219 protein-coding genes, 2 tRNA genes, 1 other RNA gene and 12 pseudogenes (2 of these 234 cut by a window edge) are annotated in these 230,686 nt (G+C 49.0%); 117 read left to right on the top strand and 117 right to left on the bottom strand.

Annotation, left to right across the window (positions count from 1 at the left end):
* Nucleotides 1–101: the 5' portion of a hypothetical protein gene (locus METLU_RS0116985; RefSeq protein WP_231383633.1), read on the bottom strand. 334 nt of this gene lie to the left of the window's left edge; only the first 101 of its 435 coding nucleotides appear in the window; the start codon lies at nucleotides 99–101; the stop codon falls past the left edge of the window.
* A gap of 193 nt (nucleotides 102–294) precedes the next feature.
* Between METLU_RS0116985 and METLU_RS0116980 the strand changes: the two genes are divergently transcribed.
* Both METLU_RS0116980 and METLU_RS0116975 read left to right on the top strand, forming a co-directional pair.
* Nucleotides 295–1,692: a P-loop NTPase family protein gene (locus METLU_RS0116980; protein ID WP_027159260.1), complete on the top strand. Its 1,398-nt coding sequence runs from the start codon at nucleotides 295–297 to the stop codon at nucleotides 1,690–1,692.
* A 41-nt stretch (nucleotides 1,693–1,733) separates the two neighbouring features.
* The gene (locus METLU_RS0116975; protein WP_027159259.1) at nucleotides 1,734–2,231 is read left to right on the top strand and encodes a hypothetical protein; all 498 of its coding nucleotides are present in this window, start codon (nucleotides 1,734–1,736) and stop codon (nucleotides 2,229–2,231) included.
* Nucleotides 2,232–2,249: 18 nt separating this feature from the next.
* Here the strand turns inward: METLU_RS0116975 and METLU_RS0116970 are convergent, their stop codons facing one another.
* Nucleotides 2,250–3,749 (bottom strand): FAD-linked oxidase C-terminal domain-containing protein, encoded by a 1,500-nt coding sequence (locus METLU_RS0116970; protein WP_036243221.1) that lies wholly within the window; start codon nucleotides 3,747–3,749, stop codon nucleotides 2,250–2,252.
* A 29-nt stretch (nucleotides 3,750–3,778) separates the two neighbouring features.
* Between METLU_RS0116970 and METLU_RS0116965 the strand changes: the two genes are divergently transcribed.
* Nucleotides 3,779–4,348: an IMPACT family protein gene (locus tag METLU_RS0116965; protein WP_027159257.1), complete on the top strand. Its 570-nt coding sequence runs from the start codon at nucleotides 3,779–3,781 to the stop codon at nucleotides 4,346–4,348.
* A gap of 5 nt (nucleotides 4,349–4,353) precedes the next feature.
* On the opposite strand, the gene METLU_RS0116960 is transcribed toward METLU_RS0116965, so the two are convergent.
* The gene (locus METLU_RS0116960) at nucleotides 4,354–5,064 is read right to left on the bottom strand and encodes a hypothetical protein (RefSeq protein WP_027159256.1); all 711 of its coding nucleotides are present in this window, start codon (nucleotides 5,062–5,064) and stop codon (nucleotides 4,354–4,356) included.
* Complete coding sequence (locus tag METLU_RS0116955; RefSeq protein WP_027159255.1) at nucleotides 5,061–6,074, bottom strand: tryptophan--tRNA ligase; 1,014 nt, start codon at nucleotides 6,072–6,074, stop codon at nucleotides 5,061–5,063. The genes METLU_RS0116960 and METLU_RS0116955 overlap by 4 nt, the downstream gene beginning before the upstream one ends.
* Nucleotides 6,075–6,269: 195 nt before the next feature.
* On the opposite strand from METLU_RS0116955, the gene METLU_RS0116950 reads away from it, so the two are divergent.
* From METLU_RS0116950 to METLU_RS0116935, 4 genes are read left to right on the top strand one after another with little or no spacing between them, the layout of a single operon-like run.
* Entirely contained in the window at nucleotides 6,270–6,569 is a 300-nt protein-coding gene (locus METLU_RS0116950; RefSeq protein WP_027159254.1) for a pilus assembly protein PilZ, read from the top strand.
* Between the two features lie 47 nt (nucleotides 6,570–6,616).
* Nucleotides 6,617–7,021 carry a 6-carboxytetrahydropterin synthase QueD gene (gene queD / locus METLU_RS0116945; protein ID WP_027159253.1) on the top strand — a complete coding sequence of 135 codons (405 nt, stop codon included), beginning with the start codon at nucleotides 6,617–6,619 and terminating at the stop codon, nucleotides 7,019–7,021.
* Between the two features lie 8 nt (nucleotides 7,022–7,029).
* Nucleotides 7,030–7,482 (top strand): DUF1249 domain-containing protein, encoded by a 453-nt coding sequence (locus tag METLU_RS0116940; RefSeq protein ID WP_027159252.1) that lies wholly within the window; start codon nucleotides 7,030–7,032, stop codon nucleotides 7,480–7,482.
* A gap of 44 nt (nucleotides 7,483–7,526) precedes the next feature.
* Entirely contained in the window at nucleotides 7,527–8,423 is an 897-nt protein-coding gene (locus METLU_RS0116935; RefSeq protein WP_027159251.1) for a DNA/RNA non-specific endonuclease, read from the top strand.
* A gap of 255 nt (nucleotides 8,424–8,678) precedes the next feature.
* On the opposite strand, the gene METLU_RS0116930 is transcribed toward METLU_RS0116935, so the two are convergent.
* Together METLU_RS0116930 and recQ are read right to left on the bottom strand one after the other, a co-directional pair.
* Nucleotides 8,679–9,407 (bottom strand): helix-turn-helix domain-containing protein, encoded by a 729-nt coding sequence (locus tag METLU_RS0116930; RefSeq protein WP_027159250.1) that lies wholly within the window; start codon nucleotides 9,405–9,407, stop codon nucleotides 8,679–8,681.
* Nucleotides 9,408–9,500: 93 nt separating this feature from the next.
* Entirely contained in the window at nucleotides 9,501–11,654 is a 2,154-nt protein-coding gene (recQ, locus tag METLU_RS0116925; protein ID WP_081679129.1) for a DNA helicase RecQ, read from the bottom strand.
* 82 nt (nucleotides 11,655–11,736) lie between these two features.
* Here recQ and gshA point away from each other — a divergent pair, with 82 nt between their 5' ends.
* The 5 genes from gshA (at nucleotide 11,737) to METLU_RS0116895 (ending at nucleotide 19,872) form a co-directional block, all read left to right on the top strand.
* Nucleotides 11,737–13,323, top strand: coding sequence for a glutamate--cysteine ligase (gene gshA / locus METLU_RS0116920; RefSeq protein ID WP_027159248.1), 1,587 nt, complete (start codon nucleotides 11,737–11,739; stop codon nucleotides 13,321–13,323).
* A gap of 19 nt (nucleotides 13,324–13,342) precedes the next feature.
* Nucleotides 13,343–14,074: a phosphoadenylyl-sulfate reductase gene (locus tag METLU_RS0116915; RefSeq protein WP_027159247.1), complete on the top strand. Its 732-nt coding sequence runs from the start codon at nucleotides 13,343–13,345 to the stop codon at nucleotides 14,072–14,074.
* Nucleotides 14,075–14,473: 399 nt separating this feature from the next.
* Nucleotides 14,474–16,543, top strand: a complete 2,070-nt coding sequence (locus tag METLU_RS0116905; protein ID WP_027159246.1) for a TonB-dependent receptor plug domain-containing protein — start codon at nucleotides 14,474–14,476, stop codon at nucleotides 16,541–16,543.
* A 57-nt stretch (nucleotides 16,544–16,600) separates the two neighbouring features.
* Complete coding sequence (locus tag METLU_RS0116900) at nucleotides 16,601–17,131, top strand: YfiR family protein (protein ID WP_231383632.1); 531 nt, start codon at nucleotides 16,601–16,603, stop codon at nucleotides 17,129–17,131.
* Entirely contained in the window at nucleotides 17,128–19,872 is a 2,745-nt protein-coding gene (locus tag METLU_RS0116895; protein WP_027159244.1) for a response regulator, read from the top strand. The genes METLU_RS0116900 and METLU_RS0116895 overlap by 4 nt, the downstream gene beginning before the upstream one ends.
* Nucleotides 19,873–20,066: 194 nt before the next feature.
* On the opposite strand, the gene metE is transcribed toward METLU_RS0116895, so the two are convergent.
* Nucleotides 20,067–22,352: a 5-methyltetrahydropteroyltriglutamate--homocysteine S-methyltransferase gene (metE, locus tag METLU_RS0116885; RefSeq protein ID WP_027159243.1), complete on the bottom strand. Its 2,286-nt coding sequence runs from the start codon at nucleotides 22,350–22,352 to the stop codon at nucleotides 20,067–20,069.
* A 103-nt stretch (nucleotides 22,353–22,455) separates the two neighbouring features.
* Between metE and METLU_RS0116880 the strand changes: the two genes are divergently transcribed.
* Together METLU_RS0116880 and METLU_RS0116875 are read left to right on the top strand one after the other, a co-directional pair.
* On the top strand, nucleotides 22,456–23,364 hold the full coding sequence (locus tag METLU_RS0116880) for a LysR family transcriptional regulator (RefSeq protein ID WP_027159242.1): 909 nt from the start codon (nucleotides 22,456–22,458) through the stop codon (nucleotides 23,362–23,364).
* A 245-nt stretch (nucleotides 23,365–23,609) separates the two neighbouring features.
* A complete protein-coding gene (locus METLU_RS0116875; RefSeq protein ID WP_027159241.1) occupies nucleotides 23,610–24,005 on the top strand; it encodes a hypothetical protein in 396 nt (131 codons plus the stop codon).
* 83 nt (nucleotides 24,006–24,088) lie between these two features.
* Here the strand turns inward: METLU_RS0116875 and METLU_RS28045 are convergent, their stop codons facing one another.
* Entirely contained in the window at nucleotides 24,089–24,262 is a 174-nt protein-coding gene (locus METLU_RS28045; protein ID WP_155920613.1) for a hypothetical protein, read from the bottom strand.
* 83 nt (nucleotides 24,263–24,345) lie between these two features.
* Between METLU_RS28045 and METLU_RS0116870 the strand changes: the two genes are divergently transcribed.
* Complete coding sequence (locus METLU_RS0116870) at nucleotides 24,346–24,927, top strand: LOG family protein (protein WP_027159240.1); 582 nt, start codon at nucleotides 24,346–24,348, stop codon at nucleotides 24,925–24,927.
* A 100-nt stretch (nucleotides 24,928–25,027) separates the two neighbouring features.
* Nucleotides 25,028–25,432, top strand: coding sequence for a GFA family protein (locus tag METLU_RS0116865; RefSeq protein ID WP_027159239.1), 405 nt, complete (start codon nucleotides 25,028–25,030; stop codon nucleotides 25,430–25,432).
* Between the two features lie 266 nt (nucleotides 25,433–25,698).
* On the opposite strand, the gene METLU_RS0116860 is transcribed toward METLU_RS0116865, so the two are convergent.
* A complete protein-coding gene (locus METLU_RS0116860) occupies nucleotides 25,699–26,331 on the bottom strand; it encodes a hypothetical protein (RefSeq protein ID WP_027159238.1) in 633 nt (210 codons plus the stop codon).
* A 632-nt stretch (nucleotides 26,332–26,963) separates the two neighbouring features.
* Between METLU_RS0116860 and METLU_RS0116855 the strand changes: the two genes are divergently transcribed.
* Nucleotides 26,964–27,740 carry an ATP-binding protein gene (locus METLU_RS0116855; protein ID WP_027159237.1) on the top strand — a complete coding sequence of 259 codons (777 nt, stop codon included), beginning with the start codon at nucleotides 26,964–26,966 and terminating at the stop codon, nucleotides 27,738–27,740.
* Between the two features lie 53 nt (nucleotides 27,741–27,793).
* Here METLU_RS0116855 and METLU_RS0116850 read toward each other — a convergent pair whose 3' ends face one another.
* The 3 genes from METLU_RS0116850 to METLU_RS0116840 all read right to left on the bottom strand — a co-directional run bounded on the left by METLU_RS0116850 (nucleotide 27,794) and on the right by METLU_RS0116840 (nucleotide 30,257).
* On the bottom strand, nucleotides 27,794–28,219 hold the full coding sequence (locus tag METLU_RS0116850; RefSeq protein WP_027160331.1) for a DUF2383 domain-containing protein: 426 nt from the start codon (nucleotides 28,217–28,219) through the stop codon (nucleotides 27,794–27,796).
* Entirely contained in the window at nucleotides 28,206–29,120 is a 915-nt protein-coding gene (locus METLU_RS0116845) for a lipid kinase (protein WP_027159236.1), read from the bottom strand. The genes METLU_RS0116850 and METLU_RS0116845 overlap by 14 nt, the downstream gene beginning before the upstream one ends.
* Before the next feature lie 663 nt (nucleotides 29,121–29,783).
* Entirely contained in the window at nucleotides 29,784–30,257 is a 474-nt protein-coding gene (locus tag METLU_RS0116840) for a PepSY-like domain-containing protein (protein ID WP_027159235.1), read from the bottom strand.
* A gap of 538 nt (nucleotides 30,258–30,795) precedes the next feature.
* Between METLU_RS0116840 and METLU_RS28445 the strand changes: the two genes are divergently transcribed.
* A complete protein-coding gene (locus tag METLU_RS28445) occupies nucleotides 30,796–30,972 on the top strand; it encodes a hypothetical protein (RefSeq protein ID WP_196806556.1) in 177 nt (58 codons plus the stop codon).
* Nucleotides 30,973–31,004: 32 nt separating this feature from the next.
* Here METLU_RS28445 and METLU_RS29210 read toward each other — a convergent pair whose 3' ends face one another.
* The 4 genes from METLU_RS29210 to METLU_RS0116820 form a co-directional block, all read right to left on the bottom strand.
* Complete coding sequence (locus METLU_RS29210; protein ID WP_407939116.1) at nucleotides 31,005–31,112, bottom strand: energy transducer TonB; 108 nt, start codon at nucleotides 31,110–31,112, stop codon at nucleotides 31,005–31,007.
* Nucleotides 31,113–31,195: 83 nt separating this feature from the next.
* Nucleotides 31,196–31,270 carry a hypothetical protein gene (locus tag METLU_RS28440; protein ID WP_081679242.1) on the bottom strand — a complete coding sequence of 25 codons (75 nt, stop codon included), beginning with the start codon at nucleotides 31,268–31,270 and terminating at the stop codon, nucleotides 31,196–31,198.
* A 172-nt stretch (nucleotides 31,271–31,442) separates the two neighbouring features.
* Nucleotides 31,443–32,087, bottom strand: a complete 645-nt coding sequence (locus tag METLU_RS0116825; protein ID WP_027159233.1) for a response regulator — start codon at nucleotides 32,085–32,087, stop codon at nucleotides 31,443–31,445.
* On the bottom strand, nucleotides 32,084–33,409 hold the full coding sequence (locus METLU_RS0116820) for a histidine kinase (protein WP_027159232.1): 1,326 nt from the start codon (nucleotides 33,407–33,409) through the stop codon (nucleotides 32,084–32,086). The genes METLU_RS0116825 and METLU_RS0116820 overlap by 4 nt, the downstream gene beginning before the upstream one ends.
* A 134-nt stretch (nucleotides 33,410–33,543) precedes the next feature.
* Between METLU_RS0116820 and METLU_RS0116815 the strand changes: the two genes are divergently transcribed.
* A complete protein-coding gene (locus tag METLU_RS0116815) occupies nucleotides 33,544–34,500 on the top strand; it encodes a PQQ-dependent catabolism-associated beta-propeller protein (RefSeq protein WP_027159231.1) in 957 nt (318 codons plus the stop codon).
* A 327-nt stretch (nucleotides 34,501–34,827) separates the two neighbouring features.
* Here the strand turns inward: METLU_RS0116815 and METLU_RS0116810 are convergent, their stop codons facing one another.
* The 3 genes from METLU_RS0116810 to METLU_RS0116800 form a co-directional block, all read right to left on the bottom strand.
* Nucleotides 34,828–38,280 carry an AAA family ATPase gene (locus METLU_RS0116810; RefSeq protein WP_027159230.1) on the bottom strand — a complete coding sequence of 1,151 codons (3,453 nt, stop codon included), beginning with the start codon at nucleotides 38,278–38,280 and terminating at the stop codon, nucleotides 34,828–34,830.
* Nucleotides 38,281–38,425: 145 nt separating this feature from the next.
* Nucleotides 38,426–39,508, bottom strand: a complete 1,083-nt coding sequence (locus METLU_RS0116805; protein WP_027159229.1) for a GGDEF domain-containing protein — start codon at nucleotides 39,506–39,508, stop codon at nucleotides 38,426–38,428.
* Nucleotides 39,509–39,632: 124 nt separating this feature from the next.
* Complete coding sequence (locus METLU_RS0116800; protein ID WP_027159228.1) at nucleotides 39,633–40,154, bottom strand: hypothetical protein; 522 nt, start codon at nucleotides 40,152–40,154, stop codon at nucleotides 39,633–39,635.
* 319 nt (nucleotides 40,155–40,473) lie between these two features.
* Here METLU_RS0116800 and METLU_RS25710 point away from each other — a divergent pair, with 319 nt between their 5' ends.
* Both METLU_RS25710 and lplT read left to right on the top strand, forming a co-directional pair.
* Nucleotides 40,474–42,645, top strand: a complete 2,172-nt coding sequence (locus METLU_RS25710; RefSeq protein ID WP_051299960.1) for an AMP-binding protein — start codon at nucleotides 40,474–40,476, stop codon at nucleotides 42,643–42,645.
* Nucleotides 42,642–43,814 (top strand): lysophospholipid transporter LplT, encoded by a 1,173-nt coding sequence (gene lplT, locus METLU_RS0116790; RefSeq protein WP_027159227.1) that lies wholly within the window; start codon nucleotides 42,642–42,644, stop codon nucleotides 43,812–43,814. Before METLU_RS25710 ends, lplT begins: the two co-directional genes overlap by 4 nt.
* A 34-nt stretch (nucleotides 43,815–43,848) precedes the next feature.
* Here lplT and METLU_RS0116785 read toward each other — a convergent pair whose 3' ends face one another.
* The 3 genes from METLU_RS0116785 to METLU_RS0116775 all read right to left on the bottom strand — a co-directional run bounded on the left by METLU_RS0116785 (nucleotide 43,849) and on the right by METLU_RS0116775 (nucleotide 46,218).
* Nucleotides 43,849–44,493, bottom strand: a complete 645-nt coding sequence (locus tag METLU_RS0116785; RefSeq protein WP_196806555.1) for an IS630 family transposase — start codon at nucleotides 44,491–44,493, stop codon at nucleotides 43,849–43,851.
* Complete coding sequence (locus METLU_RS0116780; protein ID WP_027156756.1) at nucleotides 44,432–44,797, bottom strand: helix-turn-helix domain-containing protein; 366 nt, start codon at nucleotides 44,795–44,797, stop codon at nucleotides 44,432–44,434. The genes METLU_RS0116785 and METLU_RS0116780 overlap by 62 nt, the downstream gene beginning before the upstream one ends.
* A gap of 80 nt (nucleotides 44,798–44,877) precedes the next feature.
* Nucleotides 44,878–46,218, bottom strand: a complete 1,341-nt coding sequence (locus tag METLU_RS0116775) for an MFS transporter (RefSeq protein WP_027159225.1) — start codon at nucleotides 46,216–46,218, stop codon at nucleotides 44,878–44,880.
* Between the two features lie 358 nt (nucleotides 46,219–46,576).
* Between METLU_RS0116775 and METLU_RS0116770 the strand changes: the two genes are divergently transcribed.
* Nucleotides 46,577–47,272, top strand: coding sequence for a hypothetical protein (locus METLU_RS0116770; protein ID WP_027159224.1), 696 nt, complete (start codon nucleotides 46,577–46,579; stop codon nucleotides 47,270–47,272).
* Between the two features lie 133 nt (nucleotides 47,273–47,405).
* Here the strand turns inward: METLU_RS0116770 and METLU_RS0116765 are convergent, their stop codons facing one another.
* Nucleotides 47,406–48,008, bottom strand: a complete 603-nt coding sequence (locus METLU_RS0116765; RefSeq protein ID WP_027159223.1) for a TetR/AcrR family transcriptional regulator — start codon at nucleotides 48,006–48,008, stop codon at nucleotides 47,406–47,408.
* Nucleotides 48,009–48,027: 19 nt separating this feature from the next.
* Nucleotides 48,028–48,963, bottom strand: a complete 936-nt coding sequence (locus METLU_RS0116760) for a LysR family transcriptional regulator (protein WP_027159222.1) — start codon at nucleotides 48,961–48,963, stop codon at nucleotides 48,028–48,030.
* A gap of 178 nt (nucleotides 48,964–49,141) precedes the next feature.
* On the opposite strand from METLU_RS0116760, the gene METLU_RS0116755 reads away from it, so the two are divergent.
* From METLU_RS0116755 to METLU_RS0116745, 3 genes are all read left to right on the top strand, one after another.
* Complete coding sequence (locus METLU_RS0116755; protein ID WP_027159221.1) at nucleotides 49,142–49,723, top strand: beta-class carbonic anhydrase; 582 nt, start codon at nucleotides 49,142–49,144, stop codon at nucleotides 49,721–49,723.
* 78 nt (nucleotides 49,724–49,801) lie between these two features.
* A complete protein-coding gene (locus METLU_RS0116750; RefSeq protein ID WP_081679127.1) occupies nucleotides 49,802–50,329 on the top strand; it encodes an NUDIX hydrolase in 528 nt (175 codons plus the stop codon).
* Nucleotides 50,330–50,334: 5 nt separating this feature from the next.
* A complete protein-coding gene (locus METLU_RS0116745) occupies nucleotides 50,335–51,099 on the top strand; it encodes a Nif3-like dinuclear metal center hexameric protein (RefSeq protein WP_027159219.1) in 765 nt (254 codons plus the stop codon).
* 59 nt (nucleotides 51,100–51,158) lie between these two features.
* Here the strand turns inward: METLU_RS0116745 and METLU_RS0116740 are convergent.
* Nucleotides 51,159–51,235: transfer RNA gene (locus METLU_RS0116740), tRNA-Asp, on the bottom strand.
* A 54-nt stretch (nucleotides 51,236–51,289) separates the two neighbouring features.
* Here METLU_RS0116740 and METLU_RS0116735 point away from each other — a divergent pair.
* From METLU_RS0116735 to METLU_RS25705, 3 genes are all read left to right on the top strand, one after another.
* Nucleotides 51,290–51,967, top strand: coding sequence for an alpha/beta hydrolase family protein (locus METLU_RS0116735; RefSeq protein ID WP_036243214.1), 678 nt, complete (start codon nucleotides 51,290–51,292; stop codon nucleotides 51,965–51,967).
* A gap of 176 nt (nucleotides 51,968–52,143) precedes the next feature.
* Nucleotides 52,144–52,575, top strand: a complete 432-nt coding sequence (locus METLU_RS0116730) for a YeeE/YedE family protein (RefSeq protein ID WP_027159217.1) — start codon at nucleotides 52,144–52,146, stop codon at nucleotides 52,573–52,575.
* Entirely contained in the window at nucleotides 52,572–52,988 is a 417-nt protein-coding gene (locus tag METLU_RS25705; RefSeq protein ID WP_036243211.1) for a DUF6691 family protein, read from the top strand. Before METLU_RS0116730 ends, METLU_RS25705 begins: the two co-directional genes overlap by 4 nt.
* Before the next feature lie 420 nt (nucleotides 52,989–53,408).
* On the opposite strand, the gene rimO is transcribed toward METLU_RS25705, so the two are convergent.
* The 3 genes from rimO to METLU_RS0116710 form a co-directional block, all read right to left on the bottom strand.
* Complete coding sequence (gene rimO, locus METLU_RS0116720; protein ID WP_027159216.1) at nucleotides 53,409–54,719, bottom strand: 30S ribosomal protein S12 methylthiotransferase RimO; 1,311 nt, start codon at nucleotides 54,717–54,719, stop codon at nucleotides 53,409–53,411.
* Nucleotides 54,720–54,748: 29 nt separating this feature from the next.
* Nucleotides 54,749–55,723 (bottom strand): tRNA 5-methoxyuridine(34)/uridine 5-oxyacetic acid(34) synthase CmoB, encoded by a 975-nt coding sequence (cmoB, locus tag METLU_RS0116715; protein ID WP_027159215.1) that lies wholly within the window; start codon nucleotides 55,721–55,723, stop codon nucleotides 54,749–54,751.
* A 148-nt stretch (nucleotides 55,724–55,871) separates the two neighbouring features.
* On the bottom strand, nucleotides 55,872–56,519 hold the full coding sequence (locus METLU_RS0116710; protein ID WP_027159214.1) for an MlaC/ttg2D family ABC transporter substrate-binding protein: 648 nt from the start codon (nucleotides 56,517–56,519) through the stop codon (nucleotides 55,872–55,874).
* A gap of 161 nt (nucleotides 56,520–56,680) precedes the next feature.
* On the opposite strand from METLU_RS0116710, the gene hemB reads away from it, so the two are divergent.
* From hemB to aroE, 3 genes are all read left to right on the top strand, one after another.
* Nucleotides 56,681–57,694 carry a porphobilinogen synthase gene (hemB, locus tag METLU_RS0116705; RefSeq protein WP_027159213.1) on the top strand — a complete coding sequence of 338 codons (1,014 nt, stop codon included), beginning with the start codon at nucleotides 56,681–56,683 and terminating at the stop codon, nucleotides 57,692–57,694.
* Nucleotides 57,695–57,765: 71 nt separating this feature from the next.
* Entirely contained in the window at nucleotides 57,766–58,296 is a 531-nt protein-coding gene (locus tag METLU_RS0116700) for a hypothetical protein (protein ID WP_027159212.1), read from the top strand.
* Nucleotides 58,296–59,129 (top strand): shikimate dehydrogenase, encoded by an 834-nt coding sequence (gene aroE / locus METLU_RS0116695; RefSeq protein WP_027159211.1) that lies wholly within the window; start codon nucleotides 58,296–58,298, stop codon nucleotides 59,127–59,129. The genes METLU_RS0116700 and aroE overlap by 1 nt, the downstream gene beginning before the upstream one ends.
* Nucleotides 59,130–59,298: 169 nt before the next feature.
* On the opposite strand, the gene METLU_RS0116690 is transcribed toward aroE, so the two are convergent.
* Nucleotides 59,299–59,826: a gamma carbonic anhydrase family protein gene (locus tag METLU_RS0116690; protein WP_027159210.1), complete on the bottom strand. Its 528-nt coding sequence runs from the start codon at nucleotides 59,824–59,826 to the stop codon at nucleotides 59,299–59,301.
* 188 nt (nucleotides 59,827–60,014) lie between these two features.
* Between METLU_RS0116690 and METLU_RS0116680 the strand changes: the two genes are divergently transcribed.
* Both METLU_RS0116680 and METLU_RS28035 read left to right on the top strand, forming a co-directional pair.
* Complete coding sequence (locus METLU_RS0116680) at nucleotides 60,015–60,674, top strand: TFIIB-type zinc ribbon-containing protein (RefSeq protein ID WP_027159209.1); 660 nt, start codon at nucleotides 60,015–60,017, stop codon at nucleotides 60,672–60,674.
* A gap of 114 nt (nucleotides 60,675–60,788) precedes the next feature.
* Nucleotides 60,789–61,055: a hypothetical protein gene (locus tag METLU_RS28035; protein WP_155920609.1), complete on the top strand. Its 267-nt coding sequence runs from the start codon at nucleotides 60,789–60,791 to the stop codon at nucleotides 61,053–61,055.
* 172 nt (nucleotides 61,056–61,227) lie between these two features.
* On the opposite strand, the gene METLU_RS0116675 is transcribed toward METLU_RS28035, so the two are convergent.
* The 3 genes from METLU_RS0116675 to lptF all read right to left on the bottom strand — a co-directional run bounded on the left by METLU_RS0116675 (nucleotide 61,228) and on the right by lptF (nucleotide 65,231).
* The gene (locus tag METLU_RS0116675; RefSeq protein ID WP_155920607.1) at nucleotides 61,228–62,667 is read right to left on the bottom strand and encodes a hypothetical protein; all 1,440 of its coding nucleotides are present in this window, start codon (nucleotides 62,665–62,667) and stop codon (nucleotides 61,228–61,230) included.
* Between the two features lie 423 nt (nucleotides 62,668–63,090).
* Nucleotides 63,091–64,158: an LPS export ABC transporter permease LptG gene (gene lptG, locus METLU_RS0116670; RefSeq protein ID WP_027159207.1), complete on the bottom strand. Its 1,068-nt coding sequence runs from the start codon at nucleotides 64,156–64,158 to the stop codon at nucleotides 63,091–63,093.
* Nucleotides 64,155–65,231, bottom strand: a complete 1,077-nt coding sequence (gene lptF / locus METLU_RS0116665) for an LPS export ABC transporter permease LptF (RefSeq protein ID WP_036243884.1) — start codon at nucleotides 65,229–65,231, stop codon at nucleotides 64,155–64,157. The genes lptG and lptF overlap by 4 nt, the downstream gene beginning before the upstream one ends.
* A gap of 191 nt (nucleotides 65,232–65,422) precedes the next feature.
* On the opposite strand from lptF, the gene METLU_RS0116660 reads away from it, so the two are divergent.
* The 9 genes from METLU_RS0116660 to yacG all read left to right on the top strand — a co-directional run bounded on the left by METLU_RS0116660 (nucleotide 65,423) and on the right by yacG (nucleotide 75,894).
* Nucleotides 65,423–66,913 (top strand): leucyl aminopeptidase, encoded by a 1,491-nt coding sequence (locus METLU_RS0116660; protein ID WP_027159205.1) that lies wholly within the window; start codon nucleotides 65,423–65,425, stop codon nucleotides 66,911–66,913.
* 6 nt (nucleotides 66,914–66,919) lie between these two features.
* The gene (locus METLU_RS0116655) at nucleotides 66,920–67,366 is read left to right on the top strand and encodes a DNA polymerase III subunit chi (protein WP_027159204.1); all 447 of its coding nucleotides are present in this window, start codon (nucleotides 66,920–66,922) and stop codon (nucleotides 67,364–67,366) included.
* Nucleotides 67,367–67,451: 85 nt separating this feature from the next.
* Complete coding sequence (locus tag METLU_RS0116650) at nucleotides 67,452–70,259, top strand: valine--tRNA ligase (protein WP_027159203.1); 2,808 nt, start codon at nucleotides 67,452–67,454, stop codon at nucleotides 70,257–70,259.
* 126 nt (nucleotides 70,260–70,385) lie between these two features.
* Nucleotides 70,386–72,101, top strand: coding sequence for a type IV-A pilus assembly ATPase PilB (gene pilB / locus METLU_RS0116645; protein ID WP_027159202.1), 1,716 nt, complete (start codon nucleotides 70,386–70,388; stop codon nucleotides 72,099–72,101).
* 2 nt (nucleotides 72,102–72,103) lie between these two features.
* The gene (locus tag METLU_RS0116640) at nucleotides 72,104–73,324 is read left to right on the top strand and encodes a type II secretion system F family protein (RefSeq protein ID WP_027159201.1); all 1,221 of its coding nucleotides are present in this window, start codon (nucleotides 72,104–72,106) and stop codon (nucleotides 73,322–73,324) included.
* Nucleotides 73,325–73,433: 109 nt separating this feature from the next.
* Nucleotides 73,434–74,309 (top strand): prepilin peptidase, encoded by an 876-nt coding sequence (locus METLU_RS0116635; protein WP_027159200.1) that lies wholly within the window; start codon nucleotides 73,434–73,436, stop codon nucleotides 74,307–74,309.
* A 4-nt stretch (nucleotides 74,310–74,313) separates the two neighbouring features.
* A complete protein-coding gene (gene coaE, locus METLU_RS0116630) occupies nucleotides 74,314–74,910 on the top strand; it encodes a dephospho-CoA kinase (protein ID WP_027159199.1) in 597 nt (198 codons plus the stop codon).
* A 13-nt stretch (nucleotides 74,911–74,923) separates the two neighbouring features.
* Nucleotides 74,924–75,694 carry a cell division protein ZapD gene (gene zapD / locus METLU_RS0116625; protein WP_027159198.1) on the top strand — a complete coding sequence of 257 codons (771 nt, stop codon included), beginning with the start codon at nucleotides 74,924–74,926 and terminating at the stop codon, nucleotides 75,692–75,694.
* Nucleotides 75,694–75,894, top strand: coding sequence for a DNA gyrase inhibitor YacG (gene yacG, locus METLU_RS0116620; protein WP_027159197.1), 201 nt, complete (start codon nucleotides 75,694–75,696; stop codon nucleotides 75,892–75,894). Before zapD ends, yacG begins: the two co-directional genes overlap by 1 nt.
* A gap of 1 nt (nucleotide 75,895) precedes the next feature.
* On the opposite strand, the gene METLU_RS0116615 is transcribed toward yacG, so the two are convergent.
* From METLU_RS0116615 to METLU_RS0116595, 5 genes are read right to left on the bottom strand one after another with little or no spacing between them, the layout of a single operon-like run.
* Complete coding sequence (locus METLU_RS0116615) at nucleotides 75,896–76,825, bottom strand: Nudix family hydrolase (protein ID WP_027159196.1); 930 nt, start codon at nucleotides 76,823–76,825, stop codon at nucleotides 75,896–75,898.
* Between the two features lie 18 nt (nucleotides 76,826–76,843).
* Nucleotides 76,844–78,064, bottom strand: a complete 1,221-nt coding sequence (gene argJ / locus METLU_RS0116610) for a bifunctional glutamate N-acetyltransferase/amino-acid acetyltransferase ArgJ (RefSeq protein WP_027159195.1) — start codon at nucleotides 78,062–78,064, stop codon at nucleotides 76,844–76,846.
* Nucleotides 78,065–78,076: 12 nt separating this feature from the next.
* Nucleotides 78,077–79,222, bottom strand: coding sequence for a cation diffusion facilitator family transporter (locus METLU_RS0116605; RefSeq protein WP_027159194.1), 1,146 nt, complete (start codon nucleotides 79,220–79,222; stop codon nucleotides 78,077–78,079).
* Nucleotides 79,222–79,449 (bottom strand): sulfurtransferase TusA family protein, encoded by a 228-nt coding sequence (locus METLU_RS0116600; RefSeq protein WP_027159193.1) that lies wholly within the window; start codon nucleotides 79,447–79,449, stop codon nucleotides 79,222–79,224. Before METLU_RS0116600 ends, METLU_RS0116605 begins: the two co-directional genes overlap by 1 nt.
* Entirely contained in the window at nucleotides 79,446–80,492 is a 1,047-nt protein-coding gene (locus tag METLU_RS0116595; RefSeq protein ID WP_027159192.1) for a tRNA (5-methylaminomethyl-2-thiouridylate)-methyltransferase, read from the bottom strand. Before METLU_RS0116595 ends, METLU_RS0116600 begins: the two co-directional genes overlap by 4 nt.
* 122 nt (nucleotides 80,493–80,614) lie before the next feature.
* Here METLU_RS0116595 and METLU_RS0116590 point away from each other — a divergent pair, with 122 nt between their 5' ends.
* The 6 genes from METLU_RS0116590 to METLU_RS25700 all read left to right on the top strand — a co-directional run bounded on the left by METLU_RS0116590 (nucleotide 80,615) and on the right by METLU_RS25700 (nucleotide 86,785).
* Nucleotides 80,615–81,787 carry a PilT/PilU family type 4a pilus ATPase gene (locus tag METLU_RS0116590; RefSeq protein WP_027159191.1) on the top strand — a complete coding sequence of 391 codons (1,173 nt, stop codon included), beginning with the start codon at nucleotides 80,615–80,617 and terminating at the stop codon, nucleotides 81,785–81,787.
* Between the two features lie 130 nt (nucleotides 81,788–81,917).
* Nucleotides 81,918–82,835 (top strand): glycine--tRNA ligase subunit alpha, encoded by a 918-nt coding sequence (gene glyQ / locus METLU_RS0116585; RefSeq protein ID WP_027159190.1) that lies wholly within the window; start codon nucleotides 81,918–81,920, stop codon nucleotides 82,833–82,835.
* Nucleotides 82,835–84,904, top strand: a complete 2,070-nt coding sequence (gene glyS, locus METLU_RS0116580) for a glycine--tRNA ligase subunit beta (protein WP_027159189.1) — start codon at nucleotides 82,835–82,837, stop codon at nucleotides 84,902–84,904. Before glyQ ends, glyS begins: the two co-directional genes overlap by 1 nt.
* A 9-nt stretch (nucleotides 84,905–84,913) precedes the next feature.
* Entirely contained in the window at nucleotides 84,914–85,453 is a 540-nt protein-coding gene (gene gmhB, locus METLU_RS0116575) for a D-glycero-beta-D-manno-heptose 1,7-bisphosphate 7-phosphatase (RefSeq protein WP_027159188.1), read from the top strand.
* Nucleotides 85,419–86,171, top strand: a complete 753-nt coding sequence (locus METLU_RS0116570; RefSeq protein ID WP_027159187.1) for a lysophospholipid acyltransferase family protein — start codon at nucleotides 85,419–85,421, stop codon at nucleotides 86,169–86,171. The genes gmhB and METLU_RS0116570 overlap by 35 nt, the downstream gene beginning before the upstream one ends.
* A gap of 110 nt (nucleotides 86,172–86,281) precedes the next feature.
* Nucleotides 86,282–86,785, top strand: coding sequence for a hypothetical protein (locus tag METLU_RS25700; protein WP_081679125.1), 504 nt, complete (start codon nucleotides 86,282–86,284; stop codon nucleotides 86,783–86,785).
* 317 nt (nucleotides 86,786–87,102) lie between these two features.
* Here METLU_RS25700 and METLU_RS0116555 read toward each other — a convergent pair whose 3' ends face one another.
* Genes METLU_RS0116555 through metH form a run of 4 tightly spaced genes read right to left on the bottom strand, consistent with a single transcriptional unit; the run spans nucleotide 87,103 to nucleotide 92,935 of the window.
* Nucleotides 87,103–88,488 (bottom strand): class II fumarate hydratase, encoded by a 1,386-nt coding sequence (locus tag METLU_RS0116555; protein WP_027159186.1) that lies wholly within the window; start codon nucleotides 88,486–88,488, stop codon nucleotides 87,103–87,105.
* Nucleotides 88,481–88,738, bottom strand: a complete 258-nt coding sequence (locus tag METLU_RS0116550) for a glutaredoxin family protein (protein ID WP_027159185.1) — start codon at nucleotides 88,736–88,738, stop codon at nucleotides 88,481–88,483. The genes METLU_RS0116555 and METLU_RS0116550 overlap by 8 nt, the downstream gene beginning before the upstream one ends.
* Entirely contained in the window at nucleotides 88,738–89,244 is a 507-nt protein-coding gene (locus METLU_RS0116545; RefSeq protein WP_036243207.1) for a TIGR00645 family protein, read from the bottom strand. The genes METLU_RS0116550 and METLU_RS0116545 overlap by 1 nt, the downstream gene beginning before the upstream one ends.
* Nucleotides 89,245–89,263: 19 nt before the next feature.
* On the bottom strand, nucleotides 89,264–92,935 hold the full coding sequence (gene metH / locus METLU_RS0116540; RefSeq protein ID WP_027159183.1) for a methionine synthase: 3,672 nt from the start codon (nucleotides 92,933–92,935) through the stop codon (nucleotides 89,264–89,266).
* Nucleotides 92,936–93,056: 121 nt separating this feature from the next.
* Here metH and METLU_RS0116535 point away from each other — a divergent pair, with 121 nt between their 5' ends.
* On the top strand, nucleotides 93,057–93,248 hold the full coding sequence (locus METLU_RS0116535; protein WP_027159182.1) for a DUF2970 domain-containing protein: 192 nt from the start codon (nucleotides 93,057–93,059) through the stop codon (nucleotides 93,246–93,248).
* 316 nt (nucleotides 93,249–93,564) lie between these two features.
* Here the strand turns inward: METLU_RS0116535 and METLU_RS0116530 are convergent, their stop codons facing one another.
* Nucleotides 93,565–93,993 carry a hypothetical protein gene (locus tag METLU_RS0116530; RefSeq protein WP_027159181.1) on the bottom strand — a complete coding sequence of 143 codons (429 nt, stop codon included), beginning with the start codon at nucleotides 93,991–93,993 and terminating at the stop codon, nucleotides 93,565–93,567.
* Nucleotides 93,994–94,015: 22 nt separating this feature from the next.
* Nucleotides 94,016–94,402, bottom strand: a complete 387-nt coding sequence (locus tag METLU_RS0116525; protein ID WP_027159180.1) for a hypothetical protein — start codon at nucleotides 94,400–94,402, stop codon at nucleotides 94,016–94,018.
* 222 nt (nucleotides 94,403–94,624) lie between these two features.
* Between METLU_RS0116525 and METLU_RS29005 the strand changes: the two genes are divergently transcribed.
* The 3 genes and pseudogenes from METLU_RS29005 to tnpA (METLU_RS25695) all read left to right on the top strand — a co-directional run bounded on the left by METLU_RS29005 (nucleotide 94,625) and on the right by tnpA (METLU_RS25695) (nucleotide 97,786).
* A complete protein-coding gene (locus tag METLU_RS29005) occupies nucleotides 94,625–94,756 on the top strand; it encodes a hypothetical protein (protein ID WP_255528651.1) in 132 nt (43 codons plus the stop codon).
* Between the two features lie 144 nt (nucleotides 94,757–94,900).
* Nucleotides 94,901–96,805: a DCC1-like thiol-disulfide oxidoreductase family protein gene (locus tag METLU_RS0116515; protein WP_027159179.1), complete on the top strand. Its 1,905-nt coding sequence runs from the start codon at nucleotides 94,901–94,903 to the stop codon at nucleotides 96,803–96,805.
* A 551-nt stretch (nucleotides 96,806–97,356) separates the two neighbouring features.
* Nucleotides 97,357–97,786, top strand: a pseudogene (gene tnpA, locus METLU_RS25695) (IS200/IS605 family transposase).
* A 73-nt stretch (nucleotides 97,787–97,859) separates the two neighbouring features.
* Here tnpA (METLU_RS25695) and METLU_RS0116505 read toward each other — a convergent pair.
* Nucleotides 97,860–99,334 (bottom strand): IS3 family transposase gene (locus METLU_RS0116505; RefSeq protein WP_231383631.1). Its coding sequence is split into 2 segments (ribosomal slippage): nucleotides 97,860–98,950 and nucleotides 98,950–99,334, totalling 1,476 coding nucleotides; the frame shifts between segments, so codons are not numbered across the junction.
* Between the two features lie 91 nt (nucleotides 99,335–99,425).
* Between METLU_RS0116505 and METLU_RS25690 the strand changes: the two are divergent.
* The 3 genes and pseudogenes from METLU_RS25690 to METLU_RS28030 all read left to right on the top strand — a co-directional run bounded on the left by METLU_RS25690 (nucleotide 99,426) and on the right by METLU_RS28030 (nucleotide 103,144).
* Nucleotides 99,426–100,673 (top strand): annotated as a pseudogene (locus tag METLU_RS25690) (IS256 family transposase).
* A 417-nt stretch (nucleotides 100,674–101,090) separates the two neighbouring features.
* On the top strand, nucleotides 101,091–102,518 hold the full coding sequence (gene ltrA / locus METLU_RS0116490; protein WP_331271276.1) for a group II intron reverse transcriptase/maturase: 1,428 nt from the start codon (nucleotides 101,091–101,093) through the stop codon (nucleotides 102,516–102,518).
* Between the two features lie 323 nt (nucleotides 102,519–102,841).
* On the top strand, nucleotides 102,842–103,144 hold the full coding sequence (locus tag METLU_RS28030) for a hypothetical protein (protein ID WP_155920604.1): 303 nt from the start codon (nucleotides 102,842–102,844) through the stop codon (nucleotides 103,142–103,144).
* Nucleotides 103,145–103,146: 2 nt separating this feature from the next.
* Here METLU_RS28030 and tnpC read toward each other — a convergent pair whose 3' ends face one another.
* The 3 genes from tnpC to tnpA (METLU_RS0116470) all read right to left on the bottom strand — a co-directional run bounded on the left by tnpC (nucleotide 103,147) and on the right by tnpA (METLU_RS0116470) (nucleotide 105,312).
* Entirely contained in the window at nucleotides 103,147–104,718 is a 1,572-nt protein-coding gene (tnpC, locus tag METLU_RS0116480; RefSeq protein ID WP_407939094.1) for an IS66 family transposase, read from the bottom strand.
* A gap of 64 nt (nucleotides 104,719–104,782) precedes the next feature.
* Nucleotides 104,783–105,031 (bottom strand): IS66 family insertion sequence element accessory protein TnpB, encoded by a 249-nt coding sequence (gene tnpB / locus METLU_RS25685; protein WP_231383630.1) that lies wholly within the window; start codon nucleotides 105,029–105,031, stop codon nucleotides 104,783–104,785.
* Nucleotides 105,019–105,312, bottom strand: a complete 294-nt coding sequence (tnpA, locus tag METLU_RS0116470; protein WP_027159174.1) for an IS66 family insertion sequence element accessory protein TnpA — start codon at nucleotides 105,310–105,312, stop codon at nucleotides 105,019–105,021. The genes tnpB and tnpA (METLU_RS0116470) overlap by 13 nt, the downstream gene beginning before the upstream one ends.
* Nucleotides 105,313–105,349: 37 nt before the next feature.
* Here tnpA (METLU_RS0116470) and METLU_RS0116465 point away from each other — a divergent pair, with 37 nt between their 5' ends.
* Entirely contained in the window at nucleotides 105,350–105,670 is a 321-nt protein-coding gene (locus METLU_RS0116465; protein WP_196806554.1) for a transposase, read from the top strand.
* Nucleotides 105,671–105,710: 40 nt separating this feature from the next.
* Here the strand turns inward: METLU_RS0116465 and METLU_RS27455 are convergent.
* From METLU_RS27455 to amoC, 4 genes and pseudogenes are all read right to left on the bottom strand, one after another.
* Nucleotides 105,711–106,512, bottom strand: a pseudogene (locus METLU_RS27455) (IS5 family transposase).
* A gap of 324 nt (nucleotides 106,513–106,836) precedes the next feature.
* On the bottom strand, nucleotides 106,837–108,081 hold the full coding sequence (gene amoB / locus METLU_RS0116450; protein WP_027159171.1) for a bacterial ammonia monooxygenase, subunit AmoB: 1,245 nt from the start codon (nucleotides 108,079–108,081) through the stop codon (nucleotides 106,837–106,839).
* 108 nt (nucleotides 108,082–108,189) lie between these two features.
* A complete protein-coding gene (gene amoA / locus METLU_RS0116445; protein WP_027159170.1) occupies nucleotides 108,190–108,933 on the bottom strand; it encodes a bacterial ammonia monooxygenase, subunit AmoA in 744 nt (247 codons plus the stop codon).
* Between the two features lie 117 nt (nucleotides 108,934–109,050).
* Nucleotides 109,051–109,803, bottom strand: a complete 753-nt coding sequence (amoC, locus tag METLU_RS0116440) for a bacterial ammonia monooxygenase, subunit AmoC (protein ID WP_027159169.1) — start codon at nucleotides 109,801–109,803, stop codon at nucleotides 109,051–109,053.
* 291 nt (nucleotides 109,804–110,094) lie between these two features.
* Between amoC and METLU_RS0116435 the strand changes: the two genes are divergently transcribed.
* From METLU_RS0116435 to METLU_RS0116415, 4 genes and pseudogenes are all read left to right on the top strand, one after another.
* Nucleotides 110,095–110,556, top strand: coding sequence for a hypothetical protein (locus tag METLU_RS0116435; RefSeq protein WP_051299958.1), 462 nt, complete (start codon nucleotides 110,095–110,097; stop codon nucleotides 110,554–110,556).
* An 85-nt stretch (nucleotides 110,557–110,641) separates the two neighbouring features.
* A pseudogene (locus tag METLU_RS27450) lies at nucleotides 110,642–111,776 on the top strand (IS3 family transposase); the annotation flags it as partial.
* 502 nt (nucleotides 111,777–112,278) lie between these two features.
* A complete protein-coding gene (locus METLU_RS0116420; RefSeq protein ID WP_155920602.1) occupies nucleotides 112,279–113,247 on the top strand; it encodes a HEAT repeat domain-containing protein in 969 nt (322 codons plus the stop codon).
* Nucleotides 113,248–113,420: 173 nt separating this feature from the next.
* Nucleotides 113,421–114,083 (top strand): hypothetical protein, encoded by a 663-nt coding sequence (locus METLU_RS0116415; RefSeq protein ID WP_027159166.1) that lies wholly within the window; start codon nucleotides 113,421–113,423, stop codon nucleotides 114,081–114,083.
* A 111-nt stretch (nucleotides 114,084–114,194) separates the two neighbouring features.
* On the opposite strand, the pseudogene METLU_RS28740 reads toward METLU_RS0116415, so the two are convergent.
* Together METLU_RS28740 and METLU_RS29320 are read right to left on the bottom strand one after the other, a co-directional pair.
* A pseudogene (locus tag METLU_RS28740) lies at nucleotides 114,195–114,323 on the bottom strand (IS5-like element ISSoc13 family transposase); the annotation flags it as partial.
* A 6-nt stretch (nucleotides 114,324–114,329) separates the two neighbouring features.
* Nucleotides 114,330–114,938, bottom strand: a pseudogene (locus METLU_RS29320) (transposase); the annotation flags it as partial.
* 106 nt (nucleotides 114,939–115,044) lie between these two features.
* On the opposite strand from METLU_RS29320, the gene METLU_RS0116405 reads away from it, so the two are divergent.
* Nucleotides 115,045–115,929: an IS982 family transposase gene (locus tag METLU_RS0116405; RefSeq protein WP_027156585.1), complete on the top strand. Its 885-nt coding sequence runs from the start codon at nucleotides 115,045–115,047 to the stop codon at nucleotides 115,927–115,929.
* A gap of 176 nt (nucleotides 115,930–116,105) precedes the next feature.
* On the opposite strand, the gene ltrA (METLU_RS0116400) is transcribed toward METLU_RS0116405, so the two are convergent.
* The 3 genes and pseudogenes from ltrA (METLU_RS0116400) to METLU_RS28025 form a co-directional block, all read right to left on the bottom strand.
* Nucleotides 116,106–117,380 (bottom strand): group II intron reverse transcriptase/maturase, encoded by a 1,275-nt coding sequence (ltrA, locus tag METLU_RS0116400; RefSeq protein ID WP_269209359.1) that lies wholly within the window; start codon nucleotides 117,378–117,380, stop codon nucleotides 116,106–116,108.
* Between the two features lie 570 nt (nucleotides 117,381–117,950).
* Nucleotides 117,951–119,200 (bottom strand): annotated as a pseudogene (locus METLU_RS25655) (IS256 family transposase).
* A 96-nt stretch (nucleotides 119,201–119,296) separates the two neighbouring features.
* Nucleotides 119,297–119,479: pseudogene (locus METLU_RS28025) on the bottom strand (IS701 family transposase); the annotation flags it as partial.
* Between the two features lie 474 nt (nucleotides 119,480–119,953).
* Between METLU_RS28025 and METLU_RS0116385 the strand changes: the two are divergent.
* The 8 genes from METLU_RS0116385 to METLU_RS25645 all read left to right on the top strand — a co-directional run bounded on the left by METLU_RS0116385 (nucleotide 119,954) and on the right by METLU_RS25645 (nucleotide 127,469).
* Nucleotides 119,954–121,102 (top strand): acyltransferase family protein, encoded by a 1,149-nt coding sequence (locus tag METLU_RS0116385; protein ID WP_027159163.1) that lies wholly within the window; start codon nucleotides 119,954–119,956, stop codon nucleotides 121,100–121,102.
* 367 nt (nucleotides 121,103–121,469) lie between these two features.
* Nucleotides 121,470–122,669: a tyrosine-type recombinase/integrase gene (locus tag METLU_RS0116380; RefSeq protein WP_027159162.1), complete on the top strand. Its 1,200-nt coding sequence runs from the start codon at nucleotides 121,470–121,472 to the stop codon at nucleotides 122,667–122,669.
* A 4-nt stretch (nucleotides 122,670–122,673) separates the two neighbouring features.
* Entirely contained in the window at nucleotides 122,674–123,408 is a 735-nt protein-coding gene (locus METLU_RS0116375; protein ID WP_027159161.1) for a hypothetical protein, read from the top strand.
* A 71-nt stretch (nucleotides 123,409–123,479) separates the two neighbouring features.
* Nucleotides 123,480–123,701, top strand: a complete 222-nt coding sequence (locus tag METLU_RS0116370; protein ID WP_027159160.1) for a helix-turn-helix transcriptional regulator — start codon at nucleotides 123,480–123,482, stop codon at nucleotides 123,699–123,701.
* Nucleotides 123,702–123,831: 130 nt separating this feature from the next.
* Entirely contained in the window at nucleotides 123,832–124,494 is a 663-nt protein-coding gene (locus METLU_RS0116365; protein ID WP_027159159.1) for a hypothetical protein, read from the top strand.
* Between the two features lie 11 nt (nucleotides 124,495–124,505).
* Nucleotides 124,506–125,279: a DUF3102 domain-containing protein gene (locus METLU_RS0116360; RefSeq protein ID WP_027159158.1), complete on the top strand. Its 774-nt coding sequence runs from the start codon at nucleotides 124,506–124,508 to the stop codon at nucleotides 125,277–125,279.
* The gene (locus METLU_RS25650; protein WP_081679123.1) at nucleotides 125,272–126,768 is read left to right on the top strand and encodes a DEAD/DEAH box helicase; all 1,497 of its coding nucleotides are present in this window, start codon (nucleotides 125,272–125,274) and stop codon (nucleotides 126,766–126,768) included. The genes METLU_RS0116360 and METLU_RS25650 overlap by 8 nt, the downstream gene beginning before the upstream one ends.
* Nucleotides 126,765–127,469, top strand: coding sequence for a primase-helicase zinc-binding domain-containing protein (locus tag METLU_RS25645; RefSeq protein ID WP_051299949.1), 705 nt, complete (start codon nucleotides 126,765–126,767; stop codon nucleotides 127,467–127,469). The genes METLU_RS25650 and METLU_RS25645 overlap by 4 nt, the downstream gene beginning before the upstream one ends.
* 72 nt (nucleotides 127,470–127,541) lie before the next feature.
* On the opposite strand, the gene METLU_RS0116345 is transcribed toward METLU_RS25645, so the two are convergent.
* Nucleotides 127,542–128,894, bottom strand: a complete 1,353-nt coding sequence (locus METLU_RS0116345; protein WP_027158166.1) for an IS1182 family transposase — start codon at nucleotides 128,892–128,894, stop codon at nucleotides 127,542–127,544.
* Nucleotides 128,895–128,983: 89 nt separating this feature from the next.
* On the opposite strand from METLU_RS0116345, the gene METLU_RS25640 reads away from it, so the two are divergent.
* From METLU_RS25640 to METLU_RS26855, 8 genes are all read left to right on the top strand, one after another.
* Nucleotides 128,984–129,289 (top strand): toprim domain-containing protein, encoded by a 306-nt coding sequence (locus tag METLU_RS25640; RefSeq protein WP_269209357.1) that lies wholly within the window; start codon nucleotides 128,984–128,986, stop codon nucleotides 129,287–129,289.
* 77 nt (nucleotides 129,290–129,366) lie between these two features.
* The gene (locus METLU_RS0116335; RefSeq protein ID WP_027159156.1) at nucleotides 129,367–129,918 is read left to right on the top strand and encodes a hypothetical protein; all 552 of its coding nucleotides are present in this window, start codon (nucleotides 129,367–129,369) and stop codon (nucleotides 129,916–129,918) included.
* Between the two features lie 15 nt (nucleotides 129,919–129,933).
* Nucleotides 129,934–130,491 carry a helix-turn-helix domain-containing protein gene (locus tag METLU_RS0116330; protein ID WP_027159155.1) on the top strand — a complete coding sequence of 186 codons (558 nt, stop codon included), beginning with the start codon at nucleotides 129,934–129,936 and terminating at the stop codon, nucleotides 130,489–130,491.
* On the top strand, nucleotides 130,482–131,213 hold the full coding sequence (locus METLU_RS0116325; RefSeq protein ID WP_155920598.1) for a helix-turn-helix domain-containing protein: 732 nt from the start codon (nucleotides 130,482–130,484) through the stop codon (nucleotides 131,211–131,213). Before METLU_RS0116330 ends, METLU_RS0116325 begins: the two co-directional genes overlap by 10 nt.
* Nucleotides 131,214–131,253: 40 nt before the next feature.
* Nucleotides 131,254–131,577: a hypothetical protein gene (locus METLU_RS0116320; protein ID WP_027159153.1), complete on the top strand. Its 324-nt coding sequence runs from the start codon at nucleotides 131,254–131,256 to the stop codon at nucleotides 131,575–131,577.
* A 30-nt stretch (nucleotides 131,578–131,607) separates the two neighbouring features.
* A complete protein-coding gene (locus tag METLU_RS0116315) occupies nucleotides 131,608–131,805 on the top strand; it encodes a hypothetical protein (RefSeq protein WP_027159152.1) in 198 nt (65 codons plus the stop codon).
* Between the two features lie 114 nt (nucleotides 131,806–131,919).
* On the top strand, nucleotides 131,920–132,108 hold the full coding sequence (locus tag METLU_RS0116310) for a hypothetical protein (protein ID WP_027159151.1): 189 nt from the start codon (nucleotides 131,920–131,922) through the stop codon (nucleotides 132,106–132,108).
* Nucleotides 132,105–134,312 carry a hypothetical protein gene (locus tag METLU_RS26855; RefSeq protein WP_051299947.1) on the top strand — a complete coding sequence of 736 codons (2,208 nt, stop codon included), beginning with the start codon at nucleotides 132,105–132,107 and terminating at the stop codon, nucleotides 134,310–134,312. Before METLU_RS0116310 ends, METLU_RS26855 begins: the two co-directional genes overlap by 4 nt.
* On the opposite strand, the gene METLU_RS0116300 is transcribed toward METLU_RS26855, so the two are convergent.
* Complete coding sequence (locus METLU_RS0116300; RefSeq protein ID WP_027159150.1) at nucleotides 134,309–135,049, bottom strand: hypothetical protein; 741 nt, start codon at nucleotides 135,047–135,049, stop codon at nucleotides 134,309–134,311. The genes METLU_RS26855 and METLU_RS0116300 overlap by 4 nt on opposite strands.
* A 247-nt stretch (nucleotides 135,050–135,296) precedes the next feature.
* On the opposite strand from METLU_RS0116300, the gene METLU_RS0116295 reads away from it, so the two are divergent.
* The 13 genes and pseudogenes from METLU_RS0116295 (at nucleotide 135,297) to METLU_RS0116230 (ending at nucleotide 142,702) form a co-directional block, all read left to right on the top strand.
* Nucleotides 135,297–135,962, top strand: coding sequence for a thermonuclease family protein (locus METLU_RS0116295; RefSeq protein ID WP_027159149.1), 666 nt, complete (start codon nucleotides 135,297–135,299; stop codon nucleotides 135,960–135,962).
* 267 nt (nucleotides 135,963–136,229) lie between these two features.
* The gene (locus tag METLU_RS0116290) at nucleotides 136,230–136,508 is read left to right on the top strand and encodes a hypothetical protein (RefSeq protein ID WP_155920596.1); all 279 of its coding nucleotides are present in this window, start codon (nucleotides 136,230–136,232) and stop codon (nucleotides 136,506–136,508) included.
* Nucleotides 136,505–137,140 carry a hypothetical protein gene (locus METLU_RS25630; protein ID WP_036243200.1) on the top strand — a complete coding sequence of 212 codons (636 nt, stop codon included), beginning with the start codon at nucleotides 136,505–136,507 and terminating at the stop codon, nucleotides 137,138–137,140. Before METLU_RS0116290 ends, METLU_RS25630 begins: the two co-directional genes overlap by 4 nt.
* 86 nt (nucleotides 137,141–137,226) lie before the next feature.
* Nucleotides 137,227–138,180 (top strand): hypothetical protein, encoded by a 954-nt coding sequence (locus METLU_RS0116280; protein ID WP_027159147.1) that lies wholly within the window; start codon nucleotides 137,227–137,229, stop codon nucleotides 138,178–138,180.
* Nucleotides 138,181–138,296: 116 nt separating this feature from the next.
* Nucleotides 138,297–138,518, top strand: coding sequence for a hypothetical protein (locus METLU_RS0116275; RefSeq protein ID WP_027159146.1), 222 nt, complete (start codon nucleotides 138,297–138,299; stop codon nucleotides 138,516–138,518).
* Nucleotides 138,519–138,799: 281 nt separating this feature from the next.
* Nucleotides 138,800–138,991 carry a hypothetical protein gene (locus METLU_RS0116270; RefSeq protein ID WP_027159145.1) on the top strand — a complete coding sequence of 64 codons (192 nt, stop codon included), beginning with the start codon at nucleotides 138,800–138,802 and terminating at the stop codon, nucleotides 138,989–138,991.
* Nucleotides 138,988–139,272, top strand: a complete 285-nt coding sequence (locus tag METLU_RS0116265; RefSeq protein WP_027159144.1) for a hypothetical protein — start codon at nucleotides 138,988–138,990, stop codon at nucleotides 139,270–139,272. Before METLU_RS0116270 ends, METLU_RS0116265 begins: the two co-directional genes overlap by 4 nt.
* The gene (locus METLU_RS0116260) at nucleotides 139,269–139,724 is read left to right on the top strand and encodes a hypothetical protein (protein ID WP_027159143.1); all 456 of its coding nucleotides are present in this window, start codon (nucleotides 139,269–139,271) and stop codon (nucleotides 139,722–139,724) included. Before METLU_RS0116265 ends, METLU_RS0116260 begins: the two co-directional genes overlap by 4 nt.
* Nucleotides 139,725–140,522: 798 nt before the next feature.
* Nucleotides 140,523–140,726, top strand: a complete 204-nt coding sequence (locus METLU_RS0116250) for a hypothetical protein (protein WP_027159141.1) — start codon at nucleotides 140,523–140,525, stop codon at nucleotides 140,724–140,726.
* 368 nt (nucleotides 140,727–141,094) lie between these two features.
* Nucleotides 141,095–141,274 carry a hypothetical protein gene (locus METLU_RS28735; RefSeq protein WP_231383629.1) on the top strand — a complete coding sequence of 60 codons (180 nt, stop codon included), beginning with the start codon at nucleotides 141,095–141,097 and terminating at the stop codon, nucleotides 141,272–141,274.
* A gap of 28 nt (nucleotides 141,275–141,302) precedes the next feature.
* Nucleotides 141,303–141,680: pseudogene (locus METLU_RS28730) on the top strand (transposase); the annotation flags it as partial.
* Between the two features lie 98 nt (nucleotides 141,681–141,778).
* Complete coding sequence (locus tag METLU_RS0116235; RefSeq protein WP_027159140.1) at nucleotides 141,779–142,078, top strand: hypothetical protein; 300 nt, start codon at nucleotides 141,779–141,781, stop codon at nucleotides 142,076–142,078.
* 261 nt (nucleotides 142,079–142,339) lie between these two features.
* The gene (locus METLU_RS0116230) at nucleotides 142,340–142,702 is read left to right on the top strand and encodes a helix-turn-helix domain-containing protein (RefSeq protein WP_027159139.1); all 363 of its coding nucleotides are present in this window, start codon (nucleotides 142,340–142,342) and stop codon (nucleotides 142,700–142,702) included.
* A 188-nt stretch (nucleotides 142,703–142,890) separates the two neighbouring features.
* On the opposite strand, the gene METLU_RS25610 is transcribed toward METLU_RS0116230, so the two are convergent.
* Both METLU_RS25610 and METLU_RS29315 read right to left on the bottom strand, forming a co-directional pair.
* Entirely contained in the window at nucleotides 142,891–144,060 is a 1,170-nt protein-coding gene (locus METLU_RS25610) for a reverse transcriptase family protein (protein WP_051299946.1), read from the bottom strand.
* Nucleotides 144,061–144,243: 183 nt separating this feature from the next.
* Entirely contained in the window at nucleotides 144,244–145,530 is a 1,287-nt protein-coding gene (locus tag METLU_RS29315) for a phosphoribosyltransferase-like protein (protein WP_051299945.1), read from the bottom strand.
* A gap of 446 nt (nucleotides 145,531–145,976) precedes the next feature.
* Between METLU_RS29315 and METLU_RS0116210 the strand changes: the two genes are divergently transcribed.
* The 4 genes from METLU_RS0116210 (at nucleotide 145,977) to METLU_RS0116190 (ending at nucleotide 150,099) form a co-directional block, all read left to right on the top strand.
* Nucleotides 145,977–146,147, top strand: a complete 171-nt coding sequence (locus METLU_RS0116210) for a hypothetical protein (protein ID WP_155920594.1) — start codon at nucleotides 145,977–145,979, stop codon at nucleotides 146,145–146,147.
* Nucleotides 146,148–146,375: 228 nt separating this feature from the next.
* Nucleotides 146,376–146,819 carry a hypothetical protein gene (locus tag METLU_RS0116205; protein WP_155920592.1) on the top strand — a complete coding sequence of 148 codons (444 nt, stop codon included), beginning with the start codon at nucleotides 146,376–146,378 and terminating at the stop codon, nucleotides 146,817–146,819.
* A 48-nt stretch (nucleotides 146,820–146,867) separates the two neighbouring features.
* Nucleotides 146,868–148,024 (top strand): IS3 family transposase gene (locus tag METLU_RS0116195; protein ID WP_155920590.1). Its coding sequence is split into 2 segments (ribosomal slippage): nucleotides 146,868–147,138 and nucleotides 147,138–148,024, totalling 1,158 coding nucleotides; the frame shifts between segments, so codons are not numbered across the junction.
* Between the two features lie 803 nt (nucleotides 148,025–148,827).
* The gene (locus METLU_RS0116190; protein ID WP_027157521.1) at nucleotides 148,828–150,099 is read left to right on the top strand and encodes an IS110 family RNA-guided transposase; all 1,272 of its coding nucleotides are present in this window, start codon (nucleotides 148,828–148,830) and stop codon (nucleotides 150,097–150,099) included.
* Between the two features lie 118 nt (nucleotides 150,100–150,217).
* Here METLU_RS0116190 and METLU_RS0116185 read toward each other — a convergent pair whose 3' ends face one another.
* The gene (locus METLU_RS0116185) at nucleotides 150,218–150,853 is read right to left on the bottom strand and encodes a DUF6988 family protein (RefSeq protein ID WP_027159133.1); all 636 of its coding nucleotides are present in this window, start codon (nucleotides 150,851–150,853) and stop codon (nucleotides 150,218–150,220) included.
* An 856-nt stretch (nucleotides 150,854–151,709) separates the two neighbouring features.
* Between METLU_RS0116185 and METLU_RS29205 the strand changes: the two genes are divergently transcribed.
* The 5 genes from METLU_RS29205 (at nucleotide 151,710) to METLU_RS0116165 (ending at nucleotide 156,615) form a co-directional block, all read left to right on the top strand.
* Nucleotides 151,710–151,811 (top strand): excalibur calcium-binding domain-containing protein, encoded by a 102-nt coding sequence (locus tag METLU_RS29205; RefSeq protein WP_081679121.1) that lies wholly within the window; start codon nucleotides 151,710–151,712, stop codon nucleotides 151,809–151,811.
* A 153-nt stretch (nucleotides 151,812–151,964) separates the two neighbouring features.
* A complete protein-coding gene (locus METLU_RS0116180; protein WP_027159132.1) occupies nucleotides 151,965–153,401 on the top strand; it encodes an ABC-2 family transporter permease in 1,437 nt (478 codons plus the stop codon).
* The gene (locus METLU_RS0116175) at nucleotides 153,388–154,239 is read left to right on the top strand and encodes a hypothetical protein (RefSeq protein WP_027159131.1); all 852 of its coding nucleotides are present in this window, start codon (nucleotides 153,388–153,390) and stop codon (nucleotides 154,237–154,239) included. Before METLU_RS0116180 ends, METLU_RS0116175 begins: the two co-directional genes overlap by 14 nt.
* Complete coding sequence (locus METLU_RS26850) at nucleotides 154,229–155,662, top strand: hypothetical protein (protein ID WP_051299944.1); 1,434 nt, start codon at nucleotides 154,229–154,231, stop codon at nucleotides 155,660–155,662. Before METLU_RS0116175 ends, METLU_RS26850 begins: the two co-directional genes overlap by 11 nt.
* Nucleotides 155,662–156,615, top strand: a complete 954-nt coding sequence (locus METLU_RS0116165; RefSeq protein ID WP_027159130.1) for a hypothetical protein — start codon at nucleotides 155,662–155,664, stop codon at nucleotides 156,613–156,615. Before METLU_RS26850 ends, METLU_RS0116165 begins: the two co-directional genes overlap by 1 nt.
* A 649-nt stretch (nucleotides 156,616–157,264) precedes the next feature.
* Here the strand turns inward: METLU_RS0116165 and METLU_RS0116155 are convergent.
* The 14 genes from METLU_RS0116155 to METLU_RS0116090 form a co-directional block, all read right to left on the bottom strand.
* Nucleotides 157,265–157,340 (bottom strand) — tRNA-Thr (locus METLU_RS0116155).
* 33 nt (nucleotides 157,341–157,373) lie between these two features.
* The gene (gene ald / locus METLU_RS0116150; RefSeq protein WP_027159129.1) at nucleotides 157,374–158,474 is read right to left on the bottom strand and encodes an alanine dehydrogenase; all 1,101 of its coding nucleotides are present in this window, start codon (nucleotides 158,472–158,474) and stop codon (nucleotides 157,374–157,376) included.
* Between the two features lie 19 nt (nucleotides 158,475–158,493).
* The gene (gene glk / locus METLU_RS0116145; RefSeq protein WP_036243198.1) at nucleotides 158,494–159,477 is read right to left on the bottom strand and encodes a glucokinase; all 984 of its coding nucleotides are present in this window, start codon (nucleotides 159,475–159,477) and stop codon (nucleotides 158,494–158,496) included.
* Nucleotides 159,477–159,941, bottom strand: coding sequence for a DUF411 domain-containing protein (locus tag METLU_RS0116140; RefSeq protein ID WP_027159127.1), 465 nt, complete (start codon nucleotides 159,939–159,941; stop codon nucleotides 159,477–159,479). Before METLU_RS0116140 ends, glk begins: the two co-directional genes overlap by 1 nt.
* A gap of 12 nt (nucleotides 159,942–159,953) precedes the next feature.
* The gene (locus METLU_RS28015) at nucleotides 159,954–160,091 is read right to left on the bottom strand and encodes a hypothetical protein (protein WP_155920588.1); all 138 of its coding nucleotides are present in this window, start codon (nucleotides 160,089–160,091) and stop codon (nucleotides 159,954–159,956) included.
* Nucleotides 160,092–160,360: 269 nt separating this feature from the next.
* Nucleotides 160,361–161,428: a uroporphyrinogen decarboxylase gene (gene hemE, locus METLU_RS0116130; protein ID WP_027159126.1), complete on the bottom strand. Its 1,068-nt coding sequence runs from the start codon at nucleotides 161,426–161,428 to the stop codon at nucleotides 160,361–160,363.
* A 160-nt stretch (nucleotides 161,429–161,588) separates the two neighbouring features.
* Nucleotides 161,589–163,154, bottom strand: a complete 1,566-nt coding sequence (locus METLU_RS0116125; protein WP_027159125.1) for an ATP-binding protein — start codon at nucleotides 163,152–163,154, stop codon at nucleotides 161,589–161,591.
* On the bottom strand, nucleotides 163,144–164,223 hold the full coding sequence (gene aroB / locus METLU_RS0116120; RefSeq protein ID WP_027159124.1) for a 3-dehydroquinate synthase: 1,080 nt from the start codon (nucleotides 164,221–164,223) through the stop codon (nucleotides 163,144–163,146). The genes METLU_RS0116125 and aroB overlap by 11 nt, the downstream gene beginning before the upstream one ends.
* Nucleotides 164,220–164,753 carry a shikimate kinase AroK gene (gene aroK / locus METLU_RS0116115; protein ID WP_027159123.1) on the bottom strand — a complete coding sequence of 178 codons (534 nt, stop codon included), beginning with the start codon at nucleotides 164,751–164,753 and terminating at the stop codon, nucleotides 164,220–164,222. The genes aroB and aroK overlap by 4 nt, the downstream gene beginning before the upstream one ends.
* Before the next feature lie 75 nt (nucleotides 164,754–164,828).
* Nucleotides 164,829–167,147, bottom strand: a complete 2,319-nt coding sequence (gene pilQ, locus METLU_RS0116110) for a type IV pilus secretin family protein (RefSeq protein WP_027159122.1) — start codon at nucleotides 167,145–167,147, stop codon at nucleotides 164,829–164,831.
* 16 nt (nucleotides 167,148–167,163) lie between these two features.
* Nucleotides 167,164–167,724 carry a pilus assembly protein PilP gene (locus tag METLU_RS0116105; protein ID WP_027159121.1) on the bottom strand — a complete coding sequence of 187 codons (561 nt, stop codon included), beginning with the start codon at nucleotides 167,722–167,724 and terminating at the stop codon, nucleotides 167,164–167,166.
* Nucleotides 167,724–168,380, bottom strand: coding sequence for a type IV pilus inner membrane component PilO (locus METLU_RS0116100; protein WP_027159120.1), 657 nt, complete (start codon nucleotides 168,378–168,380; stop codon nucleotides 167,724–167,726). The genes METLU_RS0116105 and METLU_RS0116100 overlap by 1 nt, the downstream gene beginning before the upstream one ends.
* Nucleotides 168,361–168,954 (bottom strand): PilN domain-containing protein, encoded by a 594-nt coding sequence (locus tag METLU_RS0116095; RefSeq protein ID WP_027159119.1) that lies wholly within the window; start codon nucleotides 168,952–168,954, stop codon nucleotides 168,361–168,363. The genes METLU_RS0116100 and METLU_RS0116095 overlap by 20 nt, the downstream gene beginning before the upstream one ends.
* Nucleotides 168,954–170,015 carry a pilus assembly protein PilM gene (locus tag METLU_RS0116090; protein ID WP_027159118.1) on the bottom strand — a complete coding sequence of 354 codons (1,062 nt, stop codon included), beginning with the start codon at nucleotides 170,013–170,015 and terminating at the stop codon, nucleotides 168,954–168,956. Before METLU_RS0116090 ends, METLU_RS0116095 begins: the two co-directional genes overlap by 1 nt.
* A gap of 275 nt (nucleotides 170,016–170,290) precedes the next feature.
* On the opposite strand from METLU_RS0116090, the gene METLU_RS0116085 reads away from it, so the two are divergent.
* Nucleotides 170,291–172,627, top strand: a complete 2,337-nt coding sequence (locus tag METLU_RS0116085; protein ID WP_331271275.1) for a penicillin-binding protein 1A — start codon at nucleotides 170,291–170,293, stop codon at nucleotides 172,625–172,627.
* A 236-nt stretch (nucleotides 172,628–172,863) separates the two neighbouring features.
* Here the strand turns inward: METLU_RS0116085 and rpmE are convergent, their stop codons facing one another.
* Entirely contained in the window at nucleotides 172,864–173,064 is a 201-nt protein-coding gene (rpmE, locus tag METLU_RS27435) for a 50S ribosomal protein L31 (protein WP_081679120.1), read from the bottom strand.
* Nucleotides 173,065–173,159: 95 nt separating this feature from the next.
* On the opposite strand from rpmE, the gene METLU_RS0116075 reads away from it, so the two are divergent.
* Nucleotides 173,160–173,975 (top strand): exodeoxyribonuclease III, encoded by an 816-nt coding sequence (locus METLU_RS0116075; RefSeq protein ID WP_027159116.1) that lies wholly within the window; start codon nucleotides 173,160–173,162, stop codon nucleotides 173,973–173,975.
* On the opposite strand, the gene METLU_RS0116070 is transcribed toward METLU_RS0116075, so the two are convergent.
* Complete coding sequence (locus METLU_RS0116070) at nucleotides 173,908–175,260, bottom strand: AmpG family muropeptide MFS transporter (protein WP_027159115.1); 1,353 nt, start codon at nucleotides 175,258–175,260, stop codon at nucleotides 173,908–173,910. The two genes, METLU_RS0116075 and METLU_RS0116070, sit on opposite strands and share 68 nt — an antisense overlap.
* Before the next feature lie 53 nt (nucleotides 175,261–175,313).
* Nucleotides 175,314–176,618: a sodium:proton antiporter NhaD gene (gene nhaD / locus METLU_RS0116065; protein ID WP_196806632.1), complete on the bottom strand. Its 1,305-nt coding sequence runs from the start codon at nucleotides 176,616–176,618 to the stop codon at nucleotides 175,314–175,316.
* Nucleotides 176,619–176,832: 214 nt separating this feature from the next.
* Between nhaD and METLU_RS0116060 the strand changes: the two genes are divergently transcribed.
* On the top strand, nucleotides 176,833–178,485 hold the full coding sequence (locus METLU_RS0116060) for a nitrite/sulfite reductase (protein WP_027159113.1): 1,653 nt from the start codon (nucleotides 176,833–176,835) through the stop codon (nucleotides 178,483–178,485).
* The gene (locus tag METLU_RS0116055) at nucleotides 178,472–178,924 is read left to right on the top strand and encodes a DUF934 domain-containing protein (protein WP_027159112.1); all 453 of its coding nucleotides are present in this window, start codon (nucleotides 178,472–178,474) and stop codon (nucleotides 178,922–178,924) included. The genes METLU_RS0116060 and METLU_RS0116055 overlap by 14 nt, the downstream gene beginning before the upstream one ends.
* Before the next feature lie 196 nt (nucleotides 178,925–179,120).
* Here the strand turns inward: METLU_RS0116055 and METLU_RS29310 are convergent.
* The 6 genes and pseudogenes from METLU_RS29310 to gpmI form a co-directional block, all read right to left on the bottom strand.
* Nucleotides 179,121–179,412, bottom strand: a pseudogene (locus tag METLU_RS29310) (transposase); the annotation flags it as partial.
* Between the two features lie 37 nt (nucleotides 179,413–179,449).
* Complete coding sequence (locus tag METLU_RS0116040) at nucleotides 179,450–180,487, bottom strand: IS630 family transposase (protein ID WP_027159111.1); 1,038 nt, start codon at nucleotides 180,485–180,487, stop codon at nucleotides 179,450–179,452.
* A 55-nt stretch (nucleotides 180,488–180,542) separates the two neighbouring features.
* Nucleotides 180,543–181,134, bottom strand: a pseudogene (locus METLU_RS29305) (IS982 family transposase); the annotation flags it as partial.
* Nucleotides 181,135–181,306: 172 nt separating this feature from the next.
* Complete coding sequence (locus METLU_RS0116025) at nucleotides 181,307–182,635, bottom strand: S41 family peptidase (RefSeq protein WP_027159109.1); 1,329 nt, start codon at nucleotides 182,633–182,635, stop codon at nucleotides 181,307–181,309.
* Nucleotides 182,636–182,682: 47 nt separating this feature from the next.
* Entirely contained in the window at nucleotides 182,683–183,939 is a 1,257-nt protein-coding gene (locus METLU_RS0116020; protein WP_027159108.1) for a murein hydrolase activator EnvC family protein, read from the bottom strand.
* 7 nt (nucleotides 183,940–183,946) lie between these two features.
* The gene (gpmI, locus tag METLU_RS0116015) at nucleotides 183,947–185,491 is read right to left on the bottom strand and encodes a 2,3-bisphosphoglycerate-independent phosphoglycerate mutase (RefSeq protein ID WP_027159107.1); all 1,545 of its coding nucleotides are present in this window, start codon (nucleotides 185,489–185,491) and stop codon (nucleotides 183,947–183,949) included.
* Nucleotides 185,492–185,775: 284 nt separating this feature from the next.
* Here gpmI and METLU_RS0116010 point away from each other — a divergent pair, with 284 nt between their 5' ends.
* From METLU_RS0116010 to METLU_RS0115995, 4 genes are all read left to right on the top strand, one after another.
* Nucleotides 185,776–186,090, top strand: coding sequence for an ArsR/SmtB family transcription factor (locus METLU_RS0116010; RefSeq protein ID WP_027159106.1), 315 nt, complete (start codon nucleotides 185,776–185,778; stop codon nucleotides 186,088–186,090).
* A 37-nt stretch (nucleotides 186,091–186,127) separates the two neighbouring features.
* The gene (locus METLU_RS0116005) at nucleotides 186,128–186,577 is read left to right on the top strand and encodes a rhodanese-like domain-containing protein (RefSeq protein WP_027159105.1); all 450 of its coding nucleotides are present in this window, start codon (nucleotides 186,128–186,130) and stop codon (nucleotides 186,575–186,577) included.
* Nucleotides 186,578–186,651: 74 nt separating this feature from the next.
* Nucleotides 186,652–187,122, top strand: coding sequence for a protein-export chaperone SecB (secB, locus tag METLU_RS0116000; protein ID WP_027159104.1), 471 nt, complete (start codon nucleotides 186,652–186,654; stop codon nucleotides 187,120–187,122).
* Between the two features lie 7 nt (nucleotides 187,123–187,129).
* Nucleotides 187,130–188,128, top strand: a complete 999-nt coding sequence (locus METLU_RS0115995) for an NAD(P)H-dependent glycerol-3-phosphate dehydrogenase (protein WP_027159103.1) — start codon at nucleotides 187,130–187,132, stop codon at nucleotides 188,126–188,128.
* Between the two features lie 113 nt (nucleotides 188,129–188,241).
* Here METLU_RS0115995 and trmL read toward each other — a convergent pair whose 3' ends face one another.
* Nucleotides 188,242–188,712 carry a tRNA (uridine(34)/cytosine(34)/5-carboxymethylaminomethyluridine(34)-2'-O)-methyltransferase TrmL gene (gene trmL / locus METLU_RS0115990; RefSeq protein ID WP_027159102.1) on the bottom strand — a complete coding sequence of 157 codons (471 nt, stop codon included), beginning with the start codon at nucleotides 188,710–188,712 and terminating at the stop codon, nucleotides 188,242–188,244.
* A gap of 1 nt (nucleotide 188,713) precedes the next feature.
* Nucleotides 188,714–188,824 (bottom strand): annotated as a pseudogene (locus METLU_RS29195) (glycogen/starch/alpha-glucan phosphorylase); the annotation flags it as partial.
* Between the two features lie 77 nt (nucleotides 188,825–188,901).
* Here METLU_RS29195 and METLU_RS28430 point away from each other — a divergent pair.
* Together METLU_RS28430 and METLU_RS28425 are read left to right on the top strand one after the other, a co-directional pair.
* Nucleotides 188,902–189,369, top strand: coding sequence for an IS1/IS1595 family N-terminal zinc-binding domain-containing protein (locus METLU_RS28430; RefSeq protein ID WP_231383518.1), 468 nt, complete (start codon nucleotides 188,902–188,904; stop codon nucleotides 189,367–189,369).
* A 31-nt stretch (nucleotides 189,370–189,400) separates the two neighbouring features.
* On the top strand, nucleotides 189,401–189,829 hold the full coding sequence (locus tag METLU_RS28425; RefSeq protein ID WP_231383524.1) for an IS1595 family transposase: 429 nt from the start codon (nucleotides 189,401–189,403) through the stop codon (nucleotides 189,827–189,829).
* On the opposite strand, the gene METLU_RS25580 is transcribed toward METLU_RS28425, so the two are convergent.
* Nucleotides 189,822–192,260, bottom strand: a complete 2,439-nt coding sequence (locus METLU_RS25580) for a glycogen/starch/alpha-glucan phosphorylase (RefSeq protein WP_051299943.1) — start codon at nucleotides 192,258–192,260, stop codon at nucleotides 189,822–189,824. The genes METLU_RS28425 and METLU_RS25580 overlap by 8 nt on opposite strands.
* Nucleotides 192,261–192,492: 232 nt before the next feature.
* On the bottom strand, nucleotides 192,493–195,201 hold the full coding sequence (gene secA / locus METLU_RS0115965; protein ID WP_027159101.1) for a preprotein translocase subunit SecA: 2,709 nt from the start codon (nucleotides 195,199–195,201) through the stop codon (nucleotides 192,493–192,495).
* Nucleotides 195,202–195,914: 713 nt separating this feature from the next.
* On the opposite strand from secA, the gene purN reads away from it, so the two are divergent.
* Together purN and METLU_RS27425 are read left to right on the top strand one after the other, a co-directional pair.
* On the top strand, nucleotides 195,915–196,499 hold the full coding sequence (gene purN / locus METLU_RS0115960; RefSeq protein WP_027159100.1) for a phosphoribosylglycinamide formyltransferase: 585 nt from the start codon (nucleotides 195,915–195,917) through the stop codon (nucleotides 196,497–196,499).
* Nucleotides 196,499–197,014: a DUF3465 domain-containing protein gene (locus tag METLU_RS27425; protein ID WP_196806552.1), complete on the top strand. Its 516-nt coding sequence runs from the start codon at nucleotides 196,499–196,501 to the stop codon at nucleotides 197,012–197,014. Before purN ends, METLU_RS27425 begins: the two co-directional genes overlap by 1 nt.
* A 75-nt stretch (nucleotides 197,015–197,089) precedes the next feature.
* Here METLU_RS27425 and METLU_RS0115950 read toward each other — a convergent pair whose 3' ends face one another.
* From METLU_RS0115950 to METLU_RS0115920, 7 genes are all read right to left on the bottom strand, one after another.
* A complete protein-coding gene (locus tag METLU_RS0115950) occupies nucleotides 197,090–197,290 on the bottom strand; it encodes a cold-shock protein (RefSeq protein ID WP_027159098.1) in 201 nt (66 codons plus the stop codon).
* 189 nt (nucleotides 197,291–197,479) lie between these two features.
* Nucleotides 197,480–197,770: a P-loop NTPase family protein gene (locus METLU_RS0115945; protein ID WP_027159097.1), complete on the bottom strand. Its 291-nt coding sequence runs from the start codon at nucleotides 197,768–197,770 to the stop codon at nucleotides 197,480–197,482.
* The gene (locus tag METLU_RS0115940) at nucleotides 197,763–198,263 is read right to left on the bottom strand and encodes a hydrogenase maturation protease (RefSeq protein WP_036243196.1); all 501 of its coding nucleotides are present in this window, start codon (nucleotides 198,261–198,263) and stop codon (nucleotides 197,763–197,765) included. Before METLU_RS0115940 ends, METLU_RS0115945 begins: the two co-directional genes overlap by 8 nt.
* Entirely contained in the window at nucleotides 198,256–199,758 is a 1,503-nt protein-coding gene (locus METLU_RS0115935; RefSeq protein WP_027159095.1) for a Ni/Fe hydrogenase subunit alpha, read from the bottom strand. Before METLU_RS0115935 ends, METLU_RS0115940 begins: the two co-directional genes overlap by 8 nt.
* A 6-nt stretch (nucleotides 199,759–199,764) precedes the next feature.
* Nucleotides 199,765–200,304: an NADH-quinone oxidoreductase subunit B family protein gene (locus METLU_RS0115930; protein ID WP_027159094.1), complete on the bottom strand. Its 540-nt coding sequence runs from the start codon at nucleotides 200,302–200,304 to the stop codon at nucleotides 199,765–199,767.
* On the bottom strand, nucleotides 200,294–201,010 hold the full coding sequence (locus METLU_RS0115925; protein ID WP_027159093.1) for a 2Fe-2S iron-sulfur cluster-binding protein: 717 nt from the start codon (nucleotides 201,008–201,010) through the stop codon (nucleotides 200,294–200,296). Before METLU_RS0115925 ends, METLU_RS0115930 begins: the two co-directional genes overlap by 11 nt.
* A complete protein-coding gene (locus METLU_RS0115920) occupies nucleotides 201,003–202,787 on the bottom strand; it encodes an NAD(P)H-dependent oxidoreductase subunit E (protein WP_027159092.1) in 1,785 nt (594 codons plus the stop codon). The genes METLU_RS0115925 and METLU_RS0115920 overlap by 8 nt, the downstream gene beginning before the upstream one ends.
* A gap of 110 nt (nucleotides 202,788–202,897) precedes the next feature.
* On the opposite strand from METLU_RS0115920, the gene METLU_RS0115915 reads away from it, so the two are divergent.
* A complete protein-coding gene (locus tag METLU_RS0115915) occupies nucleotides 202,898–203,362 on the top strand; it encodes a DUF721 domain-containing protein (RefSeq protein WP_027159091.1) in 465 nt (154 codons plus the stop codon).
* A gap of 14 nt (nucleotides 203,363–203,376) precedes the next feature.
* On the opposite strand, the gene lpxC is transcribed toward METLU_RS0115915, so the two are convergent.
* The 19 genes from lpxC to rsmI form a co-directional block, all read right to left on the bottom strand.
* Entirely contained in the window at nucleotides 203,377–204,300 is a 924-nt protein-coding gene (lpxC, locus tag METLU_RS0115910) for a UDP-3-O-acyl-N-acetylglucosamine deacetylase (protein WP_027159090.1), read from the bottom strand.
* Between the two features lie 82 nt (nucleotides 204,301–204,382).
* Nucleotides 204,383–205,540, bottom strand: coding sequence for a cell division protein FtsZ (ftsZ, locus tag METLU_RS0115905; protein WP_027159089.1), 1,158 nt, complete (start codon nucleotides 205,538–205,540; stop codon nucleotides 204,383–204,385).
* Nucleotides 205,541–205,572: 32 nt separating this feature from the next.
* Nucleotides 205,573–206,799, bottom strand: coding sequence for a cell division protein FtsA (gene ftsA / locus METLU_RS0115900; RefSeq protein ID WP_027159088.1), 1,227 nt, complete (start codon nucleotides 206,797–206,799; stop codon nucleotides 205,573–205,575).
* A complete protein-coding gene (locus METLU_RS25575) occupies nucleotides 206,777–207,580 on the bottom strand; it encodes a cell division protein FtsQ/DivIB (protein ID WP_036243193.1) in 804 nt (267 codons plus the stop codon). Before METLU_RS25575 ends, ftsA begins: the two co-directional genes overlap by 23 nt.
* Entirely contained in the window at nucleotides 207,580–208,512 is a 933-nt protein-coding gene (locus METLU_RS0115890) for a D-alanine--D-alanine ligase (RefSeq protein ID WP_027159087.1), read from the bottom strand. Before METLU_RS0115890 ends, METLU_RS25575 begins: the two co-directional genes overlap by 1 nt.
* Nucleotides 208,509–209,396, bottom strand: coding sequence for a UDP-N-acetylmuramate dehydrogenase (murB, locus tag METLU_RS0115885; protein WP_036243191.1), 888 nt, complete (start codon nucleotides 209,394–209,396; stop codon nucleotides 208,509–208,511). The genes METLU_RS0115890 and murB overlap by 4 nt, the downstream gene beginning before the upstream one ends.
* Before the next feature lie 23 nt (nucleotides 209,397–209,419).
* The gene (gene murC, locus METLU_RS0115880) at nucleotides 209,420–210,871 is read right to left on the bottom strand and encodes a UDP-N-acetylmuramate--L-alanine ligase (RefSeq protein WP_027159085.1); all 1,452 of its coding nucleotides are present in this window, start codon (nucleotides 210,869–210,871) and stop codon (nucleotides 209,420–209,422) included.
* A complete protein-coding gene (murG, locus tag METLU_RS0115875; RefSeq protein ID WP_027159084.1) occupies nucleotides 210,868–211,926 on the bottom strand; it encodes an undecaprenyldiphospho-muramoylpentapeptide beta-N-acetylglucosaminyltransferase in 1,059 nt (352 codons plus the stop codon). The genes murC and murG overlap by 4 nt, the downstream gene beginning before the upstream one ends.
* Nucleotides 211,911–213,086, bottom strand: a complete 1,176-nt coding sequence (ftsW, locus tag METLU_RS0115870) for a putative lipid II flippase FtsW (protein WP_027159083.1) — start codon at nucleotides 213,084–213,086, stop codon at nucleotides 211,911–211,913. Before ftsW ends, murG begins: the two co-directional genes overlap by 16 nt.
* Entirely contained in the window at nucleotides 213,083–214,456 is a 1,374-nt protein-coding gene (murD, locus tag METLU_RS0115865; protein ID WP_027159082.1) for a UDP-N-acetylmuramoyl-L-alanine--D-glutamate ligase, read from the bottom strand. The genes ftsW and murD overlap by 4 nt, the downstream gene beginning before the upstream one ends.
* A 4-nt stretch (nucleotides 214,457–214,460) precedes the next feature.
* Nucleotides 214,461–215,543 carry a phospho-N-acetylmuramoyl-pentapeptide-transferase gene (gene mraY / locus METLU_RS0115860; protein WP_027159081.1) on the bottom strand — a complete coding sequence of 361 codons (1,083 nt, stop codon included), beginning with the start codon at nucleotides 215,541–215,543 and terminating at the stop codon, nucleotides 214,461–214,463.
* A gap of 3 nt (nucleotides 215,544–215,546) precedes the next feature.
* Entirely contained in the window at nucleotides 215,547–216,941 is a 1,395-nt protein-coding gene (locus METLU_RS0115855; protein WP_027159080.1) for a UDP-N-acetylmuramoyl-tripeptide--D-alanyl-D-alanine ligase, read from the bottom strand.
* Complete coding sequence (locus METLU_RS0115850; RefSeq protein ID WP_027159079.1) at nucleotides 216,941–218,410, bottom strand: UDP-N-acetylmuramoyl-L-alanyl-D-glutamate--2,6-diaminopimelate ligase; 1,470 nt, start codon at nucleotides 218,408–218,410, stop codon at nucleotides 216,941–216,943. Before METLU_RS0115850 ends, METLU_RS0115855 begins: the two co-directional genes overlap by 1 nt.
* Nucleotides 218,411–218,412: 2 nt before the next feature.
* A complete protein-coding gene (locus METLU_RS0115845) occupies nucleotides 218,413–220,140 on the bottom strand; it encodes a peptidoglycan D,D-transpeptidase FtsI family protein (RefSeq protein WP_036243190.1) in 1,728 nt (575 codons plus the stop codon).
* Nucleotides 220,141–220,413 carry a cell division protein FtsL gene (gene ftsL / locus METLU_RS0115840; RefSeq protein ID WP_027159077.1) on the bottom strand — a complete coding sequence of 91 codons (273 nt, stop codon included), beginning with the start codon at nucleotides 220,411–220,413 and terminating at the stop codon, nucleotides 220,141–220,143. It abuts the gene before it with no gap.
* Nucleotides 220,414–221,340 carry a 16S rRNA (cytosine(1402)-N(4))-methyltransferase RsmH gene (gene rsmH / locus METLU_RS0115835; RefSeq protein WP_027159076.1) on the bottom strand — a complete coding sequence of 309 codons (927 nt, stop codon included), beginning with the start codon at nucleotides 221,338–221,340 and terminating at the stop codon, nucleotides 220,414–220,416.
* A gap of 16 nt (nucleotides 221,341–221,356) precedes the next feature.
* Nucleotides 221,357–221,824 (bottom strand): division/cell wall cluster transcriptional repressor MraZ, encoded by a 468-nt coding sequence (gene mraZ, locus METLU_RS0115830; protein ID WP_027159075.1) that lies wholly within the window; start codon nucleotides 221,822–221,824, stop codon nucleotides 221,357–221,359.
* Between the two features lie 377 nt (nucleotides 221,825–222,201).
* An RNA gene (rnpB, locus tag METLU_RS26995) (RNase P RNA component class A) lies at nucleotides 222,202–222,552 on the bottom strand.
* A gap of 153 nt (nucleotides 222,553–222,705) precedes the next feature.
* Nucleotides 222,706–223,551: a 16S rRNA (cytidine(1402)-2'-O)-methyltransferase gene (gene rsmI, locus METLU_RS0115825; RefSeq protein WP_027159074.1), complete on the bottom strand. Its 846-nt coding sequence runs from the start codon at nucleotides 223,549–223,551 to the stop codon at nucleotides 222,706–222,708.
* A gap of 88 nt (nucleotides 223,552–223,639) precedes the next feature.
* Here rsmI and METLU_RS0115820 point away from each other — a divergent pair, with 88 nt between their 5' ends.
* Genes METLU_RS0115820 through METLU_RS0115805 form a run of 4 tightly spaced genes read left to right on the top strand, consistent with a single transcriptional unit; the run spans nucleotide 223,640 to nucleotide 226,995 of the window.
* Nucleotides 223,640–225,478, top strand: coding sequence for a penicillin-binding protein activator (locus METLU_RS0115820; RefSeq protein WP_027159073.1), 1,839 nt, complete (start codon nucleotides 223,640–223,642; stop codon nucleotides 225,476–225,478).
* Complete coding sequence (locus METLU_RS0115815) at nucleotides 225,468–225,830, top strand: YraN family protein (RefSeq protein ID WP_027159072.1); 363 nt, start codon at nucleotides 225,468–225,470, stop codon at nucleotides 225,828–225,830. Before METLU_RS0115820 ends, METLU_RS0115815 begins: the two co-directional genes overlap by 11 nt.
* A 13-nt stretch (nucleotides 225,831–225,843) precedes the next feature.
* Nucleotides 225,844–226,431 carry a phosphoheptose isomerase gene (locus METLU_RS0115810; RefSeq protein ID WP_027159071.1) on the top strand — a complete coding sequence of 196 codons (588 nt, stop codon included), beginning with the start codon at nucleotides 225,844–225,846 and terminating at the stop codon, nucleotides 226,429–226,431.
* A gap of 3 nt (nucleotides 226,432–226,434) precedes the next feature.
* Nucleotides 226,435–226,995, top strand: a complete 561-nt coding sequence (locus tag METLU_RS0115805; RefSeq protein WP_027159070.1) for a BON domain-containing protein — start codon at nucleotides 226,435–226,437, stop codon at nucleotides 226,993–226,995.
* A 100-nt stretch (nucleotides 226,996–227,095) separates the two neighbouring features.
* On the opposite strand, the gene METLU_RS0115800 is transcribed toward METLU_RS0115805, so the two are convergent.
* Genes METLU_RS0115800 through METLU_RS0115790 form a run of 3 tightly spaced genes read right to left on the bottom strand, consistent with a single transcriptional unit; the run spans nucleotide 227,096 to nucleotide 230,491 of the window.
* Nucleotides 227,096–227,590, bottom strand: coding sequence for a flavin reductase family protein (locus tag METLU_RS0115800; RefSeq protein WP_027159069.1), 495 nt, complete (start codon nucleotides 227,588–227,590; stop codon nucleotides 227,096–227,098).
* A complete protein-coding gene (gene nadC, locus METLU_RS0115795) occupies nucleotides 227,583–228,422 on the bottom strand; it encodes a carboxylating nicotinate-nucleotide diphosphorylase (protein ID WP_027159068.1) in 840 nt (279 codons plus the stop codon). The genes METLU_RS0115800 and nadC overlap by 8 nt, the downstream gene beginning before the upstream one ends.
* Nucleotides 228,419–230,491 carry a DUF1631 family protein gene (locus METLU_RS0115790; protein ID WP_027159067.1) on the bottom strand — a complete coding sequence of 691 codons (2,073 nt, stop codon included), beginning with the start codon at nucleotides 230,489–230,491 and terminating at the stop codon, nucleotides 228,419–228,421. The genes nadC and METLU_RS0115790 overlap by 4 nt, the downstream gene beginning before the upstream one ends.
* Before the next feature lie 140 nt (nucleotides 230,492–230,631).
* Here METLU_RS0115790 and ampD point away from each other — a divergent pair, with 140 nt between their 5' ends.
* Nucleotides 230,632–230,686: the beginning of a 1,6-anhydro-N-acetylmuramyl-L-alanine amidase AmpD gene (gene ampD / locus METLU_RS0115785; RefSeq protein WP_027159066.1), read on the top strand. 491 nt of this gene lie beyond the right edge of the window; the window shows 55 of its 546 coding nt (coding positions 1–55); it begins with the start codon at nucleotides 230,632–230,634; the stop codon falls past the right edge of the window.

Below are 230,686 nucleotides of genomic sequence, written 5' to 3'. Positions count from 1 at the left end.
GACAATACCACAGTAATAAAAATCAGTATGCAGCTATGAAAGTTAACCAAATTCTTATTCCATTTTGCCATCTGATTTTTTACTTTACTTAAAGAGCTCATTCAACTAAAACTTCTCAATATACTATAAATTCGGCTCACTTGAGCAGAAAAGAAAACTGTCAAACATACAGCCTCTAAAAACAATAAAATTCTTTTAATATTTTTACTGTTTTTGTATCATCCGGCCCATCTGAGTGTATACTTTTCCAACTCTAAATATAACTATAAATCTAACAAATACGGTTTCAATCTGATGGCTGAAAAAACAGTAAGCAAATATTTGCTCAACCTTGAAAAGAACTTTGCCAGTGATAATCCGGTATTGCAGAAAGCGGCAAAAGTCTTCCATGAGCTCGATCAAATTGAATACGATTTAGGGTTACTCGGCAACGATGAAACAACAGCATGCAAGGATTCCTGGTGGCCGATCGTCAGCCTGATCGGCGGCAACTCAACCGCGAAATCCGGGTTCATTAACAGCTATTTGGGCTCAGAATATATGCTCGCCGGGCTTCAGCCATCCAGCCACAAATTTACTGTGCTGCTGCATAGCAGTCAATCTACCCCAACCATTTTGCCAGGTACCGCATTGGATGTTGATCACCGGTACCCGTTTTATCAAATCAGCCGCAAAATTGAACAGCAACAGGCAGGCGAAGGCGACCGCATCAATTCTTACCTGGAATTAAAAACCATCAATAGCGATCGCTTAAAAGGCAAGCTATTCATTGATGCTCCCAATATTAACGCCGTATCGTCCAATTCAGTTGCTTCACTGTTAATGCGACATACTATCGAATGCTCTGATCTGGTTTTAATTTTTACGGATGCGTTTGATTCAGCAGCACCGCTGGTTGATGAATTAGTTGAAACCATCGTTCGCCATCAGGATACGAATAAATTTGTTTATATCATCAATGAACCTGCAGCAGCGCTAAATCGGGCTCTTAACAATGAAATCATTTCTTCCTGGCAAAGAAAATTATCAGGATTGGGCCTGAATACCGGACAATTTATTGTTTTGTCTACTGTAGAAAATACAATCAATCCTCAGAACCAGGCAGGTTTTGCCGCAATAGATCAACGCATGGTCAATGTGTCCTATGACCGATCCTACCGCGTCCTGCATTCGCTGGAAAAAAGCATCCGCGAAATTGATAACGTCGTGATCCCGGAAGTAACCAAAGGCATTGCGATATGGAAAGACCGTGTGCATTTTTCTACGCTGCTGATTCTGGGATTCATTATCACTTTCGCTCTCTTCGCCGAAATACAAATGGGGATTCTGGATTTATTGATAGACCCGATCATTGGCCCTGTGGTCCTGATTGTTTTGTTAGCCATCATAGTTCCATTACATATACTCATCAGCAAGCTACAAGGTAAATTAATCATCAAGCAGCTAACTGCCAGACAAAAAGAGCTTCACTTAATGGAAAATCTGGCCAAACTCTTTGAAAAAAATCTGACCTTTTCACGCATGTTAATGCCAATTACTGAGCCTGCTGGCTGGAACAAAAAAACCAAAGCCCGTTTATATCAATTAACTGATAAAACCAAGGAACTTGTTCAGTTATTGAATGATAATTTTGGTACTTATAATGATCGGTCATTGGTCAATTATTCGGACCCGCTGAATTTAGCAAATTAATCTGAACCGTTAAGTTTTCCTGCGTCGCTTCTTGTGGTTACATGGCTATTTTAAAGCAATATCTGGCGCTTTGCTGGTTTCAAAGCAACCCGCTTGCGCTGCCTAGATCAGTTGATTTTTTCAAACAAAATTTCTGGTTCTATTATATTGTTGAATTTTTCATACAGGTGAATATGGTTGATGATCCTGTAGAATCGTTTTATGAGGTTAGCCTGGAAACAGCGCTAACCTTTTTGTTTATAGCGATCATGCTGATTCTCAACAAGTCCCTGTACGCATTTATCCAAACGTCAACCGCTTTTCTATTTTGTGAAAATGTAGTCGCTATTTTTGTCGTGCCAGTGATAGTCTGGCTAACCACCACCGATGATGCTTTAAGCTATTACACATTTGCCGCCTTGGCCTTATGGCAGTATGCTTTGATTGCTTATCTTATCCAGCGCATCCTGTCCGTTAACCTTTCTGCCGCCCTAGTTTTGTCCTTCCTTTATTTCATGGTGACTTACGGCGGTGCTTTCGCCCTGGCTCAAGTCATTTAGCGCGGCCGCCTGGCGGCATCAGAATCTGTCCAATTCAGGATGCGCCACTTCGCCCTGGTGCACATGCATAGCACCTAATTCAGCACAGCGATGCAATGTAGGCACGGCCTTGCCGGGATTGAGCAGGCCTTTTTCATCAAATGCTCTTTTTACAGCATGAAATTGAGTTAATTCATTATTGGCAAACTGAATACACATGTGGTTGATCTTCTCGACACCTACCCCATGCTCACCTGTAATCGTTCCACCTACTTCAACACTTAATTTCAGGATGTCACCGCCAAACTGTTCAGCTTTTTCCAGTTCTCCTGCATGATTGGCATTGTACAAAATCAACGGATGCAAATTACCGTCGCCAGCGTGAAATACATTAGCCACGGCCAAACCGTATTTTTCAGATAAATCGCCTATATTTTTCAGTATTTTTGCCAGAAAACGCCTGGGAATCGTGCCATCCATGCAATAATAATCCGGTGAAATACGCCCGACTGCAGGAAACGCCGACTTGCGGCCTGCCCACATTTTTTGCCTTTCCTGCTCGGACTGAGCAACCCTGACGTCTATCGCTCCGCCATCCGTTAATAGTGCGACCGCTTTATCCAACTCTTCCTCGACCTGCTCCCTTGCACCATCAAGCTCGCACAGCAGTATTGCCTCTGCATTATTGGGGTAGCCTGCATGAATAAAGTCTTCGGCCGCCTTAATTGCCGCCTTGTCCATCATCTCCAGTCCGGCAGGAATCAAACCGGCCGCCACAATGTCCGCGACCGCCTGCCCGGCCTTTTCGATATCGTCAAAGGCTGCCAGCACAACCTGCGCCTGTTCAGGAGTGGGCAACAGCTTGACCGTTATCTCAACAATAATGCCCAACATACCTTCCGAGCCGGCTATTAACGCCAACAAGTCCAACCCGGCACTATCCAGGCCGTGCGAACCGATAGTGACAAGTTCGCCGCCCATGGTCAGCATTTTAACGCGCAGAAGATTGTGCGTAGTCAGTCCGTATTTAAGACAATGTACGCCTCCCGAATTCTCGGCGACATTGCCGCCTATCGTGCATGCGATCTGTGATGATGGGTCCGGCGCATAATAAAGCCCGAAAGGCGCAACCGCCTGCGAAATAGCCAGATTGCGCACGCCCGGCTGCACAACAGCCAAGCGGTTGGCAATATCGATTTCAAGGACTTGATTGAGCTTGGCCAAACTTAACAAGACACCGTTAGCCAACGGCATCGCGCCCCCTGCCAACCCTGTACCTGCTCCCCTGGCGACCACCGGCACGCCTTGCTGATAGCAGAGACGCAATATACGCTGAATTTGTTCGATCGTTTCGGGCAATACGACTAGCCAGGGCACGCAATGATAAGCCGAAAGACCATCGCACTCGAATGGTTTTAAGGCTTCCTTCTCGAAAATAATAGATGCCTGCGGTAAAAACGTTCTAAATTCATTGATCAACACATTGCGGTCAATCTGATGATGGATTGTTTCCGACGCATGTGGCTGAATTGTTATCATAAGTCATCGCCAATCAATAAGAGCCAGCCATGTATTGTGTCAAATCGAAACTGACAATAGAAGACACAATCAAAAAATCCCGCTTCATCGGAGTGATTGTTCCCTGCGTTAATGAGAACGAGGCATTACTGAACCTTAAACAATTGCATGCCGAACACCCCAACGCCAATCACATTGCTTTCGCTTATCGCATCAAAACCGACTGCGGCTTTATCAACCGTTTCCATGATGCGGGTGAGCCAACCGGTACGGCCGGAAAACCGATTTTCCAACATATCGAGGGCAAACAACTGATTAACCTGTTAATTGCCGTGATCCGCTATTTCGGCGGCGTCAAACTGGGCGCAGGCGGACTGACGCGTGCTTATGGCAATACAGCCAAAAGCGTCATCGAGGCGGCGGAAATTTACCCGTATGTGGAACTGGCAAGAATCCGGTTAACGTTGGATTATAACCAAATGCAGCCGCTCGAATATCAATTGAAAAAACTTGATGGTCAGATTGTAGAACAGCATTTTGCCGAACAGGTCAGACTGCTGATTCAATTGCCGGCTGACAATGTAGACATATTGCTGCAAAGCTTTCCGGGGAACGCTTGAGATTTCTAGTCGGAATCAAAAATTGTCTGATAAGAGACATACATCAGCGTTGAAACCAGCATATATAAAACCGGCGTCAGCAAAGGCATCATGCCACCGCCAATAAACACGACGGCAAAGAGAAAACCTAACAATTTGTACATAGCATTTTGATGTCTGGTAACGGCCTTATTGCCTTGTTCCTTTGCCTGGCTCCAGGTATAGTTTTTGAAAAGCATCAATGGATAACTGAACCAGCTTGCGAACGTGGTCAGTATTAACAGAACGAAAATAAGCGCCACGATTGCCGAGGAATAAAGCCATCCTGTCAGTTGCCGCCATGATTTATCCTCCATATTCTCAGGCGTAAACTCCCAATAAAAGAAAAACTGGGCAATCTTCTCCCATTCCTCGTTATAAATGTTGGCAATCAGTCTAAAGACAAACCAGCAAAATACGATGCTGAGAGCCGCCAGCAAGGCTAATGGCAAACTTTTACTGATCGCCCAGTAAAGACTAACAGAATGCCCGTCCGAACTTTTCAAATCAGTATATTTTGCCACACCGACGCCGACAAACAGACTCGTCACCGACAAAACGACGCCCAGAGCCAGCGACATACGCCCGGCGCCTAACAGGAGTCCGATAAACAGCGTGTATCCGATCCAAATCGAAGGCGCACGGCTGATCAACCATAAAGCCTGACTGAGCCAGCCGCTGAAACTGGTTCTTTTCACGCCGAGATCCGTGAAATACCGACGGCCTGGCGCAATTCCTTGATAAAAGGCGCGCTGATCGCACGTGCTTTTTCGGCGCCTTCCCGCAATTGCTGTTCAATGTGCCCCGGCGCCTGCATCAATGCTTCATAGCGATCTCTCGCCGGCGCGATTTGCTCATTGATATGCTCGAACAAGATCTGTTTCATTTCCCCCCAGCCAATACCTTCCGCATAGCGCTGGCGAATATGAGCCACTTCCGATTGCATAGCGAAGGCTTTGTAAATACTGAATAACGTGCAGGTGTCCGGATCTTTGGGCTCACCGGGTTCCTGGGAGTTGGTTTTGATCTTGTTGATCAGCTTCCTTAATTTTTTCTCAGGTTCGAACAATGGAATGGTGTTGTTATAACTCTTGCTCATTTTGCGGCCATCCAGTCCCGCCAGAGTTGCGGCATTGTCGTCGATAACAGCCTCGGGCAATACAAAGTGCTCACCGTAAATATGATTGAATCGTCCCGCGATATCTCTGGCCATTTCAATATGCTGAATCTGGTCCTTGCCGACCGGCACTTTGTGGGCATTAAACATCAAAATATCGGCGGCCATCAGGATCGGATAACTGAATAAGCCCATGGTCACGCCTTTATCGGGATCGTTCTCACCGCCTTCCTCATTTTCTGCAACCGCCGCCTTATAGGCATGCGCCCTGTTCATCAAACCCTTTGCCGTTACACAAGTCAGCATCCAGGTCAGTTCCATAATCTCGGGCACGTCGGATTGCCGGTAAAACACGGCGTTCGAGGTATCCAGCCCCAAGGCCAGCCAAGTTGCCGCAATCTCCAGACTGGACTGGCGAACCCGCTCCGGCTCCTGGCATTTAATCAGCGCATGATAGTCGGCAAGGAAATAAAATGGCGAAACATTAGCATCTTTGCTGGCTGCAATAGCCGGCCTGATAGCGCCGACATAATTGCCCAAATGGGGTGTGCCTGTGGTAGTGATTCCCGTTAAAATTGTTGCTTTGGTCATTCGATAATACTCAAGTCCGATTGTGTTTGGCCTATCATATTACATAAATTCAGGCTAATATCCAGTAGCTCAACTCAATTAATAATCCTGCTGCAAATCATCACCCATCTGTGTGCTTTTTATAGTACACTGCGCCGCTAAAGCTATGCGGCTAAAGTAAATGTAACAACCAACAATATTGGCAGGGGAAATCATATGATGGAGTATGATGAAAAACGCGGCTACGCTCGCATGGAGGCAGACTGCGATATCATCTATAAACTCGCTGACTCAAGTGAATATTACCGAGGTCGCTGCACGTCCATCAGCGGTGCTGACGTATCATTTATTGCCGACCGGTCTTTTGATCCAGGTAAAGCCATGGAGATCAATGTAGTTCCTAAAAATACTATAACGCCGCCGATGACGGCTTTTATCGAGGTAGTCAGAAGTACGAAACGCGAAAATGATCACTACGAAATTGCTGCTACCATAAAAAGCATAAAAGGAGATTAATCTCCTTTATTATTGAATATTGAAAACCACGAAGCTGTTCTATTTATATGTTTACGATTACCAAAGAGGTCTATTTCTGCTACGGCCACCGGTTAATGAACCACCCAGGCAAATGCCGGAATCTGCACGGCCACAGCGTCAAAGCCTCGATTTCGATACAGCAGGAGCAACTTAACGATCAAGGCATGGTCTGTGATTTTTCCGACATCAAGGATTGTGTTGAAAGCTATATCGATCAGCAACTTGACCATAATTTCCTGCTGCATAAGGATGATCCGATCATCCCCATGCTGATTGAAAACAACGAACGTTTTCTCGCTCTGGCCGAACACCCTACCGCCGAAGTGCTGAGTAAAATGATTTATCAACATCTGAAACAGGCAGGTTTTAACGTCGCTCAGGTCGTATTATGGGAGACGGCCAGCGCCTATGCCTGCTACAGTGAAAACTGACATCCGCTATGGGCCTTCTTAATCCGATCAACAAGTCATTCTGCCTGGAACAAGTCTGCGCGTCCAACTACCGCAAGCTATTTCAGCTGATTCCCGATCTGCTGGCTTTTAAAGAAAAAGCCATCGGTCTTGCACCTGACAGAACCACACTGCACCTGGAAGTCATTGAACGCACTCCGTATACCATGACCGTGGATCTAAGCCACTGCTTCAAGAAAAATCCCAATGAATTTCTGGAGCCCGCCGTAAAAATAAGGATTTATCTCGATGCACAGCTGGCGGAAGTGTTGAGCGACCATGCTCGGAAAAGTGTGCCGAGCACATTTAAAGACCCCGGCTTGAGCCTTGAAATCATGAATTACAAATGGCGCTTAAACTATTTCCTGCAAAAATGGCTGGATCACTGTTTAAAACATCACTATCAATTCAGCAATAAACCATCGATAGAAGCCTTGGCATAAGCCCTATCAAACCGTCTAAAAGCTGACCCAAGCTTTAACTCGCTATGCGCAGAAAACCACGCACATCAAACTGGCTTATACTACTGACAAGCCTATTTCGTATCGGTCGCAAGCATCCTGCATTGTTGCTGTTGATTATCGCGCTCGGAGCGGGCGGTTATGCGTATGAAGTCAAGATTGCCCGCCCGGCCCTGCTTTTTCAGGGCGCCCCGAGAGCACACGATGCGGCAAACTACGAAACCTGGTTTCGAATATTGCGCAATGACGGATTTATTCTGGGTTATTCCGACTTGCGCGGCAATCCTTTATGGGTGGAATACGTGCTAACCCCGCTTCCCGAAAATGAACCCTCCTTAAAGCGCCCCAACCGCTTTGAAACGGACTGGCGCAGCATCAACCGCGTCAGCCATGACAGCTACCAGCAGAGCGGTTATGACCGAGGGCATATGGCGCCGAATTACGCGATCAGCCGGCTTTACGGCAAAGAGGGACAGGTCGACAGCTTTTTAATGACCAACATCAGCCCGCAGAAATCCAAGCTGAACCAGCGCGTATGGCAGCGCCTGGAGGAAATCGAAATCCAGCATTTCGCCAAAAGATTCGGCAAAGTCTGGGTCATCACAGGCCCGGTATTTAACGGAACCATAGAACGCCTGAAGTCAGATTGGACAGTGGAAATACCGGATGCCTTTTATAAAATATATATAGCGAAACCCAATCCTAATGCGCATCCTATTGCACTGGGCTTTGTAATACCGCAAACGGTCAAAGGCAAAGAGCCGTTGATGCAATTCGTGACCAGCGTCGACCATATAGAAGCGCAAACCGGCCTGGACTTTTTTCCTGAACTGGACGACAAGGTCGAAGATGCCGTGGAAGCAAGGGTCGATCCATCAATATGGAGTCTGCCAGCCCTCAGTAAACTACCCCCGCGTTATTGAGACTAATCAGCGTCTAAGCGAATGCCCTTCCGCTATCCATGACAACCATCAGTGCATAAAGAAAATTTGATGCCTCAGTTTATTAAACAAGCATTTCTTGATCTAGCTCAACTTTGATATTGCAAAGTTTGTTTAAATAGCCTCGCTCTTAGCGCAATATTGCTGAAAATTCCTCTCACGCAGCATATCTGTCTAAGTTCTACCTACATAGAATTACTAATTTTTAGATCCAACGAGCTTTGGGCTGTTCGGCGATTATTCTGTATAAAAGCCAAACAGCCTTTTTTTATCGATGATTTTCAATTGCTTGGATTTCACTTCAATCAACTGCCGCGATTGAAAATGATGAATAATACGGCTGACCGTTTCATGTGCGATCCCCAGATAATTGCCTATTTCCTCACGCGACATGCTCAGGCGAAACTCCAGCTCCGAGTAGCCCCGCATTCTGAGCCGTTCTGAAATATGCAGAATGAAACAGGCTACGCGCGCTTCCGCTGACCGGCGGCTGAGCATCATCTTTTGCACCTGGCTATCATACTGATCACAGGACCGCTGCAGCAGCACTTGGCTTAAGCCCGGAGTTTTAACGGCCAGCATTTCAATTTTCTGGGCCGGCAGATGGCAATAATTCACCGTCTCCAAAGCAATGGCCGTACAGTTATGAATTTGTGACGACAGACCGTCAAATCCCAGCAACTCCCCGGGCAGAATAAAATCAACAACCAGCTCATTGCCGTTTTGATCGAAACTGAGCAGTTTTGCGCTGCCGGAGCGTAAGGCAATAATGCCTCTGAACGGGCTGCCGGCATGATAGATGGCCTCACCCTTCCGACGGATATTGTTCCTGTTGACCAATAAACCGAGCTCACCAATTTCTGAACTGGTCAGTCCTTTAGGAATGCATATGTTATCCAGGTTACAGTTTTCACACGTGATGGTCGATTTATTGGTCAATGGATGTGGCGCGGTTGGATCTATCATGAGGTCAGACTGAGGAAAGGACATTGAAATAGGCGACAAATCTATCAAAAACTTAGCTTGGTCACAAGCACGCCCGGTTTATTGAGCAGCGCATTACAATAGGGATTGATGCAGCAGAGCAGCCCTGACACAGCGCAGAATACCGTAACTGTACTGGCCGCCGAACCGCTCAAAGACGGGCTTGAGCGCATTTTTCCGGTCTTCCGGCAGACTGATGAACGCATCCTCTATCAGCCTGATTTCCGGTTCCGGCAATTCAATGACATCCGCCAAAGCCAATAGTCCCTGTTCCAGGGACTGAGATAAATGATCGTAGACGGTCGTCTCCTGCAGTTCCCGTTGCCGGGCAATCTGTTTCACGCTGTATCCCAGCCTGAATAAGGCCACCGATTCGGCTATGGTATCGGACAAACCGATCGGTCCATTATTTTCATTATCGACAAATTCGCTGAGGACAGCCAGAAACTCATCGCCATAAAGCGCCAGTTTGCGTTCGCCGATACCCGACAACAGCCCCATTTGCTGATGCGTCACAGGCTTGGCTTCCAGCATGGCCATCAAGGTTGCGTCATGGAAAATGACATACGGCGGCACATCCTGCGCATCAGCCAGCTCGCGGCGCTTGGCGCGCAGCGCATTCCAGAGCAGGGCATCCTGGCTGTCGACAAACTGCCGGCTTTCGCCTTTGCTGCGTTTAATCTTGCCGGGCTGCAAATCCTTGCGCAGCATCAACTGCTGCTCGCCGCGCAGAATCGGGCGGCACGCCTCCGTCAACTTGAACGCGCCATAGCCGTCAAAATCGACCGCGACCAGCCCTCGGGCGACCAGCTGCCGAAATACCGAACGCCACTGATTTTCGTCCAGTTCCTTGCCGATGCCGAAAGTGGATTGCCGATCGTGACCAAAGCTTTTGATCCGTTCATTGTCCTTGCCAAGCAGCACATCGATCAGATAATTGACGCCGAAGCGCTGCTCAGTACGGTAAATGCACGACAGCGCCTGCTGGGCGGCCAGCGTGCCATCCCACGTCACTACCGGCTCCAGACAGGTATCGCAGTTGCCGCACGGTTGCGCCAGGATGTCGCCAAAATAGCTCAACAGGGCCTGCCGGCGGCAATGCACCTGTTCGCATAAGGCCAGCATCGATTCGAGCTTATGGTATTCGAGCCGCTTGTGCGCTTCGTCGGCGTTCGAATCGGCCAGCATTTGCCGCAGCGTGATGACATCCTGCAGGCCGTAAGCCATCCATGCATTGGCGGGCAGCCCGTCACGCCCCGCCCGGCCGGTCTCCTGATAATACGCCTCGACGCTTTTAGGCAAATCCAGGTGCGCGACAAAGCGCACGTTCGGCTTATCGATGCCCATGCCGAAAGCGATCGTGGCGACAATCACGAGCCCGTCCTCCATCAGGAACCGGTGCTGATGCTGCTGCCGCAGATCGGCGGTCATGCCGGCATGATACGGCAGCGCATTGATGCCCTTGGTTCGGAGCCATTCGGCCGTCGCATCGACTTTCTTGCGTGACAGGCAATAAACGATACCGGCATCGCCGGCATGCTCGGCACGGATAAAATCGAGCAATTGCTGCCTGGCATTCTGCTTCTGCACGATCCGGTAGCGGATATTGGGGCGATCAAAGCCGCTTTGGAACAGCCGGGCCTGCTCCAGTCCCAGACGCTGCATGATTTCCTGACGGGTTTTTTCATCGGCCGTGGCCGTCAGCGCGATACGCGGAATATCGGGAAAACGCTCGTGCAGCATCGAAAGCTGCAAATAATCGGCACGGAAATCATGCCCCCACTGCGAGACGCAATGCGCCTCATCGATCGCGAACAAAGCGATTTCAAGACGTTCGAACAACGCCAGCGTACGCGCCGATGTCAGCCTTTCCGGTGCGATATAAAGCAGATCGAGTTCGCCGCGCAGCAGTTGCTGTTCGATAATGCGCACGTCTTCCTGTGCCAACGTCGAATTGAGAAACGCAGCTTTTACGCCGACCTGAAGCAACGCGCTGACCTGGTCCTGCATCAATGCGATCAGCGGCGAAATGACGATGCCGACACCAGGCCTGATCAGGGCCGGAATCTGATAGCACAGCGACTTGCCGCCGCCGGTCGGCATCAGAACCAGCGCGTCCTGCCCGGCCAACAATTGCTCGATAACGGCTTGTTGCTGCCCCCTGAAATGGTCATAGCCGAAAACTGTTTTGAGGATTTCAATGGGCTTGCTGGGCACGGATTCCTTCACTGCGATAATATTTCTTCAATCAGTTAATACCTTCTATAATAGTCAGATTATATCAGGACTGCAGGGTACAGACGCCCAATCTATGACTCATTTGAATAATAAGCTTTCAACACGCTTCGACCAAATTCTGGCAAACGGCCAGCAGCGCCTGCTCTGCGGGGGATCTAAAGGAATTGAAAAGGAAAGCCTTCGTATATCCAAAGACGGCTTCATTGCGCAAACTCCGCACCCGAAAGCGCTGGGCTCCGCTCTGACCCATCCTTATATCACGACGGATTATTCCGAAGCCCTGATAGAATTGATCACGCCGCCGTTTACCGACATCAAGGATACCCTGGCATTCCTGCATAACACGCACCAGTTCGTCTACGACCATCTGGACAACGAAATGCTGCTGGCCGCGAGCATGCCCTGCGGCATCGACGGCGATGAGAGTATACCGATTGCGCAGTACGGCTCGTCCAACATCGGCCGCATGAAGCACGTTTACCGGCACGGCTTATGGCACCGCTACGGCAAAACCATGCAGGCCATTGCCGGCATACACTTTAATTATTCCGTGCCCGAAGCCCTCTGGCCCGCCTTGTACGAACTGGAAAAACCGGATGTCAGTCCGGAACAGTTCAAAGCCGATGCCTATTTCGCGCTGATCAGAAATTTTCAGCGCCAGGGCTGGCTGATCCTGTATCTGTTCGGCGCATCGCCCGCCATCTGCAAGAGCTTCTTCAAAAGCCGTCCGGCGCTGATGGCCGGGTTTGACGAGTTTGACCCGGGCACCCTGTACCATCCTTATGCAACCTCTCTGCGCATGAGCGATATCGGCTATAAAAGCAAAAATCAGGCTAACCTGCAGATCGATTACAATTCGCTGTCCGGCTATGTCAGCAGTCTGGGCAAGGCCATCGCCACGCCTTATCCGGAGTACGAAAAAATCGGCACGGTCGTGAACGGGCAATACCGGCAACTGAACAGCAATATCCTGCAGATCGAGAACGAATTTTACAGCACGATCCGGCCTAAACAGGTGGCCGAATCGGGCGAAAAGCCGACGCTGGCGCTCAAGCGCCGAGGCGTGCGCTATGTGGAAATGCGCTCGCTTGACCTGGATGTCTTCAACCCTATCGGCATCGATGAAGGCAAAGCCCGCTTCATAGAGGCACTGTTGCTGACCTGTTTGCTGAAAGACAGCCCTTTGATATCCGAACAAGACCACCGCATCAATAATGCCAATCAGCTGGCCGTTGCGCAGTTCGGCAGAAAGCCGGGGCTGGAACTGGACAGACGCGAGAAAAAAATCCCTTTACGGGAATGGGCCGCCGAAATTCTGGCAGACATGCAGCCGGTCTGCGACATACTGGACGGCGATGATGCCAGTAAACCCTACAGCCAGGCTCTCAAGCAACAGCAAAAAATCGTCGACGATCCCGACCTGACCGCATCGGCACGCATACTGAAACACATGGTGCATCAGCAACAGCATTTCGGCTGCTTCTCGCTGAACAAATCGGCCGAGCATGAACAATATTTCCGACAGCGCAAACTCGATGGCTACAATACCGATCAGTTCAATGAACTTGCCGAACAATCGCTGGCCAAACAAAGAGAAATCGAGGGCCGTGATCAACTGCCTTTTGACGAGTTTTTAAAACAGTATTTCGCGCAAAGCTGACTTTATACCGCTGACCATCATGACCACATTCAACATCGAAACATTACAAACCGAACTGGAGCAGAAAAACCCGCGTGTCATCCTCAAAAAAGCACTGGAGCTGTTCGACAACATCGCCATTTCCTTCAGCGGCGCCGAGGATGTCGTGCTGATCGACATGGCCGTCAAGATCAGGAAAGACATTCCGGTTTTCTCCCTGGATACAGGACGCCTGCATCCTGAAACCTATCGTTTCATCGAAAAAGTCAGAAAGCATTATCAGATAGACATTGAACTGCTGACGCCGGACCGGGACGTGCTGGACCGCTTCGTGAAAAGCAAGGGTCTGTTCAGCTTCTACGAAGACGGTCACCAGGAATGCTGCGGCATCCGCAAAGTCGAGCCCTTAAAACGCAAACTGGCGCATCTGGACGCCTGGATCACCGGTCAGCGCAAGGACCAGAGCCCCGACACCCGGCAAGCCATTCCCGAAGTGCAAATCGATACCACGTTCTCGGCCCCTGAGCACACGCTGGTCAAATTCAACCCGCTGGCCAACTGGAGCTCGGCACAAGTATGGGATTACATAGAAGCCTGGCAGGTGCCCTATAATGAACTGCACGAAAAAGGCTTCATCAGTATAGGCTGCGAACCCTGCACCCGTCCTGTCCTGCCCAATCAGCATGAAAGAACCGGTCGCTGGTGGTGGGAATCAGGGGCTAAAAAAGAATGCGGTTTGCATGCTGGCAATCTAAAGAGCAAAAACGAGTAAAAAAGGCGAAGCAGTCGGCTTGTTATCGCCATTACAGGGCTGTTTGTTCTATAATTTTTCAAAAGTAAAAACGCTGAAGGCCGGGCTGGGGAACGAAACCCGGCCTTCGGACAACGAAGAAACGGAGTTTCCGCAAAAGCAACCCAGACTACGAGCTAAGGAAATCGTGCCCATATCCATCCAGTAAAAGCACGACCCCAGGGCGTGACCGAATCGAGTATTAGCAGGAAATGCCTTTGTTTCGCGGCGACCGATCAAATCGTTCTAAATTTACAATTTATACAGTAAAACACTAAATCAGGCGGTTAGCACTCTCGCCAGGCGTTGATTGACTCGCAACCCAATCAACGCCTGGCAATACTTAGCAGCTGTTCCTCGTTTTGAGGCGTATATAAAGCGATGAAAGGTAAAATAATAAAAAACTTGGTAAGCTGTTTATTCGCGCTCTTCCCTTTGCACGAGCGCGCATTAGCGTCGGAACAACTGTCCTGTGACAGGGTCGCCGAAACCGATATTGTCGATCTGGATCTGTCGGAACTCGCCGAAGTGCCGGTTTTTTTATCCGCCAACCAAAAGGCGACCTGCACCGAGCAAGCCGCCGGCATTGTGACCGTGATCTCCGGCCAGGAAATCCGCAATATGGGCGCCAGGGACCTGATCGACGTACTGCAACTGGTACCCGGTTTCAGTTTCGGCGTTGACACGTCCAATGTCGTCGGCTTAGGGATTCGGGGCTTTCAGGCTCATGAAGGCAAGGTCGCGGTTTTCGTCGATGGCATCAATTTAAACGAACACCGCTTTGGAACGACTCAGTTCGGCAATCATTTTCCGGTCGAACAAATCGACCGCATCGAAATTATTCGCGGTCCCGGCTCCATCATCCACGGCAATTTCGCGGAGATGGGCGTGATCAACATTATCAGCAAAAGCGCCACGCAAATAGATGGAGTCAAAGTGAGCGGAGCATACGGACGTTTTGAACGCGGCGAAGCCCGCAAAAACACGGAACTTGTCGCCGGCAAAAAATGGGACGACTGGGAAGTCACGCTATCCGGCAAATACGGCGAGGCCCATCGGAGCGACCGGATCTATCGGGATGCGGCTGGGCAAAGCTTTGACATGTCCGACAGTAACGAACTGGAGTCAAGGATGATCAACCTGGGCGTTAAATACAAGGATGTTGACTTCCGTGTCCTCCTCGATGACTACAGTGTCGACAGCCGCGACGGTTTTGCAGACAGAATTTTTGCAGACGCCGAGGGTAATCCGAACCGCTACCTGACCAATCGATTTACGACTTACGCGGCCAATTTAAACTACCAGCATTCCTTTACCGAGGCCATTCAATTGGACCTCAACGCCCAATTTTCCCGTCAGAATCCCTGGGAGCGAACCCGAAAGTATTTTGATGGGGAATCGCCATTGTTGCGCGAACGCGTCTTCGTCGATTTTTACAAGTTCGACGCCAAAACCACATTCGCATCTGAGGAAGGCAACTATCTGGTGCTGGGCAATAGTTTCGCCTTTGATAAATTTGACATCCGCAAAAGCGAAGACGGAGGCCTGAACACACCTTTGCCGACCTTCAGCGATTACACCGCCTACGCCGAGGCCAGCTATGCTTTCCCCTGGGTAAACCTGCTGGCCGGACTGCGCTTCGATGCCTACAATGAATACGGCACCAACTTGGCCCCCCGTTTTGCGCTGACCAAGGATTTCGGCCGATTTCATTTCAAGGCGCTTTACAGCCAGGCTTTCCGCATACCGACCGGCGGCAATTATCAGAAAAACGAGGAATATAATCTTAACCCGCAAACGGCGGAGCAAATCAGCCAGGTCCAACCTGAGAAAACCCACACGGCCGAAATAGAATTCGGCTATGAAGTGCTCGATAACCTGGACTTGACCGTCAACCTGTTCGATATCCGCAGCAAAAACATCATCTTGTACCAGATAGATGACCAAAACAACGATTTTTATATCAATGCCGCCGGCCAGAATACTCAAGGCATCGAAACCGGATTGCGTTACAATGGCAAAGACTGGGGTTATCTGGAACTGGACTATTCCTTTTATCATGCGACCCGTAACACGGCGGACAAATATAAAATCCTGAATACCGGGGAAGCCCAGATCCACGACCAGCTCAATGTCGGCTTTCCGACTCACAAAGTGACGTTCAACGCCCATGCCAACATCACGCCGTCGTTTTCCGTTAATCCGAGCTTGATATTCATTAGCGACCGTTTCGGCTATACCGGCAATGCCCTCACCCATCATGATCCTGCCTGGATGGCCAATGTCTATTTCCGCTACCAGAACCTGCTGACCAGGGGACTGGAAGTCGGATTAGGCTTTTATGACATCTTTAATGAGCGATTCGAATACGTCCAGCCTTACAATGGCGGCCACCCTGCCCTGCCCGGCCCATCCCGGGAAATCATGCTGAAATTATCCTACCAATATTAATGATGCCTGCTTTTCCTGTCGTCCTCATGGATTGAAACGATAAAACCGATTATGCGCATGCTAAAGTTGATAACGAAGTCGGTTTTTGTATCGGCGCTGCTGTTGAGTCAAGGCTGGGCCATGGATCAACGGGAGCTGACGATTAAGGCGGCTTATCTTTTCAGATTATCGCTGTTTGTCGAATGGCCGCCTTCCAGTCTCAATCCGACCGGGTCGGAACCAATGCTTTTTTGCGTTGCCGGGGATCAAGGCATGCATGAATCCCTGAAAACGGTCCTGGCCGACAAATCCATCAATCGGCATAAAGTAGAGGTGACCGAGGTACAATTGCGGGATAATTTGTCCGCCTGCCATTTACTCTATCTTCCCAGACACCTCCAGGCAACGCAGGCCTTTCTGAAAGCGGTAGCCCTCTATCCGGTCCTGACCGTCGGCGAGTCCGAGGCATTTTATAGCCAGGGAGGTATGATATATCTTTACAATAAAGACAACAGAATTCGCTTCGCTATCAATGAACAGGCCGCTAAAAAGGCCGGTTTGGAATTAAGAGCCCAATTATTGCATTTAGCCGATCAGCCACCATCATGATTCACAACAAACGCTCCATCAAAAACCGGCTCTTCTTCATCATAGTGCTGACCAGCACTATCGTGCTTCTGATAGCGGGCCTGTTGTTCATAGCCTTTCGGACGGTGCAGTTGAAGCAGGACATGACCAGCAGCCTGACCATCCAGGCCGGCGTCATCGCAGATAACGCCCAGGCCATCATCGTGTTTGGCGATAAAGACGAGGCCAGTAACTCATTAGCCTCATTGAAATACGACCCCCAGGTAATCTATGCGCTATTGCTGAACGATGAAAAACAGGTTCTTGCCCACTATCGGCGCCCCGGCAGCAATTTACTGATCGAGCCTGGGACCGTTGACGAGCTTTTGACCGAACACTCGGTTTTTAGCGAGACCGAACACTATCTCGTCTATGCCCGCCCCATCTATTCGCAAGCCAATAAAATCGGCCATGTAATCCTGTACGCCGATTTTTCGCGTTATTGGAAACTGCTGACCCGCGCGGCTTTAGTGGTAGCCATCGTAATCGTCCTCGCGCTGTTTGTGGCCTTATTTTTATCTTATATCCTGCAAAAGCTTATCTCGAAACCGATCGAATCACTGGCCAACTTCGTCAGCACCGTTACAGAAGGGCAAAATTATGAATTGAGAACGGAGAATAAAAGCTATGTCGAAATCGAACAACTGGCGGCCGCCTTTAACCAGTTACTGGAGCAGATCCATCATGCGATCTCGGCGCGTGATCAGGCTCAACATCAATTGAGGACATACAGCTTTCAGCTGGAAGATCTGGTTTATCAACGGACCCGTCAACTGGAAGAAGCCAAAGAGGCGGCTGAAGCCTCATCCAGGGCCAAATCGGCATTCCTGGCCAATATGAGCCATGAGATCCGCACGCCGATGAACGCGATTGTCGTATTTACCAAATTGGCACTGAATGCGGCAGAATCCCCCCATCAACAGCAGCAACTGAAGCGGGCGCTTGAGTCGGCCGACCTGCTGCTGGCCTTGATCGACGACTTGCTCGACTTCTCGCGCATTGACGCCAATAAAATGGAACTGGACTATCAAAACTGCAATTTGTTTGAAATCCTGATCAGCATCAACCAAATGTTGACCGCCAAATTTGTAGAAAAAGGGCTTGAATTCATCATCGACGTCTCCGAAGCCGTGCCCCGATTTATCCAGACCGACTCACTACGTTTAAAACAGGTGCTGATCAATTTATTGACCAATGCGATAAAATTCACCGAAACGGGACAAGTCCGTTTATCCATTGCTATCAATACGTCCGGCCCTACGCCGCAAATGACATTCTGCATCAGCGATACCGGCATCGGCATGGACAGGGAAACCGTCGCCAGAATATTTGAAGTCTTCAGCCAAGCTGATGTATCGACCACGCGCAAATACGGCGGTACCGGACTCGGACTCAGCATTTCCAAAAAGCTGGTCGCCTTGATGGGAGGAAACCTGAGCGTTGATAGTCAACCCGGACAAGGCAGCCGATTTTCATTCTCGCTGCCGCTCAAATCAGCACTGCCCGACTACGATAAGGCTATTATCAGCCGATCTGCCTCGTCGATGCCGGCAGTCCTGATAGTCGAACCGCGCCAACAAAGCCGGGAACATTTGCTTGGACTGCTCCAATCATTAGGATGCAGCGTCGACAGTGTTGAAACCGGCATCGGAGCGCTGGCCCTGCTGGCGCAACGCCATTATCATCATTTATTGATAAACAGGGACCTGCAGGACGCCGATGCCTTTGACCTGGTGCGTCAAATCAGGGCCGAGCCCCAATTAGCGGGCGTTTCGATTTCACTGATGGACAGCCTGTTGGGCGAACAGGCCATTAAACAATTTTCCGAAACGGTGACCCCGGTCGGCTACCTGAAAACGCCTGTTTTCGATCGGGCACTGCTTTGTCAGCACCTGATGCAGAATCATCACGAGGCGGAACCGCAGGTACTGCCCCAATCCCGGCGTTCAGCCCAAACACATACATTATCCAGCGTGTTAATTGTCGATGACTATCATATTAACCGGCTGCTGATCATTGATATCCTTCAAGGCCAGGCGGAACGCTTTCTGGAAGCCGGCAATGGCCGCGAAGCACTGGAAATTCTGCGAAAAGAAAAGGTAGACCTGGTGCTAATGGATATTCAAATGCCGGAAATGGACGGCTTCGAGGCGACTCGACAGATTCGCCAGCAACTCCAGCTCACAGCTTTGCCGGTTATCGGCATGACCGCTTTTGCAGCCGAAAGCGATCGCCGTCAATGCTACCAGGCCGGCATGAACGACGTTTTGACAAAACCGATTGATATCGACCAATTAAAGAAAATGTTCAACCTGCTGAGCAAGGGACGACCAAAATTGGCAGCCGAGGACAATGCCTCCCCTCCCGTGCTCTCGACTTATCGCTTGTCCGGCATAGATGTTGAAAGCGGGCTGTCGCGGCTTAGTAACGATGAAGAAAAATACAAAAAGCTGCTCGTGCTGTTCTATAAAAGCTATCGGAGCAAGGAATCCTTATTGGAAGACTATCTGGAACAAAAAAACTGGGCCGCCGCCGAAGCCTGGCTGCACGCACTGAAAGGTGTTTGCGCCAATCTATCCATCTCCAGCGTCAATGACAGCTGTGCAAGACTTTATGAACAATTGAAGAATCGATCCGTTGACCAACAAGACCTGCAGCAATTCAAGCGCCACTTCACCGAAGTCATCCAGGATCTGCAGCAACTGGCTGAATCGGAGCCTTAAACCGTCCAAACCGCAACAGCGGCAACGAGCTACAGAACTCACAGGGATTCAGAGAATACACGCCCTGTATTCTCTGTAATCAATATGAAACAAACCGCAAAATTCTTCGTGCTCTTCGGAGTCAATCAGCCGTCCATGCCGGGTTTCCGCAAAGCGCCAGCCCAGCCTATGCATGAATCATTTGGATTAACGCCTTAGGCTTCCGTTGCAGAAGACCGCAATACTTTTGCGGCCTCGACCATATTGGCCAACGCTTTCCTGACTTCACCCCACTGCCGCGTTTTCAGGCCGCAATCCGGGTTGACCCATAGCTTCTCCGGACTGATTCTTTCGCCGGCAAGTTTCAGCAGCGAAACAATGTCTTCTGTCATCGGAATATTCGGGCTGTGAATATCGTAAACGCCTGGCCCTATGTCATTCGGATAATCGAAATCGATAAACGCATCCAGCAGTTCCATATTGGACCTGGACGTTTCGATGGTGATCACATCGGCATCCAGTCCGGCAATGGCATCAATGATGTCATTGAATTCCGCATAGCACATGTGCGTGTGAATTTGCGTGGCGTCCTGAACGCCGCTGGCGCTGATGCGGAAAGCCCTCCCCGCCCAATCCAGATACTCGGCCCACTGCGCCTGGCGCAGCGGCAATCCTTCCCGGAAGGCCGGCTCGTCGATCTGGATAATCGGGATGCCGGCTGCCTCAAGATCCCGCACTTCATCGCGCAAGGCCAGCGCCAGCTGGTAGGCGGTGGCTGAACGGGGCTGGTCATCGCGGACGAACGACCAGTTCAGTAGGGTGACCGGACCGGTCAGCATGCCTTTCATCGGTTTGCCGGTCTGGCTTTGGGCATAAGCGATCCAGCGCACAGTCATAGGGGCGGGCCGGCTGACGTCTCCGTAAATGATCGGCGGTTTGACGCAGCGCGTGCCGTAGGATTGCACCCAGCCATGGGCGGTGGTCAAAACACCGTCCAGCTGCTCGCCGAAATACTCCACCATGTCGTTGCGTTCCGGTTCGCCATGCACCAGCACATCAAGGCCCAGCTCCTCCTGCTCCCTGACGCAGTGCTCGATCTGCTGCTCCATCAGCTGGTTATAGTCTTGCTCACTGAGCAGGCCCTGCTTGAATTCATGGCGAACCTTGCGGATCTCCGGCGTTTGCGGGAATGATCCGATCGTCGTGGTCGGATAGCTGGGAAGCTTGAGCCTGATCTGCTGCTGTTGCCGCCTTACGGCAAAGCCGCTCTGCCTCCGGTCGATGTCTTCGCTCAGGGACGCAACCCGGGCCTGAACCGCCTGATTATGCCGCAAGCCGCTTTCCCGGCGAGAGCGGATCGCGGTTCTTGATTCCGATAATGCCGGCTCGGCGGCCGCCGTTCCTTCTTCGATAGCCCGGCGCAGCACTTCCAGTTCCGTGAGCTTTTGCCGGGCAAACGCCAGCCAGGGTTTAACCGTTTTATCCAACGCAGCCTCAAGCTCCAGATCAACAGGCACGTGCAATAGTGAACAGGAAGGCGCCAACCAGAGCTCTCCCTTGAACCGTTCCTGCACGCCGGCGACGGTCGCCAGTGCCGAATCCAGGTCGGTACGCCAGACATTGCGACCGTCAACCAGCCCCAGCGACAGCACTTTGTGACTGGCAAAATTGTCGAGGACGTGCGTCAATTGCCCGGAAGCTCTAACCAGATCGATATGAAGTCCCGCAACCGGCAGTTTGCAGGTCAACGAGGCATGTGCGTTCAGCTCGCCAAAATAAGTGGCCAACAAGATCTTGACCGTGCCGTTTTGCAGGCGATGATAGACGGTTTCAAAGGCGCTGCTCCAGGTGACGGGCAAATCCAGCACCAGAACAGGCTCATCAATTTGAATCCACTCCACGCCCTGCCCAGCCAGTCGCTGGATGATCTCCGCGTAAACCGGCAGCAAGCGATCCAGCAAGTCCAGCTTGTTAAAATCGGTTGCGGATTTTGCCAGCCATAGCCAGGTCAGCGGCCCCAGCAGCACCGGTTTCGGATTGTAGCCCAGCGCTTGCAGTTCGCGCGTCTCGTCGAATAACCGGGTGCCGGACAAAGCAAACTCCTGATTCGGCTCCACTTCCGGGACCAGATAGTGATAATTGGTATCGAACCACTTGGTCATTTCACAGGCCCGATAGGCCTGCCCATCGGTGGCCCGGCCCCGCGCCATCCTGAAATAGGTGTCCAGACCGACCGGTTGCGTTGCCGGTCCGAAACGCTCAGGCACAACACCAAGCATGACGCTGGTATCCAGCACCTGGTCGTAGTAGGAAAAATCGCCGGCGGGGATAAAGTCCAGTCCGCTGCCGGCTTGCAGTCGCCAGTGGCGCTGCCGGATTTCGGCGGCAATCCCGTCCAGGGCTGGCTGATCGATTTCGCCCCGCCAGTAGCGTTCCAGGGCAAATTTCAGTTCGCGGTTTTCTCCCAGGCGGGGAAAACCCAGGTTATGAGTTTTTATCATTGTTATGGCTCTCGTCGTCTATTAAGGAACAAACGCATTGTAAGGTTTGCGTAACATGATAAATATTGATAGTTTCTCACTATTTCATGAGAAAAATTCATAAATGGAACTGATCCATCTGCGCATCCTGCTGGCGCTGAAACAAAGCGGCACCTTAAGCTCGGCCGCCGAACAGCTGCATTTAACCCAGTCGGCCCTGTCCCATCAAATGAAAAACCTGGAACAGCGCCTGGGCGTCATCCTGTGGCGGAAGCAGGGGCGCCTGCTGGTGCTGACCCAGGCGGGAAAATATCTTTCCGATGTCGCCGAATCGGTCATCGCCACCGTTGATTCCGCCGAACAGCACCTAGCCCTGCTGGGCGCCGGAAAAACCGGCAAACTGACTGTCGGCATTGACTGTCACGCCTGCTATGAATGGTTCCGCACCATTCTTCAGCCTTATCTGTTGGCTTGGCCGGAGCTGGCTGTCGAAGTCACCTCCCGTTACCGGTTCAACTCCTTTGAAGCCATCCGGCACTATAAGCTGGACGCGGTCCTGACCTCCGATCCCGCCTTTAACGGCGTGCTGCATTATCAGGCCCTGTTCGATTTTGAACTGGTGCTCATTGTTGCCAGCCAGCACCGGCTGGCCGGACGCGGCTTTATCGAGCCGTTGGACTTGCAACAGGAAACCATTCTGACTTATCCGGTTGACCGGGAACGCCTGGACATGTTCCGGAAAGTTCTGCAACCCGCCGGTATTGAGCCGCTGAACCACATCACCGTCGAGGAAACCGATATCATGCTGCAGCTGGCGGCCAGCCAGCGCGGCGTGTGTCTGCTGCCGGAATGGCTGCTGGCGGAAAAAGCCGACAAACTGTCGCTGGACAGCCTGCGCTTTAACGGCCTGCCGTTAACCAAGACCATGTATCTGGCAACCCGTCACGAAGACGTGCCATTGGAATACATTCAGGGATTGATCGAATTGGCGTCGAATAAGCCAGAGAAAACCGCTATGGGCGAGGATCTTTGATTCCTTCAGGCTCCCAAGCTCTACTACCTCGATTTGTCCAGATCGCACAATCGCGAAGCCGTCTGCAGCCGCAGAGTCAGGGCTTGCCTCTGCCATGAGCGGCCCCGGCCATCGCATCAACACCATGAGATGGCCGGAGACCTGAGTCCTTCTCATCCAGGGTGCAAGCTTTTGGAATATTTTCGCAACAATCAAACTAATATTGATTAAAATTACACCTTACCCTATTAACGAATGAACAAAAGATGAGTATTAAATCCAGTTTATTAAAAACAGCAATAAAATTAACGCCCAATATATTAATCATCTGGGTCTCAAACTTAGTCCTTAAGGGCATTGCAGAATTAACCAGGTTTAATTTTGATGTCGATGCTCGAAAAATCTACGTTCAAACGAGGCTCTATGGTGAAGAAGGTTCGATTGAGGTTTGTCTGGAAGATTTTGCTGTTTTTCACGATGGGGAATCCTATAGATTTATCATTCATCATGCAAAATCGGACCGTCCCTGGTTGAATAATTTATTGTCCCGGGTTATAGGAAAAGCCTGGAAAATTCCCGAGATACCCCAACTCACGGCTCAGCTTGAGGTTATAGCGGAGTTGTTTAAAACCAAACCGCCTGCACTGGAAAAGATTGATTGAGACCGTACTGGTTATGTCATGTTCCGTGGATTGGGCAAACTTGGACGCTGATTCATCATTAAGCAAGGAGCTATATAGCCGAGCTAATTGACTTCGACACAGAATGCCTTCGCCCGCGCCAATGGTGCGCAGCGGATCGTGAACCATTCGCCGCGCTCAATGCGGACCCGCGGGTCATGAAGTTCTTCCCGACCCTGCTCGATCGTAGCGCAAGCGATGCAATGGCAATTTGCAGGCTGGATTGATAAACCCAGCACTTCGAAATGTCCTATGCTGGGTTTAACGACCCAGCCCACCTGATCTTAGACGCTGAGTGTCATCAATAGCAATGGTCAAAATTATGAAAAGTGTTTGTGTGTACTGCGGCTCCAGCCCCGGCAGGCAAGAAGCGTATTCCGATGCCGCCCGCGACCTTGCCAGGTCGCTTGTCGATCGAAATATAAGGCTTGTCTACGGCGGCGCCAGTGTCGGCATCATGGGTCTGGTGGCAGACACAGTGCTGCAGCTCGGCGGCCAGGCCGTAGGGGTGATCCCCGAGGCGCTCGTGCGAAGGGAGGTCGCGCATAAGCACCTGACCGAACTGCACGTCACGCAATCCATGCATGAGCGTAAAATGCTGATGGCTGAACTTTCCGACGGCTTCATCGCGCTGCCCGGAGGAATAGGCACGCTTGAGGAACTCTTCGAAGTCTGGACCTGGGCGCAACTCGGATTGCACAAAAAACCCTGCGGTTTGCTGAATATAGCGGGTTATTTCGATGCACTGACCACGTTTCTGGATCATGCCGTAGCAGAACAGTTCGTCAAACAACCACATCATTCCATGTTGCTCGTTGAGCGTGATCCGGAGGCGCTGCTCGATCGATTCGGCAGTTACCAACCACCAGCCGTTACGAAGTGGGTGGAAGAGGATGAAACATGAAGGGTTGGCGCTTAACCGGAGTGCGACTATAACGCAGTTTTTTTAACTTTCCGGGCAACGTCCGGTTAGCTTTGCCTTATAAACAAAGAGGGAAATCGACATGATCAAGCAGGTTGGCAGGACCGTTATCAACCCGAAGCATTTGGCAACATGCCACTGCGGAGCTGTTGTGCTGGAGCTCGACCTGCCTGACGGTATCGTTGATCCTCGCCGATGCAACTGCTCGATCTGCCGGAGAAAAGGCGCGATAGTCGCCTCGGTTCCGCTTTCCGGCATCCGAATCATCAAGGGCCAGGAGGTGTTAAGGCTCTACCAGTTCAATACCATGACCGCGAAGCATTACTTCTGCTCTATCTGCGGCATTTATACCCATCATCAGCGACGGTCGAATCCCGAACAGTACGGCTATAACGTCGGCTGCCTGGAAGGCGTCAATCCGTTTGAAATTGAGAACGTGCCAATGAACGATGGCGTTAATCATCCGGCTGATCGTGGTGCTTCATAGCCTGACAGGTGCCCCAAACGCAGTGAAGCGCATCAATCACGATCGATGCGCTTCACTGACCTCTGCAGCATCCTGACAACTGGCACCTACTCGCGTTAATCGGAGCATTAAATCTATATCTCAAGATGACCAAGCAAAATGACAGATTAGCCGTCCGATTAAGTGTCGCCCATAAAAAAGCCGCTGTTTAAGCGGCTTTCTATTATTTAGCTCTTGCCAGAGTATTTGAAAATCATTCAAATGCTCCCGAATTTTTGGACAATAGGTCAAGAGCCACTGATAGAATTAACCTTGTCATTGACAAAAGTCACACTGGTATCTATGAATGATTCAGTACCCCACCCATATACTCCGACGCTAGTTCCACCTTGAGCAGTATGAGACATAAGAACCCCATGACAACCTAAAATTTCAACGACCTCATTATAGGTCATCCCTACCTGGAGCTTATTTGCTTGTGTTAAGTTGGTTTTACAGGTGGGAAATCTTCCCTCGGAGCAATAACTGGTTCCAGCTGCAAACTCTTTACAAGTTAAGTCAGTAACCGGCGGCTCTTCAGCGGAAAGAACACTAAGTGTTCCATCTGGATTTAACCCTAGTTTGACATTTTCATATTCAGCCTTGCCGTCAACCATCACCGATGGAATAGTTACGGTGTTAGAAGCGGGGTCATAAGTGGTGGTATTAGGGGAAGCCTTGGGGGCTTCAGTAGAGAGAATGCTGAATGTTCCAGCGGATTTTACCTTCAATTTGACATTGACAAACTCAATCTTACCGTTAACCGCCACCTCTGGAATAGTTACTGTGCCGGTAGCGGGATCATAAGTGGTGGCTGCCGCGTGGCCAATAGTTGTTACGAACAAAGCCGTTAAAAATACCTCTAGTTTTTTTGTTTTCATCGTCCTTTTTGCTCCCTGAATCCTAGTAGATCAGTTATGTGGTTTTTAAAAAACTTACGTATGATTACCAAGCCAAGAATGTCTGATATAATATAAATACTTGTATTATATGTGTTTTTTAAAATCAAACAATTTACATAGTGCCCGGCGCGATAAGACTACTATAAATGATCCGCTTAAACAATCCGTTAGCCCAATATACATGCTGCTGACCTTTTGAAAGTTTACTTCATCTGTGCCTTTTGAAAATGGCACGCAATGCTCCTCTGGGGAATTTGTATGGTTCTGTTGCATTGACAGAGTGAGCATTGGTTTAGTTAAACTATTTAACCGACAAGCCAAATATTGTTAGTGCAGTAAGCTGGGCTGATAAACCCGGCTTTTTGGAGCCGACCATGCAGGGTTCCCGCTAACGCTCCAATTCACCCCCATCGGCTGAACAAAGACACACTTCAGATGATTTCCGAGAGTGCCAGACCCGACAGACCATTTCATTTAACCGCGAACTGAGCGGAACTGAAACGAATCTTTACACAGGGCGACATACCCCCAGCCCGACTCTGTTTTCAGATTGCGTTTGCCGAATTGAATGACATACAATCCAATCCACGTTTAGCAACCTTCAAAATCCGATGATCGATTGGAACACCACTTATGCAGCCATCTGGCGCCAGCGCCAGGCCTATTTACGCCCCGTCAGGCAGACAGACCCGATCCGTCTGCAGCAGTTATTGGGGATTGATTCGCAAAAACAACAACTGATAACCAATACCGAACGCTTTTTGGCGGGGAAGCCGGCCAATAATGCCCTGCTCTGGGGTGCGCGCGGCACCGGCAAATCGTCCCTGGTGAAAGCCCTGCTGAATGACTATAAAGCCCAGGGTTTGCGCATCATCGAAGTGGATAAACAGGATCTTTTGTATCTGCCGGAAATCGTCGACGACATCCGTGAGCACGATCACCGCTTCATCATCTATTGCGATGACCTGTCTTTCGAAAGCGGCGACAGTCTCTACAAGCCGTTGAAAAGCGTGCTGGAAGGCTCCATCGAACTGCCGCCGGACAATGTGCTGTTTTACGCGACTTCGAATCGCCGGCATTTGTTGCCTGAGCATATGCGCGACAATCTGGAGACGCAACTGGTCAATGGCGAAGTGCATTATTCCGACGCCGTCGAAGAAAAAATCTCTCTCTCTGACCGGTTCGGTTTGCGGCTGGCCTTTTATCCCCAACAAACCCCGACCTATCTTGAGATTGTCGACAGCTACTTCACCGATTTCACCGGCGATCGCGAGACTTTACACAAGGCGGCGCTGGATTTTGCCCATCAGAATGCCTCTAAAAGCGGGCGTACCGCCAGGCAGTTTTTTAACGCCTATGGCCAATCCACAGCGATTGATAATTTTTGACCGGCGCCACTGCTTCTTGCCTGCACGCCACAGAGCCAGCCAGGATCAACCGGTCAGCTTCCCCTCTGTTTTCCTGCTTCGGCTACCGATTGTTGAAGTTCCCGGAGTATGGCCATCGTTTCCGCGTCAAAATCCAGGCTGAAAGCTTCGCTGATGTCTTGAAGAAGCTGTGAGTCGAACTCGTCTAAACTGGTCAACAGCGCATCCTTTTCATCCTCTGAAAAGGTGGCTTTTATCTGGGTAACAATTTCCTCGACGGCCAGTTTTTCAGGGTCGGGCGAAGAAGCCATGTCTCCGAGCTTATGCATCTGCGGCGCCAGCTTATCGACAATCTTTTGCCGATGCAGGGCCAGCTTATTCAGCAATGTCTTGAGTTGTTCATCATCGCAGGAATCACCGGTCCAGCGATAATGTTCGATCGATCTGAGGCTTGAGTTGATAACCGTATCAAGCGCAACCTGTTTTTCAGTTCTCAGCATTGCCAGCTTCCTCCTGTGTAGAATAATCGTCCGGCACATAGACCTGCAAACTGTTCGGATGCAGCTCGAAATAAGCGGGCGTCCGGGTAATGAATTCGCCATCGGCACATATGCTCAAGGTTCTGGAAGTATGTATCCTGATGGCCTCGCCGCTACGGAGCCAGACACCTTCGCGGCCTTTCAGCTCACCGCCCAGGATAACGACCCCATGACTGAGAAGACTCCAGAAACTTTGCGGTTCCAGACTAAAAATTCTCAGTTTATGGTCATCGACCGAGGCTTCGTTTGATAACGCCATCCCGCCCCCGTAAAACCGGCCGTTGGCAACGGTGATGTGAATGGAGCGCACGCTGAAGCCTTCTCCGTCGCAGACAATGTCCGCACGATAGGGGCGCATCGATTTAAATGCGTCAATCAGACTTCGGGCATAACTGAACCGCCCCCAGCGGGATTTAAGGTCACTGGTCAGGGTGCGGTTTACTTTGACGCCAAGCCCGATATGTGCGGCGTTTATAAACCAATGGTCATTCACTTTGCCCAGATCTATGGCATGCAGGCGACCGTTGGCGATTATCGCGGCGGCGTCTTCGATGGATTCGGGAATTTTCAACGTACGGGCCAGGTCATTGGCAGTGCCCATCGGCAAAATACCCAGAGCAAGGCCGCATTCCGAGAGCGCCCCCGCCGCGGAGCTCATGGTTCCATCACCGCCTGCCAGAATAACGGTATCGACTTTGTCACGATACTGCCGAATCAAGTCGTTAACATGAGAAGGATCTTCGGATTCCTGTTCAATCAGGTTAATGCCCGAATCTTTAAGAATCTCAACGGCGCCATTGAGCTCATTATCCGCTTTGCCGCTTTTTTTATTTGAAATAAAAAGCGCAGTTCGTTTAGTCATTCAAGCCATTCCGCCAGGGTAAATAATTACTGCAATGAGATCATTCCGGGAATCAGCAGAGTAGCGCCGCATCTAACTTGGCTGCGATACAATCATTAACCAAGTCAAATCGGCGCATGTACTGAATAGACAGTTCTTTTGCTAACTTGTTTAAGCAATTTAACAAATTCAATCCCTTTTAGGGGCGAATACAATCGAAAGAGGCATCGATCGCGAACGATGCATTCTTAACATCGACAGCATCCTATCAAGCCATGCTTCATAAAAGGCTGAATTGTTGTTTGGTAAGAATACCCGTAGGGCACAAGTGAATTCGCACCTATGGGGCTCAAGAACCGCAATGTTCGCAGCAAACGGGATTAAAAAAGCCCGTGCGTAACATCAGCCATTAACAAACCTGCAATCACCATAGCCACATTGCTTTGATTGCCTATGAAGAAAGGATAACTCTTTGTAAAACAGAAGCCATGGAAGTCAGCAGATATCTCTCTGGACGCTCCGCACATGGATCAGATGAGGTCGCGTATTGTATTATCCGCCCCCAGGTGCCTGCTCCACCGAGATCATTCACTGTCAATTGCAGTCCGAACGCCCCGGAAATTGAGTTGTCCCATAAGATGCTGTTCGCAATGCGCTTATGGGACTGGGATCGGTGTGGTGCATTCAATCTTTCTCGGTTTTCAAAATTTTCCCGCTGACATCCAGTTCAAGTTCAGTTTTCTTGTCGTCCGTCTCGATCTCCACTTCGTACCCGGTCACCGTGCTATCCGGCTTCATCATTTTTTCTACTTCCTTGATCTCTGCTTGTGGATAGTCTTTCTTGATAGCCTGAGCAACTGCTTCAGGCAGCGATTTGAGGTCAATTTCCTCTTCCTTCTGCAAAAGTGTGCCATCGGCGCTGTACAGAAGGTCGTATTCTTTATCGTTTTCCTTGTATTCCACCTCATAAGCCGCTTTGCCTTCAAACGTTTCTTCTTCGAACTTCGCGCCCTTGGCATTGGGGTAGGCTTTTTCAAAGGCAGCGATAATCGCTTTAGGTACCTGGTCTTTGCTCAAGTCATCTTCGCCGGCATTCACTTGACCGAATACCGCCCATAAAACGCCGAGAACTGCTGTCATTAGGTATTGGGTTTTCATAAATCCTCCGTTGGTTGTGGGTGAGTATTTTGACTAAGTTTCTTTAGCCGTGTTCCTACAGAGCGTCACGGAGGTCAAATAAGCCTCAACGATAAAAATTTCCGTTCATTTCTTTATACCGCTAAATCGTCGGTTTTATGAACTGGTAAATTGATTTTTTTATTATCGTTTGTTGATCAAGCATAGGCGGGCTTCGAGCTGAACAAGAAGTGCTGAAACCGGATTTTGACTGCCTCGAATACCGGTAATACAGGATTGATAATAAACGGTCGGTGTCGGATTTTATTTAATTTATCAAAAGCATTACCTCATTGGTTCACTGCCCGGATAATGTATTTTAAAAATGCGCATGAAATAACTTGGGCAATACCCCTTCACCCGGCCCTCTTCCGAAAAAAGAAGAGGCAGAATATTGAAGTCGCGATGAATGTCCCGCCCTGGCGGAGCTGGCTATACGCGGTGCAGGAAGGCAGCCGGTTCTTGATCTTTAAACCGGGTTTGTTAACGTTATTGACGAAGATTGCTGGAGACAAGACTGATGGGCATCAAAACAAAACTTATAGTAGGTTTCGTGTTACTTGAGATTACCGACTTTCTTCCATTGCCGACAACCACGATGGTAGCCGTTTATATTGTTTTAAAAAAACCTCTCTGGTTTAAGAACATGATAATGGAGCTTTATAGGGAGGAAGATCGGCCGGACAAGCCTGATTAGTCCCGGCATATAGCCTGCTCAGCGCAGTTTCTTTAGCCGAAACCTACTCTGAACTGCCTGCTGTCCGACGGCGCACCATCCCTGAAGGCGGGCTTGAACCGCCATTGCCGGACCGCTTCGAGCTCAGCCCGATCGAATATAGGCTGGCATCCATGACTCCGGTATTACTGACGGTGCCCGTAGGGATCACGGTAATTTCGAGCCGCACCCAGCCTTCGATGCTTCAGGCGCTCCCGAACACGCGGATCAAATGGAAGGTTTCGACGATACCGGTCACCGTGCCCAGCAAACCCGGCATCGGCGAAATACCGGAGACAATACGCGGAATAACAGAAAAGCGATTAATGCTGCGAGTGTAAACTTCATATCAATACTATGCCTTGCTCAAAAGGGCATAGCATTGATGAATTCAATTGAAAGGCATCGGGCAAATTTCCTGATACCTACGGGATAATTCCTTTTTCGCCGGTTCAGCTTTTCATGACGCCCAGCACCATGGCGATATGCGCCAGCTCGGCCGTTGTCGATACCTTGAGCTTGCTTTTGATCTGCGTGCCGTAATTGGCTACGGTTTTATAGCCCAGGCACAGTTCATCGGAAATTTTATGTATGGTCAGACCTTTTGCCAGCAGCCGGAAGACGTCGAATTCCCGAGCCGAAAGTGTATCGATCAGCGCTCGATAATTGGATTCATTATTTTGCACGGGCAGGTTCTCCCTTAATCCCTGTTCAATATAAGTTTCACCGGCGGCTATTTTCTCTATCGCTTCCATTAAAATCGCCGGCGCCGTGTTTTTGGTGATATAGCCCTTCGCGCCGGCACTGAGCGCCCGGTTTACGTAGACCAGTTCGTCATGAACGCTGAACACCAGTATTTTGGCCGTGCTGTCGCGCAGCAGGATGCGCCTTATGCTTTCTAGCCCGCCGATGCCCGGCATCGACAAATCCAGCACGATGACGTCCGGCCGTTTATCCAGATAGAGCTGGCAGGCCTGCTCGCCCCGCTCGGCCTCGGCTATCACATCTATATGATTCACGGAAGATAACAGCAAGCGGAAGCCCGCTCTGACGACGGCATGGTCGTCCACCAGAATAACTTTTATTTTTTCTTTCATTTCAAGGGAATGGTTGCGATGATGTTCATGCCTTGTTGAGGCCCGGTTTGCAGGCGGAATTCACCGCCCAGACTTTTTATTCTCTCTCTCATGCCCAGCAGCCCGAAACCCATTTTGATCTGTTCCGGCGCGTAGCCCTTGCCGTTATCGGTCACTTGCAGGCGCAACTGTTTGCCGGAAGTGGCCTGAGGCATAATTTCGAGGCAGATAATGGCCTGTTCGGCCTGCGCATGGCGAACGATATTGGTGATGCACTCCTGCACGATTCTGAAGACCTGAATGGTGATTTTCTGCTCCAGTCCGTCAACTTCATCAGAGCAACTCAGGTTCAGTTTTAATTCAGGGTTTCGGGTCGCCCATTGATTGATCAGGTCTTCCAGGGTCGCCTTCAAGCCCAGCTCGGTCAGGATCAGCGGATGCAGGTTGCGCATCATGGAACGCACGACCCTGATCAGATGATCGCAAATGCCGGTAATGGCATCGGCAATCCGTTCGGCCTCGGCTTTGTTGCTTTTGGCCGTGACCGCCATGACTTTAATGGCGGTCAATGATTGTCCCAATTCGTCATGCAATTCCTGCGACAGGCGCTGGCGTTCCTCTTCCTGGATTTCCAGCGAGTGCAATGTCAGGGCTCTGTTTTCCTTGTGGGTGATGTCCAGCATATGGGTCGTGTGGTTGATGGCCTTGGCAATGCGGTCATATTCCTTAATGGAAAAGTCGGGCAGTTTTTGCTGATACTCGCCCTGTTCGATGGCTTTAAGCGCATCGACGATGACGGCTGTCGCCTTGAACGCCTTGTTGAAAGCCATATTGACGGCCAGAAACGTGATCAAGGTCATCACCAGCAGGGAGATGAAAAATGAGAAGCTTTCCTCCCATACCTCGACTATTTCGTCCAGCGGGTCGGCCTGAATGATCAGCGTGATCCGTTCGCCATTAGCCGTGGTCAGCTGCTGCTCCAGTTGCGGGTATTCTGCCGCAACCAGATGGATAAACCACCGGGGCGGCGTGTAGGCATCGGCTTCGTCTTTCTGCTTGGCTGTATAGCTGATCACCTCTCCTGCGGGCTTTTTTATTTGAATATTCAAATGACGGGTCTGCTTTAGCGAGACGAACCGGGGCAGCCAGGTGTCGACATCAAACGCAGCTTGTTGTGATTGCGGAAAATTGAGCTGGATCAGCTGGGCAGCCAGATTCAGCGACGAGTCGATTTCCCGGCTGACGGCGCCGCGCGCCTGCCAGATAGCCACAGAACCGCCCAGGATCAGGATGGCGCTGCTGACAAGCAAAATTCTAATGTTGATCTGATAGCGTAAACTCATCTTCGGCTCGCCTAAATTCTCAATTATGGTGTCCAGATTCCTCTCCTCCTATAGGAAAAATTCTTTTTTTTGTTGCCGTTATTTATCTTCTTGACAGCAATGATTATGTTGTCTCTTTTTTTATGTACAGGTTTATGAAACATATTATAACGGCTACCCTGCTGATAGCAGGCGGCATGACTCATGCCGAAACGGTTTTTGTGACGCTGGAAAAAGACAACGCCCTTGCGATCGTCGATCCGATTGAAGGCAAGCTGCTGAAAACGGTCAACGTCGGTCAACGTCCGCGCGGCATCGCCATCAGCAAGGATTATCGGCATCTTTACATTGCCACCAGCGATGACAATACGATCCGCGTCATCAACAGCGAAACCTTTGCTGAGGAAGGCCAATTGCCTTCCGGCAAGGACCCGGAAACTTTCGCGCTCGATCCCGACAGCCAATTCGCCTATGTCTCCAATGAAGATGACAGCCTGGTGACGGCTATCAACCTTGGACAGCGCAAGGCCATCAAGGAAATTCCGGTCGGCGTCGAGCCGGAAGGCATTACCGTCAGCCCGGACGGCAAGTGGGTCGCCAGCGCTTCGGAGGCCACCAACATGGTGCACTGGATTGACCGGAAAAACCTCGAAGTCGTTGATAACACGCTGGTCGATCCCCGGCCCCGTGCGCTAAGCTTTACCGCCGACAGCCAGCAACTTTGGGTCACGTCGGAAATGGCGGGCACGGTCACGGTGATCGATGTGGCGACGCGCAAAATCATCAAGCAAATCAAATTCGCCGTCACGGGCGTCACAGACGACAAGATTCAGCCGGTCGGCGTAGTGATCGACGGCAAGCGGCAGTGGGCTTACGTGGCCCTGGGGCCGGCCAATCGGGTTGCCGTGATTAATGCCCAAACCCTTGAAGCGGAAAAATATTTGCTGGTGGGCCAGCGGGTCTGGAATCTGGCTTTCTCGCCGGACCAGAAACGGCTTTATACGACCAACGGCGTCAGCAATGACATTTCCATTATCGATCTGGAAGCCCATAAGGTCACCAAATCCGTGGGCGTCGGGCTTTACCCGTGGGGCGTTGCGGTTAAGCCTTAGGCGTTGTTCTGCATCAGCCTGTAGGGTATGCACTGCATACCTTTTTCAAAAGCTTAGGGTAAGGCGAGAAATAACTTCCCTGAATTTTGACGAGCAACACAACATTGTGTGGGGCGACTTAAGTTGCCAAGGCGAATGAATTCGCCCCTACAATTTCTTCGTGGCCTTCGTGGTTTAAGCCTGTAGGGTATGCACCGCATACCTTTTTCAAAGCTTGCCGACCCGTCGCAACGCTGAAAAGGTACGCGGTGCGTACCCTACGATTTCTTCGTAGTCTTCGTGTTCTTTGTGGTTTAAGTTGAGGGGGCGGATGAATCCGCCCATCCATCAGGATGCTTTCTTCAGCTCGCCCATGCCGTTCGGCTTCTTGATCACTTGCAATTGCGCCTTGAAGCGTTTCTGCACGCCTTCGACGTGGGAAATAACGCCGACCACCTTTCCGTGCGTATGCAGGCTTTCCAGCGTACTGATGACCGTGTACAGGTTTTCCGCGTCCAGGTTGCCGAAGCCTTCGTCCAGGAACAGCGAATCGACGGCCTTGCCGTTGCTGGCCAGTTCCGAAAGCCCCAAGGCCAGCGCCAGGCTCACGATAAAGCTCTCGCCGCCGGACAAGGTCCGAGGCAGGCGGCGGACGTTGGCCTGATAGGTATCTTCGATTTCCAGCGCCAGCCCTTGTTCGCTGGGCGCCTGCCGGATGTAATAGCGGCCGCTGATTTTCTCGAGTATTTCATTGGTCTGCGCCAGCAACCTTTCCGCCATCTGCCTTTGCACGCGGCGGCGAAATTCCATGCCGCTTTCGGCCGTTATCTGCTGCGCTTCCGCCAGGCATTGCCGGGTGATCACTTCCTGATCTTGGAGCTGAGCCAGAAGAGCGTCATGCCGCTGCTTCTGCTGGGCCTGCTCCTTCAGCGTTCTTTCCAGACGCTGGACCTCCAGCTGCGCGATGTCCATTTTTTCGGCAAGGCTTCTTAACTGGACCTCTGTTTCTTCCCGGCTTAATGTCGTGTCCGCATGAGCAAGCTCGGCCTGCAGCAGGGCTTTCTGCTGCTCCAGCTGTGCCGCCATGGTTTCGATGTCCGCCTCCAGCGCCGTCAATTGCCGTTCCAGCTCCGGCTGTTGCCGTATCAGGTCCAGCATGGATTCAAGCGCCTGCAAGCTCGTGAACTGCGTGCCTTGCAGCCTTTGCAGCAGCGCCTGCCGCAGTCCGGCAAGTTCGGATTCCTGCTGCGCGATCAGCCGTTCCTTGTCGGCGATCAGCTTCTGTTTCTCGATCAGAGCCAGATGCAGGCCGACGGTTTCTTCCTGTTGCAAGCGACGACTGTAAACCTCAAGCTTTTCATTGTCTGCCTGAATCTTGGCCCGCGAGGCGGCCTCTTTTTCGGCCAGCGCGTCTATCTCTTCCATCAGAGACCTGCGGCGGAATGCATAGCCCTGATAATCCTGGCGGCGGCTGTTGAGCCGATCGAACAAGGCGTCTTCCTTGCCACTGACCGGCAGCTTTTCTCCGAGCCGGGCCAGCTGTTCGGTCATTTTGGCGACCAGTTCTTTTTCTTCCTGCTGATACTTGACCAAGTCCGCTTCCGTGTCGATCTGATCCTGCGGACGCCCCTGCCATTCGGCATCGAGTTTCTCGGTATTTATCTTCAGCTGTTCAAGCGCAGCTTCGTTTTTGGCCAGCAATGCTTTCAGCTTTTCGATACCGTCCTGTTTGCTTCTGTATCGGGATGCCAGCGTACCTATTTCTTTCAGTTCGTCGGTTTCAGTCTGCAACAGCTGCTTCATCAGTCTGGTATTGTCGATATCCAGCTCGCCGCTGGCGACATTGAGCCGGTTGCACAACATCGTCCATTGCGATTTGAGCTGCGCCAGTTGCGTATCAGTAGTCTGTCTTTTCTCGGTCTGTCGTTGCGCGGCATTGATTTGCTGCGTCAGTTTATCGGCCGCTGTCATCAAAGCCTGCAGTTTGGCCCGCTGATCGGTCAAGGCCTGCTGGGAGTTGGATACGGCCGGCGGGCGCCTGACATACGGGTGCGTCAGGGATCCGCACAACGGACAGGGCTTGCCTTCCACCAGATGCTGCCGGTCCGCTTCCATTTTTTTCAGCAGGGCTTCGCGGACGACCGACTCTTCCAGCGCGCGTCTGATATTCTCCTCGCGGCTTATCTCCTGCCGGGTCTTTTCCAGATCGCGGTTTAAAGCGTCGATATCGTATTCCGGCTCCTCTCTGCCCAGCAGGTTGCTGAAAAAGCCGTAGCCCGCATCGGCCAGCTTCTGGTGGGCGCGGGCCAGATTGTTCAATTCCTGAAAGGCCCCGACGCGTTCCTGCTGCTCCAGGCGCAATTCTTCAATTTCATCGGGATTGTGGCCTGACGCCAGCGATTCCAGATCCTGCTCTTCGTCTGCCAGCTTGTCTTTCAACTCGGCCAGTTTTTTGATGTCCCGCTCGATCGCGGACTTGTTGTTTTTCAGCGAAGTGGTCGTGTTCTTGGTCCATTTGGCGAAAGACTTCTGTTTTTCCCTGAGCTCGACCAGCTCCGTCCTGAGTTTTTTCAGGCGGCCGGTTTCCGGAAAGTCGGACAGCAGTGCTTCGTCCGAGGCATGCTCGTCCAGCCATGTCGTTACGGTCGCCAACACGGCCTTCTTTTCTTCGATTTGCGCGCCCAAAGCCTGCCGCAAACCCATTTCCGACTGTTTATCGATATTAAGCAGGTCGATCTGCGCCTTGGTGCTGTCTATGGCCTCCTTCTGCTCGGCAATGGATTTATTCGCCAGATCAACCGGGGCGTTTTTGTCTATGTTCGAGGCGACGAACATCCCTTCCAGCTGATTCAGTTCGTTGCGGTAGGCAGCCAGCGCGGCTTTGTCCTGCTGAACAGCCTGATTTTTGCCCGCAATAGCCGCCGCATCGTCCTGGAAGAGCAGCGCGTCCTGGGCGTTGGCCAGTTTGGCCAGGTTCTCCTGCCGGCTTTCGGCCTGTTTTTGGGCGTCCTGCAGTTGTTTTTCCTGGCCGGCGATTTCGGTTTTTAGCGCCGATATCCGTCTCAGCGCGGCCTGCCGTTGTTTCAGCTGGTTGTGATCGGTGCGCAATTCGGCGTACTGCTCGTTAAAGTCGATTAAATCATGCTCACACGCCTCCCGTTTTTCAGGCGCCATGACCGGCACGTCCGCCAGATCCTGCCTTAACTGATCCAGTTGTTTTTGCGCGTTCTCGGCCTTGTCAATGACGTCTTTTCTGTAATCGGCGTAGATATCGCTGCTGATGATTTTCTCGAGAATATCCATGCGTTCGGTATCGAGCGCATTCAGGAAGGCCGCGAAATCACCTTGCGCCAGCATGATCGAGCGCGTGAAATTACGGAAATTCATGCCGGTGATTTCGGTAATCAGCGCGCAGACCGAATGAGGCGTATCGGTCAGCAGCTCGTCGGTTTCGTCAAGACGCATCAGCGCCATGACCGGCGGCATCAGTTCCGCATCGGGACGGCCGCCTTCGCGCTCCACACGCCAGCTTGACCGGTATCTGTCAGCGCCCAGCGAAAACTCGATCACCGCAAAACATTCGGCCGTATGCTTGGTCATGACATGCCGGGCAGGCCTTTCAAAACGGAATGTCTCGCCGTATAAAGCCAGCGTGATCGCATCGAGGATGGCGGACTTGCCGGAACCGTTGGGCCCGGTAATGGCGAAAACACCGGTATCAAACGGCGCCTGATTAAAATCGATCCGGCTCTCGCCTTCTAATGACTTGATATTTTTAAAATGAATATTAAGAATTTTCATGCGCTGACGACTCTGCCCGGCAAGGATTAAGGTTTTTCAAGTCCTTGCATTATAGCGCTGTCAGGCAAGATTTTCCTGTTCAGGCTTAGTCTTTTATAACCGGCGCCGAAGTCCGCCGGTCAAATGCGCACGGCGGGGCTCCGGATCAGACATCCGATGACTGCCTGGCCAGTTTGAACGCTTTTTTCGCTTCGTACATTTTTTGGTCGGCGCAGCGGATAACGACTTCGGGCTCATCATAGTGATCGGGACCTGTCTGGAATATGCCGATGCTCAACGAGATATCATGCCGGTATTGCTCAAGCACCTCTTTGAATCGCCGGGCATAGATCTCGCTGGCCTGCTCCTCCCGGCAATTAGGCAGAATAATGCAGAATTCATCGCCGCCATAACGGAAGCAGCAGTCTTCAGCGCGCGATATTTTTCTTATGGCATCGCTTACCAGGCGCAATACTTCATCGCCGCGTTGGTGGCCCTCGATATCATTTATTTTCTTGAAGTCGTCGATATCGAAATAGACGAATGTTACAGGCTCGGAGCGGCGCTGTGCGCTTTTGATGGTTTGCTCGAGTGTTTCGGAGAGAAAGCGCGTATTCAACAGTCCCGTAAGCGGATCCCGGCGCGCCATTTCCTCGAGTTGTTGCGTCCGTTCCCTGACCTTGGCTTCCAGTGTCCGCGCATAAGTCTCGGATTTATCTTTTTCGGCTTCGATTTCCGAGATCAGACTGCGGATGTAAGTCTCGAACACAAGCGTGATATCGAATAGCAATAATTTATCGAGCGCAGCCAGTATGGCCTGGCGCATGCTGACATCCGGAATCGCTTCGTTAATCAATTTGGCCAAAAGACATTTAAGCGAGTGGTTGGCGGAAAGATAGAATCTGGGCGAGACACCGATACGTTTATGTACCAGACCTATGCCTGATCGGTTGCTTATATAATCAAGATCATACGTGCCGCTGAACAGGTCGAGAATATAGTTGCGTTGCGCTTCGCGCAGACGCTTCGAGGTATCGGCATCATTGATCAGCTGAGCAATCTCGGGTATGCGGGCCTGAATTTCGTAAAATTCGTCCACCAGTGCATCTATTTTTCTCTCAATAACCGGTTTGCAGCGAGCCAGCCATGCCGCATCGGCCGCACTGAACGATAACAATGACTTGCGGCGCTCGGCATCCGATTCAGTAATTGCCATCTGCTCCAGCAGAGTCTTGTCGGTCTGCATCATGGTTATCTCTGACAAGTAAATAATTACTGCGACAATATTTGCTTGTTAAAGTTGATAAACCTGACGAACAGCCTTAGGCTCCGGGGCGATTTTAATCGCCCCGGATTTAAACGATGGCGTAGGGTTACATTCTGCCCAGATCCTGTATGGCGTCCACAACCATGCCTGTCCCTATCGTTATCAACAGGATGTCGGCCGCCACGCGCACATAACGGTATCCCAGCGGCGCGGGCCCCAACGTCCGAACGAGCGAAGGCGGCAGATCATAAAAAATCACGTCCCGAGGAAGCTGCCGGCCTATCTGCCACTTTTTGACCTGGCCGGGCGGCACACAGCCGTTGCGCTTGTTGACCAGTCCCGGCGGGCAATGCCTGGAACGAGACTGTTGAATATAGTAATCATGGATAACGGTCCGGTGCCGGTCGAGGAAATAGTCGTTTCTCCCTGTCTTGCCCTCTGCCCTCCCCCCGTAACGATCCGGTTTCTGATTCACGAAACGTTCATGCTTGTCTTTCTGCCTGTTCTTACCGGGATGATCGCCACCTGATCGTGACGATGGCTTATCCGCGTGTACCGAGCCGGCAGCAAGCAGGCCGGCGATAATGAGAACCATCATACGGATGGTCTGTGAGGTAATTCGCTGCATGGTTTATCTCCACTGGCAATCTAGGATGCATGAGCGCATCCGGTTAATTGACAAGGCATCCCTGCCTGTCGCCCCCCCATTGAGCAATCTTCAAGCTCATCGGTTTTTTAAACTTAGACGTGAATTGTCCTCTTGTCATTATTTTTCCTCACTGAAGGTTTTGGCTCACTGAACAGGATGAAGACGGAGTTGCCGGCTCGCAGTACGGAACATGCAAACATTTAATTGAACATAGTTTAATTTTAATTTAAAGTAACACTATCAAGACATCTTTTAATGTCTGCTAAGATGATGCAAGGAGGAATATTATGCTGAAAAAATTCTACATTGGCTACTGACTTTAATCTACAAGGTTGAAGTCAAGGGCCTGGATAACTATAAAAAAGCCGGAAACCGTGTCCTGATCATATCCAATCATACGTCCTTTCTGGACCCGCTGTTGCTGGGCGTTTTTCTGCCCGACGACATCACTTTCGCGATCAACACGCATATTTCCCAGCGCTGGTGGCTAAGACCTTTTCTGGGCCTGTCGCGCGTCTTTCCCATGGACCCGACGCATCCCATGTCGCTGAAGGATGTCATTCATCATCTGCAGCATGAAACCCGCACCGTGATTTTCCCGGAAGGCCGTATCACCGTGACCGGTTCCTTAATGAAGATCTACGACGGCACCGGCATGATCGCCGACAAATCGGGCGCGACGGTTCTGCCGGTCCGCATTGACGGCGCCGAATACACGCACTTCTCGCGCTTGCGCAATATCGTGCGCTTGCGCCTGTTCCCCAAGATCACGATTCAGATTTTGCCGCCGACAAAGATTTCCGCGCCTGATGACATGAGAGGCAAAACCCGCCGCAAACACAGCGGACATGCCTTGGCCGACATGATGACCGATATGATGTTTGCCACCAGTCATTACCGGCAAACCATTTTCGCGGCCCTGCTGGAGGCGCGCAAGATACACGGCGGCAATCATACCGTTGCCGAAGACCTGGAACGCATTCCGTTGTCGTACGATACGGTAATCACACGCACGATCGCGATCGGCAACGCGCTGCAAAAAATCACGGAAGTCGGCGACAATGTCGGCGTTTTCCTGCCCAATTCAACTAAAACATTGTGCGTGATCCTGGGCTTGCAATTGCACGGCCGTGTGCCGGCGATGCTGAACTTTTCCACCGGTTCGGCCGGCATGGTCTCAGCCTGTCGGACGGCGGAAGTCAAGACGGTTTTAACCTCGCGCCGCTTTGTAGAAATGGCCCATTTGAACGATGAAGCCGAACAGCTGCAGAAACTGGTCAAGCTGATCTATCTGGAGGATCTGGCCGCGAAAATTACGTCTTTCGCCAAATTCCAGGCTTTCGTACAAAGCAAAACGGCCAACTTATGGTACGACCATAATCGCTACAGCCCCGACAGCCCGGCCGTGGTGTTGTTCACGTCCGGTTCCGAGGGCACGCCCAAGGGCGTCGTGCTGTCCCATGCCAATATTCTGGGCAATCACAAGCAACTGGAGGCGCGCATCAACTTTAATGCGCAGGATGTCGTGCTCAATTTCCTGCCCATGTTTCACTCTTTCGGCTTTACCGTCGGCACGCTGCTGCCGATCCTGAGCGGCATGAAGGCGTTCTTCTATCCGACACCGCTGCATTACAGCGTCATCCCTGAAATCGCTTACGAGATCAACGCGACCATCATGTTCGGCACGAATACGTTTTTTGCGGCTTACGCGAAAAAAGCCCACGCCTACGACTTCTACAACATGCGTTATGTCGTGGCCGGCGCTGAAAAATTGCAGGAAAGCACGCGCCAGGTGTGGGCCGACAAATTTGGCATCCGCATTCTCGAAGGCTATGGCGCGACCGAAACGGCGCCGGTCACGTCGGTCAATACGCCGATGGACTATAAGGCCGGCACGGTCGGCCGCTTCATGCCCGACATGGAGTATCGGCTGGAACCGGTGCCGGGCATTGAGGATGCAGGCCTGCTGCATGTCAAGGGACCTAACATCATGCTGGGCTATTTGCTGGCCGATAACCCGGGCAAGTTGGTACCGCCCGAATCGGTTTACGGCAAGGGCTGGTACGATACCGGCGATATCGTGCATGTCGATGAGGAAGGTTTTATCAGCATTCGCGGCCGCAGCAAGCGCTTTGCCAAAGTCAGCGGCGAAATGATCTCCTTAACGGTAGTAGAGCAATTGGCCGCCAAAGCCTGGCCCGAGGCGTACCATGCCGCCGTCAGTCTGCCCGATGCCAAAAAAGGCGAGCAGATCATCCTGCTGACGACGCAGAAAAATGCCAACGTCCACGATCTGGCCGCTGTCGCGGACGGCATATCTCACATTGGTCTGCCGAAGAAAATTCTCGTGGTCAACTCGGTGCCGGTCATGGCGTCCGGCAAAACCGATTACCCGGCGGCGACAGCGCTTGCCGCCGCAAAACTCTCGCCCGTCGCCCGGCCTGATCCTGCAACCGGCAAAGTATCATGAACCGGCAAATTTACCCGCTGCTGATTGCGCAGTTCCTGTCCGCCTTTGCCGATAACGCCATTTTGTTTACGGTCATCGCCCTGGTCATGCAATCGAATCATCTGGCAAGCTGGTACGTTCCAGCCCTGCAAAGCGTGTTTCTGGTCGCGTTCGTGCTGCTTGCGCCCTGGGTGGGCGGTTTTGCCGATAACCACGCCAAATCCCGCGTACTGATTATCGCCAACCTGATCAAGGCGACGGGGGCCGGACTGTTGCTGCTGCATGTGGAACCTTTGCTGGCTTACTGCGTGGTCGGCATGGGCGCGGCCGTTTACAGCCCGGCAAAATACGGCATTCTGCCCGAACTGGCGGGCCATGAATTTCTGGTCAAGGCCAATAGTTGGATCGAGGGCTCCACGATACTGGCAATCTTGCTGGGCATGGTGATCGGCGCCCGCGTGGCCGATTACTCGACCACCTGGGCGCTTGCGGGCACTATCGCGCTGTTTATTACGTCCGCTGTGGTCACGCTGTCTTTGCCGGTCCGCGTCAGCAAGAAAAGCGCTACCGGTTCCGGAATGGCCGAATTCGGCCGCCAGATTGGGCAGTTTTTCACGACGCCGCGCTCGCGCTTCGCCATTATCGGCGCATCCATGTTCTGGGCCGCGGCGGCGACGCTGAGAGTCATTATCGTGGCCTGGGCGCCGCTGGTTTTAATGTCGAAGAATGCGACGGAAATCGCCGAGCTGACCTTGTTTCTCGCCGTCGGCATCATCCTGGGCTCGGCCCTGGTGCCGCGGTTGATTCCGCTGGAGCACCTGCGCCGCGTCAGAATCCCGGCCTATCTGATGGCTTTGTTTATTTTTGAACTGAGCCTGACCGACAGCCTCTGGCCGGCTCGTTTCGCACTGCTTTTTATCGGCATAACGGGCGGCATGTTCATCGTGCCCATCAACGCCGCATTACAGGAACTGGGACAGCAAAGCATCGGCAGCGGCAGCGCCGTAGCTCTGCAGGGGTTCTTTCAAAACCTGTCCATGCTGGCCGCAGTAGGCGGCTATACCTATGCAGCCTCCCAAAATGCCGATCCGGTGCTGTCAATGCTGACGCTGGGCTCGCTGTTTTTCATGTCCACATTTCTGGTATCGCTGCGCCTGCCTAAGCGTCAGCCGGTACGGCAGGCCGGATAATTATTTAACCAACGTACTTTAGAGCAATTATCTATTACATAGAAACATAGCCTGAATGCCTGAAGAGATTGAGGCACTCATCCGCTTGAAACTCATCCAACAGCTTACCAATGAGTTGCCAGAGCTTGTCGTAAGTGCGCTCGGCGGCCTTGCGCAGCAACGCCTTCAGTTTGGCGAAGACTTGCTCGATCGGATTCAGCTCAGGACTATAGGGCGGCAGATATTGGATCGTCGCCCCGTGCGCTTCAACAATGGACTGGACTTCCGCCACCTTATGGGCGGACAGATTGTCACAGATGACGATGTCGCCGGGCTTCAAGGTCGGTCCCAGTTGCGAGCGCAGATATTCCTTGAAGGCTTCGCCCGTCATGGCCTGGTCCAGACACCAGGGCGCGGTGAGCCGGTCGGCACGCAAGCCGGCAATGAAGGTCAGGGTTTGCCAATGGCCTGCCGGTGCCGCATCCCGACAGCGGGCGCCATCCAAGGCCCGGCCATAGCGACGGATCATGTTCGTGGAGACGCCCGTTTCATCCAGAAACACCAACTTTGACAGATCGCAGGTTTGCTGCCAGGCTTGCCATTGCTCTCGGGCCATCGCGACATCTGCGCGTTGCTGCTCACTGGCGACCAGCGTTTTTTTTATAGCGATAGCCCAGCTTGCGCCTAATAAACTTATCAATGGCCGAGATCGAAACACTTAGGCTGTGTTCGCGTCCCAGCCAAGCCTGCAGTTCCTGCAAGGTCATCGACGGACTACTCGCTAACTGTTCCTTGATGGCGGCTTCATAAGGTTCCAGCCGCGAGCGTCTGTAGCCGCCAAAGGGCTTGCCTTGAACGGCTCCGGTTTCACGCCACAAGGCGTGCATTCGGCAGACAAAGGCCGGACTGACTTTGTATTGTAAAGCCACGGCCCGCACGGTGTGGCCTGCGGCAACCGCTTCAGCCACCCGGCTGCGTAAATCTTCGGAATAAGGCTTGGGCATGATAAAAATGGCTCATTTCGTTTAACAAGAGGTTAGTTTATATCATGTTTTTATCTAAAAGATAATTGCTCTAGCGAACATTACTTGCTCATAGTTACGCCGGCATCGAGGGCGGCGGCCTTGCCGCGCTGCTCATTGACCCTGGCCAATAACAGCAGGCCGGCAATAAAAAACAGTAATGTCGATACCAGCGACAGGCGATGGTTGCCGCCGCTCCAGTAATTGATCAAACCATAACTCAAAGGCCCGGCAATAGCCGACAGCCGGTTCATGACGCCCCACAAGCCCAGAAACTCGCCGCTGCGCTCGCTCGGCGAGAATTTGCTGACCAAAGCCCGTCCGACAGCCTGACTGGCGCCCATAGCCAGGCCGATCATATTGCCGACTATCCACATATGCACAGACTGACTGGCAAATAAAGCCGCCATCACGGCCGCGATCCAGATCAGCAGCGTTATGGCCAGGGTCGGCACCGAGCCTATGCGATCCTGCAGATGCCCGCAGATAAAAGCGCCGACCGCCGCCGTCACATTGACTACCATGATCAGTATGATCAATGCCTGCGTGTCAAAGCCCATGACCTCCTGCGCATAAATGGCCGCCAGCACGACGACCGTACTGACACCGGACTGGTACACGCCCAGCGTTATCAGAAACCGGAACAGATCGCGAAAACGGGCCGCTTCTTGAAAGGTATGCGCCAGACGCCTAAAGCTGATGGTCAGCACAGACAGGTGCAGATCTTGCACCGACGGTACCGCGCGCTCGCGCAACCACAGAAAGGTAGGCATCGCCGCCAGCGCGAATATGCCGGCCGTAATCAGCATAGTCACTGGTACAGATTCGGTTTCCGGCAAGCCCTGCCGCTTGGCCCAGGTGATGTAGGCCAGGCAAATCCCCAGCGTCAGCAGGCCGCCAAAATAGCCCAGGCTCCAGCCGTAACCGGACATTCTGCCCATGTTCTGCTCCGGCACGATCTCCGGCAAAAACGCTGCGATCAGATTCTCGCCGCTGGCAAACATGATGGCCGAAACGGTGACCAGCAGCATGGCCGGCAAGACATCGCCCGGACCGACCAGCGCCAGCAAGGCGGTCGATACGATGCAGCCCAGCGTGGAAATCAGCAGAAAGCGCTTCTTGCCAGCCCGGTCATCGGCAATCGCGCCGATGACCGGGCCGCTGAGCATGACGGTAAAATTGGCGATGCCGATAGACAAGGACCACAGCAATGTGGCCGAACCGGGCATGTCGCCGGCAACTACGCCAACGAAATAAGTGCTGAAAATGGTCGTCAACACGACCGTGGTATAGCCGGAGTTGGCAAAGTCGAACAGCGCCCAGGCCAGCAATTCCCTGCGCCCTGCCTGGCCTATGGCCAAGTTGTTCTGGCCGGCCAGGTGTTGGTTGTGATTGTTGTTCATATCAATTCTGATTAGATGCGCCTAATTGAGACTAGACAAATGATGTTACGCAAGCTAAGGAATTTTTACCACGGAGAAGCAATATAAATCTGGGTTCTCGATTGCTGCACCAGAATTCCACCGTCTGCATCCGCGCAGACGCTCCTTCCACTGCTTGATTTTCCCGACCATCCGCAACGTTTGCCCAGTATTGAGCAAGGTTTAAATATTAGGGGCGGAACACATATCCTGTCGGATAGAATAAAACTATACTTTCATTACCCTGATACATACTATGGTGAGCATTTTGATCACTATGGATCATAGCGTGCCATTCGGCCCAAATACCTTACTATAGACCGTGAAAAGGTTGAGCGAAATGATCTCTATTACTAAAGAATATAAGCATGATATTTTCAAGGACAATAACGAAATTCTATACCATATTGATCCTCAGCCAATTTCAATAACACATATTGAAGCAAGGGTAGTATCCACTAAAGACTTTGACAATAATTACCACAGGCAATTTGAATATGCCTATACGCATTCCAAGAATCTGATCGAAAAATGTTTTTCTCACGGATATAAAGCCTGGATTTTTGAGATTGGGCCATTGCTAAAACCTGCTATGCTTCAAAGCCTAACACAATTTGGACCTTATGCACCTTTTAGACCTTTACGCGAAAAAGGATTAGCTGAGGTTTTAAATATGCAAAAATGTTATCAATTTCCTAAAGGTATAAAATATGCCGGTATTTTTGCCGTAGAGCCAGACCAGTTTTACGATGCATGTGCATACGTTCAAGGAACATCAAATGCTGTAGTTGTCTTTTCTAGACGAGATACTTTTTTTTCAGAATCTGGCCTCGAGAAACTGTTACATAGCGCAACATTTACTATTGATAATGATCGACTTGGCTACCTGAATTGGGTCTCTTTATGTCTGGAAATTTGCCCGCTGAGTGACATTGTAGTCAATCCGGGCGGTGGGTATGATGACTTGTTCAGATCAATCAATTTTTACTACTGCGCCAGCTCTTTAGATTTTGACTTACAAGATAACAACTCATAACCCGCGTAGGGCGGAGCCGTTTACGGATGCCGTCCGCTGGAACAAGGGGTAAGCAGCGGAACGGCTGGATCATTCTCTGCCAATGCAGTCGTTCGCGGCTTCATACAGCATGTGTAATATCGCTTGTCGTCAGTTAATGCACTTCCGCCACCCAGCCGCGAATGAAGTTCCTGACCAATAGCGCCACACTCTCTTCCACATCATGAACGCCGACCAGATCCATTTTGCCGGTCAGCGACAGTTCGCAAATGCCATGGATACCGCCCCACAACGCACGGGCCGCGCGTTTTCGCTGGACTTCGCCGCATTGCGGGGCCAGTCGGGCAAACTGCGCTTCCATCTTTTTGAAAACCTGATCGACTTTCGCCTGGTACCAGTCCGGGATCTCTGCCCGCTCCGGCAAACGGTGCTCGAAAATCATGCGCCAGCGGTTGAAGTTTCGGCTCGCGTAGAACAGATAAGCCTTCGCCAGCGCTTCGATACATTGTTCAGCCGCTTCATCATTAACGCCTTCCAGGTGCGCGGCTATGTCATCCAGCGTTCGCCCCTTGATGTGCAGTCCCAGATCGGCCATATTGGCGAACACCATGTAAATACTGCCGACCGTATAACCGATCTCCAGCGCGATCTTGCGCACGGTCAGCGCCGAATAGCCTTCCTCGATCACTATATTCTCGGCGGCCTTCAGGACCATTTCCTTGATTTCTTCCAGACTGTGTTCGCTTCGTCTTGCCATAGTTAGCTGTTCCCTATATTTAAGTTGGGGTCTTTTCCCTTGTATTAAGCTTGTCTTCGTTGTGGCTGTTATTTTCGGCAAAGTATTTAACCAGGAACTCGACAAACGTCGTGAGCTTGGCCGGCAAAAAGCGCCTTTGCAGATAAGTGGCATAAACGGCCAAAGCGGGAATACGATAAGGCTGCAGGATCTCTACCAACTGGCCCTGCGCCAAGTAATTCGCGACCGATATTTCCGGCGCCTGCGTGATGCCCATGCCCAAGGACGCAGCCTGACATAAGGCCCTGCCGTTATTGGAGGCGAAATGCCAGTTGGTTTTAATTTTAGTCTCTTCCTTGCCAACATTAAACACCCAATAGTCTTTGTGCGGCGTATCGACATAATGCAGGCAACGGTGTGAATGCAGGGCATCAATATGTTCGGGCTCACCTTGTTCAGCCAGATAGGCAGGCGAGGCATAGGTGCACAGACGCGTTTCGGCTATTTTCCGGGCCACGACGCCCGGGTCCAGGCGGTCAGTGACTAAAATGGACAAATCGAAACTGCCATCGCTTAAATTGACGCGACTGTTGTGCAGCGTCATCAAAATCCTGACCCCGGGATGCTCGCGCTGATAGGCGTCAATGGCGGGCACCATGTATATGCCGCCGAAATCAATCGGCGCGCTGATCTTCAATGTGCCTTTTACCTGCCGTCCCAGTCGCGCGGTGTAATCGTCCAGTTCCGAGAAATCTTCGAGCAATTGCTTGCTGCGGTAATAGTAGAGTTCACCGGCTTCAGTCAGACTCAACCGGCGTGTGGTCCTGTTCAGCAAAGCCACGCCCAGCGACTCTTCCAGCTGGGCCATGTATTTGCTGATCATCATGGCCGAGAGATTCATTTCGCGCGCGACCGCGGCAAATGTGCCCAGTTCGACGATGCGGCAGAATACTTGAATGTTGTTTAATTTATCCATGAGCCAAACTTTATAAACTATAAGTTTATATTGTATAAATTTATATATCTATTTAAAACGCCAGTTTATTGGTCTAGACTTCAGGCCGGAGATAGTTTAGGGCCGCTGAGTCTTACGCATGCAACATGTTAAGGCTCAGCGGTTTTTTTATAGCCGATAATAATAATGAGAGGAAATCATGAGCAAAATTCTGAATGAAGTTCTATCAGCCAACAGAGAGTATGTGAACAATTTTGGCGACAAAGGCGATCTGCCGATGCCGCCGGGCCGCCATTTTGCCATCCTGACCTGCATGGATGCGCGCCTGGATCCGGCCAAATATGCGGGCCTGTCCGAAGGCGATGCCCATGTCATCCGCAATGCCGGCGGCCGCGCCAGTGATGATGCGATCCGCTCGCTGGTCATTTCCTATAAACTGCTCGGCACGCGCGAATGGTTCGTGATTCATCATAGCGATTGCGGCATGGAAACGTTTAACGACGAGATCATGCGTGACCTGCTGGGCAGTAGTCTGAAAACCGCCTCCATCGATGAAAACGGCTGGCACGATTGCTGTGAAGGTCCGGGCTCGGCGGAGGGCAAGTATATCGACTGGCTGACGATTAAAGATCAGGCACAAAGCGTGCTCGAAGATGTGACGCGCATTAAAAGCCATCCCCTGGTGCCGTCCAACATTCCTGTTTACGGTTATATTTATGACGTGAAGTCTGGTCGAATGGTTGAAGTGCCGGCCGCCACTGAAGCCGGAAAAGCCCGCTAAACACTGCTCTGCCCGCCCTGTTAGGCGGGCAATTTCCTCAAGGCGGGTTTGCGCGCCCGCCATAACAGTCTAAAATTCATGTCCTGTTTTTTACTGTTAAATTCTCTTATGTACAATGAACTGCTCCCGGTCGTCGATGAAAACGACCGTGTGATCGATACGCTGCCGCGCCATCATGTCCATGCCCAGTCCTTGCGCCACCGCGCCGTACACATTCTGGTCTTCAACGATCAGGGCAGGCTGTTCCTGCAGAAAAGATCGCTGTTGAAAGACCTCAATGCCGGCCTGTGGGATACTTCGGCAGCTGGCCATGTCGATGCCGGCGAAGATTATGACAGCTGTGCGCTCCGTGAAGTTGAGGAAGAACTGGGCATCAAGGTAGACGACGAACTGGAGCCGCTGTTCAAGCTGCCGGCCACGGCCGCTATCGGCATGGAATTCATCCAGGTTTACCGCTGCCGGCATAACGGCCCGTTTACGCTGGCGCCTGATGAAATCGAGACCGGGGACTGGTTCTCGGAGCAGGACCTGTCCGCGCGCATCGCGGCCGATGATCAGACACTGACCGAAACCTTTAAAACGATCTGGCGACACTACAGGCCTTAAAATCCATGATTACGCAGCAACAACTCAACGATTTTTACAACGTCCTGCTGAATCCGCAAAGCTACGCCGACTATTGCCCGAACGGTCTGCAAATAGAAGGGACCGCACAAATCGAACGCATCGCCTTCGCCGTTTCCGCGACGCGCGATTCGATCAGGCAGGCCGTCGACAATCGGGCCGACGCCTTGGTCGTGCATCATGGTCTGTTCTGGAGTTTTCACGGCGCCCGACCTTTGATCGGCGCCTTTGCCCAGCGCGTGCTGCCGCTGGTCAGGCATAACATCAACCTGTTCGGTTATCACCTGCCCCTGGACGGCCATGCCGAGATCGGCAATGCCGCCATCTTAGGCCGGCTGATCGGCTGCGGACAACAAGAGCCTTTCGGTGATTACAAGGGCTCGGCGACGGGCATCAAAGGCATGCTGGCATCGCCTCTTACAGCATCACAATTGCAGGCAAAGCTGGCCGCCGTGCTGGGACATGCTGTAATTCTGGCGACACCGGACAGCAATGCCCTGATCCGATCCGTCGGCATTATCACGGGCGGCGCCAACAGCGAATGGCGACTGGCGGCGAAAGAAGGGCTGGACGCTTACATAACCGGCGAAATCAGCGAGCATGACTGGCATGAAAGTCAGGAAAACGGCGTGCATATGTTCGCCGGCGGCCATCACGCCACCGAACAGTTCGGCATACAGGCCCTAATGGAAAAAACGCGCGAGCAATTCGACGTAAATTGCGTTTTTATCGGCAGCGACAATCCGGCTTAATGCCGAAACGCCGGACATAAAAAAAGCCCTGTCGAGGGCTTTAGTGTCACTTGCATGTATGGCGGAGCGGACGGGGCTCGAACCCGCGACCCCCGGCGTGACAGGCCGGTATTCTAACCAACTGAACTACCGCTCCGTTTGCAGAGCGCGTATTCTATAACATTTTTTTAATCCGTCAAGCTTATTCTCTATGAAACAGGAAAATCATCGAATTAAAGTCAACGACAGCACCGAAATCAGCTCCGTATGGCTGGTCCCCCAGCAGTATCAGCACGCGCTGATTATTGCGCATGGCGCCGGCAACGACATGCACTCCGGGTTTATCAGTACTCTGCATGAAGGCATCGCCCAACACGGCATTTTGACCGTCAAATTCAATTTTCCCTACATGGAGCAAGGCCGCAAGGCGCCCGACCGACCGACCGTTCTGGAAGCAACCTGGCAAGCCGTTATCGATGTCGTTTTAGAAAAGACACGGCTTGCGCCGGAAAAATTGATACTGTCCGGCAAAAGCATGGGCGGACGTTATGCGTCGATGATAGCGGCACAACGGCCGGGATTCGGCGGCGTTATTCTGTACGGCTATCCGCTGCATGCGGCTGGCAAAGCCGATAAATTGCGAGCCGAGCATTTACCGGCTATCTCGGCGCCAATGCTGTTTTTTCAGGGCACGCGCGATGCCTTATGCGATCTCGATAAATTGCAGGCGGTTTTAAAGATACTGCCAGTTTACCCCGACCTGCATATCATCGAAGGCGGCGACCATTCCTTCAAGGTACTGAAGCGGTTTAACCGCAGCGAGCAGGCGGTCATGGATGAAGTCATTGCAACCAGCGCCACTTGGATTCAGGGCCGTAGAGCGGGTTAGATGCGCAAGCCATTGAACCTTCCGCTTGCCACTGGCCTTTGTGCGCATCGTAATCCGCCTTCTGACCAACAGGATATGCAAGCAGAAAAAACCTACCAACTTTTTACCTAGCTCAGCAGAATGAACAGGAAAATAGTAGAATATTTTCAATTCATTATTAAGCTGGAGTTTGTTTTGTGGAAAATTTCACCCCTGTCTCTGCGTTAACGGGCGGCGCGCTGATCGGTATCAGCGCAACACTTCTGCTGCTGTTCAATGGCCGCATGGCCGGCGTCAGCGGCATCATGAACGGTGTATTCAACTCTTCGAGAAACGAAATGAGCTGGCGACTCGCTTTCCTGGCCGGCCTTGTCATCGGCGCTTTTCTGTTCAGTCTGATTGTGCCTGGCTTCTTTACAGCGCGGCAGGGCTACCCTTTAGGACTGTTGGCAGCAGGCGGCTTTCTGGTCGGTTTCGGCACCCGCATGAGCAACGGCTGCACCAGCGGCCACGGCATCTGCGGCATCGCCAATTTATCGCCGCGCTCGATACTGGCAACCCTGACGTTCATGGCTGGCGGCATCATCACTGTTTACATCATCCGTCATATCCTGGAGCTGACCGTATGAAAAGAATCCTGTTCGCCCTTGTCAGCGGCATTCTGTTTGGCCTGGGGTTATCGCTGTCGCAAATGGTCAATCCCGACAAAGTGTTGGGCTTTCTCGATATCACCGGAAGCTGGGACCCGAGCCTTGCGTTTGTCATGGTCGGCGCTCTAGCGGTGGCGTTTGTGTCTTTCAGATGGGTGCTGAAGCGCCCTACGCCCCTACTGGACGACGGTTTTCACGTCTCCAAACGCCGGGAGATCGACAAACCTTTATTATTGGGGGCGGGCCTGTTCGGCATAGGCTGGGGCATGACGGGCTATTGCCCGGGACCGGCCGTGGCCGGCCTGGGATTGGGCTCACTGGAAGCAGTGGTCATGGTCGCTTCGATCTATACCGGATTTTTTGCCCAGAAATGGCTTGCTGAAAGAAAATAAAATGAAATAGATTAGTTAACTGATGTCACGCAGTTGTAGGGTCGAATTCACTTGTGCCCTGGAGGGTATTCGACCCGGGACACCCAAGATATAAAACAGGCAGTGCGAATAAATTCGCACCTACACTGCTTAAAAACATCCGTGCCATCGGCCAGACTCCCCGCCGCAGAGCGCATACACTCTGCGGAACCAAATTCTCTTGGATCGCCTAGCGTTGTAGGGTATCCATCGCATACCTTTTTCGACGTTTGCCAGCTCCGCGATTCTAAAAAGGTACGCAATGCGTACCCTACGACTGGAAGCAGTGGTCATGAGCACATCAATCCATGCCGGTTTTATTAGCCAAAAACGGTTTGCCAATAGGAAACAAAAAGGGCGGCCAAGTAATCGCCCTTTTTGTCTTGTGGTCACTACACGGCGTTAAACCAAATGTCCCCACATATCATATTCATCGGCCTCTTCCAGTTCGACTTCAACAAAATCACCGACTTTCAGATGCGTTGCGCCGTCGATGAATACCTGACCATCGATTTCCGGCGCATCGGCCTTGCTTCTGGCCACGGCGCCTTCCTCGACGACTTCATCGATCAACACGGTCTCGATGCGGCCTATACGCTTCTGCAGGCGGGCGGCGCTGATTTCGGCCTGATGGGCCATAAAGCGCGCTAAACGCTCCTGCTTGACTTCCTCAGGCACCTGATCCGGCAAGTCATTAGCGGCCGCGCCTTTGACCGGCGAATAGGCGAAGCAGCCGACCCGATCCATTTGCGCTTCGGTCATAAAGTCGAGCAATTCTTCGAACTCCTGCTCGGTTTCGCCGGGAAAGCCGACAATGAACGTGCTGCGCAAAGTGATATCCGGGCAGATTTCACGCCATGCACGGATTCTGTCCAGATTGTTTTCGCTGGCGGCCGGGCGCTTCATCAGTTTCAGTATGCGGCTGCTGGCATGCTGAAACGGTATGTCCAGATAAGGCAGAATTTTGCCTTCGGCCATGAGCGGAATCACATCGTCGACATGCGGATACGGATACACATAGTGCATGCGCACCCAGATGCCCAGATCGCCCAGCGCTTCGGCCAGATCATAAAACCGTGTTTGCACGGAGCGGCCTTTCCAGTCGCGGCTTTGATACTTCAGGTCCAGGCCATAGGCGCTGGTATCCTGCGATACGACCAGCAGTTCCTTGACGCCGGCATTGGCCAGTCGCTCGGCTTCGAACAGAACATCATCGACGGGCCGGCTGACCAGGTCGCCGCGCATGGACGGGATGATGCAGAACGTGCAGCGGTGATTGCAGCCCTCGGAGATTTTCAGGTAGGCATAATGGCGCGGCGTCAGCTTGATGCCCTGCGGGGGCACCAGACTCGTGAACGGGTCGTGCGGCGGCGGCAGATGCTCGTGCACTGAAGCCACGACTTCTTCCAGGGCGTGCGCGCCGGTCACTTTCAGCACCTGCGGATGGCGTGCGCGGATTTCGGCTTCCCTGGCCCCCAGGCAGCCGGTCACGATGACTTTTCCGTTATGGGCCAGCGCCTCGCCGATACTGTCCAGCGATTCCTCGACCGCGGCGTCAATAAAGCCGCAGGTATTGACAACCACCAGATCGGCGTCCTGATAAGTCGGCGAAATGGTGTAACCTTCGGCACGCAGCTTGGTTAGAATCCTTTCGCTATCGACCAGGGCTTTCGGGCAACCCAAACTAATAAAACCAATATGTGGGGCAGTCATTTTAATCTCGTGTAATGTTAAACAGCCGGCTAAGCCGGATTCGCAATAATAATGGCGCGCTTGGGAGCCGGCAGGCCTTCGCGGGTAAGTTTCGGATCATCGGGATCAAGAAAATCCTTGAGGGAATGAAAGGTCATCCATTCAGTCGTGCGTTGTTCTTCCGTACTGGTGACAGTCACATCGACCAAGCGGATATTGGTGAAACCGCAGCGCTTCATCCAGCCTATCAGAGTGTCGCAAGTCGGCAGAAACCAGACATTGCGCATGCAGGCATAACGATCTTCAGGCACCAGCACCTGCTCCGGTCCGCCGTCTATGACCAGCGTTTCCAGCACCAGTTCACCGCCAGGCCGCAGGCATTCCTTTAATTCAAGCAGATGATCGACAGGCGAACGGCGGTGATACAGCACGCCCATGGAAAATACCGTATCGAACAGCCTCAGGCCATAAGGCACCTCTTCCATGCCGATCGGCAATACGTAGACAGGCGCCTCGCCATGCAGTTTCCGGATCGCCTGGAATTGCATGACGTTAAGCAGCAGCGGGTCAATGCCGACCACCATCCGGGCTCCGGCCCCGAGCATGCGCCAGCAGTGATAACCGTTACCGCAGCCGACATCCAGCACCAGGCGATTGACTAACGGCGCAACATGGTTCTTCAGGCGGTCCCATTTCCAGTCCGAGCGCCATTCAGTGTCAATTTTAACGCCGAACAAATCGTAAGGGCCTTTGCGCCAGGGGTGCAGGATCTTGAGCTGAGCTTCCAGCTGTTTTCTGGCTTCGTCGGCCAGATCTTCAGGGCGGCCTATTTGCACGGCATCGGCATCGAGCAATGAGCCGCTATGTTCCGATTCCGGCAGTTGCTCGATCAGTGCCTGCCACTGGGCCAGCGTGCCGTGATTGGCCGGCTCGAACGCGCGGGCCAGTTGTTGCGGCAACAGTTGAACCCAGGCATCGGCCTTGGCATCAAGCAGGGTTTCAATTAACGGTTGATAATCAATCATTCAGATAAAGTTAAATACGCTGTTTGCATCCGGGCACAGCATTAACTGAAAAAAACGGGGGATAGTGTAGGCAGTCAATCAGAACTATTGAGCGTTACCACGAAGTATGGACTTCGTGGTAATCAAAACTAAAAACGAGGTCAAGCAATTAGGAAGTAGCTGCTGTTCTGCCTGAGGCAAGCGCTTCGGCATTGCGTTTGGCCAGCCCGTCGATCACTGCGTTTAATGAACCTTTGGTTTTAACTTCATTGCTGAACGTCGTGCGATAGTTAGTCACGAGGCTGACACCTTCAATCATGATGTCGTAAGCTTTCCAGTCACCGTGGCTCTGTACCATCCGGTAATTTACCGCGACCGGCTGAATGCCGGGTTGCAGAACTTCGGTTTTGACTACAACTTTTGTCGCGCCCGGTTCCATTTCCAGCGGTAAAAACCTTACTGTCCAGTCGCGGAACTCAACGAAGGCTCTGGAATAAGTTCTTACCAGCAGAGTCTGGAACTCCTGTTTAAAACGTTGCCGTTCGTCGTTGGTCGCTGTTTTCCAGTTCTGCCCCAGCACTAATGCGGAGATCCTGTCGAAATCGGTATGCGGCATGATGACTTCGTTGACAAACCGTGTAACCTGGACAAAGTCCTGAGCAAACGTTCTGTCTTGCAATTTGGCGTGCAGTTTTGTCGAAGCATCTTCAATCGCTTGTTGCGGAGGCAACAGATCGGCTGCCACGCCTTTCGTCATCGGCATTAGACCGAGCAATAATGCAAATAAAACGAATATCGTATATTGTTTAGCCTTCATAAAACCCTCTAAGAATTGAAACTAGCGAATACTTTCCATTTTCGAATATCAGCGACCCCTATTCCCTGATAAAATAAATCCCAGCCAATCCGCCCGCAAAGCGTACTTAACGAACTGCATGACTCAGGCCAGAGGTTCTGATAATTTCCAAACCCATGACTATGGATAAGATGACATATAATAACATCAATTTCCCCCGCACACGCATGAGAAGAATGCGTTATAACGATTTTTCCCGCCGTTTAATGCGCGAAAACCGCTTATCCGTTGATGACTTGATTTACCCGATGTTTGTCACCGAGGGTGCGAATCAAAGGGAAGCCATCGCTTCGATGCCGGGCATAGAGCGGCTCTCCCTGGACCTGCTGCTGGAGGAGGCCCGTGAGCTTTATGAACTGGGCATTCCCGCCATTGCGCTGTTTCCGGTAACGCCTCCGGATAAAAAATCCGACGACGCCGCCGAGGCCTATAACCCTGACGGCCTGGCTCAACGTAGCGTGAGAGCCTTAAAGAAAGCCTTACCGGAACTGGGCATTATTACCGACGTTGCCCTGGACCCTTTCACATCCCATGGGCAGGATGGCCTGATCAATCAGGACGGCTATGTCATGAATGACGAAACGATAGCCGTATTGGTCAAGCAGGCGCTATCCCATGCTGAAGCCGGAGCCGATATCGTCGCGCCTTCGGACATGATGGACGGGCGCATCGGCGCAATAAGAGAAGCGCTGGAAGCCCAGAATCATGTCAATACGCGCATACTCGCCTATTCTGCAAAGTATGCATCGAGCTTTTATGGTCCTTTCCGGGATGCCGTCGGCTCGGCCGGCAATCTGGGCAAGGGCAACAAATACAGCTATCAGATGGACCCGGCCAATTCAGACGAGGCGCTGCGCGAAATTCAGCTGGACCTGCAGGAAGGCGCCGATATGGTCATGGTCAAGCCCGGCATGCCCTATCTCGATATTATCCGCCGCGTAAAGGACCAGTACGGCGTGCCGACTTTCGCCTATCAGGTCAGCGGCGAATATGCCATGCTCAAAGCCGCCGCCATGAACGGCTGGCTGGATGAAAAACAGGTGGTTCTGGAATCCCTGCTGGCCTTTAAGCGTGCCGGCAGCGATGCGATTCTGACTTATTTTGCCAAATCCGTAGCGCAATGGCTGCAGGACTAATCGTTTACCGCCCTGACTCTCTGTAAGGCGAGCATTTTTCTTTTTATAACCCTGAATCTGGAATCTGTGCCATGTCGGAAGACTATCTAATCCCCTCCAAGAGAAGGTTTCACTTTGAAGAAGCCATTCTGGTCCTGCTGCTGATCCTGTCGCTGGTAGGCATCGGCATTAACGATTTTTCTCCTGCCGACGGCCTGGGCTACTGGATCATTATGGTGTTCGTGTTCGGCCTGTTCGGGATCCTGATCGGCTGGCTGCAATCGAAGCATAATATCGACGATTTCAAGAAGATAGTTCGCGAGCAGTCCATTCACTGGCTCACTTCCCTGATAGTAGTTGGTGGCGCTTTCCTGGTGCAAAAGTCAGGGCGCATTGATCCTGAAAGCGCAGGTCTGGTTATTTTATTGATTTTATCGCTGTCGACCATTCTCGACGGCCTGCGAGTAGGCTGGCGCTTCAGCTTCGTTGGACTGTTCCTGGGCACTTCCGCTGTTGTTGCCGCTTATACGGAACACTTTCTGTGGATAGAAATACTGATTGCCATCGGCATTGTGCTGATAACGGTCTTGTGGGAATACTGGATGGAAAAAAGAGCGCAATAATGATGACAACAGATCGCTATGCCGTATTCGGCCATCCTGTCAAACACAGCAAATCCCCGAGAATCCATCAGCTTTTCGCCGAACAGACAGGACAGGCGCTTGAATATACCGCGCAGGATGTGCCTGCCGAACAGTTCCGGATCGTCGTCACGGCTTTTTTCGCCGCCGGCGGCAAAGGGCTGAACTGCACCGTACCGCTAAAAGGACTGGCCTGGGCCTTTGCCGACAACAAAACCGAACGAGCCCAACTGAGCCAGGCTGTCAATACGCTCGCCTTGCAGCCAGACGGTTCTATTCTCGGTGATAACACGGACGGCAAAGGACTGGTAACGGACCTAATCGCCAACCATGCCATCACCTTGACAGGAAGCCGGATTTTAATTCTGGGCGCGGGTGGCGCCGGCCGAGGCATCATAGGCCCTCTCCTTGAGCAAGCGCCGCACTCCATCATCATCGCCAACCGTACTGTCGACAAAGCCACCGATCTGGCACAAGCTTTCCAGCACAAGGGGACTGTCAGCGGCTGTGGATTTGACGACTTGCAAAATCAGCAATTTGATTTGATTTTAAACGCGACCTCGGCCAGCTTAAGCGACCAACTGCCGCCTCTGCCCGATGGCGTACTGGCTGAAAACGGCATCTGCTACGACCTCGCCTATGGCAATGATCCGACCGCTTTCGTGCGTTGGGGGCTCGGACAAAACGCGGCGAAAAGTCTGGACGGGCTTGGCATGCTGGTCGAACAGGCGGCCGAGGCATTTTTCATCTGGCGCGGCGTCCGGCCTGAAACCCGGCCTGTTATTGAATTGCTCAATTCGGAGCGCCAAGCTTGAAACGGGCAACGGTAAGGCCGAATCTGTAAAAGAAAGTAAAAAGTATTATTCACCACGAAAGCCACGAAGCTAGAAGCAAATAATCCTGAGAATTCAATCTATTGAAAACTTCGTGTCCTTCGTGGTTATCTCTCTATTGAATACTTTCATAGTCTCTTCTCCTTTTGGCCTATTTCAAATACTGATCCTTCAAATGCATATAATGCTGGTAAGAGTATTCCAGAAATTCTTTTTCGGACTCTTTTAAAGGCCTTGCCTGCTTGGCGGGCGCGCCTACATAGAGATAACCGCTTTCCAGCGTTTTTCCGGGCGGCACCAGCGCTCCGGCTCCCAGCATGACATAATCCTCAAGCACGGCATCATCCATAATGATGGCACCGACGCCTATCAGGCAGTAATTTCCGACGGTACAAGCATGAACCACGGCCCTATGCCCGATCGTCACGCCTTTGCCGATCGTTAACGGATGCCCTTGCGGCGAAAACGTACCGGCATGCGATACATGCAATATGGCACCATCCTGAACATTGGTGCCCTCGCCGATCGCGATGCTTTCCACATCGCCTCTGACGACAGCCGTAGGCCATATCGATACGTCATCTCCAATCGTCACGTCACCGATCACCACGGCGCTGTCATCAATATAGACAGACTTGCCGATGCTGGGCTGTTTATCATTGAATTTTCTGATGGCCACACTACCTCCTGATTGTTAACTATAATTTATGCTCTGAACGCACAATATAAAAAACCTGTTGATACTTGTATGAGCGCCCTATTCTGGCTTGGCATGCTAAAACATGATACATCAAAGACTTGGTTAAATACTGATGTTTTATTATAGGCAATGCGGGCAGATCATCTTCCTCGGTAAACTCTAAAATCATGGCTAAATGCATTAGTTGTGCAGCGCCGCTGCCGGCAAATACCAACAAATGTTTATATTGCGGCTCACATAATGATGTCGATCTGGAAAACAGGCATTCGTATACGGTTATCCAAAAACAGTCTAATCAATTGTGCCCTCATTGCGATAAGCAACTGCAAACCATCGAGCTCAATATCAACGGCGCATTTCTGATCGCGCGCTGTGAACACTGTTTCGGATTGTTCTTTGATCCCGGGGAAATAGACATCCTGCTTGAAAGCGCGGTCTCGAACGTTTTCGATACCAACCGACAACATCTGGACAATATCAATAAGGATCGCTACCAGGGCAATAAAAAAGTCAAGTACATCAAATGCCCTGTTTGCCGCGCCTTTATGAGCCGGCGCGTGTTTGCCTATCGCAGCGGCGTGGTTGTCGACCACTGCAAAAACCACGGCATCTGGCTCGACAGCGGCGAAATAACCCATCTGCTGGAATGGAAAAAAGCCGGCGGTCAGTTACTGCATGAACGGACAATCGAAGCCGAAACAAGCTCAAGCCATTACAAGACGGCTCGCGATTACACTGACACGTTACCCCGTTACGCGGACATGAGCCCGGTAATTGATTTATTCGAAGCCGTGGTTTGGTTTATCGGAAAATACTTTACCGATTGAAACTGTAGAAACCCTATCCAAACCATGGTTTGTAGATATTTCTGGCGAGTTAAGAGCGAGGAGTTGCCGGGTATAAGCCATACCCGGCACCCATTTGGAAATAAGCTACCGAAAATGCCGAACGCACTATCGGTTATTTCTATTTATTTGCTTTCAGTAGCAGGAGCCGTTTCGGTAGGCGCAGGTGCCGCGGGAGCTGATTCGGCAGGAGCAGGAGCTGTAGTCGCTGGAGCAGGAGTAGTCGCTGCGGGAGCTGTTTCTGATGAGCTGCCTGTGGCAGGTGTAGTCGTTTCTTCCCCTTTATTGCAACCAGTCAATAAAGCCAAACCGAATAAACTTATCGCTATAACTTCTCTAGTTTTCATTGCATATCCTTCTTGATTTATATGGTTATTAACATACTGCATTTACCTGTAAAAATTACAAGTACTTACTTACTTTAACACAGAGATTACTAGAGCTAATAATCAAAAAATTATCTCTCCAAATATAATCTCATTCGGAATATAGATGACATTCATAAACACTATATTACCAATCAGTAATGATTTATTTATACTGAATCCGTGACATAAAGCAACTCCACATGACTGACGGCGGAAGTGGAGTTTATTAATTTATTTAACCGACATAAGGTATCTTTTTCTCCATGCCGTATATTAACAAATTCACCTAATGAAAAATCGCTCGTGTTAAAGACAATACTGTCTTGCTTCTTTAATGCCCTGATGCCGGGCAGGAAAATAGCCCAACAAGCCAATTCCTTCTGACCGGACTGCATCAAACCAACCACTTCAGATTCAAAGCCAAGCATTTCAATTCCTAAACCTACGCCTTGCTGAGTAGATTTGCCGACTCTGCGAATCAAGCCTATTTCCACTCTCTTATCCTTAGCCGAAATCACTGCAAAAATATCGCCAATCCTGACCTTTAAATCAGTGGACTTCCATAAAATATATAAGCCCTGAGCGCTGCTATTAATTATTTCAAAAGCACCGACCGACACATCCTCAAGCAATTTGCTCTTCTCTATATTCGATGACTTCCAGACTCGACTGTCATGCGGGATTTCGCTGCTTAACTTTAAAATTTTATTTATCGGTGAGTCTTCAGCGTGCGCTTTCCTATAATACGTTTCCATCTGATGCATCCATTCATGGCCTTCCGGCACCAGCTCCAAATCGGGAGCCTGCCAATTCCCACAAATTCTGGGGTCTCTTTCCTGAGTCGGGATTGAGTTTTCCTTTTCGTTTAGATTATTTTTCCATAAGAAGCTTATCAAATTATTAAAACCAATGATTCCCAAGCCATCCTGCTGTTCGGCAATTCGGGTATATTTTCTTTTTTGCGCCAGACTTAAAGATTTTACGGCGCGTATGAATACTGACCGGTTTATCGATTTTAATGCTCCCTGTCCGGACGATTCCTGTTGCACAAGCTGATAAAGGGTTTTCGCAACTCTAACCGGGGAAACATAACGATCGGCATCATTCTTTACCGTCTGCGCTTGTGCTAGATGCCTAGGCTCTTGATCCTGTTTCAGATTAAAAACGCACAGATCCTTGGCGCATTCCTGTGTAACCTCTTTCACGCAGAGAACCTGGTCGGAAAAACTTTCCAGTACACGAAAAATCAACTTCAATTCCCGTGGCCTGAATTGATTGGTGCCCAACAGTTCAAACGCCAGAATATGCTTAAAAGCGACATGGACGGTTTTGCCTTTAAATTCCCGGGATTTAATTTCCACATCCAGAAACCCCGCTTTCTCAGCTAGCGAATAAATCCCGTAACAGAAGAGCCAGAACCCCTCATAGGGCTGCATATAAACCTGGGACATATGCAACAAAGCTCTGCCTGCCGCCTGTAAAGCCAGATAAAAAACCAGTTCAGGCGCATCAAGCCGATCAATTGATCTGCGCCCTAAAAGTGAGTAATTTTCAGCCAGCATCGCGTAGGCAAACGTGACAATATCGACATGCGCCCGCTCTTCCATACTGAGAGCGAAACCGGCATCCAGATAGTTTTTTTCCAACTGCTTTACAAGGTCTTCCAGGTAAGTATTGATTGCTTGCAGATAGACCAGATGCTGTTGCGGATCTATCTCGATACGGGTAAAAGCTTGCAGGAGACAGAAGAGTTCCTTGCATGAATTGTAATTTTGCTGCATGGACAAAGTACGCAACCAATCAGTGAGCGCTTGTTCATTAACCGCAAAAGGGATTTTATAATCGCTTATATCCGGCGCCGTCCTGAACCTTAAATTTTCCATTTTTACCCTCCCAATTTATACAAGTAATCATTAGCAGTAATGTTTTTATTATACTTTTAGCTCTTCTGCGCCGCGTATAAAATACCTGACGGAATACATTGAGAATTGATACAAAGCCGGGCAGAATTTAAATACTGCCCAGCACACTTATTGCACGCGCCGCATGGCGAATAGAGCCAGCATCAGAACGATCAGGCTTGGAAAAAATGCCATTAACGGAGGATTGAGATCATAAATTAATCCCATGTGTCCGACGATTTTGTCAAAAATATTAAATCCCATGCCGATGATTACCCCGATCATCATCCTGCCGCCAACGCTGACGCCTCGTTTAACACCTATCACGAACGGCGCCGACACCAGCAGCATGATGAATGTAACTAACGGATTCACTACACGCCCCCAGAAAGCCAGTTCGAAGGAATGGGATTTTTGATGATTTTCCTTAAGAAAATCAATATACATCGCCAGGTCATACAGCGACATATTATCAGGGCTCACGACAACAATTTTCAGCAAATCCGGCGCGATCGATGATTTCCAGATCTGCTCACGCTGTGTACTGGCGACCATTTGCTCTGTTGAAATCTTTGATTGCCTGATGCCTTCCAATTTCCATTGCTGATCTTTTAGAAAAGTCGCCTTATCCGCATGCAGGTTCTGGCGCAACCGGTTCTGATCATCCAGTTCAAAAATACGGATATCAACAAGATGCCCGTCATCGATAATTTGCCGAACGTTAATGAACTTCTTGCCTTCACGCAGCCAAAGGCCATAGCGGTAATTCATAGTGACCTGTTCATTCTGGGCAGTCGACTTGAGCATCTGCGCCGCGCGTTCAGTCAATGGCGCCACAAACTCGCCCACTACAATGGAAATCGCCACTAAAATAGCACCTGCCAGCATCACTGCTTTAATAATCCCCATAACGGATAGCCCTGCCGCGCGCATGGCGATCAATTCACGGTTATTGCCCATGGAGCCCAATATGAACAAACTGCCCAGCAAGGCTGATGACGGTACCAATTCATAAAAAACCCGGGGCGAGGTAAGGGCCAAATAGGAAAAAATTTCCTTTAAGCCATAATGTCCTTTTCCCAGTTCCTTTAACTCATCGCTAAAGGTAAACAGATTAAACAATGTCAATAACAGTAGAATCGCAATCAACGAACCTTTCAAAATCTCCTTGACGATATACTTGGTTAGTACATTCACCTTGCCACCTTTTCCCTGATTTTCATCACAACCCACTGCCATCCGTACAGCTTGATCAACAATCCAGTGCCAACCAGAAATAATATGCAATACACCCAAACACCACCCAGCCAGGCAGGAATTGTTTCATTGATGACCCAACTCTGGCTGACACGAATAAGATTCCCGTAACTGAAATAGATTAAAAAGGCGACCAGCATATTGCCGTAAACGCCGCCCCGGGGCGCACTCTGTGCCAACGGCACGGCCAGAAGACTAAGAAAAATCATGCTTAAAGGAATGGAATAGCGGCGCTGCAATTCGGCAATGTCGCGTATGACATCGGAATTCCATAACACATCCATTGGGACTCCCTCGCGACTCGCATTGATGACAGCGCTTTGCTCATCTATCCTGACGGCGTATTCTGCAAAATTTTCAATTACATAATTGACAGCGCCCGGCAGGCCCTGTATGCGCTCGCCCTGCTCCAGAATCAAATAACGGCCTTCTTTTAAATCCTGCATCCGCCCTGCTTCAGCATTAATAATCGCCAGATTGCCATTAGGCTGTCTGTGTTGCACAAATACCTTGTGCATCTTTTTGTCGTCACCAATCCTTTCTACATAAAAAACCAGATCGCCATGAGTATATATTTCGCTGAATTTCCCCGCCGCGACGCCTCTGATATCAGCAGTTTTCTCGTCCTGCTGCATTATCTCCTCCGTCTTGGCTTCCGCCCAGGGAGCCACATACATCGAGAGGCCCGCAGACAGTACGCTCAACGGAAAAACCAGCAGGAATACAGCACGGTAAATAGTGCCGGCGCCGCCTCCTGCGGAAAAAACCGCCGACATCTCCTGATCCCGATACATACGACCCAGCACCATCAATACGGCCATGAATAAAGCGACCGGCAGGAAAGCGATGCTGGCGACCACAATTTTCAATCCCAAAATGCTCAGCAACGTTTCATTCGATACCTGCCCTTCAATCGCTTTATCCAAAATTTTGATAAATCTCCGACTGACGATAATGACGACAATCACGGTCAAAACCGCTAGCAATGTTTTGATCAAATCGCGCATAATCATCTTATCCAGAACGGTGATCAACGGACCCCGTTCCATTTTATAGCCTTGCGGCCAATCTGCTCCCAAGCCTGTCTCCCCATCAAAATAAATTTGTGTTGTATAATTCGAAACCAAACAGCCCATCTTGACAAAACGGCATACCGGCTGTCTGCTCAAGATAACCATTCTCTCGCAACTACACGATAAATATTATGGACTATTCTATAGAAACCGCGCCTTTAGAAAAACTGCAATCTGACTGCATCATTGTTGGTATTTACGAGGATCAGCAACTGACCCCATCAGCCATTGCCCTCAATAACAGCATTCAGGGAATTATCAACAACATCGTCAGCCGTGGAGATATCAGCGGAAAAAATGGCGAAACCGTCTTGATCAACGTTATTCCTGACAGCCCTGTTGAACGCATTTTACTGGTCGGTCTGGGCAAAAAAGAGTCCTTATCGGGTAAGAATTACCGCAAGGCCCTGGCAGCGGCTGTTAACACCTTGAAAAAGCCCCAAATAAAATCCGTGGCCTGCTGTCTGGCTGAATGTGATGTGACAAACGGCGATTGGCAGTGGAAAACACGGCAAATCATCGAAGTCTTCAGCGATGCCGTCTATCAATTTACTCACCTGAAATCCGATAAGGAAACGGAAAGCAAGATTGAGAAGGTTTGCATCTGCGCGCCGCAAAGCGAGTCCGCCTTGGCGCAAGCGGGACTGGAACAAGGACGGGCCATTGCCGAAGGCGTCAATTTAACCAAACACCTGGCCGATCTGCCGGGCAATATCTGCACCCCGACTTATCTTGCCGAGCGAGCGATCGAGCTGGGCAAAAAGTTCGACAAACTCAATGTGAACGTGCTGGAAGAAGCCGACATGGAAAAGCTGGGCATGGGTGCTTTGCTGGCCGTCGCGCGCGGCAGCCGCCAACCCGCCAAGCTGATTACGCTGGAGTACCAGGGCGGCGACAGGAACGGCAAGCCTATCATCCTGATCGGCAAAGGGCTCACCTTCGACGCCGGCGGCATTTCCTTAAAGCCGGGGGCGGGCATGGATGAAATGAAATACGACATGTGCGGCGGCGCGGCCGTTTTAGGCACCCTGCAGGCCGCCGCGCAAATGGCTCTGCCGCTCAATATCGTCGGCCTGATTCCATCGACGGAAAACCTGCCCGATGGCAATGCCGATAAGCCCGGCGATATTCTGACCAGCATGTCCGGCAAGACGATCGAGGTCCTGAACACGGATGCCGAAGGCCGTCTGATCCTTTGCGATACGCTGACCTATGCGGAACGCTATAACCCCGATGTGGTCATTGACCTGGCGACCCTGACCGGCGCCTGCCTGGTGGCTTTAGGCCGCGTGCCCAGCGGCTTGCTCGGCAATGACGACAGGCTGTGCAATGAACTGCTCGCAGCCAGCGAGACGGCCACCGACAGCCTCTGGCGCCTGCCGCTGTGGGAAGAATACCAGGAACTGCTCAAATCCAATTTTGCCGACATGGCCAATATCGGCGGCAAGGATGCGGGCACCATCACGGCGGCTTGTTTTCTGTCGCGTTTTGCCGAGAACTTCCGCTGGGCGCACCTGGATATCGCCGGCACCGCCTGGCGCACCGGACCGACCAAAGGCGCGACCGGCCGCCCCGTGCCGCTTTTGTGCCAGTATCTGATCAGCCGCACGCCCAAAGCCTAAAAGCGCATGCCGGAAGTCAGCTTTTATCTATTGCCGTCACGCTCGCAACAGGAACGGTATCTGTTTGCCTGCAAACTGATAGAAAAAGCCTACCGTAGCGGCCATTTCTGCTATGTGCTGACCGACTCGGCCGAGCAAAGCGAAATCATGGACAACCTGCTCTGGACTTTCAGGGCAGGCAGTTTCATCCCGCACGGACTCTATACGAACGAGACAGCCTCGCTCCCACGTGCGGAATGGGAGCGCAATGTCATCCTGATAGGCACGCAAAAGGCGCCTGAAAATTGGCAGAAAACAGTGATTAATCTCTCTTCACAATGCCCGCAGGACCTTGAGCAGATCGAGCGCATTATAGAAATCCTTGATGACAGCGAGGAAACCAAGGCGGCCGGCCGGCAGCGTTACCGCCAGTATCAACAGTTGGGACTGACCGTTACCACACATAAGATTTAGCATGAAGACTTAAGACATAAGGTATAACGTCAACCGCGTAACCTTGCCTCTTAAATAAATAACTTTTACAAACAACAACACATCCATGGAAAAAACATACGCACCCCATTCAATTGAACAACGCTGGTATAAAATCTGGGAAGAAAAAGGCTATTTTGCCGCCAGAGAGGACGGTGAATCTTATTGCATCATGATTCCGCCGCCTAACGTAACCGGCAGCTTGCATATGGGACATGCGTTTCAGGACACGATCATGGATGCGCTGACGCGTTACCACCGCATGAAAGGCTACAGCACCTTGTGGCAACCCGGCACCGACCATGCCGGCATCGCCACGCAGATGGTCGTCGAGCGCCTGATCAATGCCGAGGGCAAAACCCGCCACGATTACGGCCGTGAGCCATTCATCGAAAAAATCTGGGAATGGAAAGAGCAATCGGGCGGCACGATCACGCGCCAGTTGCGTCGCATGGGCTCTTCGCTGGACTGGAACCGGGAACGCTTCACGATGGATGAGGGCATGTCCGAGGCGGTGCAGGAAGTCTTCATCCGCCTGTACGAAGAAGGCCTGATTTACCGCGGTAAGCGTCTGGTGAACTGGGACCCGGTCCTGCATACGGCCGTCTCGGACCTGGAAGTGCTGTCGGAAGAAGAAAACGGCTCGATGTGGCACATGCGCTATCCTCTGTCCAATGGCCAGGGGCATCTGATCGTGGCCACAACACGCCCGGAAACCCTGCTCGGCGATGCCGCCGTTGCTATTCATCCGAATGACGAGCGCTACAAACACCTGCTCGGCGAATTTGTCGAACTGCCGCTGACCGGCCGCCGCATTCCCATTATTGCCGACGAGTATGTCGATCCCGAGTTCGGCACCGGCTGCGTCAAGATCACGCCGGCCCATGACTTCAACGACTACGAGGTCTGGACGCGGCATCGCAACGCATCAGCCATCAGCGAGCTGCCGCACGGCGGCCTGATCAATATCTTCACGGTCGACGCCACCGTGCGCGGCAATCTGGATACGGAAGGCGGCCTGATCCCGGAAAAATACATCGGCCTGGACCGGTTCGAGGCGCGCAAACAGATGGTCGCCGACCTGGAAGCCCAGGGCCTGCTGGAAAAAATCGTCGACCACAAACTGATGGTGCCGCGCGGCGACCGTACCGGCAGCGTCATTGAGCCGCTGCTGACCGATCAGTGGTACGTCAAGGTCGAGCCGCTGGCCAAGCCGGCCATCGAGGCTGTCGAAAACGGCGCGATCAAATTCGTGCCCGACAACTGGAAAAACACCTATTTCGACTGGATGCGCAACATTCAGGACTGGTGCATTTCCCGGCAGATCTGGTGGGGACACCGGATTCCGGCCTGGTATGACGACCAGGGCAACACCTACGTCGGCCGCTCAGAAGAGGAGGTTCGCGCCAAACACAACCTGCCGGCCGACTACGCGCTGAAGCAGGATGAAGACGTGCTCGACACCTGGTTCTCTTCAGCCTTGTGGCCCTTCTCGACACTGGGCTGGCCCGAAAACACGCCCGAACTGGCCAGGCATTATCCGACCAGCGTCCTGGTCACCGGCTTCGACATCATCTTCTTCTGGGTCGCCCGCATGATCATGATGGGGTTGAAATTCCAGGGCGACGTGCCGTTCAGGGAAGTCTACATTCACGGACTGGTCCGCGATGCCGAGGGCCAGAAGATGTCCAAATCCAAGGGCAACGTGCTCGATCCCATCGATATCATCGACGGCATCGATCTGGAAGCGCTGGTCGCCAAACGCATCTCGGGCATGATGCAGCCGCATCTGGCCAAAAAGATCGAGCAGGCCACGCGCAAGCAGTTCCCGGACGGCATTTCATCCTTCGGCACCGATGCCTTGCGCTTCACGTTCGCCTCGCTGGCTTCGACCGGCCGCGACATCCGCTTCGACCTGGCCCGCACCGAAGGCTATCGCAATTTCTGCAACAAGCTATGGAATGCCGCGCGCTACGTGCTCATGAATACCGAGGGCCAGGACAACGGCTTATCAAGCGCTTGCGAATATACGCAAGTCGACCGCTGGATTACCGCCCGACTGCATCAGGTCATCGCGGCAACGAGCAATGCCATCGACAACTACCGTTTCGATCTGGCGGCCCAGGCCATTTATGAATTTACCTGGAACGAATACTGCGACTGGTATCTGGAACTGGCCAAGATTTCGCTGCAATCTGACAACGAAGCTTTGCAACGCGGCACGCGTCGAACGCTGCTGACAGTGCTGGAGAACGTGCTGCGCCTGGCGCATCCGTTGATGCCGTTCATCACTGAGGAAATCTGGCAGCGCGTCGCGCCATTGGCGGGAGTAGAGGCCAAGACAATCATGCTGCAGCCGTACCCGGACGCCGATGAGGCTCAAATCGATACAGCCGCCATCGCCGAAATCAACTGGGTCATGAACTTTATCCTGGGCGTGCGCCGTATCCGCGGCGAGATGAACATAGCACCGGGCAAACCGCTGCCGGTCCTGCTGCAAAACGGTTCCGACGCGGATAAAAACAGTCTGGCCAACAACCAGGTCTATTTGCTGAAACTGGGCCGTCTGGAGTCGATCAACTGGCTTGATGCCGATGAAACGGCGCCCGAATCGGCGATAGCGCTGGTCGGCGAAATGAAGATCCTGATTCCGATGGCCGGCTTGATCGATAAGGAAGCCGAACTGGCGCGACTGGACAAGGAAATCCAGAAAATCGTCAAGGAGTTGCCCAGAATCGAAGGCAAATTAAGCAATCCGGCATTCATCGATAAAGCGCCGGCCGATGTGATTGATAAAGAAAAAGCCAAACTGGCTGATTTACGCTCATCACTGAACAACCTCGAAGAACAGCACCGCAAGATCCAAGCCTTATAAAGGTATCAAGACATAAGGGGAAAGAACGCCTTCCCCTTATGTCTATCCTTCGTTTTGTCTATTTATTGGACAAACCTCTTATTTGATCTATATTTGCTTTTACAGTTGCATTAAACCAATCATCGCATGGCTACCGTATTAACCGATCTACAATTTAATGGTCTCGTAAAATGCTTAATTCAAGGCGGCCTGCTATCTGAAAGCGAAGCTCAAACCCACATTCAGGAATCGCAAAAAAAGAAGATTCCGCTCATCTCCTATCTGGTGGCCAATAATTTTGTTGACAGCAGAGCCGTAGCAACAAAAGCCTCCGCTGAGTTCGGGATACCTTTTTTTGATCTTGATGCGATAGACTGCCGCAGCCTGCCTGTCAAATTGATCAGCGAAAAACTGATACGCCAACACCATGTACTACCGCTTTTCAAGCGTGGCAAAACGCTGTTTATCGCCGTCTCCGATCCGACCAATTTTCAGGCGCTCGATGACATCAAGTTTCAAAGCCTGCTTAAACCCGAAACCATACTGGTCGAGGAAAACAAACTCGTCAAGGCGATTGAGACGTCTTTAGAAGCCGCATCAGATACATCCATGAAAGATCTTCTCGACGAGGATCTGGATAACCTGAATATCATGTCCGGCGATGAAGACACGGCCAAGGATGACGCCAACTCCGAAATTGACGATGCGCCCATTGTGCGCTTCGTCAATAAAATCCTGCTGGATTCGATAAAAAAAGGCGCATCCGATATTCACCTGGAACCTTACGAAAAAAACTTCCGCATACGCTTCAGGTCCGACGGCATCCTGCATGAAGTCGCCAGTCCGCCGGCCAGTGCCGCGACACGCATTATTTCCCGCATCAAAGTCATGGCCAGGATGGATATTGCCGAACGCCGGGTTCCGCAGGACGGCCGCATTAAAATGGTCTTATCGAAACACCGTGCGATAGATTTTCGTGTCAATACCTGCCCTACCCTGTTCGGCGAAAAAGTTGTTCTGCGTATTCTGGACCCTACCAGCGCTCAACTTGGCATCGAAAAGCTGGGCTTTGAACGGGATCAGGAAAAATTGTTCCTTGAAGCCATACACAAGCCTTACGGCATGGTCCTCGTTACAGGGCCGACCGGTAGCGGAAAAACTGTCACGCTCTATACGGGCCTGAACATTCTTAACAGTATCGAACGCAATATTTCCACGGCCGAGGATCCTGTGGAGATCACGGTAGAAGGCATCAATCAGGTCAATATGAATGTCAAAGCGGGCCTGACGTTCGCCTCGGCCTTACGCGCCTTTCTGCGCCAGGACCCCGATATCATCATGGTCGGTGAGATTCGTGATTTGGAAACCGCGGAGATCGCCGTTAAAGCGGCACAAACAGGCCACTTGGTGTTATCGACCCTGCATACCAACGATGCGCCGCAGACATTGAACCGGCTCATGCAAATGGGCGTCGCGCCTTTCAATATCGTCTCGGCCGTCAACCTGATCATGGCTCAACGTCTGGCGCGGCGCCTGTGCGAGCATTGCAAAAAGCCGGCCGACTATCCGGCCAAGGCCCTGCTCTCCGCCGGCTTTAAAGAAGAAGAGCTGGACAATCTGCAAATATTCAGTTCCGTGGGCTGCGAGCATTGCACGAACGGTTACAAAGGCCGGGTCGGCATATATCAAGTCATGACATTGAGCGAAAAAATGCGCTCGCTCATTCTTGAAGGCGGCAATGCCATGCAACTGGCAGAGCAGGCCAAATCCGAAGGCATTAATGATTTGCGAGCATCAGGGTTGAATAAGGTTCGTATGGGTATTACGACTCTGGAAGAAATTGACCGCGTAACGAAGGAATAATTATGGCAGAACAAATTGATCAACTGGATTTCATCTGGGAAGGCGTCGACAAAAGCAGAAAAAAAACCAAAGGTTTGATCTCTGCGAAAAGTGAAATAATAGCCAGAACCGACTTAAGACGCATGGGCATACGCGTTACCAAAATCAAGAAAAAGCCCAAGCCCTTATTCGGCGCCAGAGTCCAGTCAATTACTCCCGCTGACATAGCGGTCTTTGCCCGGCAACTGGCGACGATGCTGGAAGCAGGGGTGCCTTTAGTGCAGTCTTTCGATATCATCGGCAAAGGCCACGACAATCCCAGCATGCAGAAAATGCTGCTGGAAGTCAAAGCGGATATCGAAGGTGGCGCCACCCTGGCTGAAGCGCTTAATAAGCGACCGCAGCATTTTGACGAACTCTTCTGCAACCTGGTCGAGGCAGGCGAGCAAGCGGGGGTACTCGAATCTTTGCTCGATAAAATCGCGACTTACAAGGAAAAAACCGAATCCCTGAAAAAGAAGATCAAGAAGGCGCTGACTTATCCTATTGCGGTGCTGGTTGTCGCGTTTATCGTAACGGCCATTCTGCTGCTTTTTGTAGTGCCCGTTTTTCAAGACCTTTTCAAGAGCTTTGGCGCCGACTTGCCGGCTTTCACATTATTTGTCATCGGCATATCGGAATGGATGCAGAAATGGTGGTGGTTGCTGTTCGGCAGCATCGGTGCGGCTATCTACGCCTTTCTTTTTTTCCAGAAACGCTCGCGCCCGTTCAACCATTTCATGGATAAAATGTTCCTGAAAATACCTGTTGTCGGCATGATTTTACACAAGTCGGCTATTGCCCGTTTTTCCAGAACCTTATCCACAATGTCGGCAGCCGGCGTACCGCTGGTGGAAGCCCTGGAATCTGTGGCCGGCGCTTGCGGAAACATTATTTACGCCGATGCCGTCTTAAAAATGCGTGAAGAAGTGGCAATGGGACAACGGCTGCAGTTTGCCATGCAACAGACCGAACTGTTTCCTCATATGGTCATGCAGATGCTTGCCATAGGCGAAGAATCAGGCTCTATCGATGCCATGTTAGCCAAGGTAGCTGATTTTTATGAAGAAGAAGTCGACAATCTGGTCGACAATTTAAGCAGCTTGATGGAACCGGCCATTATGGTGATATTAGGTATTCTGGTCGGCGGCCTGATCATTGCCATGTACCTGCCTATTTTCAAACTCGGCGCCGCTGTGGGCTAAACCTGAGGGGATGTTGTTTTTTGAAAACTGTTAAAATAGCCGCAAAACATCCATAACCGTTCAACCTACGCTCCAGCACATGGAGCGTTTCTTTTTTCTAAAACACATGATGCAACAGCTGGATATCCTTTTAAATTCACCCTATATTTTATCCGCGCTGGCGGGTATTGTCGGCTTAATGGTCGGCAGTTTTCTCAATGTCGTCATCTACCGATTGCCGATCATGATGCAGCGAAACTGGAAAAAGGAGTGCATCGAATACCTGGGACTTAACCAGGACGAAACGCCTGAGGCAGAGCCTTTCAATCTGGCTTTCCCGCTATCACGCTGTCCAAACTGCAATGCGCCTATCAAGCCCTATCAAAACATCCCGGTTGTCAGCTATCTTTTTTTGAAAGGCAAATGCGCGCAATGCCGAACCCCCATTTCCTTGCGCTATCCGGTTATAGAAGCCTTCACAGCTGTCACATCAGCGATCGTGGCCTGGCATTTTGGCTATACACCGCAAACAATTTTTGCCCTGGCCCTGACCTGGTCGCTGATCGCGTTGAGCTTCATCGATATCGACCATCAACTGTTACCGGATTCCATCACGTTGCCTGCTTTATGGCTGGGACTATTTTTAAGCCTGTTTGCGTTATTTGCCGACACGCACTCCAGCATCATAGGCGTCATTGCCGGCTACCTGGCGCTCTGGACTGTTTACCATCTGTTCAAGCTGGCTACGGGAAAAGAAGGCATGGGCTATGGCGATTTCAAATTGCTGGCTTTATTCGGCGCCTGGCTGGGTTGGCAGAGCCTGCCCGTTGTTATTTTACTGTCATCCCTGGTAGGCTCGGTCATAGGCATTGCCATGGTCGTTTTCGTCAAACGCGATCATCGAATCCCGATCCCATTTGGCCCTTATCTGGCGATGGCAGGCTGGATCGCATTACTCTGGGGCAATGACATCAACCAGTTTTATCTTGACACAGTCGGCTTATAACAACATGCTTAAAATCGGCCTGACCGGCGGCATCGGCTGTGGCAAAACGACTGTTGCACGCCTGTTCGCCGAACTTGGCAGCCCCGTAATCGATGCCGACCAGATAGCTCATGACCTTGTTGCAAAAGGACAGCCCGCGCTCAAACAAATAGATCAGCAGTTTGATGCCGACATACTCAATCCGGATGGTTCCCTGAACAGATCCAGGCTCAGGGAAATCGTTTTTTCCGATCCCGCCCAAAAGCAAAAACTCGAATCCATTCTTCATCCCCTGGTTTATCAATCCATACAGGCAGAACTCGAAAAGCTGAATGCGCCCTACTGCATCATAGCGATACCGCTATTGTTCGAAACCAACATGACCCATTTTGTCGACCGGGTGCTGGTCGTGGATTGTCCGGTCGAAACACAGATAGCACGCGTCAGAAAACGCGATCAACTTTCTCTTGAGAGAATCCGGTCGATCATTGACAGTCAGGTGTCCCGCGACGTTAGAAAATCGCATGCCGACGATCTTATCGATAATTCGGAATCGGATTATAGACTTGCAGAACAGGTCAAAAAACTGCACAATTTATACCTCTCATTAAGCGCCTGCTAGGATATACTTATTCGTGAACGATAATATCACCTATGAATTTCCACTCAATGAACGAATCCGGGTTTTCATACGGCTCGAACAACTGTTTCAACAATTCGGTCATTTTCTAGTCGGGCCGACAGTGGCCGACAAACGCGCCGCGCTTAGCAGTCTGCTTGATATCATGATGATCTTCAGACGCAACGATCTGAAATCGGAAATTCTCAAAGAACTGGATCGTCATGCCAAGGTACTGAACAAGGTCGCCAATAGCGACAGTGTGGATACGGAAAAACTGATGCAACTGCTGGGACAAGTCACTCAAACCAGCAAGCGACTCTATGCCGTCAGCGGCAAAATCGGCATTAATGTCATGGAAAGCGACCTGTTCCAGAGCATTGCCCAGCGCAGTTCGATCCCGGGTGGCACCTGTTCCTTCGATTTGCCCGAATTCCATTACTGGCTGGAACAGGATGAGTCCATTCGCTTGAAAGATCTGGAACATTGGAGCAGTCCGTTTACGGACATCCGCACCGCCATCGATCTGATACTCAGCTTTATACGCAACAGCAATGCCCCGACTTCGGAAATCGCCGAAGCCGGTTTTTTTCAGCTGTCGCTGGACAGAAGCCAGCCTTTTCAACTGCTTAAAGTGAACGTGGATAAATCCATCCACTGCTTTGCGGAAATCAGCGGCGGCAAGCACCGCTGCACTATCCGATTCATGACGCCGCCTTCAGATAACAAGCGTCCGACACAAACACCGGATGATATTCCTTTTTCCTTAACCTGCTGCCTGTTCTAATGCCGTCATCTGACAAGCCGCTTGTCGTCAAATGCCCCACCTGCAAACGCCCCGTGCCCTGGACACCCGAGCAGAAATTTAAGCCTTTCTGCTGTGAACGTTGTAAACTGATCGATCTGGGAGAATGGGCCATGGAAGAAAAAAAGATTCCCGGCGAACCCTTGTCAGAGGACGGTGACGAAAACAACGACTGGCATTAGCTCAATCCAGAAATGCCCTGATCGCCGCAATCCCCTGCCCGCCAGCCTGCCGTGCTGTCGATAGACAAGACAGAGACATGCCTCCTAAGGCATAAACCGGTAAATTAGCCTTGGAAACCAGCTCAGCAAATTGCTGCCAGCCCAGTGTCTGCGCTCCGGGATGCGTTTTGGTCGGCAGCACCGGCGCCAGCACCGCAAAATCGGCGCCTATGGCCTGCGCATGCCGCAATTCTTGAAGATTATGGCAGGATGCGGCGACCCATTTGATGTTTTCGGGCCGCTTGTCAAGAGCCATCAGATGCCGGCTGGTTAAATGAATGCCGTTTACATTAAGCTCATAGGCCGCTTCCACGGCAGAATTCATCAATAATAAAGCGCCCTGCTGTTGGCACATAGGATAAGCCCGTTCGGCAAACCTTTCGACAGCATGCCGGGACAATGTCTTCAACCGCGCCTGTATCAGCCTGATGCCCCGATCCAATATTTTTTGCAGATTAGTCAATAACTGCGACTCATCGGTATCATCCAGAATCGCATAATAGGGCGGCAGCTGGGCCGCCGTAACAATAGGCCGGTTGGCGGCCGGAAATTCATAATGATCCAGTTCATCGGGAGCTGCCCATTTAAACAATTGACCTTCACAACCTCTGGCATGGCCCGAGAATTGTTCCACCAGAAACACATGCAACTGCACCGCCAGATCAGGGTATTGATGCTCAATGGTAATCAACGGACTGGCGACCTCGACGGTGATATCAAGCTCCTCCTTGAGCTCGCGGCTTAACGCCTGTCCGGCTGTTTCGAAGGGCTCGATTTTGCCGCCCGGAAACTCCCATAAGCCACCCTGATGCAAGGACCGGTCACGCAGCGAAATCAGAATCCGCCCGGCCGCGTCTTTTACGACGCCCACGGCAACCTGAAGAGGCTTCATATTCATTAATACCGTCGATCAAGTTCTGTATTCGGCATTGATCTTGACATACTCATAGGAAAAATCGCAGGTCAAAATTTCCTGACAGGCATCGCCCCGTCCCAGTGCAACGGTCACGGTGATTTCCTGCTGATCCATGACCCGCTGGCCGGCCTCTTCGGTATAGTCATCTGCACGGCCGCCGTTCCTGACAATACAGACCTGATCCAGATAAATCCGCACTTTATCGAGCTCCATGTTTTCCACCCCGGCGCGCCCTACGGCAGCCAGAATCCGTCCCCAGTTGGGATCGCTGGCGAAGAAAGCGGTCTTGACCAGCGGCGAATGCGCGATGGTTTTGCCGACGCGCACGGCTTCCTCATCAGAGGCGGCCTGCTTGACCACAATACGCATCAGCTTGGTGGCGCCTTCGCCGTCCCGGACGATGGCTTCGGCCAGTTGTTTGCAGACTTCCATGACGGCCTCGGCAAAAGTCCGGTAATGATCACTGTCTGCCTCGATTTCCGGAGCCTCTGAACAGCCGCTGGCCATCAGGACGCAGGCATCGTTAGTCGATGTATCGCCATCGACAGTGATGCGGTTAAACGACTGTTCCACGGCCTGAGCCAGACACTGCTGCAAAAGCGGCTGCTTTATCTTGGCATCCGTGGCCATAAAGCCCAGCATCGTCGCCATATTCGGCTGAATCATGCCGGCGCCTTTGGAAATACCGTTGATCGTGACGGACTGACCTGCAATCGTGAAGACTTTGGACACGCCTTTGGGAAAGGTGTCGGTCGTCATGATCGCGCGCGCGGCTTTGTCCCAGTTGGCAGCCGAAAGATTTCGCACGGCCGCCGGCAAAGCCGCCTTGATTTTGTCGACCGGCAGAGGCTGGCCGATGACTCCCGTTGAGAAAGGCAGCACCTGATTGGCGCCACCGCCTGCCACCTCGGCCAGATCCGCGCAGGTCGCCAGGGCGTCCTGCATGCCCTGATCGCCGGTGCCGGCGTTGGCATTGCCGGAATTGATCAGCAGCCAGCGCGGCGCCTGAGTAAGATGTGCCTTTGCCACATGCACGGGCGCGGCGCAGAAGGCATTCTGCGTGAACACAGCCGCGCAGCTTGCGTTCTCAGGTATCTGTATCACTAAAATGTCATCGCGTTCGGTCTGCTTGATGCCCGCGCAGGCGGTGCCCAGCGTGATTCCCGCTACTTCATGCATGTCTGGAAAGTGGTATCCCTGAGGGAGTACTGCCATGGTTTAATCCTTCTAGGTTTTGAAAAATACGAAAACTCGATCAATTCTTTTAACACTGACGCTCATCAGTGCGCACTGTTTTTTGATTTGTTCCAGCTGTTGCGGCTGCTCGCAGAGGGCAAAAGGCAGGATAACTTCAACCTCAATCTGCCCGTCGAGATAATGAATTCTGAAATCTTCGATCGCCAGTTTAAAATCGGCCAGATAATGCTCCAACAGCTTCTGCACGTCATTGCGCAACAGCGGCCTGGACTGATCCGACATGCCCTCGTCATCCTCGGGATCGACATGGACCAGCACATCCATGACGTCGTCGAAGCGTCTGATCAGATCATCCCTGACCGCATCGCCGATCATATGGCCTTCCGATACCGTAATGCGCGGATCGACGACAATATGCGCATCGATATAGGCATCCTCGCCCATTTGTCGCGTACGCAGCAAATGGATGCCTTCGACGCCGTCGATTTGATGGATCGCCGTGCGGATTTCAGCGACCAGTTCGGGCGGCAAGGATGTATCGACCAGTTCCTTGATGCTGTCAAAGACCAGATTCAAGCCGATCTTGGCCACCATCAACGCGACCACGGCGGCGGCAACAGCATCGGCGAAGGGATAACCCAGCAGCACGGCCGCTATGCCTATCAGTACGACCACCGAAGAGAAGGCGTCGCTGCGCTGGTGCCAGGCATTGGCCAACAATAATTTCGAACGGGTCTTTTTGGCGATACGCCTGGTATAGTGATACAGCCATTCGTTGATCAGAATGGAAATGGCTGCAACACCTAAGGTATTGGCATCAGGGACCAACAAGGTTTCCGGCACCGCGATGCGCTCCAGCACATGCCAGACGATGGCACCGGCAACGGCGATCAGGCCGACGCCCAAGATAACCGTCGCTATGGTTTCAAAACGGCGATGGCCGTATGGATGCTCGTGATCCGCCTCGCGGCTGCCCAGCCTGATGGCGATAATCACCAATAGATCACTCAGTAGATCCGACAGGGAATGAATCCCGTCAGCGATTAACGCAGCTGATTGTCCTAAGATGCCGAAACCGATTTTAATGCAGGTCTGAACAATATTGACCAGCGCACCGACATAGGTCGCCCTGACCTTCAGTTTATCAGCGGTTGCGGCGTCATAGACCTCAGCCATTAGCCACCCACTTCCAGCACAATGATATATTCGCCATCATCGGCATGGGTTTCCAGCACCTTATGGCCGTTGATGCGGCACCAGGCCGGAATATCCTGCATGACACCCGGATCGGTGCAGATCACCTCGAGCCGATCGCCGGCCTTGAGCTGTTTGACTTTATCCTGCGTACGGATGACCGGCAGCGGGCACAGCAAACGCCTTGCATTTAAAGTCTCTCTAGTCATATAAACCATGCCTCGGGAATCTGATCGGCAGGCAAGGGCTTGACCTGAACCGTTCTTGCCGAGCCGTCTTTGCCTGTGATGCTGACATCAACCTGATCGGCGTCGCGGCCCTGCCCGTAGCGTGCGGTAATGGCGGCCGCCAATTGCAAATCCTCATCAGAAGGTGAGCCGTCGATCAACACTAAGGGACCGTTATGACTTGTGCAGCTCATCATCATGAATTCCTTTTTATAGCCCTGCAGAAAGCGGCCCTCGCCCTCTTCCCTCGCAACTATCATCTTGAAATTGGGCCGGGGCCGGATATGGCGCCCGACTTTCAGCAACATAATGTCATCAAGATCATAGGCTCTGTTATTGTCGCGCGCCTGCCATAAATCGACCAGTTTGGCCGAATAGCTGGCATCGGTCAGAAAACAACAGCCGCCGGCCGGCTGCGCGTATTCGCTGAAGCCGTATTGTTCGGCCAGCGCCATCTGCGGCTTGCGCGACCGGCCACTGAAATCATACAGCTTTTCCCTGTCGACCCAGCCTTCGCGCTCGGGCAAGGCAGCAGGCAGATTCTTCGCGCACAACGGCCGCAGCAGCAAGTCATCGGCGCCGGACTCGCGCGCAACGATCGGCATGGTTTCCTTGCGCTGCGACATCGGCCGCTGGCCGATCACTTCACCGGTAATGATGAAATCGAAACCGTTTTCGGCGATCCACTGTTTAGCCTTGTTGACCATGAAAATCTTGCAGTCCAGGCACGGATTCATGTTGGCGCCATAGCCGTGCTTCGGATTGATCAGCACGTCCTTGTATTCCTCGATCACATCGATGATATGCAGCTTGATGCCCAACTGTTCGGCGACCCACAGCGAGTTATTGCGCTTGGGCTTAGCCTTGTCCCGGGCCCTGATGGCATGCGTGTGACCTTCCACGCAAAAGCCGGTGAAGAAGTTGATGCCTTCCACATGCACGCCCTGCTCCAGAATTGTCTTCGCCGCCAGCATTGAATCCAGGCCACCGGAAATCAATGCCACCGCTTTTCTTTGTTGACTCATAACGCTTAAAAAAATGCTAAAAATGAGCCTATTATACCCGTTTATTTGGCAATGCGACTTCAACTTCTCCAGTTATCACCTAAACTTTGGCGTTTAATTTTATTCCCGGGATCAATTGCAATATGGAATTCAAAGACTACCTTAAAATCTTGGCCCACAAAGACGGCTCCGACCTTTACTTGACCGTGGATGCACCGCCGGCCGCCAAATTTGAAGGCTCACTGAAGCCTTTGGAAAACATCAGGCTGACCAGGGAGCGCATCAAGGAAATCGCCTATAGCCTGATGGATGAAGAGCAGCAAAAGGCATTCGAACAGGTGCCCGAAATGAATTTGGCGCTTTCCGAACCCGGCATAGGCCGCTTCCGCGTCAATATTTTCAAGCAGCGCAACAGCCTGGCGCTGGTCATCCGGAACATCAAAGTCGACATCCCCAGTGCCGATAAACTGGGACTGCCGCCCGTGCTGAAGCAATCCATCATGGAGAAGCGCGGCCTGATCCTGTTCGTCGGGGGCACCGGCTCCGGCAAGTCGACCTCACTGGCGGCCCTGATCGATTATCGCAACAGCAATGCGTCCGGCCATATCATCACCATCGAAGATCCTATCGAATACATTCATCCGCACAAAAAGTCGCTGGTCAACCAGCGCGAAGTCGGCGTCGATACGCTGAGCTACGAGGATGCGTTGAAAAACACGCTGCGTCAGGCGCCTGATGTCATCCTGATCGGCGAGATCCGCAGCCAGGAAACCATGGAGCACGCGCTGGCCTTCGCCGAAACCGGCCATCTGTGTCTGTCCACGCTGCATGCCAACAACGCCAACCAGGCGCTGGACCGCATCATCAACTTCTTCCCCGAAGAGCGCCGCAATCAACTGTTGCTGGACTTGTCGCTGAACTTGAAAGCGTTTGTCTCACAACGACTGGTGCCTACCGTGGACGGCAAGCGCACGGCCGCGATTGAAATTTTGCTGGGCACGCAACTGGTCCGGGACCTGATCCAGAAAGGCGATATCCATTCCATCAAGGAAGCCATGGAAAAATCGGAAAATGTCGGCATGCAGACGTTCGACAGCCACCTGCTGAGGCTGTTCAAGGAAGGCACGATCTCGCTTGAAGAAGCGCTGAACAATTCCGACTCACCGAATAACCTCAAGCTGAAAATCAACCTCACCGATGGGCTCGGCTCGGTTTCGCCCGCCAAGTCACCCGATGCGGCCAGCAGCGGTCTGTCCGACTTTGCGCTGGAGGCTATCGAGAAGGAAGATGAACAGGAACAGGAAACGACGGAATAATTTCCGGCATGCGAACCGGCCTGGCGCACTTGCAATTGATGCGCGTCATGGCTCAACAATAAGGGCCTATTCAGCCGACATTTTTAAGCTATAATTGACGGCCTTTTTATTGCCCAACAGGTTTGCTGCCGTGTCGAGTATAAATAACGATTTATCCACATTTCAGGGACTTATCCTGGCCTTACAGAAATACTGGTCAAGTCAGGGCTGTATTTTATTGCAGCCTTTGGATCAGGAAGTCGGCGCCGGGACCTTTCATCCCGCCACCTTCCTGCGCGCCATAGGCCCCGAGCCCTGGAACACGGCCTATGTGCAGCCCTCGCGCCGCCCCACGGACGGCCGTTTCGGCGAAAACCCCAACCGTCTGCAGCATTACTACCAGTTTCAGGTGGCGTTAAAGCCGTCACCGGACAACATTCAGGAACTGTACCTGGACTCGCTGCGGCATCTGGGGCTGGATCTGCTCGAACACGACATCCGTTTCGTCGAAGACAATTGGGAATCGCCGACCCTGGGCGCATGGGGACTGGGCTGGGAAGTCTGGCTGAATGGCATGGAAGTCACGCAATTCACCTATTTCCAGCAAGTCGGCGGCCTCGAATGCAAACCGGTTACGGGCGAAATCACTTACGGCCTGGAGCGTATTGCCATGTACCTGCAGGGCGTCAAAAGCGTCTACGACCTGATCTGGACCAAGGGCCCGTTCGGCACGGTCACCTACGGCGACGTGTTCCATCAGAATGAAGTGGAAATGTCGGCCTATAACTTCGAGCAGGCCAACGTCGAGTTCATGTTCCAGTGCTTTGATACCTACGAGCAGGAATGCCGCAAACTGATCGATCTGGACCTTCCGCTGCCGGCGTATGAAATGGTGCTGAAAGCCTCGCATGCGTTCAACCTGCTGGATGCGCGTCACGCCATCTCGGTCACCGAACGCCAACGCTACATTTTAAGAGTCAGAAACATGTCCAAATCCGTGGCCGAAGCCTATTACCAACGCCGGGAATCACTGGGCTTCCCGATGCTGACAGGACAAGGAGCACAATAATGGCAACAAGCAAACATTTACTGTTCGAGCTGGGCTCGGAAGAACTGCCACCGACAACTTTGCTGAAAATGGCGACCGCCCTGCTGAACAACATCACGCAAGGTCTGAAAGAAGCTGAGCTCGATTTCAGCAGCAGCCGATTCTATGCGACGCCGCGGCGACTGGCTGTGCTGATTGAAGATCTGGCTACGGCTCAACCCGATAAAACGGTCGAGAAACGAGGCCCTGCCGTGCAAGCGGCCTTCGCACCGGATGGCACGCCCAGCAAGGCGGCCCAAGGCTTTGCCGTCAGTTGCGGCACGACTTTCGACAAGCTGGAACGTCTGAAAACCGACAAGGGCGAATGGCTGTCCTTCACGCAAGACGTCCAGGGTCAGGCCACCGAAAGCCTGATCCCGGACATCATCCGGCACAGCATTGCCGGACTCCCGATCGCCAAACGCATGCGCTGGGGCAGCGGCACGACCGAATTCGTCAGACCCGTGCACTGGGCCGTGCTGCTGTACGGCGATGCCGTCATCGACACCGACATTTTAAGCCTGAAAACCGGCGCCACTACGCACGGCCACCGATTTCATGCGCCGCAACCGTTGGCGATCGACAAGCCTGAAAACTACGCACAAATCCTGTTCGAACAAGGCAAAGTCATCCCCGATTTCGAGCAGCGCAAAACCATTATCAGAAACGCTGCTGAGCAGGCGGCCGTCGCTGTTAACGGCACCGCGCACATCGAAGAAGACCTGCTCGAAGAGATCGCGGCCTTAAACGAATGGCCGGTGCCGATCACCGGCAGTTTCGATCCGCGTTTTCTGGAACTGCCGGCCGAAGTGCTGATCACGACCATGCAGACCAACCAGAAGTATTTTCCAGTCAAGAATGCGGCCGGCGGCTTGTTGCCGCATTTCATCACCTTCAGCAATATCGAGAGCAGCAATCCGCAATCGATACAGCACGGCAACGAACGCGTCGTGACGCCGCGCCTGTCCGACGCTGAGTTCTTCTGGAAACAGGACCGCAAAAAGACCCTGGAAGAACGTCTGCTGACGCTTTCCAGCATCGTCTTCCAGGAAAAACTGGGCACGCTGGCCGATAAAACTCAGCGCGTCGTCACGCTGGCCGAATACATTGCCGGCGAGCTCAATGGAAACGTCGATCTGGCCAAGCGTGCGGCACTACTGGCCAAAACCGACCTGATGACCGAAATGGTCGGCGAATTCGGCAATCTGCAGGGCATCATGGGCCGCTATTATGCGCTGGCCGATGACGAGCCGGCTGAAGTTGCCTGGGCGCTTGAGGAGCAATACTTCCCGAAACAATCCGGCAGCCCGACGCCAGGCAGCAAGACCGGCCAGATTCTGGCCATCGCGGAAAAAACCGACACGCTGACCGGCATCTTCAGCGCGGGACTCATCCCGACCGGCGACAAAGACCCTTATGCCCTGCGCAGAGCCGCACTCGGTACATTGCGGATCATTATCGAGAATCAGCTCAATCTCGACATCAAGGACCTGATCGCGTTCTCGCTGAAACAGTTCACACACGAATTCGACCATGATGAAACCTATAAGCTGGTAGTCGATTTCGTCTTTGACCGCCTGAGAGGCTACTGCCTCGATCAGGGTTATACTGCCGATGAATTTGATGCCGTCATATCCGTGACGCCGGCGGAACCGCTGGACTTTATCCAGCGCCTGCAGGCTGTCAAGGCATTCAGGCAATTGCCGGAAGCCGAAAGCCTGGCGGCCGCCAACAAACGCATACGCAACATTCTGAGAAAGTCGGATACTGAAGCAGCCAATAGCATCGGCGATTTGAGCGAAACGCAGGAAAAACAGCTGCTGGCCGCTGCCTTGCAATCGGCCATGGATATCCAACCCCTGCTGGCGAGACGCGATTACCAAGCCGCACTGAACCGTCTGGCTCAACTCAGAAATGACGTGGACGCCTTTTTCGATCACGTCATGGTCATGACCGATGATCTGGACCTGCGCGCCAACCGCTTGGCCCTGCTAACGCTGGTGTCCGAACAGTTTTTGACCTGTGCCGACATATCCAGACTGCAATCGTAAACGTTAGGCATGGATCGATACGTTCTGGTAGACCGTGACGGCGTCATTAACTATGATTCCGATGACTATATAAAATCGCCGGAAGAGTGGCAGCCAATAGAAGGCAGCCTTGAGGCTATCGCCCTGCTCAACCGGCACGGTTACAAGGTCGCCGTCATCACGAACCAGTCAGGACTTCAGCGCGGCCTGTTCGATCAGGCCGCGCTGGACAAGATCCACGCCAAAATGCACCGATTGGCTGCCGAGAAAGGCGGCGAAATCGACTCTATTTATTTTTGCCCGCACGGCCCTGATGACGGTTGCGCCTGCCGAAAACCCAAACCGGGCCTGCTGGAATTATTTGCGGTCGACAAACAAGTCAGTCTGCAAGGCATGCCTTTTATCGGCGATGCGCTACGTGACATCCAGACCGCTCAGGCTGTCGGCGCCAGCCCGATACTGGTCAAAACCGGCAAGGGTAAAAAAACCCTGATGGACAATCCCGATCTTAACATCCCTGTTTTCGATAACCTCTATGACGCAGCAAAGTACCTCGTATCAAGGCAATAAAGTCCGGCTTTATATCGGCTCAGCCCTGTTATTTATCAGCATTTTTACTACCGCGACAATCGACGGCATATTAATTCTTTTGTGCATACTGACACCTTTCTCCGTGCGCTATAAAATCGCCACTGCCTGGTGCTCCCTAGTTGTTTGGATGACGAAATTTTTCTGCGGTCTCGGCTATGAAGTTGAAGGCCTGGAGCATATCAAGGGACTGGATGCGGCCATCGTACTGAGCAAGCATCAGTCCGCCTGGGAAACGCTGGCGTTAAGGCACATTCTTCCAACCCAAACTACGTTATTGAAACGCTCATTGCTCTGGATGCCGCTTTGGGGTTGGGCGCTGGCGACGCTCAGACCGATAGCCATAGACCGCGAAAACCAGCGAGCCGCCATGCGTAAGTTACTGGACGAAGGCACGGTTTGTTTGAAGGAAGGCATGTGGGTCGTGATTTTTCCTGAAGGCACACGCACAGCGCCGGGCGAAGAAAAAAAATTCGGCGCCGGCGGCGCCATGCTGGCACAAAAATCAGGTTATCCGGTCATACCCATTGCGCTTAATGCCGGTGAATACTGGCCTCGCTACAGCTTTTTAAAATATCCGGGGACGATCAAGGTAAAAATTGGCCCGGCCATTGAAAGCCAGGGCCGTAAAGCTGCCGATATCAATGCCGAAGCGGAAGCCTGGATCAGGCAGGCCATGCAGGATATCAGCACTCATTAGGAAACGTCCTGAAGCCTGTTTGCTACAATCATAAAACGCATAGTAAGTTATATACGTATAATGACGAGCTTACTATTTCAATTAAAAATATAAATAACGGTAACGCATCCATGAAAAAACTACTGCTGGTTTCCATATCCGCATTGTTTCTTTCAGCTTGTGCTGATAAAGCTCAATATGAACAAGCTGTGCTGGAACAAATGAAGAAAGAAAAAGACATCCAGGACTATAAAATAGACCCCCAGCACATGGCTGACTGCGTCATTGACCTGACGACGAAAAACATGCCCGGTATTTTCCCTGGCGATCCGAATCGCATGACGGCTTACCGCAACTATACCAAAATGCTGACGTTGATGGATTCGAATGATCCTAAAAAGACCTTGGAAGAACTGCGCAATGACTTCGGCTCGGCCGAGGCGCTTGCCGACGCCCATAACAACTACACCGAAAGCATGATGAACTGCATCTCGGCCGTCATCATGGAATCCGAAGAAGACGAAAAGGCAGCAACGGAACAGACGCAACCCGCAGAACCAGCCCAACCGGCGGCTCCAGTCCAACCTGCGGCGCCAACTCAACCGGCAGAACCAGCGGAACCACCTAAAAATTGACCGCCGCCTCTCTGATAGATCGGGTCAAAACGGCGCATAAAACAGACCGTTTACTCGGGACTATAATCCATAAAGGTGAATTGTAAATTTTGAGTCGGGGCAACGCCATTGCCCCTATTCGACTGACACCTGTTCCTGATAAGTGATGCGCAACGCACGCTGATCAGCCTCAAAACAGATCGTGTTACCATCCATGTTCAAGTCCGCGATCCAGCAAAGTCGCATGCCGTACGCAGCCGCCTCAATATATCCTGCGCTGTTTAGGCAAGCCGGGGCTTGGGTCCGCCGTCAACCAGTACCAGCACAACCGGATCTGATTACTCGCTAATGCCGCCACAGGTTAAATGCGCGGGCTCCAATAGTTTTTCCAGTTCCGCCCGGCTCAGGCCGGTCATTTCGGCGGCGACGTCGATGATAGGCCGGCCTTGCTTGTAAGCGGCTTTCGCGACTTCGGCGGCTTTCTGATAGCCGATGATCGGATTCAGGGCCGTCACCAGTATTGGATTTTTCGCCAAAGCCTGCTGCAGATTGTCTTCCCGGACCGTGAAACCGGCAATCGCTTTATCGGCCAGTACGCGGCTGACGTTGCCGAGTAGCTCGATGCTTTGCAGGATATTGTAGGCGATCACTGGCAGCATCACGTTCAGTTGAAAGTTGCCGGATTGGCCGGCGATAGTGATGGTCGTATCGTTGCCGATCACCTGGGCCGCCACCATGGCCGTCGCCTCAGGAATAACCGGATTGACTTTGCCCGGCATAATGCTGCTGCCCGGCTGTAGCGCCGACAGTTCTATCTCTCCCAAACCAGCCAGCGGGCCGCTGTTCATCCAGCGCAAATCGTTGGCGATCTTCATCAGACTGACTGCTACAACTTTCATCTGGCCCGATAATTCAACCATGGCATCCTGGGCACTCAGGCTTTCGAAGAACGATGCGTTCGGCTCGAACGGCAGGCCGGTTTCGTCGCTGAGCGCCTGCGCGAATTTCGCCGCAAACTCGGGATGGGCATTGATGCCCGTGCCGACGGCCGTGCCGCCCTGGGCCAGTTTATAGACCCGGGGCAGCGAGGCATTGATGCGATCAATGCCGTTGCGAATCTGGAGCGCCCAGCCGCCCAGTTCCTGGCTCAGGCGCACCGGCATTGCGTCCATTAAATGCGTGCGCCCGGTTTTGGTGATGTGGTCGAGACTAGCTGCTTTTTCTTCCAGCGTTTGAGCCAGATGCGCCAGTCCCGGCAGCAATATTTTCTGGCATTCGATCGCGGCACTGACATGAATCGCGGTCGGAATCACGTCATTGCTGCTCTGCCCCATGTTGACGTGGTCATTCGGATTGACCGGCTGGCCCGCGATTTGACCGGCCAGATTAGCCAGCACTTCGTTGACATTCATATTGGTGCTAGTACCGGAACCGGTTTGGAACACATCGATCGGAAAATGTTGGCTATGACCGCCGTCAATGATCTGCTGAGCGGCCTGCACGATCGCTTCGCCGATAACGGCATCGAGTTCCCCCAGTTCCATATTGACCTTGGCCGCGCTCTGCTTGATCAGCGCCACGGTCTTGATAAAAGCCGGCGGCATGGTCAAACCGCTGACCGGAAAATTATTGACCGCGCGTTGCGTCTGCGCGGCATACAAAGCATCGGCCGGCACTTCCAGTTCGCCCATGCTGTCTTTTTCTATTCTGTAATGTTCAGTCATTGCTTAGCTCACTAATAAATTCGTTAACATCATTTCGGTCAAACGGCCAGCCCAGATCTTGTTGAGTTGCCGGATGATATAAAACGGGAATTCGTTCTGCGTAATTCGCCTGCCATTGCGTCTGCTCGGCTATGTCTACCGTCTCGATGGCGAGTTGATCGGCATCTTGCACGCTATACGCTTCGATAATGATCTTCGCCTCTTCGCACAGATGGCAGCCCGCCGTTCCTAACAGTAGTAATTTTATCATCAGTGCTTATTCAGCTTTTCAAGATACCCCATAAACAGGGCAGATATCACGAAGGTCAGGTGCGTCAGCACATACCACATGATTTTGTCGTTATCGGACGCTTGTATATTCATAAAAACCTTCAACAAATGAATCGAGGAAATAGCGACTATCGATGAAGCTACCTTCATTTTCAGGGAGTTATAATCGTGCGTGCCCAGCCAGTCGAGTTTCTCCGTATCCTCGCTCAGGTCCAGGCGCGAAACAAAGTTTTCGTAACCGCTGAACATGACGATAACGATCAGACTCGCCACTAGCGTCAAGTCGATTAAAGTCAGCAATTTCAGAACCAGCTCGGACTCGTCAACTTCAAGGATATGGGGGATGAAATGGTAAAGCTCCTGAAAGAATTTTATTGAAAGTCCCAATAAAGCCAAACTCATGCCGACATAAAGCGGCGCCAGTATCCAGCGACTGGCGTACATGAGTCTTTCTATCATTTGCTCTGTCTTCTCTTTTATTGTCATGCTTAGTACTTCCAGTATTTTAATGATGCAAATGTGTCGACAGCCAACGCTCGGCTACATCTTCCTTGATGCCTTTGCGCCGCGCATAATCCGCTAACTGATCGCGATCGATTTTTCCGACATTGAAATACTGCGCATCAGGATGAGAGAAATACCAGCCGCTGACTGCGGAAGCTGGATACATCGCATAGCTTTCGGTCAGTTCTATTGAGGTGTTTTTGGTGACATTCAGCATTTCAAACAGCTTGGCTTTCTCGGTATGGTCGGGACAGGCCGGATAGCCTGGCGCTGGCCTTATGCCCTGATAGGCCTCATGAATCAGCTGTTCATTAACGTAAGCCTCATCTTTGGCATAGCCCCAATATTCCTTTCTGACCGCTGCATGCATATATTCGGCAAACGCTTCCGCCAGCCTGTCGGCCAGGGCTTTCAGCATGATGGCACTGTAATCATCATGATCCTGCTCGAACTGGCTCAGTTTTTCTTCGATGCCGATACCGGTTGTGACAGCAAAGGCACCGATATAATCGGCTTTGCCGCTATCGACCGGCGCAATAAAATCGGATAGGCAGTAATTAGGCCGGCCCGGTGCCTTTATATTTTGTTGCCGTAAATGATGCAAGCTCTCGAGTTTTTGCTGGCGCGAATCATCGGTATAAACAATGACATCGTCGCCGTCGCTATTGGCTGGGAAAAAGCCGATAACGGCACGGGCAGACAGCCATTCTTCGGTAATGATTTTTTTCAGCATAACCTGAGCATCGTCAAACAATTTTCTGGCTTCATCACCGACGACTTTATCGTCGAGTATTTTCGGATAGCTGCCCGCCATTTCCCAGGTTTGGAAGAACGGCGTCCAGTCGATATACCAGACCAGCGTGTCCAGCGGGAAATGATCAATGACTTTGGTGCCCAGAAACATTGGCTTGACTGGCTCATAATTGCCCCAGACGTATTTATTGCGTCTTGCCGCAGCCAAGGTATGTTGCTTGGTTTTCGCCTCGCGGCCTTTGTGCCGCTCCCTGACCTCTTCATATTCTGTGCGGATTTTTGTGACAAAATCGCCTTTCAGGTCATCGCTCAGCAGATTGCTGGCTACGCCGACACTTCTGGAGGCATCAGTTACGTAAACGGTAGGTCCATGATAATGGGGCTCAATTTTGACCGCCGTATGCGCGCGCGATGTGGTAGCGCCGCCTATCATCAACGGGATATCGAAACCCTGGCGTTCCATTTCTTTAGCCATATGCACCATTTCATCCAGGGATGGTGTAATCAGACCACTCAAGCCGATAATATCGACCTTTTCCAGACGCGCCGTTTGCAGGATTTTTTCTGCCGACACCATGACGCCCAGATCGATGACTTCATAATTGTTGCATTGCAGCACGACGCCGACGATATTTTTGCCGATGTCATGCACATCGCCCTTGACTGTCGCCATCAGGATTTTGCCATTGGATTTCATTTCGCCGGATTTGTCGGCTTCCATGAACGGCATCAAATAAGCGACGGCTTTTTTCATAACCCGCGCCGATTTGACGACTTGCGGCAGGAACATTTTGCCGGCGCCGAACAGATCGCCGACCACATTCATGCCGTCCATCAATGCGCCTTCAATGACATGCAGAGGCCTTTCGGCTTCCAGTCTCGCCTGCTCAGTATCTTCGTTGATATAGTCGTCAATGCCCTTGACCAGCGCGTGCTCCAAGCGTTTATTGACGGGCCAGCTGCGCCATTCCTGATCTTCCTGTTTTACCACGCTACTGCCGTCGCCGCGGTATTTTTCGGCCAGTTCCAGCAGCTTTTCCGTGGCACCCGCGTGACGATTCAATACCACATCTTCGACCGCATCGCGCAGATCTTCGGGGATATCGGCATAGATCGCGAGCTGGCCGGCATTGACGATGCCCATATCCATGCCCGCATTAATGGCATGGAATAAAAATACGGCATGAATCGCTTCCCTCACCGGGTTGTTGCCGCGGAAAGAAAACGATACATTCGATACGCCGCCTGAAACCAGTGCGTGTGGCAAGGTTTGTTTGATTTCGCGTGTGGCTTCGATAAAATCCAGGCCGTAGTTATTGTGCTCGTCAATACCGGTCGCGATCGCGAAAATATTCGGGTCAAAAATGATGTCTTCGGCAGGGAATCCTATCTGCTCGGTAAGGATTTTATAAGCCCGGCGGCAGATTTCGATTTTTCTCTCTTTAGTATCGGCCTGGCCTTCTTCATCGAAAGCCATGATGATAGCGGCCGCACCATAGCGTCTAATCAGCTTGGCGTGCTGTATAAAAGCCGCCTCGCCTTCCTTAAGCGAGATGGAATTGACAACGCCTTTGCCCTGGATGCATTTAAGGCCGGCCTCCAGAATCTCCCATTTGGACGAATCGAGCATGATGGGCACTTTGGCAATATCGGGCTCGGACGCGATCAGACTAAGAAAGCGCACCATCGCTTGCTTCGAGTCCAACATGCCTTCGTCCATGTTGATATCGATAATCTGGGCGCCGTTCTCAACTTGCTGTTTGGCGATGTCCAGTGCTGCTTCGTAATTGCCGTCGACAACCAATCTTTTAAATAAAGCCGAACCGGTTACGTTAGTGCGCTCGCCCACATTCACGAACAAGGAATCGGGGCCTATATTCATGGGCTCCAATCCGGCTAGCCGACATTGTTTCTCAATGGCGGGAATGGGCCTCGGGCTGTGTTCTTGTACGGCTTCGACTATCGCTTTGATATGCGCCGGTGAGGTGCCGCAGCAGCCGCCGATGATATTCAGATAGCCGCTGCGCGCCCAGTCAGCCAGTTCTTCTGCCATCGCTTCCGGCGATTCGTCATATTCGCCGAACTCATTAGGGAGACCTGCGTTCGGATGTGCGGAAACATGCGTGTCTGCAATCGTTGACAGTTCATCAATATGTTGACGCAATTCTTTTGCGCCTAGCGCGCAGTTAAAACCGAATGCTATCGGCTCCACATGCCTGAGTGAATTCCAGAAGGCCGCTACGGTTTGTCCGGAAAGAGTTCTGCCTGAAGCATCAGTGATCGTGCCGGAAATCATGACCGGCAGTTTATAACCGATTTGCTCAAAATACTGTTCGACCGCAAAAATAGCCGCTTTGGCATTGAGCGTATCGAAAATGGTTTCGATCAGAATAATATCAGCGCCGCCATCAATAAGGCCGCGTGTTGCTTCCGTATATGCCTCAACCAGATCGTCAAAGGAAACATTGCGAAATCCCGGGTCATTGACATCGGGCGACATGGAGGCTGTGCGATTGGTGGGCCCTAAAACACCGGCAACAAACCGCGGTTTTTCCGGCGTCTTTAAAGTGAACTCGTCAGCAACTTGTCTTGCCAATCGCGCCGATTCAACATTGATCTCATAAACCAGCGCTTCCATCTTGTAATCTGCCATGGCGATACTGGTTGCGTTGAACGTGTTCGTTTCAACAATATCAGAACCGGCTTCAAAATAAGCTTGGTGAATGGCTTTGATAATGTCGGGCTGAGTTATCGACAATAGATCATTATTACCTTTAAGATCCACAGCCCAGTCAGCAAAGCGCTCACCCCGGTAGTCTTTTTCTTCCAACTTGTAGCTTTGGATCATCGTACCCATCGCACCGTCAAGAAATAAGATTCTCTGCGATAATTGTTGCTTTAATAATTGTATTTTGCTCATTGAGACTGCCAAGATGTGTATCAGTTAGGATAAAGATTAATAGTGATAATCGGCTTGAATATAATCATTGCTTAAAATGCAATCAACCACTATTATTTTAATATTTTTGTCGGGGAAGAACATGTCAAAACCAACGGTAATTCAAGTGATTAAGAGCGTTCTATCTGCTGTCATCGGTGTGCGAAGTGAAGAGAATAGACAAAAAGACTTCGAACAAGGTTCGCTTTCAACTTATGTTATCGTGGGGATAGTCTTTATTGTTCTTTTCGTGTTTGGTCTTATTTCTCTTGTTTCTGTTATCGTAGGCGATTAAGTTTACGTTTCTTTAATTCTCATTAGCGGATTCTTCTCGACATCCAATTAAACAAGGCGCTAATCGGCATGGACTTAAATTCAGCTGATAACTCAAAGCCTTCAATTTGTCAGATTAAACCCTAAATGCATCAATTAGCCGATATTCAATGCAGCTTAAGATCAACCCCAATCCTGATCCAAGCTAAATGTGAATAACTCTGCACTATTTCTTTGTTCCCAAGCTATTTCCGCTCTTGCGTTTAAAACCTGCATGCAATAGCCATAAAAAAAGCCCAAGCACGGCTTGAGCTTTATTTTATGGCCACTCTTAATTTTTACTTTTCTGTGGTTTTAAAGCTTTGTTTTATACCTTGAAACATTTCTTTAATGCCACTGAATAGATTAGCTAAAGTAAATTCTTCTTTAAGAACAAATTTATTGCGAATCACAGCAACCGCTAGGAAACCAGCAATTGGAGGCATCAATTCAAAAAATATTGACAATAATACACCGCCAGCTCCTTGAAAACCGCCCTCGTTCTTTCTGTCCCCAACACTCAATAAATCTCGTTCATAACCAGTGTCAGCTTCACCGCCTCTGATCGACTCTAAAATATAAATGTTGAACTGAACCAATAACATTTGCACGACAAAAAAAGCCACGGCACAAATCGCAACCCATATCAGTACATTATTTACTTTTGCTCTCATGGCTGACTGGTAGACCCAGAGAGCCGTAATAATCATTACAATACCGCCTATCATCGTTATACCTCTTTTTTAATTATCATTTTTTTGTTAGGAAGAAGAAAAGATATGTACACTTTAAAACCATTTTGGAGTTGTCTTTTTCAACAACCTTGCATGATTCATACTTTTCTCGCCCAGGCGTCAGCTGCTTTTTAAGTACACCATCCTCTACAGCATACTTCAAATTTGCCTTAAACTCACTGGTTCGACCAACAGAGTCAGTTGCTGTTGTTTCAAGCGTACCATCATCCTTAAAGTCCCACTCAACAGTAATCGCCTTCTTTTCTCCATTCAATTTGATCGCTTCAGCATATAAATTCCATTTCCCCAAAATTTCAGATTTATCCTTTAGTTGGACATCGGCATTTGCAGAAAGGGTAAAGAAAATCGCTGCGAGTGGTAACATTTTAACGTATTTTTTCATCTTTTTGTCTCGATATATCAGCTTTCAAGCTCTAGATTTTAAAGTATAACACACCAGCTATCGAGCTTTAAATTTCAGCTCAGAGCAATGCCTCTTGATCATCCTCTTCATAAAATTACGCGATAATTAAGCCTTGACTTTAACTTCACCTAAAGTATCATACGATTTCCGTTTGCTATATCATTAGCAGTTTCTAAATTACAAATTATAGGTAGGACACTCATGGGAGCGATCTTAGATATCACCGAAATGTTAAAATCACCAGCCGGCATGATCGGCGCGGTAGTTGTTATAGCTGCTGGCTACTTCCTTGTAAAATGGGTCTTCGCTGAGCACCCAGACGACGAAAAGTAAGTTTTAACAGATTCGCCCCTACTTTGGCCGCTCGTACCGCATCCCTTGCATTCGTAGCGGCCTCAGTTTAGCTTCATATTTCCCGCCGCAATTCCCATATTTATTTTATAATTTATACATTGTCTCGAATTTTCGAATTTTGAAATGTATAAATTACTCCCTTCCAAGATTTTAAATCTTCATTCCAAACCCGCGCCTGCTACAGGCATCGGTTTATTTCGACTACTTTACGGACTAGTCGCTTTACAGGAAATTATCTTCCTGCTGTATTTCAATCATTTAATTTTTGATCCAATTCCCTATCTGGATGTGGAATTTCCTATGATTCCCTTTTTCTTATGCTTGTGGGGAGTTATTGCTGCTTTTATCGTTGTCGGGTATCGCTATCAATTTGCGGTCATTTGCAATTACATCTTCTGGATCATTTTTGTTAATTTTACGCCCATGCAAAGGGACTTTGATGGCGGCTTTGATATATTCATGATAGGAGCGGGATTTTTCCTGCTTTTTATGCCTGGCAATCGGGCTTTTGCTATAGACAGTCTTAGATACAAACTTAGCACGCCTTTTACTCACTACAGCACCTACCCTAAGCCAACCGTTTCAACGCTTGCTTATTATTTGCCTGTCGCTATTTGCCTTGGGCTTCTTTATTTTGATTCCGCTATCCATAAAATGTTTGCCGAACACTGGCGCAATGGTCTCGGATCCTGGCTACCAACTACACAGCCTTATTATGTTTCAGCAATTGACATGTCGCCTTTGCTGAATAATGAGCTTCTGGTAAAAACCGTTGGTTACATTATTTTAGTCTTTCAGTTTACTTTCTTATTTTTTTTCTCCGACTCTCGTCTACGTATAGTTTATCTTTTCATAGGCATTGGACTTCACTTAGGCATTACCTTGTCTTTCAACATTTACCCTTTCGGTATGGGCATGCTTACGTTTTATACGCTACTCATCCCATTCAGCTGGTGGCGATGTATTGGCGAGCTGATCACTTCGAAACAACCGGCACTCACCGTATTTTATGATCAGCAATGCCCTCTATGTAATCGAACAGTTCTCACTCTCAATCATTTTGACATCTTCAAACGCATCGATTTTAAATCAGCGCAAGGATATGCTTCTGCCTATCCAGCTCTTGCATCATTAAATAATGAAACCTTACTCACCGATTTATATGCGCTAGACAGCAACAACCGCATCTATTCAGGCATCGATACTTATATTCAAATTTTTGCCAAGATGTATTATTTATTACCCGTCAGCCTGATTATGCGTTTGCCTGGCATTTATCATTATGCTGCAAATAAATATCGGACCATTGCCGACTCCCGTGCTCGTATTTCCTGCTCATCTGAATGCAGAGTAACCGCAAAACTGTCCGATAATAGTCTTTACCATCGTATTTTTGAGCAATTCGCCACTCGCTCACCTAAACTTTTTTCCTTGCGAGTTGCAAAGATCCTCATTGCTTTATTGTTTCTACAATTAAACAGCACTATTCATTATGGCTTGATTTATAGATTCAAGTTGGATACAAAGCATAATGTTATCGGCACCGCTTTCGCACAGGCCAGCAATTCTCTACTCATGATATCCCAGAGCTTTTTAGGCATTACACCTCATGCTCTATACCTTCATGATCATTTTGTTGGCTATGATCATATCTTAGCCATTACGTATATTGATCAGAATAATGTTGAACGTTGGTTGCCATTTGTTAACGACCAAGGTCGATTATTGGCTCCAAACTGGGGCCGGGTTCATTCCATGTGGGCAAATATCGCTGTCACTCCCAATATTGATCACAAACGTCTGCAAAAATTTATCATGAAGGTCACCGCTTTTTGGGGACAAGAAATTGGCTTAAATCTTGATCAAACTTTGTTTCTAATAAAAGTCAAGAAAATTAATGCGCCTTCTTACTGGGTTTATGATCAACTGCACAAGAATTTTTCCTCTCCATGGAGCAACATCGGTATAGTCAAATGGAATCATGGTACAGTCATCTTTGATCTACCTGATAATATCAATGAACTATAATGATTCTAAAAATTAGAAAGATTTTATTATTGCATCATCCATGTAGTCATGATATAAATTGCTTGTGCTTAAAAATTGGCGCATAAATATATAAAAATAATTTACACCCTTTGGAGGATATTATTATGAAAAAAGTTTTATCACTTTTAGCTATGGCATTAATGATCGTTGGCTTAACTGGTTGCATTGACGATCCAGATAGCTCTAAACAAAAAGTTTCCAGTTCTATCTCTCTTTAATTAACATAAGAGATCATAAAACCAAAAAACCCAGCTTAATGCTGGGTTTTTTGCATTAAGCTACCTGTCATTTAGTCGGAAACATACCTTATATTTTTAAAAATCCAGACAATCGCCGGCTAATAATCGATATATCGACTGGTTGTAAACCAGATTCTCATGGCTCTGCCCATCCCTTTCCGCAGCAACGCTCTATACATGGGCATCTCCCACTCAACTAGGACCTAGGTCAAATTTATAGCATTGTTAATTTTCCATCCTAAGGTTTAAACCACCGACTTTAGCTGCGATAATTCGGCCAAGGATGTGGCAATGGGCTATAGATACGGCAGTCATACGGTTTACCAAATTGAATACCACTTTGTTTGGATAACCCAATATCGTTACAAGGTGCTGAGTGGTGAAATAGCCGAACGAGTAAGAGATTTGGTGAGGCAGACGCGCGAAACGTTTGAGATACGGATTATAAAGGCGTGGTCAGTAAAGATCATGTCCATAGTTTGGTGAGTGCACCGCCGAACAGGGTGCCAAGCGAAATCATGAGGAGAATCAAGGGACGGACTTCGAGCTATCTGTTTGAGGCGTTTCCTTACTTGAAAAAGCGGTATTGGGAAAACATTTTTGGGCGCGCGGCTATTTTTGCGCCACAGTTAGCCAGATGAAGGATGAAATGATCCAACACTATTTGGAGCATCACTTTGAACCTAACCCAAATGATAATTTTAAAATGGAACCTGATTAAGACGCATCGTTTAGTCGACGCGTATCCGGACTTTCAGACCGGTGTTTTTCAAAATAGTTGTCGTGTTTTTTGATCATGCGGTCTTTTTTATCTCTACATCGTTTCGCTCCGGATTCAGAGTGACAGGGCCTACCGGCGTCCAGTTTCTCGTCGCTCCTGACCAGCGGGCCGGGTGCCGTTTTTTGGCCTGGGCATAGACCTGCTCACGCCGGTTAAGAATCGCCCGGTCTTCGCCCCGATGGCGCTGTGTCGGCGTGACAAACTTAATCTGACTGTGACGATGCGTGTCGTTGTACCAAGGCACGAAGCGGCTCATCCATTCGCGTGCGGCCAGCAGAGAGGCAAAGCCTTGCGAGGGCCATTGCGGACAGTATTTCAAGGTCCGGAACAGCGCTTCCGAGTACGGATTGTCATTGCTGACCCGGGGTCGGCTATGGGAAGGCGTAATGCCCAGGTCATAAAGCTTGGCCTGCAGCGTCTGCGACTTCATCGGACTGCCATTATCGGCATGCAGCACCAGGGGCTTACGCAAGCAGTGCTCGGCCAATACCGCGCGCTGTATCAGAGCTGCCGCCGCTTCGCCACACTCCTGTTCGTGCACTTCCCAACCGACGATTTTGCGGCTGAAGATGTCCACTATCAGGTACAGATAAAAGAACCGGCCGCGCACGCCGCTCGGCAGATAACTGATGTCCCAGGTCCAGACCTCATTGGCCGCTGCCGCCCGATGCGTCGTCGGTAGCCGGGATTTCTGTCTGGCTTGCGCACGGCCCCGATGATGCAGCTGATCCGCCGCCTTCAGGATGCGATAAAAGCTGGATTCCGAGGCCAGATACACGCCCTGGTCCGCCAGTCTCGGCACGATCTGACTGGGCGGCAGGTTGGCATAGTCCGGCTGGTTGCAGACCGCCAGTACCTGTTCCCGCTCCTGTTCCGACAGCTTGTTCGCAGGCTCCGGGCGCTGCGCTTGCGCGCGCTGATCCTCGCGAATCTGGCCAGCCTCCTGCGTCCAGCGCTGGAAGGTGCGCAGGCTGAGGCCGGCTTCTGCACAGGCCCGGCGCTTCCGGACACCCGCTGAGATTGCTGCGCGGATCCAGACCACTAACTGTTGCCGCTCCGGGTACGAGGTTAATCGGCCTCGTTTTCCTCCCAGAGGGCGGTCAACTTTTTTCTCAGCACCAGTAAAGCCGCTGCTTCCGCCAGGGCTTTCTCCTTGCGTTTGAGCTCTTTTTCGAGCGCCTTGATGCGCTGCTTGTCCTGCTTCGCTTCCAATCGTTGCTGTTGTTGCTGCGCTTCGGCCCTCTGGGCGCCTTGAATGCAGGCGTCCTTCCAGCGCCGGATCTGTTCGGGATAAAGGCCCTGGCGGCGGCAGTATTCGCTCAGTTCCAGTTCGGTCATGGCTGCGGTTGCCACCACGGCGGCAAATTTTGCCTCCGGCGACCAGTCTTCTGTTTGTTTCCCGCTGCCTGGCACGGGCACCCCCTGTTGTTTGGCTTGTTTGCGCCAATTGTATAACGTCTGGTCACAAAATCCCTGAGGTATAGTCATTTCTGGTGTATGACCTAGAGAGGAAAGCGGTGTAACCTGTTGGTAAAAAGATCTCCGCAGATCAACCACCAACTATAAGGAAAACACCGCCATGACAGAGAGTAATGTCATTACCCTGAATAAGCCAGAACAGAATGATCCGTTGCAGGAAGTGCTGCGCGAGGGCGCCCGCAAATTGCTGGCTGCCGCCATCGAAGCTGAGGTCGCGGCCTTTATCGCGCAGCATAGCGCGTTAAAAACTGATACGGATAAAACAGCCGTGGTCAGGAACGGTTATCTGCCAGAGCGCTCGATTCAAACAGGCCTCGGCGACATTGCAGTCAAAGTGCCGAAGGTGCGGGACCGCTCCGGCTCGGGCATCAAGTTCAACAGCAGTCTGGTGCCGCCCTATTTGAAGCGCACCAAGAATATTGAGGAATTTCTGTCTTGGCTTTATCTGCGCGGCATCTCAACCGGAGATTTCTCGGAAACGCTGAAGCACCTGCTGGGACCGGAGGCGCCGGGCTTGTCCGCGGCCACGATCAGCCGTTTAAAGCAGGACTGGGAGCAGGATTACCAGGACTGGACCCGGCGTGACCTGAGTCAAAAGCGCTAAGTCTATGTCTGGGCCGACGGCGTCTATAGCCATGTCCGTATGGATGACCGGCTATGCCTGCTGGTGATCATCGGTTCCGATGAAAACGGCCGTAAAGAACTGGTGGCTTTATCCGACGGCTACCGTGAATCGGCGGCGAGTTGGGAAGCGGTGCTGACGGATTTGAGGCAACGAGGACTCAAGACGGCGCCCAAACTGGCCATCGGCGATGGCGCACTGGGTTTCTGGAAAGCCGTGGCCAAGCTCTGGCCGGATACCGACCAGCAGCGCTGTTGGGTGCACAAGACCGCCAATGTCCTGGAAAAACTGCCGAAAGCCATGCAGCCCAAGGTCAAGGAGGCGCTGCACGCGATCTGGCAGGCGGAAACCCGGGAAGCGGCCTACCAGGCCTTTGACCACTGCGTTGAACGGTTCGAGCCGAAATATCCGAAAGCGATGGCGTGCCTGGCGAAAGACAAGGACGCCATGCTGGCCTTTTATGATTATCCGGCCGAAAACTGGCAACACATCAGGACCAGCAACCCGATCGAGTCCGTCTTCGCCACGGTCAGGCTGAGAACGACCAAAACCAAGCATTGCGGCAGCCGGACAACCACCCTGGCGATGGCCTTCAAGCTGATGGAAACGGCCCAGAAAAAGTGGCTGCGCTTAAGAGGCTATCAACAGTTAGCCGAGGTCATTACCGGCGTGAAATTCGTCAATGGCATCAAACAAACCGGAGATCAACAACAGGACGCCGCTTGATTCTCTATACACCAGATTTGACGTGCGCCGTGCTAAGGCGCTGTCTTCCAGCGGGTGCGAATCCCGCCCGGCAACTTTCGCTCCGGCCGGTAGCAATTGGAGCAGTCGTGGAGGCAACGAAGCGGCTGAAGCCTCCAGTGTAGAGGGTCCTTAAGGGACCTGGCGAGCATGCAGGCCGTAACGCGAGTGAACGCTGAGCAGGCCTCGAAACGGTGAATGTGGAAGCCGATCCTGCGTCAATATGGAGAAGGCCGATGCTGGTAGGTGAAGTGAGCGAAATGCAACCTACCAGTTCCACCGGGGTAGTGGCGATGGCATGTATGAAAGAGGAAGGCAGAGGCAACACGGGAAGCCCTGTAATGTGGTCCAGCGCGAGACCAACCAGCAACCCGCGAGGGACAGGCTGGGCATAACAGGGTGGCGGAGAGGCTCGTAGTACCGTTGAAGTCAGGTAATGCTGATGGAGGGAAGGCGCCTCAGTTCAAGACTAACGCAACAAGTAGGAAGGAGAGGAGATTGGGAAACCTGGAAACTCCGGAAAGTATTCAGCGACTACGGACGGCGTTACATGTGAAAGCGAAGGAAGAACCCGGGTACCGGTTCTATATCCTGTATGACAAGCTTTATCGACCAGATGTTCTGAAGCACGCCTACCGCAGCTGCAGAGCCAACCAAGGCTCTGCCGGCGTGGATGGCGTGCGGTTTGACGATATCGACGCGTACGGGGAAGACCGATGGCTCTGGGAACTGGCGGAACGGCTGAAGAAGAAAGACTACCGACCGGAAGCGGTCAAACGGGTCTGGATTCCGAAACCGGACGGTAAATTGCGCCCATTAGGCATCCCGACGATTATGGACCGGGTCGTACAGACGGCGGCCATGATCGTTCTGGAGCCTATATTCGAAGCGGACCTGCAGCCGGAGCAATACGCTTACCGGCCGGACCGCGGGGCGCACGATGCGGTACGGGCAGTCCACCGGCTACTCGTCACCGGCCACCAGCAGGTGATAGATGCGGATCTGTCAGGCTATTTCGACAGTATTCCGCACCCTGAGCTGATGAAAAGCATCGCACGGCGGATCGTCGACCGGCAAATGCTTCACCTCATCAAGCAATGGCTGGAGGCGCCGGTCGATGAGGCCGACAGACGCGGTCACCGGCAAAGAACGACGTCAAATCGTGACGCGAGAAAAGGAACCCCGCAGGGGGCTCCGGTCTCGCCGTTGCTGTCGAATGTGTACATGCGGCGCTTTATTCTGGGATGGAAACAGAAAGGTTATGATCGGCGTTGGTCGGCGCACATCATCAACTACGCGGATGATTATGTCATCTGTTGCAAAGGTCACGCCGATGAGGTCATGGATGCGATGCGGGAGATGATGGGCAAGCTGAAACTAACGGTGAACGAGGACAAGACCCATCTGTGCCGGCTACCGCAGGAGCGGTTTGATTTCCTGGGCTACACTTTCGGGCGATGCTACAGTCCTCAAACCGGGCGGGCCTATATCGGCACCCGCCCCTCCAGGAAGCGCATCAAACGGATGGTGGACAGCCTCAGCGAGGAGACGGATCGCCGCCGAGTGAAGCTGGATGCCGAGTATGTGGTGAAACGGCTTAACCGGAAACTGACGGGGTGGGCGAACTATTTCTGCCTCGGCCAGGTCAGCCCCGCGTATCGAGCCGTTAACAGCCATGCCATACAACGGCTACGCCGGTGGTTATGCAAGAAACACAAGGTTCGAGGCTTGGGGGGAAAGCGCTACCCGGATCAATACCTCTACGAAGAGTTGGGATTGATTAATTTGCCATCGCGAACCCATAACTTTCCGTGGGCGAAAACATGAGTGCTTGTCCGAGAGCCCGGTGCCTTAATAGGGCACGCCGGGTTCGATGAGCGGGATGTGAAAACGGAGTGATGGCTCGGCTATTGAGGCACCGCCAGACGAAAGGGGCGACAACAGCTAGGCTGAGCCTTAGGCCACCGCGTCACATCTCGACTCTACCATAGCTCTGGCAAATCCCTTCCTCTCTGGCAACTTCCGGTACCGGGCGGTTATGGGGTGGCAACAGTTTTTTAATACAGACGCTTTGCGTTCTGCTGAATAATGCGACATTACATGCTCTTTCCGTCCCCTGTCTGATTTCCAATTATCCCGTTAACGGGAGGGTGACAACTATCCTGACACAGGGGGTATCACAACAAACGCCGGCTGATGACCTCATCATCAGCCTTACCGACAGCGGCCTGGCTAGCGTCGACCGAATCCGTTGGGGAGCCTTCCACGAAGGCGCCGATCTGAAACATCAGATCGAGGCTTATAAAGCCCGTCATGGCGTTTACCCGGAAAGCGTCCATGCCGACCCACTCTATGGCACCCGGGAAAACCGGGCATTTCCGAAAGACAGGCATTCGCTATGCCAGAAAACCGCTGGGACGGCCCCAGCGTATTCGTCCAGTCCTACCACCTAGCCCTATTTCTGCTTTAGAGTTTCAATGAAATCCGGCGCCAAAGGCAACAGTTCGTCAATGCGGCTGTTCGGCCAGACCGGCAGCTTGGCCAGCGTGTCTTTCAGCCAGGCGGCAGGATCCAGGCCATTGAGCCGGGCTGTGCCCAGCAGAGTCTGGATACCGGCCGCGCGGCGGCCGGCCCTCGGAACCGACGAACAACCATTTCTTCTTGCCCAGGCAATGGGTCGGATATCGTTTTCGACGACGTTATTGTCGATCGGCAGGTGACCGGTTTCAGCATAGCGGACCAACGCCGGCCAGCGCTTTAGGGCATAATCGATGGCCTTGGCGGAAGCACCGCCGTCAGCCGTCTGGACGCGGGTTTTCACCAGCCAGTCATGCAAGGCCTCGAGGGCGGGTCGGCTCTGTGCCGCACGCAGTTGTTTTCGGGCTTCGCAGTCCAGGTCCCGGCCTGTCGCCTCGATGGCATACAGCGTACCGATGCGCTCCAGGGCTGCCAGCGCCATGGGGCTGCCATTGGCCTGATGCAGGTCGAAGAACTTGCGGCGCACGTGGCTCCAGCAGCCCAGCTCGATGCAGGCCGCCTGATCGCCGCCGGCGAACAGGGCTTTATAACCGCCATAGTCGTCGACCAGCAGATGGCCTCGCCAGGCGCCCAGAAACTGCCGCGCATGCGCACCGCTGCGCCCCGGCTGATAATCGAAGACGATGATGCGAGGTCCCGGCTGCAGGTCGTTGCTGCGATAAGCCCACAGATACGCCTTGCGGGTCTTGCCGCTGCCGGGATCCAGTTGCGCTACCGGCGTCTCGCGGCATGCAGGGTATTGCCCTGCAGCAGGTGCCAGGTCAGCCAGAGTGGAACGGGACAGGCTGACCTGCTCGCGGGCGGCGATCTGCTCCAGCCGGTACAGCGGCAGGTGGTCGACGTACTTGCCGATCAGCACCCAGGCCAGCAGACCCACGGCTGCCAGGCCACCGTCGATGACGGCCGGCGGAATCGGCGCCGCGGCCACGGTTTCGCACTGCCGGCAGGCATATTGCGGGCGGATATGGCGGTGCACGAAGAACCTGGCCGGTTCGACGTCCAGTTGTTCGGAGATATCCTCGCCGATCTTGACCAAGTCCTGACCACACTGACCGCAGGTGCAGCTATCCGGTTCGTGGCGATGCTCGATGCGCGGCAAATGATCCGGCAAGGGTTGGCGGCCCGCACGTGGACGCTGGGGTTTGACGACAGTCGTGCAGGGCTGATTATCGGCGAGCTGTTCGATTTCGGCTTCGAGAGCGGACAGATCGGTGTTCCAGGTTTCCTCGAACACATCGCGCTGCAACGGCGCCAAAGCTTCACTTTTGACACCGTAGCGGATCCGCTTAATGTGGGCCAGCTCCAGGGTTAGGGCCTGGATTTTCAGGTCTTTGGCCTGAATTTCGGTATCCTTGGCTTGCAGCTCGGCTTCCTTGGCCCGGAGGATTTCGGCATCTTGCTGCACCTGCACGACGGCCGTCACCTGCCTTTTGGCATCAGGATCGAGGTTCAAGTGAGCGAGTTCGGCGAGCGGATTCATGGGCAACATTATACCCTGAACAGCCGCTGCATGCCTTGTTTTTACTGGGTTTCAGGCGATTTTATCCAACCTTTCAGACCTGCCAATCGGCCGGCGGCAAAGCCGCCAGCCGCCGCTGGCACAGCCAGACGCCGTTGCCGTCCCACAGCAGCAGCTTCAGGCGATTGCCGGCCCGGTTACGGAACACGAACGCCGAACCGGCGCACGGAGCATGCCCCAGCGCNTGCTGCACNATNGNNGACANNCCGTCGATGCCGCGGCGCAGATCCACCGGTTCAACGGCCAGCCAGATCTGCGCCGGGGCTTCGATCAGGCCAGGCATCGCAGCAATGCCGCCAGCCAGGCGGCGTCAACGGTTGAGGGCAGCTCCAGGCGGTAGCCCTGGCTGCCCTGCAACACCAGGCGCTCAGTCGGCGGCGCCAGGCTTTGAACCTGCATCGGGATCAAGGCCGGCGGTGAACTCGGCCTGCGCTTACGGTATTCCGACAAGCGGGCCGCAAACGTATGGGTATTCAGGCCCTGCTGCCGACAATACGCCGACTGCGTTAAGCCGCTGCCTTGCCAGGCTTCGATATGATCAAGCCACTGTTTTGATAATGCCATTATGCATCCTCTTCAAAAAATAATAAGGATGACTGGTTTGGCTACGCTAGCACAGATGGGACGGGTGGACGCTTACGCCCCAGCCCCGCAGGTCGCCGAACAAAAAGCCGCGCAACGGAAACGCGAGAAGCAGCAAAGGCAAGCGGACTATCGGCAACGCATCCCGATTGAAGGCAAATTCAACCAAGGCAAGCGTAGCTACAGCCTCAATACCCTTCGTGCGAAGACGGTCCGCACTTCAGAAGCCTGGATTCACAGCATTTTCCGGGTCATAAACCTGTTGATGCTGGTCCGGCATTTTCTTGCGCCTGAAATAATCTTGGGCAGGGCGGCAGAATTGGTGGGACTTATGCCGTAGGATTCGGAAGAACTCCAACAGCCCAGGCCTAAGAGTCTGTTCAATATCTCCGCAGCAACAGCGCCAAGAAAGCCAGATTGACGAACTGCAAGCTGGTATTGAGCAAGCGCTCGGTATTTTTCCAAAGCCGTCGGCATTTCTCCAGCCAGGCGAACGATCGTTCGACGACCCAGCGTTGGGGCATGACGGCAAAGGCATGAAGCTCATGACGTTTAGCAACCTGTACCTCTGCACCGATTAATGTCCGTACCGATTCCGCAAAAGGCTGACCGGTATAACCGCCGTCTACCAGTAACGCTGTCACGTCCGATAAGTTAGCCGCATGCTGGTCAATTGCCATAAGTGCCCCTTGCCGATCCGTGATATTAGCGGTAGTGACGACTATCGCATGGGGCAATCCTTGCGTATCAACAACAATATAGCGCTTGATGCCTGATACTTTTTTGCCGGCATCATAACCTTTGTTGCGCGCGCAGTCGGTGTTCTTGACGCTCTGTGCATCAACGATGCAGAAACTCGTCTTGGCGTTGCGCCTCTGTCTGGTACGGGCCTCGCCAACCTGATTTTTTTAACGCCTGCTCCAGCAGACTGGCGCCGCCTTCAGGTTTCTCACTCCACAGCGCAAATAATGATGGACCGTGCACCATTTCGGGAAATCGCTCGGCAGCATGCGCCACTGGCAGCCGCTCTTGAGCAAATAAAGAATGGCACAGAACACCTCATACAAGTCCACTGTCCGCGGGCGGGTTTTCTTGCGGGCATTTTCCAGAAGTTCTCTGATTGGCTCAAAATTGTTCGCGACTGATATCGCTGGGGTAAACTTTCTCATGCCCCTTATTTATCACTCATCATCAGCAGATATTGGACAAACTCTAAGGCTTAGGCATGTTGAAAACGGCTCATCTTGTTTAACAAGAGGTTAGTTAATAACATGTTTTTATCTAAATGATAACTGCTCTAGCCGCTATTTAAACATAGCTTATGGTTCTATATAGCAGAGAATTGCTCTATGTTTTCTACTAAAAAATGAACGCTCTATTTTATACAAGTCTTATTCGTTTGCCTTCATTTCGGTGTTTTTCAAAAATAAAAAAAACCCCCGTTACCTTTTCGGCAACGGGGGTCTTAACCCTTAACTGACAACTAAAGTATCAGCTAATTATTCATTAGATGAATGTTGGGATTAATGGAGCATCTACCATAGTCATTTGACGGTTGCCAGCTTCATCAAAGAAGAACAACAAACCAGCAAAACGGCTGTCTGGATCGTAGATCAAGTCAGCTAAACGGTAAACTTCCCATGCAGCATCAGAAGCAGTAACTTCAACAGTTCTTGTTTCGCCTGGAGCAAGTGGGCTGTTATCGCTAACAGTCAACCCTTCTTCAGCTAACAAGTCATCTGGATAGTTAGTAGTATCTTCAGCAACTGCTGGATCCAAGAAACGTACGCCAGCTGTGTTGAACTCGCCTAAACGAATAGCTGAATCACCGTTGTTAGTGATAGTCAGTGTCATTTGCATAGCACGACCTGGTACACGGTAAGAAGCATCTTCAACTTTAACGCTAACAGTTGGTGCTGGCATTTCAATTGGCTTCATACCACGCATCAAACCTGCTTGCAGAGGAGTAGTTACAGGATACTGTTCGTTTGTGCTGCCCATTGAGAAAGCAACGATAGCGACAGTACCAGCTCCAAATGCCATAGCAATTTTCTTGTCAGTAGCTGTGATTAAAGAATCAGCTTTACCTGATTCAACAGCGATTGAACGAGGTACGAACATTGGTTTACGTGCCCAGTATACTAACCAAGCTAAGCCAAGAGCATACCAGAAAGCGTGCCAGAAGTAGATGTTGCCCAGGTTGAAATGTTCCAGGTCGATAGTTTCGCCAGTCAAAGTTGTGATTGGGTTAACAAATGATCCCATTGAACCAGTAACAGTTACCCATTTACCTGGACCGATGATTGGACCACCGCCTTCAACGTTCATCATAGTGTGAACGTGCCAGTCACCTGGACGACGTGCTTTTAACAATACTTTAAACTCATAAGTTTCACCCAATTCCAGAGTAACTGAACGAGGAACCAATTGACCACCGATCCAAGATCCTGCACGAATAAATACAGGGCCTGGAATACCAATGTTCAAGAATGATACTTCTGGTTTATCAACAGTTTCAGGCCATCCAGCGAAAACGTGGAATTTACCAGAAATTGTCATTGTATCGTTAACTGCTACTTCTTCTTTTGACCAGTTCAAGTCAAACCAGTGAATAGTACGCATACGCATGAAAGCGGCCTGAGACTTTTCACCATGAGCAGATGCAGTTGGCGTGTAAAACATCGCTGCTGTGACAGTCATCAGCAGTGCGACAAAGGATAGTTTCGCAACTTTGTCTTTAATCAATTTCATATATCCTCCTCTATAATAGAGAATCTATAGTTTTCTGAGTATCCTAGTGGCAACTGAAATATTACGGCTGCCTCTAGTCTTTTAATGTGTAGTTTTCTGTAACGATTCTTATGCAGACTGAACGAAGTCAGGTTTTGAGAACCATTTACCGAAGAAATGCCACAAGAAGTAAATTAAGATACTCACGAAAGCAGAGAAGAATGCTGATACTGGAGCAACGTCTTTACCGAAAGTTCTTAGCGTACCTTTTTCAACCATTCTGATGTACTCAGGAGTACCAGTTCTTACGTAGTGGTAACCTTGTAAGTCAGCCAGAGTGAACATCATGCCATTGTATTCAACAGGAATGTGCAATGGAGCAATGATTGGCCAGTTGCCAGGGTAGAACAACAGACCCCATGCCATACCACCAACAACCGCTGTTAATGTCATGCTGTTTGACAACATTAAGATAACATCAAGAACGATAGCGCCTGGCACCAGGTTTGAAGGGAAGCAGAAGTTTACTGGGAAATATGTCCATCCCCAGAAGTTCAAATATCTGTTAACCCACTCACCCAAGAGCAGACCTAATACGCAAACAACCGCGCCGAAAGGCAGACGGTAACGATACCACAAGCATGCTTGAACAGCAGCAGGGAAAGTGATTGAAACGATAGGTGCTACAGTTACCCATAGACGTCTATCTTTCCAGTCTGTCCAGAAATCCCAGTCACCACCAGTTAACATGTAGTGAATGTGATAACCACCCAGAATAACGAAAAACGCTGTGAAGAGAATCAAATAGTCGAACGTACGTGAAACTTTAACCGCTTCAGCACGTGAACGAACAGCTGATTGAGATGCGCTCATTAGCTTACCTCCTAAAGGATTTAAATTATTTTTATTAATGACTATCTTTCACTATGCTGTTTTGCCTTGAAAAGAGGCAAAACAGCTAGGAGATAGTTATTACAACCGAAGACTCTATTAAGCTAAGTCTTTTTTCAACAGTTTAGAGATAGCAGCAACTTCGATGTTGATAACACCCAGTACGCCTAAAGCAGCCCATCCGAAGAATACGAAGCCGTAGTGTAAAGGAGCAACGAAGAGCTCTTCCATAAACCAGAAAGTATGACCCCACTCGTTCAAACCAACGTTTGGCAGAATCATGAAAGGACCAATTACTAATACCATGTACTGTAATGCCAGACCTTGTTGGTAAGCAGGCAGTCTTGTTTTTGCATACAGGAATGAAGCAAAACCAGTAATGATATAGATAGGATAGCTCAAATAGAATTCGATGATGTGACTTGGAGTGAAGTCAGTATCACGAACGATTGTTTGATGCCATGTACCGTCTTGCTCAGTGAAGTAGCTAGCGCCATAATAAATAGCGATACCGTACATTACCAACCAAGTCCAGTGTGTGAAGTGTCTTCTTAACTCTTCTCTTGGAGTGATTGACATTACTTTACGATCACGAGTTTTCCAGATGTAACCCCATAGAATCGATGCGGTCACAACTTCAAGAATCATCTCGGTGTAAAGAAAGTTCATCCAATATGTTTCGAATTCAGGTGCGAATGAATCCAGACCAGCTGACCAGCCGTAAATTCCTTCATACCAACGAACCCAGCCGTAGAACACGATATACAGTGCTGCTCCGGCGAACATATTTCTTTTATTTAACAGCGGTGCTTCCGCAGCATCAGCTTTCACTGATTCAGTTGTAGCTGCCATTTCTACCTCCTAAAAATTATCAAATCCCCAGTTTATTAAACCGGGAGTCTATAGTTACAACTCCATTTTCTCACCCATCCTTCTAAATTTAGAATCAGGGTGTCACCAAGTCTATTTAGTGAGCGCTCAGTCTACCAGTTCGATCAACCTTGTCAAGTCAAAAACAATTTTGAATTCTGTTTGTCCTTGACTCATTCAACTCTTGATAAATTTCCTTGCTGTTAAAACTTTGATTTCTGTTAAAATTCTTGTCCATCCTTTCTTTTTTCTGAACGCAATCATCTAAGTCTTATGAAGAAATATCTTATTTTGTTTTTGAAAAAACACCCTGTTTTAGTTTTCATTCTCGGCATAGCTGCGCTGATATTAATTCAACGAGAATTCATCATGCCTGCAATCAACAGCGTCATTAAATCTGACTTATTTCTTGTTGACACCCAAGATCAAGGCAGTGCTACTCCTGTTTCCAACTCTTTGACTGAACTCGCGTTCACGCACTGCAATAGTTACATTAAATCTGAGCTTGGTTCAGATGTAACAATTAACTTTCCTGAAAAACCTATTAATGCCTGGAGCCTTGGCGATTATCAATACGTAATTAACGCTGAAGTCGATATAACCAGCGACACATTGAGTACCGTTACTAAAAGATACGTATGTCGAATTAATTACAAAAATAAAAGTGATGAGGAAGGCGCTCTTGATTTTGCCAACTGGTCTATCTATGGATTGTCAGGTTTAGATAACATCTAGAAAGAAATGGACCCCAAAAATCAGACAGTAGCTTAAGTGATAAAACTGCTCTTGTGATCTCAACGCATGAGGAAAAAATCATGGGCAAGAAAAGAAGAAACACTCACCGCAGTTCAAAGCCAAAGCAGGCGTAGAGCACTGAAAAAGGCGACAAGACCTTAGCCGAATTATCGACTGAATTTGATGTTCACCCGAACCAAATTTACGCAATGGAAGCAGCAACTGCTAGATAATGCGAGCGAGCTATTCAGCAAAGACAAAGCTAATTCAGCGACAGCCGATGCCACCCTCAAGGATCTGCATGCGAAGATCAGTCTGCTGACGATGGAAAACGTTTTTTTGTCCAAAGTGCTCGATCGCTAGATCGGGCGCAGCGCAAAGAAAAATTGATCCCCAGGCGAAGCTACCTGTGATTAAACAATGCAAATTACTGGCGTTGAACCGCTCCAACGTCTATTACTGGCCTATCGATGTCGCCAATGAGGAACTGGTACTGATGAAGGCCATCGATGAAATTCATCTGGAACAGCCGTTCAGGGGACGTCGCCGGCTGCGAGATAAACTGATCGATCGAGGTATTGTGACGGGCATATCAACCGCAAGAAAATTCAACGACATATGTGGCAAATGGGCTTGGTCGCGCTCTATCCGAAAGAGAAGACCAGCCTACCAAATAAGGGCCATAAAATTTATCCCTATCTGCTGAAAGTCTTACAATTGCCCGGCCTAACCTGATTTGGGCGACCGATATCTGTTATATTCCCAAGACCAAGGGTTTTCTCTATCTGGTGGCGGTGATGGACTGGCATAGCCGCAAAGTACTGAGCTGGCGCCTGTCGAACACGACGGACACCGGCTTTTGCGTAGGAGCCCTGGAGGAAGTGTTCGCACGTTACGGGACACCGGATATTTTCAATACGGATCAGGGCAGTCAATTCACCAGCGACAAATTTACCGGCACGCTCAACGCCTATGGCATCAAGATCAGCATGGACGATAAAGGCCGCTGGGTCGACACTGTCTTTGTTGAATGACTCTGGCGCAGCGTCAAATATGAAGATGTGTATCTGAAAGCGTATGAAACGCCAAGACAAGCTGAATCGGAAATGGGTAAGTGTTTCCGCTTCTACAATGAAAAACGGCGACATCAGGGACTAGAGAGAAAAACACCGGATGAAGCTTATGACGCTGACTTTTTGAATGAACAAAAGGCGGCATAACTCGGCAGGGCTATCACTTAAGAACGATAAACGGCTGCCCAATCAATGGGGTCCACTCCTCGAAGCAAACCTGACTAACTTCATAATTATATAGTGAACTCTATCCAAGACATACTTGACAGCAGATTCATTGTTAACATCTCGAACAACACCCCATTACCGCATCCAGCGTTTGAACATCCGATAAGAATTGTTGTGATTGCCTTTTTGAGCAAGCAGTATAAGTTATCATTATTTACAGACTGCAAAGCTTGCTCTGTAAGTCGAGATAATCTATATCGACTCAATGCCTGCTAAGTTTGACAGTAATGGCACGAATAGAAATTCAACCAAAAGCATGAATAATACTCGTTAGAGTAGTAGAAATTTGGCTTATCCTGATGTCAACTAATCATTGCATCAACTCAGACTACCTAATATGTTGTGCCGCGTCTGCGTCGCTATACAGCATGCTAGGCAAAGGATAATTTGACTCCGCGCATGATAGATGGGGGGGTTCCTTATGAAAACAATAAAGATTGTGATCATATCTGTCATAGCAACAAGCTTCATGTTTTGGTTATGGCCAAATCAGCCAAATTCGGTAACAGAACAAGCAAAGAGAGAATTTGGCGCAGCTAACTCCCAAGTATTCGTCCCACTGCATTCTGATCCTGTATCAGGCTCAGTAGTTCAAAATCAGATTGCTAATAATGCTACTCAACCGCCCAATTCATCACCCCTTTATGTTCTATTTACGTCTAATCGCTTAAGCCTTGAGGCTTCTAGTCATCCGCTTCAGGCTATTGTAGATAAAATCGCTCAACAATCAGAGATTACTATCATAATGAGCGAAGCCATGGCCAATCCACCAATCACAATTCAATTTCACGAGCTTTCTATAGAGCAAGCTCTGCACCGGCTTTTTGAGAATTATGACGTGTTTTTCTTCTACACCCGAGGTAATGGCAAATCGGTGCGTCTTGCATCTGTTTGGGTCTATCCTCAAGGCCAAGGCAAAAAATTTGCGCCGACTTCTCCGCCAATTGCAGAACACGCCAATGAGATGCCACAAAATACAACGGATGCCGACCCAGTCAAGCGTGCCTCAGCAATTGCCAATCTGGTCGAGCAGCAAGGCAGTGGCGCGACAGAAATTGTACAAAATGCACTGACGGACCCTGATGAGCGCATTCGTATCCACGCATTGGATGCCGCTTTGCGGGCTCAGATAGACTTGCCACCAGATACGATCATTGACTTGGCTCAAAACGATGCTTCCGCAAAAATTCGCTCTATCGCCCTTGTAGCTTTATTTAAGCGCTCCGAGGACGGTTTGATTAAATCAGCTGATATGCTGGAGACTCTAGTGACTGCTCAAAAAGACAACGACCCCGAAGTATCAGAACTCGCCACACAGCTTATGAAGTCTTTGGAAGAGTCACTAACTGAACCAAGCGAGCAGGAATCCCAAGAATTCCAAAACAATTGATGGATTCTTAATAGCTTTAAAAATATCAAGAACAAATGATGTCCTCAATTCGAATGGATACTCCAAGATGTCCAATAAGACCTACAGGGACAAGGCTCGGCAAATAGACTACCAGGAAGAGATAGGATGCTCAATTCGAGGATGGATCTTCAATTTCGAATGGATATCGCAAGATGCCCAGCAAGACTTACAGGGACAAAGCTCGACAAGTAGCCGATCAGGAAGACGAAACTTTGTCCAAGTTGTTTTACTTTTTATACAACAATGAGGGTAAAAACATGAACATACGATCAATCAATAAGAAAATGCGTTACTTATGCGGCTTAACGACGTTTCTAGGTTTCGGGCTCGTAGCTAACCCGGCTTCAGCCGATCTTCTATGGGCAACACAAAACAACACCGAACAAACTGGCTCAGGCACTAACACTCTCGACCTTAATGGCGCCGTTAATGGCAAGCAAGCATTCGTCACCTTTACAACGGTCCAACCGAACACATGGGTACGCGTCATCTTTAATGCCTCAGCTGCAGTGCGAGGTAATTTTCAGGCTGCGCTAAATGCTACGATTTTTATAGATCCTGCTGGCCAACAAGGCCAAACTGAGTGTTCAATCTTAACTAATGAGGACGGTGAGGTGGAGCAAGACGATGCCTCGGACGCCGCTTTCGTATCCGGCAATGGCACCCCTAATGTGCTTGATGCATGGGTGAGTGCTGTCAAGCAGTGTGTTTATAGAGTTCCCACCGCCGGAGTTCATAGAGTTGGTGTTCGAGTTACGCCTAGTCCATCAAACCAATGGCAGATTGATGACCTTTCTCTGGTGGTTGATAGGTAAAGCATCAATCTTATTGGATGTAATAGTTCAAACCTAACCTGACAGTTATTGACTTTCTAACAGTGGCTGCCAGGTTAGATCCAGCCTAAAAATTCCTAGTCTGTTGACATTTTAGCGCAGCCAAATCAGGGCTGAGACATATCGAACAAAGCCCAGGTAATTTCGTGCCATTTTTTCATACCGCGAGAACCCTCCTCGGTAATGTTTGATCTTGTTAAAGAAGCATTCAATCAAATGACGTAGAAGTTACGCATTGACGCTTGAATGAAATTGTGGATTCAAATGCGCCATTGAAGGCATAAAAGTACCGATGAAAGATGCCGTGACTTCGTTAAATAAGTCTCGTCGTAATCGATAACCAATACTGATCAACTCCATAGCACGCAATTTCTGTAACTGCGCATAGCCACAGATAGCGGCAAACAAATGGTTTTTGATGGCTATCTTGCTCCGCACTTAAAAATGCTCGATATGACACACTTGTTTAATGGCCCGGTGATACTGCTCAATTTGCCAATGCCGGTCATGGGTTTCGCTAAAATCTTGTCTATCAAAGTCATAGAATCGCTCTTCATGAGGCAGGTACACAACATAATGGCGCAGTTGGTCTTTTAGCCGCGTCCGAAACAGTTTGACACTGCCAAAGTCCCGCAACCAAACGACCAGGCCGTCTTCGGGCACCTCTAATTGTTGAACTTGCTGCCATGAACCTTTTTCCACTGAAACCAGACGGTTGCTCTCCAGTGCGAACAGAAAACCCAGACCATGGTTTTGTACCGTCTAAAGATTCCAGACACAACTGTACCAGCTATCGCCCGTCATCAAACCGGGCTCAAGCCCCCAAGCCAACACCTTGGAGCTATGGTAACCTGAGTTCGGGATAAAAAAGGGAGCAGGTTCTTGTTATAAAAGAGAAAATAAGTTTTCGACGCTAACTTTCTCCGAACAAAAACCTGCCTTTATGAAATTAACACACTTATTCTGCGATGTGGACGATTTTTGCCAAACCTTTATAGCGGACTGGCAAAAAAATCAATTAACCCAAGGTAAGAAGAAACGCCATCGTCTCCATCGGATGAGTGATAGCGAGATGATCACGATTTTAGTGGCTTACCATCAAGCCGGTTTTCGAACCTTCAAATGGTTTTATCTGAGGCATGTGCAGCGCTATTGGCGAGCTGAGTTTCCTAATCTGCTAAGCTATAATCGCTTTATCGAGCTGATGCCAAAACTGTTGGCGCCGCTCACCGCCTTTATGGCCAGTCGCCGAGGCGCTTCGGCAGGTATTGCCTTTATTGATTCAACACCGCTGGGCGTGTGCGAGAATATCCGTATTCCCCGGCACAAAACCTTCACCCAGGAAGCCGGGCGCGGCAAATCGTCGACCGGCTGGTTTTATGGCTTCAAATTGCATCTGATCGTCAATGACCAGGGCGAGATTCTGTCATTTTGCATCACACCGGGCAATGTCGATGATCGCAAACCAGTCCCCGATCTGGTGAAATCATTGACGGGAAAGCTGTTTGGCGACCGGGGCTATATTTCCAGGAAGTTAACTGACTTATTGGCCCATCAGAATGTCACGCTGATTACTACGCTGAAGAAAAACATGAAGCCGCAAGTGATGGATGTGTTTGACAAATGTTTGCTGCGCAAGCGTAGCATCATTGAAACGATCAATGATCAACTCAAGAATATTGGCGATCTTGAACACTCGCGGCATCGTTCTTTGAGCAACTATTTGTCCAATATCATCGCTTGTCTGGTGGCCTATACCTATCAGGAGAAAAAGCCGGCTCTCAATTTGCGCGATGTCGATTGGTTGCCTTTTATTTCGAATGCTTAAACCGAACTGAGGTTATGGTAGAGTCGAGATGTGACGCGGTGGCCTAAGGCTCAGCCTAGCTGTTGTCGCCCCTTTCGTCTGGCGGTGCCTCAATAGCCGAGCCATCACTCCGTTTTCACATCCCGCTCATCGAACCCGGCGTGCCCTATTAAGGCACCGGGCTCTCGGACAAGCACTCATGTTTTCGCCCACGGAAAGTTATGGGTTCGCGATGGCAAATTAATCAATCCCAACTCTTCGTAGAGGTATTGATCCGGGTAGCGCTTTCCCCCCAAGCCTCGAACCTTGTGTTTCTTGCATAACCACCGGCGTAGCCGTTGTATGGCATGGCTGTTAACGGCTCGATACGCGGGGCTGACCTGGCCGAGGCAGAAATAGTTCGCCCACCCCGTCAGTTTCCGGTTAAGCCGTTTCACCACATACTCGGCATCCAGCTTCACTCGGCGGCGATCCGTCTCCTCGCTGAGGCTGTCCACCATCCGTTTGATGCGCTTCCTGGAGGGGCGGGTGCCGATATAGGCCCGCCCGGTTTGAGGACTGTAGCATCGCCCGAAAGTGTAGCCCAGGAAATCAAACCGCTCCTGCGGTAGCCGGCACAGATGGGTCTTGTCCTCGTTCACCGTTAGTTTCAGCTTGCCCATCATCTCCCGCATCGCATCCATGACCTCATCGGCGTGACCTTTGCAACAGATGACATAATCATCCGCGTAGTTGATGATGTGCGCCGACCAACGCCGATCATAACCTTTCTGTTTCCATCCCAGAATAAAGCGCCGCATGTACACATTCGACAGCAACGGCGAGACCGGAGCCCCCTGCGGGGTTCCTTTTCTCGCGTCACGATTTGACGTCGTTCTTTGCCGGTGACCGCGTCTGTCGGCCTCATCGACCGGCGCCTCCAGCCATTGCTTGATGAGGTGAAGCATTTGCCGGTCGACGATCCGCCGTGCGATGCTTTTCATCAGCTCAGGGTGCGGAATACTGTCGAAATAGCCTGACAGATCCGCATCTATCACCTGCTGGTGGCCGGTGACGAGTAGCCGGTGGACTGCCCGTACCGCATCGTGCGCCCCGCGGTCCGGCCGGTAAGCGTATTGCTCCGGCTGCAGGTCCGCTTCGAATATAGGCTCCAGAACGATCATGGCCGCCGTCTGTACGACCCGGTCCATAATCGTCGGGATGCCTAATGGGCGCAATTTACCGTCCGGTTTCGGAATCCAGACCCGTTTGACCGCTTCCGGTCGGTAGTCTTTCTTCTTCAGCCGTTCCGCCAGTTCCCAGAGCCATCGGTCTTCCCCGTACGCGTCGATATCGTCAAACCGCACGCCATCCACGCCGGCAGAGCCTTGGTTGGCTCTGCAGCTGCGGTAGGCGTGCTTCAGAACATCTGGTCGATAAAGCTTGTCATACAGGATATAGAACCGGTACCCGGGTTCTTCCTTCGCTTTCACATGTAACGCCGTCCGTAGTCGCTGAATACTTTCCGGAGTTTCCAGGTTTCCCAATCTCCTCTCCTTCCTACTTGTTGCGTTAGTCTTGAACTGAGGCGCCTTCCCTCCATCAGCATTACCTGACTTCAACGGTACTACGAGCCTCTCCGCCACCCTGTTATGCCCAGCCTGTCCCTCGCGGGTTGCTGGTTGGTCTCGCGCTGGACCACATTACAGGGCTTCCCGTGTTGCCTCTGCCTTCCTCTTTCATACATGCCATCGCCACTACCCCGGTGGAACTGGTAGGTTGCATTTCGCTCACTTCACCTACCAGCATCGGCCTTCTCCATATTGACGCAGGATCGGCTTCCACATTCACCGTTTCGAGGCCTGCTCAGCGTTCACTCGCGTTACGGCCTGCATGCTCGCCAGGTCCCTTAAGGACCCTCTACACTGGAGGCTTCAGCCGCTTCGTTGCCTCCACGACTGCTCCAATTGCTACCGGCCGGAGCGAAAGTTGCCGGGCGGGATTCGCACCCGCTGGAAGACAGCGCCTTAGCACGGCGCACGTCAAATCTGGTGTATAGAGAATCAAGCGGCGTCCTGTTGTTGATCTCCGGTTTGTTTGATGCCATTGACGAATTTCACGCCGGTAATGACCTCGGCTAACTGTTGATAGCCTCTTAAGCGCAGCCACTTTTTCTGGGCCGTTTCCATCAGCTTGAAGGCCATCGCCAGGGTGGTTGTCCGGCTGCCGCAATGCTTGGTTTTGGTCGTTCTCAGCCTGACCGTGGCGAAGACGGACTCGATCGGGTTGCTGGTCCTGATGTGTTGCCAGTTTTCGGCCGGATAATCATAAAAGGCCAGCATGGCGTCCTTGTCTTTCGCCAGGCACGCCATCGCTTTCGGATATTTCGGCTCGAACCGTTCAACGCAGTGGTCAAAGGCCTGGTAGGCCGCTTCCCGGGTTTCCGCCTGCCAGATCGCGTGCAGCGCCTCCTTGACCTTGGGCTGCATGGCTTTCGGCAGTTTTTCCAGGACATTGGCGGTCTTGTGCACCCAACAGCGCTGCTGGTCGGTATCCGGCCAGAGCTTGGCCACGGCTTTCCAGAAACCCAGTGCGCCATCGCCGATGGCCAGTTTGGGCGCCGTCTTGAGTCCTCGTTGCCTCAAATCCGTCAGCACCGCTTCCCAACTCGCCGCCGATTCACGGTAGCCGTCGGATAAAGCCACCAGTTCTTTACGGCCGTTTTCATCGGAACCGATGATCACCAGCAGGCATAGCCGGTCATCCATACGGACATGGCTATAGACGCCGTCGGCCCAGACATAGACTTAGCGCTTTTGACTCAGGTCACGCCGGGTCCAGTCCTGGTAATCCTGCTCCCAGTCCTGCTTTAAACGGCTGATCGTGGCCGCGGACAAGCCCGGCGCCTCCGGTCCCAGCAGGTGTTTCAGCGTTTCCGAGAAATCTCCGGTTGAGATGCCGCGCAGATAAAGCCAAGGCAGAAATTCCTCAATATTCTTGGTGCGCTTCAAATAGGGCGGCACCCCAGACTGCTGTTGAACTTGATGCCCGAGCCGGAGCGGTCCCGCACCTTCGGCACTTTGACTGCAATGTCGCCGAGGCCTGTTTGAATCGAGCGCTCTGGCAGATAACCGTTCCTGACCACGGCTGTTTTATCCGTATCAGTTTTTAACGCGCTATGCTGCGCGATAAAGGCCGCGACCTCAGCTTCGATGGCGGCAGCCAGCAATTTGCGGGCGCCCTCGCGCAGCACTTCCTGCAACGGATCATTCTGTTCTGGCTTATTCAGGGTAATGACATTACTCTCTGTCATGGCGGTGTTTTCCTTATAGTTGGTGGTTGATCTGCGGAGATCTTTTTACCAACAGGTTACACCGCTTTCCTCTCTAGGTCATACACCAGAAATGACTATACCTCTTGGGAACACCTCGGCCAGCATGTCCAGAAAATAATCATTTTTGGTTTTACCTTCGGCTTTATCGTAAACCCGGAAATTAACCGGTTGATGTTGCCCTTGAGGATCGGTGTAATACAGCGTAATCAGGTTAATGTCCTTAACCATTCCGTGATGCTTGCTGGACCAGAAATAGTTATCGTACTGTCGAACAATACCTGCTGCACCTCAGGATATTGGCTACAGCCAGCATACAAGCTCTTCCAGACGTCATGTCTGCACCAGCGTGAGAATCGTTTATAGACCGAATCCCAGTTGCCAAAGAGGCTAATAAAAGACGCCACTGTGTACCGCTGCGTAAAATCCACAGCACCGCATTCAGAAAACGGCGGCATGTCTGAACAGTCCCAACATGCACTCGACCATGAAGCAGCAATAATTTGTAAAACGTTTCTCATTGATCATCGGTCAATTCCGTTCTGTTGCTCATCTCTGCACCAAAAGGAGCGGGAGTCTTGTAAAATCATTACGAAATGTCAACAGAACCGATTAGAACAACGAAATGATATAAGCGCTTTAAATAAAGTGCATTTAAAACAACCTCAATAAATTCCGGCGAAGTTCTCGCTTCGCAAAAAATGTTAAACTGATAATTTACATGAAAAATAGCCAATGAAACATAATAAAAGGGCAGATGGCTTGAGAGGATTCGCTTCGCTCAGTGTTGTGATTGCGCACTTTGTTGCCGCTTTTATTCCAGTGCTTCTTCACAAAAATTACCCCGCCATTTTTCAAAAGAACGAAAATCCAAGCATTTTATTTGAGATCGCACAATCTCCTTTCGTGTCCATATTTTACAATGGACATCTGCCTGTTTTGATATTCTTTGTATTATCTGGTTACGTTCTTGCGCTACCTTATTTTATAGATGATTTCGAGTCACTTAGGCGGCGGGTATGGGGTAGATATTTGCGCCTTAATTTACCGATTGTCGCATCATTAATATTGTCATTTATAGTGTACAAGACTGGGTTTTACTATAATGTGAAAGCCGCTGATATTTCTGGCTCCTCTCCATGGCTAGACCGCTTTTTCCCACTAGATATCTCTTTGATCAATTTATTTGAGTATATAAGTTACAAATCAATAATTTTTGGTGATGGTTCATTAAATCCACCTCTTTGGACGCTAAAAATTGAATTTATTGGTTCCATTTATCTTTTAACGTTCTATCTATGTAATCCTGGGGAGGGAAGACGTGTTTTTATTGCAACAATATTGATGTCTCTTCTTCTCTATGCATATTACAAAAGCGATTCTATTTATTATATTGCGATTTTTATTGGGGCACTTTTGAATCAAACAAAAGTTAGCAGAAAGCTGGGGAGGGCATTATTTTTGAGTGGCTTTTATTTTGGCGCATTCCAGTTCGAAAGCTCTTTCTATAATTTTTTGCCCGATATTAAAATTTACGGCATTGAGATATTTGAGAAAAAAAGTTTTTACAACACAATTGCCGCTATTTTTATAACGGCATCCATTATCAATGGATTTGGACAGAATCTATTGGAGTCAAAGCCAGTGCAGTTTTTGGGAAGAATATCCTTTCCTTTGTATCTTTTGCATATGATTATACTTGGTTCCATTACTTGCATATTTTATCTCGCTCTTCCTCAAACAAAGGTGACATTAGTTGCCTGTTTTGCAACCTATATTTCCATCAGTATTTTGGCCTCTTATCTATTTGAACGCTTCATTGATAAACCATCAATATATATTGCACATAGGTTTTCATATTTTATGATGAAAGAAGCAAGGTAGCGTAAGAGTCGAGCAATGACTCTTAGCGCCGCACCATTATTCATGAAAGACTATTGCGCGACCGGAACTAGGCGCTCTAATTGAGTTTTATTGCTATTTGCTGTGGCTTTTTATCCTATTCTTCTACTGTCCCTAAGAAAATAAAAGGACCTGACAAATAACATAAGCCACTGATTACAATGGAGCCAATGGCGGGATTCGAACCCGCGACCTACTGATTACGAATCTCAGATTCAGCTTTACCGTTAATTACCGCTAATTTCTGGTAGTTACTATAAATCAATAATATAGAGCATATCGTTACATTCATTGATTACTGTTTTTTACTGTGCTTTACTATTTCGCATGGTGACTTAATGGTGACTCAATGAAACTTACAAAAAAAATAATTGATGCAGCGGTATACAGCGGATCGAATGGAGAAAGATGTGTTTTATGGGATGGCGATATCTCAGGGTTCGGCCTGAGAGTCTATCCCGGCGGAAGAAAGGCGTTCGTTTTGTCATATCGACACAATGGACGGAAACGAATGATAACTATCGGTCAATATGGAGCCATTACACTTGACCAAGCAAGGAAGGAGGCGCGCAAATACTTGGCCGACGTGATCCAGGGTGACGACCCGCTGGCCGAACGAGAAAAGGAACGCGCCGGGAATACGGTCAAGGAACTGTGCGCGGCCTACATTGATCGACACGCTACAAAAAAGAAATCAGGAAAGGATGACATCAGGCGAATTGATGCTCATATTGTTCCGGCATGGGGATCATTAAAAGCCAATGCTATCAAGCGCGCCGATATAGCCGCATTACACGCAAAAATAGGCAAAAACAACGGTAAGTATGAGGCCAACAGGACATTGGCTTTGTTGCATAAACTTTTTGAACTGGCTGAATTATGGGGCATTGTCGATGAAGGACACCCGAACCCGGCGCGAGGTTTAGAAAAATTCAAGGAGGAAAAGCGCGACCGATACATTACGCCAGAAGAACTGCCAAAACTCATTGAAGCGATACAAAGTGAACTGAATGAATCAGCACGTTATGCCGTATGGCTTTATTTATTGACTGGCCTACGGAAACAGGAGGTTTTGAAGACAAAATGGACTGATATTGATTACGGCCGCAATGAGATAAAGATATTGGACCCTAAAAACGGCAAAACTCACTACCTACCATTATCTCCTGCAGCGCGCACCGTTCTGGAACAGATACCAAGGATTGAGGACAATCCTTACATCTTGGTTGGAAAGAAGCCTGGAGTGCATTTGGTTAACATCAGTAAGCCCTGGGGCCGTATTAGAGCAGCAGCGGGGATTGAGGACGTCCGGATTCACGACTTGCGCCGGACGGTTGGCAGTTGGCTGGCACAGGCCGGTAACAGCCTCCATTTAATAGGGCGCGTTTTAAATCACTCTAACACATCGACTACCGCCATTTATGCCCGATTTGGACAGGATAGCGTTCGGGATGCTCTTGACCGGCATGGTGAGCAGATTTTAGCTGCAGCAGGATTGAAGCCAAGCGCCGATGTTGTGAGCATTGACCTGGCGCGGAAAAAGATCTGATTTTATGATCAGAAAATCGGAATACCCTGGCGTACCTAATGCTATTGTAAAGCATTATCAAAAGCTCAAAGTTGGTTACAAGTATGAGAGGAATGGAGTCATCTTTACTGAAAAGCATTGGTCATATACTGATGAAGAAAGAATGCTTAGACTTTTAACATGGCCGAAAATATCTGAAACATGGCATAGAGTTACTTTAATTTTATCAAGGGAGGAGGATCAAATTAAATTGTTTGATGCATCATGGAGAGCTTACGTTAATTATGATGAATATAGGTTTAAGACATCAGGAAAAGGCGCAAGAAGAAAAAACGAAGCTGAAAAACTTGTATCTGGTATAAAAAAACACGCTGAACAATTATCTAGTTTGCTTAACCAGCTGTCAGATCTTGGTTATCGCTCTCAAAGAAATCCGGATTTGAGCTTAAATCAAACGTCATTGCAAACGGAATTGGCTTGGTTGATCGATAAGGTAAATTGCTTTGATCCGCATAAAATAACTGATGAACAATTTATTAATAATGGAATAAGCAGCCAGGAAAACAATTTTAGAAGAGAGTGTTTGAGAGGATTTGTTTCTTTATTGCACTCTGCAGGACTATCTCCAGATCCTTCTAAGGATTGGTCAAATATTGTTTTAGGAATGACTAATGCCACATTGGGACTGATGGATGATGGTGTCACTTACAATGATGCATACAAAGTCTTGCTAGAATTTAAAGAAAAATCGAATTTGTAACAATTACCCCCTAACCTGCAAAAAATATCATTTGCTCCATCGAACCTGTAATTTCACGGAGCAAATGATAGATGTATAAATTCAACCGACCTTCACAAAGAACCTTAACCGAAAAACAATTATCTGAACGCTGGGGACTTAGTCCTAAAACCTTTCAAGATTGGCGCTACAAGGGGATTGGTCCTGCTTTTGTAAAAATTGGCAGATCTGTTCGGTATTTGGAGGCCGACATCATAGCCTTTGAAGAAAAGCGCAAGGTATCGTCAACTTCGGCGCCTTTGAACCAAATATAAAAACCCCGACTGTTATTAATTAATAGCCGGGGTTCAGTGAGCAATTAACTCTTGGGCGGGTTAATTGTATCACGACGGACTTTATCGGCTAAGGATTGCTAAAAAAGTGAACAAAATATCATGTGTTTGTGTGAACACAAAAACAGGCACCATTGCCATCAAGGGCGGGATAAAACCTGTTTTCTTGATGGAGCTGGCAAATGATGCCGGAGAAATTTTAATCAAGTTTTTTAATGTTAATAAAACTCCCAAGGGCAGCTATTCAGTGGATCGCAATGGCGATTTTGCCAAACTGTACCGGCTGACCATCGGAGAAAACCCGGTCGCGAGGTTTAGCCGATGCGATCAACTTTTAACACACTTCATCGGGTATCAATTTTTTATTGAGTATGAGCAGGCGCATAGCAATCGCATTGGTGATTATTTACGCGTAACGAGCATAAAACCCGAGTTTCCTTTTTTGGGCGACGGGTGGACCATGACCGGGCACCTGATTAGAGGCACTAGGAAAAAGACAAGCAAAAATTTGGCAATTTCTAAGCAACGGAATGGCAATTTTTTGGCAATTTCTAGGCAATTTTCTGGCAACGCCGATACCGATGCAGGCTTAGAGCCGCGCGGCCTAGAGCGTGGTTTCAATCCCATTCGTCTATTCCCTATCCAAGATAAGGACATTCCAAATACAACTCTTATACATAGTAATAAATATATAGAAGAGGAAAAGCCAATAACCGCGTCACCACCTGGGTTTGATTTAGAGCATATCGAAATCAATCAGCGGTTTATTTTTTAAAGGTGGTGAGCATGAGCAAGAATTTAGTAAGCAAAAAAAAATTAGCAGCCGGGATCAACAAAGCGTTTTTGGCCATGGAGAAATCGAAAAAGGATTATGTTTTTTCAGTCATAAATCTTGGTGAAAGACTTCTGGAGGCCAAGGAATACGTGGGTTTTGGTAAGTGGGATGAATTTATAAATACGAACTCGGAGTTCGCATTTGATATCCGCCAGGCCCAGAAATACATGCAGATTGCCAGCCATAAAGACCTGGTGATTAGCTTGTTTGGTAATCACGACATAAGGCCGTCAATAAATAAACTGGCAAAAGCTATATCTACCGCCAAGGCTCAAGCCGGTACTGAGATCGAGGTGACTATTGATGAAGCAACGGTTGATGCCCCATCCGTTCTTGGACAGGAAGGCCAGGAGGAGATCCTTGAAGGTGAATATACCGAAGTCGAGCCGGAACCCGCGCGCCCAGCCCTGCCGGAACCGGAGTTGCTGGATGATGAGGAGGAGTATTCCGACGATGATCGAGCCAGCGACCTGATTGATGACTTGATTAGAGAAAATCAGCGGCTTGAGGAAGATAACAACCGGATGCGTGTTATTTTCGAGGACGACAATTATACAGCCGCAGCTATCAAGCAAATAGACGCTCTGAAGGAGGTTGAAAAGGGCTTGCAGGGGCGCATTGATGGCCTTCTCAACGAAAACGCGGAAATGAAGAGGCAGTTAAATAGACTGGATCGCCGCTGCAAAATCTTGGAGAAAAAGTTGAAGGAGTCCGGTCATGAGTAAGCTTATTCTCCGAGATTACCAAGAGCTTAGTATTAATGGATTACGTGAAGGCTTTGCAGCCGGTCATAGGTCTCAGATGCTTTATCTGCCCACCGGCGCGGGGAAAACAGAAGTAGCGATTTCAATGTTGGCGGCAGCGGAGCAAAAGGGCCACAGGGCCGCTATGGTTATGGACCGCCGCGTATTATGCGATCAAACCAGTCAGCGGTTGGATAAATATAACATCGATCACGGCGTTTTGATGGCCGGCCATTGGCGGTATTTGACTTACAAGTCGATTCAAATTTGCAGCGCCCAGACTTTGGAGAAGCGAGGCTCATTTCCAAATTTGAAACTACTGGTCGTCGATGAGGCCCATAATACGCGCCGGTCAACCGTCGATTTTATAAAAAACAATCCTGGGATAAAGGTCGTGGGGCTTTCGGCTAGCCCTTTCGTGAAGGGGTTGGGCAGCACTTATTCCAATGTCATCAGCAAAACCACCACCAAACAACTTGTCGACATGGGCAATTTGGCACGGTTGCGCGTCTTTATCGCAAAAGAGATTGATATGACCGGTGCGAAGAAAGTAGGCGGCGAATGGAGCCAGGCAGAAGCCGGGGCGCGTGGCATCCAGATTACTGGCGATATCGTTTCTGAGTGGATTAAAAAAACGCATGAGATTTTTGGTGGACCACGGAAAACGATTGTGTTTTGCGCTGGTGTCGCCCACGGACAAGATTTATCAGCAAAATTTAAAGAGGCCGGTTATAACTTCGTTTCTATTTCATATCGGGATGACGAGGACGCCAAGCAGGAGATTTTGCGTGAATTTTCAAAGCCGGACAGCGCAATCACCGGACTAATTGCGACCGATATTTTGACTAAAGGTTTCGATTGCCCAGACGTGATGATAGGCATATCCGCGCGACCGTTCACAAAATCCTTTTCGAGCCATGTTCAGCAGCTCGGCCGCGTCATGCGTTCACATCCATGCAAGGAGTTTGCTGTCTGGCTCGATCATTCCGGCAACTTTTTGCGATTTAAGGATCAATGGGAGGATCTTTATCACAATGGCGTCAGTGCGCTCGACGACGGCGCAGAAAAGCCGAAAAAAGAACCAACCAAGGAGGAAAAAGAGGCCGCCAAGTGTCCCAAGTGCGGGGAATTATGGCAGACCAATAGCGACACTGGCCAGCATTGCGGCCATGTCAGGGTGAGGCGCAATCAGGTTGTGTCGGTGCCTGGTGAAATGCAGGAAATTAAGCTGGGTAAAGCGGTTGCGGCGCGGAATAAAAGAGACTTATGGAACCAGCTCTGCACGTATGTTAAAGAGCATGGCAAAAAGCCAGGCATGGCGTTTCATCTGTATCAGGATATCGCGGGCGATGTGCCACCGTTTAAGTTTGAAGCAGCGCTTGACGTGCCTGTTAGCCGGGTTGTTGAGAATGAAATAAGACGGCGCAATATCGCCTTTGCCAAGGGCTGCAAACGGAGGGCCACGGCATGAGCAGTATTGCAAAATCAGTCGTTGGCAAATGGCCGAGCATCCTAAGCGCCTTGGGTATCGATCAGTCATTCTTAAAAAACAAACATGGCCCTTGCCCGGCTTGCGGTGGCAAGGACCGCTTTCGCTTCGATGATAAGAACGGCAAAGGATCATATTTTTGTTCCGGCTGCGGCGCCGGCGATGGGTTTAGCTTGCTGCAAAAGGTGAACGGTTGGTCATTCTCTGAAGCCGCTAACCGCATCGAGAAAGTTATAGATAAGTGCCATGCAGCCCCTGCCCCGGACAAAGCGGATTACGGCCATAATGAAGCCCGGCTAAAGCGTATTCATTCCGGTTTTACTCGCATCACACACTGCGATATCGCCGGGCAATACCTGTTAAACCGGGGCATATCTATTTTGCCTAAACGTGACGTTTATTTTCATCCAGGTGTCGATTATTGGCATAAAAACGATGCCGACAAGCCGGTAAAGGTCGGCACATTCCCGGCTATGGTGGCCGTGTTCCGCAATATCGCCGGCGAAGTTTGCAGCTACCATATCACTTACCTTAATGATAACGGCCACAAGATAGAAGGATATCCAGCCAAAAAATTCTTACCCAAAATCCGTGAGATGCCGGGAGGCGCTATTCAACTGGGCGGAATAGGCGAAACTCTAGGAGTCTGTCGGACAGGGTTCAGTATTATGATTCTTATTTGACCGATATGGATTATTGGCGGCATTGAGTCTTCGGTTCTGCCCAACCAAGAGCTATTTCGGGTTATTTTTCCGTTATCCGGCCGCCAGCACATGCATTCGCTTTAAATTGAAGGCCATAGTCACCAGTTTCCACTCACCAGCTACCGCATCAAGACCTCTCAGCGAGAATTGGCGGAAGCCCAGTACCTGTTTGATGATCCCAAATACCGGCTCGACCGTGCTTTTGCGTTTACCATAAAGCGTGCGGCCACTCTGGGTTTTGAGTTTCCAGGCCATTTTGACCAGCGGGTCATCGCTTTCAGGTTCCGGTGCATCCGGCGTCAGGCGTTCCGCCAATGGCAGATGATGGGCTTCCCGGCCCAGCGCGATGAGGGGTGTAATTTTTTGCTCCACACAGGCCTGGATGTTGTCTTTGCTGAAGTAGCCGTTGTCGGCCAGCAGCATTTCCGGCTTGCCGAGGCTGTCCGGCAAGGCGTTCAGCGCTTTCAGCATCGGCTCGACTTGCCGCTTGTCGTTGGTATGCTGGCTGAGCGTGGCGGCAACCACCAGCAGGCTGTCAACATCGACGGCCGCCTGGGCATTGTAGCCCTGCACGAAGCCGTCCTTGCTCGGCATGATCCGCGATGCTTCGTCGGTCAGGTTGATCTGGTCCTTAGCTTGGGGGCCGGTTTCGGGCGCCTTGGGCTCCTGGCCTCGGGGTTTTTTGCCCGCCTGGCGCTGGCGCTCCCGGTCAGCCAGTCTCTCCTGGTGGTCTTTTTGGGCTTGTTCGTCCCGTTCTTTAACCCGTTCGGCAATCTTGGCCTTGGCTTCCGCCAAGGCTTTCAAGCGATCTTCCCGACGCGCGACTTCCGCCGGCAAATCGATACCGTCGGCCAATTCTTCCTGATCAACGTCCGCTGCCTTTTTCAGCAGGGCCTGCACTTCCTCACGCAATTGCGCTTCCAGCTTTTCGATGTGGCCATGGGACAAGGCCTTGTGCTTCGAGGCATTGGCCTTGATTTTGGTACCATCCAGCGAAATCTGTCCCAGCTTGACGAGTTTCATCGTCTGCGCCAGTGTCAGCACTTGTACGAACAAGTCCTCCAACTCCACCAGAAAGGTCTTGCGGAAATGAGCCAGGGTGTCATGATCGGGATGATGATTGGCAGCAATGAACCGAAACGCCACTGAATCGTAGGTTGCCCGCTCGATCTTGCGACTGGAGAACGTGCCGGTCGCATAACCATAGATCAGCAGGGCCAACAGCAGTGCCGGATGATAAGCCGCTGAACCCCGTCCAGAATAATGGCCTGTCAGTTTTGATAGATCGAGCTGATCGATCACTTCGACGATAAAGCGTGCCAGGTGGTCTTCCGGCAACCATTCGTCCACGGACGGCGGAAGCAAATACTGTTGGTTACGATCAAACTGAATAAAGCGACTCATCAGAAATCATGGCGGTAAAATGATTGAACTCATCACTATTTTACAACTGATGAGATTTAAATGCTGATAAGTCCGACAGACTCCTAGGCATAGCCGAGGGCATCGAGACGGCGCTGGCCACCATGCAGGACGATGGATACCCATGCTGGGCGGCTGCCAACGCGACAATGATGGAGCAGGTTGAGGTTCCCGATTATGTGCGTACAGTAATCATTTATGCCGACAATGACAGCAGTTTTACGGGACAAAAGGCGGCCTATACCTTGGCTAATCGTTTGAAGGTTAAAAAGGGCAAGGAAGTTTATGTAGCCAGTATCCTTGGCAAGGAAAGCCCGGTTCATATAGATCGAGGCATAGATATCGATTACGTCGACTATATCCAGAAGCACCAATGACTGAATTCGGAAAACACCCGCTAGACCCTTTTAAATCGGTCGTAAACTGCCTTTAAATTCACACCAAGAGGCAGTTTATGACCAAAAATACAATTATTTCCCCAGTACAGTACCGGGCGGCACATAACGCGGCTACTTGCATTAATGGCGCATTAGCATCATTGCAACGAATCGACGATCAAACGCTTAATCAAAATGCAGACGCAATCGCTAAAATGGCCGATTTCAAACAGCTGTTGACTAGCGTTTATGATCAAAATAAAGAAATTATTGCCCTCGGCGACAAACAGTATGAGAGCCGTCCTCTTGAGCTAATCAACAAGGCCGCAAGCCGGTTAAACCAAATACCCCGCGACATCGAGCTTGAGCAAAAGACCTTTGCAGCGCGCCTTGATACGCGCCGGCAAAAAGCCGAGGAGTTGGGTAAGCGATTCAGCGAAGCCGAGATTGAAAAAATAGTCCCTCACATCCCCAAATCTGAAGCAGACGCCTCAGCCGCCATTATTGCCGGGCTCAAGGCCGAAGCTGAAGCTATCAAAGCCTTTTTAGGAGATTCGCCGCGTTTTTCTGTTGAACTGCTCAAAAATACATCACTTTACCCACTCAATAATGCCGAAGAAGCGGCTTAGCCAGGTTGGCTCCGAATGATGGATAAAGATGAAATTGCAATCACCAAGATCGTTGGAAGTAGGATGGTCGAGGCCCGTGAGATCTGCAAGCTGCCGCGGCATGTGGCCGCTGATCGACTGGATGTTTCGGATTCACTTTTGGCGAAGATTGAAAGCGGCGTCGATATCGAGACCATCCCTTTGAAACTGGTACGGCTGGCGAGCTTGATTTATGACGTGAGCGTCGATTTTCTGCTTGGTTTTTCAAGCGATTTTGAGGTGGCTGAAGAAACCAAGCTGGGGCGCGAAATCGGCGCATGGGTACACCATCAGCAAGCTAAGCTGTTTACCCAGTGGGCGGCCCGGCAAATGGCCTTAGAAGGCCAGGTCGAAGCAATGGCGGCGGCAGTCGGCGTGCTGCTGGCCGAGATCGAAGCGATCAACGAAGCGCTGACCGCCTTTAAACGATTGAATTCGGATTTCAACCGATTGCCGGCCGGGTCGCAGTTGCAGTACCGCATCCGGAAAGCCCACGAGAGCGCCCAGACGGCGCGGCGCGCGCTGATTCGCCACAAGGTGCAAGCATGCAAATAAAGTCTCGACGCAATGAATATGAGCAAATTGTTAAGACCCTAGGCGAGCGCATGAAGGCCGCACGCGAGCTTTGCGGGTATTCTCAAATACAGGCCGCCAGCCTGCTTGGCTATGCGAATTCGTCAAAGCTGGCCAAGGTCGAAGGCTCTATCGATGCAGTTCCTTTATGGCTGATCCCGAAGGCGGCCGAAGTGTATCAGGTATCAATCGATTTCCTGTTTGGGGTTTCAGATTGTTGGCAGCGTGATCTGACAGCCGCTCAGGAACAGCACGTCGGCCAATGGCTGGAAGCCCAGTGGAAACAAGCGCAGGAGGCCCAAGACTGCGCGGTCCGATCCTTGCACGACAAGCAGGTCGAGTTGAAGGAAGCGATTGACCGCACTCTGCGCCGATCGAAAGAAAACCTCGAGTGCGTCAAGCATGTACGAGAGAACAACAAGGCATTCGATCAGCTTCGCGGTGGTGCCAAACTGCTGCGCGTGTTGGCCGAAACCGCCGAAGAAGCGATGGGCCTGGGTTTTGAATTGGAAAAATTGCGGACGCTGAGCGAGGCCGAGCGGGTTCTTGACGCTGTTTTGGATAATCCCCACCACCCGGCGGTGGACCCCAAAGCCCCGGATCATGCCTGCGCAAAACAGGCCCTTGATGAGTTGAAGGCTAAGGCCGCAATCGCACGGGCTGAGCTTGAGGACCGGCGATATTTCCTCAATAAATGTCAATAAATGTTAACCCCCGGTAACATTTTTCACCAAGGTAACAAAAATGGCAGCAAAATCAAAAGCGTCAGAAGAGCAGTGGCAGGAAGCCCGCAAGAAATGGGAATCCAATCCCCAAATGAGCTTCGCAGACCTTTCCGTCGAACTCCAGCTTACCCGTCAGGCAATCAGCAAAAAAGCTCACCGGGACGGTTGGTGCCGGGGCGATGTTAACGCCGATGTTAATAAAAAAGTTGCGCAAAAAGTTGCGCCAAAGGTTAAAAAAACTGTCATTGATGCCCTTGTGCGGCTCGTTGAAAGCCCTGAAACCCCGCCTGAGCTGGTTGTACAAGCTTGTGAAAAGTTACTTTCCATCGAAAATCAAAGGTAAATTCAAAGCTTCACAATCCAAGTTTCAAATATGAAAAAAAGCAGAGCAGAAACCCAGCGGCGATACCGAGAAAACCTGCGTTCTGAAGGCGCGGTCCGGCTTGATATCTACATCCCAGCCGACTTGTGGCGACGATTAGAGCCGCACTTAAGGCAATATCATCAGGGCCGGTATCCTGGAAAAGCCATTGTGGAACTGCTGAAAGATATCCGGTTCGTTGATGAATAATCACCGGAATTTTTACAGTCCATTAACTGACCATTAACTGAATTTTGCAACGATGTCACCGGTTTTCACCAGTCCATAACAACCGGTTTCCTTTATCCCCAAAAGGCAAATACCATGCAAGCAGACATTAAACTTAACCCAAACGCGCTCCGATCAAAACCAGGACGTAAGCCTGGATATAAAACGCCGGCCACTATCCGTAAAATCGCAATCAAAACGCTTGAGCAGGTCGTGCTGGATGAAACAGCCAGCCCTGAAGCCCGTGCCATTGCAGCGGCCAAACTCTTGGAGGTGCAGTTGTGAGACTCAGCCACGACTCAGAAGGCTTCCTGACCGGGCCAATAATACCCGACATCAAGCGCAGCAATGACTTGTTAAATTCCATCAAGTCCGATGTAGCAGCCATCAAGCGGGCGGTGGTTGCCCAAAATATTAGAGCGGTTGAGCGGTCCAGCCAGACGACGACACCGGCTTCAGGCAATAGATCAAGTCAGCGCTTCACGCCGGCAAGCAACAGCGAACGACCACCCGGGACGCAAGCGGATAACTCGGTAACGCCGAACAGAGCGGCCAATGCATCGACTAGGGCGGACGGTCAACGATCCAGAAATGAGCAAGGCGAAGTCGCGCCACAGGCGGGCGCTAATCGTGCCGATCAGCAACCACCGGCCACCCCGAACCGCGAACGCGCCCGCAATGCTTCTGGCCGGTTTATAGTCGATGACTCAGCAGCCCGTGAACGCTCAGTCGAGCCCAATGCATGCCGCGATAATAGGGGGCGCTTTACTTCCAATGGCGAAGGCGATGAGCAGTCGCAGCGCACCTTGTTAAATGGCTTGGCCGACCGCATAGCTACCGCCGTCACAGATTCCAGCACCGGACTGGAAGAAGTCGATCCGACTGTTAGAGCGTTCAACGAGATAGCGGAACCTTTGGCCCGTGGCTATCAAGCGCTATTCAGTGGAGAAAAGGATGATGTGCGCTGGTACCGGCGCATCTTTGGCGAATTGCGCCTGTTCCGGAAAGAGGACAGCGCATTCAATAAAGCCACGCGAAGAAGCCTGAATGAAATCGAGGACCGGCAGCCTGTTGTTGATGATGATGGTGGACGCAGTTTCTTTGGTGGCCTGCTGGGAAGCATTTTGCCTTGGTTGCTGGGTGCTATCGCCGGGCTAGGCCCAATGCTATTGACCGGAATCAAGACGGTTTTTGGTGGCTTCGGGCTCATCTTGAGAACCGTTCTGGCCGGCATTTTCTCTCCCATTGGCCTGGCAATCACGGCAGCGGCGACTGCAGCCTGGGGATTGTTTACCGATGAGGGGCGCAAGTTCTTTGCCAATCTTGGCCCGCGCATCAGCGAAGCCTGGGATGGTGCCGTTGATTGGTTTAAGGAAACATTTCCCGGCATTACTGATAAATTCAGCAAGGTGGCCGAGACTATTGCCGACCTTTGGCAGCCGATAGCCGACTTTTTCAAGGATAAATTAGGCATTGTGCAGAAAGGCGTCGACACCGTCAAAAACGTAGCTGATGCCGCCAATACTTACATCAAAGAAAAAACCGGCGTCGATGTAAAGCAAGTGGCCCTAGAAAATATCATTGAGCCCAGCAAAGAGGTATTCAGAAACGGCACTGAAGCGGTTAAATCCATTCCTAAGAGCCTTAAGGAGCGATGGAATGATGCCAAACAGCATCTCGGTACAGCTGCTGTAAAAGCCGGCATAGATCCCGGCATAGTGGCAAAAATTACCGGGTTCGAGAGCGGTTTTAATTCAGAAGCCAGGCCAACAAGGAAAGACGGATCGCGCATATCGTCAGCGCACGGTTACGGCCAGTTTTTGGATGCTACCTGGACGGATATACTCAACAAGTACGGGACCAAATATGGTGTTCAGAACGCCGGCAATTTAACCAAAGAAGAAGCCGCCAAGTTGAGATCCGATAAAGATCTACAGGCCGCCATGTTGGCTGAGTTTACGCGAGCGAACATCGAAAAAGGCCGCGCTCTGGGCGGAACCAATGATGATGCCAATGTTTACGCACTTCATAATCTGGGCGAAGGAACCGGGGCTAACTTTCTGAAAGCCCTAAAGAGCAATCCTAACGCCCCGGTAAATAGCGTAAAAGGCATGACAAATGCCGTTATCTCAGGTAACAAGAGCCTGTACGGCGATGGAAATATAACCATTCAGGAAGCTTATGGCCGCATGACTAAGGCCATGAGCCGAGGCGAGGTATTTGCCAGGGATATTGTTGAATACAGCCGATCTGTTATGCCGTCTTTGGCGTCTATGCCTAAGCCCGTTTATGCGTCATCACCAAGCCCATCTGTGCCAGCCATGCCCAAGCCGCCTGCTTTTGCCGATGCGCCGCCTCTCATTATCCCTATGGCTAGTGATGCGAGCAAGCGATCGGTTAATGTCACTGTGGACCAGGGTGACGTGGGGCAGGACGTAAGCTGTAGAAAAATAGCTCATATTGTACTTGGAGGTCTGGGTGGTGTTTAGCGCATTCCGGCGTTTGCCAATCCTGCTATAACCTTCATGGCATTTAAGCCGACATAATCTCTTGCAGAGTTTGTTTCGTCTTCAGAGAAACCGTGTTGTTTCATTCTTTCGACAATGCGGTTTTTCATAGCGTCCGGTTGATAATTTGGCGCTGATACACGCCCTTCCTGTCTAGCGTATCCCGCCTCAATAATGCCTCCGGCCAATGATGCGGCGACACAATACTTAGCGTGATTTAAGTCGCTGCCAATCTCCTTCCAACATGACTCCTCTTTATCGTACATAGCTGCAACGCCGTTCTGATAGCCTATATATGAGCTATACATCATCAGAGCGGCGGCGTTGAAATCTACATTGTCAGGATAGCGCTCGACGCTTTCTGAAGCTGTTTTTTTATAGTCGCCATCCATAGATTCGCCAGCTGCAACTCCGCAATAATAGAAGCAGTCTTTTGTTGTGACTGTCAAATTATTGTTATCTTTGAAATTAATCACAATTGAGCATTGATTTTCAGGATCATCGGGAGTCCATGCTGCCCTATGTGCATCAATTATTTTTGCAGTTCCAGACACATTACATGAACTTTGATCGACAACTGAGCTAATCTCGAAATTAACCCCGCCTTTAGTTTCAGATATCTCTACAACAGCATCTTCTTTTGAGTATTTACCAGTTACGCTATCAGCATAACTTCCAGTAGCTGCAACTAAAAAAGCCAATCCAATTATTTTTTTCATTTTTTATAATCCATGTAATTAAAACGCGCTGGATTGTAACACCTAAACTTAGCTGCCATAAATGTAAGAACTTAGAAACCTAGCAAGTCATGGAAATGCAACTCACGTTGAATTGATGTACACGACTATAATCTGGTGTCTCATTAACTCAACATTAAATTTATGAAAATGCATAACTAGAATGTAGAATAGTTGGCTTTTTGAGGATAGATAACACAATCTATCCGGCGAGTTTTTAGAAGTAAAAATGAAAATAAAAGTGAAAAAACTTGTTTTAGCGTTAGCGCTTTTAGCCCCATTCTCCGCGTTTTCAACCGAATGGACAGGAACTGTAGTCGGTATATTGGACGGCGATACGTTGACCGTACTGAATGCCGACAAACGTCAGGTTAAAATACGCATGGCCGGAATTGATGCGCCCGAGTCTAAGCAGGCATTCGGCACCCAATCTAAAAAATCCTTGTCGAACATCTGCTTTAAAAAATCGGTAATTATCGATGACCACGGGACCGATCGATATAAGCGCACCCTGGGCCGGATAACATGCGATGGCATTGATGCCAATGCCGAACAGGTTAAGCGCGGCATGGCTTGGGCCTATAAACAATACCTCACTGATCAGACAATTGCTGGATTAGAAGAAACTGCAAAAGCTAGCAAAACTGGCTTATGGGTCGATGAGAACCCTATCCCGCCTTGGGAATTCAGACATGGCAGTAAAACGGCAAAGGCTGCAAAAAAACTTCCAGTCAAAAAAGTTTCTGCCAGTAGTGCGGGGTTTGAGTGCGGATCAAAGTCACGATGCGGTGACATGAGCAGCTGCGCCGAAGCTACTTTCTATTTGAATGAATGCGGTAAATCTCGCCTAGACCGTGATAATGATGGCGTTCCGTGCGAGTCGCTTTGTAAGTAATAGCTAATTGGTAATTTTCAGTTTCAGGTAAATTGACTTGTGATTTAGCAAGATGATACATTGACGATACGGAAAGCCTTGGGAATAATTGTGTTTCCGAGGCTTTTTATTGCACCAAATTATATAATTTGGTGCAATAATTATGAAAGATAATATTAAAGTTCAGATTATTAAATCCGAATATCATAGTTATTTAACTATAAACAGCTATACTGAACATTAAACTATACTGAATACTAAACTATACTGAATACTATGGCAATTTACATGGCCGTTCCTCTTGCATCGAGCAGTGACGCCTTAGATAAGGCGGTTATGGAAAACATTGCTTCGGAATCAGATCGCTATCAGTTACAGTCAGAGCGTGGCTGGCTAATAAAGTTCGACGGAACATCGGTTGAACTGTCCAACCATTTGGGCATCACAGGACAAGGTCCAGGAGAAAAATCTCCCGTAGGATCAGCAATTATAGTACCTGTTTCCGCATACTTTGGACGCGGACCTACAGATATGTGGGAATGGATTAAAACAAGGCTCGAGCAATGAGTGATTTGTCTGAAAAATCAGTTAAAAATTCTTCTGACGAATCTCCCGCTTCTGTTCCGCAGACTGTCCCAACAAGCGATCATCCTCATTTGAAATGGATGCGGGACGAAATATCGGAGGAGTTTAATCGCCGAGGTGGCGGCAATGGTGGCGGAGGAAATATGTCAGATCTTGAGAGACGAGTAGGTAATTTAGAGACCGACGTGCGTGCTATTAGGGATAATCTGCATACGCTTGTGTTGGATGTCGCTGTTATAAAGTCAAATTATGCCTCAAAATCAGATATTTCTGATCTTAAAACAGAAATTTCCGGGCTGAAAACTGAAATAACCGGGAGTGCACTGAAACAAACTATGTGGACGATAGGCACTGTGATCACGGTGGCCGGTATGGTAATTGCTGTTCAGAGATTTATCCCTCCAGCAAGCAATCAAACACAAGTTATTCCAACCCAGGCTCCAATGGCGCAATATGCTCCTGTACAAAATCAGACCGGGCAATATGTATCACCCCAAAATCCAACAATACCATATGCCCCTGCTCAATCTCCAGTGATGCAGAATGCGCCCATCCAAGCTCAAACTCCTGAGAATATTAGTCAAGCTACTCAACAAAAAAGCCCTGATCACTAAATACAACATCTGATTAGGTCAATACCAAAACCCGCCTAGTGCGGGTTTTTTAATGCGATATATTTAAAGTAATTTCGGAAATTGATATGCAAGAGATTCGATCAGAAAAAGAATGGCTGGATTTTATTCATGCGCGCTTAGCTAACCCACAAGATAATATCGATATCCGATTCTCAGGCTGGCCCAATCTTGAAGTTATCATAGAGGGCAGCCGATTTAACGGAACATTGCCAACAGAGCTCATGCGAGGCTTTGTTGAATTTCAAGATGAATTTTATAGAGCTTACGCTGAGCTACGTTATAAAACGAAAAACATTCAGCGCTTAACTATTGATGATCGCGAGCGATTGGAGTTTGTCTTTAAAATAGAAGACAATTGCACTAAAAGCAGCGCCGATGAAACCGATCTATTAAATACTATTGTTGAAAATTTGGGGAAAATTTTTGTAAATATGTCAGGTGAAGAAAAGCTAATTGGTATCGCCTTGCTGGTATTTGCGTTGACCGGCTATAAAATTTTTGAAAAATTTTCCGATAACAACCTCAAGGCAAAAGAGATCGAAGCCGGCAATGAGTCATTAAGATTGCAAAAGCAAGCTGTTGTTGAGGCTATTGCTGCGTCTGGCCGAGTGCCTGCATTAGCTACAGATTTCAAACACCATGCCGAAACTGCCTTCAGAGCCATATTCAAAAACGCTATTGGTGCGGAATCTATTTCAATCGGCGATCAATCATGGGATAAGAAAGAAATTGCTGAAATTATCCAAAAACCTGACAAGAGCCGGGAAAAGAAAGAACTATCTTTGCCGCTTTACATCGAAGGTATTCGGAGAAATCGGGGCTATTTAACACTGGGCGTTATTGATGAAGATGATCGTAGCTTTCCTATGCGCGTAGAATCAAATATGGCAGACCCTGATGAAACCACTCAATTATTTGATGCCTTTAAGAATAGCCGCAAAATACCAATAACTTTTACAGCTAAGATTATCGACGGCGACATAAAAGCCGGCAGCTTTATTGAGTTAGCCCAAAAATAATTTTCAAATCTACTCTTATCTCTTTAGAAACCCGCTTCGGTGGGTTTTTTATTGCCTATGCCTCCAATATATTCAACTTTCCGAGAAAGCCAATAACATGGCATGATTCAATTAAATTGCTATCATCAGGACATCAATATGCTTTCATCAGAACAAAACAAGAACTCCAGAGCATCATAGCCGAACAGAACAAAATCCTGGCCGCTGCGCCATCCTTTGCTGCTAAACGGGCTGCTCAGAAAGCCAAACTGGACGCTATGATTAAGATGGGCCTTATCACAAATCCAGAAAAAAATAATGCAAACTATCACGCATTACTTTTTAGCCTGATTATTTAATAATTCACCCGCCCGCTTGACATAGTATCGAGCGGTGAACTATTCTTTCCTTGCACTCACACATTTGAGTGTCGGGATTGGCGTCCTGGAATATCCTACGGCACACAGCCGCGTCATGCGGTTTTTTTATGTGCGAAATCTCAGCTTCTCGTTATGTCGGGCTGGGTGAAGCAGTCGCAAGACTGGCCGGTTCGTAGGTTCCGGTACGCCAACTTCGCTCAGTCCGGCACCCATGATTGGCGTCATGTTGCCGGGTAATTAACCTACAACTGGAGTCCATCATGACTAACAAAGCCCCTTCCGAGCCCCTTACCAAGGGCAATTACCGTATTTCCCTATTCAATTTATTCAAACTCACACCGGCAGGATTGCGCCTTATTTGCCGTGATTTAACCTTTCCCCAGGCCGCCGGTCTGGTGGTTGAAATCCCCGCCACTATCGTTAAATTCTCTCGCATGGAGGCTGCACAATGAGCCAAACATATTTCTCTAAACAGCAAATTGAAAAAATCCAAGATTGCAACAACGCAATTTCTGTCATCAGCGAGATCCTCAATGAATTTCAGACTGATTCCGAATGCCTGGATGAAATCCCTGAATCTATTAAAAATGGCCGCGTCATAGGCGGCTTATTGGATGCAATAAAAATAGCCGCCGAAACTTCAGACGCCTCCGCCCAATGGCTGGAGGAAAGGATGCACCACATAGACGTCAAAGAAGCGACAGCCAACAAAGAAGCGGAGGCGCAGCCATGAACACCATACCCATTTTTAGCAACAACCCGGTTAAGGAGTCCGGCGAAGCAGCAAAAAGGGCCAATAGCCTCTTGGATAGGTTGGCTTCGGCGCCATTAAGACAAGCGGATATCGACAAGCTTACAGGCGTGTATCACGACACCAAAGCCGCCAGAATCAAGGCTGAGCGGGGCATTGTCCATACTCCACTGGAGGTTGAGCTACTACTAAAACGTATCGCCCAAGGCGGCCATTCTGGGAAGTTCCTGGCCGATGCTTTTATCAGCGCCTACCGGATCGGACAGCCGTTTAATCGCAGCCTGGGGGAGCTTATCCGCCTGGATACGGAAGCGTTCCGACTCTTTCATCAAATCCTGCACATAAGGCACGTGTCGAGCTGGAGCGATGATGTTCTGTACGAGATCGAGCAGCGGATTAAAGCAGAGAAAAATATCCAGTTATTGAGCAGATAAGTTAATCACGATGGGCATTGTTGCCAGTGTCCATCCTAATTAACTGAAGCGAAAACAGGAGGCCACGAAACAGAAACAAATCTTGATTGAAAGCGAGGTCTTAGGGTGATTGCAGTCACCCTAAGCCTCTACCTTCGCCGGGTGGTAGGGTAAGTGTCACTGGCAGCGAAAGGTGGGCGATTGTATCACGCCAGTGAATACGTCGCCAAAGTCTACTACCAGCGGGACCATGCAGAGTAGACACCCAGAAGAGTAATGATGGAGGCGTATAGCGCGCCTATATTGGCTGATTTTGGCCTTGGGCGCAGCTTCACCTAATCATAGCAAGTGCGGGGCATGGGCGGCGTTATCGGGCCGTAAAACTTGCAGTTCGGGAACCATACATGACCGGACCCAATGAAGCGAGCGAAGTCGACCGACGGGCAAAACTTCTTGGCAATACCAAAGCGGGCATTTTTTGTCGGCTTTGGGAGAGTATTGCCAATTCACTCACTCTTCTCCCTCTGAGCATATACCCAAACCGTTGAATTAATAACAAAATAACAGGGTTTGATAATGCTAAACAAATGCAAAATATCTCAGGCTAAATGCCTTGAAGTCCAAAAAGAGCTTACTGGTCGCACCGATAAAGTGATGTCTACGCTTGCCTTGAGCAACGTTATCGCCTTCATAAAAGGATGGCCAGAGATAGTCAAAGGGCAACCGAATTGTCACGGTTTATCAAAGCAATACATCATAAAATATCTCTCCGGCAAAGGCTCCGCAGAAACAATAATTCATCAGAAATGAGGACCTAGCGTGACCAATAACGAAAACCAGAACCAATCAAATATACTCAAATTCCCAAGACATCAGGAAGAAGTCGATAGCACAGCCGAAATATACGGTTTGACTCAGGAAGAAGTTGATCGCCTGTCGAACATTATGGATACTTTGCTGGAACTTCCAGATGAGCATTTTAATGTGCTTTACTGTTGGATCAAGGGCGTTGTTGAATCCTGATGAGGAATATTAAACAAATGAGCAAGAAAAGATTTAGGCTCTTGTTGGATTCCGAGGAGATACCCAAACATTGTTGAAACCTTAAATTTGAGGTTCAGTATTCTCATATAGGACGGATGATTACCCTACATCAGCTATTAGACAATGCCAAATGCTTTGAAACGGTTCGCACCCGCTGGCCGGATAAAGTGTCTTGCCCCATTGCAGTTCAGAAGCCATTATCTAGCAGGGAAAGGATGATACCCAGACTGAACGACAACGCTATAGCTGCAAAGCCTGTCAGCGCAAATTTGACGATTTAACCGGCACGATTTTCGCGGGCCACCATCAACCCCTGAAAAGTTGGGTGCTGTGCCTGTATTTTATTTATGGGCTTGAACTTATCGAACGCGCAAATTGCCCGCGAACTGGATTTAAATGAAGCGGACGTTCAGCCAATGACCCGACAGTTGCGTTCAGGGATCGTCAGCAAAAGACCGGCGGTAGTGCTGGAAGGCGAAGTTGAATGTATGTGGTCCCCGGGCATAAAGGCCAGCCAGAAACCCTAAAAAAAAAGGCCGAAAAGGTCGGCGTAACCGGTTAAAAGGCGCTCGTGGACGCGGCACGCTGGCCAAGGAAAAGCCGCTGATATTGGGCCTGATTCAACGCGGCGGACAAGTGGTCATTCAGATGCTGGAAAATGTTCAGCAAGCGACCATCCAGCCCGTTATTCAAAACACGATAGCGCCGGGTACGCTCATTTACAGCGATGAATACGCGATTTATGACCGCCTGGAGTCATGGGGATACGCTCGCAAAAGCGTTTGCCAGGGTGCCGGGGAAGATGCGCGCAATGAGGATGGTGATGGGTTCTATGAAGTTCTTGTGAACACGATGGCAGGGTTTTGGTCGTTGCTGCGTTCCTGGCTGCGCCCGCATCGAGGAATTTCTCAAGCGCGTCTGCCCATTTATTGAGGCTTTTTCGAGTTTGTCCATAACGTCAAAAAAACGCGGCAAGGCGATATTAAGTTCTCTGTTGGAACTGATTATCAGCTAACCCCTCGGAATCCATTATGAGCCACATCATTGAAACATTACCGGCAAGCCATCCAGACCATATTGCCGCGGTGAAGCAAATCCTCGAGCAATTCCCCGAAGCCGATCGTGAAAGCATGTTTGCTGAGTATATGAAGGATTCCGGTGCCAAAGTATCGAAACAGATCGTTGCTGATGACGATTTTGTATTTCTGGCGCTGAATTTTTGGACTAAAAGCCGCAAAGAATCGATCCACATGCTAACAAGATGGTTTGAATATGCCATTAGGCCGGCGTTAATCCTATCATCATTGAAAATTGTTAAAGATGATTGTTAGTAAGCCTGGGGGACCATGCCGCGGCCAAAAAATACGTCGACAGGATATGCCGGGTAACGTCATTCGATGATTTTTTGATGGGCATGAAGGTGGTTCTTCACTGATCACCAGACACAAAAAAGCCCGGGGGGTATGTTCGGGAACCAGCGGGCTTCGGTGAACGTGCTTGTAATCCATCCACTAACAAATTATAGTCGTATTTCGGCTAGGCCCGGGCAAATATTCCTGCAGGCATGGACCAAGACAAAAGGAGCAAAAACAATGAAAACAACGGAAATAATAGCGGCAAATCTATCGCTATTGATGCAGCACCACGGGAATATTAGGCAGGCGGCATTGGCTCAAAATACCGGTATCAGTCAACGAACAATATCGAATGTATTGCGCCACGACAATACAGACAACATCACAACGAAAACCATCAAGGCACTGGCAGAATATTTTGGAATAGCCCCGTATCACTTGATGATTCCAAACCTCACTATTGATGAACTGACATCAAAACAGATTGAGCAGATCATTAGCGCCTATTTAAAGGCATCGCCCGAAGGCCGCGAAAATATAAAGCGAATCGCTGAGATCGAGGCGAGGTATGGTGAACTGGTTTTTAATTCAAAAAGTTAATTCGCGCAAGTCCGAGTTGACCCAAAGCTGACGTAGCATGGTAAAGAAAGCTGCCACTTAGTTGTAATACACATTAACTTTCGGTGATTTTCGGTAAAGGGATTAGAGATATTTTGCGTGCTAACTTATTGACTGAGCTAATGTTTGGACCCGCCGCTGGGGGATTGTAATGGTCAAAGCGAAGCAGCTTAGATAGGCCATTTAACCGCTTCGAGCTCGGATTTGATACGCGTCCCGTAGGCGGGTTCCACCTGTGCCGCATATGCGACTAGGCCGAAGAGATGGTTGCGAAGACCTGCGACGGCAGTGAAGCCCCGATTAGCCGCATGAACTGCAGGCCCGAATTTGGGGCTTTTCAGATAGTGGAGATGCATTCGCACCCCCATTTTGAATTCTCTGGGCAATCTAGGCTCGTTTTGGTCAACTAAGAGTCCCAAAACGACTTTGCGTGCTCTAGGGGGCACAACTTGTGTCTTTGTTACGTTGGGTGCAAAGCCGTACTTTCCGATAATTCTGTAGATACCACGTATTACTGCAGCAGCTTTATTACGATTGAATCCCTCATCCGAGATGGAGAAGGTCATGTCGTCCGCGTAGCGGGTGTAGACTAGACCATGCTTCAGTCCCCAAGCAGTAAGCTCGCCATCTGCCTTGTACATCGCAATATTTGCGAGCATCGGACTCGTTGGCGCCCCTTGAGGAAGATGGCCGAGGCGCCAATAGACATAGTCGTGAATCTTCGACTTTGTGGATGGCAAATGCCTTTGCCACTGTCTATGAGCGCGATGCCGAGTCTGTGAGCCTACTCGAGTACATAGACGAGCAAGCTCAAACGAAACCAGTGGCTGGTATCCCAATGAGCGAAAGGCATGATAGGCGGATATCTCTGATACAGACTCAAAGAAGTTCTTGATGTCCACCTTGATAAGCCATCGGCATCCGCAGTGAGGGCTTGCAGCTTCCAAAATGCTGCACCCAGGAGCATAGGCTGTACTTGCACTGTGCACCTTGGTTCGGGCATGCACAAGTACTTTGCGAGCCAGCCAACTTTGGACGGCTAACAGCGTAGGCGACGGAGCACAAATGACCCGGAATCGTGCAGCCCCATCTGGCCCCGGCCTTTTTCTGATCTTAAAAACGCGATATGGTTCTTCAATGTGGCGTCCGACCATCATTCTAAGAACGCTATACTTTGTGTCAGTCAGATATGCCAGATGCTTAAGCGTAAAAATAGGCGGCAAGGAAGGGTGAATGGCGACCACTTCATTGCCAGCTGCAACCGCCGCATCAAGAATCGTTGGGTCAACTTCAAGAGACTGCGCCTTAGCGCGATAGGGTTGAGGTTTCCAATCTGCCATCTACTTTGACACCCGAAGGGTGAGACCTCTCGCCGCAAAGCCGAAGACTCCGCCACGAGCTTTGTGGCGAGAGGCCTTAGCCGCAAGCGTGAGCTTAATCATAGGGCTTACAGCAATCTGCGCCCGGTCATGGCGCGTTAGCGCCATGTGGTTCCCGACATCTCCGAAGAAAGTGGGCTTCATCTAGACTTTGGAATAAGGAGACCTCAACGAGGTCGGATAATACGCTACTTTTTGGGTATGGTCCATTTCCTTGCTCCTGCTCTGCGCTTGCCGTATAGCTCCAGCACGTGCGTGTAAAAGCTCACCGTAGCCTCTGTCTGTTAAGTGCCGTCGAGAATCAATCCATCCAAGGCTCTCAAGCTCAGTACAGAGGCAACCAACCTCGATCGTTGTCAGTCCGGTACGTTCAGCAATTGCCATATCTAAACGCGGACGGCGTAGCAATGCAGCAAGAAGCAAAAGCTTTCTCTTCGTTGCATCGCTTGCATATAGGGCTGCAGGAGAACGTGCCAGGACCTTTTGGCCCAACGCTTTTAGGCGATGCTCAATGATTGATGCTGAGAAGCTTCGGCCAAAGTTTTGCGGAGCTACTCCCGCCGTTACTCTAGATGGAAAAAGTGGAGTCCACACCGAACTGCCTCGTCCTGTTTTGTGAAAAATCCGGGGAACGTTGTTCGGAGCTCCATGTGCAAACGCAATGAGCGCCCCAATATTTCCGTACCCAAGGCTGTCTTTTCCACGTGGACGTACTGGATCGTATGAGACACATAAGCCGGCCATCCTATTGGCTTCTGTGCTAGGGAAGCACTCTCTAACCGTTGGGCAAGGGACGATGGAGGATACCGTTGGTCGGCAGCGGTGTTTCTGTACAACCCTAGTTCCATCGGTAGTTCCTGCATAGGCAATGACTTCGAACTTAAGCAGCCCCCACGATCCCCAGCTTCGCACCGAACGGACTTGCCAAGCGGCAGATAAGTAGGAGTTGGCACGTTCCCCGGAAGCTATGAGGTCGGTAAGAACGAAGAAGCCTCTGACTTTTTTCATTCTGATTGTATCGGGGCCAGGGTGGCTAACGAATTTCTTCGGATTCTCCCGGCAAAGCTCTGTAATCAATTGGGCAACAAGGCCCTCACTACCAACTGACTGGTCGTAGGCTTTAGTCGGCTCAACGGCTTTCGGCCCAATACCTTCTGCGCGGCGGACTTTGATTCTTGACTCTTTGAACAACCGGTGAGGTTTTCCGAGCCGGTGGCGCACTTCACGTTCCGCATAGAGTGCAATCGGCCCCTTTATCCTCTGGGAACGAACTGACACAAGGTCACGCAGCCCCGTTGCGAACTCGTCTCGCGACACGAGCACGAACTTACTTAAAAGCGCGGCTGCGCGAGGTTGGTCATCTATGCGAAACTGGTTTAGCCATGCCTGTGTTAGCGGCTGGTCAAGTAGTGAGGTACCATCTAAGCCCAAGGCATGCTCCAAAAAATGACTGTGTAATTATCTTGCTATTTTCTTACTACCTAGATTTGGCGGTCAAGTCTCAAACTCCCTGATTCGTTTTTCCATTGAATCATTCGGCAGTAGCTAACCGCCAAAGACTGCTTTGCGTCGAATCCGTGATCGTCCACTTTTGGCCGGAACTGCGTCATTCGCGACAGGTGAAGTTCGACCCTAATGGGTCTTGCAGGCAATCGCTGAAATGGCTTGTATGGGTTAAATAGCTGACAACCGTTAAACCGTATATCATTTATAATGAGATAATATAGCAAAAATTATTTAATACTTTGTTTGGCTCTGAATCTATCCCGTATATATATTTTTACTCTCAACTACTTATAATATAAAAAAACATGACCTTTTTCTACAACGAGAACGCGTGCAGGGTAATCATCGACATCAACTCGAAGCAATTGGAAATGATTAGAAAGAATCTTGATTTTATTGAGCATGAGCTAGATATAGCAACAGAGCCTGCAGTTCGCTTCGCAATTGAAGAGGCAATTGCGCGTCGAAAGTACGACGAAGCCTCAACTCAATTGAAGATCAGCGAAATGGAGCTCCTCCTCAGCGGTTTATCCCAACCATAAAGTCCATATAGCAGTCAGTCAATCCGTGCGTCATACTAATCGTTCAACACGGACTTCATCTGAGTAAGTACCACCGGTCAACTTGAACGATAGATTTTATCAATGTCTCTCTCTCGGTTCTATACAAAGACAAAGCTTGATGTATTGCTAGCCGTACTGACAGTGATCTGTCTTTGGCTGATGCTATCCGCTAGTTCTGATCCGGTTTTTCCTTGGCTACAGGGGACAATGGTTGCCGCTGCATTCGAGCAATTCAGCACAGGTAACCAAATCGCGTTTGACCTATCGGTTGGCGTGCTCTCCGCAATCGGGATGTTCTATCTCCTAGTCCGCATCCCTGAATATGAGCGTAAGAGTCGTATCAAGCGACACCTTCAATTCTCCTACCAGTCCTTTAAGCGTTCGGTAATCCAAATCTTTGTTGGTGCCATTCAAGGGTCTTACAACACGGAAACAGTCGACAGGCTAATGGAACAACGGCAATTCCGAGATTTCTTCAAAGAGCCCTATGCACCTGGCCAAGATAAATGGCATGGCGTCGCGAACGCGATGGATGAATTTATGCTCAGGCAACTCGTTATCGAAGCCGAGGTACTGTTAAATCAGTTTCAACACGCCCTTAGTGTCGTAGACATACGAGACCCCGAGGTATTTTTGATGCGGCTACACTAAACCGGACACACAACTTAAAATAACCTGAAAAGGATAGTGTGTCTAAAAATGAGCGATCAAACTAAAAAACCAAATAGCTATACATCAGAATTTAAAGAATCGGCTGTTAAGTTGGCTGTTGAATCAGATCAACCAATCGCCCAGACAGCGAGAGATTTAGGATTGAATCCCAATACGTTACATACTTGGATTAATAAGTATTCAAAACCGAAAACTGCCATCGAAAGAACGGATGAACATATTTATGATGAAGTTAAACGGCTGAAGAAAGAATTAGCCAGAGTCACTCAGGAGCGGGATTTGTTAAAAAAGGCCACCGCGTACTTTGCGAAGGAAATGCAGTGAAGTGCGCCTGGATAGCCAAGCATTCCGCAGACTTCCCCGTCGCTGTGCTATGTCGGTTCATGAGTATTTCACGGAGTCGTTATTATGAATGGCTCAATTCGCCGAAAACAGAGCGGGCCAAGGAAAATGAGCAATTGCTTGTAATACTGAAAACGTTGTTTCAAAAAGGCCGAGGAACCTATGGCACACGGCGTCTTAAAAAGAAATTCGCTGAGCAAGGTATCGTGGTGAGTCGGCGACGGATTGGTCGGCTTATGAATCGGGCGGGAGTGGCCTGTAAAACTAGGAAAAAATTTAAAGCGACAACAGACTCCAAGCATACCAAGCCGATTGCCCCTAATTTACTGGACAGACAATTTACAGTCTCACAGCCTGATCGCTATTATGTCGGCGACATGACCTACATTGCCACTCAGGAAGGCTGGTTATATCTGGCTGTGGTGATTGACTTGTTTTCCAGAAAGGTCGTCGGCTGGTCAATGGACAGTCGGATGAAAGCACAACTGGTCAATGAGGCTCTGTTGATGGCTATCTGGCAGCGTAAGCCAGATAAAGGGTTGATATGGCATACCGATCGCGGCAGTCAATATGCTTCCGATAGTCATCGCGCTATTTTAAAGGCGCATCACGTCATTCAATCCATGAGTCGTAAGGGAAATTGCTGGGATAATAGCGTCTCTGAAAGCTTTTTTCATACCTTGAAAACGGAATTGACGCATCACTGTCAATTTAGGACTCGTGAGGAAGCTAAGCAGGCGATTTTTGAATATATTGAGGTCTTTTATAATCGAGAACGCCTGCATTCTGCCAATGACTATTTGTCACCGGTAGACTATGAAATACAGCAAAAAGCTGTGTAACAATGTGTCCGGAAAAGCGTTGACACATCATTTCCTTCATCACGCGTATATCAGAAGCTCTCTACCGCGCTAAGAATTGGTCTTCTGACTACGATGGTACTAAAGAAGTTCTTAGCTTTTTCTGGAGCATACTTTCCGGTTGGAGTTTCGTAGGTGGATATACAGAACGCGAGTACATCCCTGAAATGATTGCCAAGCTATGAAGCCTGACATTTCATTCAAGTCGATACCGCATCGCACCACGTCTTAATTCAAACTTTGAACGACAGCTTTCTGAATTGCAGCTGCCATTACGCTGAAATTCTTGAATGTCTCTGATTGGCCAAGGGTGTGTCAAGACGTAAAAATCGAAAAGTCAGTGGTTTAATTATGCCAGTTATCGAGCTGAATACCGATCACTGTGGAGCTAATCATTAAGAAAGCGCTCATTTTAAGCCGTTTAGTGGAGTAATTTTCACTTCAGATAGATGTAGTCACGAGTTTTGACACACCCTCGTCGGCCGAACTACGTCAGTCAATCCACAGGCAAAAAACGACCCTTTATAGTCCTTCCGTCCTGTTTTAGGTGATACTCAGCACAGCTGGCAGGTAGCTGCCAGTAAAGCAGGACATGCACCTGCGGGCTACGAATAATTCGACCCCAACATTTAGATGTTCACCGGTTTGGTTTCGAGCCCACGGGTGCGCTTGGGATCACTAACGAATACTCAGGGCTTGCCGCGGCATCGGCTCACCTATATTGCTTTCGCAGATCTCAGGCAGGCATGTTTCTCTTGGTTAATCGACCCCGCCGGAGATCAGGTATGAATAGCCTTAACAAGCCATCGTTTACAGCTTTTGTCGGTATTGACTGGGCCGACAGAAAGCATGACGTTTGCCTTCAAGCGGCAGACAGCCCGAAGCGGGAGTTTTCAGTGATTCCCCATCAAGTTGAATCGATCAACGATTGGGCGCAAGCCTTAATTCAACGGTTTGGCTCACCTATTGCGGTCGCCGTGGAACTGTCGAAAGGTCCGATTGTATATGCACTGCAGAAATTTGATAGCTTTGTCATTTATCCGATCAATCCTGGAACGCTGGCCAAGTATCGGGAAGCCTTTACGCCGAGCAGGGCAAAGGATGATCCGACGGATGCGGAATTCGCTGTGGATCTACTGTTACGTCATCCCGAGCGTTTTAAACCCCTTCAGCCTCAAAGCCTGGAAATGCGAGCCTTGTCATCCCTGGTTGAGCAAAGAAGGAGTTTGGTTAACGATAAAATCCGTCTCACCAACCGTCTGCGTTCGGCCTTAAAGCAGTATTATCCGCAAGTCCTGGACTGGTTTGATCATATTGATACCCCGTTATTCTGTGCTTTCATTCGCCAATGGCCAACGCTGGCCCAAGTCAAACGGGCCCGAAAAAATACGCTGGCCACCTTTTTTCATCAACATAACATGCGTTTTCCTCAGGTGTTGGAAGAGCGGCTGGCAGCGATCAAAACTGCAACGCCGTTAACTTTAGATGAGGCTATTATCATTCCCTATCGCCTACAGGCACAGGTATTGATCGAACAGTTAAGCGTTACTCTGGAAGGGATTAAACAATTTGACCAGGCCATTGAGCAAATCGCCTGTCAGCATCCTGATTATGCCTTGTTTAGCGCATTGCCAGGCGCAGGTTCATCGCTCGCGCCGAGGCTATTGGTGGCGTTTGGCGAGCAGCGAGATCGATACCCGAGTGCGGCAGATTTACAAAAATATGCGGGCGTTGCGCCAGTAACGGAGCGCAGTGGTAAGAAACATTGGGTGCATTGGCGGTGGGAGTGCCCGACCTTTCTTCGACAAACCTTCACCGAGTGGGCGGCACAGACCATTAATAAATCATTCTGGGCGGGCCAATATTACCGACAGCAGCGCGCAAAGGGCTCAACCTATCAAGCCGCTGTGCGTTCCCTGGCGTTTAAATGGATACGTATCCTCTACCGGTGCTGGCAGACCGGTAAGCCCTATGATGAATCCACTTACCTCAAAGCGCTGGAACAACGGGGCTCCTCGTTGCTAAAACCAGGCGGCGAAATCAGTGAAAAAGCTTGACGGACTAACTCAGGGCGTGAACCGGACGGTGAAAAGGTGGATATTAATTTTGTACAGTGATAGTTTTAGCGCCAGCAGCAGAGATAGAAGCTTTGCTGCGTCTTATTGAATAGCTTTGTTATGCGATTTGCTCTTTAAAGTCGGGCAAGCAATCGAAAAACTCTCTCTGAATTGCCGGCATTTTTCCTAATTGCTTGTTATCACCCGAAAGAACTACTAATAACATACCAACCATTACAGAGACTCCATTTGAGGCTTTTAATAATTGGCACAAAAGAGGTATAGGATACCCTCTGCCATGCCGGTTTACCGCATGAATTCCACCATGGACATATGAGCTTAATGGCTTCCATGAATATTCTTTGAACTCGAAGAGCGAATCCATAGCTTCTTTAGGCGCTTTGCCTTCGAGATTTTTCAGCATCTCGCTCAGCATGGGTAACTTGTCTGCCCTCTTTGCGGATTCCTGCGTAAGTTCACTCATAAGCTTCGATGCCGAAAGATCTGGCGCCGCATATAAAAGCCACATTGCTCGAACTAGAGCCTCATATTGCAGACGCACAAGGCAGGTAGCGGAAGTAAAGTTTCCGGAAGCGATAAGTATTTTCGCGCTCTCTGCATGTTCGAATGCAACACCACACATGATTCTACTTGAGAGTATCTTGTCAGAATTGTCATATAACCTCAGAGCAAACAAGTCAGCCAACTTCTCTTCTAGCGCAGCCGATCGCGTCAAAATGTCGTTAATATCCATATTTCCTTAATCTCATAACGTTGTGCTAATTCGCATAAGGCACGAGTAACTCGTATGCTTCGCTCGATTACGCTATTCGGCTATTCAAATAATCAGAAAATTCCGGAAGTAATATTGCTATTTCTTCATACGAAACGTATTTGTCAAAGCATCTTGATGCTTCAAAGTTATTCTCATAGAACTCAATGGGCGCTACAAGAACTGTTTCAAAATCAGAATAGTTACCGTATTTCTCCTTGTTCAACCACCAATTACCTCTTTCTTTGTAAAGCGCTGGTTGATCAGGATTAAACTTGCCGTTAGCCAGTTTGTTTTCAATATGCAGGACAATGCGCTTGTCATCAGCAACCTCGAAGACAACTAAAATATCAGTTTCACTCTCTGATTACCGTTTTAGTTTCCCCCGTTGTCTCATTATTGACCGATAAAGGTATTCTTCCCCAAGGATGATCAGCACGAGACCATAGATACTTGGCGTCAAGATTCGAAAATCGTGTTTTGGATAAAAACCATTTTGCAAAGGAGTCGGAGTCCTTGAATCCCTTGTTAAGAACCTGATCTAAGTCCTTTTCACTATATGAACTGCTATTTACCATTTTATTTTTGCCGCACGATGCTCAGTCTTGAACATAAAAGTTATTACTCATCGAAATATCTTACTGCTAACTCATACTCATCCGTCAAAATATTTTGCCTTTAACTACAGCTTTTGACCGACTTTAATCAGGTAGCCAATAGGCAAAAATCGACCCTATGTGGCCACTCACACTCTCCAAAATTCATATTATTGACACGCCAATCTATATTCGAAAGCGGACGCACGTTCGCCAGGGGCACCAAATAAACCTGTAGGCAAATGACGAATTGCGCAGAAGCCCGCTTCTATATCAACATCCGCGGCCTCTCCGGTCTCGACGGCAACCATGACGGGATTCTGTGCACGAGTTTGTGCCGGTAAGTAGAAGACTAACAAGCAATTGGGTAGCCCGAAACCAAGAAATCGGCGATAATCAAAACTTTTGTGCTGTAAAAATACCGGAAAATCTCGCAGTATTAGCGGCAGAAGGAAACGAAGACTTATGGTGAACACTAAGGGAGCAAAGATACAGGTATGAAGACGCTCGAAAAACTCAAAGACCTACTCGTATCATCCGAGCAGATTCAACTCGCGGGAATTAGCCAATTTCTTCCTCTTGACATAGGCAAGATAAAAAAAAACCTTAGGCTCGATGAAAAAGCGAAAGAAAATGGCAGTAAACAACTCCCAAGCTCCGATAGTGATGACTTTGATGAGGTCGAGAGTGCGATCATAAATTTCATCGAAACCGAAAGAGCCAGATGCCTGAATGAGTTTAATGATCATCTGACAACCTACAATCAAAGACTGGCCAACCTGAACATTGAAGCACGCTTAACAGAGGTTACTCTTGCCGCAAAAAAAGCCATAGGCGATTTTAAGGAGCAGATTCATCAGGGACAAGATGACCTTGTAATATCACGAGATGATTTAGAAGAGCATGCAAGCCAGTTCAAAAACTTCAGGCTTGAAAACAACCTTACCCGCCCTGCACATTATCCTCGATCAAAACTTTTTCGCCTAGGTATTATAGCCCTTCTATTTATAGCAGAATGTATATTTAACGCGTTTTTTCTGGCCGTTGGTAATGAGTTTGGCTTACTAGGTGGCGCTGGAGAAGCGTTTATTATTTCTCTTGTAAATATCGGCATTGCATTGTTTTTTGGTCAAAAAATTGTGCCATTTATTTGGCACAAAAATATCAGCCAGAAACTGCTTGGAAACGTGCTGATCTCAATCTTCTTTGCTGCAAACTTTGTGTTTAATATTTTCGTTGCCCATTATCGGGATGCACTTGCTAATGAAATGTCAGATCAAGCGGCTATATTAGCCGTTTCATCTTTCATGGCAGACATTTTTAATATCGCTGACTTTAAGTCATGGATGATGGTCGGCGTTGGTTGTTTTTTTGCTATTATTGCATTGATCGATGGTTTTGGGATGGACGATCCTTATCCAAAATATGGGCATTGGGATCGTCTTCGTCGAAGAGCCTATGAAACCTACGCGGATAAAAAGGCAAACCTATTAGAGGATTTAAAGCATACCAGAGATATTGCCTCTACTGGTCTCGCTCAACTCAAAGATGACCTTGTTAAGCGAAGACAAGAGCACGACTCAATCATTGCCAATCGAACGAACTTACTTATGAATTTTGAGGCGCACCAAAACCACCTTGAGAGTTGTGGCCATGAATTGATAACCTTTTATCGTGCAAGGAACCGAGAAGCACGCAACACGTCGCCACCTAAACATTTTGATCGAGCATGGCATCTCGAAAGAAGGATATCACCGGTTTTTCCCGCACCAATTCTTTCTGATGAGCGTCTCAATGAGGTAATGACGGAGGCCAGCTCAACAATACAATCAGCTATCAAAGATGTCATGGACGCTTTTGATCGAGCCATTAATATGATCGAACAAATTAACGCAATCCTTAGCCCAAAAGAAACGAATCATGTCTCGACGTAACCACAATTCCCGTAACCGCAAAGACACGAGAGATCAGAAAGCAGACGAGTGGGGCATCCGCATGCTCATCGTCGCGGTGCTTTTGGCCATGGTGGGCATGGGTGTTTCTTTCTACCTCAGGACAAATGCACTCGAAATTGATAAAAAAACCTTCTGTCCAAAATCTGGAGTAACTAGCATAACTGCATTATTGATTGATGCGACTGACAACCTTTCCATCCAGCAAAAACAAGCTTTTCTAACCTCGTTTCAGAGTCTACGAGATTCCATCCCCTTGCATGGGCGCCTAGACCTTTACTTTATCCATAGCACTCAGTCTAGTCTTCTAAAACCCGTTGTCTCTCTCTGTAACCCGGGGCACGGGGATGAAATCGGCCCACTTACTGGCAACCCTCGCCACGTTGAGCAAATATGGCAGGAAGGTTTTGGCCAGCCTCTTGAGCGTGAAATCTCTCAGCTGCTTGAGGCCTCACCAGAAAAAGAATCTCCCATTATGGAAAGCATTCAGTCGGTTGTGCTGACAAGCTTATCTGAACCGTCTCTTCGCGATAAACCTAAAAAGCTCATTATTGTTTCCGACCTCATGCAACATACACCCAACCTTTCCCTCTATCGAAGGGCACCAGCGACAGACACATTCATCCAAAACAAATCATTTGAACGAATGAAAAGCGACTTGCGAGATATAGATATTAGTGTTTGGATGCTCATGCGGGACAACGCTCTAAATCGCTCAAAGCTTGCTGAACTTTGGCAACGGATATTTGCAGAACAAGGCGCTCAAACTGCCTATTTTTGTGTCTTAGTTGAAAGCAACGGGTGTCAAAATGACAGATAAGATGCGTGCACCAAGACTGAATCCTGTGCAGAGTTTTTATGATAGATATATGTTTGGCCTTGTATTTATCATTGGGACTATTGGCATTATAAGTCTTAAAATTTATCAATTTCAGCAGATGTATGTAACAGCGTTCCTTGTTGTTTTAATGCTGGCTTACGCCGCTATATTGGCCAAAGTTCGAGAACGTCGGCTCAGCGAAGATCAATCAGGAGATAATCTTTATTATCTAGGGTTTCTTTACACTCTCGTCAGTCTTTCGTATGCGCTTTACAATTTCACCTCAGCATCAGAGGAATCTTCCGCGACAGCAAGCATTGACCCCATTATTAATAGTTTTGGGATAGCCCTCGCCACGACTATTTTGGGGCTAATGCTGCGTATTTTGTTTAATCAAATGCGCCATGATATTGTGGATGTTGAAGCGGAAGCTAGAATGGAACTGGCGAATGCGGCTACTCGCCTACGAACAGAACTCGACCAGATCACGCTGGACATGAATCATTTTGGCCGTGCGACAAGGCAATCTATTGCAGAAGGATTGCAGACCGTTTCCCAAGAAGCCTCCGATGCCATGAGCCAAAGTGCTGCCAAGTTCGGGGACGTTGCCGAAATGCTTGGCGTTCGAATGAGCAAAACGCTCGACAGCTTTACTCTGAATACTGAGCAACTCAACACAACGTCCAGTGGAATGGTGACCGCTATAGAATCCCTCCTTAAACGTGTTGAGAGTATTGAGGCTCCGACAGATTTGATCACGACCAAAATCGCTCCAGCCATGGACGCTATTAAAGAAGCAGGAGAAGCAATTAATAAGAGGGCAAGCGGTGATGGAAAGGTGCTTGCAAGACTTACAAAAGCTATCGAGAACGCATTAGATAGCTCCACTGTTCTTGAACAGAATGTATCTGCGTTGAATGCTGTAGCCGTGCAAGCCCAAGAAAACATGGTGACACTTAGCAAGTCTGCTGAACTTGGCAATGGTATTTTCATGTCTATAACTCAGACAGTCGCAGAAGCTCAGAAGCTCACTCAAGAGCATGCCCAAGCTCTCAACGAAATTAAACAATCATTAAGCGGTACCTCGACCGCGTTATCTTCCCTGATTGGTTCATGGCAATCCGAGGTAGATGCGGCTATTGTTGTTATCTCTCAGAAGGGAACAGAAGTCCAAAAAACCATCGGACAATCCATTGATGAGATTAAAGGACAGGAGATACTCACGATTCAAGAACTGGCGACTTCAGCAGAAACCATCCTTGCGACTGTTCGAAAGCATTCAGGAGAATTAGAAAAAGAACTAGAGAAATCACGTAAATCAACCATTCAAGTCCATACTGGCTTGAATGAAATGATTGACGAAATTACTGCGCGCCTCCAATTGGAAACCGTGACAGAACAAGCGCAAAAGATTAAATCATAATGCAACACACCAATTCACGACAGGATCGCTCCTATCGTCGCGGGCTTGTTCTTGGGTTCACGATGGCCGAGATCATGATTTTGATTTTGTTTGCGATCTTGATGGCTCTTGGCGCAACCATCGTTTCCAAAGAAGAGCGCATTAAAGCACTCGTTCAGGTGTCAGGCTCGCTTTCTGTTGACTCTGCACTTCTAATTCAAGAAATCAGGCGGGCATTCCCTAATGCACAAACCATTGATGAACAATTCAAAGAAATCAGGATGGCTATCCAAAACTCAAAGGAATTGGCTGTCGTCAAGCGTGAGCTTGAGAAACTTCGTGCCGAACTTGAAAGCTATAAGGAACTGAAAAAGCTTTTAGAAAAATCCAAGGATTCACCTCAAATCTCTGTCGAAGAATTAGCCCAAGATGCAATCCTTGGTAAAGAGATGAAGGAGTTTGCCAAAAACCAAACTCCTCCGATTGCACCAAGCGACGTCAAATCTACTCTTAAGGCCTTAAATGAATCAACGGATTTGATTAGCCAGAACCACACACTTGAAAAGGAAAATGAGACCCTGAAAGGCCAGATTCTCAATCTTACTCAAAGGCTAGGAGGCCGAGGAACTGAATACCCGCCGTGTTGGGTCGCGCCCAATGGTAAAATCGATTACATATTTGATGTGGCTCTAAAATCAAATGGGTACATTATCCGTGATCGCAAACTCCCCCATCGTCAAGAGGAGCAATCACTGCTGCCTATTCAGAATATAACATTTGATAGTGAGATTTCTCCAAGCACTTTTTCGAAGCAGACTGAAGATTTATTAAAATGGAGCAAAGATCATAATTGTCGTTTTTTTGTTCGTATCTACGACCAAACAGGCCAACAGGAAAAAGATAACTATAAGCTCAAAGAGAGGATTCTCCAGCAAAGCTTTTATAGCTATGAGGTTCTAAATGAGCGCTTCTGAGGAAGAAATTGCAAAGAAAATTAAAGCCATGAAGGCCTTAGCGTCTAGGCGTATTGATGTAATCCTAAAAGCCCGTAACACTAAACAGGATAACAGCGGAATCTCGTTTATTAATTCCATAGTTGGCTGGTTCAAAAAATAACCGTAGCAGTGGAAAAGCTTAAAATCGATTCGCGTGTCCGTGCTTAGCTGTTGCTAGCACCAGTTTCTATACTATTTGCCCAATACCGTTTTTTGTTTGAACGCACCGCGAGATTATTAGAGGGAGACAATGCTCTCTTGACCAGCAGACCGGAAATACGGTTTCGCTCAACAGGAAGCAATTGCTACAAGAAAGCATCCGCTTGGTCATGGCGATGATGACAAGTGCGATTGCCTGAAGTTAGTTACGAAGTGGACATACAGAGATTCAAAATGCGACAGACAACAAGGGACACATTGCCGTCAATGTATCATTTTAGTATCGCCAAAAGCGAAACGCGTTTCGTTTTTTATAATCGATTCCCCGGCAATGAATGCCATCAGTATTGAACAAAATTAACGACAAACCTTCCATCGATTTAAGCCGCTTTTTTATTCTTATGGTGACTTTATGGTGACTCAAAAAGAACAAAGATTAAGCAATGTTTTTATAAGCCTTTGTTTTTATTGGAGCCAATGGCGGGATTCGAACCCGCGACCTACTGATTACGAATCAGTTGCTCTACCAACTGAGCTACATCGGCTTTAGGAAGAAAATTCTAAAGAATCTTAAAAAACTAATTTAACGGTTGATACTGGTCCATCATTTCCAGCCCTTCGGCCACCGCTTTGCATGTGATTTTACCGTCAAATACATTAATTGCCTTGGCGAGCTCATTATCAAACTTTAAAGATGACCTCTCAGCATCCGCTATTTTCGCAATATACGGCAGCGTAGCATCAACTAATGCGATAGTTGATGTTCTTGGATAAGCTCCAGGCATATTAGTTACGCAGTAATGAATCACGCCATGCTTTATAAAGACCGGATCCGAGTGAGTTGTGGGCCTTGATGTCTCTATACATCCTCCCTGGTCAATGCTGACATCAACAACAACCGAACCCTCAGCCATTGACTTTATCATATCTTCGCTGATTATTTTAGGTGCCTTGGCTCCGCGGCAAAGCACAGCACCTACTACTAAATCAGCGTCTATGATGTGCTTTCCAATATTTTCCTTATTGGACAGAAAAAAGTTCACTTCCGGCAATATTGTCATTTTCAGTTTATGCATTGCGTCTAGGTCAATACCTGCAACAAATACATCAGCCCCCATCGCACAGGCAACTTGCGCAGCATGTTGACCAACCACACCATCACCAATAATGACAACCTTGCCAAATCGTCTGCCTAATACTTTGCCTAACTGTATTCCTTTGCCCTGATTGAATTTAGCAAGGTAATAACTGCCCATCAGTGTTGCCATATTGCCTGCAACAGCGCTCATCGGAGCAAGAATTGGTAATCGCCCTTGTTCATCTTCCAGCGTCTCATAAGCAATTGCAGTTGTCCCTTTCCTCAGTAACTCCAGGGTCAACTCTGGTGACACTCCGGCCAGATGAAAAAAAGTAAAGACAATTTGGCTATCCAGATATCGATATTCGGATTCCAGAGGCTCCTTGACTTTCACAACCATATCAACAGCCCAGGCAGAAGCTGTAGAAACCAGCTTCGCACCTGCCTGCTCATATTGTTCATTACTGAACCCGGACCCTAATCCGGCATCGATCTCAACCAGAACAGAATGCCCTTTTTGAATCAGATACTTCGCACCTTCAGGTGTAATCGCAACCCGGCTTTCTTTTTCCTTAGTTTCTTTAGGAATGCCAATTTTCATTGTTATCAATTATTTTTATTTAAAGCTGTTTAATAGCATAACTCGCTGCACCTAATAAAGCCGCTTCAGGATTAGTGCAAACTTTAACAGATATTTTCTCTAGAACTGGACGATATCGCCCTTTAGCTAGAAAACCCTGCATAAATGCTTCTTTTTGTAGAAAAGATAAAATTTTTGATGCTATTCCACCAGCCAGGTAAATGCCAGCATAAGGCAAGCACTTAAGCGCAAGATTTCCCGACTCAGCACCATATATTCTACAAAAAATATTTAATGCTTCCACGCACAACGCATCACTCCCAGCAACTCCGGCTTCACCAATAACTGCAGCCGGATCCCGCTTCGCCATCTGCTGCTCGATTTCAGATTGCGCCGTTGCCCATCCATTCTTTTTAAGAAACTGATAAATATTTATCAGTCCTTCGCCGGACAACAGTCTTTCGTAACTGACATGTTCGGGGTATTTTTCCCTCAAGTAGTGAAGTAAAGCTATTTCCTGCTCCGTACCAGGTGCAAAATCCGCATGGCCGCCTTCTGTTGCCATGACATAATTCTTTGTACCATCCCATATAATTATAGACTCACCCAGACCCGTACCTGCTGCCAAAATGGCTATATTGCCTTCCTGCGGCTCTGCATGCGAATTAAGCTCGACAAAATTATGTTCGGGCAATTCCAGCACCCCCCAGGCGGTGGACTCTAAGTCATTTAATAATTTGACATTCCGGGTATATAATTGAGCGCCGATTTTTGTTTGATTTAATACCCAGGGAAGATTGGTTGTACTGCAATTACCATCCACTATGGGGCCGGCCACGCCGATACAAGCTGCTGATACTTGAACCTGTTCAACATCGCCTAAAAATAAATCCAGTATTTCATTAAACGCTTGATATGCGGAACTGGAAAATTGTTCTTTTTTAGCGCATCGCCAATTGCCGCCTTCAACTTCGTATAATGCCAGGATTGTCTTGGTGCCACCTATATCGCCGGCGAGAATCATCACTTGCTCTCGTAACTGTTGAATACCTGGTAATGCTTTTCACTATCGAAGCTTACTACTTGGTAAGGATCTTTTCTGCCACCCATTTCCATACCGGGCGTACCGGCAGGCATACCTGGAACCGCTATTCCGGTCACCTTAGGTTTCATTTTCAGAAGTGTATTAATATCATTAGCTGGCACATGCCCTTCAATAACATATCCATCCACCAAAGCAGTATGACAGGAAGCCATTTCATTTGGCACGCCATACTTGTCTTTTATGGCCTGAGCTTCATCATTAACAACATCTTTGACATTAAAGTTATTTTTTTTCAGATGTTCCAGCCATTTTCCACAGCAGCTGCATGAAGGGCTTCTGTATACCACAATATCAACAGGTTTGGCCGACTCGATATTCTCCGCCTTCACTCCGGCATTTACAGTAAGCAAACCTATTGCCAGAAATATATTTAATAACTTCATAACACAACCTCTTTAATATTCCAACTTCATTACCGGTGAACTTGACCATGATTTTTCGCTGACCGGCAATTTCACCGGTGTAATCATAAAGAAATGCTCAGCCATGTGTTCATCCGGTTCTTCAAAAAATAAGCCTTCCAATCTTCTCATCAGTGATCTGCATTTTTATCACACTAACAGAGCCCTAACAGAGCCCTAACAGAGCCCTAGATAGCAGATAAACTCAAAAATCTTATCCTTAAGCCCTCTGCTTCAAGTAGAACATTAAGAATCTCATGAGCTAATGAAAATCTTAAGCTTTAAGACCAATCGAACAATTTTTGTATCCACATATATTTCCGGCGACTTGAAGAAATTGCCGTTTTTCAGTCAAGCAGGCCAGCCAATCCAGTAAAAAATGCTGCTTCTTTAAATAAAAGTTATGATTGATGATATGCAGGACTGTACTTATGTACAGCATCAACCATTGCCTTAACATGATCCGGGTTAATATCGGGTAATATTCCGTGCCCCAGATTGAACACATGGCCTGAACCTGAGCCATACTTATGTAGAACAGTTTTTACTTTCTCAGTAATAATTTCAGGACTCGCATAAAGTGAAACAGGATCCATATTGCCTTGTAGAGCAACCCGGTCACCGACTCTGGCGCGAGCTTGTTGTATATCTGTCTGCCAATCTAAGCCTAACGCATCATAGCCGGACTCAGCCATAGCTTCCAGCCAGAGCCCTCCGCCTTTGGTAAATAAAATGGTCGGAATCTGCTGGCCGTTGACATTGGTTTTCAGCAACGATCTGATTTGCTTGGCATAATACAAGGAGAATTCGGCATAATCTTCGGAAGTCAGCATTCCGCCCCAAGTATCAAATAACATGACTGCCTGGGCGCCTGCTTCAATCTGGGCATTTAAATAGGCCGCTACCGACTGAGCCAGTTTATCGAGCATAACATGCATTAGCTTGGGCTGCTCATACATCAGACCTTTGACCTTTTGAAAACTTTTGCTGCTTCCCCCTTCAACCATATAAGTGGCCAATGTCCAGGGACTGCCGGAAAATCCTATGAGCGGCGCACTGCCCCGCAGTGATTTCCTTATCAATCGAACGGCATCAACCACATAACGCAACTCCACTTCCGGGTCTGGAATCGATAATCTATTGATATCTGCGGCTGTTCTCACCGGATTTTTAAACTTAGGGCCTTCACCTTCCGTAAAATAAAGCCCCAGCCCCATTGCATCAGGTACAGTCAATATATCGGAGAACAGAATGGCCGCATCAAAATCAAATCGCCGCAATGGTTGCAGAGTGACTTCACAAGCCAACTCAGGATTAGTGCATAGATTTAAAAAACTGCCGGCCTGCTCTCTGACTTTTCTATATTCAGGTAGATATCGTCCCGCCTGGCGCATCATCCAGACCGGCGTTCGATCGACAGGTTGCTTTAAAAGAGCTCTGATCAAGGTGTCGTTTTTTAATTCTGTCATTATTTTATACTGATTTTTTTCGGTTTAGATTTGTTCTTCAGTCGTGAGACACTAACACTCAAGGAATGCTGTTTACTCTAAATACTGAAGCATAGAAACTCTAAAAAAGATATCTGCCACTCAACTATTTAATTTTTGTTCGCCGAAGGTCACAAGTTCTTTATTTAGCCACACTCATTTTTATTGGCATGGCCTTACGTAACTCAGGCGGCAATGAATTCCGGGCTTGGTTTGCCTGCGCAGCACTGGAAAAAGAACCGTACATTAAAACATAGCGTTCCTTGCCATTGATTATTTTCCGACTATATCTAATTCTCGGTGCTAACAACGGGTATTTTTTCAGCACATCCTCTACCGATTGTTGTTTGGATAAAACCATGAGTTGCAACGTGTAACTATTAGCCATTTGAGTTACTGGCGGCTGCCTCTCACTTTCTTGAGCAACTGGCTTTGCTAGTAATTTCTCTTTCGATGCAGCCGCATCCTCTACATTTTTTTTCTTATCACTAATGTCCGTTTCTTCCGATTCAACCTGCTTGGCACTATTAATAGCTTTATCTATTTTCGATCTTTTAAGCTTGTCGTCTATCTGCTGAACATCATTAGCAGGGCTTCTGTTTTCCGCATTATGACTGGGCGAAATCGTATCCGTTTGTTCAGACGCATTTTCAACCGCCGCTAACGCTTCTAATTCAGCAGAGTCCTTTAGCGTGCCATCTGTTTCAGACCCTGCTGAAGTTTTTTCATTGGTCGTCTTCTGCTGTTGCAATTCTCCTTGCTCTGGTTGCACAGATTGTTTATTTTTGGCGTTTTCAGTCGAGACCGCAGGTATTGGCACGACTGATGACGGTGCTGTTTCAATAGCAATCTGATTCTGACCAACAGACGAACTAGCAATTGTGCCAACTTCATTACGCGGAACAGAACTCATCCATTGCACAACAAGCGCTACGGCAATCAAGCCGGCTACGGCAGCCGGCATTATCCATTTGGCATTGATCCCTGGTTTGGGATTGCTAGCCAAAGCGGGCAATTCGGCGATAATTTTTCCCGGAATCCCATGCGTTTCCCGATAAATAGCTTCCACCATGCTTTCATTGATGGCATTAAATGAAATTTGCGCCCAAGGTTGCGTTGATAGATGCTGCAAAAATTCACCGCATTGTTTTTCCGACAAAGGCGGTATTTCTATAAAATAGCAATCATCAATAGCTCGGTCCGATCTGTTCTTCATGTGCAGTTCATCATGCGTCAAAACAAAGACCACTCTTAAAACAGGATTTGATGAAGCATATTGAATTATTGTCGTAATCAGGCCTGGTACCAACTGGCCGGCATTATCAATGATCAGGATTACTTTTCTTTTCCGGCTTTCATGCTGACCAACAGCCGTTGCTACAGCCTGACCCGGCCTGTCAGACTTGTCTTGCGCGATGGCCTTTGCCATGTGTTCCTGGATTTTTTCAAAACTTAAATCAGCATTACCGTGTATTGGACAATACGACCACGAGTCAACCTTGCGCTCCTGCAAGACTTTCAGCAAAGTTGTTTTACCAATGCCCTCTGGTCCGCAGATGATAAGAGACTGGGTTAAATTGGCAAGCAGATGAACCAGTAATTCAAGTTTCTGAGTTCGTTCCTGCGTTATCAAAGAACGAACAGTCTTATCGGCTGGTTCGCTCAACGACTTCTTCAGATGATACGTAAAGGTATCATTATCTACCATAGGTTTTAAGCGTTACTTCTAATAGTTCTTGATTTACGTCTACAGGCAAGGTTGCTTCACCAATTTTCTTCAGCAGAATCAACCTTATTTGACCGTCTACATTTTTCTTGTCAACCGCCATCAATTCAAGGAATCGCTGTGCATCAATTTCTTCCGGCGGATTAACGGGTAATTTGGCTTTGTTGAAAAGCGCAATTATTCTTGTTACATCCTCGTCAGTTAACCAGCCTCTTCTTCTGGAAAGATCAGCAGCCTGACAAGTACCAATGGCGACTGCTTCGCCATGCAAATATTGACCATACCCAATGCCCGTTTCAATTGCATGACCAAAAGTATGGCCCAAATTTAATGTGGCCCTAATTCCAGCTTCTGTTTCATCTTCAGCGACAATTTCAGCTTTATTAATGCAGGACCGTTCAATGGCAAAGGCTAGCGCCTGCTTATCTCTTGCCAGCAAGGCATCAATATTATTTTCCAGCCAGACAAAAAATTCTACATCCCTAATTAAGCCGTATTTAATCACTTCCGCCAGACCTGCCGACAATTGACGATTATCGAGCGTATCCAAAACATCGGCATCCGCAATAACGCATTGAGGCTGGTAAAAAGCACCGATCATGTTTTTTCCCAACGCATGATTAACACCCGTTTTTCCACCGACTGAAGAATCAACCTGTGCCAACAAGGTTGTAGGTATTTGCAGGAAAGGGATGCCTCTTTGATAACAGGCTGCGGCAAAACCACCCATATCGCCGATGACGCCGCCGCCCAGAGCGATAAGCGTCGCATTTCGACTAAATTTGCCAGCCAATAATTTATCAAAAATCCTGGCGACAAAGTCTAAAGTTTTATACTGCTCGCCGTCTGGCAAAATAACCGTTTCAACAATATAGCCCTGCAAGTTCTTTAAAGTCGCGTCCAGATACAATGGCACAATGGTTTCATTAGTAACCACCAGAACCTGCCTGGACTTTATATGCTGAGTCAAGAGTTCCGGACAACTCAATAAACCAGAGCCTATGTATATGGGGTAACTACGGTCATCTAACTGTACAATTAATTTTTTCATTTTTGTAAACGATTAACTGATCTATATTTTTCCAGTATGTGGTTAACAACCGTTTTGCTTTGCATCGCACCGGTATCAATTTTATAGTCGGCACAAGACAGATAAAGAGGCTCGCGCTGTGCGAACAGGCTTTCTATACGCTCTTTGGGGTTATCAGTTTGCAATAGCGGTCGCTGAGTGTCTCTGCGTGTCCGTTCCAGAACTCTTTCCACCGAGCATTGCAAGTAAACAATAAAACCATTTTCCTTCAATAACTTGCGGTTCTGTTCCCGCAAAATCGCCCCACCGCCAGTAGCCAGCACGATGCCTTTCCTTTGCGTTAGCTGTTGAATCATTTTCTGCTCGCGGTCCCTGAATCCTTCCTCGCCTTCAAATTCGAAAATAGTAGAGATGTCTACGCCAGTGCTTTCTTCAATTGCTTTATCACTGTCATAAAAAGGCAATTTAAGAGCCTTTGCCAACTGCCGGCCTATAGTAGTTTTTCCAGCACCCATGAGACCAATTAAATAGATATTTTCTGATTGCATCATGAGCTATTTGGTTCTTTAGATTTAAGCATAAAAAAAGGGGGCATTATGCCCCCTTTTTGCCCCAAGTAGAAGCTATCAATAAGATGATAATGCGTCTTTGATGATTTTTGGTGTGACAAAAATCAGCAATTCCCTTTTATCATCCTGATTGAATGTACGCTTAAACAAGAAACCAATACCCGGCAGGTCAGCAAAAAAAGGCACTTTATTAGTATCATTATTTAACTCTTCTTCAAAGACACCACCAAGCACAACTGTCTCCCCATCGTTCACTTGCACACTGGTTTTAATTTCCCGCTTGTCAATTAAGCGATCGCCAAACTCTGTCACTTGTTCGCCTAGAGTGTTTTTGGTGATATATAAACCCATAATCACACTTCCATTCGGAGTTATTTGCGGCAATACACCCAGTTGCAATACAGCATCAACGAATGTGGTATTGGTTCCGCTAAGACCGTTTTGGGTTACGTAGGGAATTTTGGCGCCTTGTTGAATCGTTGCCAGACAGCGATCGGAAGTCATGACTCTTGGATTGGACACGAGTTCTCCGCGCCCTTGGTCCTGTAGAGCCGATAATTCAAGATTTAACACGTAATCCGCACCTCTTGCCAAGGTCATACCTAAGGCGCCATAGGGATTAGATGATGTCGCCAGATCCACCAGCGCATCATTTAATACGCCTATATTACCATTTTCATCAACTTGAGCATTGCCGTTGCCTCGAGTTCCTCGACCACCAACACCAAATACCGTACCGGAACCGACTTCAGCCTGTTTTGCAATGCCAAACCTCACCCCCAGTTCTTTAGCAAATGTATTGGAAGCGATGACTATTCTTGACTCAATCATAACCTGACGCACTGGAATATCCAGTTTGTGTATCAGCTTCTTAACTTCTTCCAAACGCTTTGCCGTTTCACGCACAATCAGTGTATTGGTTCTTGAATCAACAACTGCGGATCCTCGAGCGGAGAGCAATATCAATCCATTTTTTGACACTAAATTGTTTTCCATATCTCCGAAGCCTTGGCTTGAATTTTGACCTTGTTGGTATGGATTTTGGAATTGATCTTGATTCTGGTTCTGACCCTGGTTCTGGTTGGATCTGCTGTTACTTGTAGAGAAATCACGTTGAGTAACATAAGCACAACTGCCAATAGCACTTGCATCCTCTCCATATAATAAATTTCTAAAATCTTCCGCTTTAGCATAATTAATTTTGAGATACTCGGTCGCCAAAGGCTCTAATTGATCAACTACAGCTTCTGTCTTTTGCTGTTCTTCCTTATATTTTTTAATCTTGCCCTGCGGCGCAATCAATGTAACATTGCCCGTCTCATACTTTTCCAGATCCTTGGTCATCATGATAAAGTCTAGAGCTTCATCCCAGGGCACATCATCCAGTTTCAAGGTAACGGTTCCAGTAACGTCATCGCCGGCAACCACATTCTGCCCGGTAAACTCAGCCAATACAGCAATAACGCTACGGACATCAATCTCTTGAAAATTCAAAGACAATCTGTCGCCTGTGTATTTCGCTCTTTTTTTGTCAACCGCCTCTTTTTCTTCGGCAGTTATAGGCCTGAATTCAACAGTCAATAATCCTTCCGACTGAAAAAGTGAATAATCATAGAGACTATTTTGTAGCGAAACTGTAATGGCGGAGTCTTTATTTGTCGAAACAGCATCAATAGATCTAACCGGTGTTGCAAAATCGGATACATCGAGTTTTTTTTCTAAATTACCCGGCAATTGCGTATTTAGGAAACTAATAACAACTTTCCCACCTTCTTCCTTGCTGTTAACAATAGTATTGGGATTTGCCAAAGAAACCAATATACGTCCTTCCCCCCTATCTCCACGCTTGAAATCCAAACCTCTGATAGCCTGCTCAGGCATTAAGCTGGAGATTACAGAGGTTGCCGGTTTTTGAGCAATCGGAACAGATCGATCAGGTATTACTGCTTTTGCTTTGGTTAAAGTAAGCTGCACTTTATTACCGATCACTTTGGTATCAAAAGGCACGGATTCAACCAGATTGAGAACGACACGAACTCTATCAGCCCCTTCCGCCACATAAACATTACGCGCAGATCCTTGGTTTATCGGGTACTCCTTTTTATCCAATGCATTCTTTACACCGGGAAAATCCAAGGCGATCCTTGCGGGATTATCCGTATGAAAGACTTTAGGCTCAATGGCCGTCCCGCTCATTTCCAGTTGTACCTGTAATTTATCCCCGGGCAAAGTAACAATATCTATACCTTGGATAGATATATTACCGGCTCCTGCGGATGCAATTTGGAACATAAATAAAAATAAGCCTAACCCGAAGTGCACCCATAGGGAACGTCCCGTTTTATTCAACATAATGTCGCCCTGTTTATTATTCATTTTGTTATCCTCGAAATCACTCTGACAAAGCTAATGAAGCGGATTGTTCTCGCCACGATCCCGGCTTGTCAGGAATGATTTCTGTCAGTTCAATTTTATCGTTGGTTATCCGTATAATTTTTCCATAATTTTTACCGATATAATTCCCAACCCGAACGCGATGGATTGTACCGTCACTCGCTTTTATCAATCCCCACAAACCTGACTTCATAACTACAGTACCCACCATTCTTAAACTGTCCAGAGAGAATGCTTCCAACTCTTCTTTGCGACGAGAAGTATCGGGTTTTATGCCGTTACCTGTTCCAACGTCCAGTCCTTCTACTTGCTCTGTCTGCTCCAATTGCTTGAATGGATCCCGCAATCCTTCCGGCTTAAAGATGAATGGCTCAACAACTTTAATCTCGGGCAATGGCTCAATAGGACCTTTAGGCCTGGCTTTGACTTCAGAGATATAACGATTTAAATCTGAAAAATCGTCATTCCCACAACCTGCCAGTAGAGCAAGGAGAACGGTACAGCCTATTTGTAAACTTGTCCGTTTGCTAATCAATAATGGCAAACTTTTGTATCCCATTACTTTTTCCCCCTTCTCTTCTTAACGCCTGTCTTACCGCTCGGAACCTCTTGATCAACGTTTTCGTTATAAGTCTTTATTGTCGCATTCATCAACATGGTTCCCGCTTCATATTTGCCTTTGTCTTTGCCTTTGCTTTTATCAATAGGAACAATGTTGACATCATGCACGGTAACAATTCTAGGCAAAGCAGCCACACCACTTACGAATAAACCCAGCTCCTCATATTTTCCTATTACCTCAATATTAATCGGCAACTCTGAGTAAAATTCTTTGTTCACGGCAGCAGCCGGTTTAAACAATCTGAATTCCAGACCGCTCGCCAAACCTGTCTGTGAGATATCAATCAGCAGGCTTGCAACTTCTTCCTTGGTAGGCATTTGTCTGAGCATTTCGTGCAATGAAACTTCAATTTGCGATAATTGATCTCTGTAATCCTGAAGATTTACCGCTTTTTTTTGTTTCGTTTCAAAAGAGAGCCTTAACTCCTGCTCTTTCCGCTCAAGATTTTCAAGTTCTGTTAACTGGTCAACGGTATCATAGTAAACACCTCCGCCTGCGACTACAGAACAGGTTAGTAAAATTAGTGCCGCCTTAACAGGTAACGGCCATGTTCCGGCCGCGTTAAAATCCCAATTAATGTCTGACAGATTCATTGGTTACCTCCCCATTCCCGGCTTCGGCCTTTTGCTTGCCCTGCTTTGCGCGCATCGTGAAATCACTTAACTGCTCAGAATTAGTTTTGTCCTTCGACTGAATCACATCAAGCTTTGGTATTTGCAGCCAAGGGGACATATCTATCGCTCGCATAAAAGCGGAAACTCTCGCGTTTGATTGCGATTTGCCATCAAAAGTCAGATCGGATGCCGTCTGGGTGAATTTGGTAAGAAACACCCCCTCAGGTGTCGTTCTAGCTATCTCATCAAACAAATGCACAATCTCCGGACGACTTTCCTGCAATCGCTGAATCACATCAATTTTAGCCAGCAACTTGGCTTTCTTCTCTTCAATATCCTTGATTTCCTGAATTTTTTTGTCTAACAATGCTATTTCATCCTGCAGCATCTTATTTCTTCGCTCTTGATATTCCTTCAGCCCTTCAATATAGAGATGAACCATTCCAAGAATAGCAATCGTAACCAGGACCGATAGTACGATCACGTTTATAAAATCCTGCTTTTTTTGTCTACGCAGTTCTTCGCGCCAAGGGAGTAAATTGATCTTTGTCATTAGTCAAAACTCCTTAATGCCAAGCCGCAGGCAATCATCATTGCCGGAGCATCATTACTCAATGCCTGTGGCTTTACTCTATTTGATAAAGCCATGTTGATGAAAGGATTGGCGATATAAGTAGGCACCCCCAGACTTTGTTCAACCAGCTTTTCTACACCGGGAATTGAAGCGCAGCCACCTGCGAGAATGATGCTATCAATGCCTCTATTCGCACTTGATGAGACAAAAAACTGTAACGATCGAGCAATTTGCTGCACCATGGCTCTTTTAAATGGGTCAAGTACATCAGTGGTATAATTATCTGGTAATCCGCCATGTTTTTTTGCCAAGCCCGCCTCTTCATAAGACAAACCATATCTGCGCTGAATTTCTTCAGTCAGCTGTTTCCCCCCAAATCCTTGTTCTCTCGTATACACGGTGCGACAATCATGAAGAACGTTTAACGTGGCCATGGTTGCCCCTATGTCGGCGATGGCAATGGTTCGCCCCTCTAATGAATCTGGCAATTGGTCGGCGAGCAATGTAAATGCATTTTCCATTGCGAACGCTTCTACATCGACCACCCTGGCCTTCAAGCCGGCTTTTGCTAATGCCTCAACCCGGTCATCCACATTTTCCTTTCTCGAAGCGGCAAGCAGCACATCGACCATTTCTGGGTTATGTTCATTTTCACCCTGCACTTCAAAATCGAGATTAACCTCATCAAGGGAATAAGGTATATATTGATCAGCCTCAACCATGATCTGCTCTTCCATTTCATCACTGGATAATGAAGCGGGCATCGTTATAATTTTTGTCATAACAGCCGAACCGGCAACTGCTACAGCCGCTTGCTTGAGCTTTGATCCGGATTGCTTTAATGCAACTTTTATGGCGTCGGATATAACATCAATGTTAGCGATATTTTTATCAATGATGGCATCTTGCGGCAAAGACGCCACCGCATAATTCTCGACCCGGTAACGAGCACCGACCTTGCTCAATTCCAGTAACTTTACTGCAGCTGTACTTACATCAATACCAAGAACAGCATTCTGTTTTTGATTAAACCAGCTCATGAATTAACTCTCGAAAAACTTGATAATGAATGTATTGCATAAATTGAAATGCCTGTCTCTCGTATATATTCAGCAGTCAAAAAACTAATCACCTTCAGAAGTATAGTAGTGTTTTTTATTTTTTTATTTTGATATGAAAAATATCCAATTTATTTGTGTGACCGGTTCCACTATACTCCAGCGAAGTTTGTTGCAATCGGCATTTAACTGGAAAATCTTGTTATTCCTAACAAGCTGTAGTTTATCTATACCGTAAACTTTATTCAGAGTTACTCGTGACTATAAAAATGCTGTGCGGAAGAATTTTGAAGGGGTTGATTGCTTTTTTTATAGCGATCAGCGCTTGCATAGCGCTCACCGGCTACTTGGTGTATCAAAAATTATCAGAGGATCTGCCGGACATAAAAACATTGCACAATGTTCAGTATCAGATTCCTTTAAGAATTTATAGCAAAGATAATCTTCTCATTGCTCAATTCGGAGAAAAAAAACGGACTCCAATCAATATCGATGAGACGCCTCAACAACTTATTAATGCTTTTCTGGCAGCCGAAGATGAGCGCTTTTTTGAACATCCCGGTGTTGACTATAAAGGCTTATTGCGAGCAGCCATACAACTAGCCTTAACCGGAAAAAAAAGACAAGGCGGCAGCACTATCACTATGCAGGTTACGCGCAACTTTCTGCTTGGCAGAGAAAAAACCTACATCCGAAAAATAAAAGAAATTATTCTGGCGCTAAAAATAGAAAACGAGTACCCCAAAAAGCAAATTCTTGAACTTTATTTGAACCAAATCTACATGGGACATAGAGCCTATGGTGTCGCTGCAGCCGCACAGACTTATTACGGCAGCCCCCTTAATGAACTTACGCTTGCAGAATACGCCATGATTGCGAGCTTGCCCAAAGCCCCATCAGCCTATAATCCGATCACTAATGAAGCTCGGGCGCTGCAAAGACGCAATTATGTTTTGCGACGGATGCTTGAGCTTAACTACATAACTCAGAAGGAATTTGACAACGCTTCCAATCAACTTTCAACTGCCAAACTGCAATACCTATTACCTGAAATTTCAGCACCCTATTTAGCCGAAATGGTCAGGCAAAAGCTTTTTGATAAATACGGTGAAGGAGCGTATACATCGGGTTTTAAAGTCTATACAACGATCGACTCATCATTACAAACAACCGCTGATCAGGCTCTTAGAAATACATTACACACCTATGATGAGCGTCACGGATATCATTCAGCGCCTCACGCCAACATCGACACAGTTAACGATTTCAGGGATATTCCTATTATCGGAGATACCAAACCCGCCTATATTATAAGAATAACTAACAACACGGTCGTTGCCAAACTTCAAAATAACGCCATCATCGAAGTACCTTGGGAAAATATAAAATGGGCTCAGAATGCTATAAAAAGCATTTTGAAACCCGGAGATATCATTCGGGTCCGCCAATTAATAAACAATACCTGGGCTTTAACTCAAGTACCGAAAGTAGAAGGGGCCTTTGTTTCAATAAATCCAATCGATGGTGCAATCCTGGCATTGTCTGGCGGCTTCGACTTCTTCCATAACAAATACAACCGTGCCACCCAAGCTAAAAGACAACCGGGATCAGGCTTTAAGCCTATCATTTATACCACGGCATTAGAGGAAGGTTACACCCTGGCCAGCTTTATCAATGACGCCCCGATTATCATAGATGACTCAAGCCAAGAAAATGACGAATGGCGACCCGAAAATTACAATCGAAAGTTTTTTGGCCCTACAAGCATTAGAACAGCTTTAATCCACTCAAGAAACATTATTTCCATTCGCCTTTTGAAAGCAATAGGCATTGAAAAAGCCGTCTCTACGGCTTTGCGCTTTGGCTTTATTCAAGACCAATTGCCCAAAAGCCTGTCTCTAGCTTTAGGTAGCGGCTACGCATCGCCCCTGCAAATGGCAAGAGCTTATGCCGCATTTGCTAATGGCGGTTTTCTTATTAAGCCTTATTTCATTGAACGTATTGAATCCAACGAGGGAAAAGTCATCTATCAGGCAAGACCCAGAATAGCCTGTCCTTCATGCGATAGCAGTCAGGAGTTGAATAAAACTTATGCACCGCGAATTATTTCACCAAGAATTAATTTTCTTATGAATTCCTTACTTAGAGACGTTGTGCAGCACGGTACGGCAACTCGCGCAAAAGTTCTGAATCGACAAGATCTGGCTGGAAAAACAGGTACAACCAATGATCAGCGCGACGCCTGGTTCAATGGTTATACACCTTCCATCGTAGCAACAACATGGGTCGGATTTGACAACTATGTGTCATTAGGAAATCTTGAAACAGGCGGAGTCACCGCCTTACCGATGTGGATAGAATTTATGCAAACGGCTCTGAAAAACACACCTGAAGTTTCCTTTGATGTGCCTGAGGGAATAGTAAAAGCATTTATCGATCCTCAGACTGGCCTGCTGGCGCCTGAAGGAAGCCGAAATGGAGTATGGGAATTTTTTCAGGCCGAGCACGTACCCGATAAATCCGCACCGGTATTTGAAAATTTACCCGGCGAATATAGTCAGCCCAATGAAAAACCGATTGAAGCTCTATTTTAGAGCATCAGATTAACATTCCAGGCCGCCCAGCAATGCCCGGTTATAATTGCTGAAGGCTAAAACTGGGGCCATAAGAACAACCCCAGCTTTTTGATGCATAACTATCTCTAGCGAGGATAAGCAATTCTATCGCGCTACCATAAAGCATTAATGAGCAGTAAAAAACTCAGATAAAGCCAGCTTCTTTGAAATTGCTGAACTATATCTATATGCTGCTGAAACAAAAACCTAAAAAGTTATTTGCCGTATTTTTTGCGGAATTTGTCAACGCGGCCAGCTGTATCAACAACGCGTTGCTTGCCTGTATAGAAAGGATGACAAGAGGAACAAACCTCTATTTGCAAGTCGCCTCTTAATACAGAACCGGTTTCAAATGTATTACCACAACCACATGTTACGGTAATTTGTTTATATTCAGGATGAATTTCTGGTTTCATATCACTTTCACATTACCCATGGACGGGCTACATACTTATTGAAGAACCCCGTATAATACGTTTTTCATACTAAAACCGCAACTCAATTTATACGCATGCGCATTATTACACTAAATGCTAACGGCATTCGCTCTGCTGAAAGCAAAGGCTTTTTTAAATGGATGCTGCTACAAAATGCCGACATTATTTGCATACAAGAAACAAAAGCCCAGCTATACCAACTCAAACCAGAACTCTTCTGCCCAACTGGTTACTACTGTTTCTATCATGATGCTGAAAAAAAAGGCTATAGTGGCGTAGCGCTCTTTAGTAAAAAACAGCCTGATAAAATCATAAGAGGAATAGGCTGGCCTGATATCGACGCAGAAGGCCGATTCATTGAAGCACAATTTGGCAAACTCAGCGTTATATCGCTTTACCTACCTTCCGGCACATCCGGTGCAGACCGGCAGCAGATAAAGTTTAAATTCATGGATCGCTTCCTGCCCTACCTGCAAGAATGCGCACAAAGCGGACGAGATTACATCATCTGCGGCGACTGGAACATTGCCCACAAAGAAATCGACTTGAAAAACTGGCGGGGCAACCAAAAAAACTCGGGCTTTTTGCCGGAAGAAAGAGTTTGGCTGACTCAATTATTCGCCAGTAATCATTGGCTCGATGCTTTCAGACTGCTTAATCAAGAAGCTGAGCAATATACCTGGTGGTCAAACAGAGGTCAGGCTTGGAAAAAAAACGTGGGTTGGCGAATTGATTATCAGATCATCAGCGCCTCACTCAAAGACAAGGTGAGTGCTGTATCAATCTATAAAGACGAACGCTTTTCCGATCATGCGCCACTTATCATGGATTACGATTACGAGCTTGGGTCGAACGCTGATAACGCATCAGCAAAAGTACCAGAACTATAGCCGGCACGCCTACGACTGATGCATAAATAAAAAATACATAGTAACCGTAAGCGTCGACAACAATGCCGGACAAGCCACCTAGAAGCTGCGCCGGCAATGTCATCAAGGAACTGAACAAGGCATACTGCGTAGCGGTATATGCCGTATTCGTCAAACTTGAAAGGTAAGCAATGAAAACGGATGTTGCTATACCGCCACTTAAATTATCAGCGCTTATTACGCCCGCCAATAACAACAGACTAGGTTCACTAATCGCCAAAACAGCAAATAACAGATTAGTACCGGCCACTATAACCGCACCTAACAGCAAGGGGCGCATGACGCCATATTTTGCCACTAACACACCACCCAAGGCGGCGCCAGCAATGGTCATAAAAAAACCAAAAACCTTGCTGATTTCGGCAATCTCTTTTTTACTAAAACCCAAATCAAGATAAAACGGGTTCGCCATGACCCCCATTGTGATATCGCTCATCTTATAAACAGCGATGAGCACCAGAATCAATAGACCGATGGAGCCGTTACGGCTGAAAAATTCCACAAACGGGCTCAAAACAGCATCAGAGATACCTGCAAGTGCACGCTGCCAGATATTCAAGCGTTTTTCCACACCCAATGTCGACTCAAGCTTATCCTCAAGTACTTTCACGGCTTTAGTCTGTGTATGCTCAGGCTCGCTAAGACAGAGTGTCGTGACGATGCCTATGATCATAGCTGCCGCCATGGCAAAGTAAGCTAATCCCCAACTCGAATAATCCGCAATATAAAAAGCGCCCGCGCCAGATACCAACAACGCAATCCGATACCCCAATACATACATTGCCGCCATTGCACCTTGATATTCCGGCTTAACAGCCTCAATGCGATAGGCATCAATAACGACGTCTTGCGTGGCCGAGCAAAATGCCACCCATACAGCAAATAAAGCTATCTGCTGTAACTGTGTGTGTGAATCCGAGCTTGCCATGCCCATCAGACCGGCCATAATCCCCAATTGAGCAAGAAGCATCCAGCTTCGCCGTTTACCTAATATTCTGGTGAAAAAAGGCAGCGACAATCTGTCAATTACGGGAGCCCAAAACACTTTTATTGAATAAGTCAAACCCACCCAACTAAAAAAGCCAATAACGGAGCGAGCCACACCCTCATCCCTTAACCAGGCGGATAAGGTGGAAAAGACTAATAGAAAAGGCAGGCCCGCCGAAAAACCGAGAAACATCATGCTCAGCACACGCGACTGAGCGTAAACCGAAAAGGCCGAGCGCCAACTTTTTTCAGCCGCCATTGACCTTACCCGCGAGAAAGCACCGCATTTTCATGCGGTGCATATTGGACATTTCAGCCATTAATCAAGTAATGAACAACGATACTTCCGGCGTAACCGGCAGCAATCGCTGGCGTCCATTTCAAGTGACTGAAGAAGGTATATTTGTGATTGGATTGCCCCATCAATGCCACACCTGCGGCCGAACCCACTGACAGCATTGAACCGCCTACGCCAGCAGTCAGAGTAACCAGCAGCCACTGATACAGATCCATATCCAGATTCATGTTCAGCACAGCAAACATAACAGGAATATTATCAACAATCGCTGAAATTATACCCACTAAAATATTGGCTGTTGTCGCTCCCAAACCATCATATAAGGCGCCTGAAAGCAGTTCAAGATAACCGATATATCCTAACCCGCCTACAGCAAATACAACGCCGAAGAAAAAGAACAAGGTATCCCATTCAGCTTCACGCACTTTGTTAAAAATATCAAAAGGCTGGCCTTGTGACGAATACATTATATTGATGCGATATCCGTAAATCATCAATGCAGAAAGACCGACCATCATGCCCATAAAAGGCGGCAAATGCAGAATCTGATGAAAACTTACCGCAGTAACAATCGTCAGCAAGAATAATGCACAGACTTGAACTGCTCCCGGCTTTAACTGTACCGCTGCCTCACTGGTAGCCTGAGGTTGTTCATCGGGCACGGCAAAATACATAAATGCCGCCGGAACCCCATAATTCACTGCTGAAGGGATGAAAAGCTTGAAGAAGTCAAAGAACTGGACATATTCCGCCTGCCAGACCATCAGGGTAGTAATATCGCCAAAAGGACAGAAAGCGCCGCCCGCATTAGCTGCGACAACTATATTGATGAAGCCCAGACTGACAAACTTCGGATTATCAGCCCCTACCGCCATGACTACCGCGCCAACCAACAATGCAGCAGTCAGATTATCCGCTATAGCTGACAAAAAGAAAGTGATCACGCCGGTAATCAAAAACAGTTTACGGTATCCAAACTGTTTTCTTACCAGCCAGGATCTTAAAGCTTCAAACACATTCCGCTCAGTCATTGCATTGATATAAGTCATCGCGACCAAAAGGAATAACATTAATGCACCGTATTCTTTCAAATTGTATTCGAAAGCTTCATGCATATCTTTTGCAGAAACACCTGCTTGAGACGCCAAAACAGCAGCGTGCGCCCAAATAATGCCTGCTGCCAGAATAACCGGCTTGGATTTACGCATATGCGTAAATTCCTCAGCCATAACAAAACCATAGGCGATAATAAAAATCAGAACCGTGTAAATGCCACGCTCTGTTCCTGTCAGCCCAAGCGTTTCAAAATCAGCTGCCATAGCCATTTCAGGCAACACCAGCATCAACAATAGGACAAATAAAAACCGCAACAAAGTAACCCCCTAATTTTTCTAGTAGTTAATTAAACAAACACTGACCGAATCTTAACCGTTAATAGTATCACCATATAATAAACTTTGTCATTTTATGGCTCGCAGTATATGATTATTGCTCATGAATACAGGCCCGACAGGCATAACAAGTACTATATCTATGTATCAGTATAACGAAGACGACCAAACACTTATTGAAGAACGTGTAGCCCAATTTAGAAGGCAGACCGAACGTTTTTTAAAAGGCGAAATATCGGATGATCAATTTCGCGCCTTGAGATTGATGAATGGCGTTTATATTCAAACTCATGCACCAATGCTGCGGATAGCCGGACCGTATGGCCTGCTTTCTTCCAAGCAATTTCGCAAGTTGGCTCATATTGCGCGCGAATATGACAAAGGCTATTGTCATTTTACGACCCGGCAAAATATTCAGTTTAACTGGCCTCAACTGGAAAGAATTCCCGATATTCTCGAAGAACTGGCCAGCGTTCAAATGCACGCCATTCAAACCAGCGGCAACTGTTTGAGAAACACGACTTCAGATCATTTGGCCGGCGTTTGCATCGATGAGATTGAAGATCCTCGTCCTTACTGTGAAATTATTCGACAATGGACTACTCTGCATCCTGAATTCGCCTATCTGCCGCGCAAATTCAAAATCGCAGTCAGTGGCGCTGCACTTGATCGGGCTGCCACTCAGTTTCATGACATAGGCTTGCACTTGGTCAAAAATGATGCCGACGAAACAGGCTTTCAAGTGCTTGTCGGCGGCGGCTTAGGTCGCACCCCTATTATCGGTCAAGTAATAAGACCTTACCTGGAAAAGAAGCACTTGCTGTCTTATCTGGAAGCAATACTGCGTATTTATAACTTATACGGGCGGCGCGATAACAAATATAAAGCGCGCATCAAAATCCTGGTTAAAGAAACCGGACTGGAAGAGTTTACTAAATTAGTTGAGCGAGAATGGTTGCTGATCAAGGATAATCTGGAACTTAGCGCCGATCGTATTGAAGCGATAAAAGCCCAGTTTGCCCCACCCGCCTACGAGCACCATGCAGCGGAAGATACCAGTTTTGCACAGCACCAACTGGAGAACAAAGCTTTTGCCACCTGGGTTAAACATAACACCCTTAACCATAGAGTGCCGGGCTATCGCATCACCTTCCTATCACTCAAAGCGCCAGACTCCCCTCCTGGAGATATGACTGACACGCAACTTGATGCGGTTGCTGATTTGGCGGACCAATACAGCTTTGGACAGATACGGAGCACCCATAGGCAGAACCTGGTTTTTGCCGATGTCAAGCAAGCGGATTTGTTCTCGCTATGGCAAAAACTGGATGCACTGAAGCTTGCCACACCCAACATTGGCACCGTGACCGATATGATTTGCTGCCCGGGCCTTGATTTTTGCTCACTGGCCAATGCCGGTTCCATCGGCATTGCCAAAGAAATCAATGAAGCCCTGGATAATATGGATTACATCCATGATATAGGCGATGTAAAAATTAACATGTCGGGCTGCATGAACGGTTGTGCGCATCAAAGCGTCGGTCATATCGGCATACTGGGCGTTGATAAAAAAGGGGCTGAATGGTATCAATTGACACTAGGCGGTTCTTCAGAAAACGAAGCCGCGATTGGCGAAAGGTTAGGGCCTGCGGTTGCTAAAGACCAGGTAACTAAAGCGGTGACTATCATTCTTGATGTTTATGTCAAACAGCGCCTGGACGATGAATCATTCCTGGACATGGTAAAACGGGTTGGAATTACTCCATTCAAAGAAGAAGTCTATGCAGATAATTAAAGACAAACAAATCATCAATGATAACTGGACTCATGTGCCGGATGATGCTGAATTGAAAGTCGGCGACATCACTGTTTCGCTGGCTCGCTGGAAAAAAGACAAGCAGCAACTATTGCATCATGACGGAAAAATAGGCGTTAGACTTGAACCTTCAGATTCGGTTGATGATATTGCTGAAAATCTGGGAAAATTTGAATTAATTGAACTGAACTTTCCTGCTTTTGCTGACGGACGTACATTTTCTCATGCATGGCTGCTCAGAAATCGCTATCAATATAAGGGCGAAATCAGAGCGACAGGACACTACATGCCGGATCAAGTATTTTACTTATCGCGTGTCGGCATTAATGCATTTAATTTAGAAAAAACTGAAGACCTGCCTGTAGCATTGTCTACTCTGAATGACTTTACAGTCACTTATCAAAATTCAACCAATTAAAATATAGCAAGGTGTGCATTATCGTGCCTGCCTTGCTCTTTTCTTACCAGAACATCCCGAACTCCAACCTTTATCAACCGGATCTGATCACCCGAAATCCGTCAGGAATAGATATCGTTCCGCATCAATCATAGTCACCCGCCTATTTTGAGCGGGATTAATACCCAAATTTAAAATTCCGCGAATTTTTGAGATATTAATTAACCTCAGTTCGGGATAAGGTTTGCTCCAAAGGTAACAAATCAAGCTCACGCAGACTGAGAGCCGGCTTTTTCTCTTGATAAGTGTAAGCCACTAAGCCTGCCATAGTATTCTACAGATAATTGGTCAGCGAGCGATGACGCGAATGTTCGAGGTCAAAAATGTTTTTCAGCTGATCATTAATGGTTTCAACGATGCTGCGTTTACGCAGCATCCATTGATCAAATGGCATCAATAGCTTGAGCTTTCATGTTCTTTTTCAAGGTGGTAATCAGTTTAATATCCTGGCTGACCAACAGCTTATTGATCCGGCCCCTTGAAGTTTTAAGCGGCATATTTTACGTGTTTGTCCTGGAAAAAGCTCCGAACCCGTTCAGGAGCGTTTTCTAAACCAGTCATATGTTCATTGGCCGCATCACGCAACTTAGCCTTCGTTCTCACAGGTACTTTTTTACCTATGGCCTGTTTGAGATCAGCATTCAAACGTTCTTCCGGATTCAGTTCCGGACTATAGCTGGGCAGATAGAACATTTCGATTTTGTCGACCTGTTCGGCTAACCAAACTTTAACCGGCTTGGCATGATGTACACATAGATTGTCGACAATCAAAAAGACTTTTTTGCCTGTATCCTTGATAAGAGCTTGCAGGAACTCAATCAGTTTGGTCGCATTGAAGGCTTCGTCAATAATCATCCAGCGGGCTTTCCCCTGATTGGTCACCGTGGCAATCATCGAAAGTTTTTCGCGTTTTCCGCCCGGCGCATAAGCCACCGGTGTTTCTCCAGCCGGCGCATAACTTCGCCCGCGGACATCGGTGTTCGTCAATGCAGTTTCATCGCCCCAATGAATTTCGCCGCCTTCGGCTTTTGCTCTAGCGGCAATCACAGGATAGGTTTCTTCAAGCCAAGCCTGCACCGCTTCGGGCCGCTGTTCATAAGCTTTTTTAATCGGCTTCTGAGGGGTAAAGCCCCAGCGGCGCAAATATTTGCCGACTGTTCTGACAGGCAATGTGATGCCATAGTCCTGTTCAATCAGTTGCATGACGGCTGCACGACTCCATAAACAAAAGTCCATCTTTAATTGTTCCGGGCGTTTATCGATGATCGCATCTTGAATTTGTTTTTCTTGCTCCGGCGTCAACAGACGGCCTTGACCGGCTTCACGACCACGACTGGCTGGCTTGATCGCTTTCCAGCCACCTTGCTCGTACAGAGCCAGCGTGTTTCTGACCGTTGGATAGCTCAACCCCGTCAGATCGACAATTTTCATGACCTTGATGCTTTGTTTATGTAAGCGCACAACTTGCTTTCGCCTTTCGTGCAATTGTTCCAGTGTTTGATATCTTGCGTCTTCTTTATCCATAGCTCTGCGACAGGCTCAGAATTAAAAAGTTCAAACTTCATTGGGCCGTATCTATAGTTAATTTTTTGGAAATATGACCTCGATCGCCGAACAGCTTGCCAATCAATGATTTCACCCGTTTGGGCACCGGTTTTCTGTCATCGACATTACCTGCGGTGACGCACAATGACAGAATTTCACCCTGGTCATTGACGACTAGATGCCATTTGAAGCCATAAAACCAGCCCGTCGATGACTTGCCCCGACCAGCCTGACTGACAAACGTTTTAGGCCGGGGAATACGGATATTCTTGCAGACTTTCAGATGCGTAGAATCAATAAAGGCAATTCCTTGCAAGGTGCCGCAACGGCTGTTCATGAAAGTCGTTGCACGATGATAGTCGGCAGAAGCTCAATAAACCGGTTGTAGCTCAACAAGCTAGGAAACGCTGATCGCCAATGTTTACGAACATGATTGAGATAAAACCACTCGAAGGTTCGGTAGCCTGACTGATGGTAAGACACTAACAGAGTGATCATTTCGCTATAACTCATGCGATGCGCGCGGTGACGCCTCCGGTCTCCGTTCGTAGCTGTTTTTCTTGCCAGGCTGAAATGAAAGCCTGGCAAAAATCATCTACATCACAAAACAAGTGCGTTAATTTCATAAAAACAGGTTTTTGAGGAAAAAAATGGATGTCGGAGTCTGTATTTTTCCTATTTTTCAAAAACCCGCCTACTGTTCTTATCCCGAACAGAGGTTAATTACAATAAAAAAACCCGTGCTCCAGACGAATGCCTCAAGAACGGGTTTTTCAGAATATGAAGTCAGACCAATGATTACTTATGCATGATGCTGATGCCTTTCAATAATGTTAGCGCCTCATGCAGTGCATAATCCTGGAGATCCAAAGCTTCCTTATCCTTTTCCTTACCTGGTTGTTGTGCATCAGTTTGTTCATTAGGACGTTTGTTGCCATTCGTTAAATGATGCGATAAATCTGATTCCTTAACAGGTGTGAATTCTGACTTATCCAATGATTCCAGCTTAACACGAGCCAAGGCAATATCTGGCTCAATACCCTCGGCTTGTATAGATCTTCCTGAAGGCGTGTAATATCGTGCGGTAGTCAGCTTAACTGCCGCACCATTACTTGTTGGCAATATAGTCTGCACCGATCCTTTACCAAATGATTTCTCGCCAATGATCACTGCGCGTTTTTGATCCTGCAGGGCTCCAGCTACAATCTCGGAAGCCGATGCAGAACCAGCGTTAATCAAAACGACAATTGGAGCGCCATCGATAATATCATCAGGCGAGGCATTGAAGCGCATTTCAGAATTCTCAATGCGCCCCTCAGTATAAACAATGAGCCCACTCTTAATGAACGCATCGCTCACTTCCACAGCCGCATTTAACACGCCTCCGGGGTTATTTCTTAGATCAAGCACCAATCCTTTTAAGCCACCAGCATTTTCCTTTTTCAGCTCAGCAACAGCTTCCTTAAGGCTTTCTCCGGTTTTGGATTGAAAACTGCTGATACGCACATAGCCATAGTCCTTTTCCAACATCCGGCTTTTTACGCTTTTAACTTTTATTATGTCTCTGGTTATGGTTATCTTTAGAGGCGCTTCTTCACCTTCTCGCACAACGGTAAGTAAAATCTTGCTACCCGGTTCGCCCCGCATGATTTTAACCGCATCATTTAAAGACATCCCTTTCACAGGCTGATCATCAAGCCTGACAATAAGGTCGCCGGTTTTTATGCCCGCCCTTTGCGCAGGCGTATCGTCAATAGGTGAAACCACTTTAACGAAGCCGTTTTCCATCGTTACTTCTATGCCTAGGCCGCCAAATTGTCCTGTAGTCCCTTCCTTTAATTCCTGATACTCTTCTGCAATCAGGTAGGCGGAATGAGGATCAAGCCCAGTCAGCATGCCTCGAATCGCATCTTCCAGTAATTTTTTATCGGAAACAGGCTCTACATAATCTCGCTTGATCCGGCCAAAAATTTCTGTAAATGTCCGCAAATCTTCAAAAGGCAGGGTTTCTGTATCAGTCACAACCTCCCCGTTATCCCGATCAGCAAAGACACTGCCACAGGTGCTTACGAAAACACCCAACATAATGCCCAAGAACAAAATAAAAATACTCTTCTTTTTTAGCATGTATCTTAAAACCCCGAATACGATTTCCTAAAAATATTATCCAATGACTAACTAACTTGATCCTGGCTTACTTTCCGGCACCATTCAAGAGGATCGACCGGCTTGCCTTGCTTGCGTATTCCAAAATATAACCCAGATTGACTACGTCCACCGCTCTGCCCAACTGAAGCAATAATCTCTCCCGCTTCCACCCATTCACCGACCCGCTTGTAAAGGCTCTGATTAAAAGCATAAAGAGACATATATCCCCTGCCATGATCAATGATCGTCAATAAACCGTAACCCCGGAGCCACTCTGCATAAACCACCTCTCCTTTGGTAACAGCATGTATTTCGGTACCTTCCCGAGCCTCGATTAACACACCATCCCAAAGACTCTCTGAACGTGGACTGCCAAACTTCTGAGCCAGTCTTCCCTCGACAGGCCAAGGCAATTGGCCTTTAAGCGAGGAAAAATCACCTTTGAGTTTAGAAAAATCCGCCTTAATCTCGGCAACCTTATCCTGATCGTTAAGTGAGTCTTTCTTAAGCGCCAGAAGATCTTCTTCATTCTTGGCAGACTCTGCCTGGTTGGCATCAAGAGAGAACTCATCGGTTCTTTCTCCCTGCAATGAGCCAATCAGAGCCATCAATTCATTTTCGCTTTCTTTTAAGCTATTTAATTGATGTTCATTTGAGGAAAAATCTCGTCCTAATTGTATCAGTACTTCATTCCTCCGTTTTCTGACATCAGCCAACGCTGTTTGCTCTGCTTTCTTTTGTTCCAGTTTTTGCTCTAAAAGTTCAGTTTCTTCTAGTTTTTGTTTATCCAACTGACTCAGATGCTTTAAAGACTCGTCAATATCCGCCAATTTCTTTAAGCGGGCCTTGTTAAGATAATTATAATACACCATCATCCGGCTTGATAAGGCGGGGTCTTGTTGGTTGAGCATTAACTTTAACTTTTCTTTTTGCCCCATTGCGTAGGCCGCTTTTATTTGGCCCGCCAGTTCTTTATTGTGTTTTTTTACTTCATCCTGATAGTTCTGTATATCTAATTGAGTTTTATCCAGATTTTGTCGCCTCTGATCGATTTGCTCTTGCAACTCTTTCAATAAAGCGACCGTTTCTCCATATGTTCTTTCAATATCCGCCAACTGAGCGTTTAACGTATCTTTTTCCTGCCGGATACGCTCCATATTTTGCTCGACGGCTCTGATGTCAGACTGAACCTCATCCAGTTCCTTGCTTTTTTGCGAAACACCAGCAATAACCTGACTTATAAATGTACTTAGCAAAAAACAAAAAACTATCTTTTTTCTCATTCACAAATTAAACAGATCTAATAAGTGATCTACCAGTCATTTCAATAGGTTGCTCAACACCTAAAATTGCCAGCATGGTTGGCGCCAGATCCGACAGACTGCCGCCGGAGACCAATGGCTTGTCGCCGCCTACATAAACCAGAGGTACCTGATTGGTAGTATGAGCGGTATGAGGTTGCCCTGTCTCTTTATCAACCATCTGCTCGATATTGCCATGATCGGCAGTCAATAACAGACGCCCACCTACTGTCAGCAATGCATCGACTATGCGCTGTAATGAAGCATCCACGGCTTCAACCGCCTTAACTGCTGCGTCAACCACGCCCGTATGTCCTACCATGTCACAGTTGGCATAGTTGCAGATAATAACATCATATTTTCTGCCAATAATGGCTTCGACCAGATGATCGGTCACTGCCACGGCACTCATTTCAGGCTGGAGGTCATACGTTTTGACTTTAGGAGACGGCACTAATATTCTGTCTTCGCCGGGGAAAGGCGTATCTATGCCCCCATTTAGAAAAAAAGTGACATGTGCGTATTTTTCGGTTTCAGCCAACCTTAATTGTGTCATGCCCAAGTTGGACAGCACTTCTCCTAAGCCATTCTTTATATCAATCGAGGGGAAAGCCACATCGAAATGAAAGTCCTGATGGTATTCGGTTAGAGTTGCGAAATAACCTTTATGAGGCTCATGACCTCTGTCAAAAGCATCGAATTTTGTTTCCGTTAAAGCCCGGCAAATTTCACGTGCACGATCCGCACGGAAATTCATGAAAACGATAGAATCATCAGGATCCAAGACTATGAGTTGATGCTCAGCACCCAAAACAGCAGTCGGAGACACAAATTCATCAGTTTCTCCTCTACTATAAGCTGACTCTAAGCCTTCCATCGCCGAATCGATATAAAAACTCGCCTCTCCTTTTGTGATTAAATCATAGGCGCCTTTTACACGATCCCAACGATTATCTCTATCCATGGCATAGAACCGGCCGGCAATCGAGGCTATGCGACCCACACCCAATTCAGCGAACTTTGCTTCCAGCAGTTGCAATGATGACGCGGCACTTTTAGGCGGTACATCTCGCCCATCCAGAAATGCATGCATATAAATCTTACTCAGCCCGCGTCTGGCGGCTAGCTCAACCATCGCCAAAATCTGGTCTTCGTGGCTGTGTACGCCGCCCGGCGACAATAAACCCAGGATATGTAAAGCCTTGCTTGAATCTCTAGCTTTATCTACGGCGCGGCAAAGTACCGGGTTTGAAAAAAAACTGCCATCTTTTATGGCATTATTGACCAGAGATAAATCCTGAGGCACATAACGACCACTTCCTATATGAAGATGCCCTACTTCCGAATTTCCCATTTGCTGGTCGGGCAGGCCCACGACAGTACCGGAACAATTTAACAACGTCATGGGATGATCATGCTGTAATCTATCCCAGCAAGGCGTATTAGCCATTGCAATCGCATTGTATTCTTTTTCCTGTGAGTAACCGAACCCATCAAGGATCAGCAACACCAGAGGCTTTGGCCGATTTAACATTCTTTATTTATCTCCGTACACTAAAGTAAAAACCCACATTGATTAACTACTTTCAGAGCAGAAATCAATTGATGTGTTGTTTTATTCTTCGTTACCCAAAATGATTGAAAATAAGGTATCATTTTGTTAGATTTACTAGTTTTTCGCATTTGGCAACTTAGTAAAAATTCGTAAACAAGTCGCCATTATAGTAATACACGTTAACAACAGTTGTGTATAAATAATTCTTCGTGGGTTCTTTTTTTAGAATTAGACTCAACCACTCAGTAATACTAAGCAGTCCTATGGAAACTAAAGACGAGTACATTTTATATAATGACCCCGACATAACCAAAGCGGCGCGCTGCTTAAAGGCAATGTCCCATCCATTGCGTTTAAAAATATTATGCGTGCTAGGCACTAATTCGGTTAGTGTACAAGACATTGTAGAACAGGTTGGAACCAGCCAGAGCAATATCTCCCAACATCTGGCTATTCTGCGGGAAAAAAACATCCTCGGTCATAAAAAGGAAGCCAACCGTGTTTATTACTACATCGACGATGAACGCATGCTGCAACTCATCAAAATGATGCAAGACGTCTTCTGTTCCATCAACTGATTTATTTCCCCATTCATTTACTCAACACCAGATCTATATGGACCGCTATTTAGAATTCATTTTAAATCACTATATTTTATCTCTCGCGCTGGCTGTAGTGACGTTTTTGTTAATACAGGAATTGTTTGATACGGCATTCAAGAAGTTCAAATCCATTTCGCCTTTGTTAGCTGTTGCCAAAATGAATGACAGCGAAGCTGTCATTATCGACGTGCGTGAACCGAATGAAATTACTCAAGGCCATATTGAAAACGCTATCAACATGCCTTTAAGCAAGTTGCCAGAACATCTTGCAAAACTGGAGCCGTACAAGAAAAAGCCCGTTCTCATAGCCTGCCAAACCGGCGCACGTTCTGCTTCTGCCGGTAAAATATTAACTAAGGCGGGATTCGAACAAGTCTTCGTCATTACCGGAGGCATGCAATCCTGGGAAAGTGACTATAAATTACCTATAAAGATGCCCAACAAAAATAAAGCTGCCGCCTAATTTTTTAAGAGGGCGACTAGCAAGCCTATAAATTTTCACGATTACCTTACAAACCTAGACTTATATAATTCCTCATGGCCGAAGAAAACAATACTGTAGAAAAACAATTTTCCATCCAAAAGATCTATACCAAGGATATTTCCTTCGAAACCCCAAATTCGCCTAAAATATTCATCGAAAAATGGGAGCCTTCTGTCGACTTCAATCTGAGCACTCATGTTGAAACTCTGGAAAACTCGCTTTATGAGGTAGCGCTTACCATTACCATCACTGTTAAGAGCGGCGACACAACCGCTTATCTTGTTGAAGTCAATCAGGCAGGTATCTTTGCTTTGAATGGTTTTACCGATCAGGAAATGGGCCCAATGGTCGGCAGTTTCTGCCCCAACATTCTCTTTCCTTATGCACGGGAAGTCGTTTCCGATCTCGTGTCTAAAGGCGGTTTTCCACAACTGCTTTTGGCACCAGTAAACTTTGACGCCTTGTACGCACAACATCTGCAGCACGTACAAAATCAAGCACCTAGCTCTGAGGCCGTCAACTAAATCGAATATGGATAAAAAAATATCTGTTCTGGGCGCCGGCTCGTGGGGAACGGCGCTTGCAATTCTGGCAGCCAGAAACGGTTGCCCGACGCTGTTATGGGGCCATAATCCGGATCATATTGCGACTCTGGCAAGAGATCGGCAAAATACCCGCTATCTGCCTGGCTTGCCTTTTCCCGAAAACCTTTCCATGACATCGGATTTGGCCAAGGCTGCTGCATTCAGCAACCTTATACTCGTTTCCGTGCCTAGCCATGCATTTAAGGATACATTGATTAAACTCAAGCCTTATGTATCCGATGAGGTAAAAATTGCCTGGGCAACCAAAGGCTTTAACCCGCAAACAGGAGCCTTGCTTCATGAAATAGTCGCTGAAGTTTTTTCTCCGCAAACGCCTGCGGCCGTGCTTTCAGGCCCTTCCTTTGCCCGGGAAGTTGCCGCCGACTTGCCAACCGCTGTCACCATCGCATCATCTCAGCCGGACTTTGCCAATCAATTAGCCGATATCCTGCACAGCGGGCGTTTCCGCGCCTATACCAGCTCTGACCTAATTGGAGTGGAAGTAGGAGGCGCTGTCAAAAACGTCCTGGCGATTGCCACTGGCATTGCTGATGGGCTTGGCTTTGGCGCCAACACACGAGCGGCTTTGATTACACGGGGCCTTACCGAAGTCATTCGTCTGGGCGTCAAACTTGGCGGCAAACAGGAAACCTTCATGGGTCTCGCTGGCTTAGGCGATCTTATTCTGACCAGCACAGACAATCAGTCCAGGAATCGGCGCTTTGGTCTGGCTTTAGGCCAAGGCAAAGACAGAGCGACGGCAACCCAAGAAATCGGCCAGGAAATTGAAGGCGTTTCAGCCGCAAAAGAAACGTTCCTGCTGGCTCAAAAATATGGCATAGAGATGCCCATAACGGAACAGACCTATAAGGTTTTATACGAAGGACTGGCGCCGCTGACCGCAGTACAGAATCTGTTAGCGCGCGAGCAGAAGCCTGAGTCTTAATACCCGCATCAAAGTAGCATAACGTAAATCATTAGTTTACGATCCATTCATGGATCAATATTCACCAACGTAGGCAATGCCCTGCTCAGAGTATTCGACTGAACAGGGCTGCTCTATTTTATCAAGGCGCCTGGGAAGGACATCTGTCGCCAAGCCTCGTATAACACAATTGAAACAGTATTGGACAAATTCAGGCTCCGGCTTTCCGCTCTCATGGGCAAATACAGACGCCTGTCGAGAGAGAGCCCTTCAAGAACGGCTTCAGGCAAACCTCTCGTCTCAGGTCCGAACAAAAAAGCATCCCCAGACTGAAAAGCCACTTCACTGTAAATTTGCCGGCCTTTGGTAGTCAGTGCAAACAGCCGTTCAGGCTTGATGTTATCCATAAAAGCGGTCAAGGAAAAATGTTCCTTGACATCAACCCACTCATGATAATCGAGCCCAGCCCGGCGTAGCTTTTTATCATCCAGCTCAAATCCCAAAGGCTTAATCAAATGCAATTGAACACCCGTATTCGCGCATAAGCGAATAATATTGCCGGTATTCGCGGGAATTTCCGGCTCATACAAAACAATATGAAACATCTTAAACTTTATTGTCTATCCCGACTGGCGTCAGTTTCCAGATATTGTCGTTGTAATCAGCAATCGTTCTATCCGTGGAAAATTTACCGCTGGCCGCACAATTCAAGATGGCTCTTATTGGATTCCAGGGAGATACCCAACCATTGCTGAAAGCTTGAATTTGAGGTTCAGTATCCCCAGATAGGACGGATGATTACCTTACCTCAACTATTAGACAATGCCAAATGCTTTGAAACGATTCGCGTCCTGCGCTGGCCGGATAAAGTCTCTTGTCCCCATTGCGGCTCAGAAGCCATAATCAAGCAGGGCAAGGATGATACCCAGTCTGAAAGGCAGCGTTACAGCTGCAAGGCCTGTCAGCGCAAATTCGACGATTTAACCGGTACGATTTTCGCGGGTCACCATCAACCCTTGAAGATCTGGGTGCTGTGCTTGTATTTTATGGGCTTGAACTTATCGAACGCGCAGATTGCCCGTGAGCTGGATTTAAATGAAACGGACGTTCAGCCAATGACCCAGCAGTTGCGGTCAGGGATCGTCAGCAAAAGACCAGTGGTGGTGCTGGAAGGCGAAGTCGAATGCGACGAAGTTTATGTGGTAGCCGGGCATAAAGGCCAACCGGAAGCCGTAAAAAAAAGGCCGAAAAGGTCGGCGTAACCGCTTAAAAGGTGCGCGTGGACGCGGTACGCTGGCCAAGGAAAAGCCGCCGATATTGGGCATGATTCAACGCGGCGGACCAGTGGTCATTCAGATGCTGGACAATGTTCAGCAAACGACCATCCAGCCTGTGATTCAAAGCACCATAGCGCCGGGTACGCTCATTTACACCGATGAATATGCGATTTATGACCGCCTGGAGTCATGGGGATACGCGCGAAAAAGCGTTTGCCATGGTGCCGGGGAATATGCGCGCGATGAGGACGGTGATGGGTTTTATGAAGTGCATGTGAACACAATGGAAGGGTTTTGGTCGCTGCTGCGTTCCTGGTTACGCCCGCATCGCGGGATTTCTCAAGCGCATCTGCCCATTTATTTAGGCTTTTTCGAGTTTGTCCATAACGCCAGAAAACGCGGTAAAGCGTTATTAAGTTCTCTGTTGGAGCTGATTATCAGCTAACTCCCTGGAATCCATTATGAGCCTTCAAGATACTCATACGAATCCAATGTTCTTTATCGCGATAAGCTTCTTCTACATGATTCTGCGCATTAACATAACTGCGGAAATCGGCAATGGTCATCCAGGGATCATGCGGACTTTTTACCGAGGCAATAATATCGTCGAATATGTTCGGCTCGAACTGATTGAAGTGTCCGCATTCCAGCAGGTTCATAACCCGCTGCAGATCCTCATCCTGATTGATGATTGAAACAGGATCATAATGGTGACTCAATTCTTCAACCTGCTCTTCTGTCAATCCAAACAAAAAGAAATTCTCATGACCGACTTCTTCCCGAATTTCGATATTAGCCCCATCCAGAGTGCCAATCGTTAGAGCACCGTTCATCATGAACTTCATATTACCCGTACCGGAAGCTTCCTTGCCGGCCGTTGAAATCTGCTCTGAAAGATCTGCTCCCGGACAGATTTTTTCCATGGCCGACACCCGGTAATTAGGCATGAAAACCAGTTTCAACTTGTTGCCGATATCGGGATCGCTATTGATGACATGGGCGACATTGTTGATCAGCTTTATAATCTTTTTAGCCATGTAATAACCCGGCGCGGCCTTTCCGCCGATCAACACACAACGATTGGTCCAGTCCACCGTGTCGCCGCGTTTGATGCGATCATACAGATAAATAACATGGAGTACATTCAGCAATTGACGCTTATACTCATGAATGCGCTTTACCTGCACGTCAAATAAGGCATCAGCGTCCAGTTCGATATCATGTTCCTGTTTTTTATAATTGATGAGCCTTTCCTTGGCATTTTGCCGAACCTGATACCAGCGCTTGCGGAACGCCTTATCGTCGGCGAACGGTTTCAGATTTTTTAATTGAGATAAATCGGTCAGCCAGCCATCGCCTATAGTTTCAGTAATCAGTTGCGCCAGTTCCGGATTACAAGCTGCCAGCCAGCGGCGTGGCGTCACCCCATTGGTTTTATTGTTGAATTTCTCCGGCCAAAGCTCGTAAAAGTCCCGAAACAGACCTTGTTGCAGCAGCTTTGAATGCAGTTCGGCAACACCGTTGACTGAATAGCTGCCGACTATCGCCAGATAGGCCATTCTGACCTGTTGCTGCGGACCTTCCTCAATCAGGGACATGCGCGTCAACCGATCTATGTCTCCGGGCCAATGCGCTGATACTTCGGCCAGGAAATGGGCATTGATATCAAAAATGATCTCCATCAACCGGGGCAGTAATTGCTTGAACAGATCGACCGGCCATCGTTCCAGGGCTTCCGGCAAGAGCGTATGGTTAGTATATGCCATCGTGTTGCGGGTAATATGCCAGGCCTCATCCCAGTCCAGGCCGTACATATCGATCAGCAGGCGCATTAATTCCGCAACTGATACACTCGGATGCGTATCGTTCAGCTGGAAGCAGTTTTTCGCCGCAAATTCGGAGAAATCGTTGCCATGCCGTCCGACCCAATTGGCAATCACGTCCTGCAGGCTTGCCGAGGCAAGCAGATATTGCTGACGCAAACGCAGAGCCTTACCGTTTTCGTTGGCATCATTCGGATACAGAACCATGGTAATATTTTCGGCTGTATTCTTAGCCGCGACCGATTCAGCATAATCGCCGGCATTGAACTCCTGCAAATCAAACTCTTCCGTTGCCGTAGCTTTCCATAAACGTAGCGTATTGACTGTACCGTTTCGATATCCCGGAATCGGTGTATCAAACGGAACAGCCAGTATGTCATGCGTATCGACCCAATAGACTTTTTTATTGCCGAAATCATCGACATGAGTCTCAGTGCGTCCACCAAACTTAATGCGATGCGTATACTCAGGACGCTCGATTTCCCAGACATTGCCGTTACGCAACCAATGGTCCGGTTTTTCCACCTGTTCACCATTGACGATATCTTGGGAAAACATGCCATATTCATAACGCAAGCCATACCCGGTCACGGGCAACTGCAAGGTCGCGCAACTATCAATGAAACAGGCCGCCAGGCGGCCCAAACCGCCATTGCCGAGACCAGCGTCCGGCTCGCTATCGATCAATTCTTCAAGCTCCAGCCCCAATTTATACATGGCATTATCGACGGCGTCATTAATATCCAGATTAAGCATGGCATTGCTTAATGTGCGCCCCATCAAAAATTCCATGGATAAATAGAAGGCTCTTCTGCAATCCGCTTCCCTATAAGCATTATAAGTTTCTTTCCATCGCTCTATAAGCCGGTCACTGACAACCATGGCCAACGCTTCATAGGCGTAATGCGGCGATTTGCAGTGTTCATCCCTGCCAAGCCTGTGCCCGTAATAATGCTTAAAACCGGCCACCAAGTGTTCTTCATCCATGCCTAAGCCTGGAAGCGTAGTAATTGCAGGACTGGGTTTACTTTTCTTGAAACGTCTATGCGGCATAATTTTTAATACTTGAGGAGTTTATATGAAATCGATGTTAACTATTAAACACATCCTGATCAAGTCTGGGTACCATGAGCATGGCTATTTTTCAGGAATTTTTAAGATCATTAAGTGTTGGCTGCTTATACAAAAATGGCCGGAGAGATCGGAAAACATGTAACTTGAACATATTATCCCGATCTCTCCGGCCATTTTTGCTTAACTGCCGGCAAGCGGATTATCTAAAGGATCAACTTAACTTACCATGGCATTGTTTATATTTCATGCCTGACCCGCAAGGGCAAGGGTCGTTGCGTCCTACTTTATCGCTGGCACGGACAAAAGGCTGTGCAACCTTTTCCTCTGCCGGAATCTCCTGTGGCGACTCTTCCAGAGCCGAGGCCTCCGCATGTTCGAAATGCATCTCTTTTGGCGCCTGCATTTGCTCATCAAGAGCCTGCACATCTTCTTCCTGACGGACCTGCACTTTCGCCAAAATCGTGATAACTTCGTATTTGATATGATCCAGAAGATTGCTGAACATCTGGAAAGCTTCACGCTTGTATTCCTGCTTGGGATCTTTTTGCGCATAGCCTCTTAAGTGGATACCCTGACGCAAGTAGTCCATGGCGGCCAGATGCTCTTTCCAACTGTTATCCAAGACTTGCAGCATGACCGACTTTTCAACATGCTGTAAGACTTCCTTGGAAATCTGCTGCTCCTTATCCTTATGGTTTTGCTCCAGAATATCAATGATGCGATTGCGCAAGGATTCTTCCTGCAGCGTATGATCTTCATCAAGCATTTTGCGCACGGGAATATGAACATTGAAATCCTGATGCAAATGTTCTTCCAGACCGCTTATGTCCCACTGCTCTTCCATGGTTTTAGGCGGGATATACTGCGTAATGACATTGTTGACGACATCTCCGCGTATCGCCGAAACAATGTCGGAAACGTCTTTCGCGGCCATCAGTTCATTACGTTGTTCATAAATCACTTTACGCTGGTCATTGGCGACATCGTCATAAGCAAGGATTTCCTTACGGATATCAAAGTTACGTGATTCGACCTTGCGCTGGGCGTTTTCTATTGAACGTGTTACCCACGGATGCTCGATCGCCTCTCCGTCGCCCATGCCTAATTTCTGCATCAGGCCTGCTACGCGCTCCGAAGCGAAAATACGCATCAGATCATCTTCCAGTGACAGATAAAATCGCGTTGAGCCCGGGTCGCCCTGACGGCCGGAACGGCCTCTTAACTGATTGTCGATACGACGCGATTCGTGACGCTCCGACCCAATCACATGTAAACCGCCGCTAGCGATGACCTGCTCATGTCTGTCCAGCCAGGCGCCGCGAATTCTTTCCTTCTCAGACTCAGCCTCATCTTCACCCAAAGCAGCCAGTTCCGTCTCCAGGTTACCGCCGAGCACGATATCGGTTCCGCGTCCGGCCATGTTGGTCGCGATCGTGACGGCGCCAGGCATACCTGCCTGTGCGACAATATGCGCTTCACGCTCATGCTGCTTGGCATTGAGCACTTCATGTTTGATGCCCTGCTTTTTCAGTAACGCCGATAGCCGCTCCGAGTTCTCGATTGATGTCGTACCGACCAGAACCGGTTGGCCGCGCTCGACGCAGGCCTTAATATCTTTGGCAACGGCTTCATATTTTTCACGTGCGGTCAGATAAACCACATCACCCAGGTCCTTACGAATCATAGGACGATGCGTCGGCACCACGACCACTTCAAGACCGTAAATTTTGTTCAGCTCGAACGCTTCGGTATCAGCTGTACCGGTCATGCCTGAAAGCTTATGATACAAGCGAAAATAGTTCTGGAAGGTAATCGAAGCCAATGTCTGGTTTTCATTCTGGATCGCGACATGCTCTTTCGCTTCAATCGCCTGATGCAAGCCTTCTGACCAACGCCGGCCCGGCATGATACGACCGGTGAATTCATCGACGATGACCACTTCATTATTAGCGACGATGTAATCGACATCTCTTTGAAACAGCACGTGCGCCCGTAGAGATGCGTTCAGATAATGCATCAGGCGGATGTTGGCCGCATCGTAAAGACTGCTGCCTTCCGCCATCAGGCCATGCTCGACCATCAAGCGCTCTACGCGCTCATGGCCTTCTTCGGTCAGATAGATCTGGCGGACTTTCTCATCGACCGTATAATCGCCTTTCTCGCCCTCTTTTTCCTGCTTGGTCAGGAACGGTATGATCTCATTAGTCTTGACATAAACTTCGGTGCCTTCCTCGGTAGGACCGGAGATGATCAGCGGTGTTCTGGCTTCATCGATCAGGATCGAATCCACCTCGTCGACGATGGCAAAATGCAGATCACGCTGAACTTTCTGCTCCAGACTGAATGCCATATTGTCGCGCAGATAGTCAAAGCCGAATTCGTTGTTGGTTCCGTAGGTAATATCGGCCGCATAAGCCTGGCGCCGCTCACGGCTATCCAATTGGCTGACGATGACACCGGTCGTCAATCCTAAAAAGCTGTACAGGCGACCCATCCACTCCGAGTCGCGCTTAGCCAAATAATCATTGACAGTCACGACATGCACGCCGTGGCCCGGCAACGCATTCAAATAGGCCGCTAGCGTCGCCATCAGGGTTTTACCTTCACCGGTTTTCATTTCAGCGATTTTGCCGTCATGCAGGATCATGCCGCCGATTAGCTGTACATCGAAATGACGCATGCCAAAGACGCGCGTAGACGCCTCTCTGACTGTTGCGAATGCCTCGGGAAGCAGGTTATCGAGCTTTTCGCCTTGCGCTAGACGATCACGAAACTCCTGCGTTTTCGCCTTTAGGGCCTCATCAGATAATTTTTCGTATTCAGAAGCTAATGCATTGATCTTTTTGACCAACTTCCTTTTATTCTTTATAAGCCTTTCATTACGGCTTCCTACAACTAATCTAACCAGCTTACCGAGCATATTTTTTTCCGGTGTTGTATTTAGTAAAAAATTGATTCAAAACGTTGGATTATATACTGTCTAATTTTTTAGTTACAGCTAAAAACACCCTTAAACTATGGGGTCAAAAGTTTGAATATCAACAAAGAACACTATATAGATTGATCTTAAAGGTTTCGTTCAGGGAACGAGGTTTCACCTTTTTGTTGTGTGCCTTGCCCGGCGACATGAGCCAAAAGGCAGGATTGCTAATACCAGCGAGGGCTTGATCAGGCAATTGAACCCATCAGCAAATAAAAAACAGCTGGCTTTAACGTGTACAGCCATGAAAAAATATCGCCTCATGGCGGCCGACTCTCCCTCGATCAACCGCAAGCGGCAAAATTTTTAGGATAATTTATATGTACCCAGCTCATCCCGGACAAATTATCAGCTTTTCTGCCGATGCGGGTACTTTTAGTGCGCAAAGGCCAAATCAATTTTCCGCTCATTAAAAAAGTCAGCCCGACCACTTAAAATGCAACCAGAAGAAGCTCGAAGATCTTGCGTGGCTATCCGTCAGGTCAACAGGCCTGCCGCATAAGTCTGATAAAATACAAGCACGCACAAGGTCTGGTTGCGTTAATATCGATGCTGGACATCAGCCGTGTTCTGAACTTAATTGAGCGGCGAACAATTGCCTAGAATATGTTGAACATACACTTTTTTGATTAACCTATAAAAAATCAATACTCATGAGAATCAGCTTTATCGCCTCACACGGTGGCTCTTCCGCCAGACACATCATCGCCGCTATTAAGCAAAAAACCTTGACCGCCGAATTGGGCGTGGTCATCACCAACAATTCCGATTCGGCCATATTGAGCTGGTGCCAGGAGCAGAGCATTCCCGTGCATTTGATCAATGCCAAAACGCATCCCGATCCGGAAAGCGAAGACTTGGCGATTATGAATGCACTGATTGAAGCCCAGACCGATCTTGTCGTGCTATCGGGTTATATGAAAAAAATCGGCCCACATACGCTGGCCCGCTTTAACGACCATATCCTGAATATACATCCGGCTCTTTTGCCGAAACACGGCGGTCAGGGCCTCTATGGCGATCGCGTCCACGAAGCCGTGCTGAAATCGGGCGATGCGGTTTCCGGCGCATCCGTGCATCTGATCAATGACCGCTATGACGAAGGCCCTGTGCTCAAGCAGAGCCATGTGCCGGTTTTGCCGGATGATACAGTCGCATCTTTACGGGCACGAGTACAAGCTACGGAAGGTGATCTTTATCTGGAGACGCTTAAGGACATCATTGAGGGAAAACTATAATGCAGTCAGCTACAGCTTTGATCAGAAAATCAATCCTGGCGCTTTTGATTGCCGGTAGCGCAGGCTTGATGCTGCCAGGCTGTGAAAATAAGCCGGCCTCGGCTGACAAAGGCGATCTTACCAGCCTAAAAGGCTTAACGGATGATTCTGAAGATCGGCAAGGCGACGTTCAAGACTTTACTGATCTAAGCGTATTAACTGACGCTTTCGAGAATCAACGCGGCAATATTCAGGTCAGGCAAACCGGCACGATTATAAAAACACTGCCTGATGATACCAATGGTTCGAGGCATCAGCGCTTTATCGTACGGCTGAGTTCAGGCCAATCCGTACTGATCGCGCACAATATCGATCTAGCGCCCAGAGTCGAGGGCATCAGAGAAGGATCGATGATCAGTTTTTCTGGCGAGTATGAGTGGAACAATAAAGGCGGCGTCATACACTGGACGCATCATGATCCGCAAAGTCAGCATGAGGGCGGATGGCTAGCCTATAACGGCAGGAAATATGAGTAACTTGCCGCGCTTGAACAAGCGGATATAAAAAAGCCGTAGCAGCCTTTCGACTGCTACGGCTTGGATTTTGCGCAATTAGAGAACGGTTACTTCTTCTGCTTGCGGGCCTTTTTGGCCTTGAGTTACAACAAACTGCACTCTTTGCCCTTCATCAAGGGACTTAAAGCCGGAGCCGTTAATGTTGCGGAAGTGAACAAACACATCAGGACCGTTTTCTTGTTGAATAAAGCCGAAGCCTTTTTCAGAGTTAAACCATTTAACGGTACCAGTAGTCATGGAAGCCATAATTGCAATCCTATTAAATAAAAATTAGTAATTTAGCCTGTTAAGGCTGGTGGAGCTGGGAAATGAAGAATTACTTAATGATAAACAGGACGAGCAACTACAGAGGAACTTCGTAAAGATAAACATGCGGTAAATCGTATTTCAAGCTAACGTGCATTCTATATGGGCATTTTGGGCATGTCAATTTATAAAATCAGCCTGCTCCAGATAATCGGCCGCTATAACTCCGGCTTGATTCTGAGCTAACCGGTCGATCCAGCCGAAGAAATTATCGCCTTTGGCCGCCGACAGTTTGATGCTCTGAATGGCGGGATTCATCTGTCTGGCATATCGCATGTAGCGCTCGACACCAAGGTCGACATAAGGCCGCAAGTCTATCTTGTTGAGCAGCATTAAACCCGCCGCATGAAACATGTCAGGGTACTTGAGCGGTTTGTCATCGCCTTCCGTAACCAATGACAAGTCATGCATGGTTTTTCTCCCTGCATGACTTTGCCTGCTGCCGCCAGAAACCAAGTGCCGGATTGTCTAATAACAGCGCCGCGAACTGACTGGCCAGCATTAAACAAATCTCGGCTTCAGGACTCAACCCGGAGCCGAGTTCAAACTGCTGAGCCTTGATGCTCAACAGAAAACACGGTGGAGGCATTTGCTTTTTGACAGCCTGATATACGGCCAGAACCGCAGACGGGCTGAGCGTATGCGTGCTATAGCTTTTGTCCCGGGCGGATTTTAGCTCGGTAAAGTCAAATACGCTTGAGCAGGATACGGACGCATCGACAAACAAGACCAAGGCTCTGTTCTCAAGATCCAGTGCATGTTCGATCTGCAACTGAAAATCAGACAGTATATCGATATCGTCCAGATCCAAGCGGGATTCCACAAACTCCAGCAGCCGCGGCCCCAAGGCATCGTCACCGCGACTGAGATTGCCGTAACCAAACAACAGAACCGGCTTAACCATCCAGGTTATGCTCAAATTCGCCGTCGCTGTGCCTGACCAGTTTATCGATCAGCCTGCCTTCCGCATCGATCAATTCCAGCTGCAACGGCATTCTGCCTACGGCGTGCGTCGCGCAGGACAAACAGGGATCATAGGCACGAACAGCGACTTCCAGATTGTTTAGTAACGGCTCTGTCAACTCCTGGCCGGACAGATACTCCGCCGCGACCTGCCGCACGGACTCATTCATGGCCATATTATTGCTGGTCGTCGAGACAATCAGGTTCACCTTGGTGACGAGGTCATCTTCATTAACCTGATAATGATGAAACAACGTGCCCCGCGGCGCCTCGATCACGCCGATGCCTTCATAGTGTTTTTCGCCTTGCGTGACCAGATCATCGCTCATGATTTCGGGATCGTTCAGTAGTTCCTTGATGCGTTCGGCGCAATGCAGGGATTCGATCATCCGCGCCCAGTGAAAGGCCAGCGTGCTATGCACCATGGCTTCACCTCCATGCATTTTGAATTCCAGCCGCTCGGCTTCCGCCAATGGCGTATCGATGAAATTGCAGTTATTGACGCGTGCCAGCGGCCCTACGCGATACCAGCCTTTTTCCTTGCCCAGCGACAACAGATAAGGAAATTTCATATAGCTCCATGAGCGCACCTCTTCATGGATATAGTCGTTATATCGGCAATAATCGACATGATCGATGATAACCTCGCCTTTATCATTCTTGGCGCGCAGGCCGCCATGATACAGCTCCAGCGCACCGTCTGGCCTGGTCAAGCCGAGGTAATTGCTGCGTATGGTGGCAAACTCGTCATAATACGGCAGATTGGAGCCATGTATTTTCTTAACCAGTTCCACAGCCCCTGCCGCCCAGGCTATCATCTGTTCGACATCCTGTAGCAGATAGTTGCGCTCTGCCTGGGTCAGCGCCTTGTTCATGCCGCCGGCGATGGCGCCGGTCCCATGTATGCGTTTGCCGGTAATCATGCGGATGACTTCCTGGCCGTATTTGCGCAGTTTGACGCCCTGCAGGCCGATGTCCGGATATTGATCCAGGACGGCAATGATATTGCGCTTATTGATATCACTTTCAAAACCGAACAGCAAATCCGGGCTGGACAGATGAAAGAAATGCAAGGCATGGGACTGAAGAACCTGTCCGAAGTGCAACAAGCGTCGGAGCTTGTCTGCAGCGGGCGGCAAATTCTGCGGGTCAACGCCGACTAATTGATCGATAGCCTTGCCGGCGGCCAGATGATGGCTGACCGGGCAAATGCCGCACAGGCGCTGCACGATAACCGGCAATTCCCAGTAGGGCCTGCCCTGAATAAAGCGCTCGAATCCGCGGAATTCGACGATATGCAGCCGTGCCTGTTTGACTTGATTGTCCTGATCCAACAGCAAGGTGATCTTGCCGTGCCCTTCGACGCGCGAGACCGGATCGACGGCGACGCGCCTCAGATTTTCCGGATTTTCGGCCGTTTCTAAATAGTCGTACATAATTGCCTAGTCGTAGTGAATCAGTTCATAAGGCAGCGATGGATCACGCCCATCCAGCACATCGGTCAAAAACTTCCAGAAGACATCAGCCGCCGGCGGACAGCCCGGCAGGAAGTAATCGATCTTGACGACTTCATGCACCGGATACACCTTGTCCAGCAACAAAGGCAACTCAGGATCGCTGGGTATTTGCGGGTTTTCCACACCGATTCCGTCCAGATAAGACTCGCTCAGACATTCTTCCAGCGGAATATAGTTTCTGTACCCGGGCAGGCCGCCGTTAATGGCGCAGGCTCCGACAGCCACCAGAATCTTGCAGTGTTTGCGAAATTCGCGCAGGGTATGAACATTTTCCGAATTGCAAACCCCACCCTCGATAAGGCCGATATCGCATTCGGTGCAACGCTTTATATCGGTGATGGGCGACCGGTCGAATGCAACCAGATCGGCCAACTGCAACAGACGCTCATCAATATCAAGCAACGACATATGGCAACCGAAACAGCCTGCCAGTGATACGGTTGCCACTTTGATTTTATCGGCCATGATCGCCCTGCTCCTGTTCCAGGCTGATTTCTGAAATATCCTTGTGATCAAACTGGCGCTCGCCGATCGGGACAGTAAAACCAGTGCGCTTGACCAAAATGGCCCCGGTGGGGCAGATATGCGCAGCCTGATCGTTGACATCCAGAGCGGTATCTTTTAACAGCCCGCTTTCAGCATTGAAGATCAGGCGCTTGTTGATGCCGCGGCCGCTGATCGCAAACACGTCCTTGCCATCCCTGTGGCTGGCACGCACGCATAACGTGCAAAAGATGCAGCGGTTCAGATCGACCAATATATCAGGATGCGAGGCGTCGAGTTCGCGCGGCTGGAAGAAATGCAGGAAATGATTGTCGAGCATGTTCAGATAATAACCGACGGCCTGCAGCTGGCAATTGCCGCTTTTCTCGCAACCGGGGCACAAATGGTTGCCTTCCACGAACAGCATTTGCGTGATTCTGCGCCGGTCGTCATTCAGCTCCTTGGTATCATTGAGTATTTCCTGGTCGTCCATAGCCGGGAACGTGCAGGCCGAACAGGCCCGGCCATTCACGGTCACCGTGCACAACTTGCAGCTGCCGTGCGGCGTGAATTCAGGATGATGGCATAAATGCGGAATATAAACGCCCGCGGCGGTCGCGGCCTCAATGATGGTCTGGCCGTCCTCAAAAGGGATGATCTTACCGTCAATCGTGATGGATTTAGTCATGATCGCCTACCTGAGATAAATGCGCGGCAGCATCGTCGCGTTGCGCCAGCCGCCTGGCGATATCGAGCGCGCCATCCAGATCAAATCCCGGCTCATAGCTGATTTTCTTCAATTTGTTCTGATAAAGCTCAGGATAACGCTCCAGAGTCGTCAGCACCGGGTTGGCGGCCGTTTGCCCCAAGCCGCAGTGACTGTAGCCTTTGATCAACCGGCCCATTTCTTCAAGCGCCGCGACATCGCCAGCCGAGCCATGCCCTTCATAAATTTTATTGACCTGCTTCTTTAACAGCGAAGTGCCAACCCGGCATGGCGTACAGAACCCGCAGCTTTCGTGCGCAAAGAAGTGCGTGAAGTTATGGACGATATCGAAAATGTCCCGGCTTTCGTTAAAGATGATGACGGATCCGCCGGTCGCCAGATCCTCGAACGCCAGCTTGCGGTCAAATTCCTGGCTGGAAATAAAGGTGCCGGAAGGGCCGCCTATTTGCACGCCTAACACATTTCTTGCACCGCATTCATTTAATAGCGTCTGAACGGTTGTGCCGAATGCATACTCGTAGATGCCGGGCCTGGCGCAGTCGCCGCTGATGCTGAGGATTTTCGTACCCTGCGATTTTTCCGTTCCTGCTTTTGCGAACCAGTCGGCACCGTTGACGGCAATCGCGCTCGCAGCAAAAAATGTCTCGACGTTGTTGACTACCGTTGGTTGGCCAAGATATCCCTGAGTCACAGGATAAGGCGGACGATTACGTGGAATGCCGGCTTTACCTTCCAGCGATTCGATTAACGCTGATTCTTCACCGCAAATATAAGCGCCCGCGCCGAGGTGGATGTCAATATCGAAATCCAGCCCTTCCCTGAGAATATTGATACCGAGCAAACCGGCCTGTCTACGCTGATCGAGAATGTCCTGCAACTGGTCATAAAGGTGCAGATACTCGCCGCGCAAATACAGGAAACCCTGTCTGGCCCCGATAATGACCGCGCATAGGGTCATGCCTTCAAAAACCTGATGCGCAAATGAATTCAACAGCACCCTGTCCTTGAATGTGCCGGGCTCGCCTTCATCGGCGTTACAAACCACGTAGCGCTCGCTCTGTGCTTCACCGGCGCAAAAAGCCCATTTCATGGCTGTCTTGAAACCGGCTCCGCCACGTCCTCGCAGCCCCGACTGATCAATTTCCGCCAGTGTCTCTTTTAAGCCTCTTTTAAAGGCCGATCTGAGTGCGGCGCCCTGCATGATGGGTTGTTTCAACAACAACCCCGGCCTGACTATGTTATCGTCAACATAGAACAAGTCAGCAGGCCAAGCTGCCAATGGTTCTCGGCGATTGATTAAATCGGCAATCCGGTCAATCCGGGATCGGTCCAAACGGGTTAAGGCATAGCCGTTAACCATGCCGGCGGGCCCCTGATCGCACATGCCGGTGCATGAGGTATTGTCGAGACTGACTGCCCCGTCTTCCCGAACCGCACCGACAGCGACGTTTAATTTATCGACCAGATAGTCGGTCAGGCTCCTCTTGTCCTGCATGTGGTCGGCAATGCAATCGCTGATCAACAGCTCATAGTGTCCTCTGGGAGCCAAGTGCAAAAAGCTGTAGAATTCGACTACGCTAATGATTCGGGTTCGGGGAATGGCCAATAGCCCGGCCAGCTGTTCTATCGCCTGCTCTGGAATATAGTGATAGCGGGACTGGATCTCTCGCAGGATTTGAAGCAGCTGTTTTGCTTGATTGTTGTGCTTTTCTGCGAGATCCTGAATGAATTGTTTCATTTTATCCACCTGGCTGGATCTTTACGGTTTGAGAAAATGAATTTCTTTGTCACTATATGACAATCTTTTAAATAATCCAACACTCCTGTAAAAATACTTTTCACAAGTACATGGCCAAAAAACCTGTCGCATTTAAAGCAGCACTATCGTTCCCAAACCGGGCTATCGCCCATTTTTACAGCCGGATTGAGCAACAGCGCCTGGTTTTGCAACATATCCGGGCGGCGCTGCCGGAAGCCCTGGCAAAACATACGCGCTATTGCGTAATCAATGACAAGAAATTGCTGATTTACACGGATTCCGCCGCCTGGGCATCACAGCTGCGCTTTTATAACAAAGCCATTCTTGCCGCTGCCGCGCCGATGACGCGCGATGCTGTCACTATTATGAAGGTTAAAATCCTTACCGAGCAGAAAAGCCCTGATACGCAACCTGTAAGGAAAGCCGCTGTACCGTCATTGGAAAAAATAGAAATCATCCGGAATCTGGGTCTTAATGTTCCGGATGATCAGTTGAAGCAGTCGTTGCTGAAATTAAGCGCAACGCTGCAGCGGCTATCCGACGATGCCGGATAGCCTAAAAGCGGGTTTTACGCAGCGGACCTAGGTGATTGCGCGGAGCGCATGAAGGAGATTGGCGCGTCTTCTTCTTCGTCAAACGTAACCATTTCCCATGCATCTTTATCATTCAATAAAGTACGGAGCAGTTTATTATTCAGTCCGTGCCCGGATTTATAGCCGGTAAAGGCACCGATCAAACTATGGCCTAGGAGATATAGATCGCCGATGGCATCAAGAATTTTATGCTTAACAAACTCATCCGCACAACGCAGGCCGTCCTCATTGAGAATCTTATCGTCATCTACCACGATTGCATTATCGAGGCTTCCTCCCAGAGCGAGATTATTGCGCCGGAGCATATCAATATCCTTCATGAAACCGAAGGTTCTGGCTCGGCTCACTTCCTTTACAAAAGTCGTCGACGAGAAATCCATTGTCGCGGTTTTGACATGCTCGTCAAAAGCCGGGTGCTCAAAATCGATGGTAAACGTCACCTTGAAGCCTTCAAATGGATCGAAAGCCGCCCATTTATCACCGTCTTCAACTCTGATGCTGCGCTTTATACGAATATATTGTTTTGGACTATCCTGTTCCTCGACCCCGGCAGACTGAAGCAAAAACACAAAAGGGCCGGCGCTGCCGTCCATGATAGGGACTTCAGCCGCACTGACATCGATAATCGCATTATCGATGCCCAACCCGGCAAACGCCGAAAGCAGATGTTCTATGGTTGAAATCTTCACATCGCCTGCAACCAGCGTTGTTGAAAGCATCGTTTCGCCGACATTTTCCGGAGAAGCATCGATGACAACCGGCTCAACTAAATCAACGCGGCGAAATTTAATACCGGTATTCGGTTCTGCAGGGCGTAAAGTCAGATACACTTTATCGCCCGTATGCAACCCTACGCCTGTAGCCCTGATTGTATTTTTCAAAGTTCGCTGTTTAATCATAAAATAAAGGACGCCGAATTAAGGGGCAAAACAGGAATTCTATCACAACCGGACCAAAAAAGAGATTAAGTCGACTTTCGTACTAGTCAGCCTGACGTCTCAGAAAAGCCGGGATATCCAGATAATCCAGATCGATATCTTTTTTAGATTGCGCTCCAAACCGGTTTTCCCTGGTTTCAGGCCTGTTCTGACGTATGACGGTCGGCTTATCGAGCACACCATAGTCGACCTCACCGGCAGCCGCTTTCTGAACCAGTTTAACCGGCCCCTTAGCCGCTGACGATGCCAGTCCCATGCCTGTAGCAACGACAGTGACCTTAATTTCATCGCCTAACTCAGGATCGATAGCAGTGCCGATCTTGATGATCGCATCTTCCGAAGCAAATTCGTGAACAATATTGCCGACTTCGTCAAACTCGGCAATGCCCATATCGGCGGCAGAAATATTGACCAGAATGCCTCGCGCTCCCTGGAGGTTGATATCTTCCAATAATGGGCAGGCGATGGCTTTTTCAGCCGCTTCGCGGGCGCGATGTTCCCCTGTTGCCGATCCTGTACCCATGATGGCGGCGCCCATGCCAGCCATGACGGTTCTGACGTCGGCAAAGTCCACGTTGATCATGCCCGGATGCACGATGAGTTCGGTAATGCCTTGCACCGCATCCAGCAAAACGCCATTGGCGGCCTTAAATGCATTCACTAAGGAGACGCTGCTGCCCAGCACCCGTAATAACTTCTGGTTCGGAATTGTGATCAATGAGTCAACATACTGTTCAAGATCTTTAATCCCTTTTTCCGCTACTGCCAACTTCTTCTTGCCCTCGAACAGAAACGGCTTGGTCACGACGGCCACGGTCAGAATGCCCATTTCCCTGGCAATTTCCGCAATAACAGGAATAGCGCCGGTACCGGTACCGCCACCCATGCCTGCAGTCAGAAAGAGCATATCCGCACCCTCTATCACTTCTTTAATGCGGTCCCTATTTTCTTCCGCCGCCTGTCTTCCGATATCGGGATTGGTGCCTGCACCGAGTCCTTTAGTCAGTTCAACGCCCAACTGGATAATGGTGCCGATATTTAATCTTCTCAAAGCCTGCGCATCGGTATTTGCACAGATAAACTCCACACCTTCAATATGACTGTCAACCATATGATTGACCGCATTACCACCACCGCCGCCAACACCAATAACTTTGATGACGGCCGTTTCAGTACACATGTCCATTAATTCATATTTCATTTTCGCTGCCCCTTAATTAACCTTACGAATTACTAAAAATTACCCTGGAACCAACTTTTTATTTTTAAAAACAATCCGGCCCCGTCAGAATCAATGCTTCTGTCGCCGCCCTGGTGCTCTTTTCCATACATTAATAAACCGACCCCTGTTGAGTGAACTGGATTTTTCACAACTTCGGTTAACCCTTTTACATTCTGTGGGATACCCATGCGGACCGGCATATGAAAAATTTCTTCTGCCAATTCGATTAATCCCATCACTTTTGAACTGCCGCCGGTCAAGACAATCCCTGCCGCAATCAATTCTTCGTACCCGCTTCGCCTCAGTTCCGCCTGTACCAGCAACATCAGCTCTTCATAACGGGGTTCTATAATCTCTGCCAGACTTTGTGTCGAAATCTTGCGCGGCGCCCTATCGCCGATGCTTGGCACTTCAATAACACCATCAACATTGGCCAATTGCGTTAACGCACAGGCATATTTTTGCTTGATCTCCTCCGCATTGAACGTGGGCGTACGTAAAGCGACAGCAATGTCATTGGTGACCTGATCGCCGGCTATCGGAATGACGGCTGTATGCTTGATCGCGCCATCGACAAAAATTGCGATATCCGTAGTCCCGCCGCCGATATCAATTAAACAGACGCCCAGTTCCTTTTCGTCTTCGGTCAGTACCGAATTGCATGACGCCAACTGCTCCAGCACAATATCTTCAACATCAAGCCCACAGCGCCGGATGCATTTGATAATGTTCTGAGCGGCACTGACACTGCCCGTAACCATATGAACTTTCGCTTCCAGACGTATGCCCGACATGCCGATGGGTTCTTTAATGCCCTCCTGGAGATCGATGACAAACTCCTGCGGCAGAATATGTATGATTTTCTGATCGGCCGGGATGGCGACTGCGCGAGCAGAATCAATGACCCTGTCGATATCATATTGAGTCACTTCCTTATCCTTGATCGCTACGATGCCATGAGAGTTAAGGCTTCTGATATGGCTACCGGCAATACCCGCGAAGACCGACCTGATCTGGCATCCCGCCATTAGTTCAGCCTCTTCCACGGCCCGCTGTATGGACTGCACGGTCGACTCCAGATTAACGACTACGCCTTTTTTCAATCCGCGCGACGCTGTTGAGCCAATTCCTATGACTTCTACTCTGCCTTCGCTTGTAAGCTCACCTACAATAGCCGCGACCTTAGAAGTCCCAATATCCAGTCCGACTATTAAATTACGCTCTGTTTTTTTCGCCATTTTGTTTACTCTGTGTCGCCTTTTCTAATTGCCCATCTGTTTTGTTTTCGGGGTTTGCGATTTTTTTCCAGTCAATTTCTGCAGTTCCGGGCTTCCATGAAACCCCATAGCCATTGGGGTACCTCAAATCAACCACAGCCATTGCATCAACCTGTTCTTGCCCTAATATCGTCAACGTCTTCAAAAAACGCTGCAATCTCTTTAACGGCTCATTTCGCCCCAGTAGTATCTCCATACCGGTCACCAGCCTGATTTTCCATGACCATCGATCATCGACGCTAAACTCGGCCAATTCCATGGACTGGTCCGCCAGCACTGTTTTAATGCCCTTCATTATTTCCAGGACTTTTCTGTGCTGCTGTTCCGGCCCCATAAGCAAAGGCAACATCTGAAACTGTTCTATATTCTTCGGAGTGAACAACTCGCCTCTCTCATTTAACAGGCTTTGTTGTCCCCAACGCACATAAGGTTTTCTTTCATATACTTTTATGTCAATCGCGTCCGGCCAGACCCGTTTCACCGAAGCGGCCTGCACCCATGGCAGTTGCGCGACAGCTTCATGTATTGCCTGCATATCCGCTGAAAAAAAACTGGTCATGACCAACGGCTGCAGCGCCGTTTTTATCTCATCCTTGCCAAGGTATTGAAATACGCCTTCGATCCTGACGTATTTAATGGGCATCGTATCGGAGCCGTAGCTCTTAACGTCCTGCCTGTACAGCCAGATCAAACCTGTCAGCAATAATGCGGCCGCCAGAATTTTTACCGCGTATTTATTCATTAGCCGATACTGGTTTCCAATATCCGCCAAACCAGTTCATCAAACTCAATGCCGGCCTGTTTGGCTGCCATCGGCACCAAGCTATGGTCGGTCATGCCCGGCACGGTATTAATTTCAATCAATTGGTACTGTCCGGCGTCATCAATAAATACATCGAGTCTTGCCCAGCCCTTAACGCCCAGCACTTGGCTGGCTTTTACGGCCAGATTACGCAACTGCAACTCGTCGTCCTGGCTTAAGCCGCACGGGCAATGATATTGCGTCGTCGTAGCTTTGTATTTTGCCTCGTAGTCATAAAAAACGTGCGGTGTTTCCAGACGTATAACAGGCAATGCCTCGCCATTCAATACGCCAACCGTATATTCCTTGCCCATCACCCAAGCTTCCGCATAGACATCACAACGGAACTCTGCTGCTGTTTTTAATGCTTTACGCAACTCGTCTGGATTGGTTGCCTTGCTCATGCCTATGCTGGAGCCTTCCTGGGCCGGCTTGACGATAACCGGGAAGCCCAGTTTTGCTATACACTCATCCAGATCCTGTTCATCTTTTAACAAAAACCACTTGGGCGTAACTAAGCCGCAACCCTGCCAGCACAGCTTGGTCCGGAGCTTGTCCATACTCAGTGCCGAAGCCAGAACGCCGCTGCCGGTATAGGGAATGCCCATCACTTCCAGAACGGCCTGAAGCACACCGTCTTCACCGCCGCGCCCATGAATGATATTGAATACCCGGTCAACTTTTAGCCCGGCCAATGTTTCTATGGGATTGCCCGTTACATCAACGGCGATAGCATCGACGCCCTTGCGCTTTAAAGCTTCGTACACGGCGGCGCCACTTTTCAGAGAGACCTCCCTTTCTGCGGCCGCCCCGCCCATTAACACGGCAACCCGCCCGAATTCCCGCGCCTCTTTAATCCTCATCGGCTTCATAGTGCTACGCCCACCATACAAACTTCAGTCTGCAATTCAACCCCCTGACTTTCCATTACTTTAATCTGAACATAATTAATTAAGGTTTCGATATCGGCAGCCGTCGCCTTGCCGGTATTGATAATAAAGTTCGCATGTTTTTCCGATACACAGGCGCCGCCTATGGCATATCCCTTTAAGCCGGTTTGCTCTATGAGCCTTGCCGCATGACCGCCTTCCGGATTTTTAAATACCGATCCGCAACTGGGCTGATTAGTCGGCTGCGTTTGGGCTCGTTTTTCCAACAAGCCTTTTATCCGCTGTAAACTCGCCGCCGTGTCGCCTTGCTGCAATGTCAGATGCGCCGCCAGAAACCATTCGTCTTCAAAGCCTTTCACTGACCGGTAGTTAATCTCGAAATCCTCAGGTTTCCTAACATGGACTTGGCCTGCCGCATTCAACATGTCTACATTTTTAACGATAGGCCATGTTTCACCGCCAAAGGCGCCGGCATTCATCTTCAAGGCGCCGCCCATCGTTCCCGGTATGCCAGCCAGAAACTCTGCACCGATAAATCCCTGCTCTGCACAGAAGCGTGCCACATGCGCACACGGAACACCTGCCTCGACATAAATCGATCTATCCGGAGCCAGCCTCATTTCTTTTAACCGGCCTTTGGTATTAATGACCGTGCCGCGTATGCCGCCATCCCTGATCAGTAAATTACTGCCCAGCCCCATCCAGAATATCGACTCAGCAGCCGTGCCGCTTCCATGGGACAGAGCTGCTATGAAATTTATCAAATCCTGCCGGTCAAATGGCATATATAACCGGTCAGCCGGTCCGCCAACTCGCCAGCTGATATACTTCGCCAGTTTTTCATGGTTTAACAAGCGCCCTTTCATCGTATCGGCCAATCTTTCTTCTCTCAATCCGGACAAGCTATCAACCCGAAAGCATCCGATAGCAGTTGCGGCAATTGCGTGGCGATTTGCCCGACATTGCCGGCCCCCATTGTTAAGATCACGTCATCAGGCTTTGCGATGCCGGCCAGTATTTGCGGCAAATCTTCCCAATCTTCGACGAATACAGGATCAACCTGTCCACGCATGCGGATAGTCCGGCTTAATGCTCTCCCGTCCGCGCCCGGAATAACCGCTTCTCCTGCTGAATAAACATCCATCAGAATAAGTACATCGACAGTGGAAAGGACTTTGACAAAATCTTCGAATAAATCCCGCGTGCGCGTATATCGGTGTGGCTGAAAAATAACGACCGAACGCCTGTCCGGCCAGGCCTGGCGCAATGCCTCCAGCGTTGCGGCAATCTCGCGCGGATGGTGGCCATAGTCATCGACGAATGTCAGCTTGCCGCCTTCTATCTCCAGGTCGCCCTGAATCTGAAACCTTCTGCCAACGCCCTTGAATGCACCCAGGCTTTTGATGATCGCCTCATCATCGACATTCAGATGGGTTGCGATACTGATGGCCGCAAGCGCATTGAGCATATTGTGCCAGCCGGGCATGTTCAAGGTGACCTGCAAAGGTGGATAATCGCCCCGGCGAATCACTTTAAAAAAGGTATGCATGCCTTGCTGTTTGATATTGATCGCTCGCACGTCGGCATCGGCATGAATACCATAGGTAGTCACCGGCTTGGAGATGTGCGGCAGAATTTCCCTGACGCCTTCATCATCCAGGCACATGACTGCCAGGCCATAAAAAGGCAGATGATGCAAAAACTCGATAAACGTTTCTTTCAGACGCTGATAGCTGCCTTGATACGTCGCCATATGATCCTGGTCGATATTAGTAACCACTGCCATCATCGGCTGTAAATACAAGAATGAAGCATCGCTTTCATCGGCTTCGGCTACCAGATAGTGGCCCAAACCCAATTTGGCATTGCTGCCCGCACTGTTCAGCCGCCCGCCAATGACGAAAGTCGGGTCAAGACCGCCCTCTGCCAACATGCTGGCTGTCAAACTGGTCGTGGTGGTTTTGCCGTGCGTGCCGGCTACGGCGATACCGAACCTGAAACGCATCAGCTCAGCCAGCATTTCCGCACGCGGAATAACGGGTATCCTACTAAGATACGCTTCATCGATTTCATCATTGCTGCGATCTATGGCGCTTGACGCGACAACCACATCGACTTTAGTGACATTTTCGCGCTTATGTCCGATATTGATGGTCACGCCCAAATCGGCGAGCCGTTGTGTCACCGGGCTTTCTTTTATGTCCGAACCTGAAATTTTATAACCCAGATTGGACAAAACTTCCGCGATACCGCTCATGCCGGTGCCGCCTATGCCGACAAAATGTATTCGGTCGATTTTGCCTAAGACCTGCGTCGGCATCTGTATATTAGGAAAATTCATAAACCGGCCTCGGCCATGCAATAATCGGCAACGACTTCAGTCGCATCCAGGCGAGCACATTGTTTTGCAGTTTTACTCATCACATCTAGTTGTTTCAGCATTTTTGTTATTTGTTCCGTCAGCGTTGCGGCATTCAAGTCTTTCTGCATCAAACAAATCCCGGCACCAGCATCGGTTAAATAGCGGGCATTCGCTGTTTGATGATCATCAATGGCATGCGGCAACGGAATAAAAATTGCCGGTACGCCCAAGGCCGCGACTTCACTAACGGTCATGGCACCAGCTCGGCAAATCACCATATCAGCCCATTGGTAGGCAAACACCATATCATCTATGAAAGCGCTTACGTCAGCATTAACACCCAAGTCTTTATACCGACTCTTGACCTGCTCGCACATGGCGGTACCAGTCTGGTGTTTTACCCGCACGTCTTGTAATTGCCTGACCGCTTCCGGAACGATTTCATTCAATACCTGGGCACCTTGGCTGCCACCAACGACCAATATCCGGACACCCTGCTTATCCTGCTCGCCTTTACTACCGTCGAGCCTGTCCAAAAACTGTTTTCTGAGCGGATTTCCCGTGCATTCAGCCTTCACGTCCTTGTTAAAACTGTCGGGAAAAGCTTCCAGAATCCGATTAGCTATCTTTGCCAGTAATCGATTTGTCGTACCGGGCACACGGTTCTGCTCATGAATGACCAAGGGTATGCCCAGCAGTTTTGCCATCAATCCGCCCGGCCCCGCAACAAATCCGCCCATGCCCAGCACTACATCAGGTTTACGCCGCCGTAAAACTTTTAATGCCTGCATACAGGCCTTTGCCAGCATCAATACGGCTTTCAACTTCGCCATTATGCCTTTGCCGCGCACGCCCGAAACCGACAGCCAGTCAATCTCAATGCCATTCTCAGGAACGACCCGGCTTTCCAACCCTTTTCGCGTACCCAGCCAGCTGACCTGCCAACCTTTTTCCGCCAGCGACTGCGCGACAGCCAAGGCCGGAAACACATGCCCGCCGGTTCCGCCGGCCATGATGACTATGCGCTTGCCCATTCGGATTTTCCTTTAGGCCTATTGACATTTATTTCATAAACCTCGCTATGCACGCGAAATAGCAGCGCCACCGCGCAGCACATAATCATCATGCTGCCGCCGCCATAACTCATCAGCGGCAAGGTCAGTCCCTTAGTCGGCAAGATGCCCATGTTGACGCCCATATTCACAAACGCCTGAAAGCCAAACCAGATGCCCAGTCCATAGGCAATAAAAGCTGAGAAACTTTGTCCAGCATTTTCTGCCGCGATAGCCACCTGAAAAGTGCGCCACACCAGTAACGAAAACAAGCCAATAACCGTAACCACGCCCAGCAAGCCCAATTCTTCGCCAATCACTGAGAACAGAAAGTCGGTATGTGCTTCAGGCAAATAAAACAATTTTTGTATGCCGCTACCGAGCCCCACGCCCAGCCATTCTCCACGCCCGAATGAAATCAACGCCTGAACGAGCTGAAACCCTGTATTTAAAGGATCGGCCCAAGGATTCATAAAACTCGTTACCCGAACCAGACGATAAGGCGAAAAATAAACCAGTAACATTGCCAGCACGGCCACGATAGCCAGTAAAAAGATAAATTGCGACAATCTGGCGCCGGCTAGAAACATGATGCCCATGGCAATGCATAAAATCACTACAGCCGAACCAAAATCCGGTTCCAGCAGTAATAATATGCAAGCCAGCGAAAACAGTGCCAAAGGTTTTACGATGCCGTAAGCCGATTCACGCAGGGCTTGCTGATGCCGAGTGACATAGCCCGCCATATAGATGACGGCAAAAAATTTAACTACTTCCGACACCTGTATGCGCAAACCACCCAAAGACAACCAGCGTACGCTACCGTTAACTCTTATGCCGAGGCCGGGCACCAACACAATCACCAGCAATAACAAGCCTGCAATGAACAGCCACGGCCCCCATTTTTCCCACACTTGCATGGGCACTGCCATAACACACGAGCCCAGAAACAATCCGAGGCCAATGTGTATCAGCTGCCTGATCGGATAATACAAACTGTCATCGGCCATTTTTACGCCCAGATGCAATGATGAGGACGTCACCATAACGAAGCCGATCAGCAAAAGACTCGCACACGTCGCGAGCAGCAGCGGATCAAAATGCAATCGTCCGGCACGCGGCGGTTTCGCACGATCTCTCATGCAACTAGCTCCAGCACTGCTTTGGTAAATTTCTCGCCGCGATCCTGATAATTTTTAAACTGATCAAGACTGGCACAGGCTGGAGAAAGCAGTACGCTTTCGCCCGCATCAGCAAGATTGGCGGCAATCTGCACCGCCTGAACGATATTTTCAGCGGAATAAACAGGCACACACCCATTGAGCGCCTGCTCGATCAGCCCCGCATCCTTACCCATTAATACGACACTTTTGGCTTTTTCTTTGATTACGGGCGTCAACTCATTCATATCGGCGCCTTTGGCATCGCCTCCGGCGATCAGTATGACTTTGCGGTTATATCCCTGCAAAGCCGCCATACAGGCGCCGATATTGGTCGCCTTTGAATCGTTAACCCAGGTGACGCCGCGTATTTCGGCGACACGCTGCATGCGATGCGCCAATCCCTTAAATTTTCGCAACGCCCGGCACATGGATGGCTCATCCAACCCGATAGCCACGCCTAAAGCCAAGGCGGCCAACGCGTTTGCCGCGTTATGCCGGCCTTCAAGCGGCAATTCGGCCAGGGGCATCAGCAGGGTATCGTTGTGCATCAGATATTCCTTATCAGCCTTTGCCGCAAGGTAAAAATTCGCATTCTTGCCATTGACAGAGAATGTGAGCACTTTACGGCCTCTATCCCGCATCTCATTGACAATAGGATCGTCGACATTGATTACCATGACACCATTGCCGTTAAAAACCCTGCGTTTCTCCTCGGCGTAACCGGCCATATCGGCATGCCTGTCCAGATGATCCGCCGTTACATTGAGCACGGTAGCAGCCGCTGCATTGAAAACGGTGGTTCTTTCCAACTGAAAACTCGAAAGCTCCAGCACATACAACTCCGCATCCCGCTCCAGCAAATCCAGAGCCGGTGTCCCAAGATTTCCGCCTACGCCTACACGTTTGCCGGATTCCCTTACCATTTCCCCAAGCATGGTTGTTACGGTGCTTTTGCCGTTGGAGCCGGTAATCGCAACGATCGGCACATCAACAGAGCAAGCAAACAGATCAATATCGCTGATGATTTTTGCGCCATTGGCAATGGCTTTAGTGATGGCTTTTTCACTAAGCGATACACCGGGACTAACGACCAGGTGCGTGGCGACTTTAAAAGCCGCTTCATCAAATCCGCCGGTAAAAACCGCGGCATCAGGCATTTGCTGAGTGAACACCTCCATTAACGGCGGTTTAGCCCGACTATCGACGATAGCGAACTTAATCCCCAGATCTTGTAAATAACGTGCCGCTGAAATACCAGTTACGCCAAGACCGACCACTAAAACCTTGGCGCTCTGTGGATCCAGCGCAAAATTCTTTTTTAACAATTCTGTAATCGCTGTCTTATCCATGTTCTTATCTCAATTTCAAAGTTGCCAGACCGATCAGCACCAAAATCACGGTGATGATCCAGAAACGTACGATAACCCGAGGTTCGGGCCAACCTTTCAACTCAAAATGATGATGGATAGGCGCCATGCGGAAAACACGTTTTCCTGTCGTCTTGAAAGAGGCAACCTGAATAATCACGGATACCGTTTCCATGACGAAAACACCGCCCATAATCATCAATACAACTTCTTGCCTAACCAGTATTGCTAATACGCCTAAAGCTCCGCCCAGTGCCAGCGCGCCAACATCGCCCATGAATACCATCGCGGGATAAGCGTTAAACCACAAAAATCCTAATCCGGCGCCGATTAAAGCGGCACAAAACACAATTAATTCCCCGGCATTAGGTAAATAAGGAATCGCCAGATATTCGGCAAACGTCACATGCCCTGACAGATAGGCAAAAATTCCCAAACCGGAAGCCACCATGACCGTCGGCATGATGGCCAGACCATCCAGACCATCGGTTAAGTTAACGGCATTACTGCTGCCGACAATGACAAAATAGGCCAGCACCACATACATCCAGCCCATATCAAGCATGACACTCTTAAAAAAAGGCACGATAAATTGCGTTTCCGCCGGCAACACAGCCGTTTTATACAGAAAAACCGCAGCCACTAACCCGATAGCGGACTGCCAGAAATACTTCGCTTTAGCCGACAAGCCATCACTATTGCGGCGAATGACTTTTCGATAGTCATCGACGAAACCGATAACACCGTAGCCCATGGTAACCAGCATAATGACCCAGATATAACGGTTGCCGAGGTCGGCCCACAGCAAGGTGCTGATGGCAATCGCCACCAGGATCAGGGTTCCGCCCATGGTGGGGGTTCCCGATTTCTCATAGTGCGTTTGCGGTCCGCATTCGCGAACACTTTGTCCGATCTTGTTACGGCTGAGTTTTCTGATCATTACCGGCCCGACAATGAAAGAGATCATCAATGCAGTTAATGCTCCGAGTATGGCGCGAAAGGTCAGGTAATGAAAAACCCGAAAACCGCCATCGAATGTCATTAAATAATCTGCCAAATAAAGTAACATCTTTTAAATCCTGAAATTTTCAACCAGAGCTGCTGCTACATTTTCCATGCGCTGCGCTCTCGACCCTTTGATCAAAACCGATTCGCTGCCTTTAAGTTCTTGTTTCAAGACATCGATCAACTCGTTCTGGGTCTCAAAAAAAGTAGCTCCCGGGCCAAAAAACCGCACAGTATTTCTGGTATCGGCGCCCGTCGCCAACAGTCGCACGATACCGCTGGCTTTAAGCAGCTCGCCCATTTCTTCATGTATTTTCTTGCTCTCCGGCCCCAATTCGCCAAAAGCCCCCAGAACAACCCAGGGCTCGCCAGGCATATCTTCCAGAACAGCCAGTCCCGCTTTCAGCGAGGCAAAGTTGGCGTTATAAGTATCATCAATGATGATGTTGCCTTGCCGGCTTACCAGCGGCTGCAAACGTCCAGTTACCGGCTTTACGCTTTCCAACCCCTGTTTAATCTGTTGCAGATCTAACCCCAAGGCCAGACAGGCTGCCGCCGCGGCGAGAGCGTTAACGACATTGTGCCGCCCTGCCAATTTTAAGTTCACGGCCAAAGAACCCAGAGCCGTGACTAACTCAAATCCGGTAATAAATTCGGCAGAAGCTGCACTACCTGCATTAGTACCCTCATTGGTGCGAATTTCCGTTCTGATTGACCGGGCAGTCACGTCAGCGCCGTCATTTAAACCGAATGACACAGTTTTTCTGGCTCCGGCTATGGTTTTCCAATAGTCGAAATAGGCATCATCGCGATTCAGCACGGCAATACCGTCATTTTTAAGCGTCTGGATGATTTCGCCTTTCGCTCTGGCAATACCGTCCAGACTGCCGAATCCTTCTATATGCGCCGCACCTACATTCGTGATGATCACGACATCGGCCTGTGCATAAGTGCTGGTATAGGTAATTTCTCCAGGATGGTTGGCGCCCATCTCAACCACTGCATAACGATGCCGCTCTTCGAGCCGCAACAACGTCAAAGGCACGCCGATTTCATTGTTCAGGTTACCTTGAGTAAACAATACCGGATCATTGACGCCCAATATGGCCGCAACCATTTCTTTGACCGTCGTCTTGCCGTTACTGCCGGTCATACCGACCACCGAAACCGATGCTTTCTGGCGCCAGGCGCCGGCCAGTTCAGCCAAGGCCAGGCGCGTATCCTCGACAACTATATGAGGCATTGTTGCTGCAACCTCTTTATGCACGATGGCTGCGGTGGCTCCTGCCTGCTCAGCCATATCCACGAAATCATTGCCGTCGAAATTGTGCCCCTTAATTGCCACATACAGCTGTCCGGGCCTAATGGCTCTCGTATCGATACTGACCGATGAGATGGCCGTATCCTGACCGACAAGTTGTCCGCGTACACAGCGGGCAATGTCGCTTAGCATCATCTCCATCATTGCTTCGCTCTCGCTTTTAATGCGTCAATCACGACTTCTCTGTCGCTGAACGGTATTTTTACGCCATTGATCTCCTGATATTGCTCATGGCCTTTACCGGCAACCACGATACAATCGTTTGCACCAGCTCTTGCTACTGCTTTTAGTATCGCCTGTTCTCTGTTTTGAATCACTTCAACCTTACCCAAACTGCAACCAGTCAATATGTCATTCACTATGTCGAGTCCATTTTCAAAACGCGGATTGTCATCCGTAACAATCACATGATCCGCCCAATGTTCTGCGCAAGCGCCCATTTGCGGGCGCTTGCCGGCATCTCTGTTGCCGCCGCAACCGAAAACCAGCCATAAAGCTTCTTTGCAATGCTTCCTGACGCTGGATAAAACCTTGTCCAGCGCATCTGGCGTATGGGCATAATCAACAAAAACCAGAGGCTCACCCTCTCCACCCAAGCGTTCCATGCGTCCAACCACCGGTTCAATGCGCGCCAGCCTTTTAATGGCATCTGTCAACGTAGTCCCCATCGCCAGCATGACGGTCAATACAGCCAGGACGTTCTCTATATTGAAGTCGCCGTATAAGGGCACTTTGACCCGCTGCTGCTCGTGCCGCCACCGTACGTCAAATTCGATGCCGTCAGCTTGATGCAGGATGTGTTCTACATTCACGTTCTCACTCGGTCCCGCTGTTTTCCCTTTGGCGCTAAATCCCCAAACCACAATCGGTTCAGGCGCTGACGCTATAATCTGCTCGCTGTAATCATCATCCAGATTCACTACCGCGAAAGCCAGACCGGGCTTGTGCAATAAACCCAGCTTGGCCTCAACATAAGCCTCCATCGAGCCGTGATAATCGAGGTGATCGCGGCTGATATTCGTAAAGACGGCGCCTTTAAAACGCACGACGTTAACGCGCCCCTGTTCCAAGCCGTGCGAGGAAACTTCCATCGCGACCATTTGTTTTTTTGCCTTTACCAGTTCAGCCAGTATGTGCTGAACGGCCAGGGCGTCGGGCGTCGTGTTAAGCGTTTTGCTGAGTTTGCCCCACACGCCCCAACCCAGTGTCCCGATAATGCCGCAGTCATCCATAAGCTGACTTAAAAACTGACTGCACGAGGTTTTTCCATTCGTACCGGTAATACCGATAACATCGATCAACTCAGACGGATTGCCGTAAAAACGCGCGGCGATTTCACCCAGCATAAATCCCAGATTGTCTACGGCAATCACCGGTATATCGCCGACCCGCTCCGCCAACTGTTTTCCTTGCCCGGCCGGATCAAAAATCACAGCACAGGCGCCATTTCCGACAGCCTGACCGACATGCATCAATCCGTGTTGCGCGGCCCCATCCAAGGCAATAAATGCATTGCCGGCAACTATAGCTCGGCTATCCAGCGCCAAACCCGTGACCGTCAAGTCATCGTCGATGACCGTCAATCCTGTTAATAAATCCTTCAGTTTCATCGTCATGAGGCTTTTTGCGTCAGCAGCACCGGCATGGTGTTTTCCTGGTCAGGTGCTACGCCCAGCACCCTTAACGCACCGGCCATGACTTTGGAAAACACCGGGGCGGAAACCACCCCGCCGTAATATTGTCCGGCGGAAGGTTCGTCAATCATGACCACGATAATCAGCCTCGGATCGCTGGCTGGCGCCATGCCTGCAAAAACAGCCTGATAGCTTTTATCGACATAGCCACCGGCTCCAGCTTTCTTTGCCGTTCCGGTTTTACCAGCGACTCTGTAGCCATCGACTCTGGCTTCATAGGCCGTGCCGTCTTTCATAATCACGCTTTCCATCATCGCTCTGACACGCCTGGCGGTTTTAGCCGAAAACACACGTCGCATATCCTCATCCTCGTCCCGCTTCAACAAGCTGATCGAATGCAGGATGCCATCATCTGCCAGAGCTGTATAAGCTCTTGCCAGTTGCACGGCTGTCACATTCAAACCGTAGCCGAACGATAGGGTTGCCTGCTCAAAAGCATGCCACTTGTGGTACTCGAGCAGACTCCCGTTGGCTTCGCCGGGAAAACCGGCGCCTGTCGCCGCGCCAAATCCGAGCTTGTCATACAGGCCCCAGAAATAAGCCGGCGGCATTTCCAACGCCATCTGGCTGACGGCCACATTGCTGGACTTCTTCAGCACTTCCGTCAAAGTCATGGTGCCGTAATTATGCACATCCCTGACCAGATGGCGCCCGACCCGAAGCATGCCGTTGGTTTCAAAAACCTCATCAGGACGGACGTAACCGCCATCCAAAGCCGCCGCCACCACTAAGGGCTTAACTGTCGAACCAGGCTCGAATACATCTGTCATCGCCCGGTTCCTGTATAAGCTTTCTTTTAAATTCTTGCGGGTATTCGGATTGAAAGACGGCTGGTTCACTGCTGCCAGAATTTCTCCGTTTTTTGCATCCAATACCACTAAAGTGCCTGATTTGGCTTTATGCTTATCAACGGCCAGTTGCAATTCCCGATACGCCAGATACTGGATGCGCTGATCAATGCTTAACTCGAGATTTTTTCCCGAAACAGGCTCTTTAATGTTTTCAATGTCGTCAATAATACGTCGCTGCCCATCCCTGATGACCCGTTTGCTGCCCGGAGTGCCTCTCAAGGCTTTCTCATACCCTGCCTCAAGCCCTTCCTGTCCGATATCATCCACATTGGTAAAGCCCACCAAATGCGCCGAAACGCCGCCCGTAGGATAAAATCGCTTAAATTCGCGCTCGAAATACACACCGGGCAGTTTTAACTCTTTTACCTGATCGGCATACCCGGGATTGATCCGACGGGCGATATACGCGAATTGCCGAGTGGTATCCTCTTTAAGCAGTTCGGTGACTTTGCCTTCCGGCAGACCCAACAGCTTTTCCATTTGTCGGACTTGCTCCCTCGGAGCCAACTTAAGTTCCTTGGGATTCACCCAAATGGACTGCACCGGAGTGCTGATAGCCAGCGGTTCACCGTTTCTATCCTTAATCATGCCTCTGTAGGCCGATACAGATACATCATCCACCTGCCTCATATCGCCCTGGTCTTTCAGAAACTGCTTATTCAGCACCTGCAGGTCAACCGCACGTCCTACCAACGTCACCATGCAACCCATCATGAATATCATGACGAATTTTCTTCTGCCGGAAAAATCGCCAGATTGCGCACCTGCTTTCTTATTACCTATAAAATCAAACATTTACGGCTTTATATAAATAATTTTATCCCGTAATGGCATAACCAGTTTCAATTGCTCTCGCGCGACTAACTCAACCCGATTCTGTTCCGTTAAGGTCGTCAGTTCCAACTGCAACTGTCCCCATTCCACTTCGTACTGATCTAAAGTCCTTTCCTGTTTCTGAATCTCTATAAAAATCAGCCGCGAATAGTATTTGCTGTAAATCACTGCCAACGCCGATACCAGGAGCACTATCAGCAGAGTTGCCACACCCAAAATCCGATCTGTCGCCACTTAAAGTCTCTCAGCTACTCGCATAATTGCGCTACGCGCTCTAGGGTTTTGTGCAATCTCTTGCTTACCGGCTTTTAATGCCTTACTTGCTTTTTTAAAAAATCCTTTTTCAATATCGACTTCCTTGATAGGCAATTTGCCCGGGTGATACTTGGCCCCCGACTCATCCCTAATAAAGCGCTTTACGATTCTATCTTCCAGGGAATGAAAAGAAATCACCACCAATCGTCCGCCCGGTTTCAGTACCCGTGCCGATTGCTGCAGAACATCTTTTAATTCTTCCAATTCCCTGTTAATTTCAATGCGTATTGCTTGAAAGGTACGCGTTGCAGGATGCTTATGCTTTTCTCTTATCGGCACGGCCTCTTCAATCAGCGAAGCTAATTGTCGGGTTGTAGTAATAGGCGATTGGGCTCTTCTTTCGATGACAGCCCGAGCTATGCGTCGCGCGAAGCGCTCCTCGCCATATTCAAACAGAACCTCGACAAGATCCCGCTCATCAACAGTCATCAACCACTGCGCTGCCGATACACCGGCATTGCCATTCATGCGCATGTCCAGCGGTCCATCGCGCAGGAAACTAAAGCCCCTTTCAGGGTTATCCAGTTGAGGAGATGACACACCCAGATCCATCAAAATCCCATCGACATGGCTCATCAGTCCCTCGCTAGTCACTATGTTTTCCAACTCGGAAAAGCAGTTATGCATCAACTGGAATCGCTTATCTTTAAGCATGGCCTGTGCATAATCGGAGTTAACCGCATCGACATCGCGGTCAAAAGCCAGCAATCGCCCGGATGGACCCAACTGATCCAAAATTCCCTGACTGTGGCCACCTCGACCAAATGTACAATCCAGATAGATGCCGTCTTTTTTAATCGCCAACTGTTGCAGAGCTTCCGCAAACATAACGGGCAAATGTTTCACTAACAAATCTCCCGTCTTAAAAGGATAATGATCCTAGATCTTCCAACCCTTCGTCATCATCGCCACTGAGCCATTCATTTTCTTTTGCCGTCCATGCCTCTTCGTTCCAGATTTCAAACTTATTAAGCTGACCAACTAGAACAATTTTCTTGTCCATATGCGCAAACGTCCTGAGTTTTTCCGGCAATAACAATCTGCCCTGCCCGTCCATCTCGCATTCAGAGGCATTTCCGATAACGAAGCGTCTTAACTTACCTGCCATTTTATTTAAGGTGGGTAATTTACTGATTGTTTGTTCGAGTTTTTCCCATTCTGGCAGTGGATAAAGCCATAAACAGCCATGCTCTCCGACACATCGCTCATTCACAGCGACTGTCACAACCATCTGACGATCACAGCAATCGTGCAATTCCTCCCGATAACGAGTTGGAATGGCAAGGCGTCCTTTATCATCAAGATTGATTGAGCTGATACCTCGAAACAAGTCTTACCTCGAATTCCCGAAAAAACCATTTTTTTCCACTTTTCACCACTATAATTCACTATAGATTTCAAATCAGCCTGAGTCAAGGACGATTTCATTTCTAATCTTTCTTTTTTGACAATGACTTACGTAACCTTAAAGCACAGGTTGAAACACATAAAATGCCTCAAAATAAATCTTATGCTTTATCAGAAAGTTAATTGATATTGTGTTAGTAATACTTTAAATAAAAGAGCCTTAAAATCAGCAGGCTTTATGAGTAAAGGAGAAAAGAAACAGGAAGGGACTGCGGCAATATTTACCGGACATTTTCATACAACTTCAACTTCAAAAATGTTTATGGATCGAGCCTCGAGAAGACTTGAGGCTTAAACAAAAGAAAGAGTCGGCCTGTAAGCCGGGTTCTGTCTAGAACAGTCATTCATCTAGGCTGCAAGTCACCTTGCAGCTCAAGCAATCTACCCAGGAACCGCGCGGGCCACGCGTCTGTTCCTCTATTTGATCTTGCTCCGGGTGGGGTTTACCCTGCCGCTCCTGTTACCAGTTGCGCGGTGCGCTCTTACCGCACCTTTTCACCCTTACCAGCCACCTAGGACTGGCGGTATATTTTCTGCGGCACTTTCCGTAGGCTTACGCCCCCCAGGCGTTACCTGGCACCCTGCCCAATGGAGCCCGGACTTTCCTCCATTTCATCTTAACGATAAAACAGCGACTGCTCAGCCGACTCTTTCAATGTATAGTTTATCACATTTATTCAATAACTGCCTTGACGAATTGCATTAACGGATAAACTAAGTGTTTTTACTTATTGTATAGCTTGTCACACTTATTCAACCATTGCCTTGACGAACAATATTAACGGACAGAATAAGCGTTTTTACCTATTGCATATCCAGCGCCGCTTGGTACAGCAATTTTTTTCTGACACCGGTAATTTCAACAGCCATCGCAACGGCGGTTTTAATAGAGCATTCCCGTAGTAACACAGCCAACAGTTTCTGCTGCTCCGGAGTAATAACTTGTTCTTTTTTATCGACAACCGCACCATTGACGATGACAACAAACTCGCCCTTTCTCATGTTGTCGTCGCTCTCAACCAGTTCCAGAGCTCTGCCCAAGCTGGTTTTTATAATGGTTTCATGCAGCTTGGTCAATTCTCTGGCGATGACTATTTGACGGTCCAACGGCAATACCTCAGCCATGTCCTTTAACGATGCCAGAATCCGATGACTGGACTCGTAAAACACCCAGGTAGTCGGACACATCAGTTTTTCATGAAAAAACGCTTGCCGTGCCGACGAAGTCCTGGGCAAAAAGCCTTCAAAAGAAAACCGGGTAACCGGCAATCCTGCCGCAGACAATGCGGCGATCAACGCGCAAGCGCCCGGCACCGGCGACACTTCCAGACCCGCATCTTTCACCATGCGTACCAATGGCATGCCCGGATCACTTAGCAGCGGCGTGCCGGCATCCGAAACCAGCGCGATAGATTGCCCTTGTCTCAGTTTTTCCAGCAGTCCAGTCGAAACCGTATCTTCATTATGCTGATGCAATGACACTACTTTATTGCTGATCCCATAATGCTGCAGCAACATTTTGACATGCCGGGTATCTTCCGCGGCAATCAAATCGACCTGTTTTAATATTTCCACCGCTCTGAAGGTAATATCTGCTAAATTACCTATTGGTGTAGCAACAACATATAATTTGCCGCATGGACTTGACATTGGACATTCTCACTTGAAAACTTCTAATTTTAAGATACGGCCAAAATATAGACCGCTATTACTATGTGCCTCACTTCCGGGCTTATGGATGTTTTCCGGTTGCACCCCGCTGTCCATTAGTAGTGTCCAGCCTCAAGAGCAGATCGCCTCTATCATACAAGACACCCCAGCAGAGCCGGCGCCGCCATTATACCAGCAACGCTCCAGCGAACTGTCTCCCGAGCAAAGCCAACACCAACTGCAGGCTATTGACGCACTGATGCAAGCCGGCGATCACCATGCGGCACAAAAACTCGCCGATGCACTTGACCCTGCCGCCCTGTCTGCCCAGCAACGCAATCAACTGAATCTGATTTATGCCCAGATTACGCTGAGCGTCGGAGAAGTCGAACAGGCTCTTAGCAGACTGGAATTAATTCAGGTCCAGCAGCTTAGTCCGGACAATAAAATCAAATACTTGCAATCACAGGCCTTTGCGTTTTCATTAACCGGCCGTCTGCTGGACAGTGCCAGATCCAGAATCGAGTTGAGCACGCTATTAAGTTCGCCTGATGAGCGCGATGATAACCATGCCGCCATTCTTGAGACATTAAGTCTAATGCCGGAATCCGAATTGCAAAGCCAATCGCACGCGACAAAGGATGTACTGGCAGGCTGGATGGCCTTGGCCAACCTGTTAAAACTAAAAGAGCGAGACGCCGCCAGTTTCGATGCTGAATTGGCAAAATGGCGCGAAACTTTTCCGGGCCACCCAGCCAACTCTTATTTATTGAAAAATACGACCGAAAATGCAGCAGAACAGCCTGCATCGATCGCCGTTTTGCTTCCTGAATCAGGACCTTTCGCTCAAGCCGCCAAAGCCATACGGGCTGGATTTATGGCCGCCCATGATCGTCAAGACAGCAATGGCACAAAACCCACTATCCTCTTTTACGATACCGAACAGTCAACCGCAGCCGCCCTATATAATCAAGTGGTTGCGGACGGGGCGGAATCCATTATCGGCCCGCTGGGCAAAGAACACATTCAAAACCTTGCGGACTCGGTTACATTTGACATTCCCGTACTGGCTTTAAACCATATTCCGGAACTGCAAAAACACAATCTCTACCAGTTCAGTCTCAGCCCGATGGATGATGTTGAGCAGATTTCCCATAAAGCCTGGCTGGACGGCCACCAAAAAGTATTATTACTGATTCCGGAAAATAACCAGGGCAAACGCATAGCCAATTATTTCATAGAAAACTGGCAAGGATTTGATGGCTCAATTCTTGAGTCGCAAACCTATAACCCCAAGAACACCGACTTTTCATCAGCCATTAAAAAATTGCTCAATCTCGATGAAAGCGAGAGCCGCTGTCATAAAATCAGCCAATTGATACCATCAATGGCCTATATCCCCCGAAAAAGACAGGATGCCGATGCATTCTTGTTAAGCGCTTATAGTGGTGAAGCACGCCTGATCAACCCGCAACTGCATTACCAAGCCGGCAATATGCCTGTTTATGCGCTGCCGACTGTTTACAGCGGCCAGCCTCATCCACAACTAGATCAGGACCTCAACAAAATAACCTTTTGCGATACACCCTGGCTGCTCGGCTCCGATCAGAACGGCCTCGGCATGAGTGCTCTACAAGATGTCTGGAGACAATTTACCCCCCCTTATTTACGCCTGATTGCCATGGGTATCGACGCCTATAATCTGGTTGGCCAACTGGATAAACTCGACATCGCTCCTTACTCCGGCGCCACAGGAACCTTATCGCTAGCGTTTGACGGACGCATTAAACGAGAACTGGTTTGCGCCAAATTCATAGATGGACGACCTGAGCTGATCAACACTTTCAAAAACCCACCAGATATGTCTCCAGGATATGAAAATCAGCCAGCGCAGGAATTGTTACCAGTGAATGAGCATGTTGAATAAACTCAAAACGAAAGCAGCCCACTTAATCCGTGGCGAGAACGCCGAAGAGCAAGCCTATCATTTTCTGCTTGCTAAAGGACTTGAACCGGTTTGCCGCAATTTCCGCTGTAAGCAGGGCGAACTCGATTTGATCATGCTTGATAGGCAGACGCTGGTTATTATTGAAGTCAGATTTCGCAAGACCGATAAATACGGCAGCGCACTCGAGAGTGTTACACAGAAGAAACAATCCCGTATAATAGCGGCAACACATCTTTATTTATCAGCCAATAAGACAGACAGACCTATCCGTTTTGATGTTATCGCCATTTCCGGCAACGGCACTATAGACTGGATACAAAACGCCTTTTAAACCTGCAATTTTCATGAGCCTACAAGACCGAATCATCAATCATTTCTCTGACAGCATCCAGACCAAACAGGATGCCATGGCCAGCCTCTGCGAGCTTATCGAGTTTGCCTCACAACGCTTGGTCGCCGCCTTATTGAATGATAAAAAGATATTGTCCTGCGGAAACGGTGGCTCGGCGGCTAATGCCCAGTTTTTATCCTCTGCCATGCTCAACCAGTTTGAGCGCGAACGCCCCTCATTGCCGGCCATTGCCTTAACCACGGACACGACTGCCCTCACTGCCATAGCCAATGCTTATCATTTCGACGAAATTTTCGCAAAACAAATCCGGGCGCTTGGACAAAGCGGCGATATCTTGGTCGCATACTCCGACGCCAGCGATGCGGCCAATCTGGCCAAGGCCGTAACTACCGCGCATGATAAAGATATTTCAGTCATTGCCTTGACCGGCCAAGACGGCGGCATGATTGCACCGCTACTGAATGAAACCGATATAGAAATCCGCGTACCATCAAGTTCAATCGCACGCATACAGGAAGTACACCTATTGATTACGCATTGCCTGTGCGATCTGATCGACCATCAACTCTTTGGCGGCTAATCCATGAAAAATCATCTATTGCTATCTTTGCTGCTCTTCATCGGCCTACTCGTGAGCGGTTGCGCAACAACCGGCAAATCATTCGGTGAACGTCGTCACAGTGATGCCGTATTGATGGATCAACTTATAGAAACTAATGCATTCAGAGAATTAAGAGCGGATGATGAAATAGAAGAAAACTGCCACGTAAATGTCACAGCTTATAACGGAATGGCCCTGGTCACGGGCGAAGCCCCTAGCGCAGGCCTGCTCAATAAAATAATTGCCCTTGTCCGCACCGTCCCATATATAAAACAGATACACAATGCCGTACTTCTTGCAAAACCCAGTTCTGAGCAATCGCGCGCTAATGATGCGTTGATTACCGAAAACTTAAAAACAGCACTGACTTCTATCAACTCCATACCCGGATTCAATGGCACAGAAGTCAAGGTAATCACCGAAAACGGTGTGGTTTACCTGATGGGATTGGTGCACAAAAATGAAGGCGCGGCCGCCATAGATGCAACCCGGCGAACCCCTGGAGTAAAAAAAATTGTCACAAAGTATGAATATATTGACTAAGGCGATTGCCTTCGGCTTTCATGCAACGTCGGAATCAGCGTCGCAAGTTTTTTAATGACCTTCTGGCACAGTGTCAGCGCTAATATGTCTCCTATGCCACCTATTGAGCGCTTTCCGCGTAAAACTCACTGCTACCGTCCATATCTTCGGTCTGGACATAGAGTAACGGCTGCCCTTGGTTGAGCATTGCTGCATCAATGACTCTACAAACTGCGATTTTATGATCGCCTGCATCAGTATAATGGCTGACTTCACAGTCAAAATAAGTAAGACTTTCGGATAATATCGGCGCTCCGGTTTTACCTGTCAGCCACTGAAAACCGGCCATCTTGTCTCTGACTCCGGAGCGGCCAAAATGCCCGGCGATAGACTGTTGATCCTGGCCCAAAACATTGACGGTACAGATACCGCCCGCTCGAAGCAATTGATAGGAATAATGCTCGGGATTAATGCTCAATGCCAGCAACAGCGGATCAAAAGAGACCTGCATGACCCAAGCCGCTGTAAAGGCGTTTTGGTGTATGCCGTCACTGACGCCTATGACATAGATGCCATGGCTGATTTGCTTGAATAAACTGTCGGGATTTTCAATCATTTTCGGCCACCAGTTTAATACGCATCGACAAGTCAACGGCACGGATATTCTTAGTCAATGCGCCGATAGAAATATAATCGACTCCCGTTTCGGCAATCGTGCGTATATTGTCAAGACCGATATTACCTGAAGCTTCCAGTTCTATGACGCCGGCATTCAGCTTTACCGCAGCCTGCATGTCTTCGAGAGTAAAATTATCCAACATGATTCGATCGGGCTTTGCCGCTATCGCCTGCTCCAGTTCCTGCATGGATTCGACCTCCACTTCGACAGGAACCGATGTTTTTTCACGCGCGGTCTGAATAGCCTTGGCTATGGAACCTGCCGCAATAATATGATTTTCCTTAATTAATACGCCGTCATACAAGCCGATTCTGTGATTATAGCAACCACCACAGGCTACTGCGTACTTCTGCGCATTCCTGAGTCCTGGAATGGTCTTGCGGGTATCCAGCACTTTACAGCCGGTGCCGGCAACAGCCTCCGCATATTGCCGGGCGACAGTTGCCGTAGCCGACAAGGTCTGTAATAGGTTTAACGCGGTACGTTCTCCTGTCAACAGGCTTCTGGCCGGACCACTGAGCCTGCAAAGGAGCGTATCTTCACCGACTACCGCCCCTTCATCCTCCAGCCAATTAATGTTGACGTTGGCATTTAGCGCCTTAAATACTGCATCAAACCAGGCCCGGCCGCAGAGCACCATATGCTCCCGCGTGATGACTTCGGCTTCGGCATGCATGGTTTCGGGAATGATCTCTGCTGTGATGTCTCCCGAACCGATATCTTCCTCAAGAAAAGGTTTTACTTCTGCTATTTTTGATTGTGCTGTCATAAATTGTCTAATTTGGAAAGCGCTCGCTCTACGATGGACCTTTCGTCCAAGGTTACAATAGCCGCCTGTCCTTGTCTAAATTTTTCAGCCAATTCCTGGACTTTAACTTCAAGCATTTTTGCGCCATTTTTGCCGACAAACAGCATATTTTCGGTTTCCGTACTTTTCCATATCAGCTTGCCCCATTGCCGTTCCGATTCGGAGCCGAAGGCTACCCAGCTGTTTTCAGCCATATTTTTTATCTGTTCAGTAAACTCATCTATGATGACTTCGGGCTTCATATCCTTGATATGTTCCAAAGCCCGGCTAACCTTATTGACACTGCCCGTCTCTCTTTTTTTATCTTTATTATCCATCAGGATGATATGCCGTACCGCAAGATCTTTAAAAAAGCGAGACTGTGCATTTTTATCGTATGAAATACGATCCAGGCCATGTCTTAGTTCTTTGATCATGCCGGGCAAAAATTTTAATACCTGTTTTTTTTCATTTTCATCTACCGGAGGCAACACGCTGATGACCAGTTCTTCCATTGCCCGTACTGATTTTTTCCAAAGTTCCGGCTCTTCATTTTTGCGGACGTGATCAACCAACAATACATGCTGCCAGACATCGTGCAGAAATTCGGCAATGACTGCCGGCAATTCCTTTCCCTGCGTGCTGTCATCAATAGCCTTGGCTACAGCTTTCTTGCTCAGCTCCAGCGATTCCTTATTTTGCATTAACTGCCTAGAGCGATCCTCAAGAATCTGAACCCGCTGCTTATGTTTTTCCAAATAACGCCCAAAATCACTCGTCTCATTTGCCCAGCGAATGTGCTCAGATTCATTCTCCCTGGTTATTGTTTTTACGATGTCGGCAATGCGTTCGTAAACCAAACGGTCACTATGATCAGCCAGATTTAAAAATAGCCCGGCAGCAAACAAATCATTCAGTAAGCGCCTGATAGGATGATCCGTACCGGCAAAGGCACTGTATTGCCCCAGCGTGACCGCGGCCCAAGGCGTTTCCAACTGGAGCAAGGCAGACTTTACAGCGCTTGTCAGCGAGGAATCACTGTTAATTTCCTTAAAAATCAAAGCCACTAAATCCAGAATATCTTCGTCGCATTTGGCCAGACTCTTGATATCACCGCTGAAATTTAGCTCTTCGAGCTTTTTAATGACGCGCCATTTCAGAGGTTTCTCGAGTTCCCGATCGTCATGCTCAAAAGCATAAAACTGGCCAAGAATTTCCAGCACATGTATTATTTCAAAATGTTCATAAGTGGCCGCATTTTCAGGCTTCGGAATTAAATCATAAGCTGACGGGGTATGCATTGAACGCCACTGATCCAGTTTTTTCTGTAATGCCTGAAACTCTTGACTGATCAATTCACTACTCGCGGTAGACGGTTCAGACGCCTCCTTAATTTCGCTGACATCATATGAAGACGTTGCGAGCTCTGCCTCGAACTGCTTAGTCAATTCGCTATAAATAAAGCCCAACTGGCTAAACACATGATCTTCAAACGATTTATAGACAGCAACCCGAAATTTAGTTGTTAATTTCAATGGGTTAATTACCTCAACTAAAGCATGAACCAGATTTGCCGGTGAGACAGGATTATGACGGTCAGAAAAGGCTTGTTTGCCCATCTTAATTGAAAGTTGCCTATTTAACTGATGCAATTGGTCTTGAAAAGAATGCTCACAGTTTCGGATAATCGAGGCAACCGCATGACTTTCCTCTACCACAGCATCACTAGCTAGCGATGCCGCGGCCACATTTATTTTCTGATCTGGATTGTTTACCGTTTTTCGGTGGTTAACATGGAAAGCATCTCCAACCTTAAGTAAATAATTTTGCTTAATTTTTCTCCGCACCGAATGTACATGTTCCAGCTGTTTTCCGTAACCCACTTTCTCACGATCTTTACCTGATTGTAGTCCGAATTCGAGATCAATCCGCCTGCAACAATCGTCAACCAATTGCTCAAAGTAGTGATAAAAAGCCGACTTGAATTTAGCTAGAATTTCGGCATTATTCGATATGCTTTTGCTTATGCCTGTATATTGCCGTATGTTCATCGCCCTATCTCTTCCATTAAATAAAATATCAGTCTTTGTCAACCCAAGACTGTACCTAAACTATTAATTTGATAAATAATACGCATTTTTATCGTGAATTCTGTGATCCATTTCCGTTTTTTCCTCTTCTGATTAAGTCCATGAAAGTAGACTGCCACTGGCTGACTGATATTACCCAAATCCCTTCTCCAAACT

The organism is Methylobacter luteus IMV-B-3098 (genome assembly GCF_000427625.1).
GTDB classification, from domain to species: domain Bacteria; phylum Pseudomonadota; class Gammaproteobacteria; order Methylococcales; family Methylomonadaceae; genus Methylobacter; species Methylobacter luteus.
Note: the sequence above shows the minus strand (reverse complement) of the source record. Positions and strands in the feature narration are given on the sequence as shown.

Coding starts and splice junctions, on each gene's coding strand:
- METLU_RS0116675 (WP_155920607.1), bottom strand. CDS start 62,667: ATGGAAGAGCGGGCGCATGTCGATATTGTCACGTTTGCCTACGCGATG.
- METLU_RS0116525 (WP_027159180.1), bottom strand. CDS start 94,402: ATGAAAAAATACGTTAAAATGTTACCACTCGCAGCGATTTTCTTTACC.
- METLU_RS0116385 (WP_027159163.1), top strand. CDS start 119,954: ATGAAACATAATAAAAGGGCAGATGGCTTGAGAGGATTCGCTTCGCTC.
- aroE (WP_027159211.1), top strand. CDS start 58,296: ATGATGACAACAGATCGCTATGCCGTATTCGGCCATCCTGTCAAACAC.
- METLU_RS0116710 (WP_027159214.1), bottom strand. CDS start 56,519: ATGAAGGCTAAACAATATACGATATTCGTTTTATTTGCATTATTGCTC.
- METLU_RS0116295 (WP_027159149.1), top strand. CDS start 135,297: ATGAAAATAAAAGTGAAAAAACTTGTTTTAGCGTTAGCGCTTTTAGCC.
- METLU_RS0116600 (WP_027159193.1), bottom strand. CDS start 79,449: ATGACTAGAGAGACTTTAAATGCAAGGCGTTTGCTGTGCCCGCTGCCG.
- METLU_RS25700 (WP_081679125.1), top strand. CDS start 86,282: ATGAAAAAACTACTGCTGGTTTCCATATCCGCATTGTTTCTTTCAGCT.
- METLU_RS0116005 (WP_027159105.1), top strand. CDS start 186,128: ATGGACCGCTATTTAGAATTCATTTTAAATCACTATATTTTATCTCTC.
- METLU_RS0116570 (WP_027159187.1), top strand. CDS start 85,419: ATGACGCAGCAAAGTACCTCGTATCAAGGCAATAAAGTCCGGCTTTAT.
- METLU_RS0116175 (WP_027159131.1), top strand. CDS start 153,388: ATGTCTCGACGTAACCACAATTCCCGTAACCGCAAAGACACGAGAGAT.
- queD (WP_027159253.1), top strand. CDS start 6,617: ATGTTTACGATTACCAAAGAGGTCTATTTCTGCTACGGCCACCGGTTA.
- METLU_RS0115855 (WP_027159080.1), bottom strand. CDS start 216,941: ATGGAGATGATGCTAAGCGACATTGCCCGCTGTGTACGCGGACAACTT.
- METLU_RS0116950 (WP_027159254.1), top strand. CDS start 6,270: ATGATGGAGTATGATGAAAAACGCGGCTACGCTCGCATGGAGGCAGAC.
- amoC (WP_027159169.1), bottom strand. CDS start 109,803: ATGGCAGCTACAACTGAATCAGTGAAAGCTGATGCTGCGGAAGCACCG.
- METLU_RS0116660 (WP_027159205.1), top strand. CDS start 65,423: ATGGACTATTCTATAGAAACCGCGCCTTTAGAAAAACTGCAATCTGAC.
- METLU_RS28430 (WP_231383518.1), top strand. CDS start 188,902: ATGATTACCTTACCTCAACTATTAGACAATGCCAAATGCTTTGAAACG.
- METLU_RS0116090 (WP_027159118.1), bottom strand. CDS start 170,015: ATGAGCTGGTTTAATCAAAAACAGAATGCTGTTCTTGGTATTGATGTA.
- coaE (WP_027159199.1), top strand. CDS start 74,314: ATGCTTAAAATCGGCCTGACCGGCGGCATCGGCTGTGGCAAAACGACT.
- pilQ (WP_027159122.1), bottom strand. CDS start 167,147: ATGAATAATAAACAGGGCGACATTATGTTGAATAAAACGGGACGTTCC.
- METLU_RS0115935 (WP_027159095.1), bottom strand. CDS start 199,758: ATGTACGACTATTTAGAAACGGCCGAAAATCCGGAAAATCTGAGGCGC.
- METLU_RS0116345 (WP_027158166.1), bottom strand. CDS start 128,894: ATGAGTCGCTTTATTCAGTTTGATCGTAACCAACAGTATTTGCTTCCG.
- METLU_RS0116210 (WP_155920594.1), top strand. CDS start 145,977: ATGATTAGAAAGAATCTTGATTTTATTGAGCATGAGCTAGATATAGCA.
- METLU_RS0115995 (WP_027159103.1), top strand. CDS start 187,130: ATGGATAAAAAAATATCTGTTCTGGGCGCCGGCTCGTGGGGAACGGCG.
- METLU_RS0116930 (WP_027159250.1), bottom strand. CDS start 9,407: ATGATAGATCCAACCGCGCCACATCCATTGACCAATAAATCGACCATC.
- METLU_RS0116325 (WP_155920598.1), top strand. CDS start 130,482: ATGCAAATAAAGTCTCGACGCAATGAATATGAGCAAATTGTTAAGACC.
- murG (WP_027159084.1), bottom strand. CDS start 211,926: ATGGGCAAGCGCATAGTCATCATGGCCGGCGGAACCGGCGGGCATGTG.
- METLU_RS28035 (WP_155920609.1), top strand. CDS start 60,789: ATGCCGAACGCACTATCGGTTATTTCTATTTATTTGCTTTCAGTAGCA.
- METLU_RS0116180 (WP_027159132.1), top strand. CDS start 151,965: ATGAAGACGCTCGAAAAACTCAAAGACCTACTCGTATCATCCGAGCAG.
- METLU_RS0116870 (WP_027159240.1), top strand. CDS start 24,346: ATGAAAAGTGTTTGTGTGTACTGCGGCTCCAGCCCCGGCAGGCAAGAA.
- pilB (WP_027159202.1), top strand. CDS start 70,386: ATGGCTACCGTATTAACCGATCTACAATTTAATGGTCTCGTAAAATGC.
- METLU_RS0116635 (WP_027159200.1), top strand. CDS start 73,434: ATGCAACAGCTGGATATCCTTTTAAATTCACCCTATATTTTATCCGCG.
- METLU_RS0116655 (WP_027159204.1), top strand. CDS start 66,920: ATGCCGGAAGTCAGCTTTTATCTATTGCCGTCACGCTCGCAACAGGAA.
- METLU_RS0116095 (WP_027159119.1), bottom strand. CDS start 168,954: ATGACAAAGATCAATTTACTCCCTTGGCGCGAAGAACTGCGTAGACAA.
- METLU_RS0116850 (WP_027160331.1), bottom strand. CDS start 28,219: ATGCTGAGAACTGAAAAACAGGTTGCGCTTGATACGGTTATCAACTCA.
- cmoB (WP_027159215.1), bottom strand. CDS start 55,723: ATGATTGATTATCAACCGTTAATTGAAACCCTGCTTGATGCCAAGGCC.
- METLU_RS27425 (WP_196806552.1), top strand. CDS start 196,499: ATGCAGTCAGCTACAGCTTTGATCAGAAAATCAATCCTGGCGCTTTTG.
- METLU_RS0116205 (WP_155920592.1), top strand. CDS start 146,376: ATGGTTGCCGCTGCATTCGAGCAATTCAGCACAGGTAACCAAATCGCG.
- METLU_RS0116320 (WP_027159153.1), top strand. CDS start 131,254: ATGGCAGCAAAATCAAAAGCGTCAGAAGAGCAGTGGCAGGAAGCCCGC.
- METLU_RS0116825 (WP_027159233.1), bottom strand. CDS start 32,087: ATGAAAGAAAAAATAAAAGTTATTCTGGTGGACGACCATGCCGTCGTC.
- lptF (WP_036243884.1), bottom strand. CDS start 65,231: ATGATTATGCGCGATTTGATCAAAACATTGCTAGCGGTTTTGACCGTG.
- METLU_RS0116745 (WP_027159219.1), top strand. CDS start 50,335: ATGATTACGCAGCAACAACTCAACGATTTTTACAACGTCCTGCTGAAT.
- METLU_RS0116840 (WP_027159235.1), bottom strand. CDS start 30,257: ATGAAAACCCAATACCTAATGACAGCAGTTCTCGGCGTTTTATGGGCG.
- METLU_RS0116615 (WP_027159196.1), bottom strand. CDS start 76,825: ATGAAGCCTCTTCAGGTTGCCGTGGGCGTCGTAAAAGACGCGGCCGGG.
- METLU_RS29005 (WP_255528651.1), top strand. CDS start 94,625: ATGGGAGCGATCTTAGATATCACCGAAATGTTAAAATCACCAGCCGGC.
- METLU_RS0116680 (WP_027159209.1), top strand. CDS start 60,015: ATGGCTAAATGCATTAGTTGTGCAGCGCCGCTGCCGGCAAATACCAAC.
- ftsZ (WP_027159089.1), bottom strand. CDS start 205,540: ATGAAATATGAATTAATGGACATGTGTACTGAAACGGCCGTCATCAAA.
- metE (WP_027159243.1), bottom strand. CDS start 22,352: ATGATAAAAACTCATAACCTGGGTTTTCCCCGCCTGGGAGAAAACCGC.
- ftsA (WP_027159088.1), bottom strand. CDS start 206,799: ATGGCGAAAAAAACAGAGCGTAATTTAATAGTCGGACTGGATATTGGG.
- hemB (WP_027159213.1), top strand. CDS start 56,681: ATGGATAAGATGACATATAATAACATCAATTTCCCCCGCACACGCATG.
- METLU_RS25645 (WP_051299949.1), top strand. CDS start 126,765: ATGAGCAGTATTGCAAAATCAGTCGTTGGCAAATGGCCGAGCATCCTA.
- METLU_RS0115925 (WP_027159093.1), bottom strand. CDS start 201,010: ATGACTAAATCCATCACGATTGACGGTAAGATCATCCCTTTTGAGGAC.
- METLU_RS0116855 (WP_027159237.1), top strand. CDS start 26,964: ATGATCGATTGGAACACCACTTATGCAGCCATCTGGCGCCAGCGCCAG.
- nhaD (WP_196806632.1), bottom strand. CDS start 176,618: ATGGCAGCTGATTTTGAAACGCTTGGGCTGACAGGAACAGAGCGTGGC.
- METLU_RS0116020 (WP_027159108.1), bottom strand. CDS start 183,939: ATGAGAAAAAAGATAGTTTTTTGTTTTTTGCTAAGTACATTTATAAGT.
- METLU_RS28445 (WP_196806556.1), top strand. CDS start 30,796: ATGGGCATCAAAACAAAACTTATAGTAGGTTTCGTGTTACTTGAGATT.
- METLU_RS0116755 (WP_027159221.1), top strand. CDS start 49,142: ATGAGCAAAATTCTGAATGAAGTTCTATCAGCCAACAGAGAGTATGTG.
- METLU_RS0116235 (WP_027159140.1), top strand. CDS start 141,779: ATGAGCCACATCATTGAAACATTACCGGCAAGCCATCCAGACCATATT.
- METLU_RS0116955 (WP_027159255.1), bottom strand. CDS start 6,074: ATGACCAAAGCAACAATTTTAACGGGAATCACTACCACAGGCACACCC.
- METLU_RS25580 (WP_051299943.1), bottom strand. CDS start 192,260: ATGCCGCATAGACGTTTCAAGAAAAGTAAACCCAGTCCTGCAATTACT.
- METLU_RS0115930 (WP_027159094.1), bottom strand. CDS start 200,304: ATGGCCGATAAAATCAAAGTGGCAACCGTATCACTGGCAGGCTGTTTC.
- METLU_RS0116335 (WP_027159156.1), top strand. CDS start 129,367: ATGACCAAAAATACAATTATTTCCCCAGTACAGTACCGGGCGGCACAT.
- glk (WP_036243198.1), bottom strand. CDS start 159,477: ATGATTCTCGCCGGCGATATAGGTGGCACCAAGACAATCCTGGCATTA.
- METLU_RS0115820 (WP_027159073.1), top strand. CDS start 223,640: ATGTTTTCCGGTTGCACCCCGCTGTCCATTAGTAGTGTCCAGCCTCAA.
- tnpA (WP_027159174.1), bottom strand. CDS start 105,312: ATGGCATTATCAAAACAGTGGCTTGATCATATCGAAGCCTGGCAAGGC.
- METLU_RS0116965 (WP_027159257.1), top strand. CDS start 3,779: ATGTATTGTGTCAAATCGAAACTGACAATAGAAGACACAATCAAAAAA.
- purN (WP_027159100.1), top strand. CDS start 195,915: ATGAGAATCAGCTTTATCGCCTCACACGGTGGCTCTTCCGCCAGACAC.
- METLU_RS0116290 (WP_155920596.1), top strand. CDS start 136,230: ATGGCCGTTCCTCTTGCATCGAGCAGTGACGCCTTAGATAAGGCGGTT.
- METLU_RS0116605 (WP_027159194.1), bottom strand. CDS start 79,222: ATGGCTGAGGTCTATGACGCCGCAACCGCTGATAAACTGAAGGTCAGG.
- mraY (WP_027159081.1), bottom strand. CDS start 215,543: ATGTTACTTTATTTGGCAGATTATTTAATGACATTCGATGGCGGTTTT.
- METLU_RS0116375 (WP_027159161.1), top strand. CDS start 122,674: ATGATCAGAAAATCGGAATACCCTGGCGTACCTAATGCTATTGTAAAG.
- METLU_RS0116700 (WP_027159212.1), top strand. CDS start 57,766: ATGTCGGAAGACTATCTAATCCCCTCCAAGAGAAGGTTTCACTTTGAA.
- METLU_RS0116760 (WP_027159222.1), bottom strand. CDS start 48,963: ATGGATAAATTAAACAACATTCAAGTATTCTGCCGCATCGTCGAACTG.
- tnpC (WP_407939094.1), bottom strand. CDS start 104,718: ATGTTGCCCATGAATCCGCTCGCCGAACTCGCTCACTTGAACCTCGAT.
- METLU_RS25610 (WP_051299946.1), bottom strand. CDS start 144,060: ATGGCAGATTGGAAACCTCAACCCTATCGCGCTAAGGCGCAGTCTCTT.
- METLU_RS0116165 (WP_027159130.1), top strand. CDS start 155,662: ATGCAACACACCAATTCACGACAGGATCGCTCCTATCGTCGCGGGCTT.
- METLU_RS0116750 (WP_081679127.1), top strand. CDS start 49,802: ATGTCCTGTTTTTTACTGTTAAATTCTCTTATGTACAATGAACTGCTC.
- METLU_RS0115950 (WP_027159098.1), bottom strand. CDS start 197,290: ATGACTACTGGTACCGTTAAATGGTTTAACTCTGAAAAAGGCTTCGGC.
- METLU_RS0116860 (WP_027159238.1), bottom strand. CDS start 26,331: ATGAAAACAAAAAAACTAGAGGTATTTTTAACGGCTTTGTTCGTAACA.
- METLU_RS0116260 (WP_027159143.1), top strand. CDS start 139,269: ATGAACACCATACCCATTTTTAGCAACAACCCGGTTAAGGAGTCCGGC.
- METLU_RS0116735 (WP_036243214.1), top strand. CDS start 51,290: ATGAAACAGGAAAATCATCGAATTAAAGTCAACGACAGCACCGAAATC.
- METLU_RS0115940 (WP_036243196.1), bottom strand. CDS start 198,263: ATGGTTAAGCCGGTTCTGTTGTTTGGTTACGGCAATCTCAGTCGCGGT.
- METLU_RS0116405 (WP_027156585.1), top strand. CDS start 115,045: ATGAAATTAACACACTTATTCTGCGATGTGGACGATTTTTGCCAAACC.
- lpxC (WP_027159090.1), bottom strand. CDS start 204,300: ATGATTAAACAGCGAACTTTGAAAAATACAATCAGGGCTACAGGCGTA.
- METLU_RS25705 (WP_036243211.1), top strand. CDS start 52,572: ATGAAAAGAATCCTGTTCGCCCTTGTCAGCGGCATTCTGTTTGGCCTG.
- METLU_RS0116420 (WP_155920602.1), top strand. CDS start 112,279: ATGAAAACAATAAAGATTGTGATCATATCTGTCATAGCAACAAGCTTC.
- ftsW (WP_027159083.1), bottom strand. CDS start 213,086: ATGAGAGATCGTGCGAAACCGCCGCGTGCCGGACGATTGCATTTTGAT.
- METLU_RS0115810 (WP_027159071.1), top strand. CDS start 225,844: ATGAGCCTACAAGACCGAATCATCAATCATTTCTCTGACAGCATCCAG.
- METLU_RS0115945 (WP_027159097.1), bottom strand. CDS start 197,770: ATGCATGACTTGTCATTGGTTACGGAAGGCGATGACAAACCGCTCAAG.
- METLU_RS0116060 (WP_027159113.1), top strand. CDS start 176,833: ATGTATCAGTATAACGAAGACGACCAAACACTTATTGAAGAACGTGTA.
- gshA (WP_027159248.1), top strand. CDS start 11,737: ATGACTCATTTGAATAATAAGCTTTCAACACGCTTCGACCAAATTCTG.
- METLU_RS0115890 (WP_027159087.1), bottom strand. CDS start 208,512: ATGAAGCCGATGAGGATTAAAGAGGCGCGGGAATTCGGGCGGGTTGCC.
- METLU_RS0116895 (WP_027159244.1), top strand. CDS start 17,128: ATGATTCACAACAAACGCTCCATCAAAAACCGGCTCTTCTTCATCATA.
- METLU_RS0116550 (WP_027159185.1), bottom strand. CDS start 88,738: ATGATAAAATTACTACTGTTAGGAACGGCGGGCTGCCATCTGTGCGAA.
- amoA (WP_027159170.1), bottom strand. CDS start 108,933: ATGAGCGCATCTCAATCAGCTGTTCGTTCACGTGCTGAAGCGGTTAAA.
- rimO (WP_027159216.1), bottom strand. CDS start 54,719: ATGACTGCCCCACATATTGGTTTTATTAGTTTGGGTTGCCCGAAAGCC.
- METLU_RS0116360 (WP_027159158.1), top strand. CDS start 124,506: ATGAGCAAGAATTTAGTAAGCAAAAAAAAATTAGCAGCCGGGATCAAC.
- METLU_RS0116415 (WP_027159166.1), top strand. CDS start 113,421: ATGCCCAGCAAGACTTACAGGGACAAAGCTCGACAAGTAGCCGATCAG.
- METLU_RS25630 (WP_036243200.1), top strand. CDS start 136,505: ATGAGTGATTTGTCTGAAAAATCAGTTAAAAATTCTTCTGACGAATCT.
- aroK (WP_027159123.1), bottom strand. CDS start 164,753: ATGATGCAATCAGAAAATATCTATTTAATTGGTCTCATGGGTGCTGGA.
- METLU_RS0116140 (WP_027159127.1), bottom strand. CDS start 159,941: ATGAAGTTATTAAATATATTTCTGGCAATAGGTTTGCTTACTGTAAAT.
- METLU_RS0116075 (WP_027159116.1), top strand. CDS start 173,160: ATGCGCATTATTACACTAAATGCTAACGGCATTCGCTCTGCTGAAAGC.
- yacG (WP_027159197.1), top strand. CDS start 75,694: ATGCCGTCATCTGACAAGCCGCTTGTCGTCAAATGCCCCACCTGCAAA.
- METLU_RS0116875 (WP_027159241.1), top strand. CDS start 23,610: ATGAGTATTAAATCCAGTTTATTAAAAACAGCAATAAAATTAACGCCC.
- amoB (WP_027159171.1), bottom strand. CDS start 108,081: ATGAAATTGATTAAAGACAAAGTTGCGAAACTATCCTTTGTCGCACTG.
- aroB (WP_027159124.1), bottom strand. CDS start 164,223: ATGAAAAAATTAATTGTACAGTTAGATGACCGTAGTTACCCCATATAC.
- trmL (WP_027159102.1), bottom strand. CDS start 188,712: ATGTTTCATATTGTTTTGTATGAGCCGGAAATTCCCGCGAATACCGGC.
- glyS (WP_027159189.1), top strand. CDS start 82,835: ATGGCAACAAGCAAACATTTACTGTTCGAGCTGGGCTCGGAAGAACTG.
- METLU_RS0116780 (WP_027156756.1), bottom strand. CDS start 44,797: ATGCCCAAGCCTTATTCCGAAGATTTACGCAGCCGGGTGGCTGAAGCG.
- METLU_RS0116650 (WP_027159203.1), top strand. CDS start 67,452: ATGGAAAAAACATACGCACCCCATTCAATTGAACAACGCTGGTATAAA.
- METLU_RS0116370 (WP_027159160.1), top strand. CDS start 123,480: ATGTATAAATTCAACCGACCTTCACAAAGAACCTTAACCGAAAAACAA.
- gmhB (WP_027159188.1), top strand. CDS start 84,914: ATGGATCGATACGTTCTGGTAGACCGTGACGGCGTCATTAACTATGAT.
- nadC (WP_027159068.1), bottom strand. CDS start 228,422: ATGACAGCACAATCAAAAATAGCAGAAGTAAAACCTTTTCTTGAGGAA.
- METLU_RS0115815 (WP_027159072.1), top strand. CDS start 225,468: ATGTTGAATAAACTCAAAACGAAAGCAGCCCACTTAATCCGTGGCGAG.
- METLU_RS0116775 (WP_027159225.1), bottom strand. CDS start 46,218: ATGAACAACAATCACAACCAACACCTGGCCGGCCAGAACAACTTGGCC.
- murB (WP_036243191.1), bottom strand. CDS start 209,396: ATGAAAGGGCGCTTGTTAAACCATGAAAAACTGGCGAAGTATATCAGC.
- METLU_RS0116535 (WP_027159182.1), top strand. CDS start 93,057: ATGTCAAAACCAACGGTAATTCAAGTGATTAAGAGCGTTCTATCTGCT.
- METLU_RS0116040 (WP_027159111.1), bottom strand. CDS start 180,487: ATGGATAAAGAAGACGCAAGATATCAAACACTGGAACAATTGCACGAA.
- METLU_RS0116100 (WP_027159120.1), bottom strand. CDS start 168,380: ATGAATCTGTCAGACATTAATTGGGATTTTAACGCGGCCGGAACATGG.
- METLU_RS0116265 (WP_027159144.1), top strand. CDS start 138,988: ATGAGCCAAACATATTTCTCTAAACAGCAAATTGAAAAAATCCAAGAT.
- METLU_RS0116025 (WP_027159109.1), bottom strand. CDS start 182,635: ATGCTAAAAAAGAAGAGTATTTTTATTTTGTTCTTGGGCATTATGTTG.
- METLU_RS0116435 (WP_051299958.1), top strand. CDS start 110,095: ATGAAGAAATATCTTATTTTGTTTTTGAAAAAACACCCTGTTTTAGTT.
- METLU_RS0116820 (WP_027159232.1), bottom strand. CDS start 33,409: ATGAGTTTACGCTATCAGATCAACATTAGAATTTTGCTTGTCAGCAGC.
- METLU_RS0116980 (WP_027159260.1), top strand. CDS start 295: ATGGCTGAAAAAACAGTAAGCAAATATTTGCTCAACCTTGAAAAGAAC.
- murD (WP_027159082.1), bottom strand. CDS start 214,456: ATGGATAAGACAGCGATTACAGAATTGTTAAAAAAGAATTTTGCGCTG.
- METLU_RS0116190 (WP_027157521.1), top strand. CDS start 148,828: ATGAATAGCCTTAACAAGCCATCGTTTACAGCTTTTGTCGGTATTGAC.
- METLU_RS0116270 (WP_027159145.1), top strand. CDS start 138,800: ATGACTAACAAAGCCCCTTCCGAGCCCCTTACCAAGGGCAATTACCGT.
- METLU_RS0116845 (WP_027159236.1), bottom strand. CDS start 29,120: ATGACTAAACGAACTGCGCTTTTTATTTCAAATAAAAAAAGCGGCAAA.
- lplT (WP_027159227.1), top strand. CDS start 42,642: ATGAACCGGCAAATTTACCCGCTGCTGATTGCGCAGTTCCTGTCCGCC.
- METLU_RS0116125 (WP_027159125.1), bottom strand. CDS start 163,154: ATGGTAGATAATGATACCTTTACGTATCATCTGAAGAAGTCGTTGAGC.
- METLU_RS0116105 (WP_027159121.1), bottom strand. CDS start 167,724: ATGGGATACAAAAGTTTGCCATTATTGATTAGCAAACGGACAAGTTTA.
- METLU_RS0115805 (WP_027159070.1), top strand. CDS start 226,435: ATGAAAAATCATCTATTGCTATCTTTGCTGCTCTTCATCGGCCTACTC.
- METLU_RS0116515 (WP_027159179.1), top strand. CDS start 94,901: ATGTATAAATTACTCCCTTCCAAGATTTTAAATCTTCATTCCAAACCC.
- murC (WP_027159085.1), bottom strand. CDS start 210,871: ATGAATTTTCCTAATATACAGATGCCGACGCAGGTCTTAGGCAAAATC.
- METLU_RS0116530 (WP_027159181.1), bottom strand. CDS start 93,993: ATGATAGGCGGTATTGTAATGATTATTACGGCTCTCTGGGTCTACCAG.
- METLU_RS25650 (WP_081679123.1), top strand. CDS start 125,272: ATGAGTAAGCTTATTCTCCGAGATTACCAAGAGCTTAGTATTAATGGA.
- METLU_RS0115920 (WP_027159092.1), bottom strand. CDS start 202,787: ATGAAACAATTCATTCAGGATCTCGCAGAAAAGCACAACAATCAAGCA.
- METLU_RS0116640 (WP_027159201.1), top strand. CDS start 72,104: ATGGCAGAACAAATTGATCAACTGGATTTCATCTGGGAAGGCGTCGAC.
- METLU_RS0115915 (WP_027159091.1), top strand. CDS start 202,898: ATGGCCAAAAAACCTGTCGCATTTAAAGCAGCACTATCGTTCCCAAAC.
- METLU_RS0116905 (WP_027159246.1), top strand. CDS start 14,474: ATGAAAGGTAAAATAATAAAAAACTTGGTAAGCTGTTTATTCGCGCTC.
- METLU_RS0116815 (WP_027159231.1), top strand. CDS start 33,544: ATGAAACATATTATAACGGCTACCCTGCTGATAGCAGGCGGCATGACT.
- METLU_RS0116280 (WP_027159147.1), top strand. CDS start 137,227: ATGCAAGAGATTCGATCAGAAAAAGAATGGCTGGATTTTATTCATGCG.
- METLU_RS0116765 (WP_027159223.1), bottom strand. CDS start 48,008: ATGGCAAGACGAAGCGAACACAGTCTGGAAGAAATCAAGGAAATGGTC.
- METLU_RS0116315 (WP_027159152.1), top strand. CDS start 131,608: ATGAAAAAAAGCAGAGCAGAAACCCAGCGGCGATACCGAGAAAACCTG.
- METLU_RS28735 (WP_231383629.1), top strand. CDS start 141,095: ATGGGCTTGAACTTATCGAACGCGCAAATTGCCCGCGAACTGGATTTA.
- METLU_RS0116915 (WP_027159247.1), top strand. CDS start 13,343: ATGACCACATTCAACATCGAAACATTACAAACCGAACTGGAGCAGAAA.
- METLU_RS0116380 (WP_027159162.1), top strand. CDS start 121,470: ATGAAACTTACAAAAAAAATAATTGATGCAGCGGTATACAGCGGATCG.
- METLU_RS0115790 (WP_027159067.1), bottom strand. CDS start 230,491: ATGAACATACGGCAATATACAGGCATAAGCAAAAGCATATCGAATAAT.
- METLU_RS0116900 (WP_231383632.1), top strand. CDS start 16,601: ATGCTAAAGTTGATAACGAAGTCGGTTTTTGTATCGGCGCTGCTGTTG.
- METLU_RS29205 (WP_081679121.1), top strand. CDS start 151,710: ATGACGAATTGCGCAGAAGCCCGCTTCTATATCAACATCCGCGGCCTC.
- rpmE (WP_081679120.1), bottom strand. CDS start 173,064: ATGAAACCAGAAATTCATCCTGAATATAAACAAATTACCGTAACATGT.
- METLU_RS0116185 (WP_027159133.1), bottom strand. CDS start 150,853: ATGGATATTAACGACATTTTGACGCGATCGGCTGCGCTAGAAGAGAAG.
- METLU_RS0116880 (WP_027159242.1), top strand. CDS start 22,456: ATGGAACTGATCCATCTGCGCATCCTGCTGGCGCTGAAACAAAGCGGC.
- METLU_RS0116300 (WP_027159150.1), bottom strand. CDS start 135,049: ATGAAAAAAATAATTGGATTGGCTTTTTTAGTTGCAGCTACTGGAAGT.
- METLU_RS0116070 (WP_027159115.1), bottom strand. CDS start 175,260: ATGGCGGCTGAAAAAAGTTGGCGCTCGGCCTTTTCGGTTTACGCTCAG.
- METLU_RS0116545 (WP_036243207.1), bottom strand. CDS start 89,244: ATGACAATAAAAGAGAAGACAGAGCAAATGATAGAAAGACTCATGTAC.
- METLU_RS0115845 (WP_036243190.1), bottom strand. CDS start 220,140: ATGTTTGATTTTATAGGTAATAAGAAAGCAGGTGCGCAATCTGGCGAT.
- METLU_RS0115800 (WP_027159069.1), bottom strand. CDS start 227,590: ATGATTGAAAATCCCGACAGTTTATTCAAGCAAATCAGCCATGGCATC.
- METLU_RS0116010 (WP_027159106.1), top strand. CDS start 185,776: ATGGAAACTAAAGACGAGTACATTTTATATAATGACCCCGACATAACC.
- METLU_RS0116590 (WP_027159191.1), top strand. CDS start 80,615: ATGGAATTCAAAGACTACCTTAAAATCTTGGCCCACAAAGACGGCTCC.
- ald (WP_027159129.1), bottom strand. CDS start 158,474: ATGAAAATTGGCATTCCTAAAGAAACTAAGGAAAAAGAAAGCCGGGTT.
- METLU_RS0116595 (WP_027159192.1), bottom strand. CDS start 80,492: ATGAGTCAACAAAGAAAAGCGGTGGCATTGATTTCCGGTGGCCTGGAT.
- METLU_RS0116555 (WP_027159186.1), bottom strand. CDS start 88,488: ATGACTGAACATTACAGAATAGAAAAAGACAGCATGGGCGAACTGGAA.
- METLU_RS0116800 (WP_027159228.1), bottom strand. CDS start 40,154: ATGCAGCGAATTACCTCACAGACCATCCGTATGATGGTTCTCATTATC.
- METLU_RS0116975 (WP_027159259.1), top strand. CDS start 1,734: ATGGCTATTTTAAAGCAATATCTGGCGCTTTGCTGGTTTCAAAGCAAC.
- METLU_RS0115850 (WP_027159079.1), bottom strand. CDS start 218,410: ATGAAACTGAAGGATTTATTAACAGGATTGACGGTCATCGACGATGAC.
- METLU_RS0116940 (WP_027159252.1), top strand. CDS start 7,030: ATGGGCCTTCTTAATCCGATCAACAAGTCATTCTGCCTGGAACAAGTC.
- METLU_RS0116770 (WP_027159224.1), top strand. CDS start 46,577: ATGATCTCTATTACTAAAGAATATAAGCATGATATTTTCAAGGACAAT.
- METLU_RS0116935 (WP_027159251.1), top strand. CDS start 7,527: ATGCGCAGAAAACCACGCACATCAAACTGGCTTATACTACTGACAAGC.
- METLU_RS0116055 (WP_027159112.1), top strand. CDS start 178,472: ATGCAGATAATTAAAGACAAACAAATCATCAATGATAACTGGACTCAT.
- secA (WP_027159101.1), bottom strand. CDS start 195,201: ATGCTCGGTAAGCTGGTTAGATTAGTTGTAGGAAGCCGTAATGAAAGG.
- METLU_RS28015 (WP_155920588.1), bottom strand. CDS start 160,091: ATGAGAAGATTGGAAGGCTTATTTTTTGAAGAACCGGATGAACACATG.
- METLU_RS25575 (WP_036243193.1), bottom strand. CDS start 207,580: ATGAATAAATACGCGGTAAAAATTCTGGCGGCCGCATTATTGCTGACA.
- rsmI (WP_027159074.1), bottom strand. CDS start 223,551: ATGTCAAGTCCATGCGGCAAATTATATGTTGTTGCTACACCAATAGGT.
- METLU_RS0116330 (WP_027159155.1), top strand. CDS start 129,934: ATGATGGATAAAGATGAAATTGCAATCACCAAGATCGTTGGAAGTAGG.
- metH (WP_027159183.1), bottom strand. CDS start 92,935: ATGAGCAAAATACAATTATTAAAGCAACAATTATCGCAGAGAATCTTA.
- secB (WP_027159104.1), top strand. CDS start 186,652: ATGGCCGAAGAAAACAATACTGTAGAAAAACAATTTTCCATCCAAAAG.
- METLU_RS0116310 (WP_027159151.1), top strand. CDS start 131,920: ATGCAAGCAGACATTAAACTTAACCCAAACGCGCTCCGATCAAAACCA.
- argJ (WP_027159195.1), bottom strand. CDS start 78,064: ATGGCAGTACTCCCTCAGGGATACCACTTTCCAGACATGCATGAAGTA.
- METLU_RS0116810 (WP_027159230.1), bottom strand. CDS start 38,280: ATGAAAATTCTTAATATTCATTTTAAAAATATCAAGTCATTAGAAGGC.
- METLU_RS0116970 (WP_036243221.1), bottom strand. CDS start 3,749: ATGATAACAATTCAGCCACATGCGTCGGAAACAATCCATCATCAGATT.
- METLU_RS0116230 (WP_027159139.1), top strand. CDS start 142,340: ATGAAAACAACGGAAATAATAGCGGCAAATCTATCGCTATTGATGCAG.
- METLU_RS0116805 (WP_027159229.1), bottom strand. CDS start 39,508: ATGATGCAGACCGACAAGACTCTGCTGGAGCAGATGGCAATTACTGAA.
- hemE (WP_027159126.1), bottom strand. CDS start 161,428: ATGACAGAATTAAAAAACGACACCTTGATCAGAGCTCTTTTAAAGCAA.
- METLU_RS26850 (WP_051299944.1), top strand. CDS start 154,229: ATGACAGATAAGATGCGTGCACCAAGACTGAATCCTGTGCAGAGTTTT.
- gpmI (WP_027159107.1), bottom strand. CDS start 185,491: ATGTTAAATCGGCCAAAGCCTCTGGTGTTGCTGATCCTTGATGGGTTC.
- METLU_RS0116865 (WP_027159239.1), top strand. CDS start 25,028: ATGATCAAGCAGGTTGGCAGGACCGTTATCAACCCGAAGCATTTGGCA.